The organism is Cupriavidus sp. H19C3 (assembly GCF_049393815.1).
Lineage (GTDB): Bacteria > Pseudomonadota > Gammaproteobacteria > Burkholderiales > Burkholderiaceae > Cupriavidus.
On sequence record NZ_CP184985.1, the window covers coordinates 2,507,880 to 2,735,233 of the forward strand.

Here is a 227,354-nt window from a genome sequence, read left to right on the forward strand (position 1 = left end):
CGTGAACACCTGCGCCTGCGCGTTGCCCAGCACGTGCCCATCGCCGATGACGGCCAGCGTGTCGGCATCGGCATGGAAATAGGTGGTCAGCGACACGGTGCCGGCCGGCACAAAGCCGGCGCGGCGCAGGTAGATACGCGGGTAGAACGCATCGCACCACGCCGCGATGGCGGCGTAATCGGGGGCGCGGCGCGGTTCGTCGCGGATCCAGAAGCGGGTCACGCTATCGGGATGCTCGGCGCCGGGCGCGGCGGTCGGCTTGGCGCCACGCACGGCGCGCATGTCGTACGCACTCAGCCAGCGCACCGGCGCAAACCCACCCATGGACGGCAGGGTCTCCGGCGCGGGCGCGTCCGGCATGACCGCTTCCGGCGCGTTCCAGGTATCGCGCCGCACCGCAAAGACGGCACTGCCGGTGGTCGTGGTGGCGCCGTTCTGGCGCAGCGTCAGTTGCCAGTGCTGGGTGGAGCGATTGGTGCGCGCGGGCCGCGCCTCGATCTCGAACGGACCCTCGGCAATCGGACCGGCAAAGTTGACGGTCAGCGCGATCGGGTCGCCAAGCCGCTCGGGATGCTGCAACACGGCCTGCAGCAGGCACGCCGCGGTGACCCCGCCGAACGGGCCGATCATGTTCCAGTACTCGGGCGTGGTGCGGCCGGCAAACCGATGCTCGCCCAGAGGCTCGAGCTGCAGCGCATCGTCCAGCGGATGGGGCGCCCGCGCGTCGCGGGCTGCAGTGGCGTGGATATCAGGGGCTTGGGACATAAAAAAGCACGCTCGTTCGATATCGTACGACGATAGGCGCATCGTCCCGATTCGTCAATCGGGACCGGTCCCCTGGCCGCGGGCGCCTGTCGGCGACGCCGCTGGCGTCGTTACTCCGACCGCACGCGCATCGCGCACTTGCCGCGCGCACTCACATCGCGCAAACCCGATAGACCGCCAGGCTGCCGCGCCAGTTGACGCCCCAGTTGACCGTCACGCCCTCGTGCATGACCACGCGATCGAGCACGCGCAGGCCGACCTTGGGCGCGAGCGCCTCGAAATCGCTGATGGTCAGCACGCGCACGTTGGGCGTGTTGTACCACTGGTATGGCAGCGATTCCGACACCGGCATGCGGCCACGGAAGACCGAGATGCGATGCGGCCAGTAGCCGAAATTTGGAAACGACACGATGCATTCGCGGCCCACCCGCAGCGTATCGCGCAGGACCTGCGCGGTGTTGTGGATGGTCTGCAGCGTCTGCGACAGGATGACCGTATCGAAGCTATGGTCCTCGAACAGCGCAAGCCCGCCTTCGAGGTTCTGCTGGATGACATGCACGCCCTTCTGCGCACAGGCCAGCACGCCCTCGTCGCGAATCTCGATGCCATAGGCCTGCACGCCAAGCTCGTCCTGCAGCACGCGCAGCAGGCTGCCGTCGCCGCAGCCGGCGTCGAGCACGGTGGAATTCGGCTCGACCCAGCGCGCGATGGCGCGGAAGTCGGGGCGCAGCGCGAGCACGTCGGGATGGGATGCGGCATTCATGCGCCAATCTCCTCGGCAACGCGGTCGTAGTACGCACGCATCAGATTGTGATAGCGGGGATCGTCGAGCAGGAATGCATCGTGGCCATGCGGCGCGTCGATTTCCGCGTACGACACCGGCCGCTTGTTGTCGAGCAGCGCCTTGACCAGCTCGCGGCTGCGGCTCGGCGCAAAGCGCCAGTCGGTGGTGAAGCTCGCCACCAGGAAGCTGGCCTGCGTGCCCGCCATCGCGCGCGTGAGGTCGCCGCCGAACGCGAGCGCCGGATCGAAGTAGTCGAGCGCGCGCGTGATCAGCAGGTACGTGTTGGCGTCGAAATACTCCGCAAACTTGTCGCCCTGGTAGCGCAGGTAGCTTTCCACCTGGAACTCGACGTCGAACGAGAAGCGGATGTCCTCGCTCTTGAGCGAACGACCGAATTTCTCCGCCATGTCCTCGTCGGACAGGTAGGTGATATGGCCGATCATGCGCGCCACGCGCAGCCCGCGCTTGGGCTTGACCTGGTGCGCGTAGTAGTTGCCGCCGTGGAAATCGGGATCCGACAGGATCGCGCTGCGCGCCACCTCGTTGAAGGCGATGTTCTGCGCCGACAGCTTGGGCGTGGACGCCACCACGATGCAATGGCGCAGCCGCTGCGGATACATCAGGCTCCACGCCAGCGCCTGCATGCCGCCGAGGCTGCCGCCCATCACCGCGGCAAACTGCGCGATGCCGAAGGCGTCGGCCACGCGCGCCTGCGCATTGACCCAGTCTTCCACCGTCACCACCGGAAAGAGCGCGCCATAGGGCGTGCCGGTGGCCGGATTGGGACTCATCGGTCCGGTCGAGCCAAAGCAGGAGCCGAGGTTGTTGACGCCGATCACGAAGAACCGGTCGGTATCGAGCGGCTTGCCGGGACCTACCATGTTGTCCCACCAGCCCACGTCACGTGGGTTGTCCGCATACACGCCGGCCACGTGGTGCGAAGCGTTGAGGGCGTGGCACACGAGCACGGCATTGGTACGATCCGCGTTGAGCGTGCCGTAGGTCTCGACCATGAGGTCGTAGCCGGCAATCTGGCTGCCGTTGCGCAGCGACAGCGGCTCGGCGAAATGCATGCGCTGCGGCGTGACGATGCCGACCGAATCGGTCGGGACCTCGAGCACGGCAGGCGGGGGAGCAACATCGGTCATGGAACGGGCCCGTCTGTGAACAGGCATGAAAAAACCCGACTGGCGATGCGTCATTGCAACGCGGCCAAATCGGGCTGATGCGGAGTTCCGCGCGCCGATGCCTGCCATGGACTTCCATGTTCGCGAGGCACCGACCAACCTCTTTAGCCGCATTTATATTGGCAGCGTCGAACCCGACCCGAGGACATTCCGTGGGGACATTCCACAGGGAAATTCCCGGTCAGGACTTCACTGCCGCGCGCCCGCAAGCCAGTCTTCAAATCGGCGCGACGCGGCCATTATAGTGCAACTCGCGAATGTGCTGTGGGGGGCGGTGCCCCCAACGCGGTGACGTGCGTGGGACTCAGCCCAGCAGCACGCGCAGCTGACCGTCGATGTATTCGCCCGGCAGCTTGCGGAAGCCGCTCTTCGCGTAGCGATGCCAGTGGCCCTGCACCGACGCCATCACCAGCGCGGCACGCACCGGGATATCGGCGTCGGCCGGGAACGCGGCCTGCGTCACCGCCACCTTGAGGCACTGCCGCAGCGAGGCCTCGATGCGGTCGACCACCTGGTTGATGCGCTCCTGCAGCCGCTCGTGCTCGCCCACGAGCGCTTCGCCGGTCAGCACGCGCGTCATGCCCGGATTCTTCTCGGCAAACGACAACAGCATGCGCACGATCGCCTGCGCCTGGCGCAAGCCGTGTTCTTCCTGCATCGTGATCTGGTTGATCAGGCCAAACACGCTCTGCTCGATAAACGCGATCAGGCCCTCGAACATCTGCGCCTTGCTGGCGAAGTGCCGATACAGCGCCGCCTCGGACACCGACAGTCGCGCGGCCAGTGCCGCAGTGGTGATCTTTTCCCCGCGCGGATGTTCGAGCATGCCGGCGAGCGTCTGCAGGATCTGGATACGGCGCTCGCCCGGGCGCGGCCGCTTGCGTGGAGACGTCCCGTCCGTCCCCGCTTCCGGTTCGGCGAGGCCAGCCCCCCCGTCGGAGCCTGCCGCGGGAGCCCCCGCGTGTTGTGCGATGGTTTGATTCATGACCCGATTCCCATGGATTGTTTTATGAGTTGATCCAACGATTGTACTTTTATGTTCACATATCCGGGTCGATTCACCACCCGGGCGCGTACCCGGGGCGCCGAATCGGGCTGAGACTGTGGCGCGCGGACATCGGTCGCGGCCGTGCTCCGCGCCGGGTCGGTCCCAGGGTCGGTCCCAGGGTCGGTCCCAGGGTCGGTCCCAGGGTCGGTCCCAGGGTCGGTCCCGGGGGTAGTCCCCGGGGTAGTCCCGGGGGTAGTCCCGGCAGCGGTCACCGCCTCCCCCCGCACGGGGGGCACCTGGTTCTCGGCGGCGACCAGCACGACCGAGCGCTCCTGCGCCGCGTGGCCCGCGTGGCGGCGGTCTTCCGCCGCCAGCGTCGAGCGCGTGGCCGCATCGGCCCCGGCGCCGCTTGCCGGGTGCGGGCGCGACGGCGCCAGCGTGCGCAGATGGCCAGTCAGCCAGGCGGTCCGGATGCCGGTGCCCGCGTAGTACTTGAGATGCGACACGGTGTCCTCCACCAGCACCGCCCGGTGCGCCGGCACCTTCGCCCGCGCCAGCAGCCGGCGCAGCATGCGCCGGTCCGGCTTGGGCCGCAGATGGCCGTGCACCCACATGTCCTCGATGGCGATCACGCGCTCGAACAGCCGGTCGATGCCGGCAATCGCCATGACCGCGCGCGCGTAGGCGCGCGGCGCGTTGGTGACGAGGATCTTGCGGCCCGGCAGCCGTCGCAGGTGCGCCGCGAGCCCGCGCTGCACGCGCACCATGTCGGCCAGTTGCGGAAAGTCGTGCGCGGCGCGCAGGAAGTCGTCGGGATCCACGCCATGATGCCGGATCATACCCAGCAACGTCGCCCCATACCGTTGCCAATAATCAACACGCACCCGGCTGGCGGTGTCGAGATCGGTATCGAGCACCTCCGCCACATAGGCGGTCATCTGCCGGTTGATGGCCGGAAAGATCGCGTGGGAAGCATCGTGCAGCGTGTTGTCGAGATCGAACAGCCACACCGTGGCGCCGCCGAGATTGCCGGCGGGACGTCGCACGATGCGCCGGGCCAGGCGCGGACCGCTGGCCGGCGTGCGCAGCTGGCTGCGCCGCGCGGTGGGCAAAATGGGATGTCGTTGCTGCACGCCGGCGGAAGGAAGAAGGACTGCGAGGAGAGAACGGGAGCGGCGATGGGCAGGCGGCCGGGCGAGGTATGCGCGGCCGCACCGCTCCCGTGGGCGGGCTCAGTGCGAGCGGATCAGCGTGCCGAACGCCTGTTCGGTCAGGATTTCCAGCAGCAACGAATGCTCGATGCGCCCGTCGATGATGTGGACGGAATTGACGCCGCTCTTGGCCGCGTCCAACGCCGACGAGATCTTCGGCAGCATGCCGCCCGAGATGGTGCCATCGGCGAACAGTTCCTCGATCTCGCGCGCGGACAGGTCGGTCAGCAGGTTGCCCTTCTTGTCCATCACACCCGGGATATTGGTCATCATGACCAGCTTTTCGGCCTTGAGGATCTCGGCCATCTTGCCGGCCACCACATCGGCGTTGATGTTGTAGGCCTGGCCGTCGTCGGAGAAGCCGATCGGCGAGATCACCGGGATGAACGCGTCGTCCTGCAGCGCGCGCACCACGGCCGGGTTGATCGCCTCGATGTCGCCCACAAAGCCGATATCGAGGAAGGCGCCGGGATTCTCGCGGTCCGGCATCTGCAGGCGGCGTGCGCGGATCAGGCCGCCGTCCTTGCCGGTCAGGCCCACGGCCTGGCCGCCGTACTGGTTGATCAGCATCACGATGTCCTGCTGGACCTCGCCGCCGAGCACCCACTCGACCACTTCCATGGTTTCCTCGTCGGTCACGCGCATGCCCTGCACGAAGGTGCCAACCTTGCCGATCTTGCGCAGCGCGTCGTCGATCTGCGGGCCGCCGCCGTGTACCACGACCGGGTTCATGCCCACCAGCTTCAACAGGATCACGTCGCGTGCAAAGCCGTGCTTGAGCTTCTCCTCGGTCATCGCATTGCCGCCGTACTTGACGACGATGGTCTTGCCGTGGAATTTGCGGATATAGGGCAATGCCTCGGCCAGGATTTCCGCTTTCAGCGCGGGGGCGATGGCGGCAATCGAGGTAGTGGCGGGCCCGGGATGATCGTCGGTCATGGCTGGAGGACTTCCGTGTGATTCAACAGGTATCAACAGGTATGATGGCAAAACCGCCGCGGCCCGGACAGGGCAGCGGCGGCCGTGGCAGGCGCCGATTTTAAAGCAAGATCAGTTTTGCAGACCAGCACGACCATGCAGAGGTGATGCCATGACCGATCCCGCGCAACAAGCAGATGATCAAGCGGATGAACCGGCCGATGGAGCGCGGGCTCGTCGCGCCGAACGCTGCAGCCGCTGCGGCGCCGCCTTCGTGTGCGGCTACGTGGCCGGCCTGACCGAATGCTGGTGCGCGCAGCAGCCGTTTCTGCCCGCCAGCGAGATCGAGCCGGACCAGCATTGCCTGTGTCCCGACTGCCTGCGCGAGCGGCGCACAGGCCACGCCTGAGATCCCCGTGCGGGCCAAGTCCGCACCCATCGCTGGAAAATTTCCCCGACGAATGTCAAAATCAAAAAGTTCTTAATCGACATTCATCCGATGAATAGCCTGCGTGGAATCGACCTGAATCTGCTGGTGGTGCTGGAGGCCCTGCTGGCGGAGCGCCATATCTCGCGCGCGGCGCTGCGGCTGCAACTGAGCCAGCCGGCGGTCAGCCATTCGCTCGGACGGCTGCGCCAGTTGCTCGACGATCCGCTGCTGGTGCGTGGCCAGGGCGGCCTGGTGCTGACGCCGCGCGCCCACGAACTGGCCGGGCCGCTGGCGGAAGCGCTGGCGCAGGTGCGCATCCTGCTCGGACCGAGCGGATTCCAGCCCTCCACCGCGCGCCGTACCTTCCGCCTGGCGATGTCCGACTACGGCGCGCTGACGCTCCTGCCCCAGTTGCTGCGCGCATTGCGCAAGGCGGCGCCCAATATCGACCTGGCGGTGTCGCAGGGCAGCCGCGAGTCGATGACCGCGCAGGTGGCGGACGGCGAGGTCGACCTCGCCATCGGCGTGTTCCCGTACCGGCCCGAGGGCGTGCGCGAGACCGAGCTGTTCGACGATGGCTATGCGTGCGTGGTCGATGCCGCCACCGTGCGCGACAGCGGGCGGCTCGACCAGGTGGCGTACCTGGCGCGCTCGCATGTGCTGGTGGCGAGCCCGAGCGAGCGGTCCGATGCGATCGATGCGGCGGTGGCGAAGCTGGGCGGCCGCCGCAAGATAGCCTGCACGGTGCCGCACTGGAGCGTGGGGACGGCGCTGATCGGCGGCACCAACCTGGTTCTCACCACGGCGCGCCGTACGCTGGCCGCGATCGAGGGCGATGCCCGCTTTGCGATCTTTGCGCCGCCGTTCGGCGTGCCCGATTTCACCTGCGCGATGCTGTGGCACGACCGCGCCGAGGCCGACCCCGGCCATACCTGGCTGCGCGAGCGCGTGGTGCAGGCCGCGCGCGCGGCGGAGCCCGCCACGGAAGCGCCGATCAGCCTGCGCGGCTGACGCGCGTGCCGCCTGGAGCTGCGGGGCGCCCCCGCGCGCGCGGATCAGTGCTTGTGGTCGGCCGGTGCCGGCGCGGCCCCGGCCGGCGCGGTCAGGCTGCGCACTTCGGCGGTGACCCGCTGCTCGGTGACCTTGCCGCCCTGCTCGATCTTGAGCACCAGCGGCACCTTGTCGCCGGGCTTGAGCTGCGACTTGAGGTCGAGCAGCATCACGTGATAGCCGCCTGGCTTGAGGTCGACGTTCTGCATGGCCGGCAGATCCACCGACTGCACCGGCCGCATGCGCATCACGTTGTTTTCCATCTTCATCTCGTGGATCTCGGCCGTGCCGACCGGCGACGACACGCCCAGCAGTTTGCCGGGGCTATGCGCATGCAGCGTCATGAACGCACCGGAGGCGGTCTGCGTGGGCACGGTGCCACGCACCCATGCGTTGCTGACGTCGACTTGCGCAAGCGCAGCACCGCTGGCCAGGGCGGCAACCAGGGCCAGGGCGGAAATCGAGGCGGTCCGACGGGCCGCGCGGCGGTAAGCTTGCATCTTCAGGGTCTCTCCAGGGAAAGCACACATTAGACCATGGGGCGTCGCGCCAGAATGCGGCACGGTGTCGCACGCGAGGGCCAATGAGACCGCCGTGGCGACGACATTGCTACACTCGCGGCATTCCGTCCCCGCTGCCCGCAGCGATCCTGCCACTGTCCGTGCTGCCCGCTCTCTTCGGTCCTCTCTTCGATGCCCACCCGGCCTCATCCATCGCCGCGCCCGGCGCGGTGCCGGAGCGTCACGGCCTGGTCAGCCTGCGGCGGCTGTCGCGGCTGCGCTGGGCACTGCTGGCCGGCCAGGCGCTGCTGCTGGTGTCGTGCGAGGTGGTGGCCGGCATCATCCTGCCGTACCAGCCGTTGCTGCTGCTGTTCGCGCTGCAGGCGCTGTTCAACCTGATCACCGCCTACCGCCTGCGCAAACTCTCCGCGCGCAACGCCATGCCGGCCGATGGCGAACTGATGGCGCAGATGATGGTCGACCTCACGGCGCTTTCGGCAATCCTGTTCTACACCGGTGGCGCCACCAACCCGTTCGTCTCGTTCTACCTGCCAGGCCTGGCGATCGCCGCGGCGATCCTGCCGTGGCGGATGGTGGCCGCGCTCGCGCTCTATGCGCTGGCCTGCTATTCGCTGCTGCTGCTCGAGTACGTGCCGTTGCACCTGCATAACCCCGATAACGCCGTCAACTACCACCTGGCGGGCATGTGGCTCAATTTCGTCGCCAGCGCCGTGATGATCGCGTTCTTCGTGGCGCGGCTATCGGGCGTGCTGCGCCAGCGCGATGCCGAGCTGAACCAGGCACGCGAGCAGTTGCTGCGCGAGGCGCGCGTGGAGGCGCTCAACAACCAGGCGGCGGCCGTTGCGCACGAAATCGGCACCCCGCTGGCCACGCTCGCGGTCATCGTGGGCGAGCTGCGCGCCGATGCCGCCGACGGTGGCGAGGGCGCCGGCGGACGCGGTACCACCGCGATTGCCGACTACCTGCCCGACCTGCGCACGATGGAGCAGCAGCTCGAACTGTGTCGCTCGATCCTGGCTCGCCTGCGCGAGGATCACGCCACGCTGGCACCGGAACGCATCGATACCTGGCTGGCCGCGTTTGCCGAGCGCTGGCAGTTGCGCCACCCGCAGGCCAGCCTGCGGGCGGTGGCCAGCCCGGAGGCGGGTGCGCAGGCGGTCGAGGCGGCGCGCGTGGGCCAGATCCTGACCATCCTGCTCGACAACGCCGCACGCAGCCAGCAGGTGCCCGGCAACGCGATGCCGCCGCCCGCGCCGTTGCGCCTGGAAGTGACCCTCGCGCAAGACCAGGGCGTGCCCCTGCTGTCGTGCCGCGTGATGGATCGCGGCAGCGGCATTCCGCCCGCCTTGCGCGCGCGGCTCGGCGAGGCGCCGGTCGCAAGCCGCCACGGCGGGCAAGGCATCGGCCTGTATCTTGCACAGAGCGCCGCACGCCAGCTCGGCGGCGCGCTGGCCTGGCACGACCATCCCGGCGGTGGCACCGTGGCCGAGCTGCGCCTGCCGCTGGCCAACGTAGGCACGCCCGCGCCCGAACCTCTCTCCCGACCCGCCTGACACGCCGAACCGCCATGACCGACGCTCCGATCATTACCCCCGCCGCGCCTCCCGCCGGCACGCCGTTTCTTGTGATCGACGACGATGAAGTCTTTGCCGGCACGCTGTCGCGCGCGCTTACGCGGCGCGGTTATGCGGTACAGGTTGCGCATAACAGTGCCGACGCGCTGGCGCTGGCGACCCGTACGGCGTTTGCTTACGTCACGCTCGACCTGCACCTCGGCCCGCCGCCCGACGCCGGCGGCACGGCGGCCGCCGAGTCCGGACTGCACCTGGTGGCGCCATTGCGCACGGCGCTGCCCGATGCGCGCATCCTGGTGCTGACCGGCTATGCGAGCATCGCCACCGCGGTGGCGGCGGTCAAGCAAGGGGCGGACGAGTATCTGGCCAAGCCGGCCAATGTGGATTCGATTCTGACCGCGCTGATGGCGGGCGTGTCGGAAGACGCCGCCGAGGCGGCGCTGGAAGAGCCGGTGCCGCTCTCGGTGGCACGGCTCGAATGGGAGCATATCCAGCGCGTGCTCACCGAGCACGGTGGCAATATCTCGGCCACCGCGCGCGCGCTCAACATGCACCGGCGCACGCTGCAGCGCAAGCTCGGCAAGCGGCCGGTCTCGCGCTGAGGGCAGGGAGGGCCGCGCTTACAGGCGCAGCTGCACGTAGTCCCAGCCCAGGTCGTCGTGCGCGGCGCCGGTGCCTTCGGCCGCCATGCGCATCGCATCGCTCGCATGCCGGTCGGCCAGCGTCACGAGCTTGCCCGATTCCAGCGCCATGCTGGCCATGCTCGCGTCGTCGCCCGACCCCGCCCGTTGCGGGTCGGGCGCGCCGGACTGCCCCACCGCGGCCTGCGGCATGGTGGCGGCGGCAGCGGGCTTGAGCGCGGGCCGCACGCACAGAAACACCGTGGCCGCGGTCAAAGCGCCGAGCAGCGCGGCAGTCGCCAGGGCGACCCGATGGGTCCTCACCTGATTCCGTTTGAAGAAGAGATTGCGCGACATGGAAAGCTCCCCGGAGTCATCTCGACGGGATGCCGGATCGCTCCCGTCGACGCTCGAAACAAAGTCGCGCAAGCGTCTCATCTGGCGGGGGACACGCGCCAGCGGACTTACCAAATTTAACGAAGCTTACGGATGCGCGGCAGTCTCGTGGCTTTGGGACGCACACGAGGCGATCCGGCAATGCCGGCCGCTGTAGGAATCACGGAGGGGCGGAAGGGTGGAAGAGCGAAAGGGTGGAAGAGCGAAGGGGTGGAAGGGCGAAGGGGTGGAAGGGCGGAAGGCGGACGTGAGGGCGAGCGACCGCGTGGGAGGGAGATCAGCACATCAACCGCCGCCATACCAGCCCGCTCCCGCCGGGGCGGGAGCGGGCTGCGCACCGATGCGTCACAGCACGTAGCGCGACAGATCCTCGTTGCCGGCCAGATCGCCGAGGCGTTCGTCGACATAGGCCGCGTCGATCGTCACGGTTTCGCCTGCCGACCGGGTCGCGTGGAACGACAGGTCCTCCAGCAGGCGCTCCATCACCGTGTACAGGCGGCGCGCGCCGATGTTCTCGACCTTCTCGTTGACCGAAAACGCGATCTCCGCGAGGCGGCGAATGCCGTCGGGCGCGAACTTGAGCTCGACTTCCTCGGTCGCGAGCAGCGCCTGGTACTGCTTGGTCAGGCTCGCATCGGTCTGCGTGAGGATGGCCTCGAAGTCCTGCACCGACAGCGATTCCAGTTCCACGCGGATCGGGAAGCGCCCCTGCAGCTCGGGAATCAGGTCGCTCGGCTTGGACAGGTGGAACGCCCCCGACGCGATGAACAGGATATGGTCGGTCCGGATCATGCCGTACTTGGTATTCACCGTGGTGCCCTCCACCAGCGGCAGCAGGTCGCGCTGCACCCCCTGGCGCGACACCTCGCCGCCACCGAGCTCGCTGCGGCTGGCAATCTTGTCGATCTCGTCGAGAAACACGATGCCGTTCTGCTCGACGTTGGCAATGGCCTTGTGCTTGAGCTCCTCTTCGTTGACGAGCTTCGCGGCCTCTTCGTCGATCAGCAGCTTGAACGCTTCCTTGACCTTCATCTTGCGCCGCAGCTTCTTGCCCTGGCCGAGGCCGGCGAACATCGAGCGGATCTGCTCGGTCATGTCCTCCATGCCCGGCGGCCCCATGATGTCCATGCTGGGCGCGCCGGCGGCCACTTCGAGCTCGATGTCCTTGTCGTCGAGCTGGCCCTCGCGCAGCTTCTTGCGGAAGACCTGGCGCGTGTTCGAATCCTTGTCCTCGCTCTGGGCAAAGCCGATATCGCGCGGCGGCGGCAGCAGCACGTCGAGCAGCCGGTCCTCGGCGGCATCCTCGGCTTTGGTGCGTACCTTCTTCATTTCCGATTCGCGCGTCTGCTTGACCGCCATCTCGGCGAGGTCGCGCACGATGGTGTCCACGTCGCGGCCGACGTAGCCCACTTCGGTGAACTTGGTCGCCTCGATCTTGATGAAGGGCGCATCCGCCAGCTTGGCCAGGCGGCGCGCGATCTCGGTCTTGCCGACGCCGGTCGGACCGATCATGAGAATGTTCTTCGGCGTGATTTCCTGGCGCAGCGGCTCCTGTACCTGCTGGCGGCGCCAGCGGTTGCGCAGCGCCACGGCCACGGCCTTCTTGGCCTTGTTCTGGCCGATGATGTGCTTGTCGAGTTCGGAAACGATTTCCGAGGGGGTCATGGTATGAGACATGAGAATCCGTTCTGTGCGACCTCGATGGAGACGCGCTTATTCGAGCGTCTCGATGACGAAATTGGTGTTCGTGTAGATGCAGAGCTCGCCAGCGATGCCCAGCGATTTCTCGACCACGTCCCGGGGCGAGAGTTCGGTGTTCTCGATCAGCGCCTTGGCGGCGGACTGCGCATAGGCGCCGCCCGAGCCGATGGCCGCGATGCCGCCTTCCGGGTCGAGCACGTCGCCGTTGCCGGTAATCACCAGCGTGGTGTCCCGGTCGGCCGTGATCAGCATGGCCTCGAGCCGGCGCAGCGCGCGGTCCGAGCGCCAGTCCTTGGCGAGATCCACGGCGGCACGGGTGAGATTGCCCTGGTATTTCTCGAGCTTGGCCTCGAAGCGGTCGAGCAGCGAGAACGCATCGGCGGTGCTGCCGGCAAAGCCGACCAGGACCTTGCCGTTGTAGATGCGGCGCACCTTGCGCGCCGTACCTTTCATGACGATATTGCCGAGAGTGACCTGACCATCACCGCCCAGCGCGACCTGGTTGCCGCGACGGACGCTGACGATGGTAGTGCCGTGATACTGTTCCATGGTGCCTCTTTGGTGTCTGTCGGCTTGGTAGGTGGCGCCACCGGCGCGGCTTTCAAGGGGCGCGGAATTCCCAATATAGACCGGGGCACGCAAACAAAAAGGCCACGCCCTGCGGCGTGGCCTTTCTGCGTCGATCGTCCTGCCGCGGCCAGCGGCACTGCCGGCTGGCCGTGGCGGTGGGCAAGCCTCAGTCGGCGTACACCCCCGCCTTCTTGATGACCGGCGTCCACTTGTTGATTTCCGAGGCGAGGAACGTGCGCAGCGAATCGGGCGTGGCGCGCTGGGCCGGCACGGCTTCGGCACCCAGTTCCGCCATCTTGGCGCGGAAATTGGGGTCCGACACAGCCTTCTGCAGCGCCGCCGACAGCTTGTCGATGACCGGCTTCGGCGTGCCCTTCGGGGCGTACATCGCGTGCCAGATCTTCACTTCCACGCCCGGCATGCCCTGCTCGGCCGCCGTCGGGATGTCCTTGAACGCTTCCACGCGGCGCGACTGCATGGCCGCGTACGGTTTGAGCGAGCCCGCCTTCAGCTGGCCTGCGATATTGGTGGTCTGGTCGCACATCAGGTTGACCTGGCCGCCCAGCACGTCGGTCAGCGCCGGCGCGGTGCCCTTGTACGGCACCGTGGTGAGTTCGGTCTGGATCGCGGTCTGGAACAGCAGGCCACACAGGTGCGAGGCCGAACCGATGCCGGCGTTGGCCAGCGACATCTTGCTGGCGTTGGCCTTGATGTATGGCACCAGTTCCTTGAACGTGGCGGGCGGCAGGTTCTTGTTGCCGACCATCACCATCGGCACGTCGGCGATCTCGCCTACCATCTCGAAGTCCTTGAGCGGATCGAAGCCGAGGTTGCGATACAGCGCCGGCGCGGTGGACATGCCGATGTGGTGAATCAGGATGGTGTAGCCATCGCCCTTGGACTGGGCCACCTTCTTGGCGCCGATGGTACCGCCGGCGCCGCCCAGGTTCTCGATCACGATGGTCGCACCGAGGTGCTTCGACATGATCTGCGTGAGCTCACGCGCAACCTTGTCGGTGGGACCGCCCGCCGCGAACGGCACGACAGCCTGCACGGGCTTGCTGCCCGGATATTCGTCCGCGATGGCTCCCGTCGATGCCACCACGCCTGCAACAGCCAGTGCGGCCGCGAAATGCACTGCAACTCGTTTCATCATGCTCTCCTGTTTCCCTGCCCATGTGTACCGGGGTGCCGCCGCTTGCCGCGGACGCCCGCGTGTCTGCGGATCTTTCCGTTCGTGCCATCCATATCGGCTTGGCACGCTGACCATCGGCAAAATGTATGGGTGGAAGGCGGTCACCCGCCCCGCCTACAGGCGGAGTCGGAGGTGGATGTTAGCCGCCGCGAACAACGCGCAGGTAGGGGGGTTAACCCGCGAGAAACGCACATGAAAATCACCCTTCGGCCCGCCGCGGTTTGCGCAACTGAATTGCAACGGCAGGGGGCGTATGGTTAAATGCCCCGCATGACCCGTCCCCCCTCGCATCCCTCGGTCGCCCCGGCCGCCGGGGCTTCCGCGGCTACATCGAAGCCTGCCGCGTCGCCGTCTGCCGCATCGACGCCTGCCGCATCGACGTCCGATGCGACGGCGGTGCTGTCCGCGCAGGAAGCCGCCCAGGCCCGTCTGCGGCTGCTTGGCGCGCGCGTGACGCAACCGCGCGTGGCCATCCTCGCCTGCCTGATCGGCAGCGACGAGGCGATGACGCACCAGGCCGTGATCGACGGCCTGTCCGGCGAAGCCGACGGCGTGGACCGCGTCACGGTCTACCGCGTGCTCGACTGGCTCGTCGACCAGGGCATCGCGCAGAAGCGTGCCGGCAACGATCGCGTGTTCCGCTTCAGCCTGCGCGAGCACGAGGCCGCGCGCGCGGAAGTCCATCGCCAGCACAGCCACTTTCATTGCCTGCGCTGCGACCGCACCTTCTGCCTGGAGGCCGCCGGCACGCCGCCGCGCGTGGCCACGCCGAAGGTGCCGAGCGGTTTTGCGGTGGAACACGTGGAGCTCACCGTCAACGGCATATGCGCGGAATGCGGGGCGCCCGCCGGCAGCGCGGCGCGACGGCCCAAGGCCGGCGGCGGCCATCAGGCGCACTGACGGCAGGTCCACGGCATACCCACAATACATGGCACCAGGAACAGACAGCGCTGGCAGCCCCCTCTTTCCCCGGAGAACGATATGTCCAAACTGACCCCGGTCACGATCCTGACCGGCTTCCTCGGCAGCGGCAAGACCACGCTGCTCAAGCGCATTCTCAACGAGCAGCACGGCATGAAGATCGCCGTCATCGAGAACGAATTCGGCGAGGAGAACATCGACAACGAGATCCTCGTGCAGGACGGCCGCGAGCAGATCGTGCAGATGAGCAACGGCTGCATCTGCTGCACCATCCGCGGTGACCTGGTGCAGGCGCTCTCCGACCTGCTGACGCGCCGCGACGCGGGCGAGTTCGACTTCGACCGCGTGGTGATCGAGACCACCGGCGTGGCCAACCCCGGCCCGGTGGCGCAGACGTTCTTCATGGACGAGGAAATCGCCTCGCGTTATCTGCTGGATGCGGTGATCACGCTGGTCGATGCCAAGCATGCCAACCTGCAGCTCGACAAGCAGGAGGAAGCGCAGCGCCAGGTCGGCTTTGCCGATGCCATCTTCATCACCAAGGCCGACCTGGTCGAGGAAAACGCAGTGGCAGAGTTGCGCCACCGCCTGCTCCACATGAACCCGCGCGCGCCGATCCGCACCGCGCATTTCGGCGAGGCCCCGATCGATACGATCTTCGACCTGCGCGGCTTCAATCTCAACGAGAAGCTCGAGATCGATCCGGACTTCCTGCGCGCCGAGGATCACGACCACGATCACGATCACGATCACGACCACGGGCACGACCACGCGCATGGCGAGCACTGCGACCACGATCACGTGCACGACGAGCACTGCGGCCACGGCCACGCGCACGACCACCATCATCACCACCACCACACCGACCGCATCGCCTCGTTCGTCTTCCGCAGCGACAAGCCGTTCCATTACGGCAAGCTCGAGGAATTCCTGTCCGGCATCCTGTCGGTCTACGGCGAGAAGCTGCTGCGCTACAAGGGCGTGCTCTTTATGGACGGGGTGGACCGCAAGGTCGTGTTCCAGGGCGTGCACCAGCTGATGGGCAGCGACATCGGCGCCAAGTGGGGCGACGAGACGCCGGGCACCAAAATGGTCTTTATCGGCGTGGACCTGCCGCGCGACGCCATCCTCAAGGGCCTGGAGTCCTGTCTCGCCTGAGTGCGCGAGCCGCCCCCCGGTTACCGCGGGGGCGGCCCTCCCCTGATTTCGCCTGCCGCCCTCTTACCCCCCGCCTGCCCCTTCCTGCCCCGCCCCTGGCCGGGGCCACCGGGAAAAATTCCTGTGTGCGTGTCCGGCTTTCTCCCATATCTCCTTAAAATTTGTTCAAGTACAATAGGCCGGATTTGATACGGGCGACGCACCTTTTTCCCGTGCCGGTGCTGGGTTGTGACTGGCCATTGCCAGGCGCACCGGATTCGCGGCAGGTCGCCGAAGGTCGTTACCGGTGTGGTTATCGCCGTGGATATCGCCGTGGTTAGCTGGTCTGGTGGTTGACCGGTGGTAAATGCGGGTAACCACGGCAGTCACGCCGCAGTAAAGTTGCAGTGGTAGCAGGGCAGTGCGGCGGGTCGTCGTCGACACGAGGCGGGCCGCCGGCAGGCGCGGTCGCAGTGCTTCGTGCGGAGACCGCCCTCCGCTTGGGGTACGCTCCGGGGGTACGACCCCGACACGCGCCGTTCGCCGTTACTTGATCGACGCGAGAGAGAGGTGTCCCCATGACAGCCGCAACAAAAACCAAGGAAAGCCGCAGCAAGACGGGCAGTGCCGCGGCGGAGAAGCTGAAGGCGCAGACGGAGAAGGACGCGCCAGCTCCACGCGGCAGTACGGCGCAGGCCGAGGCGGGGGAGGCCAAGGGAGGCACGCGAAGCAGCAAGACTGCAGCCAGCCAGAGTGAAACGGCCACGCCGCGCAAGCGGACGGCCACCGCACCCGAGCGGACGGAGACGCCGCCGGTCGGATCAACAAGAGAATCAGCAGCAACCATGAGCAGCAACAAACTTCTGACTGAAGCTGAAATCCTGAAGATGAGCGACAAGGATTACATGAACGAGGCGCAGCTGGCCTTTTTCAAGAATCGCCTTGAGCAGCTTCGCGACGAAATTCTCAAGAACGCCGACCAGACCACCGAACATCTGCGCGAAACGGTCATTGTGCCGGACCCGGCGGATCGGGCGACGATCGAGGAAGAGCATGCGCTGGAACTGCGCACGCGCGATCGCGAACGCAAGCTGCTGAAGAAGGTCGAGCAGTCGCTGCAGCGCATCGAATCCGGCGACTACGGCTGGTGCGAGGAGACCGGCGAGCCGATCGGCGTGCCGCGCCTGCTGGCCCGCCCGACGGCAACGCTGTCGCTTGAGGCGCAGCAGCGCCGCGAACTGCGCCAGAAGCTGTTCGGGGACTGAGCCCCGCCCGCTTCAGCGCAAACGGCCCGGTTATCCCGGGCCGCTTTTGTTTATACCGGCGTTTATGCCGCGGCCGCTGGTTTGCGCGCGACACCGGTTACACGCCGGGGCGGTTGCATCATCGGCCCGCGCGGCAGCCGCGGCGCGTCTTGCGTCTTCCCGCATGCGCATTGTGTCGCCACCCTGCCACGTCCTACCATGGTGAAGCGCAACCCGTGACTGTCGCCGCAGCCCCCTTTCTGCTACAGTCGCAACTTTGTTGCAATCACCGTCCGCCCCCATGGCCGAACGCCTGCCCGTTACCGTGCTCTCCGGCTTTGCCGGTGCCGGCAAGACCACGCTGCTGAATCATGTGCTTGCCCACGCGGGTGGCCGGCGCGTGGCGGCGCTCGTCGACGGTCCGGACCTGCTGGACAGGCTCGCCGAACTGGCCCGCGGCGGCCAGCACGATGCCGCCATCGTGGAGACCGTGGCCACCGCCGAACCGATTGCGCTGGCCGAACTGTTCGCCTTCGAGGACGCGCACGCCGCGCTGCCGCTGCGGCTCGACACGCTGGTGACAGTGGTCGACGCGGCACGCCTGCCGCAGGACTGGCACGATGCCGATTTCCTGTCGGATCGCGCGCTGGCCGAGTCCGACGACGATGACCGCACCGTGGTCGATGTGCTCGTCGACCAGATCGAAGGCTGCGACGTAATCGTGCTCAATCATGCCGACCAGGTGGATGGCGAAACGCTGGTGCGCGTGCGCGCCATGCTGCAGGCGCTCAATCCCCGGGCCGATATCGTCGACGCCTACTTCGGCGCGGTCTCGGCCGAACGGATACTTGCCACCGGTCGCTTCGACGCCGACGCGACCTTTGCCGCCGCCGGCTGGCAGGCCGCCCTGCGCGGGGACCCGCTGCCGGCCGCCGCTACCGCCGCCGGCCTGGGCGCGCTGACGTACCGCCGGCGCCGGCCATTCCATCCCCAACGCTTTGCCGACCTGATCCACACCGAATGGCTGCGCGAGTATGGCGACGTGCTGCGCTCGAAGGGCGTGTTCTGGCTGGCGACGCGCATGGAGATCGCCGGCGACTGGGCCCAGGCGGGCGGCGTGTGCCGTCACGGTGGCGCGGGCGCGTGGTGGGCGGCGCTCGATCGCGCCGAATGGCCGCAGGACGACGCCGCGCGCGCGGCGATCGAGGCCGAGATGGAAGGCCCGTACGGCGACCGCCGCCAGGAGCTGGTGCTGCTCGGGCGCGCGCTCGATGTCGCCGCGCTGACGGCGCGGCTGGACGCGTGCCTGCTCACCGATGCCGAAATGGCGGCGGGTCCGGCCGCGTGGGCGGCCTGCGCCGATCCGTTCCCGGCCTGGGACGATGCCTTCGACGATGGTCACGATCATGACCATCATCACCACCACCACGACGACCACCACCACCATGACGGCGAGGGGCCGTGCGCGTGCGGGCATGACCACTAAGCGTAACGCGCTCGCGCGCCGGCGTGCCCGCGGCCTGAGCCCGTGGGGCGCGCTGTGGCTGATGGTGTGCCTGCTGCTGGCGCAGCATGCCGGCCTGACCCACCGCGTGGTGCATGGCGGGCTGCTCAATGTGCCGCTGGTGGCCACCGCCCCCGGCACCGATATCGCCACCGATGGCGACGCCAGTGGCGGCATCAGCGCCGTTGGCGCCAGCGGCGCACAGGATCACCATGGCGATCCGTTCGCCCTCAAGCTCGGTGCGCATTCCTGCGTGCTGTTCGATGGCGCCACGCTGGCCCATACCCACTTCGGCACGCCGGCCCTGCCGCTGCTGCGCTTTGGCAAACCCGTCAAGCCCGCCAGCCTGGCCTGGCGCTGGCCCGACCTTCCCTCCCGCCACCCCTTCCATTCGCGCGCCCCACCGGCGCCGCTCGCGTTCGCCTGACAACCCACGAGCCGCGGTCATGACCGCGCGCCCGTCCGTTCCGCGTGCCGGCACCCGCTGCCTGCGCGCTTGCCTTTCCCGAATCGCGAGCCATGTCTCACTTCAAATTCCTTCTGCCGGCGCGTCGCACGCCGGCCGCGGCCGTTGCCGCCCTGCTCGTCTCCACGCATGCCTTTGCCCAGGATGCGGCACCCGCCCCGACTCGCCCGGCGGCCCCGGCGGCCCAGCCCGCGGCGTCGGCCGGCGCGACGGGTACAGCCACAGGGGCGGCCTCCACCGCGCCCACCACCAACGCGCTCACCACCAACGCGGCCCCCGCCAACGCAGCGCCAACCGCCGCCGCGCAGCCGCCGGTGCTGAAAGCCGTGGTGGTCACCGCCAATCCGCTCGGCAGCGACCTCAACGATCTGGTCGCGCCGGTCTCCACGCTCGGGGGCGATGCGCTCACGGTGCGTGCCGACAGCACGCTCGGCGAAACGCTGAACAACCTGCCCGGCGTGTCGTCGAGCTACTTCGGCCCCAACGCCAGCCGGCCGATCATCCGTGGCCTCGATGCCGATCGCATCAAGGTGCTGCAGAACGGCGGCTCCACGCTCGATGCTTCCACGCTGTCGTATGACCACGCGGTGCCGATCGACCCGCTGGTGGCGGAGAGCATCGAGGTGGTACGCGGTCCGGCCGCGCTGATGTACGGCGGCAACGCGCTCGGCGGGGTGGTCAACGTGATCGACAACCGCATTCCCAAGGACCCGATCACCGGTGTGTCAGGCGCGGTCGACACCAGCGCCACCATCGGTGGCGACAAGGGCCGCAACGCGAGCGGCCTGATCGAGGCCGGCAACGGCAAGTTCGCGGTCCATGCCGACGCATTCGTGCGTCAGACCAGCGACCTCAAGATTCCGGGCTTTGCCCGCAGCGGCAACCTGCGTGCCACGCAGCCGTTGCCCGAGGGCGAGAACGAGAGCTTTGGCCATATCCCGAATACCAACGCGCACCAGGAAGGCGGCGCGATGGGCGGTTCTTATACCTGGGCCGATGGCTACGTCGGCGCCGACTACTCGACCTATCGCAACGACTATGGCACGCCCGCGGAAGCCGATTCGCGCATCAAGCTGCGCCAGGACCGCTTTGCGCTGGCCGGCGAGGCACGCAACCTGACCAGCGTGACCGGTGGCCTGTTCGAGTCGGTAAAAGGCAATTTCAGCTACACCGACTACGAGCACCGCGAAATCGAGGACGGCGAGACCGGCACCACCTTCAAGAACCACGGCTGGGACGCGCGTATCGAGGCCAGACACGCCAGGATCGGCAACATGTCGGGCGTGATCGGCACGCAGTTCGGCCATACCGACTTCTCCGCGCTCGGCGAGGAAGCGTTCGTGCCGAGCACGACCACCGAGAACGCGGCCGTCTTCGTGTTCGAGGAACTGCCGCTGACCGCCTCGGGCGATCTCAAGCTCAACCTGGGCGGCCGCCTCGACCACAGCAACGTGAAGGCGAGCGCGGACGGCAACGACCGCTTCAGCAATGCCGAGCGCAGCTTCAACGCGGGCAGCGCCTCGGCCGGCCTGCTCTACAAGCTCACGCCGGCATGGTCGTTCACCTCCAACCTGTCGTACACCGAGCGCGCACCAACGTTCTATGAGCTCTACGCCAACGGGCCGCACCTGGCCACGGGCACCTTCGAAGTCGGCGACCCCAACGCGAACAAGGAGCGCGCCACCTCGATCGACCTCGGCATGCGCTTCAACCAGGGGCCGCACAGCGCGAGCGTGACGGGCTACTACAGCCGCTTCCAGAACTACCTGGCGCTGATCAACTCGGGCCAGTTCCGCGACGAGGAAGGCAACGTGGTGCCGGCCGGCAATGGCGCGCTGCCCGAGTTCCAGTACCTGGGCGTGCCCGCCACGCTGTGGGGCTTCGAGGCCGAGGGCAAGACCCGCCTGTTGCAGAAGCTGCTGACCACCAGCGATACGCTCGACTTCGAGGCACGCGCCGACTACGTGCACGGCGAGAACCGCGATACCGGCGAAGCGCTGCCGCGGCTGTCGCCGCTGCGCCTGGGCGGCTCGCTGGTGTACGGTGCGGGCCCGTGGGGCGCGCGCGTCAATGTCGACTGGTATGCGCGCCAGAGCCGCGTGCCGACCGACGATACGCCGAGCGATGCCTACACCATGCTGGGCGTGGCGTTGACGTACAAGTTCAAGGTGTCGCGCACGCAGACGCTGGTGTATTTGCGCGGGGACAACCTGACCAACACGGAAGCGCGCAGCGCGACCTCGATCCTGCGCGATATCGCGCCGCTGCCCGGGCGCAGCGTGCGGATCGGGTTCCGCACCGCCTTCTGAGGCGGTCGCGCCGCGTAGCGACGAGGCGTAAGCGACGAGGCGTACCCGGCGACGCGTAAGCGGGTGCGTGCGTAGCCATGCGTGGGCCGGAACGCCAGCGTAGCGATAACAACGTTGCGGCCATGGTGCGGGCGATGGTGCTGGCGATGGCGCGCTTCCGCCTGCGGGAGCGCGCCACGCGCCCGGCGTGCCCGACGCGCGCGGTCTAGTTGACCCGGGTCGCCGCGAACGACTCCGGCACCAGCGAGTAGACCGCCGCCGCCACCGGTCGCCCTTGCAGGATCAGCCGGTTGCGCGCAATGCATTCGAATTGCGCGCCGATCTTCTCCGCCACCGCGCGGCTCGGCAGGTTGCGCTCGGCGGCCACCACCTCGAGCCGCGTCAGGCCAAGGCCATGGAAGCCATGGCACGCCATCATCGTGGCCGCACCCGCGGCAAAGCCGTGCCGCTGGCGCGACTGGCGGATCCAGTAGCCAAGATTGCCGAGATTGTCCTCGCGCCGGATCTGGTTGATCGCCACGCCGCCATAGAGCACGGCGCCGTCGGGCGAAAACACGCCGATATCGAACGCCACGCCGTCTTCCATGTTGGCCGCGCAGCGCGCCAGCCACTCGTGCGCGTCATACAGGTCGTAGTCGGCGTGGGCCCACGGCATCCAGACGCCGACCGTGGCCATCGACTCGCGCACCGCGGTGACCAGTTGCGACGCGTCGCCGGCCCGATACGGCCGCAGCATGAATGTCTTGCCTCGCAGCGGCGGCATCGGCATGGCTCAGTCCCGGTTCAGCACGTGCTCGCCATCGAGCGCGAGCGCGCCCACGCGGGCGAGGCCCCGCAGCGTGTCGTCATAGAGCTGATCGAGCGTCGACGCCGGCAGATAGCGGGCGCGGATGCGCGACATCAGCGGTGTCTGCGCCAGCCAGGCGCGCAGCGCCGCCTGCGTCATGCACTGCTGCTCCAGCAGCTTGAACTTGACCAGCACCTTGACCGCATGCGTCGCATTGCGCAGCGGATCCGCGCGCAGATAGTCGAGCCGCCCGCGGGCGCGCGCGATGGCGGCCGCGATATCGGTGAATACCGCGCCATGGCCCGGAATCACGATGCGCGCGTCGAGCGCCGCAATGCGGTCGAGCACGGCGGCCTGTTCGGCAAAGCCGCTTTCGCCGTCGAGCTCGGGAAAGATCACGCCGAAACCGTTCTCCCATAGCGCATCGCCGGAGATCAGCACGCCCGCTTCCGGCGCGAACAGCATGACCGCATGCGGATCGTGTCCGGGCGCCGCCACCACCTCCCAGTCGAGATTCCCCAGGCGCAGGCGGTCGCCATCGTGCAGCACGCCGTCGAAGGCAAAGCGCGCGCATTGCTGGCCGGTGGCGCGAAAGCTCAGCATCTCCTCGTCCCACGCCGCCACCGCGCCAGCCTCGGCCGCCGGAATCAGCGTGCGCGGCTGCCAGCGCATCTGCAGCGCGGCGTTGCCGCCGCAATGGTCGGAATGCAGATGGGTATTGACGACGGCGTCCAGCGGCCGCCCCGCGAGCGCCGCGTCCACCAGCGCCACGGTCTGCGGCGCGTGCGTGACGTAGCCGGTATCGATCAGCGTGGCGGCCTCGTCGTCGACCACCAGCACGTTGTTGGCGGACAGCCAGCCGCGCTCGAACACGCGTAACGACGGCGGCAACGGCGCGCTCACGGCGTGCCTCCATCGCACAGCGCCGGACCGCGCGCCGGCAGTTGCGCCCAGATGCGGCGCCGCTCGGCATCGTCGGCCTGCGACCAGGCCGCGATCTCCCCGATGGTACGCAGGCAACCTTCGCAGTAGCCGGTGGCGGCGTCCATGCGGCACACATTGATGCATGGCGAAGGCACCGGCACCGCGGTCTGCGCCGCGCGCGCGGCGCGGGCAAGTTCGGCGGGCGTACGCGTGCCGGGCAGCGCCATGTCAGCCCGCCATGCGCGCGGCCTTGGCCGCGACCTTGTCGTTGAAGCGCGCCGCGTCGATCAGATGGCGTTCGTGCACACCCTCGGAGATCTTGTCCTCGCCATCCCACGCGGTCAGCGCGAAACGCAGCTTGCGGCCTTCCACGGCAATCAGTTCACCCTTGACGGTAATCGCCATGCCGGCCGGCGTGGCGGCCAGGTGCGTAAAATTGACGAGCGTGCCGAGCGACTGCTGGCGCGGCCAGTCGAGATAGTCGCGCAGCATCTGCAGGCAGGCGCATTCCATGATGCCCACCATGTAGCCGGTGGCCAGCACGTCGGGCATCTCGGCGCAGCCCGGCACGTCGTCATAGAGGTTGGGCACGGTGGCCTTGGCCGGCACCACGTATTGCCACGAAAAGGTGAGGCCGGGGCGCAGCGCGTCCACGCCCCGGGGCGCAAGACCCGCGCTCATGCCGCCGCTCCCGCCTGCGCCACATCGGCGACTTCGGCGCCAGTCATCGCCTGCAACTGCTGCGGGGTCAGGTTGAACACGGCATGCGGATGGCCCGCCGCGGCCCACACGCTGTCGTAGCGGAACAGGTCCTGGTCGAGCAGCATCACCGGTGCAACCGCATGGCCGATCGGGCAGACGCCGCCGATCGCGTAGCCGGTCTTCTCGCGCACGAAGCGCGCATCGGCCTTGCCGAGCGCGCCCACGCGCGCCGCCACCTTGGTCTCGTCGACACGGTTGCTGCCGCTGGCGATCACCAGCACCGGCGCGTCGTCCGCCACGCGCCGGAAGATGATCGACTTGGCGATCTCGGCCACGCTGCAACCGAGCCCCGCCGCGGCCTCGGCCGAGGTCTTGCCGGTCGCCGGCAGCATCACCACCGGGCGGTCGTGGCCGATACCGGCGAGCAGGTCGGCTACACGTTGGGCGGACTCGGGCAGCGTGATGGTCGTCGCGAGCGAATCGTTCTGGCTCATGTCTGGCTTCTCCTTCTGTTCTGTCTTGACGCGCGGCGCTCAGGCGCACCCCGCCGAGGCCCACTTGGTCAGCAGCGCCTTGCCCACGCGCGAATTGTTGGGGCGACCGATCGCCTGCGAAATATAGTCGCCGGCGCGCACCACCGCATCGAGCTCGATACCGGTGTGCAGGCCAAGCCCGTGCAGCATGTACAGCACGTCCTCGGTGGCGACGTTGCCGGTCGCGCCTTTGGCATACGGGCAGCCGCCAAGCCCCGCGACCGAAGCATGGAAGATGCCCACGCCGACCTCGAGGCTGGCCAGGATATTGGACAGCGCCTGGCCATAGGTGTCGTGGAAATGGCCGGACAGGCGGTCGAGCGGAAACTCGGCGGCGGCCGCGCGCAACACGTCCTGGACCTTGCCCGGAGTGCCCACACCGATCGTGTCGGCGATATCGATCTCGTCGCAGCCAAGCTCGCGCAGGCGCCGCACCACGTCGACCACCGCGCTCACCGGCACCTCGCCCTGGTAAGGGCAGCCCAGCGAGCATGAGATGCTGCCGCGCACGCGCACGCCCGCCTCCTTGGCGGCGGCGGCCACGGGCGCGAAGCGCGCAATCGATTCCGCGATCGAGCAGTTGATGTTCTTCTGCGAGAACGCCTCGCTGGCGGCGCCGAAGATCACCACTTCATCGGCGCCGGATGCCACCGCGCCCTCGAAGCCACGCAGGTTCGGCGTCAGCACCGAATAGAGCGTGCCGGGCCGGCGCTGGATGCGCGCCATCACCTCGGCGCCGTCCGCCATTTGCGGCACCCACTTGGGCGAGACGAACGAGGCCGCCTCGATATTGACGAAACCCGCGTCCGACAACTGGTTGATCAGCGCCACCTTGACGTCGGTGGGCACCATCGCCTTTTCGTTCTGCAGGCCGTCGCGCGGGCCCACCTCGACGATCTTCACGTATTGCGGCAGGTTCATCTCTGTCTCCTCATGGCGGCTGGCGCGGCGTACCGCAGCGCGGCACCGCCGTCCCTTCCCGGTTGTGTCAGTATCCGCGCGCGATATCGACGATGCCCGCGATCGGCTGGCCCGCGCCCAGCGCGCGGATCTTGCCGGCGATCTGCGCAATGCTGTCCTCGCGCAGCGTCAGCGCCGAGATATGGGGCGTGATGGCAATACGCGGCTCGCCCCAGAACGGATGATCGGCGGGCAGCGGCTCGGCGCGGAATACGTCGAGCGTGGCCGCGCCGATCTGTCCTTCCCGCACCGCGGCAAGCAGGTCGTCCTCCACCACATGCTGGCCGCGCGCCACGTTGATCACGTGCGCGCCGCGCCGCAGGCGATAGAGCAGGTCGGTATCGATGATGTTCTCGGTCTCGGGCGTGAGCGGCAGCACATTGACCAGCACGCGCAGGTCGTCGAGGAAGGCCTCGCGGCCGGCTTCGCCATGGAAACCCTGCACGCCCTCGACCGCTCTCGCCGTGCGGCTCCAGCCGCGCACCGGAAAGCCGAAACTGGCGAGCGTGCGCGCGATATGCGCGCCCAGCGTGCCGATGCCCATCACGCCGATGGTGAAATCGGCACGGCGGTTCGGCTTGATGAATTTCCACGTGCCGGCCGCGGCCTGCGCGGCATAGGCATCGAGCTTGCGGAAGTCGCGCAGCACCGCGGCGCCGACATACTCGGCCATCTGCGCGGCCATGCCGGCATCGTCGAGGCGAACGATGGGCACATCGGCCGGCAATGCGTCGGGATCGCCATCACGCAGGCGCAGGATGCCATCGACGCCGGCGCCGAGATTGAACACGGCGCGCAGGTCGGTGCGGCCGCGCAGCATCTCGACCGGCGGGCGCCAGACCACGGCATAGTCGGCCTGCTCGCCCTGGGAGCTTTCCCACTTGAGGCATTCCGCCTCGGGCAGCGCTTCGGCAAAACCTTCGATCCAGGGCTCGTAGCGGCCGTCCGGCACGTACAACTGCAACTTCATCTCGACTCCGTGGGGGTGTTGGTATGGATATTGTGACCGTGTCAGGGCCCGACGGCATCGGGCCAGCAGGGCAATTCTGGCACGGATGGGGCGCGCGGTGCGGCGCCACTGGCGCACCGCACCCCATCCCGCTTGCCCTCCGCTTGCCCTCCCGCGCGCGGTCAGGCCGCCTCGGGCACCGCAAACGCCAGCAGTTGCGCGCCTTCCGCCACCTGCTCGCCCACGCCGTACAGGACTTCCGCGACCACGCCGTCGGCCGGCGCGCTGATGGTGTGCTCCATCTTCATGGCCTCCATCACCAGCAGCGGCGTGCCGCGCGTGACATGGCTGCCGGGCTCGACCATCACGGCGATCACCTTGCCCGGCATCGGCGCGGTCAGCTTGCCACCTTCGCCTTCGCTCTCGCCCGCATGCGCGAGCGGGTCGAGCCATTCCAGCACGTCATGGCGGCCCGCATGGAACACATGAAAGATATCGCCGTCCACATGCACCTGGCCGTGCTCGCGCCGTGTGCCGAGGTCGACATGGAAATCGTCGGCCTGGCAGGTGTAGGCGAACGGCGCCGCCTGGTCGGCAAAGATCAGCGTGCCGCGCCGGCGCATATCGGTGCGCAGCACCACGTCGAGCGTGGCACCGCCGCCCGTGGCAAAGCGCAGCGTGCGCTCGTCGCGGCCGTTGAGGCGCCACGGCCCGGCATGGGTCCACGGCGAATGCGGATCGCTGGCGTCGATGCGCCGCATGCGGGCCTCGCGGTCGAGCAGCGCGCCCACCGCAAGGGCGATCGCCTCCATCCCCACGGCCGCGCCGCCCGAACGCTGCGGCGGAAACAGAACGTCCTGGTTGCGCTCGATCAGCCCGGTATCGAGATCGGCGGTGCGGAACGCTTCCGACTTCACCAGCCGCTGCAGGAACGCCACGTTGGTCGACAGCCCCACCACGTGGTAGCCGGCCAGCGCCTGCGCCATGCGCGCGAGCGCTTCGTCGCGGTCGCGGCCCCACACGATCAGCTTGGCGATCATCGGGTCGTAGAACGGACTGATGGCATCGCCCTCGCGCACGCCGGCGTCGATACGCACGCCGGCCGGACCATGCGGATTGCCGTCGCTGCCGCCCCCGCGCATGAACTGCACGGCCGGCGGTGTGCGCAGGTAGCGCAGCGTGCCCGTCGACGGCAGGAAGCCATTGTCCGGGTTCTCGGCGTAGATGCGCGCTTCCAGCGCGTGGCCGTCGATGCGCAACGCGTCCTGCAGCAACGGCAGCGGCTCGCCGGCGGCCACGCGCAATTGCCACTCGACCAGGTCCTGCCCCGTGATCATCTCGGTGACCGGGTGCTCGACCTGCAGGCGCGTGTTCATCTCCATGAAGTAGAACGAGCCGTCCTGGTTGGCAATGAACTCGACCGTGCCGGCACCGACGTAGCCCACCGCGCGCGCGGCGGCAACGGCGGCCTCGCCCATCGCGCGGCGACGGTCCTCGGTCATGCCCGGCGCCGGCGCTTCCTCCAGTACCTTCTGATGACGGCGCTGCACCGAGCAGTCGCGCTCGAACAGGTAGACGCAGTTGCCGTGCGTGTCGGCAAACACCTGGATCTCGATATGGCGCGGCCGCGTCAGGTATTTCTCGACCAGCACCTTGTCGTCGCCGAAGCTCGCCGAAGCCTCGCGCTTGACCGAGGCCAGCGCGGCTTCAAAGGCATCGCCGGATTCGACCACGCGCATGCCCTTGCCGCCGCCGCCCGCGCTCGCCTTGAGCAGTACCGGATAGCCGATGCGGTCGGCCTCGCGCCGCAGCAGCGCGGCATCCTGGTCGTCGCCGTGATAGCCGGGCACGAGCGGCACCGCGGCCTGCTCCATCAGTTGCTTGGCCGCGCTCTTGCTGCCCATGGCGCGAATCGCCGCCGCCGGCGGACCGATGAACACCAGTCCCGCCGCGGCGCAGGCTTCGGCGAAGCCCTCGTTCTCGGAGAGAAAACCGTAGCCCGGGTGGATGGCCTGGGCGCCGGTGTCCTTCGCCATCTCGATGAGATGGTCGGCGCGCAGATAACTGTCGCGCGCGGCCGGGCCACCGATATGCACGGCCTCGTCGCAGAACGCGACGTGCCGCGCATCGGCGTCGGCGTCCGAATAGACCGCTACCGTGCGAATGCCGAGCCGGCGGCAGGTGGCCGCTACCCGGCATGCGATCTCGCCACGGTTGGCGATCAGGATTTTCTGGAACATGGCGCTTCTCCTCCTTCTTATGGTCGGGGGCGGCAGCCTGCTCCGCACCGGTGGGTGTTACCCCGCGTAGCCTTCCGCGCGAATGTCGAGGCGCGCGAGCAGCGCGCGGTCGCGTTCGGCCTGCGGGTTGCCGGTGGTCAGCAGCTTCTCGCCGTAGAAAATCGAATTGGCGCCGGCCATGAAGCACAGCGCCTGCAACGCATCGTCCATGGCCTCGCGGCCGGCGGACAGGCGCACCATCGCGCGCGGCATGGTGATGCGCGCCACCGCGATCGTGCGGACGAACTCGAACGGATCCAGCGCGGCGGTGCCCGCCAGCGGCGTGCCTTCCACCTGCACCAGGTTGTTGATGGGCACCGACTCGGGATGCGGGTCGAGGTTGGCCAGCTGCGCAATCAGGCCAGCGCGTGCCTCGCGCGACTCGCCCATGCCGACGATGCCGCCGCAGCAGACATTGATGCCGGCCTCACGCACGTGGCCGATCGTATCGAGACGATCCTGGTACGTGCGCGTGGTGATGATCTTGCCGTAGAACTCGGGCGAGGTGTCGAGGTTGTGGTTGTAATAGTCGAGCCCCGCGTCCTTCAGCTGCTGCGCCTGCTCGGCCTTGAGCATGCCGAGCGTGACGCAGGTCTCGAGACCCATCGCCTTGACCTCGCGCACCATTTCCATCACCGGCTCGAGGTGCCGGTCCTTGGGGCTGCGCCAGGCCGCACCCATGCAGAAACGCGTGGCGCCGTTGGCCTTGGCGTTGCGCGCCGCCTCCAGGACTTCGTCGAGCGCCATCAGCTTCTCGGCCTGCACGCCGGCATCGTGATGCGCGCTCTGCGGGCAGTAGCCGCAATCCTCCTCGCAGCCGCCGGTCTTGATCGACAGCAGCGTGGACAGCTGGACCGTGTTGGCGTCAAAGTGCTCGCGGTGCACCTGTTGCGCGCGGAACAGCAGGTCGTTGAACGGCAGCGCAAAGAGCGCGGCCACTTCGTCGACGCGCCATGCGTCGCCCGGCTTGGGCGCGGCGGCGGCGATATTGCGGGCCGACTGGCGCAGGGCGTCGGCGGAAACGGTGGCCACGGTGGCGGCGTTGAGGTTGGCTTGGGTCATGATCGGGATCGTCTTGTATGGGATTCAGTGAACGCGGCTCGCGGCCGGGTCCTGGGTACGGGCGATGTGCGACAGCAGCGGCGCGAGGTCCAGATGGACCGCGGCGGCGGCCGGCGCTACCTGCCATGGCAACTGGCCGAGGCAGGGCGCGCCGAGGGCGTCGTGCAGCGTGGCGATATTCTCGTGCGGCAGCAGCATATCGGGGTCGACATGGTTGGCGATCCAGCCGGCCAGCCTGAGGCCGCGCGCGCGGATGGCCTCGGCGGTCAGCATCGCATGGCTCAGGCAGCCGAGGCGCATGCCGACCACCATCACCACGGGCAGGTTGAGCATGACGGCAAGGTCGGCGGTCGTCCAGCGCGCCGCGCCCACGTCAAGCGGCACCACGAAGCCGCCCACACCTTCCACCACCACCGCTTCGGCGCGGCGGCGCAGCGCCTCGAAGGCGTCGCGGATCGGCGTGCGTGTAATGCGCACCCCTTCCATCGCGGCGGCCAGATGCGGCGACACCGGCGTGCGCAGCAGGAACGGGCACATCTCCTCGGGCGGCGCGATGATCGAGCCCGCCGCGCGCAGCTGCTCCACGTCGTCGTTCTGCCAGCGCTCGTCGAGCCATTCGCCACCGCTGGCCACGGGCTTCATGCCGGCCGTGCTGTAGCCCGCCACATGCAGCGCATGCAGCAGCGTGGCACTCGCATGCGTCTTGCCGACGCCGGTATCGGTGCCCGTGACAAAGCAGGCCACGCGAGCCGGACGCGCGACCGGTGGGGTGGGCGCCGTCATGCTGCCTCCTGATGCGCCATGGCGCGCGCGATGGCATCGAGCAGGCGCCGCACGTCGGCCGCGCCATGCGAGGCCGACAGCGTGATGCGCAGGCGCGCGGTGCCGGCCGCCACGGTGGGCGGGCGGATCGCGCCGACGCGAATGCCGTCGGCTTCGAGCGCCGCGGACAACGCCAGCGCGGCGGCGTTGTCGCCCACGATCAGCGGCTGGATCGGCGTATCGCTGTCGCCGAGCGACCATCCCGCGCGGGCGGCCAGCCGGCCGAGACCGTCGCGCAATTGCGCGATCAGCTGTGCCAGCCGCGCGCGCCGTGCGTGGCCTTCGTCGCCTTCGATCAGCGTCAGGCTGGTCAGCAGCGCATGCGCCACCGCCGGCGGCGCGGCCGTGGTGTAGATATACGGACGCGCGGTATTGATCAGATGTTCGACGATCAGTTCGTGCGCGGCCACGAAGGCGCCGGCCACGCCCGCCGCCTTGCCCAGCGTGCCCAGGTAGATCAGGCGTTCCGAGACCAGGCCAAGATGTTCGAGTACGCCGCGGCCGTGTTCGCCCAGCACGCCAAAGCCATGCGCATCGTCGAGGATCAGCCATGCATCATGGGCCTCGGCCAGCGCGAGCAGTTCTGCCAGCGGCGCGATATCGCCATCCATGCTGAACACGCTGTCGGTGACGATCAGCTTGACTTCGCTCTGGCAGGCGGCCAGTTGCGTCGCCAGCGCAGCCACGTCGCCATGCGGGTAGCGCACCACGTCGGCCCGCGCGAGGCGTGCGCCGTCAATCAGCGAGGCATGGTTGAGCGACTCGCAGAACAGCGTGGCACCGGCCGCGCCCAGCGCGGTCAGTACCGCGAGGTTGGCCATGTAGCCGGTGCAGAAGTACAGCGCGCGCGCGTGCGGGATCGACGGCGCCAGCCACTGCGCCAGGCGCTCTTCGAGCTGCGCATGGGCCAGCGAATGTCCGCTGACCAGATGCGAGGCGCCGCTGCCGGCACCGTAGCGATGCGCGCCCTCGGCGAGCGCGGCGGCAATGGCCGGATGATCGGCCAGGCCGAGATAGTCGTTGCTGCAGAAGGTCAGCAGCGAGGTGGGCGCCGTGTGCAGGCCGCCCACCGACTGGTGCGGCGCGCATGCGCTATGGGCGATGCGGCGGCGGCGCGTAAGCGCCAGCGCCTCGCGTTCGGCAGCGGCCCGGCGCAGGTGATCAAGCAACATGGTGGACCTCCTGCGCGGCGGCGGTGGCAATGGCCGACCCGGCGGCATGGGTCGACGACGGTGCGCGCGGCGCGGTCACCTCGTCGAGCGTGGCGAGCAGTTGCTCGCCGAGCCAGCGCGCCTGCGCGGCATCGAACACATACGGCGGCATCACGTACAGCGTAAGGCCGATCGGCCGGACCAGCACGCCGCGCGCGCGCGCCGCCAGATGGAAGCGCGCGGAAAACTCGGCGCCGGCCGCCTCGGCATCGATATCGGCGGCCCAGATCATGCCGCGCTGCCGCACGTGGCGCACGCGCACATCGGCCGCCAGCGGTGCCATGGCTTCGGCCAGCCATTGCGCGCGCTCCCGATTGGCGGCGAGCACGTCGTCGCGCGCGAACAGGTCGAGCGTGGCCAGCGCCGCGCGGCAGGCCAGCGGATTGCCCGTGTACGAGTGCGAATGCAGAAAGCTGCGGGCGAGCTCGTCGGCGACGAAGGCGCGCTGGATCGCGGGACGCGACAGCACCAGCGAGAGCGGCAGGTAGCCGCCCGTGATGCCCTTGGACAGGCACAGGAAATCGGGCCACGCATGCGCGGGCAACGGCTCGCCGTCCGCCTGCGCGGCACCGCGCGACTGCTCCCACGCAAAGAACGTACCGGTGCGGCCACAGCCGACCGCGATCTCGTCGGCAATCAGGTGCACGCGGTAGCGGTCGCACAGCGCGCGCACGCCGGCCAGGTACGACGGGTCGTACATCGCCATGCCGGCCGCGCATTGCACGAGCGGCTCCACGATCAGCGCGGCGATCTGGCCGGCGCGTTCGCGCAGCAGCGCCTCCAGTTCGGCGAGCGCGCGCGCGGCCACGTCGGCAGCCGATTCGCCGCGGCGGGCCTGCCGCGCATCGGGCGACATCACCACATGCGCGCGGCGCGTCAGTGCGTCGTACGCATCGCGGAAGACTTCCAGATCGGTCACCGCCAGCGCGCCGACCGTCTCGCCGTGATAGCCGTCGCGCAGGCACACGAATTCGCGCTTGGCCGAGAGTCCGGTATTGCGCCAGTAGTGGAAGCTCATCTTGAGCGCGATCTCCACCGCCGAGGCGCCGTCGGACGCATAGAACGCATGGCCGAGCGCGCCGCCGGTCAGCGCCGACAGCCGCTCCGCCAGCGCCACCGCCGGCTCGTGCGTATAGCCGGCCAGCATCACGTGCTCGAGCGTCTGCAGCTGCGCGACCAGCGCCGCGTTGATGTCCGGGTTGGCATGGCCGAACAGGTTGACCCACCATGAACTGATGGCGTCAAAATAGCGCTGGCCGTCGGTATCGACGAGCCACGCGCCCTCGCCGCGCGCGATGGCCAGCGGCGGCACATTGCCGTCGGGCCGCAGGCGGGTGCAGGGATGCCACACCGCGCGCGCGCTGCGCGCCGCGAGCGTGTCGTCGCCAGCCGGGGGAGACAGGTGTTCCAAGGGGGACCTCCTACATGGATCGCCCACGCCACGCGCGGCCACGGCGTGCCAGGCAAGGCCGGCAGGCGCGGAACGGCGCGCGGACAGGGACGGATCGGGGAGCCTCATGGTAGGAAGGTCCGGAAGACTTGGCAAACCGGCGGCAGTGAGCGAGTTAGCGACAAAAGCCGGGTTGTTGAGCGAGGTTGGCAACGCACGCCTTGGCACCTGCGCGATTGGCCGGCTTCTGCGCCACTTCGCCCGTCAACACGTCAGGCCGGGCGCCACGACGGCGCGCGTTTTTCCAGGAACGAACGCACGCCCTCGCGGCCTTCGTCGGAGGCACGGATCTGCGCGATGCGGTCGGCGGTCAGCGCCAGCAGGTCGTCGTCGATGGCACGCCCCGCCACATCCTGCACCAGCCGCTTGCTCTCGCGCACCGCGTTGGGACTGTTGGCCACCAGCGCCGCCGTGACGTCGGCGACCTTGGCATCGAGCGCCTCGGGCGGCACCACCGCATGCACAAAGCCGAGCCGCAGCGCCTCGGCCGCATCGAAACGCTCGGCCGTGATGAAGTAGCGGCGCGAGGCCTGCTCGCCCATGGCGCGGATCACGTACGGGCTGATGGTCGCCGGCATCAGGCCAAGGCGCGCCTCCGACAGGCAGAAGTGCACGGGCTCGGCCGCCAACGCGATATCGCACGCCGCGACCAGGCCCACGCCGCCGGCATAGGTGTCGCCGTGAATGCGCGCCACCACGGGCTTGGGGCAGGACCAGACGGTGTGCAGCATCTGCGCGAGCGTCAGGGCATCGGCACGGTTCTCGTCGTCGGAGTAGCCGGCCATCGTCTTCATCCAGTTGAGGTCGGCGCCCGCGCAGAATGCGGGGCCGTTGCCGGCCAGCACGATCGCGCGCACTTCCGGCGTATCGCCAAGCGCGCGAAAGGCGCCGGTCACCTCGGCGATCACGGTTTCATTGAAGGCATTGCGCACATCGGGCCGGTTCAGCGTGACCGTGGCGACATGCTGTGCGACAGTGACGGCAAGCGTGGTGAAGTTCATGAGCGCTCCAGAGGGCCGGGCCGCGCCGACGGGTGCGACGCGCCCGAGGCGCCGGACGGGTCCAGGCGCTCCTGCAGGTCGGTACGGTCGAACGGCAAACCCAGTTTGCGAAAGAAGGCGTCGAGCGCGGGCAGCCAGACGCGAATGCCATTGCGGCTGCTGAACAGCCGGTGCGAGTCGGTCTCGAATTCGCCGACGTCGACAAAGGTGGCGTCCGCCGCGCTGCCGGTCGCGGTGGACTTGTAGCTATTGAACATGTGCTCCGGCAGCGGCCACGGCCAGTAGCTGTCGTTGTCGCCATAGATCCACAGCGACGGATAGCGCGCCGTGCGGCCATAGTCGGCGTACGCATCGATCAGGTTGTATTCCCAGTTGTCGCAGCTTTCATTGCGCAGGCCACCGGCGAAATTGACCACGCCACGCACACCGGGATAGCCGATCGCGTTGAAGGCCATGGTCGACAGCCCGCCATGCGACTGGCCCATGACCACGATGCGTTCGCTGTCGACATAAGACTGGCGTGTGAGGTAATCGAGCGCGGCGGTCACGTCCTCGGCCTGCATGAGGCCATTGGCCTGCACATCGCAGCTGCCGCCCACGTAGGCGCCGCCCGAGCGCGAGAATCCCTGCCGCATCGGCAGCGCCACCACATAGCCGCGCCGCAGGAATTCCGCGCTCTGCGCGGCAAAGCGCGCACGCCCCTGGAACGCGGGCCGGCCGGCCGCCTTGCCATGGTTGATCACCACCAGCGGAAACGGCCCGTCGCCGGGCGGCCGGAAGATCGTGGTCTCCAGGGCCACCGTCGCGTGCGCGCCCACCTTCGGCACCATCACGACCTGCTCGCTCACGCCCGACGGCAGCACGGATTGCGCCAGCGACGGTGCCGCGGGCAACAGTCCGACCGCCACCATGCACCAGCGAAGCCCGATACGAAACACGGAAACCATCTGCGATCCTGCGTGGCGATTACATCCGGAACACGCCGAACTTCATGTCGTCGATCGGGGCATTGAGGCTGGCCGAGAGGCCCAGGCCAAGCACCGTGCGCGTCTGCGCCGGGTCGATGACACCGTCGTCCCACAGGCGCGCGCTGGCGTAGTACGGATGGCCCTGGTGCTCGTACTGGTCGCGGATCGGCTGCTTGAAGGCTTCCTCCTCCTCCGCGCTCCACTGCCCGCCGCGCGCCTCGATGCCGTCGCGGCGCACCGTGGCCAGCACGCTCGCGGCCTGCTCGCCGCCCATCACGGAAATCCGCGCATTGGGCCACATCCACAGAAAGCGCGGCGAATAGGCGCGCCCGCACATGCCGTAGTTGCCGGCACCGAACGAGCCGCCGATGATGACCGTGAACTTGGGCACCTGCGCGGTGGCCACCGCCGTCACCATCTTGGCGCCGTTGCGCGCGATGCCTTCGTTCTCGTACTTGCGGCCCACCATGAAGCCCGTGATGTTCTGCAGGAACACGAGCGGAATCTTGCGCTGGCAGCACAGCTCGATAAAGTGCGCACCCTTGAGCGCCGACTCGGAGAACAGGATGCCATTGTTGGCCACGATGCCGACCGGATAGCCCCAGATCCGCGCAAAGCCGCACACCAGCGTGGTGCCGTAGCGTGCCTTGAATTCGTCGAACTCGGAGTCGTCGACGATGCGCGCGATCACCTCGCGCACGTCGTACGGCTTGCGCGTATCGGTCGGGATCACCCCGTAGAGCTCCTCCACCGGATAGCGCGGCGGCAGCGGCTCGTGCAGGCGGATCTGATCAGGCTTGCGCCGGTTGAGGTGCTGCACGATATTGCGCGCGAGCGACAGCGCGTGCGCGTCGTTGTGCGCGTAGTAGTCGGCCACGCCCGACAGGCGCGTATGGACGTCCGCGCCGCCGAGGTCCTCGGCGCTGACCTCCTCGCCGGTGGCGGCCTTCACCAGGGGCGGGCCGCCCAGGAAGATGGTGCCCTGGTTGCGCACGATGATCGACTCATCGCTCATGGCGGGCACATAGGCGCCGCCGGCCGTGCACGAGCCCATCACCACCGCGATCTGCGGAATGCCCTGCTTCGACAGGTTGGCCTGGTTGTAGAAAATGCGGCCGAAGTGATCGCGGTCCGGAAACACGTCGTCCTGGTTGGGCAGGTTGGCGCCGCCGGAATCGACCAGGTAGATGCACGGCAGATGGTTCTGCTCGGCGATTTCCTGCGCGCGCACATGTTTCTTGACCGTCATCGGGTAGTAGGTGCCACCCTTGACCGTGGCATCGTTGCACACGATCACGCATTCCTGGCCCGCCACGCGCCCGATGCCGGTGATGATGCCGGCGCCCGGCGCCGCATCGTCGTACATGTCGCAGGCCGCCAGCTGCGACAGCTCCAGGAACGGCGTGCCCGGATCGAGCAGTTGCCGTACGCGCTCGCGTGGCAGCAGCTTGCCGCGCGCGAGGTGCCTGGCGCGCGCTTCCTCGCCGCCACCTTCGGCGAGCTTGCCGATCTTCGCCTTGAGATCGGCCACGAGCGCCTCCATGGCCTCGGCATTGGCCTTGAACGCTTCCGAACGTGCGTTGAGTTTGGTTTCCAGCGTGGGCATCGTTGTCTCTTCCTGTTATCGCGCGATCCTGCCGTGTGTTTCCTGCCTGTTACGTGATGGGCCCGGTGCCTGCCGGTGCGCCCTCGCCCAGCATGTCGCCATCGACATAGAGCCAGCGCGCGGCCTCCCCGTCGGCGCGCGGCGCCAGGACGAAACGGCTCAGCTCGTGCAGGCGCCACGCGCGGCCGCCGATCTTGTAGCGCGCCACGAATTCCACCGTGGCATGGGTATCGTCCTGCTGCGCGTGGGAGCGGATGGTCAGGCCCAGCCAGCGCGTGCCGGTGTCCGGCGCGATCTCGTCCGGACAGGTGTCCGCATGCCAGGTCTGGCGCAGCCAGTCCGGCAGGTCGAGCACGTAGGCGCTGTAGCGCGAGCGCATCAGCGCCTCGGCGGTGGGCGGCAGCGCCTCGCCCCGGTGATAGCGTCCGCAGCACGCCGCATAGTCGGCGTGGCCGCACGGACACGGCGTGGCCTTGCTGGCCGCCGGCCGTCGCGCGCTCATGCGACCAGCGCCGGCAACTGGCGCATATCGGTGAAGATGGTGGCGGCGCCGGCCGCGCGCAAGGCATGCGGATCGTTGCGCGCGGCGTAGCCGAACACCGTCATGCCCGCCGCCACGCCCGCGGTCACGCCGGTGGGGCTGTCCTCGATCACCGCGCAGCGGGCCGGGTCCACACCCATGGTGCGCGCGGCAAGCAGATACACGTCGGGGGCCGGCTTGCTGCGCTCCACTTCGGTCGACGAGAAGATATGCTCGCGCGCATCCTGCCGGAACAGTTCCACCAGGCCGGTACGCGTCAGCTGCAGCTTGACCTTGATGCGATCCGCCCCGGAGGCCACGCACACCGGCATGCCGGTGGCGGCGATGTCCGCGATCGCAGCGCGGACATGCGCGACCGCCTCCAGCTCCGACTCCAGCATCGCGTTACGCCGTGCCAGCCACGTCGACAGCCAGTTGTCGGGCAACGGTGCGCCCCGGCGCCGCTCGATCTCGGGCAGTTCGTCGCGCACCGCGCGGCCCAGGAACCAGCGCACCGATTCCTCCAGCGAGATGCGGATGCCGAGCTCGTTGAGCATCTGGTTGAGCAGCCGATGGACCAGCGGCTCGCTGTCGACGAGCACGCCGTCGCAATCGAAGATCACGCAATCGAATCGTCGGGCTGGCTGGACCAGCGGGCTGGCCGGTTGGGCTACTGTCATGCGGGTTTCTTTTCCTTGATGATGTCGGGGACGGCACGCAACTCGGTCTGGCGCTGGCCGCGCAGGTGCTCCTCGATCTGGTCGAAGCGGTCGAAGCCCCAGAACGGTTCCCCATCGATGATGACGAACGGCGAGCCGAACACCCCCTTGGCCATCGCCACGTCGACCTCGGCCTTGAGCTGATCCTTGATCTGGAAGCTGGTGGCGCCTTCGTTGAGCGCCTGGCCGTCGATGCCGAGCGTGCCGGCGATGCGCGCGATCTCGGCCGGCTCGGCGATATTCACGTCCTCGGCGAACAGCGCGCGATAGACCGCCTTGGCAAAGGCGGTGGCGAGGTCGGCGCCGTGGTGGTTCTGCAGCCACAGCATGGCGCGTGCCGCGTGCGTGGTCGGCAGCGGAAAGTGCGTCGGGCGCCGGTAGTCGATACCGTGGTAACGCGCGGTACGCTCGAAATCGCGCCAGCAGTACTCGCCCTTGAGCGGAATGCTCGGCAGCGGCGACGAACCGGTGGTCTTGAACACCACGCCGAGCAGCAGCGGATGCCAGGCGACGTAGCGCCCGTACTTCTGGGCGATGTCGTCGATGCAGGTGCTGGCAAAGTAGCCGTACGGCGACGAAAAGTCGAAGTAGAAATCGATCGGTGCGGTCATGACACGGACTCCGGTAGGTGAGGCTGCGAGGTTGGCGACGAGGTTGGCGACGAGGTTGGCGACGAAGTTGGCGGCGAGGTTGGGTGCGATGGTCGAACTGCAGGAACTGCGCTCACTATAACGCGCGGGATGTCGGCGCCTGGCGTGCCGCCGCGCCGCTCAGGCCAGCGCCCGCGCGATCAGGATCTTCTGGATATCGCTGGTGCCCTCGTAGATCTGGCACACCCGCACGTCCCGGTAGATCCGTTCGACCGGAAAGTCGCTCACATAGCCATAGCCGCCAAAGACCTGGATCGCATCGGAGCATACCTGCTCGGCCATCTCGCTGGCGAACAATTTGGCCATCGCGGCCTCCTTCAGGCACGGCCGGCCCGCATCCTTGAGCGCGGCGGCGTGCCACACCATCTGACGCGCCACGTCGATGCGCGTGGCCATGTCCGCCAGGCGGAACTGTACGGCCTGATGCTGGAACAGCGGCTGGCCGAAGCTCTCGCGCTCCTTCGCATAGGCCAGCGCCGCGTCGAACGCCGCGCGCGCCATGCCGATGCTCTGCGAGGCGATGCCGATGCGGCCGCCCTCGAGCCCGGACAATGCCATCTTGTATCCCGCGCCTTCCTCGCCCAGCAGGTTCTGCGCGGGCACCCGGCACTCCTCGAACACGATCTGCGCGGTGTCGGACGAATGCTGGCCGAGCTTGTCCTCGATGCGGGCGACGATATAGCCCGGCGTGGACGTCGGCACCAGGAACGCGCTGATACCGCGCTTGCCCGCGTCCTTGTCGGTCACCGCCATCACGATCGCCACGTCGGCATGCTTGCCGCTGGTGATGAACTGCTTGACGCCGTTGAGGACGTAATGGTCGCCATCGCGCCTGGCGGTGGTGCGCAACGCGGCCGCGTCGGAGCCGACATGCGGCTCGGTCAGGCAGAACGCGCCGAGCATCTCGCCGCGCGCCAGCGGTACCAGCCACTGCTGTTTCTGCGGCTCGCTGGCGAACGCCATCAGCATGCTGCAGACCGGGCAGTTGTTGACGCTGATGACGGTGGAAGTACCGCCGTCGCCCGCCGCAATCTCTTCGAGAATCAGCGCCAGCGACAGGTAGTCGAGCCCGGCGCCACCGTAGGCCTCGGGCACCGCCACGCCATAGGCGCCGAGCGCCGCGAGCTCCTTGTGAACCGCCCGCGGGAACATCCGCTCGCGGTCCCACTGCGCCGCCTGCGGCGCGATCACTTCCTGGGCGAACTGCCGCACGGCGTCGCGGATCATTTCCTGTTCGGTACTCAGCAGCATGTCGTCTCTCGGTTTGGTTCCCGCCGCGGTCTTGTGAACCTTGGCCGGCCTGCGGACTCGCCCACCGCCGCTACCATGGCAGGGCGGTGCCGTCGTAGTGATGGAAGCCGCCGTTGTGGCGGGGCGTGGCCGACGCCATCATGCGCCGCATCGCCAGCACGCTGTCGTGCTGGCTAACGTTGGCCTGCTCGCCGCCCATGTCGGTCCTGACCCAGCCCGGATGGAATGCCAGGCAGATGGCATGGCGCGCATCGAGCGACACCGCGCGCAGCGCCGCGTTGAGCGCCGCCTTGCTGACCCGGTAGAGCCACGCGCTGTTGCTCTCCATCAGGCTGATGCTGCCCATGCGCGTCGACAGCACGGCCAGCACGCCGCCGCGCCCGCCGTTGCCGGTTTCCACGAACGGCAGCACCAGCGGCAGCGCCATCATCGCGCCCAGCACGTTGACATGCATGACCGCGTCGAAGTCCTCGCGCGCGATCGGCTGGGCTCCCTTGGTGCGGGGACCCATCACGCCGGCGTTGTACACCGCCACGTCGAGCGACTCGCCATCGAGCTTCCAGCCCAGGCCCGCCACCGCGCCGGCGTCGGTCAGGTCCACGCGGTGCGCTTCCGCGCCGAGATCGCGCAGCATGGCCACGTCCTCGTCCCGGCGCGCGGTGGCAATCACGCGCCAGCCGTCGGCGCGGTACTGACGCACGAACTCGAGACCGATACCGCGCGAAGCGCCGAGCACGAGGGCGGTGGGCATGGCGAGATCTCCGGACGGATGCTCAGACCAGTTCGATACCGACGGCCGTGGCCTCGCCACCGCCGATGCACAGCGACGCCACGCCACGCTTGCCGCCGGTCTTGCGCAGCGCGCCGATCAGCGTGGTCATGATGCGCGCGCCCGAGGCGCCGATCGGATGGCCGAGCGCGCACGCGCCGCCGTGGATATTGACCTTCTCGCGCGGAATGCGGTGCTCTTCCATCGCCGCCATCGGCACCACGGCAAACGCCTCGTTGATCTCGAACAGGTCCACCGAGTCGGTGGTCCAGTCGAGCTTGCGATAGAGCTTGGCGATGGCTTCCACCGGCGCGGTGGTAAACCAGCCCGGCGCCTGCGCATGCGAGGTATGGCCCAGCATGCGCGCCAGCGGCTGCAGACCGAGCGCCTGCGCGGTGGACGCGCGCATCATCACCAGCGCCGAGGCGCCGTCGTTGATCGACGACGACGAGGCCGCCGTGATGGTGCCGTCCTTGGCAAAGGCCGGCTTGAGCGAGGGAATCTTGTCGAGCTTGATGCGGCGCGGACCTTCGTCGGTGTCGATCACGGTGTCGCCGGTCTTGCCCTTGACCGTGACCGGCGCGATTTCCCACTGGAACGCGCCGCTCTCGGTGGCCTGCTGCGCGCGGCGCACCGACTCCATCGCAAACTGGTCCTGCTGCTCGCGCGTGAACTTGTACTTGGCGGCGCACTCCTCGCCGAAGGTGCCCATCGCACGGCCTTTCTCGTAGGCATCCTCGAGGCCGTCGAGCATCATGTGGTCGTAGATCATGCCGTGGCCGATGCGGTAGCCGCCGCGGCCCTTCGGAATCAGATACGGCGCGTTGGTCATGCTCTCCATGCCACCGGCCACGGCCACCTCGAACGAGCCCGCCAGCAGGCCGTCGAACACCGTCATCGCGGCGCGCATGCCGGAGCCGCACATCTTGTTGACGGTGGTGCATGCCACATCCAGCGGCAGGCCCGCGCCGAGCGCGGCCTGGCGTGCCGGCGCCTGGCCCAGGCCAGCCGGCAGCACGCAGCCGAACACCACTTCCTGCACCTGTTCCGGTTTGAGCCCGGCCCGCTCGACGGCGGCGCGAATGGCCACTGCCCCCAGTTGCGGCGCGGTCAGGCTCGAGAATTCGCCCTGGAAGGCGGCCATCGGCGTACGGGCCGCCGAGACGATGACGATGGGATCTGCTTGCATGAGTGGTCTCCTCTGTTCCTCGGGTGCGCGGCGCGCCGGAACGCCCTGGTTCCGGTGCGCCGGCGGGTTACGCGGTGGCAGGCGCCGGTGGCCTCAGCGGATCGAGGCGTGCGGCGGGTCGCCGTACTGGCGGTAAGCCGCGGCCAGTTGCGCGTGAAGCTCGTCGTTGTTGCTCGCCGCCATGCCAAGGTCGCGCAGCAGCCCGTCGGACACGCCGTAGACCCAGCCATGCACGGTAATGGCCTGGCCGCGCGCCCAGGCGTCCTGCAGCACGGTGGTCTGGCACAGGTTGTTGACCTGCTCGATCACGTTAAGCTCGCACAGGCGGGTATGCGCGTCTTCCTCGCGCAGCAGCGTGCCGAGGTAGGCGTCGTGCTTGTCGGCCACGTCGCGCACGTGGCGCAGCCAGTTGTCCGCCAGACCGATGCGTTCGCGCTTGAGCGCCACCTTCACGCCGCCGCAGCCGTAGTGGCCCACCACCGTGATATGGCGCACCTTGAGCACCTCCACGGCAAACTGGATCACCGACAGCGCGTTGAGGTCGCTGTGCGCGATCACGTTGGCGATATTGCGGTGGACGAACACCTCGCCCGGCGCCAGGCCGAGAATCTGGTTGGCCGGCACGCGCGAGTCGGAGCAGCCGATCCACAGGTACTCGGGCGCCTGCTGGTTGGCCAGGCGGGCAAAGAAGGTCGGATCTTCCGCGTTGACGCGGTCCACCCACTCGCGGTTGTTGCGGAACAGTTGGGCGATGGCGTCACTCATGCCGCTCTCCTTGGCAGCGCGGGCTGCATGTCTGGCCGATGGGTGCCGAAGCGGTGGATAAAACGTTCCTGGATCGGATAGGCAAAGAAGTCATGAACATGTCCGGCCAACAGCCGGTCCTTATGGCCCTGCCACATGGCAGCGTCGAAAAAATCGGGATGATGCCGCAGAAATGCCTCGCGCACACGCGGATCGCCCAGCAGAAACGCGCGGAAGGTCTCCGGAAACACGTCGTGCGGGCCTACGCTATACCACGGCTCGCCCGACATTTCCTCTTCCTCGTTGCGCGGCGGCGGCACCCGGCGGAAATTGCAGTCGGTCAGGTACTCGATCTCGTCGTAGTCGTAGAACACCACGCGGCCGTGGCGCGTCACGCCGAAATTCTTGTACAGCATGTCGCCCGGAAAGATGTTGGCCGCCATCAGTTCCTTGACCGCGTTGCCGTATTCGAGGATGCCGTGGTCGACCTGGGCGTCGGTGCCTTCCTGCAGCCACAGGTTCAGCGGCGTCATGCGGCGCTCGATATAGACGTGGCGCACCACGATCTCCTCCTCGCCGCCGCGCGCGCGCTGGTATTCGATCATCGACGGTGCGTACCGTTCCAGCTCGCGCACCAGCGCGTCGTCGAAGCGCGAACGGGGAAAGGCCACATCCGAGTATTCGAGCGTATCGGCCATGCGTCCCACGCGGTCGTGCTGCTTGACCAGCTGGTACTTCGACATGACCAGGTCGCGCGTGGTCTCTTTGGGCGCCGGAAACACATCCTTGATCACCTTGAAGACATACGGGTACGACGGCAGCGTGAACACCAGCATCACGAGGCCCTTGATGCCGGGCGCCACGATGAACTGGTCGGACGAATGCTGCAGATGGTGCAGGAAGTCGCGATAGAACAGGTTCTTGCCCTGCTTCTGCAAACCCAGCGAGGTATAGATTTCACCGCGCGGCTTGCGCGGCATCAGGTCGCGCAGGAAGGTCACGTACGCGGACGGAATTTCCATGTCCACCATGAAGTACGCATGCGTGAACGAGAACAGGATCAGCAACTGCTCCTTGCGCAGCAGCACGGTGTCGAGCGTCAGCTGGCCAGAGGGTCCATGCACGATCGGGATGGCGAACGGATGCGAGCGGTCGCCGTTGACCATGCGGCCGATGATAAAAGCCGATTTGTTGCGGAAGAACAGCGACGACAGCGTGTGAATCTGGAAATTCGGGGCGATGCGAAAATCGCCGTGATGGGCCTCGATCGCGTGCAGCACGTAGCCGATGTCGCGGCGCAGGTCCTCGAACGGCCGCTCGAGCTGGAAGTTGTGCACGATGCGTTCGAAGCAGGCGGCCATGCCTTCGCGGCTGCCCGGATAGTAGGCGCGGTAGGTCGGCCGCGTCGGCGATTCCTCGTTCTCGATGTATTCGGTCGAGATCGCCGGTCGCAGGAAAATGAAATCGTTGTTGAAATACGAGCGGTGCAGGATGCGCGTGCACACCGAGTTGAAGAACGTCTCGGCCAGCTCGGGCTGATGATGGCGCGTCAGCAGGCCGATGTAATGGAGCTTGATCTGCTGCCAGATCGCGTCGTCGATCCGCTCGGCATCGTATTCGGCCACCAGGCAGTCGCTCGCCTCGCGCACACGCGTGTTGTAGAACGCGATGCGATCGCGCTGCAGTTGCTGCAGCCCCGGCCAGTCGCCGGCCTCGAACCGGCGCTTGGCCTCATGGCTGACTTCGCGGAACAGCCGGTAATGCTTGTCGAACCCGTCCAGCATGGTGCGCGCCACGTCGTAGGCAATCTGCGAGGAGAGCAGTTTGGGAAAGTGCGACATGGCGGGGCCGGGCTGCGGGTGACAGTGAGTGAAATTGTAATGGCGATCGGACCTGCCGACGGTTCGCTCCCCCGCGCACAAGGCGCGCCAGGAGCGCCGCCGGCAGCACTTTGGATTACATCGTCTCCGCGAACAGCTCGCGCCCGATCAGCATGCGGCGGATTTCCGACGTGCCGGCGCCAATCTCGTACAGCTTGGCGTCGCGCCACAGCCGGCCCGCCGGATATTCGTTGATATAGCCGTTGCCACCGAGGATCTGCACCGCCTCGCCGGCCATCCACGTTGCTTTCTCGGCGGTGTACAGAATCACCGCGGCGCAGTCCTTGCGCACCTGGCGCACGTGCTCGCTGCCGAGCGCGTCAAGGTTCTTGCCCACCGTATAGAGATAGCTGCGCGCGGCCTGCAGCGTGGTGTACATGTCGGCCACCTTGCCCTGGATCAGCTGAAATTCGCCGATGCTCTGGCCAAACTGCTTGCGATCGTGGATATACGGCGTGACCACGTCCATGCACGCCTGCATGATGCCGACCGGGCCGCCCGACAGCACCGCGCGTTCGTAGTCGAGCCCGCTCATCAGCACCTTGGCGCCGCCGTTCTCGGCCCCCAGCATGTTCTCCACCGGCACCTCGACATCCTGGAACACCAGCTCCCCGGTATGCGAGCCACGCATGCCGAGCTTGTCGAGTTTCTGCGCCACCGAAAAGCCCTTCATGCCCTTCTCGACGATAAATGCGGTCATGCCGCGCGCGCCGAGCTCCGGCTCGGTCTTGGCGTAGACCACCAGCACATCGCAGTCGGGGCCGTTGGTGATCCACATCTTGGTGCCGTTGAGCACGTAGCGGTCGCCCCTGAAATCCGCGCGCAGCTTCATCGAGACCACGTCGGAGCCGGCGTTGGGCTCGCTCATGGCGAGCGCGCCGATCCATTCGCCGGAGACCAGCTTCGGCAGATATTTCGCCTTCTGCGCAGCCGTGCCATTGCGATGGATCTGGTTCACGCAGAGGTTGGAATGCGCGCCGTACGACAGGCCGACCGACGCCGAGGCGCGGCTGATCTCTTCCATCGCGATCATGTGGGCCAGGTAGCCCATGTTGGCGCCGCCGTATTCCTCGGCCACGGTAATGCCGAGCACGCCGAGGTCGCCCATCTTCTTCCAGGCATCCATCGGGAACTGGTCGGTGCGGTCGATCTCTGCCGCGCGCGGCGCCAGTTCGGCCTGGGCCCAGTGGCGCACCGAGGCGCGCAGCATCTCGATGTCTTCGCCGAGGTCGAATCTCAGGCCTGGCAGTTCGGTCATGTCGGTCTCCTGCTGTTATCGGGAATCGGACGTGCGTCAGACGTGATCCAGGGTACGGACCACGCAAAGGGTCATCAGCATGGTGGCCACCTGCTTGCGGCGGCCCTGCTGCTCGGCATAGACATCGCCCTGCGCGACCACGAGGGTGCGGCCGGGCTTGAGCACACGGGCGATGGCGATCAGCCGCTCGCCCTGTGCCGGGGACAACAGGTTGATCTTGTACTCGGCGGTCAGGCCCGCCTCGCCCTCGCCCACCACCGACAGCGCCGCGTAGCCGCAAGCGGTATCGGCCAGCGCGCCCACCGCGCCGCCGTGGAAGAAGCCGTGCTGCTGCGTAATGGCGTCGGACCACGGCATCGACAACTCGACTTCGCCGCGTGCCACGCGCTCGATGCGCGCGCCCAGCGTCTTCATCATTCCCTGGCGCGCAAAGCTCGTGGCGATGGCGTCGGCGCGGCCGGGCGCAAGCGGCTCGGCTGCGGTTGCGGTTGCGGTTGCGGTTGCGGTTGCGACATTCGACGCGTCGGCGGACATGGGCGGTGGCTCCTGGACAGGGCGTTCGATGGGTATTTTATTGACGTTTACGTAAACGTCAACCGTGACCTCCCCGGGGCATGGGAATGTGCCCGGCTCGGCGCCTCAGGCGCGTTGCCGACGGGCCGGAGCATCGGCCAGATTTTCCAGCAGGGTGCGGCACTGGCGTTCGTGGGCATCGATTTCCGCCAGTTGGGCCTTCAGGTCTTCCATCTGGCGTTCGAGCGTCCCGCGGTGCTGGGCCAGCGCGTGGAGAAAGCGTTCGAGCTGCGGCGCGGTGTCGCGTGGCGACTCGTAGAGATCTAGGATCTCGCGAATCTCATTGAGAGTGAGCCCTAACCTTTTGCCGCGCAGCGTGAGCTTGAGGCGGGTCCGCTCGCGCCCGTTGTAGACCCGCTTGCGGCCGCCCGGCCCCGCGCGTTCGGGCGAGAGCAGGCCCTGGTCCTCGTAGAAGCGGATGGCACGCGGCGTCACGTCGAACTCGCGCGCGAGGTCGGTGATGGTAAAGGTGGCGGGAGCGGACGGTGACGACATGGGCAGGGCAGAAAAGTGAACGATCGTTCGTTGTATGGTCAACTTATCGACTAAGATGGACGACAGGCGTCGCGCATTGACGTTAACGTTAGCGTCAACTTCGCCGCCTGACAATGCCGCAGAGACCGCCCCATGAACGCACTCGAACACCAGCTCCAATATCCCTTCGGTGACACCCTTCCCGAACCCGGCACGCGCCAGGAAGTGGCGCCTGGCGTCTACTGGCTGCGCATGCCGTTGCCGTTCGCGCTCGACCATATCAACCTCTGGCTGGTACGCGACCGGCTCGACGGCCAGGACGGCTGGACCGTGATCGACTGCGGCATCACCAACGACACCATCAAGGCGCATTGGGAAGCGATCTTCGCCGACCATCTCGACGGCCTGCCGGTGCTGCGCGTGCTGGTCACGCATTGCCATCCGGACCACGTCGGGCTTGCGCACTGGCTCTGCAAGCACTGGAACGTGCGGCTGTGGATGAGCCTGGGCGACTATATGACCGCGCGGGTGATGAACAGCGGCGCCGGGGCCGGCTCCAATGCCGGCGGCGACTTTGCCGCGAGCCACTTCGCACGCCATGGCCTGACCGATCCCGACTGCCTGGAGAAGCTGCGCGCGCGCAAGGCCTACTACCCTTCGCTGGTACCCGACCTGCCCACCCAGTACCGCCGCCTGATGGACGGCGATACCGTGCGCATGGGTGCCGAGCCGGCCAGTGCGGAATGGCGCGTGATCACCGGCTATGGCCATGCGCCCGAGCATGTGGCGCTCTACAACCCGGCCACCAATGTGCTGATCTCCGGCGACATGGTGCTGCCGCGCATCTCGACCAACGTCAGCGTGTTCGATATGGAGCCCGAGGCCAATCCGCTCCAGCTCTACCTCGACTCGCTCGGCAAGTACGAGCCGCTGCCGCAGGACGTGCTGATCCTGCCGTCGCACGGCCGGCCGTTCCGCAACCTCCATACGCGCCTGACGCAGCTGCGCGAGCACCACGTCGCGCGCCTGGCGGAAACCCTTGCGGCCTGCGCGGAGCGGCCCTGCCATGCGCACGATATCGTCGGCGTGATCTTCCGCCGCCAGTTCGATATCCACCAGTTGACCTTCGCCATGGGCGAGGCCCTGGCGCACCTGCATGCGCTGTGGCATCGCGGCCAGCTGGTGCGCGAACTGAGCGACGACGGCATCATCCGCTTCCGCGCGGCCTGAGGGGCGACCTGAGGAGCGACCTGAGGGGCGACCTGAGGGGCGACCTGAGGGGCGACCTGAGGCGCGACCTGAGGCGCGACGGCACGGCCCGCTAGAACCCTTCCCGGGCCAGCGTGGCGAGGTAGCGCACGCCGGCCACCGCGCGGCTGCCGTACCACGACAGCATCTCGCCATCGACCAGTCGCACCGGCAAGCCGGCCTGCCGCTCGAGCGCATCGACGTGGCTTTCGGTAAAGCGATAGGGCTCGGTCGACAGCAGCACCGCGTCGAGCTCGCGCACCAGCGCATCGCTCCAGCGAAAGCTCGGATACCGTTGGCCGGGCGCGTTCGGGCGGCTGCAATCGCCGTCCACGCAGGCGGCCGGCATGCCGCCGGCATCGGGCCAGGTGTGCCAGTTCACCAGCGCCAGCATGCGGCTGATATAGGTGTCGCGCGACACCGTCATCCATGGGTCCTGCCAGATCGCATAAAGCACGCGCCGCGCCGGCCAGTTGGCCCGCGCGAGCGCATCGAGCCCCTCGTGCAGCGCGGCCGCCAGCGCATCCGCCTGCGGCAGCCGGCCAAACACGCCGCCCAGCAGCCGGTAAAGCGCAACGTTGTCCTCGGGCGCGCACGGATGGGTCACGATCACGTTGGGGACGAAGGTGCGGATCTCGTCGACCGTCTCGCGCCGGTTCTCGTCGATATTGACCACCACATGCGTCGGTGCAAGCGCCCGCAACCGGTCGAGGTTCACGTCCTTGGTACCGCCCACTTTCGCGACCTCGCGCACCGCCGGTGCCGGATGAATGCAGAAGCCGGTGCGGGCCACCATCTGCGCGCCAAGGCCAAGGTCGAACAGCAGTTCGGTAAGCGACGGCACCAGCGATGCGATCCGCGCGTCGTCGCCCGCCGGGCGATGGTCCTGGCCGAGCGCATCGGCAAAGGCGGTCATGGCGGTCATGCCGGACCGCCCGGCTCGCCGGCGCCGGCCTGTCGCGGCTTGCGGGGCGCCTTGGCAAACAGCCGGTCATAGAGCCAGCGCGGCATGACATGCAGCACCGCACCGACCACGCCCATCTGCCACGGCAGCACGCGATAACGCCGGCCCGCCGCGATCACGCGCACGGCCTGCCGCGCAAAGCGGTCCGCATCCATCAGGAACGGCATGCGATACGGGTTATGCGCGGTCATCGGCGTGCGGATATAGCCGGGCGCGATCGTCACCACGCGAATGCCGTGGCGCCTCTGCTCCAGCCGCAACGCCTCCAGCGACCGCACCACCGCGGCCTTGGACGCGCTGTACGCACCGCCGCCGGCCAGCCCGCGCACGCCGGCCACGCTGGCCAGCCCCACCAGCGTGCCGCGCACCCCGCCGGCGCCGGGGGCGCGCTCGCGCATGGCATGGAGAAACGGCTGAAAGGTCGCCAGCGTGCCGTACCAGTTGGTGTCCATCACTGCGCGCGCCACGGCAAGGTCCTCGCGCTCGCTGGCAAGCGTGCCGATGGAAATGCCGGCACTGGCGACGACCACGTCCGGGCAGCCGAAATGGCCAATAAAGTCGGCCGCGGCCTGCGCCAGGGCGTCGGCATCGCATACGTCGGCCACATAGACCCGTACCGCATTGGGATTGGGCAGCGCACTGGCCAGCGCGCGCAAGGCCGCCTCGTTGCGGCCCACCACACCCAGCACGGCGCCCTGTGCGGCATAGGCGCGCGCCAGCGCATGGCCGATGCCACTCGACGCACCGGTGATAAAGACTTTCTGGGGTCGCATGGTTTCACTGTAAGCGCTGGCCGCGCATCAAGACAAGACGGCCCGGCACGCCACTAGGCGCACCGGGCCGTCCGTACCAAAGCAGGAACATCCAAGCCAGGCCGGGCAGGCCGGCCCCGCATCAGAGCTTCTTGTCGCGCACACCCGTGACAAGGAAGTCCATCGCCTGGATCGCGCCCGACTTGGTACCGGCAATCGACGGCGAGGTCACGTACTTGCCCTGCACCACCACGGTCGGTACGCCATCGATCTTGTAGGCGTCGGCGATCTTGTTGGCGCGCTGGGCGTTGGTCGTCACCGAGAACGAGTTGTACGTATCGAGCCACTGCTTGCGGTCGATGCCGTTCTTGGCCATGAAATCGGCGATCTCGTCGGTGTTCAGCATGCGCTTGCGCTCCTTGTGGATCGCGTCGAACACCTTGCCGTGCAGCGCTTCCAGCTTGCCCAGCGCTTCCAGCGTGTAGAAGATCTTGGTGTGGGCCAGCAGGTCGTCGCGGAAGGCCACCGGCACGCGCTTGAAGACCACGTCCTTGCCCTGCTTGTGCACCCATGCCTCGAGCTCGGGCTCGAAGTCGTAGCAATGCGGGCAGCCATACCAGAAGAACTCGGTGACCTCGATCTTGCCGGCGGGCACCGGCTGCGGGGCCTTCATCACCTGGTAGTCCTTGCCCTCGGTCGGCGCGGCGACGGCGGCGGGCGCGGTCATCAGCAGTCCGCTGACGGCGGCAAGCGTGGCGAACAGGGCGGCAAATTTCTTCATGATGGTCAGGAGCCTTGGGTTGAGAGACCGCTCGAAACGACGGGTCGGGCCAGTTGGCCCGGTTGCATTGGGCGTATGACCCGCCCCGCAGCTTCCGGGTTCAACCGGCAGCCATTTTTCATTGTTTGGTGAAACGGATGACCGACGCCTCGAAGCCGGCCGATTGCAGCCGGTCGCGCGCGCGGTTCATGTCCTCGATACGATGGAACGGCCCCAGACGAACGCGATACATCTTGGTGCCGTTGACATCGCGGTCGGTCACTTTGGCCTCGAAGCCCTGCATGGCGAGGTTGGCCTTCTGGCGGTCGGCGTCGTCCTGCGAGCGGAACGCGCCGACCTGCAGCAGGTAGCCCACCTTGTTCGCGTCGGCCTGGGCGATCTCGGCGATCGGGTCGGACACCGGCTTCTCGGCCGGGCGCACGGCCTGCTGGGACGGTGCCGGCGCGGTCGGGCGCGAGGCCGCGCCATTGGTGCCCGGCAGCTCCGCCGGGCGCGTCACCGCCACCGGCGGCTGCGCCGGCACGGACGACGGTGCCGCGGGCGCGGCCGACGGCGCGGCAGGCTCGGCCTGCCCCACCGGCTTGGCCGGGGTCTTGCTCCACAGCGGCTTGTTGGGGTCGGCCGGCTCGCCCGCCTGCCCCTGCTGGGCCTGCTGCGCCGGGTTCGGCAGCGCGCTGGCCACGTTGCCGGGCTCGGTCGGGCGCGGCGGCGTGCTGCCGCCCTTCTGCTGGAACGGCGCCGGCGACTTGGTGATGTACAGGGCGACCACGACCGCGATGGCCAGGCCTACGATCAGGCCGAGCACGAGGCCCAGGAACGTACCGCCATGTTGCCTGTCGCGGCGGCTGGTGCGCTGGGCATGCTTGCGTTGCTGTTGCATGAAGTCCTCTTCGGTGATGCTCGCGATTATAGGGCCAGTCCTATGACGCGTAGCACGGGCGTCGGTTCACGCCCGCTGCCCGTGCGCCGCCTTGCGTCGGCCTTGCGTCGGCCTGGCGTCGGCTTCCGCCCGGGCTTCGCTCAGTTTTCCGTCTCGCGCGCCATGCGCTGCGGCGCCGACACGCCGATCACGGCCAGGCCGTTGCGCAGCACCTGGCGCGTCGCGGCCAGCAGCGCCAGGCGCGCGCGCTTGACCGTCTCGTCATCCACCAGCACCCGGTCGGCGTTGTAGAAGGCATGGAAGTCGCCGGCCAGGTCGCGCAGGTAGAAGGCCACGGCATGCGGCGCCAGCTCGCCGGCCGCCGCGCTCAGCATGTCGGGGAACTCGGCCAGCCGGCGGCCCAGTGCCAGCGCCTGCGGGCTGACCTCGGCCGCGGTCACCGCGGCGAGGTCGGCGCCGGCCAGCTCGGGCAGCCGGTCGGCCCAGTTCGCGCCGCCCCAGGCCTCGAAGATCGAGCAGATGCGGGCATGGGCGTACTGCACGTAGTACACCGGGTTCTCGTCGTTCTGCTTCAGGGCCAGGTCCACGTCGAACACGAATTCGGTATCGGCCTTGCGCGACAGCAGGAAGAAGCGGACCGCGTCGCGGCCGCGCGTGAACTGCGCGGGCCAGTCCGGCACGCCCGCCTCCAGGCAACCGCGGATGGTCTTGTCGCCGCCATTGCTCCATTCGATCAGGTCGCGCACGGTCACGTACGAGCCGGCACGCTTCGAGATCTTGACCTCCGCGCCGTCCTTCATCACGGTGACCATCTTGTGCAGCACGTAGTCGGGGTAACCCTGCGGAATGCCCATGTCCAGCCCCTGCAGGCCGGCGCGCACGCGCGCAATGGTGCCGTGGTGGTCGCTACCCTGGACGTTGATGACCTTGGTAAAGCCGCGCTCCCACTTGGTGGTGTGATACGCGACGTCCGGCACGAAGTACGTGTACGTGCCGTCGGTCTTCTTCATGACGCGATCCTTGTCGTCGCCGTCGTCGGTGGTGCGCAGCCAGAGCGCGCCCTCGCTCTCGTAGGTCTTGCCGCGCGCCACCAGCGATTGCACGGCGGCCTCGACGCGGCCGTCGCTGTACAGCGACGACTCGAGGTAGTACCGGTCGAAGCGGACCCCAAACGCCTGCAGGTCGATATCCTGCTCGTTGCGCAGGTATGTGACCGCAAACTTGCGGATCGATTCGAGGTCTTCGATATTGCCCGACGCCGTGACCGGCTCGCCGTCCGAAGCGCTCACGGTCTTGCCGGCGAGGAAGTCGGCGGCGATATCGGCGATGTAGTCGCCGTTGTAGGCGGCCTCGGGCCAGCCCGCATCGCCGGGACGCAGGCCGCGCGCGCGCGCCTGCACCGAGATCGCCAGCGTGTGGATCTGCACGCCGGCATCGTTGTAGTAGAACTCGCGGTGCACCGACCAGCCCTGCCAGCTGAGCAGGTTGGCCAGCGCATCCCCGAGCGCGGCCTGGCGGCCGTGGCCGACGTGCAGCGGGCCGGTCGGGTTGGCCGAGACGAACTCGACCAGCACCTGACCGTGCGTGCCTTCGGGCCGCGCGCCGAAGCGATCGCCCTCGCTGAGCACGGCGCGCAGGACTTCGGCGCGCGCTGCGGCATTGAGCCGCAGGTTGATAAAGCCGGGACCGGCGATCTCCAGCGCGGCCACCAGCGCCTGCGCGCGCGGATCGGCTTCCACGGCCGCGACGATGCGCTGGGCCAGCTCGCGCGGATTGCTCTTGAGCGCGCGCGCGACCTGCATTGCCACGTTGCAGGCCAGGTCGCCATGGGCGGCCACCTTGGGCCGTTCGAACGTGACGGCGGGCAGCGCGGCGTCGGCCGGAGCGAGCGAGCGCACCGCGTCAGTGAACGCAGCGGCGAGATTTGTGGTCTGAACAGGCAGCATGATGTCGGGCCCTGGCGTCTGGCGGCGATCGGGAAGTGAACCGGGCGCCGCAAGACAGCGGAAGTCGGTGTCGGATTTCGGAAACCCGGAATTTTATCAGGTGCTATGCTGACATCATGCGGCCGCCCATGCGCCTCGCACATGGGTTCCGTGACTCGAGAAAGGAAACATCATGCTGATCACCTTCAAATCCCACGCGGCGCAAGACCTGATCATGATGAAGGATCTTGCCATCACGCTGCTTGGCATCATCGGCAAGCACCTGGGTGAGCGCGGGGTGATCACCAGCGAGGAACTGCCGCACGCCATCCGCAAGCTGGAGGCGGCGGTATCTGACGCAAAGAAGACTCACCCCGCCAACTCGGCCGTCTCCGACCACGACGACGAGCACGAAGAAGAGCCGCTGCATCTTGGCCAGCGCGCCTATCCGTTCCTCGACATGCTGCGCGCCTCCGAGAAGGAAGGCGCCGATGTGCTGTGGGGAGTCTAGGCACCAGGGCTCCGGCCGGTTGCACCGGCCTCTCTCCTCTCTCTCCCCCTCTCTCCCCCCCCTCTCCCCCTTCGCCCGCCGCGGCACTCCGCGGCGCTCCGTGGCGCGATCGCACCGGCGCGCCCTGCTCCGGCCTCGTTGCGTGCGCCCTTCCGGGCCCCTCCTCCGCCCCCCTCCGTCCCCCCACCGTCCCTCTCCACCGCGCCCACCCGCACGACCGGTCGTACCCGCGGCGTACCCACGAAAAAATGCCCGGACACCATGCGGTGACCGGGCGACCGGATCAGGGATATATCCGGAAAGGGGGGTGCTGCAGGGGTAAAACGTCACGGGGGCAGGCGCCGCTCGGCGGCGCGCCCCCGGAAAAAACCTCAGTCGTGGCGGCGGCCTGCGAGCAGGAGGCCGATAAACGCGCCGGCAAGGGCGGCAATTCCCACCGCCTTCAACGGCGACTCGACCACGCGCTGGCGGCCGCTATCCACGGCGGCGTCCATATGGTCGCGCGCCCAGTGCATGCCGTCGTGGGTCTGGGCACGCACGCGCTCGGCCATGCGGTGCGCACGTTCGCGCAGGCGCTGCCCAGCCAGCATGCTTTCGGCCGATCCTTCGTGGGCCAGCACGTCGATGGTCTGTTGCAGTTGAGCGATCAGCGAGCGGACCTCGTCCGACACCGGGCCGGCCGCGTCATGCGCCGCGTCGCGCGTATCGCGCGCGGCATGTCGGATCTGCCGGACGGTGTGTTCCGCACTGTCGGCAAGATGATTGATTTCCTTCCGGATCTTGGGGTTTTGCGTGAGCATGGTGACTCCTCTTGGTCCTGTTGGGCGGATCGGATGCGCGGCCGGCCAGGCGGCCGCGCCCGGTGACCACCCGCAGGGGGTCACCGTCGCGCTACCGTGTCCGGCCTAGCGTCGGCGGACCAGGCCCATCACGAAGGTGACGAGCGCCACGACCAGGAAGATGAAGAACAGGATCTTGGCGATTTCCACGGCGCCAGCCGCGATACCACCGAAGCCAAAGATCGCGGCGATCAGGGCAACAATGAAAAAGACGAGTGCGTAGTGCAGCATGGCCGGTCTCCCGAGGTTGGCGAACCCGCCGATCTGCCGGCGGATTCGGCTTGCGCCACGGTGCGCAAGCTCATAGCCTCATCGTAGGGGTCGGGTCCGGGGCCAGAAACCGAAACAGCGCCGATTCAGATGTCAGCCAAGTCCTACAGCGCACACCGCTGCGCACCGGGTGTGCCGGGGCGGCCGAAGCCATACCATGCGCATACGTCCGTGGCGCAGTGCGCAACGATTGACCCTTCATGGAGGATGTGATTCCATGGCCGCTCGCGTCGTCCCGGACACGCGGGTACTCACCGACGTCACCAACATGGTCAAGCACTCTCTATTACTCAGGAATACGCTGCTGCTCGCGGGCGGCATCGTGCTCACGCTGGCCGTGCTGATCGCCTCCGAGACGGGCAACCTGCGCCTGCGCGCGGGCTATACCGAAGCGATCCGCTCGCAGCAGCTGCAGAGCGATCTCGGCGCGCTGATGGGCGAACTGGTCAATGCCGAGGCCGGCCAGCGCGGCTTTCTGCTGACCGGCAAGGACAGCTACCTGGAGCCGTACTACAAGGCACTGCCCCGCATCAACGCTCTGATGGCCGCGATCCGCCAGCACTACGCCAACGACGCCGAGGGGCTGCGGTTGTTTGCGGAGACCTCGCAGTTCGTCACGCGCAAGCTCAACGAGATGGCGCTCACGCTCGTCTACGGCAAGCGCGACGTCGACGTCGCGCTCGACCTGATCCGCACCGACTTCGGCAAGCAGACCATGGAGAATGCGCGGCGCGGGCTGGAGCATCTGCAGGTGCGCGAGGCCGGGACCGTCACCCATAACCTTGAGAGCGCCGAGCACGACCTGCAGCTGTCGCGCTACGGCATCGGCCTGCTCACCGCGATCAACATCCTGCTGCTGGTGGCAGTGGGCCTCGGGCACCAGCGCCGCATGTCGATGGCCGAGGCGGCGCGCCTCCAGCTCGAGGAAGAAAGCGCACGGCTCGACCGCAAGGTGCGCGCGCGCACGCGCCAGCTGTCCGCCCTGGCCGCGCACTTGCAGCGCGTGACCGAGGACGAGAAAACCCGCCTTGCGCGCGAACTGCACGACGAACTCGGCGCCATTCTCACCGCGATCAAGCTCGACCTGCACTGGGTACGCATGCGCGTGCAGGAAACCCATCCCGAAGCGCGCGACAAGATCACGCGCGTGATGCACCACGTCGACCAGAGCATCCAGATCAAGCGCCGCCTGATCGAGGATCTGCGGCCCACCGTGCTACTCAACCTGGGCCTGCGCGAAGCCATCGTGCAGCTCGTGGAGGACGTCGGCACGCGCAACGAATGGGAGACCGAGGTGAATCTGCCCGAGACGGTGCCATCGCTGCGCGACAGTGCCGCCATCGCGTTGTATCGCATCGTGCAGGAATCGCTGACCAATGCCAGCAAGTACGCGCAGGCACGGCACGTCTCGGTGACGCTGGCGTGCACGCGTGAACAGCTCACGCTGATGGTGCGCGACGACGGCGTGGGCCTGCCGCCCGATTTCGACGCCGGCAGCATTGCCGGCCATCACGGCCTGCTCGGCATGGAGCAGCGCGTGACGGCGCTCGGCGGCAGCATGCATATCGATTCGGCGCCCGACCAGGGCGTCACGGTACGGATCGAGGTCCCGCTGACGACGGCGGTGCTGGCGCCGCCCGAGGAAGAACTGGAAACATAACGGCGAGCGTAGCGGCGCGCGCCGTGGCAACCCCGGCGGCCGGATCGGAGAGCGATCAGCCGCCGGTGGCGTAGTCCTCGATGACGCGGAACACCTGTTCCAGCTCGAGCGACTTGTCGAAGAAATAGTCGGCGCCGGCCTCGGTGCACTGGCGCCGGTACATCGATACCTGGGCGTGGTTGGTATAGACGATGCGGATGCCGGACAGGTCCGCCTTCTGCATTTCGCGCAGCACGTTGATGCCATTGCCCTGGCGCAACTGCAGGTCGACGATCACCACATGGTAGTTGCCTTCGGCGGCCATGCGCACCGCCATGCTTTCCGTGTCGGCCCAGTCGACGGTCTCCACGAACGGAAACGCGTTGAGGTATTCCAGCAGCATGCCCCGCAATACCGCCGAGTCCTCGATCAGGAGGACGCGCAGCAATCGGTGCGAGGTGGCCGTGGCTTGCTCCGGCATGGTGGCGAGGGGTTCGGAATCGGTGCGATGCAATCAGGGGCGGGACGAGACGTGAGCGCTATTCGACCAGGCCATTCTTGATGGCATAGTAGGTCAGGTCGGCGTTCGTCTTCATTCCCATTTTCTCCAGGATGCGCGAACGGTAGGTACTGACCGTCTTGACGCTCAGGAACAGTTCGTCGGCGATGACCGAGACCGACTGGCCGCGCGACAGCTTGCAGAAGATCTGGAACTCGCGCTCGGACAGGGTCTGGTGCACCGGTTGCTCGGTCGGCTTGTCGAGTCCGCCGATCAGCAGGTCCGCCACGGTCGCACTCACGTAGCGGCGGCCCTGGGCCACGGTGCGAATCGCCTTGACGAGGTCGTCGGGCGCGCTTTCCTTGGTCAGGTAGCCAGATGCGCCGGCACGGATAAGGTTGATCGCGTACTGGTCCTCCGGATAGGTGGACAGAATCAGTACCGGCAAATTGGGCAGGCGCTGGCGGATGAGCTTGAGCACATCGATGCCGTTGCGGTCCGGCATGGAAATATCGAGCACGAGGACATCGAACTCGCTGTCGCGCAACTGCGCCATCACTTCGTCGCCGCTCGCGGCTTCGCCCGTCACCTTGATGTCGGGTTCCTCTGAAATGAACTGGCGCAGACCGGCGCGAACGATCTCATGATCGTCGGCGATCAAGACGCGTATCATCGGTGTCTCCACGGTGAGGGAACAGCCCGTGGCGCAGGGCGCACCGGGCCGGTTTCCTGCATTGTAGTGCGGGCGGGGCGCCAAGGATGTCGGTGTCAGGCTGACACAAGGCAGAACGGGCGCCCTCAGGCGCCCGTTCGGGACGGCGGTCATTGCCGCCGCTGGTTGCGTTATCGGGTTGTGGCAGCGGTCGTCACTGCAGCCTGGTCCCCGTCTCCGCGCTGCCGCCAGTCACCGCCTTGGCGCCCAGGCTGGCATCGCCCTTCTTCGACTTGCCGCTCTTGGCGTGCTTCGCGTGCTTGCCGTCCTTGATACCCGCCCTGGTCGCGGCGTCCGCCTTGGTATCGGCGCCCATGCCACCCTGCGCGCCGCTCCCCGTTTCGGCGGTACCGCGGGCGCCGGCCCCCGCATCGACACCGGTCTGCGTGCCCGGCGCGCTCAACGCCGCGCCGGCATGCGCACCGGCGCCCATGCCGGTGCCACCAGCAGAACCCGTGGTGCCCGTCCCTTGCGCCATCACCAGCGAGGACGCAGCGGCAATCGACAGGGCGGACAGGGAGATCAGCAGTTTGTTCATGGAAGAGACTCCTATTCGAATGGCCCGCGGCGAAACATTCGCTGCGGCATCCACGCGGTGTCACGTGAACTGAGGACCAGTCTATGGAGTCCGCCTGCCGTGGTCTGTGAGCACTTGTAATGCCCTGTAAGCAGGCGTGAGGCACGATCGGGTGCGGCCCCACCCACGCGTGCGTGGCGGGTGCGGGCCGCTGACATGCCGTTACAGGTTGGGCGCCAGCGCGCGCTCCATGGTGGCGCGATCCTCGCCCCGACGCGCGGCCATATCCTCGAGCTGGTCGGTGCCGATCTTGCCGACGCTGAAGTACGTCGCGTCAGGATGCGCCAGGTAGAAGCCACTGACCGATGCGGCGGGCGTCATCGCCAGGGCCTCGGTGATGCCCATGCCGATATCGGCCGCATCGAGGAACTGGAACATCGCGCCCTTGACCGTGTGCTCCGGGCACGCCGGATAGCCGGGCGCCGGGCGGATGCCGCGGTAGGCTTCGGCCACCAGTTGCTCGTTGCTCAGCGCTTCCGCTGCGTCGTAGCCCCACAGATCGGTACGCACACGCTGGTGCAGGCATTCGGCAAAAGCCTCGGCCAGGCGGTCGGCCAGCGCCTTGAGCATGATCGCGCTGTAGTCGTCATGGTCGGCCTCGAACTGCTTTTCCTTCTTCTCCACGCCCAGACCGGCCGTGACCGCGAACAGGCCGATGTAGTCGGCAATGCCGCTGTCCTTCGGCGCGATAAAGTCCGCCAGCGAGCGGTTGGGGCGGCGCACGCCGTCGACCACCGGGCGCTCGCTCTGCTGGCGCAGGTTATGCCAGGTCAGCGCAACCTTGCTGCGCGTCTCGTCGGTGTAGATCTCGATATCGTCGTCGTTGACCGTATTGGCCGGCAGCAGCGCGATCACGCCGTTGGCGGTCAGCCAGCGGCCCTGGATCAGCCGGGCCAGCATGCTCTTGCCGTCCGAGTAGACGCGTCGCGCCGACTCGCCGACGATCTCGTCGTTGAGGATGTCGGGGAATTTGCCGGCCAGGTCCCAGGTCTGGAAGAACGGACCCCAGTCGATAAAATTGGCCAGCTCGGCCAGGTCGTAGTTGCGGAATACGCGCCGGCCGATGAACTTGGGCCTGGGCGGTACGTAGCCGCTCCAGTCGATCTTCGTCTTGTTGGCACGCGCCTGGGCCAGCGTGACCATCGGCGTGGCCTTGCGGCCCGCATGCTGCGTACGGATGCGGTCGTAGTCGTGGCGCAGCTCGTCGAGGTATCTGGCCGCGCCCTCGTCCGACAGCAGGCTCGAGGCCACGCTCACCGAGCGCGAGGCATCGGGCACGTACACCACCGGCCCTTCGTAGTTCGGCGCGATCTTGACCGCGGTATGCACGCGCGACGTGGTGGCACCACCGATCAGCAGCGGGATCTTCTTCAGGCGGAAGTAGTCGTCGCGCTGCATTTCGGCGGCGACGTAGGCCATTTCCTCGAGCGACGGCGTGATCAGGCCCGACAGGCCGACGATGTCCGCGCCCTCGACCTTGGCGCGCGCCAGGATCTCGTTGCACGGCACCATCACGCCCATGTTGACCACTTCGAAGTTATTGCACTGGAGCACCACCGAGACGATGTTCTTGCCGATGTCGTGCACGTCGCCCTTGACCGTCGCGATCACGATCTTGCCGCGCGCGCGCACGTCGCCGCCGGCCTCGGCCAGCAGGCGCTTCTCTTCCTCGATGAACGGCAGCAGGTGCGCCACCGCCTGCTTCATCACGCGCGCGCTCTTGACCACCTGGGGCAGGAACATCTTGCCGGCACCGAACAGGTCGCCGACGATGTTCATGCCATCCATCAGCGGGCCCTCGATCACCTCGATCGGGCGACCGCCGCGCGCGGCGATCTGCTGGCGCGCCTCCTCGGTATCCTCGACGATGAAGTTGGTAATGCCGTGCACCAGCGCATGCGCGAGCCGGTCCTGCACCGACACCGGCGCCTCCGGCGTGCCGCGCCACGCGAGGTTCTCTTCCTTCTTTGCACCACCGCCCTTGAAGCGGTCGGCAATCTCGAGCAGGCGATCGGTCGCGTCGTCGCGGCGGTTGAGCACCACGTCTTCCACGCGCTCGCGCAGTTCCGGATCGAGCTGGTCGTACACGCCCAGCTGGCCGGCGTTGACGATGCCCATGTCCATGCCCGCGGCAATCGCGTGATACAGGAACACGGTATGGATCGCCTCGCGCACCACGTCGTTGCCGCGGAACGAGAACGACACGTTGGACACCCCGCCGCTCACCTTGGCATACGGCAGGTTCTGCTTGATCCAGCGCGTGGCCTCGATGAAGTCAACCGCGTAGTTGTTGTGCTCCTCGATCCCGGTGGCGACCGCGAAGATGTTGGGATCGAAGATGATGTCCTCGGGCGGAAAGCCCAGGTCGTGCACCAGCAGGTCGTAGCTGCGCTGGCAGATCTCGGTCTTGCGCGCAAAGGTGTCGGCCTGGCCCTTCTCGTCGAACGCCATCACCACCGCGGCGGCGCCATAGCGGCGGATCAGCGTGGCGTGGTGGCGGAACTGTTCCTCGCCTTCCTTGAGCGAAATCGAGTTGACCACCGGCTTGCCCTGCACGCACTGCAGGCCGGCCTCGATCACCTCCCACTTGGACGAGTCGATCATGATCGGCACGCGCGCGATATCGGGCTCGGACGCAATCAGGTTCAGGAACCTGACCATCGCGGCCTTCGAATCGAGCATGGCCTCGTCCATGTTGATGTCGATGATCTGCGCGCCGTTCTCGACCTGCTGGCGGGCCACCGCGAGCGCCTCGTCGAACTGGCCGGCCAGGATCATGCGCGCGAACGCCTTGGAACCGGTGACGTTGGTCCGTTCGCCGACGTTGACGAACAGCGTGTCGTCATCGATCGTGAACGGCTCGAGGCCGGACAGGCGCATCGGGCGCGGGGGCAAATTGGCGGTGGTCATGTTGGAATCTTGTTGAGCGGCAATGGTGTCAAGGATCGGGGAGCGCCAGCAGGCGCTCGACCCACGTGTCGAAGTGACGGCATGCACGTCGAATGCGATCGAGTCCGATATGCTGCGCGGCTGGCGGGCCATGCATGGTTTTCCGACATGGTGATCTGGCCGATGCGCGACATGGTCGTCTCCGGTTGGTGGCCGGCCCGATCAGGCTTCTGCACGCTCAGCGTAGTTCGCCCACCCACGCGGGCGCTTGTCGGCCACGCGCCTGGCGATCGCGGCGATATGTTCGGGCGTGGTGCCGCAGCAGCCGCCCACGAGGTTCACCAGCCCGGAGGCCGCGAATTCCTCAACCAGCGACGACGTGACCTCCGGCGTCTCGTCGAAGCCCGTATCGCTCATCGGATTGGGCAGGCCCGCGTTGGGATAGCACGAGATGGGCACGTCGCACACCTTGGCCAGTTCCGCCACATACGGACGCATTAACGTCGCGCCGAGCGCGCAGTTGAGGCCGAACGTGACCGGGCGCGCGTGGCGCAGGCTGTTCCAGAACGCTTCCACGGTCTGGCCCGAGAGAATCCGGCCCGAGGCATCGGTGACCGTGCCCGAGATCATCACCGGCACGCGTTCGCCGGTGTCCTCGAACAGCTGGTCGATGGCGAACAGCGCGGCCTTGGCATTGAGCGTGTCGAAGATGGTCTCGACCAGGAACACGTCGGCGCCGCCTTCGAGCAGCGCCTTGCCTTGCTCGTAGTACGACGCGCGCAGTTCCTCGAAGCTGACGTTGCGCGCACCGGGATCGTTGACATCCGGCGAAATGCTCGCGGTCTTGGGCGTGGGACCGAACGCGCCGGCGACAAAGCGCGGCTTGGCGGGCGTGCTGTACTTGTCGCAGGCCGCGCGCGCGAGGCGGGCCGCCTCGACGTTCATCTCGTACGCGAGGTGCGCCATCTTGTAGTCTTCCTGCGCCACGCGCGTCGCACCGAACGTGTTGGTCTCGATGATGTCGGCGCCGGCGGCGAGGTACTGCTCGTGGATCTCGCTGATGACCTGCGGACGCGTGAGCAGCAGCAGCTCGTTGTTGCCCTTGACGTCCACGGGATGATCGGCGAAGCGCGTGCCGCGGTAATCCGCTTCCGACAGCTGATAGCGCTGGATCATGGTGCCCATCGCGCCGTCGAGGATCAGGATGCGCTCGCGCAGCAGCGCCGGCAGGTTCGCGGCACGGGTGTAAGGGCGGACGTCGGGGCGGACGTCGGGGCGGACGTCGGGGCGGACGTCGGGGCGGACGTCGGGGCGGACGTCGGGGCGAACGTCGGAACGCACGTCTTGGGAATCGGCACTCATGATGATGGGAATCCGGGGCGGAGGCGGAATGGCAAGGGTAAGCTGGCGATTTTACCAGTAGCGTCAATGGTTTGCGGTTGCCGCTGGCGGGCGGTCGGCACTACACTGGGCTCCCGTTTCCGGATCTACGCCCCCGTCATCGCGCCATGCAACATCTGAATCCCGCCGACGCGCAGCAACTGCTCGAACAGGACCCCGATGCGCTTTTCATCGACTGCCGCAGCGAAATGGAATACCTGTTCGTCGGCCACCCCAAGGGCGCGCACAACGTGCCGTGGAACGACGGGCCGGACTGGGAGGTCAACCCGCACTTCGTGCAGGGCGTCAAGAAGCTGGCCGGCCACGTGTCGGCGCGGCCCGTGCTGCTGATCTGCCGCAGCGGCAACCGCTCCAGTGCCGCGGCGCGCGCGCTGGAAGGCGCAGGCTTCACCTCGGTCTTCTACGTGCTGCACGGCTTCGAGGGTGACCTGGACACGCAGCGCCATCGCAATACGGTCAATGGCTGGCGCCACGACGGGCTGCCGTGGGAACAGTATTGAGAGGCCGGCCACAAAAAACGCCCGCAACGATGCGGGCGTCCTCTTGTGCCGGCACGTGACCGCCGTTCAGTGCATGCGCGGTTTAATGCATGACCAGCGGGTTGTTCATGACGGTGTCGAACTTGCCGAGAAAATCATCCACCTCTTCGACGGACGGCTCCGACTCGATCAGACGCTTGACGTCCGCGCGGAAGGTCTCGGCCATGTGGCCACCGAGAAAAATCTCGCGTTTCTGATTCTTGTCGACAATCTCAAAGCCGCCCGAGGCAAGGGGCGCATGCTCGACATCTGCTCCAAACTCGACAATGCAGTAATTGTCGCTGTTGTAGATCATTTGCATCGCACTACCTCCTGGCATCATGGTTGGCAACGGTTCCATCGATTGTTGCGAATGACGAAGCAAAAACGACCGAGCGTTGCGATTTCACCTCCAAGCTGAGGGTAGTTGCCCGTGATTCAAGTGTAGGCGCTGGGCCCGTCCACACGCTTTGTGAACTTCCCTCTTTCTTTTGGGCATCGGCGTCGCCGGCAAGTTTCTTGAGCGCTTTGCACCAGTGTGTTGCAACAAACGCGCCCACGTTACGGAATATCACACTGCCCGCCACATGCCGCATGGCCGAGAAATGCGCCAAGCTCCTCATGAAAGCGCTGCGGTTGCTCGATAAACGAGAGATGCGCGGCATCGGGCAGCACCACCAGACGCGCCCCGGGGATCGCCTGGGCGATCGATTCAGACATGGCTACCGGCGATCCTTGGTCGTCCGCGCCGACCACCACCAGTGTCGGAACGTGGATGCGCGGCAATGCGTTGACGAGGTCGAACTCGACGATGGCCTGCGCCACCCCCACGAAACCTTGCTCCGGCGTGCCAAGCAGCATGCCGCGAATGCGCTCGACCTCGTCGGGGTGGGCCGCCCGGAACGGTGCGGTCAGCCAGCGCTCGAGCGTGGCATCGGCCACGCCGGCCATGCCATGCGCCTCCACCTGGCCGATGCGGTTGGCCCACATCGGGTGCGCCGACAGCGGCGTATGGCTGATGGTGTCGACCAGCGTCAGCGACAGCAGCCGCTCGCCGTGCCGGACCGCGAAGGCCTGGCCCACCATGCCGCCCACCGATACGCCGCACAGGTGCGCCTGGGCGATGCCGAGCGCATCCATCACGCCGGCCACGTCGTCGGCCAGCCTTGTCATGGTGTAGGCGCCGACCGGCGCGCCGCTGCCGCCATGGCCGCGCAAGTCGAAGCGCACCACGCGGTAACGTGCGGCAAGATGTCGCGCCGTGTCGTCCCACAACGTGAGGTTGGCGCCGAGCGCGTGGACAAGGATGACCCAGGGGCCGTCGTTGCCATCGATGCGGACCTGCAGTTCGATATCGCCCACGTGCACGCGCCGGGTCGCCTCCGGGGCGGAGCCATGCGGGGCAGGCTGCGAGGGCGAGGCTGACGAGCTCATGTCGTTCTCCTGTGCCGATGTATCCATGGTTGGCGATGGGCGCGCCCTTGACCAATCCCCGCGCGCCGATTTTGTTGTCGGACGTTGACTGACATCAGCGCCCGTCCGTACCACGATAGATCAGATCGATCTGGGTGCCATCGGGCTCGGTCTGGCGCAGCCGCGCGGGCATCCAGCCCAGGGCCGGGGCCAGCCAGATCTCGACGCGGCGCTTGTCGCCGGGATGGCGCGGCAAGCGTACGAAATGCTTGGTGCGGGTCATGGACTGGCCATTGCCGAGGTCGACGTCCTCCTCGCCGACGTATTGCACCTGGATCGGCTCCAGATCGCTGGTGTCGGCCACATGGAACGCCTCGGTCACGCCCGGGGTGGCATAGCGCCGCGGATCGCCGCGCACCCAGCCCACGAGCTGCAGGAAGATGCTGAAACGGTCCTGGGTGTCGGCCGTGATCGGTACCTGGTTGCCGCGCGACTCGAACGCGACCACGCCGGCGGCGCGATCGATGCGCGTGGCCTGCACCTTGCCGCGCTTGTTTTCTTCATAGCGCTCCGGAGCCAGCCCGCGCTCGCCCATGGCGCCGGTGCTCTGGAAGGCAAAGCGGAACCACAGCACGCGCGTTTCCACCGCCAGCCGGTAATGCGCACCATCCTGCTCCCAGCGGATCAGGCCATCGGGGTTCTGCACGCCGTTGACGAAGCTCGCGTAGCGCAGCGTGGCGGACGGCGGCGCCGTGTAGCGAGGCGCCGGGGGCTCGGCTGGCGCGGGCGCTACGGGCGCGCTGGCCGCCGCGGCGGAGGCGGTGCCGGCGCCGCCGCTGCCGGTGTTGGTCGCGATCTCGCCGGTGGGCGCGGTAGCCAGCGCCGGCGCGGGTGCCTGCTGTGGGGGCGTCTCCGGCGCCGGCTCGGCGGCAGGCCGGGGGGCCGGTACCGGGGTGGGCTGCGCCGGCGGCACGGGACGCGGCCTGGGCGGCGGCGGCTTGGGTGGCGCGGGCGGCGGAATCAGGATGGCCTGCAGCGATGGCACATCGGGCAGGTCCGGCACCGGTGGCATCGGCATGCGCACCAGGCCCAGCAACACCAGGCCGTGCGCGACGAGCACGAACGCGATCACCGCAGCCCAGCGCCAGCGCCGCTGCCGCCGGGTGGGTGGTGGGCGTCGTGGTGGACCTGGGGGGCCTGGTGGGCCCGGTGGGCTTGAGTCGCCGGGTTCAGGGTTGGCCGTGCGATCCGGCCGGCTGGCTGCCGCCAAGATAACCGAGTTCCGATGAGATCTGTCGGGCGATGTCGCGCACATGGCGGTCCACCGTACCGCCCCATTCTGCATCGAATACGCTTTCGGCGCCGAGCACGATCAGCGCCATCGCCAGATGGCCATTGGCATCGAACACCGGTGTCGACAGCGCGTTGATGCCGGGCAGGACGCCGCCCAGCGTGCGGGCCGCCCCCCGTGCGCGCACGTCGGCGCAGATCGCGTCGTACTCCGCCAGCGTGGGGCCGGTGGAGCGCTGCGCGAGCTCCCGTTCGATCAGCGGCAGCGTCTTCTGCCGCGGCAGGTAGGCGCCGAACAGCCGGCCGGTGGCGGAATTGAGCATCGGCATCACATCGCCGAGCCGCAGGCTCACCGTGACCGGATGGCTCGATTCCTCCCAATGGACGATGGTCGGCCCCTGGTTGCCCCAGACCGCGATGCCGGCGGTCTGGTCGATCTCGTCGCGCAACCGCGAGAGGATCGGCCGCGCTTTCCTGACCGGGTCGAGGCGGTTCAGTCCGGCCAGCCCCAGTTGCAACGCAAACGGGCCGAGGTCATAGCGGCCGCTGACGGCGTCCTGCGCCACCGCGCCAAGGCGCTGGAAGCTGACCAGGTATCGGTGCGCCTTGGCGGGCGGCATGTCGGCCGCGGCGGCCAGGTCGCGCAGCATCATCGCGCGCGGCGAGGCGGCCAGTGCCTGCAGCAGGCGGAAGCCGACCTCGATGGACTGGATGCCCGCGCGCGACCGGGATTCGTCGTCTTCCAGTTCTGTCATGAGCCTGCCGGCATGGGAGTAAGAGTTGCCGATTTTAACCTCCGGTAGACTACCGGCCATTCGCATCCGCCGACGATATCCCGCATGAAACTCGCAACCCTCAAGGACGGCTCGCGCGACGGCCAGCTCGTGGTCGTCTCCCGCGATCTCAAGACCGCGCATTTCGCCACCAGCATCGCTACCCGGCTGCAGACCGCGCTCGACGACTGGCCGTTCTATTCGCCGCAACTGCAGGATCTCTACGAAGCCCTCAATGCGGGCCGCGCGCGCCACCCGTTTCCGTTCGCGCCCAAGGACTGCATGGCACCGCTGCCGCGCGCCTACCAGTGGGCCGACGGCTCGGCCTACGTGAACCACGTCGAGCTCGTGCGCAAGGCGCGCGGCGCGGAGATGCCGGCCGAGTTCTGGACCGATCCGCTCATGTATCAGGGCGGCTCGGACGACTTCCTCGGCCCGCAGGACGATATCGTCTGCCGCAACGAGGCATGGGGCATCGACTTCGAGGCCGAGGTGGCGGTGATCACCGGCGACGTGCGCATGGGCGCGACGCCCGAGCAGGCCGGCGACAGCATCCGCCTGATCATGCTGGCCAACGACGTGTCGCTGCGCAACCTGATTCCTGCCGAGCTCGGCAAGGGCTTTGGTTTCTTCCAGAGCAAGCCGGCCACGGCGTTCTCGCCGGTGGCGGTCACGCCCGACGAACTCGGCGAGGCCTGGCGCGAACGCAAGGTGCATCGGCCGATGATCGTGCACTGGAACAGCCGCAAGGTCGGCGCGCCCGAGTGCGGCACCGACATGGTGTTCGACTTTGGCCAGCTGATCGCCCATATCTGCAAGACGCGCAATGTGCGCGCGGGCAGCATCGTCGGGTCCGGCACCATTTCCAACGTCGATCGCAGCAAGGGCTACTGCTGCATCGCCGAGCAGCGCATGATCGAAACGATCGAGGGCGGCAAACCCGTGACCGAATTCATGAAATACGGCGACGCGGTGCGCATCGAGATGTTCGACGCGCAAGGCCAGTCGATCTTCGGCGCGATCGACCAGGCGGTAGCCGCGTCCTGACCGGCAAGTTCGGGCCGGTTCGCATCCGGGGGCGTCGCTGCCTATAATTGCCCGACCGCCCGGTCGGGGATTATCCGTCCGGTCCCTCACTCCCGACCCGCGACGCCCCATGACCGACAGCCCTGACAGCCACGGCAGCACCGACAGCACCCTCCCTCCGCGCTTCGAGCGTTATCGTGCCCTCACACTGCGCCGCCATGGCCCGATCCTCGAGATCGTCATGGGCGCCGCGCAGTCCGCCAACCGCAAGCTGGCCACGGCGGACGCCGGCATGCACCGCGAGCTGGCCGAGATCTGGCGCGATGTGTCGGCCGATCCCGACATCCGCGTGGCGCTGATCCGCGGCGAAGGCAAGGGCTTCTCGGCCGGCGGCGATCTTGGCCTGGTGGAGGAGATGGCCAACGATTTCGGTACCCGCACGCGCGTCTGGCACGAAGCGCGCGATCTGGTCTACAACCTGATCAACTGCGACAAGCCGGTGGTCTCGGCCATGCACGGGCCGGCCGTCGGTGCCGGACTGGTGGCGGGCCTGCTGGCGGATATCTCGATTGCGGCGCGCGACGCGCGCATCGTCGACGGCCATACCCGGCTTGGCGTGGCCGCGGGCGACCATGCGGCCATCGTCTGGCCGCTGCTGTGCGGAATGGCCAAGGCCAAGTACTATCTGATGCTGTGCGAGTCGGTCAGCGGCGAGGAAGCCGAGCGGATCGGCCTGGTGTCGCTGACGGTGGACGAGCAGGCGCTGGTGGCCAAGGCCTTCGAGGTGGCCAACCGGCTGGCGGCGGGATCCCAGACGGCGATCCGCTGGACCAAGTACGCGCTCAACAACTGGCTGCGCATGGCCGGCCCCGCGTTCGATACCTCGCTGGCGCTCGAATTCATGGGCTTTGCCGGCCCGGACGTGCACGAGGGCATGGCCAGCCTGCGGCAGAAGCGGCCGCCCGAATTCAAGTAACGCCTTTGACGAGGGAGTGCGCAACCATGTTTGGACAGATCCCCGATTTCACCAATGGCTTCGAGTTCCTGCGCAATCTCTGGGGCAGCGGCAGCGGCATGCCGGGCGGCCTGATGCCGGGCCTGCAGGCCATGACGCCGCCGATGGACCTCGACGAGGTGGACAAGCGCATCCACGACCTCAAGGCCGTCGAGAGCTGGCTCCAGCTCAATACCAACCTGCTGCGCACCACCATCCAGGGCCTCGAGGTCCAGCGCGCCACGCTGGTGGCGCTGCAGACCTTTGGCAACGCGCTCTCGCCGGATGCCATGCAGAGCGCGATGGAAAACGTCGCGCGCGCCGCCAACGCGCCCAGTGCCGCGCCGCATCACCACACCTTTGCCATGCCGGGACACGAACCCGAGGACGTGGGGGCGATGGATGCGGAGGAAGAGGACGAGGACTACGACTACGCGGCTGACGACCGCGCGGCCGACGACGACAACACCGAGGCCTTGCCCGACGACGAAGCGCCGGCAGACGCCGCGGCGGCTGCCGGCGAGGAAGGCACAGGCTCGGGCGCGAGCGCTGGTTCGGGTACGGAGGCCGGCGGCGACGCGCTGCCGCCCAACGCCGCGCTCTGGTGGAACCTGCTGCAGCAGCAGTTCAACCAGATCGCGAGCAGCGCGGCGGCGGCCAGCATCGCACCGTTCGGCAACCTGGGCGGCTTTGGTACCGGGGCCGCCACGGACAAAGCCAGCGCGCAGCCCGCGTCCAGCCCGGATGCGCGCGGCACGGCGCAGCCCGCCAAGGGGCGTGGCAAGGCGAGTGGCAAGGGTGGGACGCGCACGGGCAAGGGCGGCATGGGCAAGGCGGCCGCTGGCAAGGCGGCCGCGAAGAAAACCGCGGCCAGGTCCGGCACCGGCACGACCTCGTCTAAAACGGCGACGCCAACATCCGCGCGCACCAAACCGGCGACCTCCCGGCAGGCCACCCGTGGCGCGCCAGCGAAGGCGCCGCGGCCCGGGCGCGATACGTCCGGCGGCGACGATACCGCGTGACCACGCAGCCAACCACGCCCCCGACCTCGGTGCCAGCGGGCACCCAGTCGAGGGTTGTCGCCTCGGCGCGCGCCGCGCGGCGCCAGCATACCGCGCTGATCATGATGGGCGGCGGCGCGCGCGCGGCCTACCAGGCCGGAGTGCTGGCCGGTATCGCGCGCATCGCGGCCCGGCATGGCCTGGCGCGCGGCCCGCTGCCGTTCGGCATCGTCGCCGGCACCTCCGCGGGCGCGGTCAATGGCGCCGGCCTGTCGATCGGTGCCGCCGACTTCCAGGCCGCCACCGACAGCCTGGCGGCGCTCTGGCATGGCATCCACACCGACGACGTGTACCGCACGGACGTGCTGCGCGTGGGCGTGTCCGGCGCCAGATGGTTGTCATCGCTCGCCTTCGGCTGGGCCACGCGCCACGCACCGCGCGCGCTATTCGACAACGCCCCGCTGGGCGGCATGCTGGGCGAGCTGTTCGACGCCGAGCGTATCCAGGCCAGCCTCGATACCGGCGTGCTGCACGCGTTTGCCGTGACCGCGCTGTCGTACACGACCGGGCGCCACGTCACGTTCTACCAGTCGCACCGGCGCATCCAGGCCTGGCATCGCAGCCAGCGCCTGGCGGTGGAGGCGCGCATCGGCGTCGACCATCTGCTGGCCTCCTCGTCCATCCCGTTCCTGTTTCCGTCGGTGCCGCTCGAGCTCGACGGCCACCACGAATGGTTCGGCGACGGCACCATGCGGCAGATGTCGCCGCTGTCGCCGGCGATCCACCTCGGTGCCTCGCGCATCCTCGCCATTGGCGCGGCGTCGCGCCAGCGCCCGGGCTGGTACGACACCGTGCCGGCGGGCGGCTATCCGTCGCTGGCGCAGGTCGGTGGACAGGCGCTGGCGAGCATCTTCCTCGATGGCCTGCAGGCCGATATCGAGCGGCTTTCCCATATCAACCGGCTGCTCGCGCGCATGCCCGAGATGGCCGGCGACGCCGAAGGCTGGCGTCCGGTCGAAGTCATGACCATCGCCCCGAGCGAACCGATCGAGGCGATTGCCGCCGCGCATATCGGCCGGCTGCCGCGCACGGTACGTGCGCTGCTGGCCCCGCTTGGCGGCACCGAGGCTCGCGGTGCGGCCTTTGCCAGCTACCTGCTGTTCGAACCGGCGTTTACACAGGCGCTGCTGGCGCTGGGCGAGCGCGACGCGGAAGCGCAGGCCGACGAGATCGCGGCCTTTCTCTACGGCGTAGTGCCGGGCACCGCACCCGTCCCCGCGCCCGACCAACCGGCCACGCTGGACGTTTGAGCGCGGCGGCTGGCCCGGAATATGGCACACTGCGCGGCGCATAGCAGTTGCGCCACTTTACGCAATGACTTTTCCAAAACCTGTCAAGACAGGGGCACAAAAGCGTCGAACGCGGTTGCAATTCATCGCATCCCAGCTAAAAAGGGATGAGAGAAAAGATTCGAGAATGATTCCCATCTGGTAGAATCCGCCCGTAATTTCAAAGGCTTACCATGCTCTACCCCGAACTGTTCAAATCGCTGGAATCGGTCCGCTGGCATATGGACAAGGACATCCCCTGGGATGACTTCGACGCCAGCCTGCTGACGGACGACCAGGCCCAGACCATTCGCATGAATGCGATCACGGAGTGGTCCGCCCTGCCGGCCACCGAGATGTTCCTGCGCGACAACCGGCACGATTCGGACTTTTCGGCATTCATGAGCATCTGGTTCTTCGAGGAACAGAAGCATTCGCTCGTGCTCATGGAGTACCTGCGCCGCTTCCGTCCGGACCTCGTGCCGACCGAGGAAGAGCTGCACGCGGTGCGCTTCGAGTTCGACCCGGCGCCGCCGCTGGAAACCCTGATGCTGCATTTCTGCGGCGAGATCCGCCTGAATCACTGGTACCGCCGCGCGGCCGAGTGGCACTCGGAGCCGGTGATCAAGCATATCTACCGTACGCTGTCGCAGGACGAGGCGCGCCATGGCGGCGCCTACCTCCGGTACATGAAGAAGTACCTGGCCCAGTTTGGCGACACCGCGCGCGCCGCCTTCGCCAAGATCGGCGTGCTAATGGCCTCGGCGCGCCGCACCGAAAAGCCGCTGCACCCGACCAACCTGCACGTGAACAAGGCGTTGTTTCCGCGCGACACCGTGCAATCGCGCCTGCCCGACCCGGACTGGCTGGAGCATTGGCTCGACGAGCAGATCCGCTTTGACGAAGGTTGGGAAAAGAAGGTGATCGAGCGCATCCTGCACAACATGTCGCTGCTGTTCGAACGTACGTTCGAGTCGGTGCAGGATCTCAACCGCTATCGCAAGGAACTCAACGCCAGCCTGCAGGGCGCTGCCCAGGCCTGACGTCCCACCGGGGCGCGCCCAGCGCCCCGTGCCCTCCTCTCCCGTCCACGGCGGCAGAGGCAGCAGGTCCTCGGTTATGCTGGCGCCTGCCCGGTTTCCTGTCTCTCCCCATGACCGCTCCCGCTTTCGAATCCAAGCTCGTACCCGCCGACGACGTGGCCGCGCTGCAAGCCGCCGTGGCCGCTTTGCCGCGCCCGCTGGTCTTTACCAACGGCGTGTTCGACATCCTGCATCGCGGCCATGCCACGTACCTCGCGCAGGCACGCGCCATGGGCGCCAGCCTGGTGGTGGGCGTGAACAGCGATGCCTCGGTGAAGATGCTCGGCAAGGGCGATGACCGGCCGCTCAATCACGAGGGCGATCGCATGGCGCTGCTCGCGGCGTTGGCTTCGGTGGACCTGGTGGCGATGTTCCGGGAGAAGACCCCGGTCGAACTGATCCGGCTGGTGCATCCGGACATCTATGTGAAGGGCGGCGACTACGATATCGACACGCTCGAGGAAACCCGGCTGGTGCGCAGCTGGGGCGGCGAGGCGTACGCGATTGCCTTTCTGCACGATCGCTCGACCACCAAGCTCCTGACCAAGGTGCGCGCGCAGGGCTGACCGGCCGGCTTCAGCTGGCCAGCGTGCAGGCCTGCAAGTCCTCCGCGCCCAGGCGCTGGCGCACGGCTTCCATGCGGATGCGCATGGCATCGTCGACATGGCGCACGCGCAACCACTGGCGCGAGACCGCGCGCGGCGCGTCGCTGATCAGCGCGGTGCGCACGCCCTGCCCGCGCAGGGTCTCCAGGAAGTGCTCGGCGCCTTCCCGCGTGCGGAACAGGCCGAGCGACACGGTATGGCTCTCGGGCGAGCCGCTGGCGAGCACGGTCACGTCGGTCACATGGCGGCGGCGCAGTTCGGCCAGCTTGCGCTCGGCCTGCTCACGCGTGGGCTGCGCGGGCAGATGGACCCACCAACGCAGTGTCTCTTCGCGGGCGAACCCTTCCACCGGCACCTGTGCCAGCGCCGCCGTGGCACGCTCCGCGCCCAGTGTGCTGAGCCCGCCGAGCTCCAGACAGGCTTCCGCGGCATGCGCGGCAGCGAGCGTCACGCTCGCCGGCACCGCCGCGCGCGGCGCGGCCGGACGACTCCCGGCATTGCTTTGCGGCAGCAGCTCCATGCGCTCGCGGCGCACCTGCTGCTCCACGCGCTGCGGCTCGCGCGGGCTCTCCATCCAGCCGGCCAGCGGCTCGGGGCCGAAGGCGCCGAACACCGCCGCCAGCAGCAAGACGTTGACGGCCAGCAGGATCAGCAGCAGTACGGTCAGGCCCTTGTTAGGCATCGATAGGTTCTGAAGCGGGCGCGATCGCCGGGTTGAAGTTGAGGATATCGGTCAGCTTGCGGCCGCGGCCGGCATGGCAATTCGGCCGGGCTCCACGCACGGCCTCGCCGAGATCCTGTCACGTTGATGGCGATGCTGCCACCGAGGCCGACACCGATGCCAGCTTCAGGCGTCAGCTTCAGGCGTCAGCTTCAGGCGCCAGCGCGCGGGGGTTCAGCGCGGGAACGCCATCGCATGCAGACCAAGCAGCACGAGATTATCGTGCATCTCGACCGGCATCGCGAGTGCGCCCGCGAGCGCGTGGCGCGCCCCGCCCGACAGCAGGCAGCGGAGTGGCGCCCCGCTTCCGTGCGCGGCCGCAAGCGCGCGCCAGGTACGCTCGATGGCGCCGGTCTGGGCCGCCAGGCAGCCCGCGAGAATGGCATCCTCGGTGTTGTCGGCGCCCAACGCGCGCTGGGTCGTCGCGGCGATGGCCGGCGCAAGGTCCGGCACGTCGAGCGCCGGCAATTGCGCCGTATTGCGCGCCAGCGCGCGCAGCATCAGAGCGAGGCCGGGCAGGATCAGCCCGCCGGAGAACCGGGCGCCGCCGGCCTGGGCATGTCCGCCCTGGGTATGTCGGGCATGGGCATCGCCGCCGAGGCCGTTGCCGCCGGGGTCGTCTTGACCGGTGCCTGCCGCGCCCGCGCCGAGCGTGACGATATCGAGCGTGGTCGCGGTGCCCGCGGTCACGATCAGCAGATTCTCGCGCGGCAGCCAGCGATGCGCGCCGATGGCGCCGACCCAGCGGTCCACACCCAGTTGGGTCGGCTCGCGATAGCCGTTGACGAGGTCGCCATGGGACGCGCCCGTGCGTACCCATTGCAGCGTGACCGCCGCGCCGAACGCGCGCCGGAGCTGGGCTTCCACCCGCGCGGCGACCGCCGCGCCGGCCACATTGGCAATCCACACCCGCGGGACGTCCGCGCCCGCCAGCCCGCGCCAGCGCTCGGCCAGGCCGGCGAGCGCGCGGTCGGCGGCATCGGCGGCAGCGGCGGCAGCGGCAGGATCGGCGGCGTTGGCGGCGTTGGCGGCGTTGGCGGCGTCAGCATCGGCACCGGCGCGAGCGTCGGCGGCCACCGCGGCGGCGCCCCCATGGACCACCGCGCCGCTGTCCTGCCACGGCAACGGCAGCGTCCCCGCCTGCGGGCACCACGCCCACTTGAGCCGCGTATTGCCAATATCGATCAGCAGCGCGCTCATGCCGCGGCTCCGCGCAGCGACAGTTCACCGCTGGCAATCGTCTGCAGGCCCGCGTCGGTCTCCAGCAGCAGGTGGCCATCGCCATCGACACCACGCGCCAGGCCCTCGGCCAGCAGCGCGCCATCCTGCAGCAGGCGCACGGGCTCGTCGCGATAGGCATCGCGCGCGGACCAGCGCGCCGCCATTGGCGCAAACCCCTCGGCCACGAAGATTTCCCGCATGGCGGCCAGCCGGTTCAGGATGGCCGCCAGGATGCGCGTCGGATCGCGCCGCATGTCGAACCCGCCGGCAAACAGCTCGCCGGCGCCGGCGAGCGTGCGGCCCAGTGCGGCCTCCATCGCGGCATCGCGCACCAGATTGAGGCCGATACCGACCACCGCCCAGACCCGCCCCGGCCCCGCCGGCACCGCCTCGATCAGGATGCCGGCCAGCTTGCGCCCGTCGAGCTGCAGGTCGTTGGGCCATTTGAGGCGAACGCGCGCGCCCGGCGCGGCAGCGGGGGCAGCGGGGGCAGCGGGCGCTGCCGGCACCGCGTCTCGCGCCCCGGCCGTGGCGGGGCGCGTATCGGTGGCGCCGGCCCCCCGACATGAACGCCCACCGCGCAATCGTCGAGCGCTTCGGCCACGGCGAGGCCGACCGCAAGGCTCAGCCCCGCCAGCCGCGGGGCGGGGACCGGCAGCGGCAGCGCCGCCGAAAACGTCAGCCCGGCCTGCCCCTGCCAGGGCCGCCCCAGGCGGCCACGGCCGGCAGTCTGGCGGTAGGTCAGGCGCACCATGGCCGCCTCCGTCCATGCGGCCGTCCGGCACGCCTGGACGAGATCGGCGTTGGTCGAGCCGGTCTCATCCACGAGCTCGACCGCCCAGCCACGCGCAGGGCCGGCGAGCGCCGCATGCAGGGCGGCAGCATCGATGCGCCAGGATGGCAGGGAGGCGGGAAGGTCGGACATAACCGTGCAAAGCGGAAAATAGATATCGCGCGGACGGGAATCCATGGGCGCGCGCGACGTCAGAGGCTAGGGAGCCACGCAGGCGTGGACAGGCATGCATTGTAGCCGCGCGCCTCGCCAGCCCACGGTCTGGCGCCAATGGCAATCACCCTTTCCCCCGTGACCGTGTCAGAGGATGTCTCATCGCCATGGCCGGATCGGTAGCATAGAATCGGGACTCACCCATCACACCGGCAGCATTTCTTTTGGACAGCCCGACGACGCCCGCTATCGACATCACGCGCCAGGATGGATCGTGCCGTATCCAGTTGCAGGGAGACTGGACCGCGCTCGCGCTGGCCGCCTGCCGCGAAGCGCGCGGCCTGCGCGCGCAGCTCAGGAAACTGGCGGATGCACCGGAGCAAGCCGACTGGTCCCTCGCCGGCGTGGGACGGCTCGATCATATCGGCGCGCAGTTGATCTGGCAGGCGTGGCAAGGCAAGCTCCCCGAACGGCTGACCGCCGACGACGGCCAGCGGCGCGTGTTCGAACGCGTCGCGAGCCTGCGCACCGAAGGCTGGCGCAAGCGGATGGTCGAACGCTTCAACCCGATCACGATCTTCGGCGCCGGGGTGCTATCGCTGCTGATGCAGCTGGCCAACGGCGTCACCATGCTCGGCCAGCTCACGTTCGACCTGCTGCGCTTTTTGCGCATGCCGCAGCGCGGTCCCTGGCGCGAGATCTCGGCCAATATCTACAGCATCGGCTACAAGGCGCTCGCGATCACGGCGCTGGTCGGCTTTCTGATCGGCATCGTGCTGTCGTACCTGTCCTCGAACCAGTTACGCACATACGGGGCCAGCACCTTTATCGTCAACATCCTCGGCATGGCGGTGATCCGCGAGCTCGGCCCGGTGCTGGCGGCCATCCTGATCGCCGGCCGCTCGGGCTCCGCCATCACCGCGCAGATCGGCGTGATGCGCGTCACCGAGGAACTCGACGCGATGCGCGTGATGGGCATCTCGCACGGCTTCCGGCTGATCATGCCGCGCGTCCTCGCGCTGGCGATATCGATGCCGCTGCTGGTGGCATGGACCGACCTGATGGCGCTGCTCGGCGGCATGGTCGCCGCCAAGCTGCAACTCGGCATCAGCTTCTCGTACTTCCTGCGCCAGCTGCCCGATGCGGTGCCGGTGGCCAATCTCTGGCTCGGCCTCGGCAAAGGCGCGGTGTTCGGCATGCTGATCGCGTTGACCGCGTGTCATTTCGGCCTGCGCATCAAACCCAATACGCAAAGCCTGGGCGAAGGCACCACGGCCTCGGTGGTCACCTCGATTACCGTGGTGATCATCGCCGACGCGATCATCGCCATCCTGTTCAAGGACATCGGACTGTGAACGCCCCCACGCCAGGCCGGCAGCCCGAGGCCATCATCGAAGTCCGCAATCTGGTCAAGCGCTTCGGCGACGCCGTGGTGCACGACGGGCTCGACCTCGATGTCTACCGCGGCGAGGTGCTGTCGATCGTCGGCGGCTCCGGCACCGGCAAGACCGTGCTGTTGCGCCAGATCGTCGGCCTCGAACGCCCGACCTCGGGCACCATCAAGGTCTTCGGCGAGTTTCCCGCCAAGCTGCGACCGGCGCAGCTGCAGGCGCTGCGCAACCGCTGGGGCCTGCAATTCCAGCGTGGCGCACTGTTCTCGGCGCTGTCCGTGATCGACAATGTCGCCCTGCCGCTGCGCGAGCTGCGCGCGCTGCCGGACAACCTGATCTGCCAGGCCGCGCTGCTCAAGCTGCAACTCGTGGGCCTGTCGGCCAAGGATGCCGACAAGATGCCCGCCGATCTTTCGGGCGGCATGATCAAGCGCGTGGCGCTGGCCCGTGCCCTGGCCCTGGAACCCGAACTCGTGTTCCTCGACGAACCCACCGCCGGGCTCGACCCGATGGCCTCGGACGACTACGTCGCGCTGATCCGCGAGCTGCACCATGAACTGGGCCTCACCGTGGTGATGATCACGCACGACCTCGACACGCTGGTGGCGCTGTCCGACCGCGTGGCCGTGCTGGCCGATCACAAGGTACTGGCCGCCGCGCCCATCCGCGAGGTGATCGAGGTCGATCATCCGTTCATTCGCGAATATTTCCTGGGCGAACGCGCCCAGCGCGCCATGCAGGCGCTGCCACCCGCACACGATGCGGGCGCCGGCGCCGCGCGCACGTCATCTGGAGAAGCCTGATGGAAAACAAGTCGAACGCCTTTCTCGCGGGCGTATTCACCATCGGCCTGGCCGTGCTGGTACTGGTGTCCGTATTCTGGTTCAGCAGCGACCACGCCGTGCGCGTACCGTACGACCTGATCACGCGCTCCACCGTCAACGGCCTGCAGCCGAGCGCCGACGTGAAATACCGCGGCCTCGACGTCGGCAAGGTGGTGTCGATCCGCTTCGACCCGCAGGTACCGGGCCAGATCATCGTGCGCATCAGCGTCAACCAGGACACGCCGATCTCGCGCACCACGTACGCCACGCTCGGCTTCCAGGGCGTGACCGGCATTGCCTACGTGCAGCTTGACGATACCGCGCGCGAGGAAGGCAATGGCGCCAGCTCGCCGCCGCTCCATACCTCGCAGCGCGAAGTGGCGCGCATCGTGATGCGGCCGGGCTTCTTCGAGGAACTCGAAAAGCGCGGCGACTCGCTGCTGACGCAGACCGAGACGCTGATGACCTCGCTCAACGAGATGTTCCAGACCACCAACCGCGACGAACTGATGGCCGCGATCCGCTCGGTGCACGAAACCGCGGAGAACTATTCCAGGCTGTCGCGTACGCTGCAGCCGGCCGCCGACAAGCTGCCGCAGGCGGTCGAGAACCTCAACGCCACGCTGGCCTCGGCGCGCCGCCTGACCGATGAGCTCGCCAGCCCCAACGGCACCGTGATGCGCACCGTCAACAGCGTCGGCACCAACCTGCAAGGCGCCGCCGACTCGGTCCAGGCCGCCGCCGGCACCATCAACCAGGAAACGCTGCCGCAGATTACCGGCCTCGCGCGCGATGCCCGCCAGACCGTACGCAGCATCGACCGCGCCGCCGGGCAGTTCGGCGATCGCCCCAACAGCGTGCTGTTCGGTGGCCCGGAACCGGTGCCCGGCCCCGGCGAGTCCGGCTTCCGCGCCCCCTGATCCTCCATGTTGTCCACGCCCCGTCCATCGAACCGAGAGCCCGCCGTGAAGACCATCGCCATTCCGCTCCGCTCCGCCGCCCTGACGACCGTGCTTGCCGCCCTGCTCGCACTCGGCGGGTGCAGCGTGCTGTCTTCCGGCACGCCGATGACCACCTATGACCTCGGCCCGCTCGCCGCGTCGCCCGCACAGCCACCGGCACCGCTGCCCAAGCTGCGCGTGGCCCAGACCGACGGGCCCGAGTGGATGGAAGGCAGCGCGCTCTACTATCGCCTGCAGTATGCGCAGGCGCAGCGGCTGCAGGCCTACGCCACGCAGCGGTGGGTGGAGCCCGCGCCGCGCCTGTTCGACGAACGCCTGCGCGAGGCCGTGGCCTCGCGCGGGTCGCTCAACTGGTACGGCGACACCTCGGTGCCGGCGATCAAGGTCGACCTGCTCGCCTTCGAGCAGGTGTTCGACAGTGCGACCTCGAGCCGCGGCCTGGTGCGCGCGCGCGTGACGGTCTTCCATCGGGGCCTGATCGGCCAGAAGACCTTCGTCGCCGAACAGCCCGCGCCCAGCGCCGACGGCGCCGGCGGCGTACGTGCGCTCGCGGCCAGCACCGATGCCGTCATCGCGGCCATCCTCGACTGGGCGGCCACGCTCCCACTCGACCGCAACAACCATGGCGCGACCGGCGCGGCCGCCTCGGCCCCGCCCGTCAATCCGGCCACCACGCCACCGCGGCCAGCGGCGCCGCGCCCCTGACGCGGTGGTCGGCACCCCGGCATTCCAGGAATCGTCATGGCGCGCATCGCCCCAACGCCGCCCCCAAGCCCGCCGCTGCAGCCGCGCCAGCCCGAGCTCGATGGCTGGCTGCCGCGCCATTCGCCGCTCGCGCGCGTCGGCCTGATCTGCTTCACGCTGCTGGTGGTGTACGCCAGCCTCTATCCATTCTCGGGCTGGGTCGATAACGGCATCTCGCCGTTTGCCTTCCTGAACGCACCCAAGCCACGCTACGTCACCGAGTTCGACCTGATCACCAACGTGCTCGGCTATTGCCCGTTTGGCGCGCTGGTGGTGCTGGCGCTCCATCCGCGCATCTCGGGCGCGCGCGCCACGCTGATCGCGCTGGTGGCGGGCGCGTTGCTGTCGGCGGTCATGGAAGCCTTGCAGACCTGGCTGCCCAATCGCATCCCGTCGAATATCGACCTGATCACCAATGCGCTCGGGGCGCTGCTCGGGGCGGCGATCATCGCGCCGTTCAGTGCCGCGCTGCTCGACCGTGGCGTGCTGACGCGCTGGCGCATGGCGTGGTTCGAGCCGCATGCCAGCTTCGCCATCATCCTGCTGATGCTGTGGCCGTTTGCGCAGGTGTTTCCGCAGGAGCATCTGTTCGGCATGGGGGGCGTGGTGCGCGAATGGCTGACCGATCCGGATTCGTGGCCGATGGCGTGGCTGCAGGTGCTGTTCCCGTCCATCCTGACCTGGCAGGACATCATCGGCCTGCGGCCCGACGACATGCAGAGCCAGCTCATGCTGGAAACGCTGGTCACCGCCAGCAGCTGGCTCGGCACCGGGCTGTTCGCCTCGCTCGCGATGCGGCGCTCCGCGCCGATGCTGCGCATCCTGGCGGGCCTGCTGGCGGCCGCGCTGCTGATCAAGGCGGCGGTGGCGGAACTGCAGTTTCCGGAGGACAACTCGTTCAACTGGCTATCGGAAGGCGGCCGCCTGGCCTTGCTGACGAGTTCGCTGCTGCTGGTGCTCTTTCTGCGCCTGCCACGCTGGCTGCGCGCGGTGCTGGCGATGCTGGCGCTGGGCACCCTGGTGGTGCTGACCAATGTGCTGCCGTCCAATCCCTATGCGTGGATCTCCGAACAGGGCTGGCGCATGGGCCGCTTCATTCATTTCAACAGCCTGGCGCAGTGGCTGGGCTGGTTCTGGCCGTTCCTCGCGTTCTGCTATGTGATCTGGCGGCTGGAACAGGTCACGCTGCGCCGCAAGCTGCAGCGCCGCGCGCAGCGGCGCGCCACCGCGCGTGCGGTGGCGGCGGCGACGGAGCGCCACGACCACAAGCCGGAGGGCACGCCCTGAGCAGGCGCCCGGGTGGGCCGAGCGGACACACCTGAGCCCCGCGCCCGGTGGACGCCCGGTGGACGTCCGGGAGACGCTCAGTGGAGCTGGCCGCCCTGCTCGCGCACGTCGGTGTCGGTGCCCAGCGCGGTTTTCACCGCCACGCGCAGGCCGCGGATCAGCGTGTCGAGCGCCAGGCTCGGTGCGCCCGGGTGGCGCGCGGCCTGCTCGGGCAGGTACGGGATGTGGATAAAGCCACCGCGCGTACCGGTCAGGCCCCGCCGCTTCAGCGCGTGCATCAGGCCATAGAACACGTGGTTGCAGACAAAGGTGCCGGCGGTCTGCGACACCAGCGCCGGCACGCCCGCCGCGCGCAGATCGCGCACCATCGCCTTGATCGGCAGCGTGGCGAAGTACGCGGCCGGTCCGTCGGTGGCGATAGTGGCGTCGATCGGCTGCGCGCCCGCGTTGTCGGCGATGCGCGCATCGTCGACATTGATGGCGACGCGCTCGATCGACAGCTCGGTGCGGCCGCCAGCCTGGCCGACCGCAATCACGAGCGCGGGCTTGAGGTCGTCGAGCAACGCCTCCATGCTGGCGATGGCGGCACCGAACACGCACGGCAACTGGCGCGCGACGACGATCGCGTCGTCGCCAGCGCGCTCGCCGTCGAGCGCGCGCACCGCCTCCCAGGACGGATTGACCGGTTCCTTGTCGAATGGCTCAAAGCCGGTAAGCAGCACGGTGCGCATGACGGTTCCTCTGGCTTGGTGTGGTGTGCTCGGTTTGGCGTAACAGGTTTGCCGTTACATCAGGAAGTACAGCAGGGCGATATTGGCGACCAGGATGCCGAGCGCGGTCGGTACCTGCGCGCGGATCACGGCATTCTTGTCCTTCAGTTCGAGCAGCGCGGCCGGCACGATATTGAAGTTGGCCGCCATCGGCGTCATCAGCGTACCGCAGTAGCCCGAGAACATGCCGATGGCCGCCATCACGGCCGGGTTGCCATGGAACATGCCGACCAGGATCGGCACGCCGACGCCACCCGTCATCACCGGAAAGGCGGCAAAGCCGTTCCCCATGATCACCGTGAACAGCGCCATGCCGACGCAGTACACCACCACGGCCACCAGCTTGTAGTCCATGTTGATGTACGCGGTGGTCAGGTGCGCCACCGCCTTGCCCACGCCAGCGTCGGCAAACACCAGGCCGAGCATCGCCAGCATCTGCGGCAGCACCAGCGCCCAGCCCAGCGACTCGATCAGGCGGCGCGACTCGCGCATGCCCTGCGCCGGCGTATCGCGCGTGAGCCAGCACACCACGGCCAGCGAGAGGATACAGCCGATGCCGAGCGAGACGAAGGTCACGTTCTTGGGATCGAGGAACGGCACGCCCGCAAGCTTGACGTCCTTGAACAGCACCGTGCCGAGCACGGTCACCAGCGGAATCAGCAGCGCCGGCACGAACAGCTTGTTGCCAAGGCGACGCGCGCTGGCGCGGCGTTCCGCTTCCGGCAGGCTCGCATGCTTGCCATGGCCTACGCCGCCAAAGCCGGCGATCAGCGCCATGACGACCGCGCCGATGCCGACGATGGCCGGCGGCAGCTTGTCGCCGATCAGGAAGATGATGGCGTAGAGCAGCCAGAACAGGCCGGTGGACAGGCGGCGCGGATGGTGCTTGTCGGTGAACGTCATCAGCGCCGTGATGGCGAGCACGAACCCGGCGAGCCAGTAGAGATATTCGATGGATACGATCATGTCTGGCTCCTTACTCGCTCTCGCCTGCCGTGGCCGGCATGCCGGTCGGAACCGCCACCTTGCCGCCCAGCTCGCGCGCCAGCCAGCCATCCAGGCGCTTGAGGCGCACGGAGTGGATCAGGAAGGCGCAGATCGCGGTGGGAATGCCCCATACCGCGATATGCAGCGGCTCGACGTCGATGTTCGACGACAGCAGGAAGGTGTGCATCAACGCGATGGCGCCAAACGCGACGAAGATGTCTTCGCCAAAGAACAGCCCCACGTTGTCGGTGGCGGCGCAGAATGCCAGCACGCGCTGGCGCACCGGTTCCGGCAGTTGACCGAAGCGGTTCTCGGCCGCGCCTTCGGCCATCGGGGCCAGCAGCGGACGCACCATCTGCGGATGGCCGCCGAGGCTGGTCAGTCCCAGCGCCACGGTGATCTCACGCACGGCCAGGTAGACGATCAGCAGGCGTCCCACCGTGGCCGAGGCGATGCGCGAGATCCACGCCTGGGCGTGCTCGCGCAGGCCGTGACGCTCGAGCAGCCCGATCACCGCGAGCGGCAGCAGGATGATGAGCGGCAGGTTGCGCGCCTTGACGAAAGCGGTACCGATCGCCGCGAAGATCTGCATCAGCGGCATCGACGCGGCCAGGCCGGTGACGATGGCGGCAATTGCCACCACCATCATCGGATTGAAGCGCAGCACGAAGCCGAGGATGATGACACCGACCCCGAGCAGGGGCCAAAGATTGACAGCCGATTCCATGAGGAACACCAGGTAGAGTGTGATGGATCGATGCCGGCACGTGCGGGGAGTCCCCGTCAGTCGCCGGCCCGGATGGCAATGCCCTCCGCGCCGAGCCGTTCCCGGATGCGGCGCGCAAAGGCAAGCGCGTGAGCGCCATCGCCGTGCAGGCACACGGTTTCGGCGCGAATGGGGACATAGGTGCCGTCGATGGCGCGCACGCGCTGCTCGCGCACCATGGTCAGCGTCTGGTCGAGGGCGACCTGCTCGTCGTCGTGCAGCGCACCCGGCGTGCCGCGCTTGACCAGCGTGCCATCGGGGTTGTAGCCGCGGTCGGCGAACACTTCTTCCTTCACGCGCAGGCCGGCCTCGCGCGCCATGGTGATCATCTGGCTGCTGGCGAGGCCGAAGAACACGAGGTCGGCATCGTAGTCGCGTACCGCGCGCACGATGGCCTCGCACAGCTTTGCGTCGCGCACGGCCATGTTGTAGAGCGCGCCATGCGGCTTCACATGGGCCAGCTTGCCGCCCTGTGCCCGGACGATGCCATCGAGCGCGCCGATCTGGTACAGCACGTCGGCGTAAACGGCCTCGGGGTCGCGCTGCATCTCGGTACGGCCAAAGTTGTCGCGATCAGGAAAGCTCGGGTGCGCGCCGATGGCGACGCGGTTGGCCAGCGCCCACTTGACGGTCTGCAGCATGGTGGCGGCATCGCCGGCGTGCCAGCCGCAGGCGATATTGGCCGAACTGATCAGCGCGAGCAGCGCTTCGTCGTTGCCGCAGCCTTCGCCGAGGTCGGCGTTGAGGTCGATTTGCATCAGCATCTCCTTGTGTTGGGGGCATGTGCCGCGCGTCGCGCATCGTCGTCGATGCCGCGATCGCCGCGTCATGCGGCCGGCTTTGGGACTAGGCCACGGCGCGCGTCTGCGTACGTCGTCGGGTAGCGATCACCATGCCATCGCTCTGCCATCGCAGGGCCTGGTCGATCTGCCGCAGATAGCGGTCCAGCTCGGCCTGCGCGGCGGCGGCTTGCGCCAGCGTGACCCGCACGAAGCGAACCGAGGCGCCGAGCGGTACCTGCGCCAGCCGCCACAGGTCGGCGCCGATCACCACGCCGATCTTCGGATAGCCGCCGGTGGTCTGCGCATCGCTCATCAGCGCGATCGGCTGGCCGCCCGGCGGTACCTGCATCACGCCCGGCACCACGCCGTGCGACAGCAGATCGGCACTGCGCTCGGGCCGGCGTGCGAGTGCCGGGCCCTGCAGGCGCAATCCCATGCGGTTGCTCTGCGGCGTGATGGTCCAGTCGGCCTGCCACAGCGCACTCTGCGCGGCAGGCTCGAAATCCTCGTATTCGGGGCCGGGCAGCATGCGGATGGCCCACGCGTCGTCGACGCGATTGACCGGCAGCGCCCACGCGGGGGCCGCCACGCCCAGCCAGTCGTTGTCGGCATCGAGCCCCGTGCGCGCCACCGGCAGACGGTCGCCCTCGCGCAGCACACGCCCCTCGAAACCGCCATAGCCCGACTTGAGATCGGTACTGCGCGAATGCATCACGAGCGGAACGTCGATGCCGCCCGCTACGCAGAGGTAGGTGCGCGTGCCCCCGCGCGCGGCCGGTAGCGTCAGCACCTCGCCCTTGCGGACATTGAAGGCGTGCCACGACCACACCGGCAGGCCGTCGAGGTTGGCATTGCATTCGGCGCCGGTAAGCGCCACGCGCATATCGGCCTCGAAGCGCAACGCGGCGCGGCCGAGCGTGAACTCGATGCCGGCGGCATTGGCGTCGTTGCCGAGCAGACGATTGCCGACTTCGAGCGCAAGGCCATCGGCCGCGCCCGAGCGGCCCACGCCAAAACGGCGAAAGCCGGTACGGCCAAGATCCTGGACCGAGGCCTGCGCGCCGGGACGAATGATTTCAATCACGCGATGAATTCCTCGATGACGAAGCGCACCGTATCGCCGGGCGCAAACAACGACGGCGGGTCGCGATCGGCGACAAACAGTTGCGCATCGGTATGGCCGATCAGCTGCCAGCCGCCAGGCAGCACGGCCGGGTAGATGCCGGTCTGCTCGCCGCCGATGCCGACCGCGCCGGCGGGCACCGCAAGGCGCGGCTCGCGGCGGCGCGGGGTGGCCAGTGCAGGTTCCATGCCGCCCATATAGGCAAAGCCAGGCTGGAAGCCCAGGAAATACACCACGTACTCGCCCGCGGCGTGGCGCCGCACCACTTCCTCGGGCGTCAGGCCCGTATGCGCGGCCACATCGGCCAGGTCGGGGCCATGTTCGCCGCCGTAGCGGACAGGGATTTCCACCAGCTTGCCGGTCGCATTGCGGGTTTCGCCCGAAGCCCAGGCCAGCTTGAGGTTGCGCTCGAGCGCGTCCACATCGGCGTCGCCGTCGAACACGAGCGTGAGGTTGTTCATGCCCGGCACCACGTCGACCACGCCGCGCCAGCCGGCGGCGCGCTCGGCCATGGCCCAGATGCGCCGCTGGACCTCGAGCGAGGCCGGCGGTGCAACGCTATAGAGCAGTGCCTGCTCGGCCAGGCGATGGACGGTGCATTGAGGCATGGGGGCTTGCCGAATCGAAAGCGATGGAATTGCGGTGGCAGGCCTGCGCCGACATTTGCCCGGAGGCGGCGTTGGACACGATTTTCATGTCCATCATGTGACGTAGGATGATTTCATCGATGTTTTATCGATAAATTGATGATATCGGAACAAAACCATGCACGGCACTTCGGGTTGTCCCTAGGTATTTATGCACCGTTATAAGCAAGTTGCGGCCAGAACGGTGCCTGAATGGTCGATGCATCACATACGAAATCGCATCGATAAGACATTCAAGCGCGCGCTGGCGAGCAGCCAAAACAAAAACGGCCGGGAATCCCGGCCGTTTGCGGCGATGCTGGTTGCGCGTCAGGCGCGCGGGGAGGGGGCCCCGATGGGCGCTTGCGGGTCGAGGCCGGCTCAGGCAAACCCGGCCTGATGCGCCTGCTGGTCGGCGTGGTACGAACTGCGCACCATGGCACCGACGGCCGCATGCGTAAAGCCCATCTTGTAGGCCTCGTCCTCGAACATCTTGAAGGTGTCCGGATGGACGTAGCGCAGCACCGGCAGGTGGTGGTTCGACGGGGCGAGATACTGACCGATGGTCAGCATGTCGATGTCGTGGGCGCGCATGTCGCGCATGACTTCGAGGATTTCCTCGTCGGTCTCGCCCAGGCCGACCATCAGGCCCGACTTGGTGGCGACGTTCGGGTTGCGGCGCTTGAACTCCTGCAGCAACTTGAGCGAGTGCGCGTAGTCCGCGCCCGGGCGGGCCTGCTTGTACAGGCGGGGCACCGTTTCCAGGTTGTGGTTCATCACGTCGGGAGGGCCGGCCTGGAGGATATCGAGCGCCTTGTCGAGGCGGCCCCGGAAATCGGGCACCAGCACCTCGATACGCGTCTGCGGCGACAGTTCGCGCGTCTGCGTGATGCAGTCGACGAAATGCTGGGCACCGCCGTCGCGCAGGTCGTCACGGTCGACGCTGGTGATCACCACGTAGTTGAGCTTGAGCTGGGCGATGGTGCGCGCGAGGTTGCCGGGCTCGTTGACATCGAGCGGATCGGGACGACCGTGGCCGACGTCGCAGAACGGGCAGCGGCGCGTGCACTTGTCGCCCATGATCATGAACGTGGCCGTGCCCTTGCCGAAGCATTCGCCGATATTGGGGCAGCTCGCCTCCTCGCACACGGTGACGAGGTTGTTGGCGCGCAGGATGTCCTTGATCTCGTAGAAGCGCGAATTACCGGTGGCCGCCTTCACGCGGATCCATTCCGGCTTCTTGAGCTTCTCGGCGGGAACGATCTTGATGGGAATGCGGGCGGTCTTGTCGGCCGACTTCTGCTTGCGGGTCGGATCGTAATCCGCCTGGTCGGGAGTCTGCGGGGCTTCGCTGGAGGTGGCGATCAGGGCGTCGCTCATGGTGTTCTTTCGGTATGAATGCTCTGGGCCGGCGCTCTTCACGCCGCCACGGCGGCGGGCCCGTTGGCCACGGCGCACGTCTCGCGCGCCGCCAGCACCTCGCACAAGGCTGCCGCCAGGCGCCGTGCGATCTCGGGTTGATGTGCCGCGGTCACGGGCAGCGGGGCGCCGGCGGCATCGTCCGCCACCACGGTGGCGCCCGCCGTGGCCATGTCGACCGTTTCCAGTCCGGCATAGCCGCAGGGGTTGATGCGCAGAAACGGCGACAGGTCCATCTGCACGTTGAGGCTGACACCGTGATAGCTGCAGCCATTGCGGATCTTGAGGCCAAGCGCGGCAATCTTGGCGCCCCGGTGCGTTCCATCCGACAGATAGATACCCGGCGCGCCGGCCTTGCGTTCGGCCCGCAGATTATACGCTGCGAGCGTATCGAGCACGGCCTGCTCGATATCGTGCACGAGCTCGCGCACCATGAGCCGGCGGCGCCGCAGGTCGAGCAGCAGGTAGGCCACCACCTGGCCGGGGCCGTGATAGGTGATCTGGCCGCCACGATCGATCCGGACCACCGGAATGGCGGCGTCGGGGGCGAGCAGGTGCGCGGGATCGCCGGCCTGGCCGAGCGTGTAGACCGGCGGATGCTCGACCAGCCAGATCTGGTCGGGCGTCTCGGGCGTGCGGGCCGCGGTGAACGCCCGCATCGCGTCGAAGCAGGGTGCGTATGGCTCGCGGCCCCGTTCGATGACTTGTATCGGATGCATGCCCGTGAGTGTATCCAAAAGGGCCGGGCACTGCTGCGGTGGGGGCTTGGGCAGGGGCAGGGACTGCGGCAGGGGTGCAGCGGGCCGAGGGGACGGCAGGCCCGCGCACACCGGGCCTGCCGGACTGCGGTAACGATGCGCGAACCGCCCGACCTCGGACGTGCAATCCCGCGCAGGTGCAAACTCAGGACGCGGTAATCCGGTCCTTGCCCGGCGTCCACTCCGTCCCGCGCGCCGCCCGTCGTCCCGCCCGCCATAGCACGTGCAGCAGGTCGCCCAGTGTCGTGGCCGGGCGCCGCGCCTCGGCGATCAGCGCAAGCTGGACCGGACGGGTCGCGCGCGGATCGACGCTGAGGACGATTTCGTCGCCCCGGCGCAGCAGCAGGCTGCTGCCACAACGGAGCCAGTAGTCCTCCGAATCGTTCTCGCGGGTTACCCACACGTCCGTGCCGTTGGCGTCCTGCACTTGCAGGCGCTGGGCAGCATGAAGCGAAAGGGCAGTCACTTCGCCGGGATTCAGGGTGAACACTGTCGTTGTGAGCAGGGTTTTCATGATGGCATCTCCTGGATTCGGTCCGTCACGGCTGCCATGGATCACCATGACTGGCCCGGTCAACTCACCGGGCCACTTGGGGCGCTGATTGCGACGTCCGATGCATTGCATTCTAGGGATTGCCCTGACACTATCAAAACGATATATTTTGCTGTCGCTTGTTAATCAAGCTCACATAGAACACCAGAAACCGAGCCGGAGGCGCGTCATGTGGAAAGCTGCCTGGAACCCCGACGATGCGCGCAGCTGGCGCCGCGAATTTCCGCGCCTGCCCGCGCTCGCTGCGCTGCGTGCCTTCGAGGCCGCGGCCCGGCACGAGAGCTTCTCGCGTGCGGCGAGCGAGCTCTACGTTACCCACGGCGCGGTCAGCCACCAGATTCGCGCGCTCGAGGAAGAACTTGGCCAGCCGCTGTTCGAGCGGCGCGGCAAGCGCGTGGTGCTGACCACCAACGGCCGCGTCTACGCCGAACGCGTACGCGACGCGCTGCTCCAGATCGCCGATGCCACGCGCGTGCTGCAGGCCGGCAACCGCGACAAGCGTCTGACCATCAGCACCATGCCGTCTTTCGCCGCGCGCTGGCTCACGCCGCGCATCGGCAGCTTTATCGAGCGGCATCCCGAACTCGATGTCGAATTGCTGTCCTCCAACACGCTGGTCGACTTCTCCAGCGAGGAAGTCGACGTGGCGTTGCGCATGGGCACGGGCGACTATCCGGGCCTCTATGTCGAGCGCCTGCTCGACGATGTGTTCTTTCCGGTCTGCAGTCCGGAGTTCAACGGCGGACGCCTGCCCGAATTGCCGCAGCACATGGCCGGCATGCCGCTGCTGCGCGGCGAGGGCGATCCGTGGAAACCGTGGTTCGAGGCCGCCGGGCTCGACTGGCCGGAGCCGCGCAAGGGCCTGCTGCTGCAGGACTCGTCGCTGTTGCTGCAAGCCGCGGCCGAAGGCCAGGGGATTGCGCTGATCCGTTCGTCGCTGGCCTATAACGATCTGCTGTCGGGACGCGTGGTGCGGCTGTTCGATGTGAGCATCGCGTGCCCGTGGCTGCTGTATTTCGTGTGCGAACCCGCCAACCTCGAACTGCCCAAGATCCAGGCCTTCCGGCAGTGGCTGTTGCCCGAGATGGAGCGCTTTCGCGCGATCCTCTCGCAGTGGACCAACTGACGGCGGCCGTCCTCAGTCTTCCGCGGCCGCGTCGTCAGTCCCGTCCGCCTGCGCGCCGGCGTCGCCACCGGTCCGCGCACGGCCGGCGCGCGGGTGGGCCTTGTCGTAGACCTTGGCCAGGTGCTGGAAATCGAGCGACGTGTAGATCTGTGTGGTCGCGATGCTGGCGTGCCCAAGCATCTCCTGCACCGCGCGCAGGTCGCCCGACGATTGCAGCACGTGGGTGGCAAACGAATGCCGCAGCATATGCGGGTGGACATCGGTCGGCAGCCCGGCCGCGATGGCCTGCTTCTTGATGCGCTGCTGGACCGTGGCCCCGAGCAGGCGGCGTCCGCGCGCGCCGAGGAACAGCGCATGCGCGTCCTCGGGCGCCACACCCGGCCGCACCAGCTGGTCGCGCACCGCCAGCCATGCCCGCAATGCCTCGCGCGCCTTGCTGCCCACGGGCACCGTACGCCGGCGCGAACCCTTGCCGATCACGGTCACCTCGGCACCCGCCAGGTCGAGCCACCCCGCCGAACGATAGGCGCCGTCCTCGGTGTAGCGCAGATCCAGTTGCACGAGCTCGGACAATCGCAGCCCGCTCGAATAAAACAGCTCGAACACCGCCTGGTCGCGCAGCGCCGCGGCATCGTCGCCCTGCCGGTGCGCGACCAGCGCCACCGCATGCTCGACCGACAACGCCTTGGGCAGCCGCTGGCCCCGGCGCGGCGCACGCACGCCGTCGACCGGATTGGCCACCACGCCGAGCCCATGCTGCGCGGCCCACAGGTAGAACCCGCGCCATGCGGAAAGCGTGCGCGCGATGGTCGCGCCCGACAGCCCGCCGCCATGCATGCGGGCGGCAAAGGCGCGAATATGGTGAGTCTGGAGTGCGAGCAGGTCCACCCCGGGCGCGTGGCGCGCCGCGTGAGCCTGCAGCACGGAAAGATCGTGACCGTAGTTGGTCAGCGTATGCGCCGCGAGCTTGCGGCCGGTCTCGAGCCACTCGAGATAGCGCACGACCCGCGCATCGGGCGCCGGGCGCGGCAGCGCCTCGGCGGTCTGGCGTTCCGGTCGGCGCGGGGTCATGACGGGGATGACAGATGCGGTGGCGCCGGACGGTCGCGCAGCCCCTCAGTCGCGCAGGCGATTGAGCGCGGCGCCGGCCACTTCGCCAATCTGCGCGAGGTAGGCCGTGCCCATGCCTTCGTGGAAGCGGCGTGCATCGGGCGAGCCCAGCACGAGCAGGCCGAAGGCCGGGCCCGCGGTGTCTTCGCCCGCGCGCGCCGGCGCGCGCAGCGTCACCATCGCGAGCGAGGCAATATCGGCGCGCTCCAGCAGGCCGGCGGCCTCGAAACCGCTGTTGGGGCCGCAGTACGGCGCGCGCAGCCCTTCGGCAAACAGCTTCAGATCCTCGCTGGCGCCGCGCGCCACTTCCATATGCGCGAATGCCTGGCCCACGTTCCACAGGCGCAGGGCCACCGCCGGCACGTCGAACACCTGCTGCAGGCCGTCCTGCACGGCGTAGGGCAGCGCGTGCGAGTCCACCTCGGCCAGCAGGCGCAGTTGCCACGCGTGCATGCGCTGCTGCGTGCGGTCGTTGTCGTGGCCATGGCGCACGAGGTCCGCCAGTTTCAGTTCGAGTCCCTTGTTCTTCTCGCGCAGGATTTCCATCTGGCGCTCCTGCAGCGACACCGCGCGGTGGCTGTGCGGGCTCGTGAGCTGGACCGTGGCCAGCAGCTCGGCGTGATCCTCGAAGAACTGGGGATGGCTCTGCAACCAGGCGGCGACGTCGTGGGAATTCATGGCTTCTCTACCAGGCAAGGGGGTGTTGTGGTCGGCAGTTTAGCAAACGGTGGTGAGCGATGCGCCGCCCGCGGCGCTCGCCCACCGTAAAGTCCGTCAGGTCTGGATCAGACGCTTCTGGCGCGAGATGCTCATCAGGATGCCGATCCCCATGCCCAGCGTGACCAGCGCGGTACCGCCATAGCTCAGGAGCGGCAACGGCACGCCCACCACGGGCAGGATGCCGCTCACCATGCCCATGTTGACGAACGCGTAGGTAAAGAAGATCAGCGTGATGGCGCCCGCCAGCAGCCGCGAGAACAGCGTCGGCGCATTGGCGGCGATATACAGCCCGCGGAAGATCAGCAGCAGGTACAGCACCAGCAGCACCGCGTTGCCGATCAGGCCGAACTCCTCCGAGAACACCGCGAAGATGAAGTCGGTGTGCTTTTCCGGGATGAATTCGAGGTGGGTCTGGGTACCCTTGAGCCAGCCCTTGCCGGTCACCCCGCCCGAGCCGATCGCGATGATCGACTGGATGGTGTGGAAGCCCTTGCCGAGCGGATCGGTGGTCGGGTCCAGCAGCGTGCAGACGCGGTGCTGCTGGTAGTCGTGCAGGATCGGCCAGTTCACGCCCGGCGCGCAGATCTGGCTCTCGTAGCTCACCAGCAGCGTGATGGCCACCACCACCAGGGCCATCAGCGGCAGAATCAGGCGCCACGACAGACCGGCGAAGTAGATCACATAGAGGCCGGCCGCCAGCACCAGCAGGCCGGTGCCGAGGTCGGGCTGCTTGGCGATCAGCCCCACCGGCAGCGCGAGCAGCAGCAGCGCCACCACGAAGTCGAACCAGCGGATCACGCCCTCGCGTTTCTGGAAGTACCACGCCAGCATCAGCGGCATGGCGATCTTCATGACCTCGGAGGGCTGGATCACCACCCCGATATTGAGCCAGCGGCGCGCCCCCTTGCGGATCAGGCCGAACATGGCCACACCGATCAGCAGCGCCACGCCCACCGTATAGAGCGGCACGGCGATGCGCATCAACAGCTGGGTCGGCATGTAGGCGACCACCATCATCACCACATAGGAGAGCAGGATGTTGCGCAGCTGGTCTTCCACGCGGCCGGGCATGTCGATGGCGGCCGAATAGAGCGCCACGATACCGGTGGCGAACAGCAGGAACACGATCAGCGCGAGCGGCTTGTCGAAGCCCGTGAAGGCGGCACGGATCACGGACAGGACGCGGCGTTTTTCCATGTGCGCGTCTCCTCAGTCGGTTGCGGTGTGGTCGGCCCGGGGCGCCGCCGGGCGGGGGCGCGGCTTGACCGGCGCGGCGGGCGCGCTCTGCTGCGCGGCCGGCGTCACGGGCTTCCTGGCCGGCGTGGCCGGGGTGGCGGGGACAGCGGGAGTGGCGAGGCCCGAGGCCGGCGCCAGCCGGCTGTGGCCGAGCGCCTGCAGCATGCGTTCATCGAGCGTCTCGACGGCCGAAGCCGGCGCGATCGCATCGGGGTCCAGGCGCGGCGCCAGCACCTCGGAGCCGGCGCGCGTGCCTGGCACGGTGGCGTTGCTGGCGCCTCCCGCCGCCGCCACCGTACTCGCGCCAGCGACCGCGAGTTGCGCGGTCGGTACCGAGGCCGGCGCAGGCGTTGGCGTGGCCGCCGCGGCGGAGGCCGGCGCGGTCTGCATGACGGTCGCGCTGGCCACGGTGGTGGTCTGGCCCGTGGTAAACACGCTGGGGGTGTCGACCGGCGGCCTGCCGCCGGCCCGCTCGCGCTCCGCAGGCGGCGGCGCGCTGGCCTGCAATTCCTCGGGCCATTTGCCGAGCAGGTAGTAATCCATCACCTTGCGCGCGATCGGGGCCGCCACGGCGGCGCCAAAGCCCGCGTTCTCGACGATCAGCGCCAGGGCGATCTTGGGATTGTCGGCCGGCGCAAAGGCCGTATAGAGCGAGTGATCGCGCTTGCGCTCCTCGAGCGCGTGGTGGTTGTACTTCTCGTTCTTGCCGAGCGTATAGGTCTGCGCGGTACCGGTCTTGCCGGCCGACTCGTAGGCGGCGCCGGCAAACACGCGCGCGGCCGTACCCGAATGCGTCACCGCGACCATCGCCTTCTTGATCACGTCGATATCGGCCTGCCTGAGCGGAATGCGGTAGCTTTCCTTCGGCACCGTCAGCGTGCGCCGGCGCGAGACCGCGTCCTCGACCGCTTTCACCAGGTGAGGCTTCATCACCGAACCGTTGTTGACGATGATGGACACCGCGTTGGCCAGTTGCAGGATCGTAAAGCTGTTGTAGCCCTGGCCGATGCCGAGCGAGATGGTTTCGCCGTCGTACCACTTCTGCTGCTCGGGCTTGCGGTAGGCCTTGCGCTTCCAGTCGGTGGACGGCAGGATGCCGCGGCTTTCGCCCTCGATGTCGATGCCCGTGATCTGGCCAAAGCCGAGCGGCTTCATGAAGTCGTGGATCGCGTTGACGCCCATGTCGCGCGCCAGCGCATAGTAGTACGTGTCGCACGACTGCACGATCGACGCCTGCATGTCCACCCAGCCGTGGCCGCCCGGCTTGTCGTCGCGGAACGTATGGTTGCCGAAGGTGAAGAAGCCGGGGTCGTGCATGCCCCACGCGGCGGTACGCTTGCCGGTGGTCAGCGCCGCCAGCGCCATGAAGGGCTTGTAGGTCGAGCCCGGCGGATAGGTGCCGCGCAGCGGACGGTTCAGCAACGGCTTGTCGGGCGAGTTGTTGAGCTCGTTCCAGGTGTTGACATCGATCCCTTCCACGAACAGGTTGGGGTCGAAGGTCGGTTTGGAGACGAACGCGAGAATGTCGCCGGTGGCCGGCTCGATCGCCACCAGCGCGCCGCGGCGGTCGCCAAACAGCTGCTCGGCCAGTTGCTGCAGCCGGATATCGAGCGAGAGGATCAGGTTGTTGCCGGGCGTGGCGGGCGAGGTCGACAGCGTGCGGATCGGCCGTCCGCCCGCGCTGACTTCCACTTCCTCGAAGCCGGTCAGGCCGTGCAGTTCGGTCTCGTAGCTTTGCTCCAGGCCGATCTTGCCGATGTAGTTGGTGCCCTTGTAGTTGTCCGCATCCTTGCGCGGATCGTACTTGGCGCCTTCCGCATCGTTGGCGGTGTCCATCTCGTCGAGGCGCTCCTGGTCGCGCTGCGAGATGCGGCCGATATAGCCGATCACGTGGCTGGCCGATTCGCCCAGCGGATACTGGCGGAACAGCCGCGCGCGTACGTCCACGCCCGGAAAGCGGAAGCGCTGGGCGGAGAAGCGGGCCACCTCCTCGTCCGACAGCTGGCTGCGGATCGGCAGCGACTCGAAACTGCGGGACTCCTCCAGCAGCCGCTTGAAGCGGCGCCGGTCGCGCGGCTGGATATCCACCAGCCCGGCCAGCGCGTCGATGGTGTTGTCGAGCGTGTCGGTCAGCTTGGACGGCGTGATTTCGAGCGTATAGGCCGAATAGTTGCGCGCCAGGATGATGCCGTTGCGGTCCATGATCAGGCCGCGGTTGGGCTCGATCGGCGCGACCGAAATGCGGTTGTCCTCGGCCTTGGCCGAATACTGCTCGTGCTTGTACCACTGCAGCCACAGGAAGCGGGTGAACAGCAGCCCGAAGCAGAGGACTGTAAACAGCGCCGCCGCCGCCACGCGGATGCGGAAGCGGCCGATTTCCAGTTCGACGTTGCGGATTTCGGTCATGGCGCGGTACTGCGGGGCATAAGGACGGACGGGCCGTCAGATCGGACGGGTCTCGTCCACGTCGTTGGAGCGGCGCTGCGGCGCCAGCAGGATGCTGGTGGCGAGCGGCCATAACAGGGCTTCGATGCCGGGCGCGAGCAGGAGTTGCCAGCCGGGCAGCGGCGCACCCATCGCCAGGCGGATTACTACCGGCACCGCGTGCGTGACAAACAACAGCGGCAGCACATGCAGCGCCTGCGTATAGACCGAGAACCACAGCACACGGCGATGGATCGTGATGGCGAAGTACGCCAGCATCGTATAGGCCATGGCGTGCTCGCCGAGCAGGCGCGCGTCGTGCACGTCCATCAGCAGGCCGAGCGCGAATGCCACGCCCATGCCGACCTTGCGCGGCTGATGGATATTCCAGAACACCAGCACCAGCGCCACCATGTCCGGCACCCATAGCGTGGTGCCCCACGGCATCAGGTTGAACAGGAACGCCAGCACGAAACTCAGCGCGATAAACGCGGGATTGACCGGACGCAGCAGATACTGGGGATGGGTCATTCTGTCGTCTCCCGGGTCCCGGTGGCGGGCTTGACGGGCTTGTCGGCCTTGGTGGCCGCCTTGGTGTCCGCCTTGGTGTCGGCCTTGCTGTCCGCCTTGTTTTCGGCGTCCTTGCCATCCGCGGCCTTGTTCTCCGCGGCGGCGCGGGCGGCGGCCGAGCGCGCACCGCGTTCGGCCTTGTCCTTGGGCGCCGCTTCGTCGGCCGGGCGCGGCGGCAGATTGGCCTCGTAGCGCACCACCAGCAGCTGCCGGTGGGCGCGCACGCCGGCCACGGGTTCGCAGTACACGCGCGAGAACGCGGTGTCGGCCTTGCGCTCGATCTGCACGATCTTCGCCACCGGCAGGCCGGGCGGATAGGTGCCGTCGAGGCCCGAGGTCACCAGCAGGTCGCCCTGCTGCAGGTCCGCCGAGGCGGCCATGAAGCGCAGGTCGAGCAGGCCCGCGCGCGAGCCGCCAAAGGCCACGCTGCGCAGGCCGTTGCGTACCACCTGGACCGGGATCGCCTGATCCTTGTCGGTCAGCAGCGTCACTTCGGACTGGAAGGGCGAGACGCGTGTGACCTGGCCGATCACGCCACGCTCGTCGATGACGGGGTAGCCCGCGCGCAGGCCCTGCTGGCTGCCGCGGTCGATCACGATGCGCTGACTATAAGGATCGCGGGCGTCATAGAGAATCTCTGCCGCGGAGACCGGGGTGGCAGATCGCTGGGTCAGGTTCAGCAGCTTGCGCAGCTGGTTGTTCTCGGCTTCGAGCTGGGCCTGGCGCACCGCGGCCTCGGCCTGCAACACGGCATTGCGGCGCAGCTCGCGGTTCTCGTTGGCCAGCGTCACCGCGGACTGCGCGTAATCGAAGACGCCGCGCACCATGTCGCGCGGCACCAGCACCACGCGCTCCACCGGCATGAGCACGGTGGCGGCAACCTGGCGCGCCACGCTGAGGGCGTTGAAGCGGGCATCGACGATCAGCAGCGCCAGCGCGATCGTCACAAAGATGATCAGGCGCGCGAGAGCCGAAGTGCCTTGCTTGAAGAGCGGCGGTGGGGAGTAATCCATTTACCCGGGCGCTGGGGGCATTGCTGCGCCGGCCCCGACAACGTCCGCGCAACGGACGCCGCGGGGGCCGGCGGCGGAAGGTAGGGTCTCGGCCAGTCGACCCGAGCATGCACCCGGCGAGAGGGACGCCGCCGCCGTCGCATTCATTGCGAATCCGCCGGCAGGCTGCCCAACGCCGAGTTGGCCACGTTCAGGTTCCCGGGACTGCGTTATTCGTAGGAGAAGATGCTGCCCAGCTTGTCCATGCGCTCGAGCGCCATGCCCGAGCCGCGCACCACGCAGGTCAGCGGGTCCTCGGCCACCAGCACCGGCAGGCCGGTTTCCTCGGCCAGCAGGCGATCCAGATCGCGCAGCAGCGCGCCGCCGCCGGTCAGCATCATGCCGCGCTCGGCGATATCGGCGCCCAGTTCGGGCGGGGTCTGTTCCAGCGCGATCTTGACCGCGGACACGATCTGGTTGAGCGGATCGGTCAGCGCCTCGAGGATTTCGTTGGACGACACCGTGAACGCGCGCGGAATGCCTTCCGACAGGTTGCGGCCCTTGACTTCCATCTCGCGGACTTCGGAGCCCGGGAAGGCCGAGCCGATTTCCTTCTTGATGGCTTCGGCGGTCTGCTCACCGATCAGCATGCCGTAGTTGCGGCGGATGTAGTTGACGATGGCTTCGTCGAACTTGTCGCCGCCCACGCGCACCGAACCCTTGTAGACCATGCCGCCCAGCGAGATGATGCCCACCTCGGTGGTGCCGCCGCCGATGTCCACGACCATCGAGCCCGACGGCTCCGACACCGGCAGGCCGGCGCCGATCGCGGCCGACATCGGCTCCTCGATCAGGTACACCTGGCTCGCGCCGGCGCCCAGCGCCGATTCGCGGATGGCACGCCGCTCCACCTGGGTCGAGCCGCACGGCACGCAGATGATGATGCGCGGGCTCGGACGCAGCAGCTTGGAGTCGTGCACCATCTTGATGAACTGCTTGAGCATCTGCTCGGTGACGGTGAAGTCGGCGATCACGCCGTCCTTCATCGGGCGGATGGCCTCGATATTGCCCGGCACCTTGCCCAGCATCTGCTTGGCTTCCTTGCCAACGGCCGTGATCGTCTTCTTGGCGTTGGGGCCGCCTTCCTGGCGAATGGCCACCACCGACGGCTCGTCGAGCACAATGCCCTTGTCGCGCATGTAGATCAGCGTGTTGGCGGTGCCCAGGTCGATGGCCAGGTCGTTGGAGAAATAGCTGCGGAGAAATCCGAACATCAGGAGTCCTGTCTTCTGTTGGTTCGCGGTATGCGAAACGGCCGGGGCGCTCCCTACGCTGTCGTACGGAGCCCGGCCGCGAGATACGGTTGTCACGGGTGAGGGTTCTCGGCTCCCGTGCGGCGACACGACTGCTGGCCTGGGACTACGAGCCGACTCGGGCTGATTCGGGCTGGCTCGGGCTGGCTCGAACTGCCTCAAGCCTACCGGCGCCGGCGGCGAAGCCATGCACCGGAGCCAGGCCTCGCGCCGGACCTACGGGAACCTTTGATTAGACCCTGCGCGAAAGTTCGCCGGTGACACACCTCACAGGTCGAAAAAAACCTGACGGTGGCAGAAGCCTAATCGGAGGTACCTGATTGTGACAGCGGAAAATGCGATCAAAACTGGCCGTTAATTCATCGCTGGGCGGGGGCTCCGCGATGTCAACCTATTGCTCCATCCTTGCGTGTCGATGCTTGCTGTCGTTGCCTGGACCGCGCCCGGACCGCGCCCGGACCGCGACTTCGCCAGGCATGCTGGGCTTGTTGCATAACCGCGACGCCGGTTGCCCCCTCCGGCCTGCATGCGGGTGGCAGTGGCGACGGCACCACCGGACGAGCCCGTCGGCAAGGCCATCGGCAAGGCCATCGGCAAGGCCATCAACAACGCCGTCGACAGACGCCGGGCGGGTACTCGACTGCCGGAGAAGCGCGTCCTGCCCGACATCCTTGCCGGATCAGCCTCTGCCGCGCCGGAAGATGTGCAGAAGACGTTGCCAGGCCCGGCTGCGACGCGTAATGATACCTTATAATTCCCGCTGTTTCGGGGCGTTTGGCCCCGGAAAAACTTGTAACTTCGACGATCCCTGGGGCGCTTCCCGGGCGCACCTGTCCGGCATGCCAAAGGCGCTATCGCGCGCCGCCTGCCCGGCTCCGTCGCCAGGCCTCCCGCTTCGTGCCACGCCGGCCGCCACCGCGCTGCCTGCCGCCCCGCGAAAAACCGTCTGTCATTCCACGCCATGGCCCTCGACCTATCCGACGTCAAGCGCATTGCCCATCTGGCCCGCATCGAAACCAGCGATGAGGAAGCCAGCCACATGCTTGGCCAACTGAACAACTTTTTCTCCCTCGTCGAACAGATGCAGGCCGTGGATACCGCCGGTATCGAGCCGCTGGCCCACCCGCTGTCGGCCGTGCGCGATATCGCGCAGCGCCTGCGCGAGGACGCGGTCACCGAAGCCGACCGCCGCGCCGACTACCAGCAGCCCGCGCCGGCCACCGAGAACGGCCTCTACCTGGTGCCCAAGGTCATCGAGTGAGCGCCCGGGGCCGCAGTCCGTGCGCCCCGCTCCGCCGCGACCCTTGTCCGCCCATCACAGACGCCTACCGACATGTCTTTTTCCGCTGAAACCGTGACTTCCCTGCGCCAGCTTGCCGATGCCCTGGCGGCGCGCACCGTCTCCGCCGAGGAACTCGCGCGCGAATACCTGGCCCGCATCGAGGCCGCCCGCGCGCTCAACGCGTTCGTCGACGTCAATCCCGAACTGACGCTGGCACAGGCGCGCCAGGCCGACGAGCGCCGCGCGCGCGGCCAGGCCGCTCCGCTCACCGGCGTGCCGATCGCCCACAAGGACGTGTTCGTCACGCGCGGCTGGCAATCGACCGCCGGCTCGAAGATGCTGTCCGGCTACCGCAGCCCGTTCGATGCAACCGTGGTGGAGCGCCTCGCAGCCGCCGGCATGGTCACGCTGGGCAAGACCAACATGGACGAATTCGCGATGGGTTCGTCCAACGAGAACTCGTACTTCGGCCCCGTGCGCAACCCCTGGGACCCCGCGCGCGTGCCGGGCGGCTCGTCGGGCGGCTCGGCCGCCGCGGTGGCAGCGGGCCTGGCGCCGGCGGCCACCGGCACCGATACCGGCGGCTCGATCCGTCAGCCGGCGTCGTTCTCGGGCATTACCGGCATCAAGCCGACCTACGGTCGCGTGTCGCGCTACGGCATGATCGCGTTTGCCTCGTCGCTCGACCAGGGTGGCCCGATGGCACGCAGCGCCGAGGACTGCGCGCTGCTGCTGAACGCCATGGCGGGCTTCGACGAACGTGACTCGACCAGCCTCACGCCCGCGCAGGGCGGCGTGGACGAGGACTTCACGCGCCATCTGGGCCAGCCGCGTGCCGGCGCCAGCGCCGACCAGCCGCTTGCCGGCCTGCGCATCGGCCTGCCGCGCGAATACTTTGGCGCGGGCCTTGCCGCCGACGTGGAGCAGGCCGTGCGCGCCGCGCTGGCCGAGTACGAAAGGCTCGGCGCCACGCTGGTCGAGGTATCGCTGCCCAAGACCGAGCTGTCGATTCCCGTGTACTACGTGATCGCGCCGGCGGAGGCGTCGTCCAACCTGTCGCGCTTCGACGGCGTGCGCTACGGCCATCGCGCGGCCGAGTACCGCGACCTGCTCGACATGTACAAGAAGAGCCGGGCCGAAGGCTTTGGCGCCGAGGTCAAGCGCCGCATCCTGGTGGGCACCTACGTGCTGTCCCACGGCTACTACGACGCCTACTACCTGCAGGCGCAGAAGATCCGCCGCATCATCGCCGACGACTTCCAGCGCGCCTTTGCGCAGTGCGACGTGATCATGGGCCCGGTGGCGCCGACGGTCGCGTGGAAGCTGGGCGAGAAGAGCGCCGATCCGGTCCAGATGTATCTGGCCGACATCTTCACGCTGTCGACCAGCCTGGCCGGCCTGCCCGGCATGAGCGTGCCGTGCGGCTTTGGCGAGGGCAACATGCCGGTGGGCCTGCAGCTGATCGGCAATTACTTCGACGAAGCGCGCCTGCTGCAGACCGCGCACGCGTTCCAGCAAGCGACGGACTGGCACCTGCGCCGTCCGGCCAAGGGCTGACGCCGCGCATGAGACCCGACCGGCTGCTGCTCCGCGCCCTCGCCGCCATGGCCCTCGCCGTGGTGGTGGCGGGCTGCATCCAGCTTCCGTTTGGCCGGCCCACGCCGATTGCGAGCCGGGACATCGACCTGGCCGGCGATTGCCGCCGCACCGAGGAGGACGGCTTCCGCGAGGATGCGCAGTTACGGGTGGCCGACAACACCGTGCAGCAGCTGTCGTGGCGGCTCTGGGTCGGCAAGCGCGGCTCGTGCAGCTTCAACCTGGCCGACTTCCGCCAGGTCCGCAAGTCGCCTCATATCGAGCTGCGCGCCAACGACGGCAGCGGCTGCAAGCTGATGGTGTGGCAGGATCCGCGCCGCGTCACCCTGGCGCATGCGAGCTGCCAGCAGCGCTGCAGCCCGGGCATCTACGAGGAAGCGTGGCCGGTGATGTTCGATCCGGACACGGGCAACTGTGCCACCACGCGCTAGGATCGACGCCATGATGCCGCTGGCCGCCGCCCTGTTCCGCCGCGCCCGCAACCTTGGTGGCGCCCCGCGCAGCCCGCGCCTCGCCGCGAGCCTGGCGCTGCTGGCGGCCGCCGTGTTTTCGCATCCGGCGGCGGCGTTACCCGTGCTCACGCCCGATACACCGGCCTCGGCCACGCTGGCGCCGCCTTCGGCCGTGCATGCCGCGCTGGCGCAGCCGGTGCCGGTCCAGCGTGTGACCATTCCCGGCGAGGCCGGCATGCCGATGCTGACCGCCTACTGGTTCCTGCCGCGCGAAACGATGCCGCGCACGCAGGGCATGCCCGTGGTGGTGGCGCTGCATGGCTGCAATGGCCTCGACGAGGCGCGCAAGACCGGCGTGCTGCAACCGCGCTACCGCGAATATGCGCAATGGCTCAGCGAGCGCGGCTATGCGGTGCTGATGCCGGACAGCTACGGCCCGCGTGGCAAGCAGGACACCTGCGGCGACGCCCCTGGCGGGCGGGACGGGCGGGACGCGCGCGATGGCGGCAGGGGCATCGACGACAAGACCCGGCGCGCCGACGCGCTGGCGGCGTTACGCTGGCTGACGGGCCAGCCGGGCCTCGATATCCGCCGCGTGGTGCTGCTGGGCTGGTCCAACGGCGCGCAGGCGGTGCTGGCCACGATCGACGCCAGCCGCCCATGGCCGGCGGCCACGCCCAATGTCGAGCGCGCGGTGGCGTTCTATCCGGGCTGCCGGCGTGCCGTGCAGCAGCACAACTTCCGTCTGCGCGCGCCATTGCTGCTCATGATCGGCGGTGCCGACGACTGGACGCCGGCCACGCGCTGCGCGATGCTGCAAAGCGCCGTGCAGGCGCGCCAGCCGAATGCGCGCTTCCGGCTTGAAATTTATCCTGGTGCCTACCATGGTTTCGATGGCACCAGCGAACTACACGTTCGCCGCGAGATTGCGTCCACGCGCCGCGGCGGACATGTCACGGTGGGTGGCGACGCGGTCGCGCGCGTGGCCGCACTGGCCCAGCTCGACTCGTGGCTGGCCAGCGCCACGCCGTGATACGCGACACGAAACAAGAGACTCGAACAGGAATACCGCCATGCAGTCCACGCAATGGGAAGTGGTGATCGGCCTGGAGACGCATACCCAGCTCTCCACCGCCTCCAAGATTTTTTCGGGCACCTCCACCGCCTTCGGTGGCGAGCCCAACACGCAGGCGTCGCCGGTCGACCTCGCGCTGCCGGGCGTGCTGCCGGTGCTCAACAAGGGCGCCGTCGAGCGTGCCATCCAGTTTGGCCTGGCGATCGGCGCCCGGATCGCGCCGCGCAGCATCTTTGCGCGCAAGAATTACTTCTACCCCGACCTGCCCAAGGGCTACCAGATCAGCCAGTACGAGATTCCCGTCGTGCAGGGCGGCGAGATCACGATCCAGGTCGAGGGCAAACAGGGCGTCTACGAGAAGACGGTGCACCTGACGCGCGCGCACCTGGAGGAAGACGCGGGCAAATCGCTGCATGAGGACTTTGCCGGCATGACCGGCATCGACCTCAACCGCGCCGGCACGCCGCTGCTCGAGATCGTGACCGAACCCGACATGCGCAGCGCCGCCGAAGCGGTGGCCTATGCCAAGGCCCTGCACTCGCTCGTGGTCTGGCTCGGCATCTGCGACGGCAACATGCAGGAAGGCAGCTTCCGCTGCGACGCCAACGTGTCGGTCCGCCCGGTCGGCCAGGAGAAGTTCGGCACGCGCCGCGAAATCAAGAACCTGAACTCGTTCCGCTTTCTGCAGCAGGCCATCGAATACGAGGTGCAGTGGCAGATCAACGAGATCGAGGACGGTCGCGAGATCGTCCAGGCCACCGTGCTGTTCGATCCCGATACCGGCGAGACGCGCGCGATGCGGACCAAGGAAGACGCGCACGACTACCGCTACTTCCCCGACCCCGACCTGATGCCGCTCGACATCGACAGCGCGTGGGTCGAGCGCGTGCGCGGCGAACTGCCCGAACTGCCGGCCACCATGCAGGCGCGCTTCGTTTCCGAGTACGGCCTGTCCGCCTACGACGCCAGCATGCTGACGTCAAGCAAGGCGCTCGCGTCGTACTACGAGGCGGTGGTGAAAGCAGTCGGCACGGCCAGCGCCAAGCCGGCCGCCAACTGGCTGATGGGCGACGTGGCGTCGCAGCTGAACCGCGAGGGCATCGCCATCGACGCGGCACCGGTCAGTCCGGCGCAACTGGCCAGGCTGCTGGCGCGCATCGCCGACGGCACGGTGTCCAACAACACCGCCAAGAAGGATGTGTTCCCGGCCATGTGGGCCGGCGAGGCCGGCGGCGATGCCGATGCGATCATCGCCGCCAAGGGCCTGAAGCAGATGTCCGATACCGGCGAGCTGGAGAAGATCATCGACGACGTACTGGCCGCCAACGCCAAATCGGTCGAGGAATTCCGCGCCGGCAAGGAGAAGGCGTTCAATGCGCTGGTCGGCCAGGCGATGAAGGCCACCAAGGGCAAGGCCAACCCCGCGCAGGTCAACGAGCTGCTCAAGAAGAAGCTCGGCTGAGCGGCGCGCCAGGTCATGCCGCACCCTTTCCCGCACGCGGGGAAGGGTGCGGGGAAGGGTGCGAGGAAGGGTGCGAGGAAGGGTGCGAGGACGGGGGCGCGGCACCAGCGCCCGATCGCGCCGCAGGCTCGGCCCCCGGCTAGGGCGGCGGTGCCTGCTCCACCGGCACCACGCTCACTTCCACATCGACCGTATGGGCACCCCCACCCACCAGCACGCCGTGCAATAGCGGCACATCGCTGTAGTCGCGCGCGATTGCCAGCGTCACATGATCCGTATCCGCCAGCACATCGTTGGTGGGGTCGAGATCGATCCAGCCCAACCGCGGACACCATACTCCGGCCCATGCATGCGAGGCATCGGCGCCGAGCAGGCGCGCCTGCCCGGGCGGCGGCTCCGTCAGCAGATAGCCGCTGACGTAGCGCGCCGCCAGCCCGAGCGCGCGCAGGCAGCCGATCATCACCTGCGCAAAGTCCTGGCATACGCCGCTGCGCAGCGCAAAGGCCTCGCGCGCCGGGGTATGGACCTCGGTGGCCTCACCGTGATACGCGAAGTCCGCGTGAATGCGATGCATCAGGTCGATGGCCCCGGCCGCCACCGTCACGCCCGGCGCGAAGCTCCGCTGCGCGTACTCGCGCAGCGGAGCATGCAGGCCCACGTTGGGCGAGGCGTAGACGAACTCGCTCTCGCGATGGAACGGCTGCCCCGCGCGAAAGCGCAGCGCTTGCGCGGCAGCTTCCCATGGCATGCTGCGCGTGGCATCGAAGTCCCGCCAGCGCGGCCGCAGCGTGACCGTGCTCGACGCGGCCAGGCGCATGACCTCGTGCGGCACGTCGAGCATGAAGTGCAGCACGTGATTGCCAAACGCGTCGATGCGCCAGTGCTGGTGCGCGGGAGCCGGGTCGATCTCGATGCTGTGCGCGCCCACCGTCTGCCACGGATGCGAAGCCGGTGTTGCCACCGCGCGCTGCTGCGCGAGCTCCACCGGATGCGCATAGCGATACGTGGTGACATGATGCACCGCGCGGGTGGCGGCGGCGATGGTCGGCGCGTCGCTCATGGCAGGTACGGTAGATGCGGCAGCGTGGGCAGACCGGGCTTGCGGGGCAGGTCACGCAGGTCCTGCGACACGGTCGGCGCACCCGCGCCGGCGGGGTTGGCCGCGTGGATGAAATAGCGGGCGCCGATCTCCTCCGACAACCGTGCCATGCGTTCGCCGAGCTGATCGCACAAGGCCGCGAGCTTACCGTAGCGGCCGGTGCCCTCCCCTGCGTCCTGCCCGGTGGAATTGCCGTCCCCCGCATCGACCTCGCACAGCAACGCGCGCGACGGCAGCGCACTCGCCGGCGGCAGCAGCTCCGCCAGCGGCACGCGCGCCTGGCCGCTGTTACCGGTCGGCACCTGCGCGAGCTTTGCGCGCAGGCGATCCAGCACGCCGTAGAGACCGCGCGGATTGGTCGGGTCCATCACCAGCAGTTCCACCAGCGTGGGCACGTCGGTGCGGCCCGGATAGCGCGAGCGATACGTCAGCGTGCTGTCGAACAGGTGCAGCAACTGGTCGAAGCCGCTGCGCGTGGCCAGCGCGCCGCATTCCACCGCCGTTTCCAGAAACGCCGCGAGGGTGCCGACCCGCTCGACATGACGGCCGATAAAGACCAGCCGCCAGGCCTCGTCGCGCGTCATGCGGTCGCCCTGGGCGCCGCTGATCGCGCCGAGCTGCATGCTCAGGTGTTCGAGCGCCGCCAGCACGCGCGCGCGATCGTAGGGGCCATCGGCGCCGGCGGCTGCCGCCACCGCCGTCATGGCATCGTGGAAGTCGTTGCGCGCCGCGAGGATCGTGCGCCAGTGATCGTTGGACAGGCGATTGCGGATCTCGCTGGCAGCGCGCGCATGATCGGCGAGCGTACGCACCACGCCGGCCGTACCGGCAGGGTCCGCCAACGTCGCCACCAATTGCCGCTCGAACAATTGGCGCTCGAACGCGCGCGGCGACGCCTGCGGCGCGGGGGTGCTCTCCGGTACGAGACCAAACCATCTGGCGAGGCTGCCGAACATCGCAAGCGTGCGCGCATCGGTATCGCTGCTGCTTTCGATCGAACCGAGGATCTGCCGGCACAGGCGCACGGTATTCTCCGCGCGCTCGGCATAACGGCCGGCCCAGTACAGGTTCTCCGCGGCGCGGCTCGACACCGTCAGCGCGCGCATCGAAGTCTCCGCGGGCGCGGCCAGCCCCGTGGCCGCGGCCAGCGGCACGGTGCCGATCGGGTGGCTCGACAGCACCCAGGTATCGGCGCTGGTACCGCCGAGCTGCATCGACACGGCTTCCAGACCGGGCGGCGCCAGACGCGTAAAGCCGCCCGGCATGACCTGCCAGCCGCCATTGCCGTCGGAAACCGCATACACGCGCAACATCGCCGCGCGCGAGCCGATGTGTCCAGCGCCGCCCGCGCTGCCGTGGCGCGGCTCCCAGCACGGCGTATGCGACAGCGGCAAGGGCGCCTGGATGGTGTAGCGGTCGGGCGTCGCGGCGAACCGGTCGCGCCAGTCGTCGAGGCGTTGCAGCCCCTGCTCCAGCCCCATCGGCGGATCGTCGGGCGTGCGTGGATAGGTGGGGAGGACAAAGGCCTCGGCCTGTGCGGCGAGCGCTTCCGCCTGTGCCGCGGCCTCCCCGCACCACCAGCTGAACACGCCGGGCAGGATCAGCGTCTCGCCCAGCAGCGCCTGCGCCACGCCAGGCAGAAATCCATGGATCGCGGGCGACTCCAGGAAACCGGAGCCAGGCACGTTCGATACCATCACATTGCCGGCGCGCATCGCCTCGAGCAGGCCCGGCACGCCGATGGTGGAATCGCCGCGCAACTCCAGCGGGTCGCAGAACACGTCATCGAGCCGGCGCAGGATCACGTCCACCCGTTCGAGCCCGGCAAAGGTCTTCAGGTAGACCACATCGTTGCGCACGGTCAGGTCCGTGCCTTCCACCAGGGTGATGCCAAGATAGCGGGCCAGGAACGTGTGCTCGAAGTAGGTCTCGTTGAGCGGCCCCGGCGACAGCAGCACGATCTGCCGTGACGCCCCTGCCGCCCCTGCCGCCCCGGACCCTCTGCCCGCGCCGGTCGCCCCCTGCGTCTGCGCCGATCCTGCGAGCGGCACATGGGCGAGCGTCGAGATCAACTGCGCAAAGGCCGGCGGCAGACGCCGCACGCGCAGGTCGCGAAATGCGTCGGCAAACTGGCCCGAAACGATCAGCCGGTTCTCCAGCGCATAGCCCATGCCGGACGGGGTTTCGGTGCGATGCGCGATCACGGTCCAGCCCTGTGCCGTATGTACCAGGTCCACCGCCACGATTTGCAGGAAGCTGCCGCCGGGCGGCGCATAGCCCTTGAGCGGACGCATATAGCCGGGATGGCCGTAGATCAGTCCGGGCGGCAGCAGGCCGCGCTCGAGCAGCGTCTGCGGACCGTAGATATCCGCCATGATCGCGTTGGCGAGCGTGGCGCGCTGGATCACGCCGGCCTCGATGGTGGCCCAGTCGTCTTCGGCGACGAGGAACGGCAGCAGTTCGAGCGCCCATGCGCGCGCCTCGCCCTGATCCGCGTAGACGTTGTAGGTCACGCCGTTGTCGCGCACCTGCCGCGCTACCGCGGCTGCGCGCTGGTTCAGCGCGTCGGCGAGGGATTCACCGGGCGCCAGGGTGGCGGCAAAAAACCGCGCCCAGGGGGACCGCACGCCGGCCGCGGCGGCCTCCGCGGCCTCGCTCCCCGCGCCGGCGGAGGGCGCCGCGCCGGCGGAGGGCGCCGCGCCGGCAGGGGCGTGGCGCAACTCGTCGAGATGGCCGGCCGGCACCGGCAAGGCAAGCGCGGCGACCGCGTCGGCCTTACATCGAACTGGCATTGGCGGCCTTGGCACGCACGGTCTCTTCCAGCAGCGAGCGCAGCTTGGCCAGGGACACCGGATCGCCATGCGACGCCGAGCGCGCGTACCAGATCTTGGCCTGTTCGATGTCCTTGTCGACGACGCCGGGTTCGCCCCGCTCGTAATAGCTGCCCACGATGTACTGCGCGCCGCCGTCGCCGGCATCCGCCGCGCGGCTGTACCAGAAGAACGCCTTGCCATAGTCCTTCTGCACGCCGCGGCCGGTGAAGTAATTGGTGGCCAGCGCCATCTGCGCCTGCGTGTGTCCACCTTGCGCGGCGCGCTCGTACCAGCGGTTGGCTTCTTCCAGCGACTTCGGCACCAGTTCGCCGCGCTCGTAGAGATCGCCGTAGGTGTACTGCGCATGCGTCATCTGATTATCGGCCGCCTTGCGCAGCCACACGATCGCCTCCTGCGGCCTGGCCGGCGTGCCCTCGCCACGCATCAGCATCATGGCGTAGTTGAACTGGGCGAGCCGATTGCCCTGGCGGGCAGCCGCGGCAAACCCCTGCAGCGCGGCATCGAAGCGGCCGGCCTCATAGTCGGCCACCGCGGCGCGGGTCTGGGATTGGGCGGGCGCGGGCGGTTCGGGTGCGGCATGGCCGGGAAGCGCGGCCGACAGCGCCAGCGCGGCCAGCGCCACGCGGAGGATTCGGGCAACAACCCCGAGACGGGTGAGAGACATGGGTGACTCCGATCCTGGCGGTGTGGGTTCGTATGGCGATCGACGGGTGCCTGTTGCCAGTGTAGCGGGGATGATATGGGCTTCGCGAAGTTATATCCATGACGAATTTTTTATCATCTTATTTCGACAAGACAATTCTTCCCGCGCATTACCCTGCTGCCAAACAGAATGCGATTCGCCTCATCGACGCCAGGCTCGCTGATGCACGCGTCGCTGCTCGCCGGCAGGTTCACCCCGCAAACCGGTACCCCACGCCCACCTCCGTCAACAGGTGGGCCGGCTGGGCCGGGTCAACCTCGAGCTTGTGCCGCAGGTGGCCCATATACACACGCAGATAGTGGCTGCTCTCCGAGTGCGAGGGGCCCCACACTTCGCGCAGCAATTCGCGATGCGTCATGACCTTGCCGCGGTGCGCGATCAGTACCGCCAGCAGGCGGTACTCGATGGGGGTCAGGTGTATCGCCGCCTCGCCACGCGTCACCAGCCGATTGGCAAGATCCACCTTGACTTCGCCAAACGCGATCTGCGGCGTGCCGAGCGGATTCGCCTTGGCGTGCCGTCGCAGCAACACGCGTACGCGCGCAACGAGTTCGCCCACGCCGAACGGCTTGGTCAGGTAATCGTCGGCGCCGGCATCGAGTGCGGCGATCTTGTCGGCCTCGTCGGCGCGCGCGGACAGCACCAGCACAGGCACTTCGGTCCACGTGCGCATTTCGCGGATCAGGGTCATGCCGTCGCCATCGGGCAGGCCGAGGTCGAGAATCACGACATCGGGCTGGCGCGTGCCGGCATCGATCAGGCCACGCTTGAGCGTGTCCGCTTCATGCACCGTGCAGCCTTCCGCCTGCAGCGATTCGCGCACGAAGCGGCGGATATGGGGTTCGTCCTCGACCAGCAGAACCGTCGGCGAATAATCGAATGGCATGTCAGAAGGATTCCTTGTCGACTACCGGCACCACCGTTGGCGGGCTGTGCGCGTCGTCGTCCGCCAGTTCCGGTTCGATCGCCGGCGGATTGCCGCGCGGCAACGCGAGCGTGAAGCGTGCACCGGCTGGTATGCCCGAGACGGGCGCCGGATCGGCCCAGATGCGGCCGCCGTGGGCCTGCAGGATGGCATCGCACACCGCGAGGCCGAGCCCCACGCCGGCGGTGGCCGACTCCCGCTCGCCACGCGTGAATTTCTCGAAGATCTGGCGTTCCTTGCCGGGCGGCACGCCGGGTCCGTCGTCCTCGACGATCAAATGGACTTCGTCGCCGGCCACGTCGCCGCGCACGCGGATCTCGGTGCCGGGCGCCGTATATTTGGCCGCGTTTTCCAGCAGGTTGCACAGCACGCGCTCCATCAGCACGCCATCGCACTCGACCAGCGGCAGCAACGACAGATCGCCGACGCGAACGCGATGCCGCGCCAGCGCATCGCGCATGGACGCCAGCGCCGCGCCGACCAGTTCCTCCAGGGATTGCCAGCCGCGCTGCAATGGCACGTCGTGGCGCTGCAACCGCGCCATATCGAGCAGATTGACCACCATCGTGCGCATGCGCTGCGCCTGTTGCCGCATCGCATCGACGGTCACGGCGACCTCGGCGGCAAGCGGCGGCTCGGTGCGCTGCAAGGTTTCGGCCATGCCGATCAGGCCGGTCAGCGGCGTGCGCAGGTCATGCGAGACCGCCGCCAGCAGCGAACTGCGCAGGCGCTCCGATTCGATCGAGACGAGCGCCTTCTGCGCGACCTCGACGTAGTGCAGCCGCTCGATGGCAATCGCGATCAGCGTGGTGAACACGTCCACCTGCCGGCGCAGTTCCGGTTCGGCAAGCGCACGCCACGCACGCGGCTCCACCGCCAGCACCCCGCGCGTCTGCATCGGCGCCTTCAGCGGCAGGTATAGCACCGTGCTGCCTGGCAGCGTGTGGGTGCCGGTACCGGCCGGCTGGCCGTGATCGAACACCCATTGGGCGAGCACCTTGTCGATGGCCTCGCCCTTCTTGAGATCGTCGCCCTCGCGCATGGCGCCGCCCGGATGCAATGGCGCGAGGCGGCCATGGGCGTTCACCAGGAAGAAGGTCGCATCGGCATCGAACGCGGCACGCAGAAAGCGGCTGCCGATCTCCACGATCTGCTCCTGCGCCAGCGCCGCGGACAGCTCGCGCGCCAGTTCGTAAAGCGTGCGCGCATCGGTCTCGCGCCGCACCGCCACCTGTGCCTGTTCGCGCAAGCCTGCCGTGAGCTGGCCGATCACCAGGCCGACCGTCAGCAATACCAGGAAGGTCAGCAGGTACTGCACATCGCTGACGGCAAACGACATGCGCGGCGGAACAAAGAAAAAATCGAACGACGCCACCGCCAGCACCGAGGCCAGCGCGGCAGGTCCGCGGCCATGACGGAGCGCCACGCCGACCACGGCGGCAAGGAACAGCATGGCGATATTGACCTGATCGAACCACGGCCGCGCGAGCGTGGACAGCGCCGTGGCACCGGTCACCCACAGCAGCGCCCAACCGTAGTCGCGCTGGCGCGCGCGTCGCTGCGCCGCCAGTCCTTCGTCATCGTCGGGCAACGCGGGCGGGCCGTCACCGCCCACGCCGGCAGCCTGCATGCGCGGCCGCAGGTCGGCGCGCGTGGTATCGGCGGCCACGCGAATCACGTCGATCTCCGGACACCCCGCCGCCAGCGCATCGGCAAAGCTCTGCCGGCCCAGCAGTCGATGCCCGACACCGAGCGCCGGCGCCAGCAGATCGCCGAGCAACGCACGGCCCCGTTCGAGCCAGCTGCCTTCGCGCGGCGCCCGGTTGCGCAAGCGTCCCACCATGACCTTGGTCAGGTTATGGCGGCGCACATAGCCCGCCACCGCCTGCACCATATCGTGACCGCCCAGCGTTTCCGTGCGCGCACCGAGCTCCTCGGCAAGCTGCATCGCGGCCTGGATACGCATGCGGTCGTCGTCGGCGAGCGGCGTCAGGCGCGGCGTGGCGATGGTCACCACATGCCAGTCGCAATCGAGCTGGCTGGCCAGCCGGCGCGCGCTGCGCACCACCTGTTCGGCGTCGTCGCCGGCGCCGATGCATGCGAGCACCGCCTCGCGCGTGCGCCATACCGGTGCGATCGCCTTGGCGTCGCGATAGGCGCGTACATCGTCGTCGACCCGATCGGCGGTGCGACGCAGCGCGAGTTCGCGCAGCGCAATCAGGTTGCCCTTGCGAAAGAAATGGCGCGCCGCATGCCGGGCCTGGTCAGGCAGGTAGACCTTGCCCTCGCGCAGGCGGCGCAACAGTTCGTCGGCGGGCAAATCCACCAGCACCACGTCGTCGGCGCCATCGAACACCGCGTCGGGGACGGTCTCCCACACGCGTACGCCGGTAATGCCGCCGACTGCCTGGTTCAGGCTATCGAGGTGCTGCACGTTGACCGTGGTCCAGACGTCGATGCCGGCCGCCTGCAATTCCTGGATATCCTGCCAGCGCTTGGGATGACGGCTGCCGGCCGCATTCGAATGCGCGAGTTCGTCCACCAGCACCAGCGCGGGCCGCCGCGCGAGCGCGCCGTCGAGGTCGAACTCCTGCAGCACGCGGTCGCGGTAGGGGACGTCCTTGAGCGGCAGGCGCTCGAGACCTTCGAGCAGGGCCTCCGTTTCCGCGCGGCCGTGGGTTTCGACCACGCCGATCACCACGTCGACGCCTTGCGTGCGCAGCGCACGCGCCGCCGTGAGCATCGCGAATGTCTTGCCGACCCCGGCCGAGGCACCAAAATAGACCCGCAGCTTGCCACGCGCGGCGCGTGCGCCCTCCGCCTGCATGCGTTGCAGCAGGTCGTCCGGATCCGGGCGGGTAACGGGAGCGGTCATGGCGATGTGGGGACGGGTCGCTGCGATTCTGCCACGACGGCATCACCGATGGCGTCCCTGCCCCGGTCATCCCGGCGCCGGCGATCCCGGATCACTTGACCGCGTCTAGCGCCAGGTTCAGCTGCAGCACGTTCACGCCCGGCTCGCCAAGCACCGCGAGCCCCGGCTCGTCGGTATGGGCGGCGATCAGCGCCTCGACCTTCTCCAGCGGCAGGCCGCGCAGGCGGGCCACGCGCGCGGCCTGGTACCGCGCCGCCGCCGGGCTGATATGCGGATCGAGTCCGCTGGCCGAGGCCGTGACCAGGTCCACCGGCACCGGCGTCCGGTTGTCGGGATCGGCCGCGCGCAACGCATCGATACGCGCGCGCGCGGCATCGGTCAGCGCGGGATTGGTCGGCCCGAGATTGGAGCCCACCGACGCCGCCGCGTTGTACGGCATCGGCGCCGTGGCCGACAGGCGACCCCAGAAGTACTTCGGATCCGAGAACGGCTGCCCGATCAACGCCGAACCCACCGCCTTGCCGTCCTTGACGATCAGCGATCCGGCGGCCTGATGCGGGAACAGCGTGCGCGCGATGCCGGTGACCAGGCCCGGATACAGCAGCCCCGTCACCACCGACAGCACGACGAAAACCGTCAGTGCCGGGCGCATCAGTCCCGGCTGCAGCGGCGTATTGGCGGGCTGGCCGTTGCCGGCCGGGCGTTGTGTTTGCATTTGCGTTTGCATGGCTTGCGTATTCATCAGTGGCCCGGTCCCGGCCCGAAGCGGCGGCGGGACCAGCCTGGTAATGACGTCGCGTTGTGCGGCGTCGGGTGGCGCGAGGTCCGGGTGGCGTTCAGGTCCAGCCGAACATCACCAGCAGCAGGTCGATCAGCTTGATGCCGACAAACGGCACCACGATCCCGCCCAGCCCGTAGATCAGCAGATTGCGGCGCAACAGCACCGAGGCCCCCAGCGGGCGATACACCACACCGCGCAGCGCCAGCGGAATCAGCGCGACGATGATCAGCGCGTTGAAGATCACCGCGGACATGATGGCGGATGCCGGTGTAGCCAGACCCATCACATTGAGCAGGTTGAGCTGCGGATACGTGCTCGCGAACGCCGCCGGGATGATCGCGAAATACTTCGCCACATCGTTGGCCACCGAGAACGTGGTGAGCGAGCCGCGCGTCATCAGCATCTGCTTGCCGATCTCGACAATCTCGATCAGCTTGGTCGGATTGCTGTCGAGGTCGACCATGTTGCCGGCCTCGCGCGCCGCCTGCGTGCCGCTGTTCATCGCCACCGCCACGTCGGCCTGCGCGAGCGCCGGCGCATCGTTGGTCCCGTCGCCGGTCATCGCCACCAGGCGGCCTTCGCGCTGGAAGTCGCGGATCATCGCGAGCTTGGCTTCCGGCGTGGCCTCGGCAAGAAAGTCGTCGACACCCGCTTCGGCGGCAATCGAGGCCGCGGTCAGGCGGTTGTCGCCGGTGATCATCACCGTGCGGATGCCCATCTTGCGCAGCTCGCCAAAGCGCTCCTTGATGCCGGTCTTGACGATGTCCTTGAGCTCGATCACGCCGAGCACGCGTACGCTGTCCTCGGTGCCGATGCTGAGCGACTCCGCCACCACCAGCGGCGTGCTGCCGGCGCGCGCCACATCGTCCACCGCCTGCAGCACCGACTCCGGAAACTTGCCGGCGCGCTCGGTCACATAGCGGCGCACCGCGTCGGCGGCGCCCTTGCGCACGCTGCGCAACTGGTTGCCGGTGGTCACGTCCACGCCGCTCATGCGCGTCTGCGCGGTGAAGGGTACGAACACGGGCGCACCGAGGCTGCGATTGCCGAGCTCGGGCGCGCTCACGCCCGGCAACTGGCGCGCCAGCGTCACGATGCTGCGCCCCTCCGGCGTCTCGTCGGCGAGCGACGACAGCCACGCGGCTTCGGCCAGCTGGCGCTCGCTCACCCCGGGCGCGCAGATAAAGCGCGCCGCCTGGCGATTGCCGTGCGTGATGGTGCCGGTCTTGTCGAGCAGCAGCACATCCACGTCACCGGCGGCCTCCACCGCGCGGCCCGAGGTGGCGATCACGTTGGCTTCCATCATGCGGCTCATGCCCGCCACCCCGATCGCCGACAGCAGGCCGCCGATCGTGGTCGGAATCAGACACACCAGCAGCGCCACCAGCACCGTCACCGACACCGGCACGCCAAGCCTGGTCACCAGCACCGCATACAGCGAGAACGGCTGCAGCGTGGCGGTGGCGAGCAGCAGCACCAGGGTCAGGCCTACCAGCAGGATGGTCAGCGCAAGCTCGTTCGGCGTCTTCTGGCGCTTGGCGCCTTCGACCATGCTGATCATGCGGTCGATAAAGCTTTCGCCGGGATTGGTCGTGATGCGTACCACGATCCAGTCGGACAGCACCCGCGTGCCACCCGTCACCGACGAGAAGTCGCCGCCCGACTCGCGGATCACCGGCGCCGATTCGCCCGTGATGGCGGACTCGTCGACCGAGGCCACGCCTTCGATCACCTCGCCGTCGCCGGGGATCATGTCGCCGGCCTCGACCAGCACGATATCGCCCTTGCGCAGGTCCGTCGCCGCGCGCGGCTCGGTGGCGGTGGGCGCACGATAGTCCTGGCGGCCCGCCCGCACCAGGCGCGCCGTCACGGTGGTCTTGAGTCCGCGCAGCGCGGCCGCCTGCTGCTTGCTGCGGCCCTCCGCGAGGGCTTCGGCGAAGTTGGCGAACAGCACCGTGAACCATAGCCACACCGTCACGGCCAGGATAAAGCCCGCCGACTCGCCGCCCGTGGCAGGCACCAACAGCGCGCGCAGGAACAGGATCGTGGTCAGGATGCTGCCCGCGTACACCACGAACATGACGGGGTTGCGCAGCTGGTCGCGCGGCGCCAGCTTGCGCAACGCGTCGACGATCGCCGGCTTGACCAGCTCGGGCGCGAACATGCCGCCACGCGGCGGACGCACGGTACCGCCCGAGCCGCCTCCGGCGCCACCGGCGCGACCCGGCATCGTCGTGGCCGACACATCCTGTACCGGTTGTTTGGCGGTGGCGCCACCCTGGGCGCGCGTCACCGTGGAATCTTGTTGCATGCGATTCTCCGCAAGTTACTTGGCAGCGGCCGTGGCCGCCGCAGGCTGCAGTTGCTCGGCGACCGGACCCAGCGCCAGCGCGGGCACATAGGTCAGGGCGCCAACCAGCAGCACCGAACCCACCAGCAGCACGACGAACAGCGGACCGTGCGTGGGCATCGTTCCGGCCGTGGCCGGCGTACGCTTCTTGGCCGCCAGCGAACCGGCCATGGCCAGCACCGGCACGATGATCCAGAAGCGGCCGAACCACATCGCTGCGGCCAGCAGCACGTTGTAGAACGGCGTATTGGCGGACAGCCCCGCAAACGCACTGCCGTTGTTATTGGCGGCCGAAGACAGCGCGTAGAGGATTTCCGAGAAGCCGTGGGTGCCGGGGTTGAACACGCCGGCGCGGCCCGGATCGACCAGCACCGCGATGGCCGTACCCACCAGCACCAGCAGCGGTGTGACGAGGATCGCCACGGCGGTCATCTTCATCTCGTAGGCCTCGATCTTCTTGCCGAGGTACTCGGGCGTGCGGCCGATCATCAGCCCGGCGATAAACACCGCCAGCACCGCATAGACCAGCATGCCGTAGAGGCCCGAGCCCACGCCGCCGAACACCACTTCGCCGAGCTGCATCAGCAGCATCGGCACCAGGCCGCCGATCGCCGTGAACGAGTCGTGCATGGCGTTGACCGCACCGCACGATGCCGCGGTGGTGATGGTGGCAAACAGCGAGCTCGCCGAGATGCCGAAGCGGACTTCCTTGCCTTCCATGTTGCCGCCGGCCTGCAGCGCGGACGCGGCATGATCGATCGGCAGGCCGGCCAGTGCCTGCGTAAGATGCGATTCCGCCGCCATCGCCGCCAGCGCCATGACGACGAAGATCGCCGTCATCGCTGCCAGCACCGCCACGCCCTGACGGCGGTCGCGCACCATCTCGCCAAACGAGAAGCACAGCGCGGCCGGGATCAGGAAGATCGCCAGCATCTCGAGCAGGTTGGAGACCGGCGTGGGGTTCTCGTAAGGATGCGCCGAATTGGCGTTGAAGAAGCCGCAGCCGTTGGTGCCGATCATCTTGATGGCTTCCTGCGAGGCCACCGGGCCCATCGCCAGCGTCTGGGTGCGCGTGGTGGCATCCTCGGTCACGGGCTTGCCATCCTTGTCGAGCACGGGCTGGCCGGCCGCGTCCACCTTCGGTTGCGTATAGGCGACCTCGGAGACCAGGCTCACATCCTTGTACGCGTCGAAGTTCTGGATCACGCCCTGCCCCACCAGCACCACCGCCATGACAATCGAGAGCGGCAGCAGGATATACAGCGTGCAGCGCGTCAGATCGACCCAGAAGTTGCCGATGGTGCGCGCGGTATGGCGCGCAAAGCCGCGTATCAGTGCAAACACCACCACGATGCCGGTCGCCGCCGACATGAAGTTCTGCACGGTCAGCGCCAGCATCTGCGTGAGGTAGCTCATCGTCGATTCGCCGCCATAGCCTTGCCAGTTGGTATTGGTGGCAAAGCTGACGGCAGTGTTGAACGACGAATCGGGCGAGACCGCGCCAAACCCCTGCGGATTGAGCGGCAGTACGCCCTGCAGGCGTTGCAGCGCGTAGACCGCGACCACGCCAAGCAGGTTGAAGACGATCACGGCAACGGCTTATTGCTTCCAGCCCATCTCGGCGTCGGCACGCACGCCGCCCGCGCGATACAGCAGGCGTTCGAAGGGACGGCCCCAGGCCGTCAGCCAGTAGGTCCCCTCCTCGATGGCGCGCCGCATGTAGCGCCCGAGAAAGGGCCCCACCACGAACAGGATGGCGAGATACAGGACCAGCAGGCCCACGAATTGCGTTGACATCAGAATTTCTCCGGCCGGAACAGGGCAACGAGGAGGTAGAGGAAGATCACGACGGCGAGCGCGCCGCTCAGCATGTCAGCCCATTCCATCATTGCCCCCGCTGGTCGGGCACGGCGCGCGTGGCGCCGGGGCCGTTCCGGTGAGCATCGGACTCACCGCCGCCCGGCGGCAGGGTGGTCCCAAGCGCGGCGCACAGCGCCAGCAGCGCGCCGGTGAGCGCGCCAAACCCCAACAACACAACGAAATAGATCCCGTCCATGGCAACAGCCTTGTGAGTGATTCACGGAAGGGAGGTTAGGGATTGGCGGGTAAAAAGGGGGTAGAGAGGCGGGAGGGGGGTGTAAACAGGAAATAAAAAAGGAAACGGAAACGACGAAACAAGAACGCCCGCGCCGGGCGGGCGTGCCGTCAGACCCAGCCGGCCTTATGCAACTTGCGCCACAGCCACGTGCACGCGAGCCCGGTCACGCCGATCACGGTGGGATACGCATAATGGAATTTCAGTTCGGGCATGAAATCGAAGTTCATCCCGTACAGGCTGAATATCACGGTCGGGATCGCCAGGATGGCGCCCCAGCCGGCCAGCCGCTTGACCACCTCGTTCTGGCCCACCGTGACCAGCGCGAGGTTGACCTGCACCGCCGTGGTCAGCATTTCGCGCACCACATCGAGCGTGCGCACCAGGCGGCTGGCATGGTCCTCGATATCGCGGAAATAGGCGCGCAGCTCCTTCGGCACGAGGTTCTCGTGCAGGCGGATCAGCTGGCTGCAGATATCCTCGACCGGATAGACCGCGTTGCGCAGCCTGAGGACCTGGCTCTTGATGCGATATAGCCGTTCGAGCGCGGCGCGGTCGAATTCGTCGCGGAAGATATTCTGCTCGAGCGCCTCGAAGGTGTCCTCGAGCCGGTTGACGATCGGCAGGTAATGGTCGACCACGAAATCCATCAGGGCGTAGAGCACATAGCCCGGCCCGTGCGCAAGCCCCGCCGGGTCCTGCTCGCAGCGCTCGCGCACCGGCGTGTAGGTACTGCTGGCACCGTGGCGCACCGATACCACGTAGCGCGGCCCGGCAAAGATATGCGTCTCGCCCACCACCACCTGCTCGTCGATCAGTTGCGCCGTGTTGAGCACGACAAACACCGAGTCGCCGTAGCTTTCGATCTTGGGCCGCTGGTGCGCGTCGAGCGCATCCTCGACGGCCAGGTCATGCAGCCCGAATTCGCGCTGTACCTTGCGCAGCAGCGCGAGGTCGGGTTCATGGAGCCCGAGCCAGACAAAGGTGCCGGGTTCGGCAAGCGTTTCCGAAATGTCGTCGATGTCGACCGTGCCCAGCTTCTTGCCATCGCGATAGGCCACGCTGTTGACGACTGCGCCCATGAGGTCTCCGTCCTTTTCCTTGATGCCCTGCGCGGAATGGCCTGCGCCGATGGCTGGTTGCGCATCGTAGCAAAGTGCGCCCGGGGACGACATCGGCATCCCGCTGACACGCGGCACAGCGCGTGCCCGGGCACCGCAAAGGCGACCATCGGGCACTCCCGCCCCTCGCATGCGCCAGATGCGGGCGATTTGTTACAGTTCGCTGGAAATCCGACGTTAGAATGTCGCATTTCCACGGTCAACCGACTATGTCCCAGAAGAAATCGCCACGCTTCGAGCTGCGCAGTGGCAATGTCGACGCCCTCCTTCTCGCCCTCAAGACCGCGGACACCGGCGCGCTGCGGGATGACCTCCTCTCCCGTTTCGAAACGACGCCCGATTTCTTCTCCAACGACGTGATCGCCCTCGACCTGCGCCGCCTGGAAGGCGACGAACGCGTCGCGATCGATCGCGTGATCGATACCCTGGGCTCGCTGCGCGCGCGCGCCATCGGCGTGGTGGCCCGCGCCGACCAGCGCGAGTGGGCGGAAAGCTATGGATTGCCGTTGCTGGATAGCCAGAGCCGGCGCGGTGGCCGCGAGGAAGCGGCCCGTCCGGACGACGATACGCCAGCGGCTGTGGTGCCCACGGCGGAGAATGCCGCCGTGGCAGCGCGCGCCATTCCGACCATGCTGATCGACAAGCCGCTGCGCTCGGGCCAGCAGGTCTACGCGCAGGGCGACGTCGTCATTCTCGACCTCGTCAGCTACGGCGCGGAGGTCATCGCGGAGGGCAACATCCATGTCTACGCCCCACTGCGCGGCCGTGCGCTGGCGGGCGTCAAGGGCAACCACGACGCGCGCATCTTCTGCACCTGCCTGGAGCCCGAGCTGATCTCCATTGCCGGCATCTACCGGACCGCGGAGCAGACGCTCCCGGCCAATGTGCTCGGCAAATCCGCCCAGGTTCGCCTGGCCGACGAAAAACTGATCCTGGAGCCGCTGCGGATGAAATGACCGCTGCCTTCACCGGGACACCAGACATACCTACCTAGCACCCTTACTGGACCAAAGAGCCATGGCAAAAATCATCGTAGTGACCTCCGGCAAGGGAGGCGTTGGCAAGACCACCACCAGTGCCAGCTTTGCCGCCGGCCTGGCCCTGCGTGGCAACAAGACTGCCGTGATCGACTTCGACGTCGGCCTGCGCAATCTTGACCTCATCATGGGCTGCGAGCGCCGCGTGGTGTACGACCTGATCAACGTGGTACAGGGCGAAGCCAATCTCCACCAGGCGCTGATCAAGGACAAGAAGTGCGAGAACCTGTTCATCCTGCCCGCCTCGCAGACGCGCGACAAGGACGCGCTCACGCGTGACGGCGTGGAGAAGGTCATCAACGGCCTGGTGGAAATGGGCTTCGACTACATCGTGTGCGACTCGCCGGCCGGCATCGAGTCGGGCGCGCTGATGGCGATGTACTTCGCCGACGAGGCGCTGGTGGTGACCAACCCCGAGGTGTCCTCGGTGCGCGACTCCGACCGCATCCTCGGCATCCTGGCCTCCAAGACCAAGCGCGCCAGCGAAGGTGGCGAGCCGATCAAGGAGCACCTGCTGATCACGCGCTACAACCCCAAGCGCGTGCATGGCGGAGAAATGTTGTCGCTGACGGATATCCAGGAGATTCTGCGCATCAAACTGATCGGCGTGATTCCGGAATCCGAGGCCGTGCTGCACGCCTCGAACCAGGGTACGCCGGCTATCCACCTGGAAGGCTCCGACGTGGCCGACGCCTATGGCGACGTGGTCGACCGCTTCCTCGGCAAGGACAAGCCCATGCGTTTTACCGACTACCAGAAGCCGGGCCTGCTCTCGCGCATCTTCGGCAAATAAAGGAGGACCCATTCCATGTCGATCCTGTCCTTCCTGCTGGGGGAGAAGAAAAAGTCCGCGTCGGTCGCCAAGGAGCGGCTGCAGATCATCCTCGCGCATGAGCGCAATGGCCATTCGGCCCCGGCCGACTACCTGCCCGCGCTGCAGCGCGAGCTGGTGGCGGTGATCTCCAAGTACGTGAAGATCAGCGATCAGGATCTGCGTGTGAACCTCGAGCGTCAGGACAATCTCGAGGTGCTCGAGGTCAAGATCGAGATCCCGCAGGGCTGATCCGGCGGACGGCGGCCGCGCTGCCGCCTGCCTGCCGACCGCCTAAGTGTTATCCCTCCCCTCGCCCGAGGGGAGTGCTGCATCGCAGCATGCGTACGCCGCGCGTGCTGCGTCCCCGCCTGCCCGACCTGCCCCACCTTCACCCCTCTCCCTGTTTGCACCGCGATGGCGCATGACGCATTGCACCATCCAGTCACGCTCGTGACGAGGTGTAGCGGCAAACCAACGGAATTGCACCAAATGTCGCCCTAAAGCACGCCTGGGCATCAGTTTTATGTCGAAAACTTCTTCGTTTTGTTAAATTTTCGCGGCGTTTACAGAAAACGTAGACCAATTCGTGCCGTGATCCGGCCACGAACACCACAAGACAGAAAAGGAGCACCATGAAGAAATCGCTACTAGCCCTTGCAGCCGGCCTGTGCGCTACCGGAGCCTACGCACAAACCTCGGTGACGCTGTACGGCATCGTCGACCAGAGCATCCGTTACCAGACCAACGCCGATGCCGCCAACCATAGCGTGACGCAAGTCACGAATGGCGCCATCACCAACAGCCGTTGGGGCCTCAAGGGCGCGGAATCGCTCGGTAACAACCTGAAGGCGATCTTCCAGCTCGAAAACGGCTTCGATCCGGACACCGGCCGCGCCAACCAGAATGGTTCGCTGTTCGGCCGTCAAGCCTACGTCGGCCTGTCGGGCGACTTCGGCGCCGTCAAGCTGGGCCGCCAGTACACCGAAGGCTTCAACTTCTTCGGCGACTACGATCCGCTGACCATCGGCAACTACGACAACAACGCCTGGCCGTTCTTCCTGACCCAGTTCCGTAACAACAACGTCATCAGCTACTCGGGCGCATTCAGCGGCCTGAGCGTTGGCGCCAGCTACGGCTTCGGCGAAGTGCCGGGCAGCGCGACCAAGAACCAGTACTGGGGCGCCCGCGCCGCGTACGAGTTCGGACCGTTCGGCATTGGCGGCGTGTACCAGAACGTGCGCGACGGCAACAGCAACAAGCAGCAGATGTGGGGCGTTGCCGGCAAGTACACCCTGGGACCGGCAAAGATGTTCCTGGGCTACATCGGCGGCCGCGACAACACGGGCCTGCTGGATGCCAACTTCTTCTCGCCGAACCCGGCCACCCTGCCGCCGGCCGCTTCGCGCAACTACGTGGACAACCCGCGTAAGGACGCCATCGGCTACTTTGGCGTGACCTACCAGGTCACCCCGGCCCTGGCCGTTACCGGCGTGTTCTACGGCGACCACATCAAGAACGCCTATGGCGTGAACGACAACAGCGGCAACCGCTACACCGGCGTGCTGCTGGCCGAGTACTCGTTGTCCAAGCGTACCCAGGTCTACGGTACCGTGGACTACAACAAGGTCACCGGTGGTGCCGAAGCCAACCTGCCTGGCAAGAACAACCAGACCGGCGTGGCCGCAGGTATCCGCCACATCTTCTGATCGTTGCCGGATCAGTCGACGGAAAGGCGCCTGCGGGCGCCTTTTTGTTTGGCCGGCTGCCGCGGTCCGGACGGCTGGCGCGGCGCCGGTGGCGGTGGGGCGCCCTCGAACAGCTCGAGCCGGTAGCCATGCGTATAGACCGGTGACAGTCGCGCGCCGTGCTCGTCGGTCAGCATCAGCTTGGTCCGCACGCGCGACATATGCGTATCGATGGTGCGCGACAGCGGTGCAATATCGCGTCCCCAGACCGCCGCCACGATATGGTCGCGCGACACCACGCGGCCCTCGTGGCGAAACAGCAGCATCGCCAGATCGAATTCCTTGGGCGTCAGCGCAATGTCGCGGCCATGGCGCAGCACGGTCCGCGTGGCGCCATCGAAGACAAAACAGCCGCGCTCGACGGTGGCGCCCACCGCCAGGCTCTCGGGATAGGCGCGCCGCACGAGCGCATGAATGCGCGCCAGCAGCTCCGCGGGGCGAATCGGCTTGATCAGGTAGTCGTCCGCCCCACCCTCCAGCGCCTCGACCACGTCCCGCTCGTCGGCACGGACGGTCAGGAAGGCCACCGGCTGGCGCGGATCGAGGTGCGCGCGCACCCATTGCAGTACCTCGCGCCCCGATACCCCGCTTACATTCCATTCGAGCAGCAGCAGGTCGTAGCTCTCGCCGCGCAACGCGCGCAGCAGATGCCCGCCTTGCGTGAAGGTCGTGCACGCATGCCCGGCGCCGGCCACGGTGCGGCGGATCAGCGCCGCGTCGGCCGCATTGTCTTCAAGCGATGCAATCGTGATTCCCATCGTCGTCTCTGTGCGCGCGCGTCGGCGCCCCGACACCTATTAGAGACGGCGTTGCGGCCGCTGCACATGAGACGATGCTCATTCTGTTTCCGCAACAAATGTTTACTTCGCGCGGCGCGGGCGCGCCCCTACCATGGTTGCGTTGCCTGCCACCATCAAGAGACTGTTGCCGTGGACATTGCCGTGCTCGACGACGACCCCGCGCGCTCCCTGTTCCTGGAACAGGCGCTACGCCGCAGCGATCATCGCTGCATGCGGTTTCGCCACGGCACCGCGCTGATCGACGCCTTGCACTACCAGACCTTCGACGCGCTGCTGCTCGATCGCGATCATGCTTACGACGATGTGCGCGAGATCGTGCGCTGCGTACGGCGCGCGTTTGGCATGGGCGTGCCGATGATGGTGCTGTCCGACGACTATTCGGAAGCCGATGTGGTCGGCTGCCTCGACGACGGCGCCGATGCCTGCCTGCAGAAGCCCGTGCGCCACGGTGAGCTGGTGGCGCGCATCGAGGCGCTCGCGCGCCGCGCCGCCGCGCCCTATCGCCGCGCGGGAGACACCGGCCGCCTGCCCGAGCACGGCGACCAGCCAGACCTCGTCTATGGTTGCTTTCGCTTCGAGCTGTACGAGCAGCGCGCGTGGGTGCACGGCAAATGCGTGCGGCTCTCGCCCAAGGAATTCGCGCTGGCGGTGCTGCTGTTCCGCAACCTCGGCGCGCTGGTGACGCGGCGCCTGATGAACGACCAGGTCTGGCAGGGCACGCTCGACGACCATGCGCGCACCATGGACAGCCACCTGTCGCGCGTGCGCGGCAAGCTCGAACTGTGGCCGTACAACGGCGTGGACCTGCGCACGGTCTACAGGATCGGCAGCCGGCTCGACGCGGTATAGCAGGCGCTGGCAGGCGCGCGCGCGTGGGCGCGCCGCGTTGCTTCGTACTTGCCTTACTCGACCTTACTCGGCCTTGCTCGGCCTTACTCGGCCTTACTCGGCCTTGATGCCGGCTTCCTTGACGATACGCGCGTTGTCCTCGTACTCGGAATGAATCGACGCCGCAAACTGCGCCGCGGTGCCACCGGTGGGCACTTCCCCATCGCGCAGCAGGCGGTCGCGCACTTCGGGCGACGTCAGCGCCTTGTTCAGTTCCGTATTGAGGCGATTGACGATGGCAGCCGGCGTCTTGCCCGGCGCGAACACCCCAAACGTCGAGGTCAGGTTGGCCTTGGGATAACCCAGTTCTGCCAACGTCGGCACGTTGGGCAGATTGTCGATCCGCCTGGGCGCCCCCACCGCGATTGGCCGCAGCTTGCCGGCCTGCATCTGCGCGGTCAGTTGCGGGCTCGCATTGGTGCTCATGACTTCGAACTGGCCGCCGAGCGCGTCGGTCATCTGCTGGCCGCCGCCCTTGTACGGGATCAGCGTCACGTCGGCCTTCGACTTGGCCTTGACCTGTTCCAGCAGCACGTGACCCACCGTGCCGAGACCCGAGGTGGCCCAGCGCACCGACCCGGGCCTGGTCTTCGACTGCGCGATCAGATCCTGGAACGACTGGCCGGCAAAGCTTTGCGTGGCCACCACCAGCACCGGGGAATACATCACGCTCATGACGGGCGCGATATCGCGCTGCGGATCGTAGTTGACGCGACCCACGTGCGGATTCAGCGTCAGCGGGCTGGTCGAGGCGAAGCCCAGCGTGTAGCCATCGGGCGCGGCCTTGGCCACGGCATCGATGCCGATGCTGCCGCCGGCGCCGGCGCGGTTCTCCACCACGACCGAGGTGCCCATCTGCGCCGACAGGCGGTCGGCCAGCGCGCGCGCGACGGTGTCGCTGATGCCGCCGGTCGGATAGGCGACGATCAGGCGGATTGGCTTGCTCGGGTAGGCATCGGCGGCCAGTGCGGGCGCGGCGGTGAGAGTGGCGGCGCCGGCAAGGGCAAGCGCGGCCAGCATGGGCATGGAAGAGAAAGAGGCCATGGTGGGGCAGAAGGAAGGAGTGGCAGACATGTGTCGACGCTCAGGCCGAACCGGACGCGCCGGGATCGGGCGGATCCGAAGCACCCGAAGCACCCGACACCCCCGAAGCCCCCGCAGGACCGCGGGGGCTGGCAGGTGCGAGCGGTTGCTCGGGAACCCATGAGACGAACAGTTCGTTGGCGCGATCGTAGAGCCGCCATGTCGTACCGCATTCCCGGCAGGTGAACGTCATCATGCTGAACGGCACGCCGGCCGCGCTCTGGCTGACCAGCGGCGCGGTACTGCGCAGGGCCAGGCAGGCGTGCGGCTCGCGGCGGCGCGGATCGGCCGCGAGTGCCAGGCAATGGGCACACGCAGGGCGCGGGGCGCCGGCGGACGAGGGGGAAGACGGGGGCAAGGCGGACTTCATGACCGTCATGATGCCGCAAAAAGCGCGCCAGCAACGAAAGTTGTCTGCGGCGGCCACGCGACAGCTTGCTGCCTTCCGGTGGATTTCCGGCGAATATCGCGCGCTGGCTCTTTACCGCCGGCACGGCGCACGCCAAGATTTGCTTCCCCCGCATCACACCACAAAGAAGAGAAGGAGCATTCCGCATGCAACGTCCCGTACGATCCCGCCTGGCCCTGCTGCCCGCGGCGGTGGGTGCCACGCTCGCCGCCGCGCTGCTGGCGCAGGCCGCCCAGGCCGCGCCGGTGGAACCCGCTTACCAGCTTGCGCAGCAGGAAAAGCCGGCCCTGATCGCCACGTTGAAGGACCTGGTCTCCATCGAATCGGGCAGCAAGGACCTCGAAGGTCTCGATCGCATCGCCAACCTTATCCGCGACCGCCTGGCCGCGCTGGGTGGTGACGCCAGGCTGGTCGAGCCGACCGAGGTCTACCGCATGGCCGATACGCCCGAGAAGGTCGGCAAGATGGTGATGGCACAGTTCAAGGGCACCGGCACGCGCAAGATCATGCTGATCGCTCATATGGACACCGTCTACCTGCGCGGTATGCTGGCCCAGCAGCCGTTCCGCGTCGATGGCGACCGTGCCTATGGTCTTGGCATCGCCGACGACAAGAACGGTGTGGCGGTGATCCTGCATACCATCGCCATCCTGCAGAAGATGAAGTTCAAGGACTACGGCACGCTGACGGTGCTGATCAACGGCGATGAGGAAATCAGCTCGCCCGGTGCCCGCGCCACGCTGACCAGACTCGGTGCGGAGCAGGATGCGGTGTTCTCGTGCGAAGCCACGCGTATCAACGGCGACCGCCTGTCGCTGGCCACCAGCGGCATCGGCGCCATCGCGCTCAAGGTCGAAGGCAAGTCGTCGCACGCCGGCAGCTCCCCCGAGCTGGGCCGCAACGCGCTCTATGAGTTGTCGCACCAGGTGCTGCAGATGCGCGACCTGTCCAATCCCGATACCGGTCTCAAGGTCAACTGGACACTGGCCAGCGCCGGCACCAACAGAAACGTCATTCCGGCCACCGCCACCGCACAGGCCGACGTGCGCGTGCTGCGCACCGCCGACTATGACGGCCTGGAAAAAACGCTGCAGGAGCGCATCAGGCAGAAGCTGATTCCGGATACCAGGGTCGAGGTCAAGTTCGAACGCCGTCGTCCACCGCTGGAAGTTACGCCGGCCGCGCGCGCGCTGGCGGCGCATGCGCAAGGCATCTATGCGGAAATCGGCGAGAAGCTGATGGTCTACGACACCGCCGAGGGTGGCGGTACCGATGCCGCCTTTGCGGCGGCGGCCACCAAGGCACCGGTGATCGAGCGCTTTGGCCTGCGCGGCTTTGGCGCGCACTCGAACGATGCCGAGTATGTGGACCTGAACTCGGTGACGCCGCGCCTGTACCTGCTGACACGCATGATCATGGACGTGTCGCAGGACAAGACGGCCAAGTAAGAACCGGGCCCGTCAGGAAGGCCGCGGTACCGTCCGTGAGACAGTACCGCGGCAAGCGCGCCGTCAGGCGATGCCGCGCTTGCGCAGATCCGGCAGCAATACCGCCAGCAGACCCAGCAACGGCAGGTAGGCACAGAACTGGTACACGGTCGCGATGCCATGCGCATCGGCCATGCGGCCCAGCACCGCGGCACCGATGCCACCCATGCCGAAGGCAAACCCGAAGAACAGGCCGGACACCATGCCGACCTTGCCCGGAATCAGTTCCTGCGCAAACACCAGGATTGCCGAGAACGCCGAGGCCAGGATAAAGCCGATCACCACCGACAGCACGCCGGTCCAGAACAGATTGGCATGCGGCAGCATCAGCGTGAACGGCGCCACGCCAAGGATCGATGCCCAGATCACGCGCTTGCGGCCGATGCGGTCGCCGATCGGACCGCCGAGGATCGTGCCGGCCGCCACGGCAAACAGGAACAGGAACAGGTAGACCTGCGAGGTCTGCCGCGTCAGCCCGAACTTATCCATCAGGTAGAACGTGTAATACGTGTTCAGGCTGGCCATGTAGAAGTACTTCGAGAAGATCAGCAGCAGCAGCACGGCAATCGCACGCACCACCGTCGCGGTCGGCAGCGGTCTGGCCGCGGCGCCCGTGCTCTTCTTCCTGGCCGCGCGCTCGGCCAGATGGCGGCCATACCAGCCGCCGATCTGCCACAGCACCGCGATGGCCAGCAGCGCCGCCAGCGAAAACCACGCCACACTGCCCTGCCGGTGCACGATCCACGCCGCCAGCAACGGGCCCATGGCGCTACCGCCATTGCCGCCCACCTGGAAGATCGATTGGGCAAGGCCATGCTGGCCGCCCGACGCCATGCGCGCCACGCGCGACGACTCCGGGTGGAAGATGGACGAACCGGTGCCGACCAGCGCGGCCGCCACCAGCAGCACGCCGTAGGTCGGCGCCACCGACAGCAGCAGCAGGCCCGCCAGCGTAAAGCCCATGCCGATGGCCAGCGAATGCGGCTTCGGGTGCTTGTCGGTATAGAGCCCCACCACCGGCTGCAGCAGCGACGCGGTGATCTGGTAGGTCAGCGTCAGCAGGCCGATCTGCGTAAAGCTCAGGTTGAAGCCGCCCTTGAGCATCGGATAGATGGCCAGGATCAGCGACTGGATCATGTCGTTGAGAAAGTGCGCGAAGCTGATCGCGTACAACACGCGGAAACGCGTGCCCTCGTCTCGCTGCGCCGCGCCGGCGCCAGGCGCGGTATTGACGGTTGTGCTCATGATGCGGGGGCGCATTGGCCCAGTGAGAGTTAAAGATCGGGAATCTGGAGGAACTTCTTGCCTAGTTTGCGTGGCATCGTAAATGGCAAAATGCCGCCTGTCCTGCGAGAATAAGGCCGAGACCTTGGAGAAAAGGACATGCCCCGGTCCCAACCCGCCCTGCCCGATCCCACTGCGCGCGCCGACTCCTACGCCCGGCATCCGGCGTACCTGCAGTTCGACCGCAGCCCGATGCCCGTCACCGCGATGGCGGCGGACTACCTGCCCGGCCACGTCACCAAGGCGCACCAGCATCCGCATGCGCAGCTCGTGCATGCGGTCCATGGCGTGATGGTGGTCTCCACCGCGCAAGGCCAATGGATCGTGCCGCCGACGCGCGGCATGTGGATGCCCGCCGATACCGTGCACTGGATTCGCATGGTCGGACGCGTGCAGATGCGCACCGCCTATATCCGGCCCGATGCCTCGGATCGCCTGCCCACCCAATGCACCGTGCTGGGGATATCGCCATTGCTGCGCGAGCTGATTCTGGCCGCGATCGATATTCCGCTGCCCTACGGTCCGGATTCGCGCGATGGCAGGCTGATGCGGCTGCTGCTCGATGAAGTCCTGCTGGTGCCAACGCTGCCGCTGCATCTGCCCCATCCGGCCGATGCGGACCTGCGCGAAATCTGCGAGGAGATCGTGACCACGCCGGATTCGACATCGACGTTGGCGGACTGGGGAGCACGGCTGGGGCTCGACCCGAAGACCATCCAGCGCCGCTTTGCGCGCGAGACCGGCATGACATTCGGGCAGTGGCGCCAGCAGGCGCGCTTGCTGGCAGCGCTGGAGAAACTGGCGGCGGGGGCGAAGATACTCGATGTGGCGCTGGACCTCGGCTACGACAGCCCGAGCGCCTTTGCGACGATGTTCAAACGGCAGTTCGGCGTGCCGCCGAGCGCGTTTTTCCGCTGAGGGTCAGCGGTTCGCAGAGGCCCGTGCAGGTGCAGGCGTCCGCTCAGCCGTCCGTTCAGACACCAGCATTGGGCGACAGGTACCGCTCCACCAGCCGCGTCCAGTAGGCCGCGCCGACGGTCAGGTTCTCGTCGTTGAAGTCGTAGCCGGCGTTATGCAGCAGCGGCTGGTTGGCGCCATTGCCCATGCGAACGAAGCAACCGGGGCGCTGCTGCAGGAAGTACGCAAAGTCCTCGCTGCCGGCGATACGATGGAAATTCCCCACCGCGCGCTCCGGTCCCACGAGTTCCTCCGCCACCTGGCGCGCGAATTCGGTCTCGCGTTCGCTGTTGACCAGCACCGGATAGCCGCGCACGTAGTCGATATCGACCGTCGCGCCGTAGCCCTCCGCATGCGCGGTGGCCAGCTGGCGGATGCGCGCCTCGACCGACGCCCTCACCTCCGGGCTGAACGAGCGCACGCTGATCTCCATGCGCGCGCTGTCGGGAATCACGTTCGGCGCGTGACCGGCGTGCAGCGTGCCGATGGTCACCACCGCGGTTTCGTTGGGGTCGACATTGCGTGCCACGACCGATTGCAGCGCCATGACCAGGCTGCCGGCCACCAGGATCGGATCGATCGACTGATGCGGACGTGCCGCATGGCCGCCCTTGCCGCGAATGGTGAGAGTCACGGTATCGCACGCGGCCATGAACGGCCCCGCGCGGAACATGAAGGTACCGGCGGCCACGCCGGGATGGTTATGCAGGCCGAAGATCGCATCGCACGGGAAGCGTTCGAACAGGCCATCGGCGAGCATGCGTTCGGCCCCGCCGCCCGCGCCGATTTCCTCGGCCGGCTGGAAGATCAGGTTGACCGTACCGTCGAAGTTGCGCGTGCGGGCAAGTTGCTTGGCGGCGCCGAGCAGGATGGTGGTGTGGCCATCGTGACCGCACGCGTGCATCTTGCCTTCATGCACGCTCGCATACGGCAAACCGGAGCGCTCGTGGATCGGCAGCGCGTCCATGTCGGCGCGTACGCCGACGCTGCGCGCACTCGTGCCATTGCGCAAGGTGCCGACCACGCCGGTCCCGCCGACGCCGCGCGTGACCTGGTAGCCCCACGATTCCAGGCGAGAGGCGACGAGTTCCGCGGTGTGGATCTCGTTAAATGCAAGTTCGGGGTGCTGATGGATGTGGCGCCGGATGTCCTGCAGTTCGGCGTGACTGTCGAGCGTGTCGTCCAGGGTGCAGAACGTATCTGCGGACGACGCTGACGATCGGGGCGTGACGGTCTTGAATATCGACTCAATTTCGGGGGCGTGTTCAGACATGGCAGTGCTCTTTGTCTTGGTAACAACGTTGGATTCAGTTTGTCACGCGTCGTCCGCAGATAAAACCCCGAAAGCGGATTTCGTGCGTTTGCGCCCCAAATCGAGCGAAAACTGTTGCCCTGAGGGAACGCTTTGATACGAATCGCGACGCTTTGTATGAAGACGTTTCAGCGGGGAACCTCGTTGACACGCCTCAACGAGGTTCCTTCGGACGATGATCTCGCCCTATCTTTCCTTCTTGTCCATCGGGCTCACCGATCGCAACTCAGCGATCCCCATAAGGCACCACGAGCTGCTGCTGCACGCCCAGCCCCTCGATGCCGAGCCGCATGCTGTCGCCCGCCTTCAGGTAGCGTGGCGGCTTGAACCCCATACCCACGCCAGGCGGCGTGCCGGTGGCGATCAGGTCGCCGGGCATCAGCGTCATGAAGCGGCTCACGTAGCTGACGATGGTGGCCACGTCGAACACCATCGTCGCCGTGGTGCCCTTCTGCAGGCGCTCGCCATTCACATCGAGCCAGAGGCCGAGCTTCTGCGGATCGGCCACTTCATCGCGCGTGACGAGCCATGGGCCCACCGGACAGAACGTATCGCAGCCCTTGCCCTTGTCCCAGGTACCCCCCCGCTCCAGTTGGAATTCGCGTTCGGAGACGTCGTTCACCACACAGTATCCGGCCACGTGGTCGAGCGCCGCTTCGCGCGAGACGTTGCGCGCGGTGGTCCCGATGACCACGCCGAGCTCCACCTCCCAATCGCACTTCTCGGCGCCGAACGGCAGCATGACATCATCGTCGGGACCATTGAGCGAGGTGGTCGCCTTGAGAAAGACGATCGGCTCCGCCGGCAGCGGCATACCGGCCTCCGCGGCGTGATCGGCGTAGTTAAGGCCGATCGCGATGATCTTGCCGATGCCATGCCAGGGCACGCCATGACGCTGGCTGGGCACCACCGGCAGGCTGGCGGGGTCGATCTGTGCAAGCCGCGCCAGGCCCGCAGGCGAGATCTCATGCGGACCGATATCCCCGATCACGCCCGCGAGGTCACGCACACGGCCGTCGCCGTCGACCAGGCCCGGGCGCTCGGCACCCGGCTTTCCCACACGTACGAGCTTCATTGCTTGTCTTCTCCGATGGTTGCGATGCCGGCCATGCCAGCATGAGTGGCGTGGCCTGCGTTAGTTGCGTTGCTTGCGCGCGTGACGGCGCGCACGAGCGGGTATGTCCCTCAGCGCGCGCCCAGCAGCTGCTCGATCTTGCCGACGAACTGCTTGTCGTCCGGCTTGGTGGTACTGCCATAGCTGCCCACCACCTTGCCGTTCCGGTCGATCAGGTACTTATAGAAGTTCCACTTCGGCGAAGTGCCGGTTTCCCTGGCCAGCAGCGCGTACATCGGATTGGCGTCGCTGCCGCGCACATGGGTCTTGCCGAGCATCGGGAATTTGACGCCGTACGTGTTGTAGCAGAAGTCCGAGATCTCCTTTTCCGAGCCCGGCTCCTGCGAGAAGTCATTCGACGGGAATCCCAGCACCACCAGGCCGCGCTCGCGATATTTGGCGTACAGCGCTTCAAGTCCCTCGTATTGCGGGGTAAATCCACAGTAACTGGCGGTATTCACCACCAGCACCACCTTGCCCGCATATTGGCAAAGGTTCTGCGGCGCCTCGTCCTGCAGGCGCGGAAACTTGAAATTGAGGGAGGCCGGGCAGGCACCCGCGGCGGGGGCGGCAGCGCCGGGCAAGGCCGGCGCCGCAGCCGGCTTGTCTGTGGCTGAGGCAGCGGCTGAGGCCGTGACTGCGGCGGTGCCGAAGAAAAGCCCGGACAGCAGCAGGGCGGCGAGGGAAAGCGGGCGGTTCATGACGGGGGCACTCCGGAAGATGGATCGCGCGCCAAGTGTAAGCCGCCCGCGTCCGCCAGAAAAGCCGGGCGCGCCAGCAACGGCTTACGCGATGGATCGTGCGTGGCGGTGTCCGTGGAGTCGGATTGGCGTGCCGCTGGATCGCCCGCTGGCGTCAGTCCATCAACGCCGACTTGGCGTGCTCGGTCACGCTGCTGCGCAGTTCCAGATCCGGCATGCGCCGCACGATGATCAGCGCGATCGTCGCCGCTACCGCGCCCGCCGCAAAGATCAGATGGAAACCGGACTCCACCCCGCCTGCCAGCGCCTGCCGCACCACCGGCGACAGATGCGCCATGGCCTCGCTACCGTGACGCAACGCGCCGAGATCGAGCGTCTCCTTGACACCGGTCTGCGCAAGCGCATGACGGAACTCCAGCGCCAGCAGCGTTCCCGCCAGGGCACCGCCCAGCGCGCTGCCGAGCGAGCGGATCACGAGCAGGGCGCCGGTACCCGAGCCCATATCGCGCCGCTCGAGCGCGTTCTGTACCCCGATCAGCGTACCCACCATGGTCATACCCAAGCCGATGCCCGCGAGCGTCATCGCCAGCAGCACCAGAACGGTGGGCACGGCCGGCGTGGCGGCAGCGAGGGCCACCAGGCCGATGGTCGCGGCAACATAGCCACCGCTCAGGATGCCGCGCATGCGGCCCATGCGCGGGGCCAGCCAGGCCACGATCAGGTTGCCGGCCACGGTGGACAGCAGGAACGGCACCACCAGCAGGCCAGACATCGACGCATCCGCGCCGCGCACGAGCTGGAACAGCAGGGGCAGGGCAAAGATGCACAGGAAGATATTGAGCGCGGACATCGCCGATGCACCCACGCCCATCACGTAGGCGCGGTTCTGGAACAGCCGCGGCGCCAGCATGGGATCGGGCGCGCGACGCTCCTGCCAGGTCAGCAGCGCGAGGGCCACCCCCGTGAGCAGCAGCAGGCCACCCATTTCCGGGGAGATCCAGTCGAAGGCGTCGCCGGCCCAGCTCATCGCGAGCAGGAATGCCACGATGGCCACGGCCAGCAGCAGGGCGCCGAGCCAGTCCACCTGCGGCTTGCCCCCGCGCGGACGCAGGTGGGCGAGGCCGCGATAGCACATCGTCATGGCCAGCGCGCCGAGGGGCACATTGATCCAGAACAGCCAGCGCCAGGACATATGGTCCGAGACCCAGCCGCCCACCAGCGGTCCCGCAATCGATGCCATGGCCCACACCATCGCCAGATATCCCTGGTACTTGCCCCGTTGCCGCGGTGCCACCACGTCCGCGATGGCCGCCTGCGCCAGCGACATCAGACCCCCGCCCCCGAGCCCCTGCAGCGCGCGGAAGACGATCAGCTGCGTCAGCGATTGCGCCAGCGCGCAGGCCACCGACGTCACCACGAACAGCGAGATCGCCACCATCAGCAGCCGGCGCCGCCCGAAGCTATCGGACAGCTTGCCGTACAGCGGCGTGGTCACCGTCGACACGATCAGGTAGGCCGTGACGATCCACGACAGATGGCCGAATCCGTTCAGATCGTTGGCAATCGCCGGCACCGCCGGAATGACCACGGTCTGATCCAGCGCGGCCAGCAGAATACAGAGCACGATGCCACCGATCACGCGCATGATCGCGCGGTGGTCGTGGAGGGCGGGGGGAAGAGAGGACGAGGCAACGGCCTCGGCGACAGGCTGAGCGGTGGACGGCGAAGACATGAAGGCGCGGCAGGGAGGAGAGAATGACCGCACTTCATGGAGTCCGGCCTAATTCAGCAAGCGCATAATTATATGCGGTTGTCGTACCTCCTGCCGTCGCTGCAGGGCAACACCGAGCGGCATCGTTGCCTGGCGCGCACGCGTGAAGTTTCCTCTGCAGCCGGGATGGCCACAAAGGACAAAGCTATCGTTACCGACAATCAATAGCAATTGCTGCGATGTCGGGGGCGTCGGGGCGGAACGGACGGCCGCCCTGACGCGTGCCCGCTCAACGCACGTTGCCGGAGATGTAGTGCTCGAGCTGCTCGATGATGAATTTCTGCTCGGAGATGATGTCCTTCACGAGGTCGCCGATCGACAGCATGCCGATCAGGTCGTCGCCTTCCATCACGGGCAGGTGGCGCAGGCGGTGGCGCGTCATGAGCGCCATGCAGTCGTCGGTGCTCTGCTCGGCGCGCACATAGATCACCGCGGTGGTCATGATTTCCCGGACCAGCGTTTCGCGCGAGGTTCGCTGCATCAGGATCACCTTGCGCGCGTAGTCGCGCTCGCTGAGGATCCCCAGGATCTTGCCGTGCTCCATGACCAGCAACGCCCCGATGCCTTTCTCCGCCATCAACTGCAGCGCAGCATAGACCGTCGCTGCCGGCGGAATGCTGAAGATGGCCTGACTCGGCTTGGATTCCAGAACCTGCCGTGCGGTTTTCATACCGACTCCTTGTTCCGTCTGGGAAACGTCCACGGCACATGCTTCCCTGTGGCATGTGCACCGGCCGGCGCGCCGCGCAATGCGTGGCCTGCGCGGCCGGCCACGTTCATTCAGATTAGCAAAGGATCGGCGTGGCTCACAGGGTGACGTTCGCGAATCTTTGTAAGAAAGGTTATGGCGCCCACGGTGCCAACGCGGCACTTGCATCAGGCCGGAATGGCGCAGGGGGCGGAGGCCACGCGCCCTGTCACTCCGTGAGCATGCGGACCTTGACCTTGCGTCCCTTGACCTTGACCTCGTTGAGCTTGCGCACCGCTTCCCGGCCGATGGCGCGATCGACCGCGATATAGGTCGACATCTCCGTCACGTTGATCTTGCCGATCTGCTCCTTGGCGAATCCCGCATCGCCCGTCAGCGCACCGAGGATGTCGCCCGGACGGAACTTCTCCTTGCGGCCGCCCAGCATCTGCAGGGTAACCATCGGCGGCAGCAGGCGCTCCTTGCCGGTGGGCTCCAGCTCGGCGACCGCATGCCATTCGAACTCGCCGCCGTGATGCTGCTCCAGATTTCCGACGCGGCCCATCTCGTCCATGCTGACCAGCGTAAAGGCCCAGCCCTCCGCATCGGCCCGGCCGGTGCGGCCCACGCGGTGTACATGCACTTCCGGATCGGGCGTGACATCGACGTTGATCACGGCTTCCAGCTGGGCGATATCGAGTCCGCGCGCGGCCACGTCCGTGGCCACCAGTACCGAGCAGCTGCGGTTGGCGAACTGCACCAGCACCTGGTCACGGTCGCGCTGCTCGAGTTCGCCATGAAGCGCGAGCGCCTGGTAACCCTGCGCGCGCAGCAGGTCCACCAGATCGCGGCAACGCGCCTTGGTATTGCAGAACGCAAGCGTGCTGGCCGGGCGGTAATGATCGAGCAACCGGCTTACGGTCTGCAGACGCTGACCTTCGTCGATTTCATAGAAGCGCTGGCGAATCTTGTCCGGCGCGTGCTGCTCGGCGAGTTTGATTTCGCGCGGCTTGCGCATGAACTGCTGGGCGAGCCTGGCGATGCCGGGCGGGTAGGTCGCGGAGAACAGCAGCGTCTGCCGCTCCTTGGGGCAATGCCGCGCGACAAACGCGATGTCGTCGACAAACCCCATATCGAGCATACGGTCGGCCTCGTCGAGCACCAGGGTATTGATCGCGCGCATATCGAGGCTGCTGCGTTCGATATGGTCCATGATCCGCCCGGGCGTGCCGACCACGATATGGGCGCCATGGATCAGGCTATCGACCTGTGGGCGCATCGGCGAGCCGCCGCACAGCGTCAGCACCTTGATGTTCTCCTCGGCCCGCGCAAGGCGGCGGATCTCCTGCGTGACCTGATCGGCCAGCTCGCGCGTGGGACACAGGACCAACCCCTGCACGTCGAACTGCCTGGCGTCGAGCCGATGGAGCAGGGCGAGCGCGAAGGCGGCGGTCTTGCCGCTACCGGTACGGGCTTGCGCGATCAGGTCTTCGCCCGCCAATGCCACCGGCAGGCTCGCCGCCTGGATGGGCGTCATGGCGTCGTAACCGAGCTGCGCCAGGGTCGCCAGGGTGGCGGCGGATAAGGGGAGGGAGGAGAAGGGAGCGTCAGGGGCGGAAGTCATGCCGGATTATAGCGACCGGGGCTCGCAATTTATTGCCTTGACCGCGTGTTGATCGTGCACACCGGTGGCTCGGGCCGCCCGGGCGCCGTGTCGCTGGGGCCAGTCACTGCGCCACTCGGGCCGGGTCACGCCGCCGGCTTCCACCCCAGCCGCTGCAACAACCCCTGGGCCGCCGCCGGGGCACGTTCCTTGGCGCCGTTGATGAAGAACACAAACACTTCCTTTGGCTTGAGCTTGCCCGTCCCATCTTCCACACGGGGCAAGTCGTCGGTCACCTTGCCATCGCCCCAGGCTTGCACGCGAGCGGCCCATTCATCGAGGGCCTTGGGCCCGTACCCGGTGGCAAGCTTCTCATTGGCATTCATCAGACGCGCATACACAAAGTCCGCGGTCAGGTCTGCCATCGACGGAAACTTCGGCGAATCGGTAAAGACCGTCGCCGCCTTGAACTTGCGCGCGAGCTTTACATACTCCGGACACATGAAGCTCTCGTGCCGAACCTCCATCACGTGCCGCAGCTTCACGCCTTCGACAGCATCCGGCAGCAACGACAGAAAGCCCTCGAAGTCCTCCGCATCGAACTGCTTGGTCGGCGCGAACTGCCACACCACCGGCCCGAGCTTCTTGCCCAGCTCGGCAATCCCGCTGTTGAGAAACTTGTCGATGGAATCGCCCGCTTCCGCGAGCACGCGCCGATTGGTCGCAAACCGGTTCGCCTTGACCGAAAACACAAACCCGTCCGGCGTCTCGTCGCGCCACTTCACGAATGACGTGCGCTTCTGCGTGCCGTGATACGTACTGTTGATCTCGATCGCCGTCAGCTGCCGACTCGCATATTGCAACTCCCGCGCCTGCGCGAGTCCCTCGGGATAAAAATTGTCCCGCCACGGCGCGTAGGTCCAACCGCCGATACCGACACGAATGTTGCTCGCAAACGTTCCCTGCTTGGTACGCGTTGCCATCGAGAAGCTCCAGGAGGAGGGCGATGGGGGAAGTCTAGCGGATCCGTGAGGGACGGCGCGATGGACGGCGTGAGGGACGGCACGATGGTGACCGGCTACCCGAGTGCCGTGCCCCTATTTGCCAACCGGATACTTTTTCGCATTCATTTCCATCTTGGCGCGCACCGCGGCATCCAGGTCCACGCCCAGCGTCGTCACCAGCTGGGTGAGATAGATGGTGATGTCGGCCAGTTCCTGCTCGACATGGGCGCGCTCATCCGTCGACATCACGCCACGGGATTCTTCTTCCGTCTGCCACTGGAAAATCTCGACCAGCTCGGCGACTTCCACACTGAGCGCCATGGCGAGGTTCTTTGGACTGTGATACTTGCGCCAGTCACGCGCGTCGCCGAAATCAGCGGCGGCTTGCTGGAGATTCCTGATGTCGATGAGGGACATGATGGTGGTGCTGGGGGAAGGCAAAAGGTGTATTGAACCACGCCGTCGCCGCTTCTCGTGCCTTGCCTCATGCAAGGCTCCCCGAGCTTGATGCGATCGCCCTCGAACCGGGCGCACATGTCGGTGTTCATGCATAGTGGATAGCGAGGCAGCGCAAGCGGCGCTGCTTCCGTGCCATGCAGCGCGTGCGGCGACTCCGCACTGCCCCAAGGGCACCGTGCCCTGGGGCCAACCTGCATCGGAAATTTATGCCCGCAGGAACGCCAGCAGATCCTGGTTGAGCTGTTCCTTGTGCGTATCCGTCAGCCCATGCGGCGCGCCTTGATACACCTTCAGGATCGCATGCGGCACCAGCTTCTTCGACGCCTTGCCACCCACATCAATCGGCACCATTTGATCGTCGTCGCCGTGCACGATCAGCGTCGGCTTGTCGAACTTCTTCAGATCGGCGGTGAAGTCCGTTTCCCCGAATGCGCGCACCGAATCGAACGTGTTCTTCATGCCACCCATCATGCCTTGCATGCACCACGATTCAATCAGTCCTTGCGAGACCTTTGCACCCGGGCGATTGAAGCCATAGAAAGGACCGCTGGCAATATCGCGAAACAGTTGCGAGCGGTCTGCGATCATGCCGGCGCGAATCTTGTCGAAGACTTCGATCGGCACGCCGCCCGGATTGGTCGGCGTCTTGACCATCTGCGGCGGCACGGCGGAGATCAGACCCAGTTTGGCGATACGCGCGGTGCCATGACGGCCCACATAGCGTGCCACTTCGCCACCGCCGGTGGAGAAGCCAATCGCCGTCACGTTCCTGAGGTCGAGCGTGTTGATGACCGTGGCCAGGTCATCGGCGTAGTGGTCCATGTCGTTGCCATCCCACGGCTGACTCGACCGGCCATGCCCGCGGCGGTCATGCGCCACCACGCGGAAGCCGTTCGACGCAAGGAAGAACGCCTGGCTCTCCCAGCTATCCGAACACAGCGGCCAGCCGTGGCTCATCGTCACGACCGGGCCGTTCTTCGGACCCCAGTCCTTGTAGTAAAGCTCGACGCCGTCCCTGGTGGTGATGGTGCTCGCAGACTTGTTGCCAGCGCCGGACACATCGGTGGACGATGCGCGGCCGGTACCGGCCATGGCCGCGGTGGGCAGAGCGGCCGCCACCATGGCTACGGCGCTACCCTTGAGGAGGTTGCGACGATGAGTGTCGTTGGGGGTCGGGAGAGATTCTGGCTTCAATTTGCATGCTCCGGGTGAACTGCATCGGTGTCGCCGTTCGGATTGGACGGCGTTGCCTGATGAATCGTACGAGTGCAGTTATGGCCGGTGGAAGACATGCAAAGAGCGACAGGCTGTTGTTCGGCGGGCACCAATTGTGGCTAGCGCCGTTCTTCTCCGTCTCGCGGCGTTGATGCCCCCCGTGCCGATGGACAAGAACCATGCCGGAGAGAAACTGCTGGCCGGCCTGGCTCAGGGACACCTGCTCGACGTACCGGGCGCGCACCTGGCGCCTGCATCCCCATCTGTACCAGCGCCCTATAAGCCTGCACCGATACACAGGAGATACATCGACCCGCTATAACAGCCATATCCGCACACACTCCACCGCACTGCGATGCCCAACTACCAGACCGCCCGCACCGTAGAGGACTTCCAACACAACCTCGCCCAGGTGCGCGCCCGCATCGCCGCTGCATGCGCGCGCGTGGGCCGGGATCCCGCCAGCGTGCGCCTGCTCCCCGTTAGCAAGACCGTAGAAGAAGCCCGCATCCGCCTGGCCTACCAGGCAGGCTGCCGGGACTTTGGCGAGAACAAGGTGCAGGAAGCCCATGGCAAATGGGAGGCCATGCGCGACCTTGCCGATGCGCGTTGGGCCGTGATCGGCCACCTGCAGACCAACAAGGCGAAGGTGGTGGCCAGGTTCGCCAGCGAGTTCCAGGCGCTCGACAGCCTGCGCGTCGCTGAGACGCTGGATCGGCACCTTCAGGCTGAAGGGCGGTCGCTCGATGTGTTTGTGCAGGTGAACACCTCGAACGAAGAGAGCAAATTCGGCCTCGCACCCGCGGATGTACCCGCGTTTATCCGGCAGATGCCGGCCTTCTCCGCGCTGCGCGTGCGGGGATTGATGACACTGGCGTTGTTCTCCGACGATGCCAACCTGGTGCGGCCTTGCTTTGTCTCGCTGCGGGAGCTGCGCGATCGGTTGCGCCAGGACGCACCGGATGGTGTCGCGCTCGATGAGTTGTCGATGGGGATGTCCGGGGACTACGAGATGGCCGTGGAAGAGGGCGCCACGGTTGTGCGGGTGGGACAGGCGATATTTGGAGCGCGACGGACGGCGGATAGTGAGTATTGGCCGGGATTTGCCTTCAGCGCCCGGTAAAGCACAAATAAAGATTACCGATCGGCAATAGCACACATCCTATGACGCTCGGCAGCTTCGAATATTACCGATCGGTTGTCGGCATGCGCGGGACATTCGTGCTCGGACTCGCGAAGGAACTCTGATCCTCCTGATCAATAAACTGACCCTGCGGAGCATTCGTCAGAACAACAGGCGTCCCTAGAATCGACCGTGATGACTGAGGTCTGACATTTCATTCACGCGATCAAAGGAATTGCCCGCCATGACTCAAAGCGCTCCAACATTCAAGGTAGTGCGCGTTGCTGCTGTTCAATATGCGCCGGATCTGTCCAGCGCCACCGGCACGCTCGGCCGTGTGCTCGATGCCATCCGCGAGGCGGCCGCGCAAGGCGCCCAACTGGTGGTGTTCCCGGAAACCTTTATTCCGTATTACCCGTACTTCTCCGTCGTGCTCTCCCCCGCCGGCATGGGTGCCGAACAGAACCGGCTGTACGAGAATGCCGTGCAAGTACCGGGACCCATTACGGATGCCCTCGGCGAAGCAGCGCGGCGCCACCGGATCGTCGTGGCAGTGGGCGTCACCGAGCGCGACCACGGCTCCGTCTACAACACGCAGCTGGTGTTTGATATCGACGGCGCGCTGATACTGAAGCACCGCAAGATTTCCCCCGCACCGCACGAGCGCCTCGTATGGGACGAAGGCGACGGCACCAGCATCAGGGCCGTGGACAGCACCATTGGCCGCCTGGGTGCGCTAACCTGCTGGGAGCACTACAACCCGCTGGCGCGCTTCTCCCTCATGGCGCAACATGAAGAGATTCACATCTCCACGTATATCGGATCGGTCTTTGGCCCTGTGTTCAGCGAACAGACCGAGATCCAACTGCGCAATCACGCGCTGGAAAGCGGCTGCTTCGTGGTGAATGCCACGGCGTGGCTGACCGACGCCCAACGGGCGAGCATCGCACCCTCCCCTGATATGGAGCGCGTACTGACCGGTGGTTGCATGACGGCGATCATCGGTCCGGATGGACGACATATCGTGCCCCCGTTGACGGAAGGCGAAGGTATCCTGATCGCCGATCTCGACTTTACCGCGCTGACCAACGCCAAACGCATTCGGGATACGGTCGGACACTATTCGCGTCCGGATCTGTTCAGCCTTGCGGTGCACAGCAAGGTAACGCCTCACGTTCGCACCACCTCGGCCGGCGCCGCTCGCACGGAAGCCGAAACGGGCAAGGATCGCTCGCCGGAAACGTCCGGCCTCGCCGGCCAGGACGCCTGACCGATCGTCACGCGTTAGCGGAACAAGGACACCATTTGCCCACGCACGATACGCTCAGCCAGCTCCTGTTGCTGCACCCGGTCAGGACCGAGCTGGATACCCGATGTCGCTTTCGTGCGCCGTGGCAAATGGCTTACCCTGCCGAGCGGCCGCACGTCGCGCCCTATCACCTGGTCGTCGAAGGTTCGGCGCTGGTCGATGTCGCTGGGCACGACACCATCACCCTGCAGGCCGGTGACATGTTGGTATTTCCGCACGGCCGCGCGCATAGGTTGTATACGCGTGGCGCAGACAGCGCGATGCAGACGCACGCCATGTACCAGGAGTCGCTGGTCGCGCAACTCGCGAACGACGCCGGCGGGCAGCTCACCGATATCCTCTGTGGTCAGTTCCATTTCGACGCGGCGGGATCGCAAGCACTGGCGGATGCGATGCCCGAGGTAGTACTGGTGCGCACAGCCGGCAAGCATGAGTTCCAGGGACTTCAGGCGCTGGTTACGCTACTGCGAGACGAAACCAGCGAGGCGCGGCCGGGGAGCAGCGCCGTGGTGTCTCATCTGGCGTCCGCACTCTTCCTGCTGTTGCTTCGTGCATGGCTCGCGCAGGCACAGCCCGCGCCGGGCCTTTTCGCGCTGGGGGCGGATGCCAGGCTGCACCATGCCCTGCATGCGATGCTCGGCGAACCCGGTCATGCGTGGACATTGGAAGCGCTTGCCGCCAGATGCAGTATGTCGCGCGCCACCTTTGTGAGAACGTTCCGAACCGTCGCCGGCGCAACGCCGGGCGAAGTCCTCGGCCATATCCGCATGACGCAGGCAAGCCAGTGGCTCCTGGGCACCCAGAAGAGCATCGCCGAGATCGGGGAAGCGGTCGGATATCAATCCGATGCGGCGTTCAACCGCGGGTTCAAGCGTGTCTTTGGGGTGGGGCCGGGGCACTATCGGCGGCGCAGTCTCGAGAAGGGGTGAGACTGGCGGTCGGCAAGGCAGGTTTCTGGGGTTCCGTTTCGGAATCGTCTCATTCTTTATTACAAGGATCGGGGCCACACTGGACTTGTCGCTGGGGCCAACAGCGGCCAGGCTTCCAACCTGCAACAGATAGCGAAATCAGTAAGTCATGGCGGACCGGGCAGGGAAGCTTTCGGGCTTGCCGGTTTCTTTCGCTGTCTGAACCGGTTTGGAACCCTGTCGTCTGGTCCGCCACCCCTTCCTGGGTGCGGCACCCCTAACCACTACAGGAGTCTTCCCATGCCTCGCCACACAAACACGACGTTCGATCCTGATTTCGCGAAGCAACTGGTCGTTGCGACCCGCCTGGTCAACATGTACGAGGAGACGTTCAAAGATCTGCTGTGCATCGCCAAAGGCTGCCGAAAGCTGTTCCACGAGATGGGCGACAGCGACGATGAACGCTATGAGAAGGGAAGGTTGCTGGAGATTGTTGCGGGGCTTGATCGGGCTATGGATGTGTTGAAGGAGTAGCCAACCATGCCTTCTTTCGAGCCGCCCCCCTTATCGATAAGGAAGAAGGGGGAAGTGGGCGGCTCGCGCTCTCACCAGACACACCGCTTCTCGACGGTTGCGTCGCATCCGCGCTAGAATTGTGCGCCTCGTAGGGGCCCAAGGCGCACCCGAGTTTGTCCGCAGAGTTGCCTTCAAGGATTCCCAATTGACGCTCGTACGCTCCATCGATCCCGACGACACGCCCGCGCTCCGCAAGGAGCGAGGAGCGTTCTTCACTCCCGACGAGATTACGCGATTCATGGCTAATTGGGCCATCCGTACGCATCTCGATCGTGTTCTAGAACCCTCAGCAGGCGACGCGGCTTTTCTCGTTGCCGCCGTACGTCGACTCCGGGACCTGTCCCCCGATGGCAACGCGCGCCCTACGGTGGATGGGGTCGAAATTCATGCCTACAGTGCAAGGGTTGCTCGCGAACGCGTGCTCACGGCCGGAGGAGAAACCAAGATCCGGCACAGTGATTTTTTTGCTGTCGCGCCTGAACCAGTTTACGACACGGTTATTGGAAATCCGCCCTACATTCGCTACCAAGACTTTGCGGGCGAGGCCCGCGCGAGATCGCGCGAGGCGGCGCTTCGCGGGGGCGTGTCGCTGACAGGTCTCGCCTCGAGTTGGGCTGCGTTCACGGTCCATTCGGCAATGTTTCTAAAGACCGGCGGACGTTTGGGCCTTGTGCTACCCGCCGAGTTGCTGTCCGTGAACTACGCCGCCCCGGTGCGGCGGTTCCTTTTCGACCAGTTCCGCGACGTACAGCTCGTTCTTTTCGACAAGCAGGTATTTCCAGACGCGGAGGCTGATGTTGTGCTGCTGCTGGCTGACGGCTATCTCGAAGGCCCAGCCCGTCACGCAACAATTCGACAGTCGAAGAACGCCGCCGAGCTAGCGTTTTTGGGGGAAGGACAAATCTGGACGCCGGCAGATCCTGCGGCCAAGTGGACCAGTAGCCTTATCGACCCAGAAGCGCTTGAGCCGTTGAATGCATTGCGGCAAGACGGTGCTTTCACTAATTTGGAGACATGGGGCGATACCACGTTGGGTATCGTCACGGGCAACAACAAGTACTTCACGCTCTCACCTGCTCGTGTGAAAGAGCTGGGCCTAAGCCGCAACGAGTTGTTGCGCCTCTCCCCACCGGGAAGTTCACACTTGCGTGGACTGGCGCTCTCCAGCGCCATGCTTACGAAATTGGGACGCGAGGGCCTCGCTACATACTTGTTCTATCCCTCAAGCCCGCCATCACCAGCTGCTGCTGCCTACATCGCTGACGGCCACCGAACCGGCGTCGACACGGCATACAAGTGCCGCGTCCGCAAAACCTGGTACCAGGTGCCCTTAGTCCCGGCAGCGGATTTGCTGCTGACCTGCATGAATGCGGACACACCGCGACTCACGGCGAACGAAGCTAGGGCCCATCACCTTAATTCAGTTCACGGTGTCTACCTCAAAGAGCCACATCAAGAGCTTGGCCGTGATCTCTTGCCGCTCGCAAGCCTGAACTCTGTCACGCTACTGCACGCGGAGATGGTAGGTCGAGCGTACGGTGGTGGAATCCTGAAGATCGAGCCCAAGGAAGCTGATGTATGGGCGATGCCAGCACCAGCATTGATCTCGGCTCGTGCGGACGCACTGCGCGGAGTCAAGCAACGAGTCGCCAAGCTTCTAGCAGACGGCAGACTGCTTGATGCAGTAGAAGTCGTCGATGAAGTCGTGCTGCTTGGCTACGGCGACTTGTCCGCTAAACAGATGAAAAAGATCCGCCAAGCGCGGGCGGATTTCGCCCAGCGCCGTACCACGAGAGCAATAAGTGGCAGCTAAACCATCCGCCAAAGCAAAAGCCTGGGTCATTTTTGATCGAATTGTCGCCCTTGCAGCCAAAGACGGCGCTCATAGCAATCCTTGGGTGTCCACGTCAAACGGGCTGCGCTATGAGCCTGACTACGCAACGCTCGTGAAGCTGCTGGGTGTTCCGCTCTACTTAAGGGCAGGGACCCAATCCGGAGTTCCAGCGCTCGCTCTCGACGTGTGGCTAAGTTATGAGCTGCGGCGTGCAGGTTTCGCCTCGGATAAGACTTGGCCACGCGCAGTCCATCCGCGCATCCTTCCCGCGCCCGTGGCGTCCTTACTGGAATCTCTTCCGCGTGAAGTTCAAAAGATTGTCGCAGACCGGCTAACGAAACAGGCCTCGATCCGCGGAGTTACTTCCTCGAGCGCATCCATTCTCGGAAAGAATTACCTTAAGCAAGTTGACGTCATCATGACAGACTGGGATACCGGCCCGGAACTGCTGATATCAACAAAGCGAATGGATTCCTCGTACGGCAAGAATGCGCCGAATCGGATTGAGGAGTCATATGGTGACGCGAAGAACCTGAGACTGAGACACCCATTGGCCGCGCTTGGCTTCGTTTTTGGTCTCCGCTCGGACATCCTTGTGAAGGAAAACGCCACCGCTGAGTGGCTGTTCGACTTGCTTGCAAAACTCGGCCGTGAGGACGACGCGTACCACGCTACATGCTTAGTGTTGATGGAATACGCAGACGACGTAGCGATTCCAGACACCGGCGAAGAGAAGCACGCAGAAGGGGTTCCTGAGCCCGGCCTCGACTTGGACAAAGAAGAGGATGCTCCCGCTCCATCGCCTGTGGCGGAAGTTGACCGAGATATAGAACGACTTCCCACCGTCAAGATCTGCATTGATAAGACGCCGGATGATCTGAATCCCGGCCGATTTCTTGCGGCAATGGTGACTCGCGTACTTAGCGCAACGCCGGTCAACATGCACAAGGAGGCACGCAGACGGCGAGCTTCACCTAGTGCCGGATCAACCAGCAGCAGTAACTAGATACCTCGTACCCCTCTGCACCTTGGGAACGTTTCACATCCCCAGAACGCATTTCCCGCGTTCTTTCCCTGCCTTGCAATCCGCTGGACCATACCGGCTCCACAGCGTGGACACTGAAGTGCAATGAGCTGCGCAGGTGCCGGCGCAGCCCGTTCTCGAGCGACAGGTTCGCTGGCGGCTGCCACGCGCTTAAGGTTCGCTGCCAGCGTCGCACCATCAACGAGACTAATGTTCTTTCCTTCGGCGAACGCTTTTGCATCGGTTGTATAGATGCCAGACGTCACTACAAATCCTCCCGCGGCGCCGCGATCTACCATCACGCCGTACAGCTCCCTGACCACATTGACGGAGACTTTGTAGGCGCGCCACTGCTTACATTGGACGAGGAAAAGCTCCTGCCCCCTTCTCAGTTCAAGGTCAACGCCGCCATCCGCGCCGCCCCCCCCAGTCTCCACGACAGTGAATCCGTTCATTCTATACAGCTGCCCAACAAACATCTCGAACTCGCGCCAGGTCATTCGACGGATTGCATCACCGGTGTGGTCTGCGGCAGCCTTGCTAACGAGCCCCTCTCTCTTGCGTTTGCCAATATAAGAAGCAATCGCGCCGCCCAGCAGGGCTAGAGGCACCACATACTGCCCAAACCCGGCAAAGGTCCTGAGTAGCTGGCCGGCTAAGAAGTTGCCCATTTTTCCCGGCGTTGCAGCTATTGGGGCCTCGGCTGTTGCGCGCAGAGTAAAACTGGGCCACTTCGCGCAAGGTAAATCTGAACCACTTTTCCGTACAGTCTGCCTTTTCCGCGCGAAGGCCGACGATGCTTTTGAAGGAACAGTGGATGCAGATCCATGTGCTCAAGGCCCAAGGGCTGTCGCTGCGCGAGATCGCGCGACGGCTGGGCGTCTCTCGCAATACCGTAACTCGCTACTTGGCTGCGGACGATGTCCCCCGTTACAAGCAGCGTGAGGCTCGCCCGACCAAGCTCGACCCGTTTCACGATTACATCCGCGAGCGCATGCAAGCTGCCTTTCCGGATTGGATCGCGGCGCCCGCGCTATTGCGCGAGCTAAGAGCGCGAGGCTATCAGGGACAGCTGCGCAGTCTCCAAGCCTTCATGCACGCGCATAAGCCTTTGCAAGCGGCTGATCCGATCGTGCGGTTCGAGACCGCGCCGGGTCATCAGATGCAATGCGACTTCGTCGTCTTTCGCCGTGGCGCTGACCCGCTTTACGCTTTTACCGCGACTCTGGGGTTCAGTCGCTGGCGCTGGGCCAGATTCACCACGAACGAGCGGGCGGAAACGCTGATGACCTGCCATCACGCACTGTTCGAGACGTTGGGCGGGGTTCCGCGGGAGATCCTGTACGACAACGCCAAGACTATCGTCGCGTCGCGCGATGCTTACGCAGAGGGCCATCACCGCTGGCATCCCGGCCTCCTGGACCTTGCCAAGCGTTATGGATTCATTCCCCGCCTCTGTCGTCCGTATCGTGCCCAAACCAAAGGCAAAGTCGAACGCTTCCATCGGTACCTGCGTGGCAACTTCTACGTGCCGTTGACCAGTTGGTTGAAGCAGTCGGGCCTGGTGCTGGACGTCGATACAGCTAACGCCGAAGTCGGCAAGTGGCTGCGCGACGTGGCGAACCAGCGTGTGCATCCGGTAACCGGATACGCGCCAGCGGAGTTGTTCACTCAGCGAGAGCGCGCGTTCTTGCGTGAGCTGCCAGCATTCTCCCAGCCCTCCCAGCTCACGAAGGTCACACAAGCTGCTCCGTCGCTGGACGCCACGCTGCAACACCCCCTGTCGGTCTATCAGCAACTTTTGACTGAGGTACGAGCGTGAACCTGCAACAGGAGCGAATTGATGCCCATTGCCAGACGCTCAAGCTCGAGGGCTTGATGCAGGCATACCGCGCAATGGCCAGTGACGCGGTGAACAAGGACTGGAGCTTCATGGACTATCTGGAGCACGTGCTGGAACATGAGCGTGATACCCGCCAAGTCCGCTCACGCCAGACGCTGGTTCGCATGGCCGGGTTCCCAGCGGTCAAGACGCTGGACGAGTACGACTACGGCTTTGCTGTGGGAGCGCCTCGGAAGTTGATCGACGAACTGGCGACGCTGCGGTTCATCGAACGCAGTCAGAACGCCGTGTTGCTTGGTCCCTCCGGCGTCGGCAAGACTCATCTGGCGATTGCCATCGGATACGCCGCCACACAAGCCGGGATCAAGACCAAGTTCATCACCGCCGCCGACCTCATGCTGCAACTCGAGGCCGCCAGGCGTCAGGAGCGATACGACGCCGTCCTGCGACACAACATCCTCGGCCCACGCCTGCTAATCGTTGACGAGATCGGCTACTTACCCCTGTCCGGCGACCAAGCCAGCCACTTCTTCCAGATCGTCGCCAAGCGATATGAACGCGGCTCCATGATCCTCACCAGCAATCTTCCCTTCACCCAATGGGATCAGACCTTCGGCGGCAATACCACGCTGACTGCGGCAATGTTGGACCGGATACTGCATCACGCGCACATCGTCCAAATCAAAGGAGATAGTTATCGGCTGAAACAGCAACGCAAGGCCGGCCACGTGCCCGCCACGAAGAACTAATCAACTGGTTCACATTTACTTTGCGCGCGGGCGCGCGAAGTGGCTCAGATTTGGGCTGCGCTTGACACGGCTACGGAATAGCGATGGAGCAATGCATACGCGATAACGGCTAGACCGACTCCCGCCCACCAAGGGAGTAATGCAGCAATGCCGAATAGATCTTCAAGGACGCCAGTGTTTTTTCGTTTTGCCATGGGCTTGTTGTGCAGATCGGAAAATCGATACCATGAACATTTACTGCTAAGTTTGCCTGATAAGAGTTAGAACCGATCCCCTCTATTGTGGGGCTGCATGCAAGGCCGTGGTCCGTTAGCGGCCGACTGAATTCGGCACTCAATCGGAGAGTAAATCCATCCACAACGGCAACGGCCCCAAATTTAAACGCCGGATTGAACGGAGGATAGGTTGGCCGGAGCCCGACCGCATTTGCGGCACCTCCCCTCGCGCCTCAAAAAAATCAGACGATTCTGAAAGGCTCCCGGCGGTCGCTGTATGATTAGGCACCAACAATACAAGCGCCCCTAGCCGCCAGGCTTTCAGAGCCATGGGAATACAAAAGATTAATGACCGGAGATTTATCCATCAGGCCATCAAAGAGTTCGATAGGCTGGGCCAAGAAGTCTTTCTAGCCACGTACGGCTTCCGTAAGTCTCGGGATTTCAGGATCCGGTACCCTGCGAACACCGGACGACTATACGACTCCAAGGCTATAGTCGGCGTCGCGTATGGTTATGCGTTTCCGGATGAAGGCCCGCTCTCCGCAAAGAAATTCTCCGGGGGCAAGGCTTCGGTCGAGAAACTGCTCACCGATCTAGGATTCGAAGTCGTCAGTGTCGATTGGACCCATGCAGAGGTCGAAGCAACCGTCCGCAGTTACTTTGAGATGCTGGAGCTAGAGCGGCGCGGTGAGCGCTACAACAAGAGCGCTTACAACGAACGACTGCGCAAGCTCTTGAACAATCGCTCCAAGGGTGCGGTAGAACAAAAGCATCAGAATATCTCCGCGGTTCTGCTGGAACTCGGCGTAGCTCCCATTCGCGGATACAAGCCTAGAGGGAACTTCCAGGGACTGTTATTGGAGGTCGTCAAGGAGCACCTCGGGCGCGACGTCGCGAATGCATCGTTACCGCTCGTGGAGCAAAGCACTACCCACGCCCAAGCCGCGCCCGGCGCCAGCCCGACGCTCGCTGCGCTGGCCGATCCGCCGGCTCTGCAGAAGGCCCCACCACCGCTAATGAGGCGCACGCGTGTAACCCGACAAGTGAATTACGCCATCGTCGAAGAGCGGAACCGCCTGCTTGGAAGCAACGGCGAAGAATGGGCGCTCCAGTTTGAACGCATACGGCTCCACGCGGCAGGACGCGGCGATCTTGCGCAGCGTATTGAGTGGGTATCCAAAACGAAGGGCGATGGGGCGGGATATGACATCCTGTCGTTCGATGTATCCGGAATGCCCCGATACATCGAGGTGAAGACAACGAACCGGGGTCCAGATGCCCCATTTCTCATCAGTCGAAATGAGAAGGCATTTTCTGAAGAGAACCCGTTGCAGTTCTATATCTATCGCATCTTCCACTTCAATACGCGGCCTAGGGTCTTCATCTTGCCTGGAAGCCTATCCAATCTGACACTAGAGCCGGTCGCTTACAGCGTAAGCTTGAGTCCCGCTACTGTCGCCTAGATAACTTTGCGCAACAATGACCCGGGTAGCTGCCTGAGGCGCAGACTGAGACACAGCAATGATCCTGGCAATCGCGGTGTCCGTCACTGCGATTTGAGACGAGGCGGCCGTGCACACGCCTCCAAACCAATACTCATGTATGGACACCCCAGACCGCCACCTCCGCACCTTCCTCCAAATCGCCGACCTCAAGTCCCTCTCCAAAGCCGCTGACGCTCTGGACCAAACCCAATCCGGCATCAGCAAGCAGCTTTCCGCTCTGGAGGCCACGCTCGGCAAACCCCTCTTCACCCGCACCGGCCGCGGTGTCGAGCTGACCGAAGCGGGCCGCAAGCTCCATCAAGCCATCCAGGGCCCCTACCGCGCCATCGACCAGGCGGTAGACGCCATCCGCCAGGCCCACGGCACCACGCAAGGCACTGTGCGTCTGGCCATCGTCCACACCGTCAGCTACTACTTCATGGCAGAAGTCGTGGCGAAGTTTGTTGCCACCCACCCGAGCGTCAACCTGTCCTTGATGGGCCGGAGCTCGCCGGAGGTCGTATCGCTGGTGGAATCGGGCAAGGCCGATCTGGGCTTTGTGTACGACACCGCGGTGGACACGGCCACGCTCACCACGCACCCGTTGTTCGAAGACGACATGTGTCTCGTCACGGGGCAACACTCCCCTTGGACTGCCGTCGACGATGGCTTGGACTTGCAGCACCAGGATCTGCGCCTGGTAGGGTTTCCCCCCAGCTACGCGCTGCGCCGCATGATCCAGAGCGCCGGCCTGCAGCCCGAGTATGTTGCGGAAGCGGAGACCGTGGACGCCATTCTGAAGCTCGTCTCCACCGGTGTCGGTGACTGTATCCTGCCGTCGCGCCTGCCGGAGAAGCTGCTCAACGACTACGATCTCCGCAAGCTCAGGATCCGCAGCCCGTTGATGCGCCGCCGGATCGTCGCCATCGGCCACCGGGACCGTCCGTCCCTGCCGTTGACCGACGCGCTGCTGCAATGCGCCCTGCAGATCGCACAGTCCTTACCCGTGACGGAATGAGATATCTGCTATGAGCGCTGCTTCATAGCACCCGTAGGGCCGCGTTTCCATACTGTCCTCCACCTCCCGCTTACCGCGATGTAAGTCCGGAGGCCACCACGGAGAGACGAAGAGATGAACGCCCCCCTTAGAGACAAATCGTATTTCGACACGCGCGCCACCACTGAAATGGCGAAGCATCTGCGCCGCAAGCCGCGCAGCATGCGGGAGACCATGGCCTATGCGTGCCGCATCCTGGCGATGACCGAGCAGGAAGCCGGCCTCGCCGGCCAGATCAGCGTCCGGTCCGAACGCCCCGGTGCGTACTGGACGTTACGCTTCGGCCTCGGCTTCGACGAAGCCACGCCAGAAGACTTTATCGAGGTCGATCGCGATCTCAACACGCTCACCGGTGACGGCATGCCCAACCCGGCCACGCGCTTCCACCTGTGGGTGTACGACGCCCGCCCGGACGTCAACTCGATCATCCACACGCACTCGCCCTGGGCATCCGCGCTCGCCGCCGCGCGTCAGCCGCTGGTCATCGCGCAGATGGACATGACGCCGCTGCACAACGACTGTGCGTTCCTCGGCGAATGGCCTGGCGTGCCAATTGCCGATCAGGAGGGCGTGATCATCTCCGAGGCGCTCGGCAACAAGCGTTCGATCATCCTCGCGCACCACGGCTACCTGACCGCGGGAACGACGTGCGAAGAAGCAACCTACCTGTCGGTGTACCTGGAGCGCGCCGCCCGCATGCAGATCCGCGCGCAGGCCTTTGGCCCGCTCACCCCGGTGAACGACGCACTCGCCAAGGAGGCGCACGACTATCTGCTCAAGCCTTCGATCGTGAATGCGACGTTCGATTACTGGTGCCGGCAGACCCACGGAATCCCCTCGCTCAATTCGCTGCTCAGTTCGCCGCTCGGTCCCCTCTCGGCAGCGTGACGCGCTGCTTGTTTCCCTCATGATTCAAGGAGCGTCACCATGCATCCGATTTCGACCACGCGTTCGCGCCGGGAATACATCACGGCCGGGCTAGCCAGCATGATGGGTACCACCATCGAGTGGTACGACTTTTTTCTGTACGGCACCGCTGCCGCGCTGATCTTCAACAAGATCTTCTTTCCCTCGTTTGACCCTCTGACCGGCACGCTGGCGGCATTCGCCACGTACTCGGTCGGCTTCTTCGCGCGGCCGCTGGGCGGCGTGGTGTTCGGGCACTTCGGCGACAAGGTCGGCCGCAAGTCGATGTTGTTGATCACGCTGTTCATGATGGGTATCCCGACCATCCTGATCGGCCTGATTCCTTCGTACGAGAGCATTGGCTACTGGGGTGCGGTACTACTGGTGCTGTTGCGCTTTCTGCAAGGGATTGCAGTGGGCGGAGAGTGGGGCGGGGCCGTGCTGATGGCGGTGGAGCATGCGCCGGAAGGCAAGAAGGGCTTCTTCGGCAGCCTGCCGCAAGCCGGTGTGGCGCCGGGGCTTGTATTGTCTTCGCTGGCGATGGGTATGGTTGCCACGCTGCCGGAGAAGGACATGCTGAGCTGGGGCTGGCGCGTGCCGTTCCTGGCTAGCGTGGTGCTGCTGATGGTGGGCTGGTTCATTCGCGCCAAGGTGGCAGAGTCGCCTGACTTCAAGCAGATGGAGAAGAAGGGCGAGAAGGTGGAGATGCCCGCGCTGATCGTGCTCAAGCGCTATCCCAAGCAGGTGCTGACCGTTGTTGGCGGGCGGCTGGCCGAAGTGACGTGGTTCTATACGGTGGTCGCCTTTGCGCTGGCGTATGCCACTGGCACGCTGGGTATTCCCAAGACCGTGATGCTGAATGCAACGATGTGGGGCGCATTGGTGGCGTTGTTCACCATGCCGCTGTTCGGCGTGCTGGGCGACCGCGTCGGCTTCAAATGGGTCTTTATGGCGGGCACGGTCGGCGTGCTGGTCTTCGCGCCGCAGTTCTTCATGCTGCTGCAAACGCTCGATCCCACCAACATCACGATTGCGCTGTCGATCGCTATCGGTCTGGTGTACGCGTGCCTGTATGGGCCGGAAGGCAGCTTGTTCTCGGCGCAGTTTCCGGCGGAAGTGCGATATAGCGGCATCTCGATCGCGGTGCAGGTGTCAGGCGCCATCGGCGGGGGCCTTGCACCGATCGTTGCCACATCGCTGCTGGCATATGGCAATGGCGATCCGACCTACATCGTCTGGTATCTCGGTGCACTGAGCGTCATCGCGTTTGTCAGCGCGGCCTGTATGCGCGGTAGCAACGAATTCGCCGTGCCCATGACCGCGGTGCAAGGGAGCAAACGTGTATGACGCGGCCACATCTCGACTACTACTTCTGGCTTAACTCGGACTGGGCCTACCTCGGCGCCGACCGGCTCGATGCGCTGGCGCGCCGGCACAACGTGGAGATCCGGCATAAGCCGGTGGACCTGCCGGATGTGTATCGGCGCACCGGTGGCGTGCTGTTGAGTCAGCGCTCGCAAGAGCGGCAGAATTACCGGATCACCGAGCTCAAGCGTTGGTGCCACAAGCTCGGCATCGATGTGAATCCGTTGCCGAAGTACATGTGCCCGAACGCGGACCTGGCGTCCTGCGTCGTGATCGCGGCGGATTTGCAAGGCATGCCTGTGCTGGATCTGTACAAGGCCATCCTGCGCGCGGAATGGTGCGAGGAGCGGGATGTCTCCTCCGAGGCTACGCTGCGCGACATCCTGACCGCGTTGGGACTTAACGCAGCGCAATGGCTGGTCGCGGCACGCAGCTCCGAGGTGCAAGCGGTGTATCGCCGCAACACCGACGAGGCCATCGCGGCAGGTGTATTCGGATCACCGAGCTACGTATTCGAAGGTGAACTGTTCTGGGGCCAGGACCGGCTGGAGATGTTGGAGGAGGCCATCGCGTCGAAGACTGGCGCTTGACAGCATTTGCTGTGCGTGGGTCTGTGGGGCTCCCGCCTTGGCGGGCCTGTCAGATTTTTAGTGTGCCGAGGCCATGAGACGATAACGGAAATAACGTCCTATGACCGATGCAACCGTGACCAAGAAGAGCAAGAACCCGAAGGCGCCGAAGCTGTTCCCCGATGAGCTGATCGATCAACTGCTTGCCCAGGTGCAGAGCAAGGATGCCGAGTCGATCCTGGGCGAATCGGGCTTGGCCGGCCAGCTCAAGAAGCAACTGGCCGAGCGCATGCTCGCGGCCGAGTTGAGCCACCATCTGGAAACCGAGGCCGAGCAAGGCAAGGCGGGCAACCACCGCAACGGCACAAGCCGCAAGACGGTCCTCACGCCCAACGGCGAACTGACGCTGGATATTCCACGCGATCGGCAGGCGACGTTCGAGCCGCAGTTGGTCGGCAAGTATCAACGCCGGCTGCCGGGCTTCGACGACCACGTCATCAGCATGTATGCGCGCGGCATGAGCGTGCGCGAGATTCAGGGCCATCTGCTGGAACTGTACGGGCTGCAGGTGTCGCCCGATCTGATTTCCACGGTCACCGACGAGGTGCTGGCCGACGTCGAGCAATGGCAGCAACGCCCGCTCGAGGCCATGTATCCGATCGTGTACTTTGACGCGCTGCGGCTGAAGATCCGCGACGAAGGCACGGTCAAGAACAAGGCGGTCTATCTGGCGTTGGGCATCCGCGCCGACGGCCGCAAGGAAGTGCTGGGTTTGTGGATCGAGCAAACGGAAGGCGCCAAGTTCTGGCTGAAGGTCTTCAACGAGTTGAAGAACCGCGGCTTGCACGACATCCTGATCGCGGTGGTCGATGGTTTGCGCGGCTTCCCCGAAGCGATCGAGGCGGTCTATCCGGCCGCCCAAATCCAGACCTGCATCGTGCATCTGATCCGCAATTCGCTGAATCTGGCGAGCTGGAAGGACCGCAAGTCGCTGGCTGCCGCGATCAAGCCGATCTATCAGGCCGCCACGGCCGAGGCGGCGGCAGCGGCGCTCGACGCCTTTGCGCAGAGCGAGTGGGGGCGCAAATTCCCTACCGTCGCGGCCATGTGGCAGCGCCAATGGGAACAGGTGATCCCCTTCTTCGCCTATCCGCCCGAGGTGCGTCGAATCGTATATACGACGAACGCCATCGAGAGCATGCACATGCAGTTGCGCAAGATCGTCAAGAACCGCGGCCACTTCCCGAGCGACGAAGCCGCCAGCAAACTGCTGTTTCTGGCCTTGCGCAACATCGAAAAGGATTGGAAGATGCCGCCTATCACCTGGCGGCAAGCAGTCAATCAGTTCGCCATTCTGTTCGGCGAGCGATTCACCGCCGCCATCAGCTGAGATCTTTTAACCGACCTCAGCACACGAAATTCCTGACACGTCCGCCTTGGCGGGAACCCCGTTTTTTGTTGCGGCGCCGATTCAGCGGGTCAGCGCTTGAACAATCGATCCATCAGCTTCGTGCTATTTTCTTCAGTCTGTCGCTTCTCCTCGGCGAGCTCAGACGGCGTCATGGCCGCAGAAGAGCAAATCCCCCGGTACGCCGGATATCGGGCGCCACACACGCTGGCCAGTTGCTTCGCACGCGTCCAATCCCCTGCCAGACCATAGAAGCGAATCGCGTCGGGCCACGCGGCAGGTGCGTCGACAAAATAGCCAAATCCCTCGTTCATTACTTGCGTCGCCTGCTTGCCTTGGCCCGCACCAAGCAAACCGTTCGCGCGCATGACGTAGGTCGCCCACGCGCGATCCGGTTCAGATCGCAAGTTTCGATCGAGCATCATATTCGCGCGCAGCGCGATGGAAGTGTTGCCTGCCGCGCTGGCCTCCGTCACGCTCAGCGTGAGCAAAGGCAATGCCTGATGCGCGGTAGGGCCCGATGCAGCTTGCTGGGCGAACTTCCGAGCCCGTGCCAGATCACCGTGACGCAAGGCAAGCTGGGCCTCCACGACGAGTTGGTAGTTCTTCAGAATCGCCGCAGTACGTGGCTGCAGACGTACCCGATTCCACGCCTCTACCTGCGGACGCGGGCGCGGCTTTCCTGCCAATAGGGGTGCTACCTGCTCGGTCAACGAGTCAAGCCGCGTGGTGGACGAGGGATGCGCATCACCGGCACGGCCCAACAGGTAGTTGACCCCATCACTGAGGTTCTGCACAAGGCCTGCGCGACCGGCCTCCAGCGACGCCTCGATGTCGCGCATGGCTCCGCTGATCACATCGTCGCCTTTCACCTTGCTCTTTTCTCGCGCCTGATCGGCGGCTGCCTGCATTACCTGCTCCAGCGCGCGTTGGCGCTCCGCATCTCGACGCTCGTCATTTTGCTGTTCCCACGTGGCTTGGCGCTCGAGAAAGGCCTTGAAGCCCTGCGTGAAGGAGTAGCCAAGGCGCATGGAAACCGTTGCGCCGAACCGGTCGGCGTTCTCTTCCTGCTGACGTCCCCAGGCAGGTACCAGCAGTCGTTTGCCCAGGACATAGGACACCAGCGCTGTTTCCGCCGCCCCCCACGCGGCGGAGTTCGCATTGGATTTGGTCACTGTCCGTGCCAGAAGGATGCCGACAATCGTCAACATGGCAAGCTGATCGGCGGTAAGACTCGCGCTTTCCAACTGGTGATAGTCCAGATAGACGTGTCCGAATTCGTGCGCCAGCAATGCCGCGATCTCGTCCTCCGATTCCGCGGAGTTGAGCCAACCGACGGACACATACACATTGCCCGCCGCGGTGCAGTAAGCTTCCAAGTCGTTCGATGCCAGCACATACACACGACCCGGCCAAGCCATTACGCCGGCCGCGCTCTTTACCCTGGAGAGCAGTCCATTGAGGTAACCCTGCATATCCGGCATGTCGACCAGCCCGCTACCTCGTGCTCGTTGATTCCTCACATCGGCAGATGCATCAGGCCAGCTTCGCGCGGGTGGAATGGGTGGCAGTTCCCCTGTCTGCAAGGTAAAGGCATTGCCTCCCGGTAGCGAGGCACATCCGCTCACGAACACACCCACCAGTGTCGATGCCAGGGCGGCGCTTCGCAGGCACTTGAGGCGCAGGCGCGTACCCGGCGCGGCTATCGACACGCTTCTTCACCGGCGCCTGCTGTGGATCCGGTCGGCCGATGGTTGGCGGTGCCAGGCAGTACTGTCGTGTCGCAGGTCGCCTTGCTGCCACGCGCCACGCGCACGGTCATGCTGTCGACCCAGTACTCGCGACCAGCCACACGCACGCGGTAGAAGTCGTCCTTCATCGCCAGGATCTGCCACGGAAGATCTGTCGGCGTGACACGCTGTGCCGGCGTACTGTCTCCGGGCTGGAGATATAGCGGGAGTGGAACCTGCACGGCACCATTGATCTGGCCAGCGACAGCCGGTGCTGCAATCCCTTCGTGCATAGTCAGAAGCGACAAGATTGTTGCCGCAGTACGTGCGAAGTGTTGCATATCGTTATTCCAATGCATTGCGGGAACTCACCGAGGAAGAGGGCTCCGCGGTTCGGCCCAAGTACCGGTCGGTGAGCTTGTCGGTCCAACCAAGCCATTCTGCAGCCAGAGCCATGATGGCGAGGTTCACGAGCGGCAACATGCCGATGTCGAGGAGGCGCTGAGCCGCAACGACGAAGAGCATGATGAGGGGCGCCGAATAGCCGATGCGCCACGCGCTACCAAGCACGAGCACAGTCACGCCCAACACGCCACCGACTTTTGCGGCCCGATCACGCGCCCGCAACGCCCGCTTGATAAATGGTCTGGCCCACGCTGGGCATCGAATTCGCAGAGGTGCCCATCCGAGTGCTTCGCTGAGATCTCGGCGGGCCAGCACGACGTGCACCAAGGCAACTACAATGAATCCGAGCGGTACCAAGGTGTTCCACGCCAGCTGCCACTCCAACGCGCGCTTGTATTTGCTGCCGTACGTGAGCAGATTGTCCAAGGCCATGGCGTGCATAAACACACCGGGAATATGACCGTGTACAGGCGACGGAAGCATGTCATTGGTGCCGGCCATCCAGGTGCCGAGCAACACGATGCGGCCATCGAGACGTTCGCGCAGACGTAGCTCCTCTTCTACGGTAGATGGCTTGAGTTCACGCATGGTAATGGCGTGGTTATAAGGACATATTGGCTTTAACGCCTCTGCGCCCTCCGATAGCGCAGCACGCAAGCGTGCAGGGAGCAGTTCGGCCATACCGACATATGGTCTGCACCAAGTCGCATAGTGGCGTACATCGGGCGACCGCACGCCCCACACCAAGGCCATCGGATTCGGCTCGTAGGTGAGACGTAGTCCAGCGACGTCCTCAGCCATCGCCAGCGCGGCGCTGCGCGTTCGCTCTGTGCCGCCGGCGCCGTCGGAGCCCGGCACCTCGCGCCAGAGCGGATAGTTCCATACCAAACGATCGACGCCGTCAGGGTCGTAATCAACGCTCACCGCTTTGAAGCAAGGCAGCTCGCCAGGAGGCGATTCGAGACCCGGGCGTAGTGTCAGCTTGCCGTCCTTACCCGGTAGCGCCGCCAGGAAAACCGGAATGCCGCGATCGCGCAACTGGCAAAGCGCTTGTATGAATCGTGGCAGCGTGTCGTCTTGGCGCGGTGCTGTGAAGGTGATGTCCACAAACACGGCTCTGGGCTTGTAGGCGTTGCCGATCACCGAAAGCCAGCGTGCGTGGGTACGGTAGGGGAGCGGCCAGCCTTGACCCGTATCCGCGACCGAGTCGTCGTCTATCAGCAGCACTGTCGTATCGTCGCGGTGCGTGGCGGGATAAAAGTCCCCGGCCAAGGCGCTCTGCAACCGGGCATTGGCGTGGGTGATGGCGTCGCCGGCGTCTACTGGCAACAATAACGGAACGCCCACCAGCATCGTGAACGAAACCAGTAGCGCAAATATCAAAGAAACGCTGAATCGCGTCCGGGCCGCGCGCCGCTTCTGGCCATCAGTCCGTGCCTGAGGGACCGCCATTGGTCATGATGTTCTTCTTGTCCGAGACCATGTATGTCGGCGGCTATGCGCATAAATTGCCCCCTCGTAAGAAGGGAGGCTCCAGGTTTTCTGATGCGCTATACGATGTGCTGCCAGTACCGGAAGCAAACGACCTCCAGCGCCCGTCACGCCGAATCGCTACCGGGTGGCGCCGATACCTCCAGCAGGTCACTCCTCAGCGCTCGACGTACCAGCTCCCCGGGCGCGGCGTCGACGGTGACGAGCAGGTCGGTGTCGGTATATGGCTTGAGCCCGCCGTCGAGCGCCGACCCAGACTGATGGATTGCCAGACACGTACCGCTCAATGAAGCGCGAACGTATCGTACCTGTTCGGAAATTTCGATCGGAAAGGATCGGCTCACGACGGTCCTCACATAGTCGCCGCCTGCGCACCTCGATGCCTTGCCGCGTCCGTATCGCGCGCCGGCGGCGCACCGAACATTCGCCCGTATTCACGCGTGAATTGCGGCACGCTCTCGTAACCGACCGCGAATGCGGCGCTGCTGGCTGTGATACCTTCCGCCAACATCAAGCGTCTCGCCTCGATCAATCGCAACTGCTTCTGAAACTGCAGCGGCGAGAGCGAGGTGACATTGCGGAAGTGTTGATGGAACGATGAAGGGCTCATTCCCGCGACGGCGGCGAGGCGCTCGACAGGTAGCGGCTGCGCGAACTCGCTGCGTAATACCGCCACCGCGCGCGCCACTCGCCGTGCCTGACTATCAGGCCAGCCGAGCCGACGCGTTGCAGGGCCATGCCGTCCACATAGCAGCCAGTAGTGAAACTCCCGCACCAGTTGCGGATGGAGCACCGGCACCGCGGTCGGCCGATCGAGCAAGCGCATGATGCGCAGCGCGGCATCCGCCACCTCGGCGTCCGTCGGCTCCACCTGCACGGGCGCATAGCGGTCGACCGGCACCGCGTCCATCTGTTCCACCAGCTCCGCGATGATGGACGCCTCCAGCTCCAGCACGAGCGACAGATACGGCGCCTTCGCGCTGGCCTCGGCGATCTGACTCACCGTTGGTACATCGGCCGTAATCAGCAGCGAATCGCCGGCGGCAAACGCGAATTCCTGCGTGCCGAGCGTGACGTGCTTACCGCCTTGCATCACCAGGCACACGAGCGGCTTCGAGATCGCGTAGACCAATCCGCTCGGCTCGGTGGCACGCACGATCATCAGGCCAGGAATGGGCGTCTGCGCCACGCCGTCGGTATCGGCATGGGCGTCGGCGTAGCGGCGGACGGCGTCGAGCAGCGGGTTCATGGCGCAAGTCTACTCCGGCCCTATGTGCTTCCACTATTTGCTTGGAGGATCAGGCAAGGATCGCGCAGTTTCCTGCAAGGGCCAAATGCGTCCCGACTCCGATACTTCAGCCGTCACAAACGCAGACACGAGGAGTCGCAAACCATGACCAAGACCACCCAAACCATCGCTCTTGTCACCGGCGGCAGCCGCGGCCTCGGCCGTAACACCGCCCTGAGCATCGCTCGTCAGGGCGGGGACGTCGTCATCACCTACCAAAGCCGTCGCGAAGATGCGATGACTGTCGTCGCGGAGATCGAGGCAATGGGCCGCAAGGCCGTCGCCCTGCAACTCGACGCGGGCCGCATCGCCTCCTTCCCGTCATTTGCCGAAAGCCTGAAGGCCGCGTTGTACCAGACCTGGCAGCGCGACACCTTCGACCACCTGGTGAACAACGCAGGCCACGGCGACTATGCACTGATCGGGGAAACCACCGAAGCGCAATTCGACCGCCTTGTCGACGTGCATTTCAAGGGCGTCTATTTCCTGACGCAAACCCTGCTACCGCTGATCGCGAACGGCGGCCGCATCATCAACCTCTCCAGCGGCCTGACGCGCGTGTCGTTCCCCGGGTACGGCGTATACGCGGCGGTAAAGGGGGCGGTGGAAGTGCTGACGGTCTATATGGCCAAGGAACTCGGCAAGCGCGGCATCACGGTGAACACCGTCGCCCCGGGGGCTATCGAGACAGACTTCGGCGGTGGCGCGGTCCGCGACAATCCCGAGATCAACAAGATCTTTGCCGATATGACGGCTCTTGGCCGGGCGGGGGTGCCGGATGATATCGGTCCGATGATTGCCAGTTTGCTGTCGGAGAGCAATCGGTGGGTCAATGCGCAGAGGATCGAGGTGTCGGGGGGGCAGGGGATTTGAGGGGGGAGCGTGAAGCGGAACTTCCGATACACCGCCTCGTGCCGGGCCTGGTAAGGCAAACGTCGGAATGTGAAAGCCCGGGATTGTCCCGGGCTTTTTTCTGTACCAGCTTCCGCCCTTTCGGATCGCCGTGGCATCAGGCGTGATGCGACATGTCGTCAACCTCGGAAATTGCGGTCATCTCTTGTACGTCGCGACCACCTCTTGCTGCCAAATCTCGGTCACCCCACCATCCGTGAGTTCAACGAGGAGTGGGGCGGAACTGCCCATAGAAAAAGGCCCATAAGTCTCTCAACTTATGGGTCCAAGATTCTCAGGTTATGGGTCTATCTACAACAGCCCTCAAACATCAATATTCCGCGCCACCAACGCATTGCTCTCGATGAAGTTACGCCGCGGTTCCACCTCATCGCCCATCAGCGTTGTAAAGATCTGGTCCGCGGCGATCGCGTCTTCGATCTGTACCTTCAGCAGGCGGCGTTGCGTCACGTCCAGCGTCGTCTCAAACAGCTGCTCGGGGTTCATTTCGCCGAGGCCCTTGTAGCGCTGACGCGAGACGCCGCGTTCGGCTTCGGACAGCAGCCATTGCATCGCCTGGTGGAAATCGGACACGGTCTGGTCGCGCAGCTTGTCGCCTTCGCCGCGCTTGACCTTGGTGCCCTCCGGAATCAGGCCCTGGAAGGTCTTGGCCGCGTTGGCCAGCGCCGCGTAGTCGGCGCCGTGCACGAAGTCGGCGTCCAGGTGCGACAGGCGCACGTTGCCGTGGTGGCGGCGGGCGATCATCAGGCGGTGCTTGTCAGTCTTCTCGTCGAACTGGGCGTACACGTCGGCGGTGCCGTCGTCATTCACCGCGGCGCCGAGCAGCGTCTTGGCGTGCATCTCGGCCAGCTTGGCCTTGAGGGCCACGGCCGAGGCCTCGGCGGCGGCGGCGCCGTCGAGGTCCAGCGTCACGCCGTCGGCAATCGCGCGCAGCGCATCCGTGTCGACGATGCGCGAGAGGCGGCTGATCACACCCTCGGTCAGCTGGTACTGGCGTGCCAGTTCCGTCAGCGCGTCGCCGGCAATCTCGCTGCCGTCCGGACGGATCAGGGACGCCTTCTCCATCGCCAGCTTCAGCAGGTAGGCGTTTAGTTCGTTGTCGTCCTTGATATAGCGCTCTTCCTTGCCGTGCTTGATCTTGTACAGCGGCGGCTGGGCGATATACACATAGCCGCGCTCGATGATGTCTGGCATCTGGCGATAGAAGAACGTCAGCAGCAGCGTGCGGATGTGCGAGCCGTCCACGTCCGCATCGGTCATGATGATGATGCGGTGATAGCGCAGCTTCTCGAGGTTGTAGTCGTCCTTGCCGATGCCCGTGCCCAGCGCCGTGATCAGCGTCAGTACTTCCTGGCTCGACAGCATCTTGTCGAAGCGCGCGCGCTCCACGTTCAGGATCTTGCCCTTGAGCGGCAGAATCGCCTGGAACTTGCGGTCGCGGCCCTGCTTAGCCGAGCCGCCTGCGGAGTCACCCTCCACCAGGAACAGTTCGGAAAGGGCAGGGTCACGTTCCTGGCAGTCGGCCAGCTTGCCCGGCAGGCCCATACCGTCGAACGCACCCTTGCGGCGCGTCATTTCGCGCGCCTTGCGGGCGGCCTCACGCGCACGCGCGGCGTCGACGATCTTGCCGCAGATGATCTTGGCGTCGTTCGGCGTTTCCAGCAGGAAGTCCGTCATCGCCTTGCCGACCAGTTCCTCCACCGGCAGACGCACTTCGGACGACACCAGCTTGTCCTTGGTCTGCGAGCTGAACTTGGGCTCGGGCACCTTCACGGAGAGCACGCACGACAAACCCTCGCGCATGTCGTCGCCCGAGGTTTCCACCTTGGCCTTCTTGGCGATCTCGTTCTCTTCGATGTACTTGTTGATCACGCGCGTCATGGCCGCGCGCAGACCCGTCAGGTGGGTACCGCCATCGCGCTGCGGAATGTTGTTCGTGAAGCAGAGCACCTGCTCGTTGTAGCCATCGTTCCACTGCATCGCCACTTCCACGGCAATGCCGTCCTTCTCCGCATTCGCGTAGAAGATGTTCGGATGCAGCACGGTCTTGGCGCGGTTGATGTACTCGACGAAGCCCTTCACACCGCCCGAGAACGCGAAGTCCTCTTCCTTGCCCGAACGCTGGTCCACCAGCTTGATGTGCACGCCATTGTTCAGGAACGACAGTTCGCGAATGCGCTTGGACAGCACCTCGTAGTGGAACTCGACGTTGGTGAAGATTTCCTCGTCGGCGAGGAAGTGCACTTCGGTGCCGCGCTTGTCGGTCGCGCCGACGATCTTCATCGGCGACACTTCCACCGGCTTGCCGTCGGGGCCTTCCACGGTCTCGACGATACGGTTCTGCACTTCGCCACGCGCGAATTCGATCAGGTTGACCTGGCCATCGCGGCGCACCGTCAGGCGCAGCCACTTCGACAGCGCGTTCACGCACGACACACCCACGCCGTGCAGGCCACCGGACACCTTGTAGCTGTTCTGGTTGAACTTGCCACCGGCGTGCAGCTCGGTCATGGCGATTTCCGCGGCGCTGCGCTTGGGTTCGTGCTTGTCGTCGAACTTCACGGCGGGCGGAATACCGCGGCCGTTATCGACGATCGAAATCGAATTGTCGCTGTGAATGGTCACCGAAATCTCGGTGCAATAGCCAGCCAGTGCCTCGTCGATGGAGTTATCCAGCACCTCGAATACGAGGTGGTGCAGACCGGTGCCGTCGGACGTATCGCCGATATACATGCCCGGTCGCTTGCGTACCGCCTCCAGGCCTTCCAGAATCTGGATCGAAGAGGCTCCGTAGGTGTTTTCCTGTTGCGGTTTCTGCTGTTCGGTCATGTTTTCCTACTCACGGCAAATGCGGAAATCGAAACGCACCACCTGTCGGTGCGCCCCGTCGGGTCCGCAATAGCGGGTTACTAAAAACGGCAAAAGGGGCGGATCGATGGGATCCTGCCCCTGCTGCGGTGGGTCTCCCGGGATGGTTTGTGGCCAGGTCCGGGGAGCCGTAGCGTGCCGTTCGATGCTCCGGTGTGCGTATCTTGTCGTCCTGTTTCCGGAGTATCAGATGCGCATCGGCATGACGACATATTTGAAGTTGTCGTCGTCCGGCACGGTAATCAGCGCACTCGAATTGGAGTCGCCGAGGCTGACCTGAACCTGCTCGCTCTTGAGGTTGCCCAGCACGTCGAGCAGATAGGTCACGTTAAAACCGATATCGAGCGCGTCGCCCGAGTAATCGAGTTCCAGCTCTTCCTGCGCCTCTTCCTGATCGGCATTGGTCGAGCTGATTTTCAGCACGTGCGTATCGAGAATGCAGCGCACGCCCTTGAATTTGTCGGTGGTCAGAATCGCGGTACGTTGCAGCGCCTGTTGCAGTTGCACGCGGTCGATGGCGAAGGCGTTCTTGTAACCCTTGGGAATCACGCGCTGGAAATCCGGGAACTTGCCCTCCACCAGCTTCGAGATCAGCTCGATATTGGCAAAGCTGAACTTGACCTGGTTGGCGGCCAGTTGCACCTGCACGGGATCGTCGGTGTCCTCGAGCAGACGCTGCAGTTCCAGGATGGTCTTGCGCGGGATGATGACTTCCTGGCGCGAGCCGGCGCCGGTAGCTTCGTTCTCGAGCTCCACGCCGCAATACGCCAGACGGTGACCATCGGTGGCCACGGCCATGACCTTCTTGCCATCCACCACCAGCAGCATGCCGTTCAGGTAATAACGGATGTCCTGCTGCGCCATCGCAAAATGAACCATCGCCAGCAGATGCTTGAACGTCTTCTGCGGCAGGCTCACGCTGGCGTTGAATTCGGCGGCTTCGGCAACGGTCGGGAATTCCTCGGCGGCCAGCGTCTGCAGCGCAAACCGGCTCTTGCCGGACTGCACCGTCATGCGCTTGTCGTTGAGCGAGAGCGCAACGTCGCCGTCGGGCATGGCACGCAGGATATCGAGCAGCTTGCGCGCGGCCACGGTGGTGGCCACGTCGTCGTTACCCACGCCGCATTCGGCATGCGTGGTGATCTGGATCTCGATATCGGTGGAAAGAAAGGAAACGTTCGAGCCGGACTTGCGAATCAGCAGGTTGGCCAGGATCGGGAGGGTGTGGCGGCGCTCCACGATGCCGCTCACGATTTGCAGCGGACGCAGCAGATTGTCTCGCGAGGTTTTGACCAATTGCATTGAATTTATCCTTCGTCGTTTGTCGTCAGCTCGACCGCAGATGCCTAACTCCTACCGAATCCGTTACCTGAGCGATACGAAGCGATACCGTGACTCCGATATCGATTCAAATTCACTTACGAATCAAGGAGTTAATGCAGCATTGTACCAAGGATAAGCCGCTGCGGTGAAGCGGGGCGGTTCCGGCGCGGTGCGGGTTTGTGCACAAAATGCCACGGACCGCGAATTACGCTTGCCAAACCGTCCCGACTCACCGCAAAGCCTTATCTGAGGCCAATTTCCCGCGGTTCAACGGTTGATCCAGACGCCCGTTTGCCGCCAGGCGCATAGCCAGTAGTATGCCAGCCCGGCAAGGCCGTATTTCAAAATCCTCGATTGCCCGCGGCCAGCGCGAATGAGCGAGGCGTATTGACCTCGCGCCTCAACGCCGTCAGCCCTTGAGCGTCTGCTCCAGCACGTGCAGCTCGTGATTGAGCTGCGCATCCTTGCCGCGCTCGTCGGCGATCTTGCGCACGGCGTGCAATACGGTGGTGTGATCGCGCCCGCCAAACAGCTCGCCGATTTCCGGCAGGCTCTTCTGCGTGAGCTCCTTGGCCAGGTACATCGCGATCTGCCGCGGCCGTGCAATATTTGCCGGTCGCTTCTTCGAATACATGTCCGCGACCTTGATGTTGTAGAAGTCGGCGCAGGTCTTCTGGATGTTCTCCACCGAGATCTGCCGGTTCTGCACCGTCAGCAGGTCTTTCAGCGCCTCGCGCGTGACCTCGATGGTGATGTCCTTGCCGTGAAAATTGGAGAACGCCAGGATCTTGCGCAGGGCGCCCTCAAGTTCGCGCACGTTCGACCGTAAATGCTTGGCAACGAAAAAAGCGACTTCCTCCGGCACGCTCACGTTTTCGGCCGCGGCCTTCTTCATCAGGATCGCCACGCGCATTTCCAGCTCGGGCGGTTCGATGGCAACCGTCAGGCCCGAGTCGAAGCGCGAGATCAGGCGATCATCGATGCCGGTGATTTCCTTCGGGTACGTATCGCTGGTGATGATCACCTGCGCGCGATTGGCGATCAGCGCCTCGAACGCGTAGAAGAACTCTTCCTGCGTGCGGTTCTTGCCCGAGAAGAACTGAATATCGTCGATCAGCAGCAGGTCCAGCGAGTGGTAGTAGCGCTTGAACTCGTCAAACGCCTTGCGCTGGTACGCCTTGACCACATCCGACACATACTGCTCGGCGTGGATATAGCGAATGCGCGCGCGCGGGTTCTCCATCAGCATGAAGTTGCCGATGGCGTGGATCAAGTGAGTCTTGCCAAGGCCCACGCCGCCATACAGATACAGCGGGTTGTAGGACTTGCCGGGGTTGTTGGCCACCTGGATGGCGGCGGCGCGCGCGAGCTGGTTGGCCTTGCCGGTGACGAAATTGTCGAACGTCAGGATCGGGTTCAGACGCGAGCGCTCGTGCACCGTGTCGTTCTGCTGGGCCTGCTGCGGCTGCGGCTGCTGTGACGGCACGCGGTACGAGCGCGCGCTGGCCTCGGCCGGATCCATCTGGGCGACGTCGATCTCGCCCATGTCCGGCATATGGTGGCCTTGCAGCGGATGTCCGGAGGCGGCACCACGCCCGGCCGGCATGGGAGCCTGGCCGGGGTAGGGCGCCTGCGCGGCGGCACCACCATAGCCAGCACCGCCGCCCTGACCGGGATAGTCGTAGCCGCCCTGCCCGGGATGCTGGCCAGGATGAGCGCCATGCTGCCCGTATTGCTGCGCGCCAAATCCGGGCGCATGCGACGGGTGTCCCGCCTGCTGCGCGGCTTGCGGGTGACCCTGCTGACCCATGGGCGCATGCTGCGGATAGCCACCCGCATGCGTACCCGGGGCTGCGGCCGCGTCCCCGGCGGAATGCGAGCCAGGGTGGGCACCCGGTTGCGCTGCAGGATTGGAGTACGCGGAGGAACGTCCCGACGCAGCGGGATCGAGAACAAAGTGAACGCTAACCTGCGCTTCCCAATACTCGCAGGCGAGGGCCGTGATGCGGCCCGAAAATTGGCTCTTGACCCAGTCCAGCTTGAAGCGGTTGGGCGCAGCGATTCTGAGCGCATGCGCCTCCTCGTCGAAGGCGACGGGCGCCAACGGCTTGATCCAGGTCTTGAACTGTTGCGGCGTCAGTTCGCGCTCGAGTTGCGCGGCTGCCGCCTGCCAGAAATCTTGCATGTGTTCTTAGTAGTGACCGTACCCATCTCATCGGATACAGCACGGGTGCCGTTGCGAACCCTTCCTCAAGCCGGGCTTCCGCGGGCGCCGATCGACGACGATCGAAACGCAATGGCGACGCCACTCCCCGGCCTGCGTCAGGCAGGCCTGGATTCGTGGTTTACCGATGGGCAGAAGTCCGGGTTGTGCGTGCGCCACGCAGCCCGTGTAGTAGTTGGAGCGGGATTGTACCCCCCGCTCCGAGTTATCCACAAAGGATAAGTCTGTGGACAACTTGTGCAAATTCAGTGGATTGCTGTGCACAACCTGGGCATATCGGATCCGCCGCGACCGCGAAAAACGATCGATTGGCGAACTGAAACAAGTACTTAATCCCTCGCGGCACCCAGTTCGGGTGACCGGGAATACCCACCCAGTTACCCACCGATAGTTGTGGACAATGGAAGGCACGCAGCGATAAGTACGACTTGGCGCCGGGACGGGAAACCACCGCTTGTCGCCTTGACACTTCACACGAAAATCGATTAAATGGCGGGTTCTGCGACGCGGCAGGGGTTTACGCATGTCGGCATGACACATGCGCCTCGCTGATTCTCCGATCGCGGCCGACGGCAAGGACAGAACCAGAATCGTCGGCCAGGCAGTGATCGTCGGCCGGGCAGTGTGGACAGTCGATTGTCCACAAGCATTGTCCACAAGCAGTTGTCGGCTCGTGATCATCGGCAGGCCCGTGCAGCCAGTATCCCTATCAGCTTCGTGGCCTGTCGGCTTTGCGGCTCGCTGGTACGAGAAGACTTCGCAGAAGACTTCGGACGTACGAGAGGAGTGCGCGGACCCAGTGCGCGAACCTGGTGCGAAGTTAACGCGGCGGCCAAGGCCCCGGCAATGCCGGCGCCCGGATAGCCGGATCAACCTGAGAGTGCAACATGAAACGTACCTACCAACCTTCCGTTACCCGCCGCAAGCGTACCCATGGCTTCCGCGTGCGCATGAAGACCCGTGGCGGCCGTGCCGTCATCAACGCTCGCCGCGCCAAGGGCCGCAAGCGCCTGGCGATCTGAGCGCCGGGCGACCGGCCTGAACGGTGAGCCGGCGGGTGGCGCCTTCCCTGGAAGCCGGCCCGATGCCAGTGTTCCCGTTCCCGCCTACCGCCTCGCACTCAGGATGGCCGGGACCGCAGCCGCCGAGCGCAGCTTTTCGCTAGCTTTGCACAGCGTGTCGACCCATGCCTTTCCCAAAGCCGCGAGGCTCACAAAGACGGATGAGTTTTCATCCGTTTTTGCTTTGCGGCCGCGCCGCCGCAGCACGCATTTCGTGCTGTATGTGCGCGCCAACGACCGGCAGGAAGCCCGGCTCGGTGTGGTGGTGGGCAAGAAGTTCGCACCGCGTGCCGCCGAGCGCAATCTGGTAAAGCGCATGGCGCGGGAACTGTTCCGGGGTCGGCAAGCCCAACTCGCGGGCCGCGATGTCCTGCTGCGGCTGCAGGCCAAATTTCCGCGTGCGGAATTTGCCAGCCGGGCGGCGATCCGCCGGGCATGCAGCGCGGAACTCGCAAGCCTGCTGGAGGTGGCCGCAAGGCCATTGCCGCCACCGTCCCCGCCATCGGGGTCGGTCCGGCAGCCCTCCGCACCGCCCGCCCCGAGCCAGGCCGCACCGGATACCCCATCCGCACCGGCAGCACCCGCGGCGCCCCCCGCCTGACCGCCCAAGCCATGAAGCGAATCCTGCTAGTCCTGCTGCGCATCTACAAGATCGCTCTGAGTCCGTACCTGGGCTCGCGGTGTCGCTTCATGCCAAGCTGTTCCGAGTACGCCCGCGACGCCGTCGTGATGTATGGTGCGGGCCGGGGCAGCTGGATGGCAGTGTGCCGGCTCTGCCGCTGTCATCCTTTCGCACAGGGCGGGTATGATCCCGTGCCCGAGCCCCAAAACATGGGGAGCGCTACCCAGGCGCCCCGTGCCAGCGCCGCGCCAGGCCATACGCCTGTCACGATCCGGCTCCCCAGACCCTGATTCCCCAGACCATAGCGAGACATGGATATCAAACGCACCATCCTGTGGGTCATCTTCTCGATGTCCCTCGTGCTGCTCTACGACAACTGGCAGCGCGCCAACGGCCACGCGTCGATGTTCTTCCCGAGCGCGACCACGCAGCAGGCAGCGCCGGCTGGCGGCGCCAGCGGCGCGGCGGCCCAGAACGACGTGCCGAAGGCTGCCGGCAATGCCGCCTCGGCCCCGGGTGCCGCCGCTCCCGCGCCGGCCGCGGCCGCGCAGCCGACCGGCGAGAAGATCGTGGTGACCACCGACGAGGTGCGTGCCACCATCGATACGGCCGGTGGCATCCTGTCTCGCCTGGAACTGCTCCACGAGAAGGAAAAGGACGGCCAGCCGGTTGTGCTGTTCGAGCGGGACGCCACGCGCACGTACCTGGCGCGCTCGGGCCTGATCGGCGGCGACCTCCCCAACCACACCACGATCTTCACCGCCACGCCGGGCCCGCGCGCGCTCGACGGCTCGGACAAGCTCGACGTGGTGCTGACGGCGGAGAAGAACGGCATCAAGTTCGTCAAGACGTACACCTTCCACAAGGGCAGCTACGTGGTGGACACGCGTTTCGACGTGACCAACGCGAGCGGTGCGCCGGTCTCGCCGACGCTGTACATGGAACTGACGCGTGACGGCAGCAAGGTGGAACAGTCGCAGTTCTACAGCACCTTCACGGGTCCGGCCGTCTACACGGACGCCGACAAGTACCACAAGATCTCGTTCGACGACATCGCCAAGGGCAAGGCCTCCGTGCCGGGCGCCAGCTCCAGCGGCTGGGTCGCGATGGTGCAGCACTACTTTGCCTCGGCCTGGATTCCGCAGACGGGCAAGGAGCACACGTTCTACGTCGAGAAGATCGACAACAACCTGTACCGCGTTGGCATCCAGCAGCCGCTGGGCCAGATCGCGCCGGGTGCGACGGTGACCACCGACGCGCGCCTGTTCGCCGGTCCGCAGGAAGAGCGCATGCTCGAAAAGATCACCCCGGGCCTGGAACTGGTGAAGGACTATGGCTGGCTGACCATCCTGGCCAAGCCGCTGTTCTGGCTGCTGGAGAAGCTGCACGGCATCTTCGGCAACTGGGGCTGGTCGATCATCATGCTGACCGTGCTGATCAAGCTGGTGTTCTTCCCGCTGTCGGCGGCGAGCTACAAGTCCATGGGCAAGATGAAGGACCTGCAGCCGCGCATGACGGCCATCCGCGAGCGCCACAAGGGCGATCCGCAGAAGATGAACCAGGAGATGATGGCGCTGTACAAGACCGAGAAGGTCAATCCGCTCGGCGGCTGCCTGCCCATCGTGATCCAGATCCCGGTGTTCATCGCGCTGTACTGGGTGCTGCTGTCGTCGGTGGAAATGCGCGGTGCGCCGTGGCTGGGCTGGATTCATGACCTGTCGGTGCCGGATCCGTTCTACATCCTGCCGATCGTGATGGCCGTGTCGATGTTCGTGCAGACCAGGCTGAACCCGACCCCGCCGGATCCGGTGCAGGCCAAGGTCATGATGATCATGCCGCTGGTGTTCTCGTTCATGTTCTTCTTCTTCCCGGCCGGCCTCGTGCTGTACTGGGTGGTGAACAACATCCTGTCGATCGCCCAGCAATGGCAGATCAACCGCATGCTCGGCAAGGGCAAGGCGGCAGCGGTGGCAAAGGGCTGATCCCCTGCGCAACGCGAGTTTTGGGAAAAGGCCCGGCTGATGCCGGGCTTTTTCATTGCGGCCGTCAGGGTCGTTGTGCCGCCTCATGCATGGCGGCGTATCCTTTCGGCTCCAGCCCGACCATCGCCCGAGGAGCCGCCATGACCTGGTCCGCCCAGCAGTACACCCAATTCGAAGACGAACGTACGCGGCCGGTCCGCGATCTGGTTGGCGCCATTCCCACGCGGCAGGCGCGGCGCGTGGTCGATATCGGCTGCGGGCCCGCCAATTCCACCGAGGTGCTCGCCGCGCGCTATCCCGACGCGGAAGTGACGGGGCTCGATAGCGATCCGGACATGATTGCCGCCGCGCGCAAGCGGCTGCCGCAGATGCGTTTCGACCTTGCCGATATCACGGCCTGGCAGGACAGCGGCCCCTATGACGTGATTCTGGCCAATGCGGTCCTGCAATGGGTGCCTGACCACGCCACGCTGCTGCCCTCATTGATCGGCAAGCTCGCGCCCGGCGGCACGCTGGCCGTGCAGATGCCCGACAACCTCAACGAGGCACCGCACCTGCTGATGCGCGAGACCGCCATGGACGGTCCGTGGGCGCCCAGGCTGACGGCCGCCGCCGAGGCGCGCACGCCGCTGGCGTCGGAGCGCTGGTATTACGAACTGCTCAAGCCGCACTGCACGCGCGTGGATATCTGGCGCACGATCTACCAGCATCCGCTCGCCGGGGGCGCCGGCGCGGTGGTCGAATGGTTCAAGGGCAGCGGCCTGCGGCCTTTCATTGCGCCGCTCGACGAGGCCGAGCGTGGCGCGTACCTGCGCCAGTATCAGGCCGCCATCGCCAAGGCCATGCCGGCCTTGGCCGATGGCACGGTGCTGTTGCCGTTTCCGCGCGTCTTCCTGGTCGCCACGCGCTGAACGGCGGCCATGACGCGACGCAGCAGGCGCCGGGTATTCGCCGGCGACGTGCCGTATCGCCTACACTGGAAAGATGCTGCTCGGACATCCACGGACTTTCCAGAGATGAACGCAGGCAACCTTTCTCCCCAGCTACGTCGCAAGATGCGGCCGGTCGCGGCCTTTGTCGCACTCGGCGACGAAGGCCTGCGTGCGGTTTTCGCGCGCATGGACAGCTTGCTGCATCACGACGATCCCGATCCCGAGGCCGTGCACGAACTACGCGTGGCGGTGCGTCATCTGCGCGCGGTGGCGTGGTCGTTCGGGCCCGCGCTCGAGCCAGCGGTCAAGGCGCGCTGGAAGCAGGCGCTGCACGATGTGGCGGACGCCGCGAGCGAGACGCGCGACTGGGATGTCTTTATCGCCGAGACCTTGACGCCCGCCCTGGCGCGCGAGCCGGGGCATGCGACGCTGCTGGCGTTGCTGGAGACCGCCCAGGCCCGGCGCGAGGCTGCCCGGGCGCAGATGATGACAAGATTGTCATCGTATCGGCAGGCGCCATTGCCTACGCTACATCGAGACCTGTTGCACCTTGCGGGCCCCGCCGGGCATGCGCATGGACGCCGGCAGGGCCGGCTTGGCACGTTTGCGGCGTCGCGCATCCGCAAGGCGCGCAAGCATGTGCGGGAGCTCGCGCGCATCGCCAGGGATGGCAAGACCGAGCATGTGCACCGGCTGCGCATCGGCAACAAGCGATTGCGTTATGCGATTGAAGCATTGGCCGAGGTGCTGCCGCGCCGCTACCGCAAGCGACTGCTCAACAAGCTGGTCAAGCGCCAGACCTCGCTCGGCGAGATCGTCGATAGTGCGGTGGCGCGACGCCTGATGGCGGAGTGCCTGAACGCGCCATAGTCCGCGCGTGCCGCACGCCATCGTTCCGGATCGATCTGCGACAATACGGCCCATGACTGCTCCCCAGCTTCCCATTGCCGCCATCGCCACCGCGCCAGGTCGCGGCGGCATCGGTGTGGTGCGTGTATCCGGCCCCGACGTCAGTACGATCGCACGTGCGGTCTGTGGCCAGACGCTGAAACCGCGCCACGCCACCTATCTGCCGTTTCTCGACGCCCGCGGTGGTGTGATCGACCACGGGCTCGCGCTGTATTTTCCGGCGCCGAATTCCTATACGGGCGAGGAAGTGCTGGAACTGCAGGGCCATGGTGGCCCGGTAGTCATGCAGATGCTGCTGGCGCGCTGCCTGGAAGCGGGCCGCGAGATCGGCGTGCGCCTGGCCGAGCCGGGCGAGTTCACGCGCCGTGCGTTTCTTAACGACAAGCTCGATCTCGCGCAGGCCGAGGCGGTGGCCGACCTGATCGAGGCCAGCACGGAAGCCGCGGCGCGCTCGGCCGCGCGCTCGATGGAAGGGGAGTTCTCCAAGGCGATTCATGCGCTGGTCGAGAAGGTCATTCACTTGCGCATGCTGGTGGAGGCGACACTCGATTTTCCCGAGGAGGAGATCGACTTTCTCGAAGCGTCGGATGCGCGGGGGCAGCTGGCGCGGATTCGCGAGGCGCTGGCCGGTATTCTCAAGCAGGCCAGGCAAGGTTCATTGCTGCGCGAAGGCCTGTCGGTAGTACTGGCGGGGCAGCCCAACGTGGGCAAGTCTTCGCTGCTGAATGCATTGGCCGGTGCCGAACTGGCCATCGTCACGCCCATCGCCGGCACCACGCGCGACCGCGTGCGCGAGACCATCCAGATCGAAGGCATTCCGCTCCATATCATCGACACCGCCGGCTTGCGCGACGATGCCGCCGACGAGGTGGAGCGCATCGGCATCGAACGAACCTGGGAGGCGATCCGCCGCGCCGATATCGTGCTGCATCTGGTCGACGCCACCGACTACCTCGAGCACGGGCTGTCCGAGACCGACGACGCCATCGACGACCGCCTCAGCGGTCATCTGCCGCCGGGCTCGCCGATCGTGCGCGTGGTCAACAAGATCGACGTGGCACCCGCCGCCAGCGACACCATGTTTGGCGGCAACCGTCCGCACGTGGTGGCGGCCAATGGGCCCAATCCCACCGAAATCTGGATCTCCGCGCGCACCGGCGCCGGCATCGAACTGATGCGCAGCGAGCTGCTGCGCATCGTCGGCTGGCAGTCGGGCAACGAGGGCACTTTTCTCGCCCGCGAACGCCACCTTACCGCGCTCCGCTGCGCCCAATCCCACCTCAACTGCGCCGTCGAACGCGCCGAACAACAGGCCCAGGCGCTCGACCTGTTCGCGGAGGAATTGCGACTGGCGCAGGACCACCTGAACAGCATCACAGGCGAGTTCACCAGCGACGACCTGCTCGGCACGATCTTTACGCGGTTCTGCATCGGGAAATAGGGCGTTCCTGAGCGCCGAGCATGTTGCCGAGGTCGCCGAGGTCGCGGCGCGCCGAATGGTTTTGTCAGCGAGAGCAAGGGAGAGACGTCGTAGATCTCCGTATTTCCGTTGCAGATTGTTTGCGAAGTTCGGTACGAGCGGGCGTCACGGCGCGGCCGGCTTACTTCCCGCGTTGCTGGGCTTCATATACCTGCAGGTGACAATAGGCGGCCTGGGCAATGGGTGCGTCCTGGCCGAACGCGGTGGCGCGGCGGACGAGGTCGCCGACGATGTCGTCGGCTTCCAGACGCGGCGCACGGTTGGCGATATCGCGTGCCATCGATGCCATCCAGTCGAGGTTCTCGTCGAGCAGGCGGGTTTCCAGTTGCGCGATCACGGCGGCGGGAATCGGATGGCCTTCGGCAGCGGCCACAGCGAAGGCTTCGGCCATGGCGCGCCGCATCAACGTCTTGCCGTCCTGTGTGCGCGCGATCTCGCCGACGGTGCCGCGCATCAGGCAAGTCATCAGCGCGCCGGTGGCGATCATCACCCATTTGTTCCACAGCGCCTGCTCGATATCGTCGGACAGGCTGCGCGTACCCGGAGTCTGGCGGATGAGCGCGTGGAACGCTTCGGCGGTGGCCTGTTGAGCCGCCTCGCGCGCGCCGACGATGACGGTGTCGAGCGTGCCGTAGTGCGCGATCGCGCCATCGCCATCGAGCATCGTCGCGATCTGCGAGACGCCACCCATGACGTGAGCGCGGCCGAAGCGCGCGTCGAGCCGGGCGTACACCGACATGCCGTTGAGAAACGGCAGGATGCAGGTGTCGGCCCCGAGCGCGGGCGCGATGGCGTCCATGGCGGCATCGAGGTCATAGCCCTTGCACGCGAGCAGCACGAGGTCGTAGTCGGGTTGCACGCCGGCGCGGTCGATGCACAGCACCGGACGGCGGAACGCGCCGAGTTCGCTGTTTACCACCAGCCCGTCTTTTTCCAGCGCGGCGGCGCGCCCCGGTCGAACCAGGAACGTCACTTCGGCACCCGCCTCGATCAACCGGGCGCCGTAATAGCCGCCGATCGCCCCCGCCCCCAGCACCAGAATTCGCATGATGTGTCGCCTCGTCGTTTCATGAAGTCCAGAAATGCAGGTCGATAATACATGATGATCAACTTTTATTCAGCGGCGTGCGTTGACATCGTCGCCGACAGGGCCGACCATCGCTCCATTGCGATTGCAGCAGCAGGAGACACGACATGCCGCGGGTATCCAAGGCGGAAGCAGAGAAAAACCGTGCCATCATCGAACAGGTGTCCGCCCGCCTGTTTCGCGAGCAGGGCTTTCACGGCATCAGCGTCGCAGACCTGATGTCGGCTGCGGGACTGACGCACGGCGGCTTCTACGGCCACTTTGAATCGAAGGACGCGCTCGCGGCGATTGCGTGCGAGCGTGCCTTTGAGGAATCGGTCGAGCGCTGGCGCAAGCGCGTGGATGCCGCGCCCGATCGCGCCGCGGCACTGGAATCGTTGCTCGATGGCTATCTGTCCACGCGCAGCCGCAACGCGGTGGGGGCGGGCTGTCCGATCGCCGCGCTGGCCACGGATGTGTCGCGCGAGCCCGACGACAAGCCGGTGCACGAAGCCTTTGTCGCCGGCCTGACCGCGCAGCTCGCGGTTCTGGAAAGCGTGCAGCCGGGCGACGACCCGGCGGCCAGGCGCGTCGAGGCCCTGGCACAGATGTCGCTGCTGGTGGGCGCGATGGTCCTGGCGCGGGCCACGCGGGGCAGTGCGCTGTCGACCGAAGTCCTGGCAGCGGCCCGGGCGCATCTGCATCTCGCCTGAGGCGAGAACGGTTTACACTGGCGGGCATCCCCCGTCCCAATCTCTCCAGATTTCCTCCCGATGTTGAGTCGCGTTCGCCAAACCCTTGTCGCCATTGTTGCCGTGGTGGTGCTTGGCATGTTGTGGTTTGTCGGTAACGACAAGGGCCCGGCCGTGGCGCCGGACAGCGATGCCACCAGCGCCACCGGTGCCGGCAGTACCAACGACAGCGCCGGTGCCGAGGCGCCCGCCAGCCTGCCCCGCGGCATTCCGCGCAACGGTACCCTCGATCCGATCAGCATCGATCCCAAGCGTCCCGCGGACCGCCTGCCGGTGTACCAGGCCGACGCCATCCTCAACGACTATCGCGACAACTCGGGCGCGGCCGACGACCGCTACCTCGGCCAGTATTTCATCGTGGAAGGGGTGGCCAGCGGCATCCGGCGCGACGGCAAGGACGTGTTCCTTGAAATCCGTACCAACGATCCCGGCCACGTGGTCCGCGCCGACCTGCTCACGCAGCAGATCTGCGGCCCCGGTACCCGTGCCTGCGAGGTGGAGGCCCGTGCGACCATGGTGCGGCGAGGCCAGAAAGTGGCGGTGGAGTGCAATGGCGCCGGCCTGATCGATGGCGATACGCCGCGGCTGTCGGACTGCCTGCTGCGCGGCGGAGCCAACTGAGTCCCTGCGGCGCGTACCAACGCGCGTGGCACCAGCCCGGGCCACGTCCGCGCGCGGGAAGCGAGGGTATTTCGCCCTCTTTTCCCGCGATTGAATGGCCACGAGCCAGCCTAGAGTAGGTGGGTATGCTGCCGGCGGTGCGCCCGGCCGCGCCGACGCGTTCCAGGACCCACCCCGATGAAACGAGCCATCCTTGCTTCCGCGCTTTGCCTCGCGCTCAGCGCGTGTTCCACTTACCTGGCGGTAACGCCGGTCGACCGCCCCGACCAGTCCGACCCGATCGCGGCGTTCCAGACCCCGGCCGGCGTGCCGCAGTACCGCATCGACGGTACGCGCGTGATCGGCGCCGACGGCACCCTGCTGTGTGTGATCGCCAATACCGCCAACGGCAACTCTTACCTCAACGCGTTCCGTGCTTCGCTGCGCGCGCGCAATTTCGAGGTGAAGATGCTGCCGCCGGATGCCTCGGTCGCGACGTGCCCGATCACCGTGACGTATTTCGTGCAGCAGCAGACCTACTGGCTGCCGTATGTGAGTGCCGCCGATATCACGGTGTATCGTGAGGGCGAGCGCGTCGGCAAGGCCGTGTACAACGCCAACCGCAGCGCTGGCGGGCTCAATTTCAGCCACCTCGTGCCGGCCGACAGGACCATCGAGATGCTGGTGGAGCAGCTGTTTCCGGGGCTGAAGCCGCAACCGGCAACGGCGGAAACGGTGCCGCCGCAGCCCGCGGCGGAACCGCAGGCACAGCCGGCGGCCTGAGCGGCTGGCGCGGGCGGGGCAGATCCCGCCCGGGGCCGGCGCCCCGCACGCCGCCCGGCGCGTGGGCGCATTCCCACCTGCGGGGGCGGCCGGCGCGCGCGGCGCGCACCGGTACGCGTCGGCTTACGCCAGCCGGAACACCTCCACCGCCTGGCGCAGTTCCTGCGCCTGATGATGCAGGCTTTCCGCCGCGGCGGCGGCTTCCTCGACCAGCGCGGCGTTCTGCTGCGTGCTGATATCCATCTCCGACACCGCGCCGCTGATCTGCGACAGTCCCTGCGACTGCTCGCGCGATGCCACGCTGATATCGCCCATCAACGCCGCGATGCCTTCCACGCGTTGCACGATATCGCCGATTGCGGTGCCAGCCTGCTGCACCGCCTCGTTGCCGGACTTGAGGTCGGTCACGGTCCGCTCGATCAGCTGCTTGATCTCGCCGGCCGCCGTCGCGCTGCGCTGGGCCAGGCTGCGTACCTCGCCCGCCACCACCGCGAAGCCGCGCCCATGCTCGCCCGCGCGGGCGGCCTCCACCGCGGCGTTAAGCGCGAGGATATTGGTCTGGAACGCGATGCCGTCGATCATGCCGATGATGTCGACCACCTGCTGCGCATTCTTGTGGATATCCGCCATGGTGGTCACCACGCGGCCCACGGTCTCGCCACCGGCGCGCGCCGCGTCGGCGGCGCTGGTCACGGCGCGGTTGGCGTCCTGCGCATTCTCGGCGTTCTGGTGCACCGTGGTGGTCAGCTGCTCGAGGCTCGCCACGGTACGCTCCAGGCTACCCGCCTGCGCGGCGGTACGTGCCGACAGGTCGGCGTTGCCGCTGGCAATCTGGCTCGTGCTGCCGGCGATCGCGCCGATACTGCCGCGCACCTTGTCGACAATGCCGCTCAGGCCCTGCCCGACGCCATCGATCGCACGCATCAACGCGCCGATCTCGTCGCCGCGCGCGCTGTCCAGACGCGTGGTGAGATCGCCCGCGGACAGGCGCGACGCGGCTTCGGCCGCCTCGCCGAGCGGCTGGCTCACCATCCGGCGCAGCAGCCACCAGAACGCCGCGGAAACCAGCAACGCCACCGCCAGGCCGCCGGCCAGGAAGCGATTGCGGCTGGCCACCAGTTCATCGCGCAGCGTGGCCATCGGCACCGACCCGGCAATCAGCCACTGCCAGTCGGGATAGGTGACAAAGGCGGTCAGGCGCTCGGTGCCGCCATTGCCACCACCGCCGCCGCCCTTGCCGAGCGCCACCGTATGCGTGGTCGCGCCATCCTTGGCGGCAATCATGTCGCGCACCCATGACTTGCCGTCGGCGTCCTTGGCGTCGAGCATGCTGGTGCCTTCCGCGCCAAGGCGGTCGACCATCACCTTGCCCTGGTCCGGACCGGGCTTGGCATCGATCACCATGAAATGGCCGGTGCCGTTGATGGTCTTGCGGCGAATGCGGTTCTTCAGCATCGCCAGTTCGGATTCGACATTCACGCCCACATAGAGCGCGCCGGCCACCTTGCCGGTGGCATCGCGCACGGCCTCGTACTTGCTCATGTACGGCTTGCCGAACAGCCACGTCAATGCGCGATAGGAGCGGCCCGCCATCACCGCCTCGTAGGCCGGGCTGGCACGGTCGAGCAGCGTGCCCACCGCACGCTCGCCATCCTGCTTCTTGAGCGACGTGGTCACCCGCACAAAATCGTCGCCGGTGCGCGCGAACACGGTGGAAACGGTGCCACCGGTGGTGGCCAGAAAGCGGTCCGGAATCTCGAAGCTGTTGTTCAGCACGAGGTCGCCGCTGCGGAAGGTCGGGGTCGGCTTGCCGGCCACGTCGATGGTCTGGCTCGGGTCCACCGCATACGGGCCGGGCAGCACCGCGGCAAAGCTCAGCAGAAAGCGATCGGCCTCCTGCAGCATGGTGTCGTCGAGCTGACCGACCAGCTCGCGCAGCGTCTGGCTTTCGGCCGTGATGGCGTCATGCGCCTGCCGCTCGAGCTGGCGCATGCTGGCATACGAGATGGCCAGCGAAAACGCGCCAAAGGCGATCACCTGCACCACGAGCACCACAAGGGCGACACGTGTACCGATGCTCCAGTTTCCGGTGCGCTCCCGTGCGCGACCGGCCAGTTTGGGACGATAGATGGATAGCTGTGACAAGGGGGCGCTCCGTGGAGATGCCACACGCCATTCCGGCGCATGGGCGACGCCTGCTCTTCGGGCTGGTCGTCACCGTCGCATTTACGGACATATGCCGCGATGTCTTTAGCTTCACGCTGCGAATAGTGGCGAATATGTTGCGAATTCACACGAATGCGTGACTGGTCCGGTCCAATCCGGCGCCGCGCGGCAGGGTGGGGGCACTGGGTTAGAATTCGCGGCATGCCAGCCACCCCGCGCGGCAAGGCCCGCGCGCCTGCCGCCCCGACCCCTCCGACCGCGGCCGCACCGCCTGCCATACCGGCAAGGGGGGCGGCTGAGGCAACACGGGCGACGCGGGCGCCGCGCGCGTCCACCGCCGCGCCGGCCTTTCCCGAGTACACCATCGAGGAGCTCGCGCGCGCCGCCGGCACGACCGTGCGCAATATCCGCTCGTATCAGGATCGCGGACTGATCGATCCGCCCGAGCGCCGCGGACGAGTGGGCATTTACACGCAAACCCACCTGGGACGGCTGCGGCTGATCAACCACCTGCTCGCGCGCGGCTATACGCTCGCCAATATCCTGGAGCTGCTGAAGGCCATCGTCGAAGGGCATGACCTGCGCTCGATCCTGGGCCTGGAAACCGCGATCAGCAGCCCCTGGACCAGCGAGGCGCCGCGCCATTACTCATATCTTGCGCTGGCACGCCTGTTTGGCCGCGCGGTCTCGCGCCCGGCGCTGGCCCGTGCGATTGCGCTGGGGCTGCTGGAGCCCGATGGCTTCGGCTATCTCGCACGCAGTCCACGCGCGCTGATGGCCGGCGCGGAGATCGCCAGGGCAGGCTTTCCGCTGGAGGATGTGCTGGCGATCATCGAGCATGGGCGCAGTCACTTCCAGGCGGTGTCCGACCGCATCATCGCCATGGTCGTGCGCGAGCTCGACAAGTTTGGCGAAGGCAACCTGCCCCCGCCGCAGGACGTGCCGCGGCTCGTCGAGATCCTCTGGCGTATCCGTCCGCTCGCGATGGTGGCGCTGGAAACGGAAATGATGCGTGCGCTGGAGATTTCGGCCAACAAGTATCTCGGCGATCGCGTGGCCGCGATCCTTGAGCATCTGCATGACGCGCCACCGCCCGCGCAGCACGAATAGGCACCAGGCCGGACACGTCGTCAGGTCGAGCTTCAGCCCGCTGTCGAATGGCACCCTCTCGCGCCCCCACACGCGCCCCCACACGCGCCCCCACACGCGCCCCCACACGCGCCCCCCACACGCGCCCCCCACACGCGACCCTCACGCGCCCCTCACGCGCCCCGGATCGACGGCGCACGCGGGCTTGCCCCCGCGCGCACCGCGGTGGCCTCGATCTCCGCCAGCAGCGGCCCGATGCGCGCAAGCTGCGCGCGATTGTCGGCATCCCATGGATGAAAGCCTGGGCGGAAGTAATCGAGCCACTCCGGCACCATGCGCCGCAGGACGCCGGGCGAACCCCACAGGTACTGCAGCGCGCTCCCGAAGCCGAGCAGCTTGTGCGGACAGGTGCGGTCCGCCATCACCAGCCGCACATGAAATGCAAACACGAGCATCCAGAACGTGACCGTGGTGGTCAGCATGGTGCCGGCGCGCACCAGGTAGCGATAGGGCCCCGGTTTCATCACCGCGTTCCACACGTCGTACGCCACCGCCTTGTGCTCGGTCTCTTCCAGCGCATGCCACGTCCACACCTGCCGGTAGCCTGCTTCGGCATCGCCCAGGTGGCGCGCGTCGGCCAACAGGCCGCCCGCCATCATCGCCGTGTAGTGTTCCAGCGCGATGGTATGCGCGAGCTGCCATGACCTGGGCAGGATGCGACGGAGCAGATCGAGTAGCCGCGCCACCATGCGCTCCAGGCGCGCCGCCGGCAGGCCGGCCTGGTCGAGCAGGCGGTTGTAGAGGATATGTTCGCGCGTGTGCATCGCTTCCTGCCCGATAAAGCCGGCCACGGCCTGCCTGAGCGCGGGATCGGTCAACTGGTCGCGGTAATTGCGCACGCTATCCATGAAGAAGCGCTCGCCGGCCGGAAAGAAGATCGACAGCGCGTTGATGTAGTGCGTGACATGGTGCCCTCGCTCATGCCAGTCGCAGATGCGCTCAGGCGGCAGATGGGGATGCACGTCGCGGCGGACAGGCATCATGATGCGTTCTCCTGATGGATGACGGTCGCGGCTTCGGCGAGCAGTCGTTTGCGCTTGCGCCGCGTGTCGCGCACGACGAGGGCCTGATAGGCCGCCGGCAGCAGGCGCGCCATGACGTCCGCCACGCGCGCATCGGGACCGATCAGTACCCGCCGCCGGTTGGCGCGCACACCAGCCAGAATTGCCTGCGCCGCCTGCCCGGCGGAAGTAATGAAGAACTTCTCGAACTCGGCCCGGCCCTGCTCGGCATCGCGTACCAGCAGGCCATTGACGCTGGGCGAGACGCGGCTGGCCCGCGCGATGTTGGTACGGATGCCGCCGGGGTGCACCACGGTCGCCGAGACCCCGCAGTCCATCAGGTCGAGCTCCTGCCGCAGCGCGTCGGTAAAGCCGCGCACCGCATACTTGCTGGCGTTGTAGGCGCCCATGCCCGGCTGCGCGAACAGCCCGAACACGCTCGACGTATTGACGACATGGCCGTCGCCACTCGCCTTGAGGTGCGGCAGGAATGCCTTGGTGCCATGCACCACGCCCCAGAAATTGATGCCGACGATCCAGTCGAGATCGTCGTAGCTCATGCCTTCGACCGTGCTCGACAGCGCGACGCCCGCGTTGTTGAAGATCAGGTTGACGCGGCCATGCTCGGCCGCTACCTGCGCCGCCCATGCGTGCACGTCAGCGCGCTGCGACACATCGACCGCCGCGCTGGTCACCGTGAGCCCGGGCGCAATGCGCGTGACTGCGGACACGGTCTGCGCCAGCCCCAGGACATTGCAGTCGGACAGCGCCAGGTGACAGCGTTCGCGCGCGAGTGCCAGCGCCAGTGCGCGGCCCATGCCGGAAGCGGCGCCGGTAATCGCGGCGACCTTCTCGTGAAACACCTTCATCGGGATCTCCCGTGGTTTCAGGGCGGCGGGTGCGCCGTACCGCCCGACAAATGCCTCGTGCCCCCGACGGATGCCGCCATGGGTCCGGCCGCCATGCGCGCCGGCCAGGTCTCGTAGTCGCGCATGCGGAACGATGCCGTGGCACGGCGGAACTGCCACGTGAAGCCGGGCCACAGCGTGGTGTTCCTGCCGCTGCGCGGATCGAGGTACCAGCTTGCGCAGCCGCCGGCGGACCACACCGCGCGATCGAGCTTTTGCTGAATGCGTGCGTTGAACGCGTGCTGCACCGGCGCGCGCACTGCCACCGCATGCACACGCTGCGCACGCATGGCGCGCAGCGCATCGAGGATGTAGGCCACCTGCGACTCGATCATGAGCACCATCGAGCTATGGCCCAGCCCGGTGTTGGGACCGACCACGAAGAACAGGTTGGGAAAGCCCGCCACGGTGGTGCCCAGGTAGGCCTGCGCCCCGTCGCGCCAGGCGTCGAGCAGGTCCTGGCCGGCGCGGCCGACGATCACGCCGCGCGGCAGCGGATCGGTGGCGTGAAAGCCGGTGCCCAGGACGATGCAATCGACCGGGCGCCGCGTACCGTCGCGCAGCACCACCGCATCGGCTTCCACATGGTCGATGCCGGTGGTCACCACGTCGACATTGGGACGCGCCAGCGCGGGGTAGTAGTCGTTGGATATCAGCACGCGCTTGCAGCCGATGGTGTAGTCGGGCGTCAACGTCCGGCGCAGCGCCGGGTCCGCAACCTGCCGTGCGAGATGACGACGCGCGAGGCGCTCCACTGCCTTCATCAGGCGCGGATGCATGACAAAGCCGAGTACGCGGGCTTCCAGCATCCAGTAGATGCCGGCCCGCAGCAGCGTTTGCGTGAACGGCAGATGGCGGAACAGCCAGCGCTCGCGCGGCCCCATCGCGCGGTCGGGCTTGGGCAGGATCCACGGCGCCGTGCGCTGGTACAGGTCGAGATGCGCGACCTGCGGGGCGATCTGCGGCACAAACTGGATCGCACTGGCGCCAGTGCCGATCACGGCCACGCGCTTGCCCGCAAACGGATAGTCATGCCGCCATTGCTGCGAGTGGAAGCATGTGCCCGCGAACGATGCGAGCCCTGGGATATCGGGCAGGGCGGGCCGGCTCAGTCCACCCATCGCCGAGACCAGCACGCGTGCGCGCACGGTGCGGTCGTTGGCCATCTCGAGTCGCCACATGCCTGCGTCCTCGTCCCACGTGGCCCGCCGCAGGGCATGGCCAAAGCGCAGATGCGGGCGCAGGCCGAAGCGGTCCGTGCAGTGTTCGAGGTAGGCGCGGATCTCCGCTTGCGGCGAGAACATGCGCGACCAGTCCGGATTGGGCGCAAACGAGAACGAGTAGAGATGGGACTGCACGTCGCAAGTGCAACCGGGATAGTGGTTGTCGCGCCAGGTACCGCCCACCGCATCGGCTTGCTCGAAGATCAGGAAGTCCGCGCTGCCGGCCTGCTTGAGCCGGATGCCCATGGCGAGCCCGGCAAAGCCGCTGCCGACGATGGCGATATCGCAATGGTCGGCACGGTCGGCACGGTCGGCAGGGCCGGTGGCATCGGCCTGGTCGGCAGGGCAGCCGGTGGGCGCGCAGGTATCGGCGGACCCGGTGCTCAGGCCGCCCGGCAGTTCCGCGGGAGCGTTCATCGAAGTCGCATCGATCTTGACATTGGACGATGTCATCGTAGGCACCCCCATCGGGTGGGTCAACGCGCCCGATGGAAGGATCTCTCTATTTCCAGCGACTCGCCAGCCAAGTACTCCGCACATGAAACGGCGGCGATGCCCGCCTGCGCTTCCCTGGGGCGGGTTTCGATCGTGCGTTTGAAACCGGCGACCGATGTCACGGTCGGCAACGCCGCCCTGTGCCGGTTCGGCAGAATCGCAACATCGGGGCAGGGCGCGGCCCGCGCCGGCCTTGGCCGTGCGGGTGCGAATCGTGTGTCGCGATTGCACCCTACCAACATGGGGCGCGATCGGCAGTTGTCAGTCTCCGCACAGACACTGCAAAATGTGTCACAGCCGCTTCAAACCATCACACTGTGATAGGCGAGGCGGCGTCCTGTCGGGGGGCAGGACGGAAGAGCGGCCTGGTGCCAGGGATTGGCGCCGATGCCCGCAGAGCCAGGCGACATCTGGCTTTGTGGAAATCGACGACCAACCGGATCCGGGCCGGCAGGCGACCATTGACCGGGCGGGACCCTGCATTGCGTGAGCGCTGTCGCATTAGAGCAACTCTTCGAATTTCAGGCTTGTGAAACGCTCGGAGCCGTCACTAGGCTTCGCACAACCGTTTCAAGCATCCGTATGCCGACAGAGCACGGAGCCAGGCGGTCGTGGATTTTTTTGCAGGGGTCCACAGCAGTTTTTTGCGAGAGACCACCATGAAGACCGGCAGAAGCACGGCAGGAGATACGAAGGCACGCATCCTCGATGCGACCGAGAAGCTGTTTATCGAGGTCGGGTACGAGGCGACGTCCTTGCGTCAAGTCACCTCACGCGCCATCGTCAATCTGGCAGCAGTCAACTACCACTTCCGCAGCAAGGAAATCATGATGCAGTCGGTGCTCGGGCGCCGTCTGGATCCGCTCAACACGCGGCGCCTGGCATTGCTCGATGCCGTCGAGGCACGCTGGCCGGGCCACGAGATCCGCTGCGAACACGTCATGGGTGCGCTGTTCGTGCCCGCGCTCCAGATGGCGCGCGAGCCCGAGATCGGCGGCCCATCGTTTCTGCGCCTGCTCGGCCGCGTGTATTCGGACACGTCGCCGTTCATTCAGTCCTATCTGGTCGGCCACTACGCACCGGTGTTCGGGCGCTTCTTCGAAGCGTTTGCGCGTGCGCTGCCGGAGGTGCCCCGGCAGGAACTCGGCTGGCGTCTGCACTTTGCGCTCAAGGCGCTGGCGGGCGTGCTGGCCGGCGACGAGCTCGGCAACCTGATGCCGGCCTTTACGCAAGGCCAGCAGATGAGCGATGCGCACGTGCTCGCGCAACTGACGTCGATGGTGGTGGCGGCCCTGCAGGCACCCGCCCCATCGACGGATCAGCTCGGCGCGCTGCAGGACGTCTTCGATATCGGCGAAAGCCAGTATGCGGACGAGCGCGCCAGGCAGGAGCATATCGCCGCGCTGGCCGCCACCGTCGAGGACGAGGCCCGCACCGCCGCCGCCGCCACGGCTGCCGCGGTGAACCGGGCCCGACGTGGTGCCGCGCGTACCGTGCGCAACGAAGGCACCACGCGCTCGGCCACCGCAAGCCTGACGGTGCGTCGCGAACACTGCGCAACATTCCCGAGCAATCCGCTCGACGACTGGATGCGTACGCGCCCGCGCACATAGCGCTCGCCACGCGGCGCTGACAGGCGGCGCCGGCCGCGTCGCCTGTCTGGCCGCTGTCCCCGCCGCCGCGCTGTCCTGACCGCGCCGTCGTCGCTCGCACGATGCGCGGCTCCATTGGTATCGCCAACTTATCGCCAACCCTATCGCCACGTCCCTGCGAGGCGTGCGCGCGCGCGTCTTGCGCGCAGGAGGAGACTGCCATGAAAGCCGCCCAGATACCGTTGCTCCTGGTTGCCGCCATCGGCGGCATGCTCGGGTTGCTGGCAGCGCCGCCTGGCGTCGCGCCGGAGGCGCGCGCGCAGGCCGCATCGGGGGCAACGGCTGCGCCCACGGCCGCGCGTGCGGCAACGCCCTACGACGCGCTGCCGGCCGCGCAACAGGCGGCGCTGTTCTCGAAGCAGACCGCCAGTGGCGAACTGGCGGCGTTGTCGGACGCCGAGCTGCTCGCCACCTTCGACGCCTTCAAGCCCGATGCCTTTCTGCTGTGGGCGCGCACCGAGATCAACCGCTATCCCGAATACGAATACTGGATGACGCGCCAGGAGCGGCTCGACGGCCAGTGGCAGGACGTACCGGCGCGCATGATGATCCGCTACCGTCATCTGCCGCGACAGGTGTACGCGCGCTGGCTGCCGAATGGGGTGCAGGCGGGGCAGGAGATCCTCTATGACGAGACCCGGCGCAAGGACCAGATGTATGGCCATCTGGGCGGCGTGCTCGGCTTTACGTCGATGTGGATCGCGCTCGACGGTGCGCTGGCGCGCGCGCAGTCGAACCATTCCGTGCGCGATCTCGGCTTCCAGTACGTGGTGTCGATGCTGGAGCGCGATGCGCGCACGCTGCGTGCCGCCGGCCTCGGCGAAAAATTCAATCGCGCCGAGATCGTGCGCGAGCAGGGCATGCGCATGGTGGCGCTGACATGGGACCTGCCCGAGGGTGCGCCGAAGTATTACGCGAAGAAGGTGCAACTGATGCTCGATCTCAAGCATCCGTGGCCGCGGGTGGAAACCGCATGGGATGCCGATGGCTTCATGGTCGAGAGAATCGTGTTCGAGAAGGCCGTGAAGAAGTCGTTCGACGCCTCGACTTTCGACCCGGGCAACGACGAATACAAGTTCTGAGGGCACAGCGAGCGTTTGAATTCGCGCAATCGACCGCGCGCGCGCGGTTTGAACAGCCGCGCCCGGGGGCGCATCGGCAGGGCCGTCAACGGGTCGGGCATGTTTGGAACGACCGCTCTATTGACGCTCAAACGGGCCAACGGCGAGAGTCGGACCACCGAGAAAGGCACGGAGCTACCGGGCCGCCGGCATAAGAAATGGAGACAAGCCATGCCCAAGTCGACACCACGACGCGCCTTCCTTTTTGCCAATGGGGTAACGCTCAACCTCGTCGCCATGCTGTCTGCCGCCGCCTTGTCGGCCGGCCTGACCGGCTGCGGTGGCGGTGCGGACGGCGAACCCGGCAGCTCACCCTCCGCGGCTTCGCAGCAATGCGCACAGAGCGGCAACTGCCCGCCATCGGGCCCCACCACGAACGATCCGGTCGCGGCGCTGTGTCCGGCATCGCTCGACTACGGCACGGTCTACACGGGCGGCTCCGGTGCCGGCGAATTCGTGAAGATGCAGTTCGATACCAGCGCCGGCACCTATCGCATCCAGTTGATCGAGTCGCCGATTCCCAAGGCGCCGGGATCCATCCAGCCGACGCGTGCAGGCGTGACGCTGGAAGGCACGTTCACCCACCCTGACCGGCCCTTGCCGACGCCGGCGCAGAACAACTGCGCCTTCCAGTTGAAGACCGTCACCGCCTCGGATGGCGCCTCGCAGGCGATCATCGATCCCGCCAATCCGCCCATCGTGTTTGTCGGCAATGGCGTCGCGGGTGGCGGCATTCCGGGTGCGACGATATCGTTCGACGGCATCCTGGGCCTTGGAGCGATTCCGGCCAAGACCTATCCGGTGTACCCCGTGCTCGCATTTGCGCAGACGGAGACCGACTTCGGCAAGGTGGCTGGCAGCTACAACCTGGTCGGCTATCACATCGTGCCATCGGGCGGCTCGCTCGTGCCCGACCAGAATTTTGCGCCGGCACCCAGGACCGCGACTGAAACGCTGAACGCGGATGGCACCTGCACCGGCACCGGCGGTGCCGCATGCGTGTCGACCGGTCAGCCCTGGAAGCTGCGCGCGCTGAACGATGGCGCGTTCGAAAGCAATAACGACAACCGTACCCATCGCTATCCCTACTTCTACAAGCAGTCAGGCATGAATCCGAGCGATCAGAGCAGCCCGGCCAAGGGCGTGCTCGTGGTCGGCAAGCTCGAAGGCAAGCTGGTGCCGCTGCTGATTCGCGTGGGCTACGCCATCGCCGACCTCGCCACCTTCAACATCGTGATCGATGACGAATCGGGCCTGGCGCTGCTGGCACCCAACGTCCGCACCACCAATGTGGCGCTAAACGGCAGCTATATCGGTTCCGGCAGCGATCTCAAGTATGTGTCGTCCATCATCCACGACAACATCGTCGCGCTGGTGGATCCGCAGGATGCCTCGTTGCGCCCGCTCGGCGGCTTCCAGATGGACCTCACGCAGAACACGCCCGGCTTTGTCACCACGGTCGACAACAGCGGCCAGACCGGCCAGCTGATCACCACCGGACCCGCCTTCGCGCATCTGTACGGCGCCCCCGCCAATCCCACGTTCCGCGTGAGCGTGGTGGCAAGCCGCTGAGCCGTTGCCAGCGCGTAGCTGTTCCCGTAGCTGTCGCTGTAGCTGTGCTTATCAAGAAGAAACTGCCCACGAAGAGGCGCCACGGGGTCACCCCGGGCGCAGCAGAAGGAGACGACACCATGCACCCCCAACGCCCTCGCTACGCTGGTAGCGACATCCCATCGCTCGCCCCCGTTTGCATCAAGCCCGGCTGGCGCTGGCTGCCGCGCGCGCTGCTCGCCACAGGCACCGCCGTCGCGATGACGGCTTGCGGTGGCGGAGGTGGCGATGGCGGCGGCGCGGCGGCGCCGTCGGCCAACGTGGTCCGGCTGTGCCCGGCCGCCGTCGACTACTCGACGCCGTACCTCGGCGGCACCGGCTCGGGTGAACTCGTGCAGGTGCGGATCGATACCAAACGAATGACGTGGGCAGTGACCTTCCTCGACTCGTCGGTACCGCGCACCACCGGTACCGTGCAACCGACGCGCGCCGATGCAACCGGCGGCGCCAACGTGATGTCCGGCACGCTCAGCCAGGAGACGCTGCTACCGACCGACAAGCTCAACCAGTGCGCGTTCCGCCTCGACGGCGCCAGTCTCGATCCGGCCCGGCCCGCGCGCCTGTTTCTGGGCGAAGGCGTGATGGGCGGCACCATTCCCGGGGCACGCATCCAGTTCAATGGCGTGGCCGGTGCCGGCGCGGTGCCGGATACCACGTTCCCGTATTTCCAGTTCATCGGCTTCTCGCAGATCGAGAGCGACCTGACCAGGATTGCCGGCAGCTATAACGGCTCGGGCTTCCACGAGGTACCGTCGAAGAACTTCCAGATGGTCGGCCAGGACTATCGCATGTCGCTCGCGGCGGATGGATCGTTCACCGTGTGCGACAACGTGGCGGGCGCGCAGTGCCGGCAGAAGGGCAGCAAGTTCGTGCCGCAGCCGAGCGGGGCGCTGCTGTCGAACAACTATGAAGGCGAGTTGCCGCCCACGCTGGGCGGCACCATGGGACGGGCCTACCTGATCGTCGGCAAGCTGCGCGGCGCGCTGGTGCCGGTCATGATCCGCGTGGGCTATGCCAACGACTCGTTCACGAACTTCAGGCCGATCGGCGCCGACGATGAAATCGGCATCGGCATGATGGCGCCAGCGGTGTCGGCCACGCAGGGCACGCTCAATGGCGAGTACATCGGCGTGGACAGCAAATTCGAATACCGCACCACCGCGCTCGTGGCCGCGCAGGCCGCCATGCTCGACCCGTTCCGCGCCTCCGATGCGTCGCTGGCGATCGCGTTGAATCTCGACTATGCGCAGACGGTGCCGGGCGTGATCACCACCACCCGCAAGGACGCCACGGCCACCAGCCCGACCGGCAAGTTCATGTTCACCGGCGGCGTGTTCGGCTTCCTCGAGTCGCGCAATGGCGCGCCGTATTTCACCATCGGCGCATTCGTCGAATAAGGCCCGGGAGGCAATGATGACGCTCATGCAACGCATGCTGGCCCGCCTGCCCGGCACCTGCGCCCTGATGGCGATGGCCGCCACGCTGACCGCGCTGCCCGCGCACGCGCAGAAGGCTGGCGACAACGTGGTGTCCGCCGGCTGGTTCTATATCCAGACGCACGGCACCAGCCCGCCGCTGACCACCAATGTGGTGGACGTACCGATCAACTATCCGCTCGGCCTGCCCAGCACCTTCACCGCGCCGGGCAGCGGCCTGTCGTCGTCGAACGCCAGCACGCTGGGCCTGACCTTCAGCCACTTTGTCACCGACCATATCGCGATTACGGGCGTGGGCGGCATCCCGCCCGAGTTCGAGCTCTATGGTCACGGCGAACTGATCCCGCCCGGTCCGGCCGGCGCGCTTGGCCACCAGAGCCTGAGCGATCCCGCGCTGAATCCGATCATCACGCGCGCCCGCCAGTGGAGCCCGGCCGCGATCGTGCAGTATCACTTCATGGAACCCGGCGCGCACTTCCGCCCGTTCCTCGGCGTCGGCGTCTCGTACAACTTCTTCACCGACATCCGCATCAACCCGGCGTTCGCCACCTCCGTGAACAACAACCTGGGCGCGGTACTTGCCGCCGGCGCAGGCATTCCGGGCCCGACCAGCGTACATGCGGATGCATCGTCATCGTGGGCCCCGGTCTTCAATGTCGGCGGCACCTACAACTTCGACGAGCATTGGGGCATCACCGCAGCGGTGACCTATATCCCGCTGAAGACCACCTCGACGCTGACGGTCAAGGCATCGGACGGCACCACCCTGTCGACCTCGAAAACCAGGCTCGACCCCAACCCAATCATTTTCTTTCTGGCGGCGACATACAAGTTCTGAGCGGGCGGCGCGCTGCCGCCCTGGCCAATGCCCTCTCCACACCCGGAGAGGGCATTGCCTTGGACCAGGACGGGCGAGAGCAGGCCCGGGCAGACGCCTACTGCGCGACGGGCGCTGCCGTGGGGCCGGCTTCGGTCAGCCCGCCGCCGAGGGCACGATAGAGGTCGATCGCGTTGACCAGGCGTAGCTGGCGGGCCTGTACCAGGGCCTGTTCCGCGTTGAACAGCTGGCGTTGCGCGTCGAGTTCGTCGAGGTAGCTCGCCACGCCAGTGCGGAAGCGCAGGCGCGACAGCTCGAAGCGGGCGGCTTCCGCGTTGCGTTGCTGTTCCTGGCCGGCGACCTGTTCCTCGAGCGTGCCGCGCGCGACCAGCGCGTCGGCAACTTCGCCGAAGGCCACCTGGATGGTCTTCTCGTAATTCGCGATTTGAATATTCTTGCGAACTTTTGCGAGGTCGAGATTCGCGATGTTTCTACCCGTATCGAAGATCGGCAGCACCAGCTGCGGCGCAAACGACCACGTCTTGGTGCCGGCATCGAACAGGCCCGAGAAGGTCGGGCTGATGGTGCCGGCGTTGGCCGTCAGCGTGATGCGCGGAAAGAACGCCGCGCGTGCCGCGCCGATATTGGCGTTGGCGGACAACAGCTGCTGCTCGGCCTGACGGATGTCGGGCCGTTGCTCCAGCAGGTCAGAGGGCAGGCCCTCGGGGATATCGCTGATGATGCGTTCGTCCGACAGCTTCATCGGCGCCGGCAGGTTCGGAATCTCGCCAAGCGGCTTGCCGACCAGCACTTCGAGCGAGTTCTGCGCCTGCGCGCGCTGGCGAGCCAGTTGTGCCGCGGCCACGCGTGCCTGCGCCACCAGCGACTCGTTGTCGCGCAGGTCGAGCGCCGAGGTGGCGCCGGCGTCGAAGCGGCGCCTGGCGAGGTCGTAAGTGCTCTGGCGCGTGGTCAGCGTTTCCTTGGCGATGTCGTACTGCTCGGCAAACGCGCGCTCGGCCAGATACGCCTTGGCGACTTCCGACACCAGCGAGATATGCGCCGCGCGGCGCGCTTCCTCGGTGGAGAAGTACTGTGCCAGGGCGGCATTCGACAGGCTGCGCACGCGGCCGAAGAAGTCGAGCTCGTACGAGGAAATGCCGAGGCCTACCTGGTACACATTGCCGGTGAAGGTCTGCCCCGCGCCGGCGCCCGGCGCGATACTCAGGCTTGAGAAGGTACCGCGCTGGTAGCTCGCGTTGGCATTGACGGTCGGCAGCAGGTCGGCACGCTGGATCTGGTACTGCGCGCGCGCTTCCTCGATACGCAGCGCGGCGGTGCGCAGGTCGCGGTTGTTCTCCAGCGCGGTGGCGATCAGCATCTGCAGGCGCGGATCGGTGAAGAACTCACGCCAGCCGATCTCGGCGGCACGCCGCGTCTCGCCGCTCTTCACCTCGGCCGTCGCGTAGCCCTCGGGCGCGGCGGGGTAGGTGCCGGCGACGGGCGCCGCCGGGCGGTCATAGTGCGGGGCCAGCGTGCAGCCCGAGAGAACGCCGGCCACCAGCAGCAGTGTGGTCAGAGTCTTGGTCATTGTCAGTTTTCCTCTTTCGGGTCCAACCGCATCTGTTCGCGCTGGTGCTGGCGTTCGCTGCCCTTGAAGCGGCTGCGCACGACCACGAAGAACACCGGCACCAGGAAGATCGCCAGCAACGTCGCCGCGATCATACCGCCCATCACGCCGGTACCGATCGCGCGCTGGCTGCCCGAGCCCGCGCCGGTGGCGATGGCCAGCGGCAGCACGCCGAGGATGAACGCCATCGACGTCATCAGGATCGGACGGAAGCGCAGGTGCACGGCTTCGAGCGTGGCGTCGATCAGGCTGCGTCCCTGCGCCTGCAGGTCCTTGGCGAACTCGACGATCAGAATCGCGTTCTTTGCCGAAAGACCGATGGTCGCGATCAGGCCAACCTTGAAGTACACGTCATTGGGCAGGCCGCGCAGCGTCACGCCGAGCAGGGCGCCCAGCACGCCGAGCGGCACCACCAGCAGCACCGCCACCGGAATCGACCAGCTCTCGTAGAGCGCAGCCAGACACAGGAACACGATAATCAGCGACAGCGTGTACAGCATCGGCTCCTGCGCCCCGGCCAGGCGCTCTTCGTACGACTGGCCCGACCATTCGAAACCGAAGCCCGGCGGCAGTTTGGCGAAGTTCTCCTCCATCACGCGCATCGCCTCGCCGGTACTCTGGCCGGGCGCGGCCTGGCCCGCGAGCTTGACCGCCGGCATGCCGTTGTAGCGCTCCAGACGCGGCGAGCCCATGATCCACCGCGACGTGGAGAACGCCGCGAACGCCACCATGTCGCCGTTGGCATTGCGCACGCGCAGCTTGGTCAGGTCGTCGGGCAGACGGCGGTCCGCGCCCTCGGCCTGCACGATCACGCGGCGCACCCGGCCTTCGTAGATGAAGTCGTTCACATACGACGAACCGAAGGCAATCGACAGGGTGGCGTTGATATCGGCCACCGAGACGCCCAGCGCGCGCGCCTTCTCGCGGTCGATATCGATGCGCAGTTGGGGCGCGTCTTCCTGGCCTTCCGGACGCACGCCTTGCAGCACCTTGGACTGCGCCGCCATGCCGAGCATCTGGTTACGCGCTTCCATCAGCTTGTCGTGACCCTGGCCGGTACGGTCCTGCAGGCGGAAGTCGAAGCCCGACGAGTTGCCGAGCTCGGCGATCGCCGGCGGGTTGAGCGGGAAGATGATCGCGTCCTTGATGAACGAGAGCGCGCCGAAGGCCCGGCCGGTCAGCGCCTGCGCGGTTTCGTCGGCACCGGTGCGATCCTTCCAGTCCTTGAGACGCACAAATGCGATACCGCCGTTCTGGCCGCGGCCAAAGAACGAGAAGCCCGCCACCGTGATCATCTGGTCGACGACCTTCGACTCCTTCTGCAGGTAGTAGTCCTCGATCTGCTTGAGCACGCCGATGGTACGGTCCTGCGTCGCGCCCTGCGGCAGCTGCACCACAGTGATCATGTAGCCCTGGTCCTCGTCGGGCAGGAACGACGACGGCAGCCGCTTGAACAGCAGCACCACGCCCACCACGATCAGCAGGTAGATGATCAGATAGCGGCCCGTGCGTCGCAGCACGCGCGCCACCACACCCTGGTAGCCGGTGGATGCGCGCGCGAAGGTGCGGTTGAACCAGCCGAAGAAACCCTTCTTCTCGTGATGATGGCCCGCCTGCACCGGCTTCAGCAGCGAGGCGCACAGCGCCGGCGTGAGCGTCAGCGCGAGCAGCGTCGAGAACGCCATCGAGGCGATCAGCGACAGCGAGAACTGGCGATAGATATTGCCGACCGAACCCGAGAAGAATGCCATCGGAATGAACACCGCGGTCAGCACCAGCGAGATGCCGACGATCGCACCGGTGATCTGGCCCATCGCCTTGCGCGTGGCCTCGCGTGGCGAGAGACCTTCCTCGCTCATGATGCGCTCGACGTTCTCCACCACCACGATCGCATCGTCGACCAGAATACCGATCGCCAGCACCATGCCGAACATGGTCAGCACGTTGATCGAGAAGCCGAACGCGAGCATGGCGCCGAACGTGCCCATCAGCGCGATCGGCACCACCAGCGTGGGGATGATGGTGGCGCGGAAGTTCTGCAGGAACAGGTACATCACCAGGAACACCAGCAGCACCGCCTCCAGCAGCGTCTTGATGACCTCCTCGATGGAGATCTTGACGAACGCCGAGGTGTCGTACGGCACGCTGTATTCGTAGTCCGCGGGGAAGTAGCGCGACAGTTCCTCCATCTTGGCGCGCACCGCATTGGCGGTGGCGAGCGCGTTGGCGCTCGGCGCGAGCTTGATGGCGATGGCCGAGGCCGGCTTGCCGTTGGTGCGCGCCAGCGTCGAGTAATCGGCGCCGCCGAGTTCCACGCGGCCGACGTCCTTGATGCGCACCGACGAGCCATCGGGATTCACGCGCAGCAGGATATTGGCGAACTGCTCGGGCGTGGTCAGCCGGCTTTCGGTGTTGACGGTGGCATTGAGCTCGGTGCCCCTGGGCGACGGCGTGCCGCCGAGTTCGCCCACCGCGACCTGGATGTTCTGCTCGGACACGGCCGCCGTCACATCGAGCGGCGTCAGGTTGAAGCCCGTGAGCTTGGCCGGATCAAGCCAGATCCGCATCGCATACTCGGTGCCGAACAGGTCGGCCGCACCCACGCCGGGCACGCGGCGGATCGAGTCCACCACCTGCGCCGAGACGAAGTTGCCAAGTGCGATGGCATCGGTGTTGCCCGACTTCGACTGGACCGTGATGAACATCATGTAGTTGTTCCCGGCCTTGTCGACGCGCACGCCCTGCTGGCGCACCTCCGCCGGCAGGCGCGCTTCCACGCGCTTGAGGCGGTTCTGCACTTCCACCGAGTTCAGGTCGGCATTGGAGCCGGGCGCGAACGCGATGTTGATGGTCGAGAGGCCGGTGGCCTCACTGGTCGACTCGTAATAGAGCAGGTTGGGCGCGCCATTGAGCTCCTGCTCGATCACCGTGGTGACCGAGTCTTCGAGCGTCTTGGCGGACGCGCCGGGGTAGGTCGCGGTCACCGTGATGATGGGCGGCGCGATGTTGGGGTACTGCGCGATCGGCAACTGCATGATCGACAGCAGGCCGCCCAGTCCGATGATCAGCGCGAGCACCCACGCGAACACCGGCCGGTCGATAAAAAACTTTGCCATGAGACTGGCTCCCTTGTATGCAGCTGGAGGTATGCGGCTGGATGGGTGGGTGTCAGCCCTGCTTGGGCGCCGAGGCGTCCGCGGTCTTGGGCGCGGCGGGGGCTCCCTGGGGCTGCGGCTGGAACGGCACGGCCTTGGCCGGCGCGCCCACGCGGACCTTCTGCAGGCCCTCGACGATGACCTGCTCGCCGCCCTTCAGACCTTCCGTCACGACCCAGCTGTCGCCCACCGCCTGCGGCGCGGTCACGGGCACGGCGGCCACCTTGCCGTCCTTGCCCACCACCATCACGCTGGCGCCCTGCGCGGTGCGGATCAGCGCGCGTTGCGGCACGGTCAGCCCGTTCTCGTCCACGCCTTGCTCGATCTTGACGCGCACGAAGGTGCCGGACAGCAGCTCGCGCCTGGGATTGGGGAATTCCGCGCGCAGCGTGATGGCGCCGGTGGTCGGGTCGACCGTCATGTCGGAGAACAGCAGCTTGCCGGTCTGCGCGTACTCGCGGTCGCCGCCTTCGACGAACAGATGCACGCGCGCGCCGCCGTTGACCCCCTTGATCTCGCCGGATTCGATCTGGCGGCGCAGGCGCGCCACTTCCGAAGCGGGCTGGGTGAACGTGACCCAGATCGGATCGACCTGCTCGACCAGCGTCAGCTTGGTGGCTTCGCCCTTGCCGACCAGCGCGCCCTCGGTGACCAGCGCGCGGCCGACGCGGCCCGCGATCGGCGCGGTGACCGTGGTGTAACCGAGGTTGATCTGCGCCGTGGTGACGGCGGCCTTGGCGGCCGCGATATCGGCATTGGCCTGGCCAGCCGCGGCCACGGCCTCGTCGTACTCCTGCTTGCTGACCGCGTTGACGGCCACCAGTGGCTTGTAGCGCTCGGCCTTCTGGCGCGCCGATACCGCGTTGGCTTCGGCTCGCTCCAGCTGCGCCTTGGCGGACGCCAGCTGGGCCTGGTACGGGGCGGGATCGATACGGAACAGCACCTGGCCGGCCTTGACCTCGCCACCCTCGGTGTAGTGGCGCGACAGCACGATGCCTTCCACGCGCGCGCGCACCTCGGCGGTGCGCACGCCTTCGAGACGGCCCGGCAGCTCATTGACCACGGCGACGGGCCTGGGCGTCACGGTGACGACGCCGACTTCGGGCGGCGGCATGGCGCCGGCCCCTGCGGGGGCCTTGTCGCCGCACGCGGCCAGCATGACCGCCGCGCTCGCGATGGCAACGTAGTGGGCACACAGACGCGTATTGAGACGCGTATTCAGACGCATAAGTCGGAACTTCCTCATCGAATCACCCCATTCCTGGTTTTTGGTGTGTTGCCCCCCATGTGTTTCCGGTGGGCAAGGACTGCTGGCGTTTGCCGCGTCGTGCAGGCGTGCCAGGAAAAAACAACCCTTGCACCTGCGAACGACGGCTTGAAGCGGATGGCTGACCGGTCATGCCGGTGTGTGGGACACCTGGATATGGCCGGAACGTTGCGGAAGTGGCCGCTGGCATGGGTGGCCGGTCAGCGAACAAGCGCGTAGTATATATACATTCAAGCATGTATGTTAAGTGGCAATGACAGCTTTGTCGTGCGGCCGCCACTTGACACTGCATGGGGGGCACCAACTCCGTGCCATTCGATGAGCACGAATATTGCGGCCGGGGTACGATGCGGGCCGTCATTCGCGGCGGGGCCGCGAGCAGGAAAGGACATGGTCAGACGCACCAAGGAAGAAGCGCTGGAGACGCGCAACCGGATACTCGACGCGGCAGAGACCGTGTTTCACACGCGTGGCGTGGCGCGGCCCTCGCTGGCGGACATTGCCGAGGCGGCGGGCGTCACCCGTGGCGCGATTTATTGGCACTTCAAGAACAAGAGCGACGTGTTTGCCGCGATGGTCGATCGCGTCAACCTGCCGGTGGAGGCGCTCTGCGATCCCGCGCGGATTGCGCGGCACGAGGATCCGCTGGGCGGCATTCGCGACATCTGCGCGTTCGTGTTCCGCCAGACCGTGGTCAATCCGCAATGGCGGCGGATCTTCGAGATCCTGTTCCATAAGTGCGAAATGGTGCAGGACAACGGCGCCATCTTCGAGCGCCAGCGGCAATCGCACCAGGAAGGGCTCGCCAAGATCCGCGAGCACTTGCGCCTGGCGACCGAGCGCGGCCAGCTACCGGCCGATATCGACCTCGACTTTGCCGTCAACGCGTTCCATGCCGCGATTGGCGGCGTGCTCGCGCACTGGCTGTTCTGTCCGCAGGACTTCGACCTCAATGCCCATGCCGAGCGCATGGCCGACGTCTTTATCGATACGCTGCGCCATTCGCCTGCGCTGCGCCATGCCTACGTGGCGCGGCCGCTGGCCGAAGCGGAAATCGATGCCGAGATGGCCACCTTCGAGGCGCAGCAGCGCCAGCACGGGCTGGTCGAATGATCCGATGCGGCCGGGTGCGCGCGTTCGCTGCGCACCTGACCGGGCCGCACCTACCCGCACCTACCCGCGCAATGCCTCGCGCCAACGCGCCAGGAACGCGCGCTTGCGCATGCCGTCCTGCGCGGCCAGCAGGCCCGGGCCGACGCTGATCGGCTTGAGCGCATAACCCAGACGCTCGGCGAGCGCGACCGCGGTATGACGGCTGTCGGTATCGGTGCGGATCGTATAGAGCTGCGAGGTCGACTGCCCGAGCAGCGCCTGCCCTTCGCGCGACAGCAGAAAGTCCAGCCATAGCCGCGCCGCGTTGGGCCGTGGCGACTGCCGCGCGATAAACGCCACGCGCGACATCACCAGCGTGTAGTCGCGCGGCGCGATCACGCCGATTTCCGCGCCGCGCTCCATCAGCGACAGCGCATACGAACCCAGCAGGTTGTAGCCGAGCACGAAGTCGCCGCGCGCGATGCGCTCGATCATGTCCACTGTCGACACCGACAGTTGCACCTGCGTGCGGCCCAGCGACTGCGCGAGGTACCAGAATTCGCTGCCCATGCGCGCATCCTGCTGCGCAAACAGGTAGCCGACCCCGGATCGCTCGATATCGTAGGTCACCACGCGCCCGCGCCACAGCGGCGCGTTTTCCTGCAGCAGCTGCGCCAGGCCGCTGCGGCTGCCCGGCATGCGCGCCTCGGTGAAGTGGCGCCGGTTGTAGACGATCACGGCAGGCTCGAAGGTGGTGCCCCAGGCTTCGTCGCGCCACGCCGCCCAGTTCGGCAGCCCGGCCCGCTCGGGCGAGGCATAGCGCTGCGCATGGCCGTCGTTGACGAGTTTGATCTGGAGGTCCATCGCCGTGCTCCACAGCACGTCTGCAACGTCCGCGTCGCGCGGCGGACGCTGGTCGCCCCACGCGGCGCTTTCGCGCAGGAAGCGCTCATGCAGCTCGATCGTGTTGAGGTCGTAGTAGCGGACGCGGATGCCGGGAAAGCGCGCCTCGAAGCCGTCGATCAGCGGGCGTACGATCTCGCTGTCGGTGGACGCGTAGACCGACACCGCACCCTCGTGCAGCGCGCGCGCGATCACGCCTTCATACTCGGGGGGGTAGCCCGCCGGGATGCGTGGCAGCGTACCCTGCGCGAGCGCCGGCCAGGCGCCGGCCGCCATGCTCGCGGCGCCCGCCTTGAGCAGCGTGCGGCGCAGGCGCGAACCGGGCGCGGGCGGCAGGGGCGGGGAGCTCGGGGAAGCGCGCATCGGACGCAAGCGTGGGAAGGGAGGAGAAGGCGGATCGCGAGGCCGGCCGCCGGACCAACATCCACGGCGGGGCGGCGTTATTATAGGCGCCCTTGGGATGCACGCCGCATCCGTATTCCGATCGGGCGGAGGAGGTCCGGATGCGCATTCTGCTGGTGGAAGACGAGGTCGAACTGGCCCGCTGGGTAGCCCGCGCGCTGGAGCAGGGCGGCTTCGTCATCGAGCATGTGGCCGACGGCCTGCAGGCGGAAGCGCGGCTGCAGGCCGAGGAATACGACGCCGTGGTGCTCGACCTGCGCCTGCCCGGCAAGGATGGCCTGTCCGTGTTGAAGGCCATGCGCGGCCGCGACGACCGCACGCCGGTGCTGATCCTGACCGCGCAGGACACGCTCGACGAGCGCGTGCGCGGCCTCAACCTCGGTGCCGACGACTACCTGCCCAAGCCCTTTGCCATCGCCGAGCTCGAGGCGCGCATTCTCGCGCTGATCCGCCGCAGCCGCGGGCGGGCCCACCCGCGCCTGCAATGCGGTGCGCTGGTGTTCGACGGCGAGACCCGCAGCTTCACGCTTGCGGGCGCGCCTCTGGCGCTGACGCCGCGCGAATCGACGCTGCTCGGAGCGCTGCTCGCCAGAAGCGGGCAGCCGCTGACCAAGGCGCAGTTGCTCGACAAGGTGTTCTCGCTCGACGCGGACGTCAGCCCCGACGCCATCGAGGTGCTGGTCTACCGGCTGCGCAAGAAACTTGCCGGGCACGGTGTGACCATCGTGACGCTGCGCGGCTTTGGCTACCTGCTGGAGCCCGAGGCCGAGGCCTGACATGTGGCGCCGCCATCTGCGCGCGCCCGCGCGCCTGCCCCTGCGGCTATGGCTGCGCGGCAGCCTGCGCCGGCAGCTGTTGCTGCTGCTGATCCCGGCGCTGATCGCGATCACCGCGATCGACTCGTGGTTCACCTACGGCACGCTGCGCGATGCCGCCAACACCGCCTACGACCGCTCGCTGTACGGCTCGGTCCGCACCATCGACAACGCCATCGGCATGGCCGGCGAGAGCGTGCAGCTCACGCTGCCCGATGCCGCCATGGAAATGTTCGAGACCGCCGCGCAGACCCACGTGTTCTATCGCGTCTCGATCGAGCGGGCCGGCTCGGTGGAGACCATCACCGGCTACGACGACCTGCCGCTGCCGGGCGGCGCGCTGGTGAATAACGAGACCCGCTTCTACGATGCCACTTACCACGGCGACCCGGTGCGCATCGCCGCCATGGCGCGGCCCGTGTACCGCCCCGATGCGCACCTGCGCGTCATCATCCAGGTGGCGGAGACCGCGGAGCCGCGCACGGCATTGATCGAACGGGTGTGGCGCAGCGCGCTGGCGCGCGATGTGGTGCTGATCGTGCTGTCGGCGCTGATTCTGGTCGGCGGCATTACCTACGTGCTGCGGCCGCTGGCCCGGGTCCGCGACGACGTGCGTGCGCGCTCGCCCGAAGACCTGACGCCGCTCGCGTTCGATCATGTCCCGCTGGAAGTGCGGCCCCTGGTCGATGCGGTCAATACCCACGTGGCACGCTCCGAAGCCATGGCGCAGGCGCAGGCGCAGTTCATTGCCGACGCCGCGCACCAGTTGCGCACACCGCTGGCGATTCTCAAGACCCAGGCCGAGTTCGCCCAGCGTCAGCTCCGCTCGCATGGCGATCCCGCCGCCGCACGCGAGGCCGTAGGGGCCATCGAGACCCAGCTCGGGCAGGCGGCGCGCCTGACCAATCAGTTGCTTGCGCTGGCGCGGGTACGGCGCGAAGGGGCGACACCAGCCGATGTGGCCGACGTCATCGATGCCGTGGCGGTGGCAGAGCAGGTCGCGCTCGACTATCTGCCGCTCGCCCGGGGTAAGCAGCAGGACTTTGGCTGGGAACGCCCCGCCAGCCTGTCGCTGCCGGTACGGGCCGATGCGGCACTGCTGCGCGAGGCCCTGGCCAACCTCGTGCACAACGCCATCCAGTATTCCCCGCGCGGCAGCCGCATCACGCTGTCGGCATCGCGTGCCGGCGACGCGGCGCTGCTGGTGGTGGAAGACGATGGCCCCGGCATTCCGCCGGACGAGCGCGAGAAGGTGTTTGCGCGCTTCTATCGCCGCGTAGGCACCGCCGAGCCGGGCTCAGGCCTCGGCCTGGCGATCTCGCGCGAAATGGCCACGCGGTCTGGCGGGCAGGTGGTGCTCGAGGATGCCACGCAAGGCAAGGGCGTGCGCGCCGTGCTGATGTTGAAGCTGGCGACCGACGACTGATCGGACGCAGGACGCGCCGGCGTGGCCGATCAGCGCATCACCGCCTCGGTACACGGATCCTTGCGCGCGATCACGGGCACCAGCACCACCGCATCGAAGCCCCTGGCCACGCGACCGTCGTCCTCGAGATAGCCGACGCTGACGATCTTGCGGGCATCGCCCCCCAACCAGCGCGGCACGCCAAGATCGCGCCGCACATGGCCATTGCCGGCGATCAGGACGGCGCCACGGTCGGCGTAGGGCTTCAGCGTGGCGGCCATCATCGCATCGCGCGCGGCCTGCGCCTTGAGCATGCCGGGCAGCATCATCTTGGGAAAATGACCGCAATGGCCCGCATCGAGCTCGGCGGTCTGCGACGCCACGAGGTCCGCCGGCATCGCCACGTCGAGCCCGAGCGCCCGGGTCTGGCCAGGGCTGAACACGCTGCCGAAACCGCCCCGCACAATGCGGCTGGCATCGCCGCGCGACAGGTTGGCGGCGAGCAGCGGCAGGTCATAGCGCAATGCCAGCGCCACCACCGGCCGATACAACGACCATTGCCAGCCACTGCGCTCGCCCGCCGCCTGCGCAATCAGATAGTCCGGATCGTGCGGACGCTCCTGCCGCGCGCGCTCGATATCGGGCTGCCGTTCGCGGTCGAACTGCTCCATCGCGATAGCGGGACGCCAGCCTGCCTCGACCGCGCGGGTCAGCGCCGCCAGCCGCTGCTGCTGGCCTTCGGCGTTGTCGTGCACTTCGCCGAGCAGCACATACGAGCGGCCGGCAAAGGTCTGGCTCACCGCCTCCGGCGAAGGCGGCGCGCTCGCGCAGCCGCCGAGCGCCAGCGCACACAACAGCAGGGATGACAGGAATAGCCGTGACGTCATGGGTGCGCAGCCTCCGCTCCGGTCTCGGGAACATACACGATCGATCCATCCTTCATGCGGTAGGCCACGCCGGCCTTGACGCCTTCGCCGCTACCTTGCTGTGCGCTGCCCTGGTAGCGCACGATCTTCTGCCCCTGGCGCGTGACGATTTCCATATCGGGCTGGCCGGGGCGCGTGATGACGGTGACATCGTCGTGCGTGAACGGATTCATCGGATTGCGGGCAATCGCCACCAGCAGCGCGGCGATGATCACCAGGAACACGTCGATCAGGTTGACCACCGACAGGATCGGATCGTCGGCCTCGCTTTCGTCCAGGAACTTCATGCGCCGGCGCTCCGTTGCGGCCGTGCGCGGCCCAGCCAGACCAGTTCCTCGGCCAGCCAGCGCCGCCGCACATTGACCACCCAGAACGTGATGCTGGCGGAGATCAGCGCAAGAATCACCGCGGAGAACGCAATGGTCAGGTTCTCGCCGACATTGGCCAGATCGCCGCCGGACAGGCTCCTGAGCGCGGGGCCCATCGGAATCATGGTGGCTACCAGACCGAGCATCGGCGCCACGCGCGTGGCAATGCGCGGACGCTCCAGCAATCGATGCGCGGCGACGTCGAGCGCATCGGCATCGGCTTCCTCGTGCCGCCGGGCCCACGCCACCAGCGCATAACCGCGACCGCTGCCAATCGGATGCCGCGCCCGCAGCCACGCCTGCATGGCAAAGTCGCCAAGCGCCCAGAAGGCATAGACGAACAGGAATCCGATCAACGCCAGGGTCGGGTACAGGAACAGCTGGCCGACCTCGTACATGAGGGTTTCGAGCAGGGTGGGCGTCATGAGACTTCCGATGGCAAGCGACGGGCAAGCCGCAACGATAGCACTGGACCGCGGTCCCCTGAAACCAGGCGTCCACGCGGGACACCTTGCGCAACGCTGGCCTGCGCCTGCTCACTGCTGCGCCAGCGCCGTCTCCTCGCTGTCGGCCAGCGGATTGCCCTCGGCGTCGATCTGCAGCGGGCCGCTGCCCGAGAAGCGGTCGAGGGCCAGGTAGATGACCGGGGTGATGAACAGCGTGATCACCTGCGAGAACAGCAGGCCGCCGACCACCGCGAGGCCGAGCGGCTGGCGCAGTTCGGCACCGGCGCCGAGGCCGAGGGCCAGGGGCAGGGCGCCCATCACGGCGGCAAAGGTGGTCATCATGATCGGGCGGAAGCGCAGCAGGCAAGCCTGGCGAATCGCCGTGGCCGGTGCCATGCCCTGCTCGCGCTGCGCCGCGAGTGCGAAGTCGATCATCATGATGGCGTTCTTCTTGACGATGCCGATCAGCATCAGCACCCCGATGGTCGCGATCAGCGACAGCTCCACCTTGAACAGCGCCAGCGTCAGCAGGGCGCCGATGGCGGCCGACGGCAGGCCGGCGAGAATCGTCAGCGGATGGATGTAGCTCTCGTACAGCACGCCCAGCAGCGTGTAGATGACGGCGATGGCCGCCACCAGCAGCACGATCTGCGTCGCCTGCGACGACTGGAATACCGCGGCATCGCCGCCCCAGCTCGTAAAGATCGACGTGGGCATCTGGATCTCGCGCCGGAAGCGGTCGATCCTTGCCGACGCATCGCCAAGCGCGGCGCCGGGCGCGAGGTTGAACGACACCGTCACCGACGGCAGCTGGCCCTGGTGGTTGACCGCGATCGGACCGACCCGGCGCTCGGTGGTCGCGAACGCCGAGATCGGCACCATCTGGCCGGTCTTGCTACGGACGTAGAGCTTGGAGAACGCGGTTTCGTCGGCGCGGTCGATATCGGCCGCCTGCAGGATGACGTAATAGTTGTCGATCGGCGTATAGATGGTCGACACCTGCCGCTCGCCGAACGCCGTGTACAGCGCCGTGCGCACGTCCTGGATCTGCACGCCGAGCGCGTTGGCCTTGTCGCGGTCGATGGTCAGTTGCGCCTCCAGGCCCGATTGCTGCGAGTCGCTGGTCACGTCGCGGAAGATCGGGTCGGCGCGCATGCGCGCCATCAGCTGGTCCGACGATGCCTGCAGGTCACCGGCCTTCACGCTCTGCAAGGTGTACTGGTAGCGCGATTTGCTCTGGCGTCCGCCCAGCCGCAGATTCTGCACCGGCGAGAAGTACACGGCGAGGCCCGGCACCACGGACACGTCCTTGCGCAGGGACTCCACCACCTGCGGCATGCGCGGCCGCTGGCCGAGCGGCTTGAGTTCCACGAACATGCGGCCTGTGTTGATGGCCGGCGAGTAGCCGCCGCCGATCGACGCCACCACCGATTTCACCGCCGGATTGGCGCGGATCCGCTCGGCGGCATCGCGCAGGCGCTCGGACATGGCGTCGAACGAGATATCCTGCGGGCCTTCGGCATTGACCTGGATCTGGCCGATATCCTCTTCCGGAAAGAAGCCCTTGGGGATGACCACGAACAGCACCGCGGTCAGCACGAAGGTGAGCCCGGCAATCACCAGCACCACGCCGCGGTGCGCCAGACACCAGTCGAGTCCGCCCGCGTACTTGCGCAGCGTCCAGTTGAACAGGTCGTCGAACCATTGCGTGCTGCGCAGGCCGATGGTCCGCTTCTGTGGCGGATGGTGGGGCGCATGATGGGGCGCCGCGCCCGGCGCGCGATCGCCATACGCGTGCTGCGATTCGTCGATCGGCACGTTCTCCGCCGACAGGAAGCGCGCGCACAGCATCGGAATCAGGGTCAGCGAGACCAGCGCCGAGACCAGGATCGCGAGCGACACCACCGCGGCAAACTCATGGAACAGCAGCCCGATCACGCCCGGCATGAAGAAGATCGGGATAAACACCGCCACCAGCGACACCGAGATCGACAGGATGGTGAAACCCATTTCCCGCGAGCCGATCAGCGCCGCCTTGAGCGGCGGCACGCCTTCCTCGATATGGCGCACGATGTTCTCGAGCATCACGATGGCATCGTCCACCACGAGACCCACCGCCAGCGTGATGGCAAGCAGCGACACGTTGTCGAGGCTGTAGCCCATCGCCTTCATCAGCGCCACCGTGCCGATCAGCGAGATCGGCACCGATACGGTCGGGATCAGCGTGGCCGCGGCGCGGCGCAGGAACAGGAAGATCACCATCACCACCAGCGCCACCGTCAGCGCCAGCGTGAACTGCACGTCGTGGATCGACTCGCGGATCGACACCGAGCGGTCGTTGACCACCGCCACATTGACCGAGCCCGGCATCTGCTGCACGAGGCGCGGCAGCGTGGCGCGGATGGCGTCGACCACCGCCACGGTATTGGCATCGGGCTGGCGCAGCACGGTCAGCACGATCGAGCGTTCGTTGTTGAGCCAGCTGCCGGTCTTGATGGTTTCGACGCTGTCCTCGACCTCGGCCACATCGGACAGCCGCACCACCGCACCGCTCGGCTGGCTCGCCACGATGATGTTGCGGAACGCATCGGCGTTGGCGAGCTGGCGGTTGGCCTGGATGGTCAGGGTCTGGCGCGCGCCGTCGAGCGTGCCGACCGGCGTGTTGGCATTGGCGCGGTTGAGCGCGGTCGCCAGTTCGTCGAGCGTGAGGCCACGTGCCGCGAGGGCGTCGGGGTGGGCCCGTACCCGCACGGAGAAGCGCTTCTGGCCCAGCACCTGCACTTGTGCCACGCCCGGTAGCGTGGCGAGCGTCGGCGAGATCAGGTTGTCGCCAAAGGCATTGAGTTCGGCCAGGCTCATGGCCGGCGAATTGATCGCCAGCAGGATGACCGGCGCGTCCGCCGGGTTCACCTTGCGGTACGACGGCGGCGTCGTCATCTCGATCGGCAGCGTGCGCTGCGCGCGGAACAGTGCGGCCTGCACGTCCACCGCCGCGGCATCGATATCGCGGTCGCTGTTGAATTCGATCGTGACGCTGGTATTGCCGAGCGTGTTGGACGAACTGATGACCGTGACACCCGGAATGGTGGCGAACTGCTTCTCGAGCTGGATCGCCACCGACGCCGCCATGGTCTCGGGACTGGCGCCTGGCAGCGTCGCCGTGACCTGGATCACCGGAGAATTGAAGCTGGGCAGCGCGGCAATCGGGATGGTCGGATACAGCACGATGCCGGTGACCACCACGGCCAGGCACAGCAGCACCGTCATGACGGGCCGGCGGATACAGAGCTCGGACAGCGTCATGACGTCAGTGTCCGCCGCTGGTCGCGCCGGTGGTCGCGCCGGTGGCGCTGGCAGCGGACGCCGCCGATCCGAGCGCCTTGCCCTCGCGCACGTGGCTGCCCGGGCGCAGGTTCTGCGTGCCCTCCGTCACCACGCGTGTTCCCGCCGTGATGCCGCCGGGGGCAATACCGGCTGCGGTGCCGTTGCCGGCCCCCGTCGTGCCGGCGGCGGCACCAGCGGGCGGCATGCCCTCGATGATCGCGGCGGCCGCGGTGGTGGCGATCACCTTCACCGGCACGCGCGCAACCGTATGATCCGGCTGCACGGCATAGACGAAGCGGCCCTCGGGACCGGTGACCACGGCCTGCGGCGGTACCGTCAGCGCACCCTTGAGGGTCTGCACGATCGCGTTCACGTTGGCATACGTACCGGGCCAGAGCCGCTGCGCGTCATTGTCGAACTGCGCCTTGATGCGGATGCTGCCGTATTGCGGATCGACGGTGTTGTCGACAAAGGTGATCTTGCCCGTCACGGGCGTCCTGCTGCCGTCGTTGGGCAGCGCGGTCACCTTGACCGGGCCGCTGCGCAGGGCGTCGCGCAAGGCCGCCAGCTGGCGTTCGGGCAAGGTGAAGGTGACGGCGATCGGCGAAATCTGCGCCACCGTGACCATTGGGGTGACGGTGCTCGGCGTGACCAGCGAGCCGGGAAAGACGTTGATGACACCGGTGCGGCCGCCGATGGTGGCCCGGATGGCGCCATAGCTGATGGCCACGCGGCTCGCCTCGATGGCGGCCTGGTCGGCGCGAATGGTGGCCTCGAAGCCATCGACCTTGGCCTGGGCGGTATCGACCGCGCTCTTGGAAATGAAGTTGCGCTGCAGCAGTTCCTGGCTGCGCGAGAGGGTCCGGCGCGCATCGGCGAGGTCGGCCTGATCGCGCAGCAACTGGGCGCGGGCACGCGCCATGTTGGCCTCGTCCATGCGCGTATCGAGCGTGAACAGCAGGTCGCCGGGCTTGACGGTCTGGCCTTCCTTGATATGCACGGCCTGCACCGTGCTCGAGATCTGCGGGCGCACTTCGACGGTCTGCAGCGCGGTCACGTTGCCGTTGGCGGTGACTTCGAGCGGCACGTCGCCTTGCTGGACCAGCGCGGTGGCCACCACTACCGCGGACGGGCCCTTGGGCGCGGGCTTCGGCGTGAACCAGGCCTTCCAGCCGAACCAGCCGGCGCCGGCCACCACCAGTACCACGACTACCGCAACCCACGGAGAAGTACGGCCACGCCCGGTGCCGGCGGCCGCGCTCCAGTTGCCATCGACAAACCCCTTGGGCTGGTCGATCCCGTCTGTTTTCATGTGAGGACCCTTCTGTACTGCAAACGTCAACGCCGCTCCCTGGCGCCGGCCTCTACGTGGGCCAGTTCCTGTGCAACAGCCTGGTATCGAACCTGTATAAGTACAGCGCTGCGCCGTTTCAGGCTAGCGCCTTGTATTACAGAGCGTTACAGCACCGGGGGGCGTGAATGTCGTGCCGGGGGAGGAAGGGGCACCGCACCGCTTGTATCAGAGTGCAAACATTATCAGAAAAGCACGCGCCGGCCATCCCTGCGACGGTGGTTGATGCTTTCGACCGACACTTCGCGCGGCCCCGGGATGACGGCGATGACGTCGCCGGCCTGGATTTCGCCGCGTTGCAGGACCCGCAGGTAGACGCCGGAGTAACCGCTGTGGGCCATGTCGCGGACGGCGTGCCCGTAGCCCATGACGGCGTTGAACTTGTAGCAGGGGCGGCGCGGCGAGGCGATCTCGAACAGGACATTGCCGATGCGCAGCTGGTCTCCCACCCATAGCGCGGTCTCCAGCAGCCCCTGCACGGTCAGGTTCTCGCCCATCGCCCCAAAGCCGAGCGGACGCGCGGATTCGGGCAGGCCGGCGGCGCGGCGGCGCGCGTTCCACCAGGCATAGTGTTCGACGGGGTAGGCGTACACCGCCTTGTCGATGCCGCCATGCACGCTGCGGTCGGCCTGCTCGTCGCCGGCCAGGCCGAGCGCGTGCACCTGCACCGCAATCGGGTGCAACAGCGTGCTGAAGGGATGCTTGCGGATGGCCGACGGCACGATGGCCTCGGCCCCGGCGCCCGCCACCACGAGCGGCATGGCCGTGCCCACGCTGATGGCGAGAACCCGTGCGGAATCGGTCATCGTGGCGCTCCTGTCTGCGGCCCTTGAAGGATGCCCCAGTGTACCGACCGACTGCCGTGTTTGAATGTGGGCGAACCCACGTGCGGACGCCATGCGGACCGGTCGGCCGCGCAGAGGGCAGAGGGCAGAGGGCAGAGCGCGGAGCCGGGTCCGGCTCCGGGGCCGCCGGCGCCCCTCAGCGCGACAGCGCCGGCGTCAGGGCCTTCGGGTTGGCGATGCTGTCGTGCTTGCCGGCCAGCACGTCGAGGATGTTCTGGAACGCCGTACGGAAGTAGAGCTCGTAGCTGTCGCGCTCCACATAGCCCAGGTGCGGCGTGCAGATGCAGTTTTCCATGCGCAGCAGCGCATGGCCCTGCAGGATCGGCTCCGACTCGAACACGTCGACCGCCGCCATGCCGGGACGGCCGCGATTGAGCGCCGCGACCAGCGCGCTTTCCTCGATCAGCTCGGCGCGACTCGTATTGACGAACAGTGCGGTCGGCTTCATGCGCTGCAGGTCCGCCAGCTTGACGATGCCACGCGTCTCGTCGTTGAGACGCAGATGGATGGTCAGCACGTCGCTCTCGGCAAACAGCTGGTCGGCGCACTCGGCCACATTGAGATTGTCGGCGCGGGCCGCGGCTTGCGAGGCCTCGCGGCCCCACACCAGCACGTTCATGCCGAACGCGCGGCCATAGCCGGCCAGCAGCTTGCCGATCTTGCCGTAGCCCCAGATGCCGAGGGTCTGGCCGCGCAGCACCTGGCCCAGGCCGAAGTTCGGCGGCATGGTCGTCGACTTCAGTCCCGACTGCTGCCACGCGCCATGCTTGAGGCTGGCCACGTACTGCGGAATGCGGCGCTGGGCCGCCATGATCAGCGCCCATGTCAGCTCGGCCGGCGCCACCGGCGAACCCACACCCTCGAGCACCACCACGCCGCGGTCGGTACACGCCTCGAGGTCGATATGGCTGCCGGCGCGCCCGGTCTGGCTGATGATCTTGAGGCGCGGCAGCTTTTCCAGCAACTGGCGCGTCACGCGGGTGCGTTCGCGGATCAGGACCAGTGCCTCCACATCGGACAGGCGCGCGGCCAGCTGGCCCACACCCTTGACGGTGTTGTTGAAGACCTTCACATCGTGGCCTTCGAGCAGTGCGAAGCAAGGCAGCTTGCGCACGGCGTCCTGGTAATCGTCGAGAACGGCAATCTTCATCGGTGACTCTGACTTCGGCAAAGCTTGGTGCGCGCGGCAACAGAGCCGCGGCGCGCCCGCCAGTATGGTTGCTTGCAATGGCGCGGCGCCGCCTGCCGACACCGCGTCGCGGCCACGCGCCACGACAATCCCCACCACCGGAAAATTGCCATGAAGTGCCCGCCGACGCGCGCCCGACAATGCTGCGCAGCAAAAAACAGCCGGGTGCCGCAGTGGTATCCTTGCCCGCTCCTGCTGACTCGCAACCGGTTGGTTGAGCGACGCTCCCACCGCATTTCGCGGCATGTGACCATCATTGGACCCTGTTGCGAGCCGCCGGACAAAGCCCGACCGGCCCCTGCCGCCCGCCATTTGGCGGGCGAAGCGCAACTTTATCGCAGCCGCAGGGACCGCCGCGACTTTTTGCGCGGAATTGGTCGTCCTGGAGTTGTAACGGGATGTGACGGTCGCGGTGCGTGTGCGTCATGCCGAACACTGGCTCACGAGGCTGGTCACGCGGCGCCCGAGCGCCCGCACTGTCTTGCTGGTTTCCCCGTTTCCGCCCTCGATGCGCGCGGTCGGCGCTTTGCCTGATTTTCTTTACCGCTATGGAGTACAAGAATGAACCACCCCACCATGCAAGGCACACCGGCACTCAACGTACCGGCCTGGGTCAAGCACCAGAAGCTCGTTGCCTGGGTTGCCGAGATCGCCGCGCTGACCAAGCCTGACCAGATCTACTGGTGCGATGGCTCGCAGGAAGAGTACGACCGCCTCTGCGACCAGATGGTGGCTGCCGGCACGATGCAGCGCCTGAATCCCGCCAAGCGCAAGAACTCGTTCCTGGCGCTGTCCGATCCGTCGGACGTGGCGCGCGTGGAAGACCGTACCTTCATCTGCACCGAAAACAAGGAAGACGCCGGCCCCACCAACAACTGGACCGCGCCGGCCGAGATGCGCCAGACCCTGGCGGGCCTCTTCGACGGCTGCATGCGCGGCCGCACGCTCTACGTGGTGCCGTTCTCGATGGGCCCGCTGGGCTCGCCCATTGCCCATATCGGCGTGGAACTGTCGGACTCGCCGTACGTGGCCGTGAACATGCGCATCATGACCCGCATGGGCCGCGCCGTGTACGACGTGCTCGGCGACAACGGCGAGTTCGTGCCGTGCGTGCACACCGTCGGCAAGCCGCTGGGCGCTGGCGAGAAGGACGTGCCGTGGCCGTGCAACCCGACCAAGTACATCGTGCACTTCCCCGAGTCGCGCGAAATCTGGTCGTTCGGCTCCGGCTACGGCGGCAACGCGCTGCTGGGCAAGAAATGCTTTGCGCTGCGGATCGCCTCGACCATGGGCCGCGACGAAGGCTGGCTGGCCGAGCACATGCTGATCCTCGGCGTGACCTCGCCGGAAGGCAGGAAGTACCACGTCGCGGCGGCGTTCCCGTCGGCCTGCGGCAAGACCAACTTCGCCATGCTGATTCCGCCCAAGGGCTTCGAAGGCTGGAAGGTCACCACCATCGGCGACGACATCGCCTGGATCAAGCCCGGCAAGGATGGCCGTCTCTACGCGATCAACCCGGAAGCCGGCTACTTTGGCGTGGCCCCCGGCACGAGCGAGAAGACCAACTACAACGCGATGGCCACGCTCAAGGAAAACGTCATCTTCACCAACGTGGCGCTGACCGATGACGGCGACGTGTGGTGGGAAGGCATGACCAAGGAAGCGCCGGCGCACTTGATCGACTGGCAGGGCAAGGACTGGACGCCCGAGATCGCCAGGCAGACCGGGGCCAAGGCCGCGCATCCCAACGCCCGCTTCACCGCGCCGGCGTCGCAATGCCCGTCGATCGACGAGAACTGGGACAACCCGGCAGGCGTGCCGATCGATGCATTCATCTTCGGCGGCCGCCGCTCCACCACGGTGCCGCTGGTGACCGAGGCCCGCAACTGGACCGAAGGCGTCTACATGGCCGCCACCATGGGCTCCGAGACCACCGCCGCCGCGGCAGGCCAGCAGGGCGTGGTGCGCCGCGATCCGTTCGCGATGCTGCCGTTCTGCGGCTACAACATGGGCGATTACTTCGGCCACTGGCTCGCGCTCGGCAAGAAGCTGGAAGCCAGCGGCGCCAGGCTGCCGAAGTTCTACTGCGTGAACTGGTTCCGCAAGGACGACGCCGGCAACTTCGTGTGGCCTGGCTTCGGCGAGAACATGCGCGTGCTGTCGTGGATGATCGACCGCGTGGAAGGCAAGGGGCAGGGCACCGAGCACGTGTTCGGCACCTCGCCGCGCTATGGCGACCTGAACTGGAACGGCCTGGACTTCTCCGCCAAGCAGTTCGAGCAGGTGACCTCGATCGACGCCGACGCGTGGAAGCGCGAACTGGCACTGCATGAGGAGCTGTTCACGCAACTCAATCACCGCATGCCGAAGGATCTGGCCGAAGCCAAGGCCGCGCTGGAAAAGCGCCTGGCCTGAGCTGCCGCGCCAGCGAGGGCCCCGCGCGGGCCCTGACGCGCCGAGCGCTCTCAGCGCGCCCGGCGCCATGACACAGCCCCTGCCGTCCGCGGCCGGGGCTGTGTCATGTTCAGCGGTACAACACCTGCGGCAGCCACAAGCCGATACCCGGAAAGATATACAGCAGCGCCAGCGCGATCAGCTGGATCGCCATGAATGGCAGCATGCCCGCGAAGATCTGGTTGAGCGTGACGTGCGGCGGTGCCACGCCCTTGAGGTAGAACGCCGCCATCGCCACCGGCGGCGAGAGGAAGGCGGTCTGCAGGTTGAGCGCGACCAGCAATCCGAAGAACAGCGGATCGATGCCGAAGTTGTCGAGCAGCGGAATGAAGATCGGCATGAAGATGATGATGATCTCGGTCCATTCCAGCGGCCAGCCCAGCAGGAAGATGATGACCTGCGCCAGGATCATGAATTGCACCGGGCTCAGATCCAGCGACAGCACCCACTGCTCGACCAGCGCCTGCCCGCCGAGCAGCGCGAACGCGGCCGAGAAGATCGACGACCCCACGAACAGCCAGCACACCATCGCGCTGGTCTTGACCGTGAGAAACACCGACTCGCGCACCACGTTGTAGTTGAGCTGGCCATAAGCGGCCGCCAGCAGCGCGCCGCCCAGCGAGCCGACCGCGGCGGCCTCCGTCGGCGTGGCCAGGCCGAACACGATCGAGCCGAGCACCGCGAGGATCATCACCGCGAGCGGGAAGAACGAACTGAGCAGCAGCTTGAAGATCTCCAGCCGCGCGAAATTGAAGAACCAGTAGAAGATGGCAAGACCGGCCGCCACTACCGCCAGCGTGATCCAGAACCAGGTCGGGGCCGGCGTGGCCGGGGCGGCATCCGCGGCGTCGGGTACCTGCATGGCGGGCGCCACGTCCTGTGGCGCGGCGGGCCTGGGCGTCAGCGCCGGGGCGGGCGTACCCGCTTCGGCGGGCGGTGCCTGCAGGTCGTCGTAGGTGGCGGCTTCGCCGGCACCGCCCAGCACGCCCATCTCGACCAGCCCGGCCGTGCTCTCCACCGGCTTGGGCGCGGTCACGGCGGCGTACATCAGGCTCATCGCCACTGCCACCACGAAGGCGGGCATCAGCACCACGCTGAGCTGGCGCATCAGGTAGCGCGTCGGGACCTGCGCGTTGCGACGGCCCTTGAGCGCCATCAGCAGCGCGGGCAGCGCGCGCTGGCTGAAGTTGTCGCGCAGCGTGGTGGCAAAGCCCGACAGCGGGATCTGCCGCTCCGCCTGCGACAGCGGCGGCGCCAGCGACGGCTTGAGCTTGGCGATGAGGATCGCGTACAGGATGTAGAGGCCGGCCAGCATCAGGCCCGGAAAGAACGCGCCCGCATAGAGCTGCACCACCGACACGCCCGCGGTCGCGCCGTAGACGATCAACAGCACCGACGGCGGAATCAGGATGCCGAGGCAGCCGCCCGCCGTCACTGCGCCGGCCGACAGTTGTGTGCCGTACCCCGCGCGCAGCATCGCGGGCAACGCGAGCAGGCCCATCAGCGTGACCACCGCGCCGACGATACCGGTCGCGGTGGCAAACACCGCGCAGGTAATCAGTGTCGCCACGGCGAGCGAACCCGGTAGCCACGCGAGGGCCAGATGCAGGCTGCGGAACAGCTTCTCGATCAGGTTGGCGCGCTCGACCAGATAGCCCATGAAGACGAACAGCGGGATCGAGATCAGCACGTCGTTGGTCATGACCGCGTACGCGCGCTGCACCATCAGGTCGAGCGTCTGCTCGACCGCGATCTCCGGGTTGGCATGACGATAGGCCAGCCAGGCAAACAGCACACCCATGCCCATCAGCGTGAACGCGGTGGGAAAGCCAAGCATGATCGCGACCACGATCAGCGCCAGCATCAGCAGCCCGAGATGGCCGTTGGTCCACATCGACGGCGCCGGCATGAACCAGAACACGCCGCCGACGATCAGCACGATCAGCGAGATGCCGAACCACAGTTCCTTTCTCATCGCGCGGTGGTCTCCACGTTGGACGCCGTCTTGCCGGTGGCCGTCGCGCCCGGCACCGCGGGCATGTCCGCAGCATCGGGGGCCCGGGTCAGGATGTCTTCCTTGCCGACCATCTGCTTGAGCTTGTCGACATCCACTTCCTCCACATCCTCGGCCCGCCGCGGCCACTGCCCCTGCCCGAGGCAGAGCACGCAGCGCGCGACTTCCGCCACGCCCTGCAGCAGCAGCAACGCGCCGGCCACCGGAATCACGGCCTTGAACGGATAGATTGGCGGACCGTCGGCGGCGATCGACGAGTGCTCGTTCTGCGCCAGCGAGACCTCGAAGAAGTCGATGCCGGCCCAGGCCAGCGCAATCACGCCGGGGAAGAAGAACACCAGATACAGCACAAGGTCGATGCCGGCCTGCGCGCGCGGCGACAGAAAGCCATACAGGATGTCACCGCGCACATGGCCTCGCTTGGCCAGCGTGTACGCGCCGCCCAGCATGAACAGCGTGCCATACAGCATGTTGCTGACATCGAACACCCAGGCATGCGGTGCGCCCAGCACGTAGCGCGAGAACACCTCGTAGCTGATCAGCAGCGTCAAGCCGATGATCAGCCACGAGGCCGCCTGTCCGACGAAGGTGCTGACCGCGTCGATTCCCAGCAGCAGCTTTTGCACGATGGCCGCCCCCGCAACGTCAGGACCGCTTGCCCGAGAAGTAATACGCCGAGGCCATCCGGTAGTCGACGTTGGTGTCGTTCTGCCAGCGCGTGGAACGCTGGGCGAACGCCTTCATCGAGTCGTTGACCTTCTTGAACATCGGGTTCTCTTTTTCCTTGCGCGCGACGATCTCGTCCCAGACCTTCAGCTGCGCCTGCAGTACCGAGTTCGGCGTGGCGTAGAACTTCACGCCTTGCTCTTGCAGGGCCTGGTAGTCCTTGGCATAGCGGTCGATCGCCTTCATCGACATCTCGGCCGAGCCTGCCTCCACGGCGTTGGCGATCACCGCGCGCAGCTTGGGCGAGAGCGCGTCGTAGCGCTTCTTGTTGAACAGGATTTCGAACTGTTCCGAGCACTGGTGGAAGCTGCGCAGCATGCAGACCTTGGACACATCGGGAAAACCGAGCGCGCGGTCGGAGCTGGCATTGTTGAATTCCGCCGCATCGAGCAGGCCGCGATCCATCGCCGGTACGATCTCGGCACCGGGCAACGCATTCACGGCGGCACCAAGGCCGGTGAAGATGTCGATCGAGAGGCCGACGGTGCGGAACTTGAGGCCCTTGAAGTCGTCCGGCTTGGTGATCGGCTTCTTGAACCAGCCCAGCGGCTGCGTCGGCATGGGGCCATAGAGGAACGACACCACGTCGAGGTTGAGGCTGCGATAGATCTCTTCGCGCAACTGGCCGCCGCCGCCGTACTTGTCCCACGCCAGCACCATGTTCGGGTCCATGCCCCAGGCCGGCCCCGAGCCCCATAGCGCGAGCGCGGAGTTCTTGCCGTACCAGTAGGCGATCACGCCGTGACCGCCATCGAGGGTACCCTTGCTGACCGCGTCGATCAGGTCGAAGGCCTTGACCACCGCCCCTGCGGGCAACAGCTCGATCTTGAGATCGCCGCCGGACATGTCGTTGACCTTCTTGACGAAGTCGCCGGCAAACTCATGAAAGATGTCCTTGGTCGGCCATGTGCTTTGCCAGCGCATGGTCACCGGCCCTTGTGCCTTCACGATGGACGGAAAGCCCATCGCGGCCGAACCCGCGGCGGCCGCCGCGGCGCCGCCCAGAAACCCTCGTCGCGAGACCTGGGTCCCGCTTTTGCCGTCCGCGCCCTGCGTTGCCGCATTGCCCTGTTTCCCGCTGTCGCCCCTGCGCCTTGCTGCCATGACGGTCTCCCCTTGTCTGTTGGACCACGACGAAAATGCCCGGCCGCCGCCGCGCCGCGCATGGACGAGCCAGCGCCGCGGAGTGGCGTATCAACAATGGAACGGAAAAATGGATCAGCGCGGAGCCATGTGCGCGTCGTTTCCTCGGCGACGCGTGGAGACAATCCAGACAATCTCCGGGCTCTCAGTTGTATAGATCTTAGGAAGCGGAGATCACGTCAACAATGTAGGGATTACGCTTATGAGCGTGCTGTAGACCTCGTTGGCGCTCAGGTTGGTGCTCTGTGTGGCGCTCAGGTTGGCGCTCGGTGTGGCCTTCGGTGTGGCCTTCGGTGTGGCCTTCACGTTGGCGACCATGCGCGGCCGGCACGCCTCAAGCCGGCCCGGCTTCGCCCTCGACGCCCAGTTGCTGCACCGCGTACTTGACGAGGCCCGCGCGGCCTTCGATGCCGAGCTTGCGCTTGAGGTTGAGCCGGTGCGTTTCCACAGTGCGCACGGAAACGCCGAGCTGCGCGGCGATTTCCTTGTTGGCCAGACCGCGGCCGATGCCATGCAGGATGTCGCGTTCGCGCGGCGTCAGCGCATCGAGCGGACTCTCGGATTGGGCCGCCATCGCCCGCGCGATACGCGTGCTGTAGAACACGCGGCCCGCCAGCACCGCCTGGATCGCGGCCAGCAGTTCGTCGGCCGGCGCGTCCTTGAGCACGTATCCGCGCGCGCCCGCGCGCACGGCCTGGCGCACGTATTCCAGATTGTCGTGCATCGACACGATCAGCACGGCGAGTTCCGGATACGCGTCGTGCAGCGCACCGGCGAGCGCAATGCCGCCCATGCCGCGCATGCCGATATCGGTGATGACGAGGTCGGGCCGCTGCGCCGCGTCGGCGCGCGCAAGCCACGCCAGCGCGGCCTCGCCATCGTCGGCTTCGCCCACCACCGCGAGCCCCGGCTGCAGGCTCAGGTGCATGCGCATGCCATCGCGTACGAGCGCGTGATCGTCGATCAGCAGTACGCGGGCGGGCGCCGCGGTATCGGGCGGGATGTCGGGCGGGATATCGGGCAGGAAACTCATGACGGGGCGATATCGGAAGAATCGGGGGAGCGTGTCGTGGCGCCGGACGGTGCGGCCCGGCCGGCGGCGGGCGCGGTCGTGCCGGCAACCGACTGGTGGTCGGCCGCGGCAGCGGGCGGCGGAGCCGAGGTCCGCGCCAGCGGCAGCGACGCGACCAGTCGCGTGCCGCCCGCGCCCGAGAAAATATCGAACTGGCCGCCGAGCGCCGCCATGCGCTCGCGCAGGTTGCGCAGGCCGATGCCGCGGTCCGGGTCCACCTGCATGCGCGCGACGTCGAAGCCGACTCCATCGTCGCGCACCGTCAACCGCGTGGCCTGCTCGGCAAAGTCGAGCGTCACGCCGACCTTGCGCGCGCGCGCATGCCGCCCGACATTGGTCAGCGCTTCCTGCGCGATGCGGAATAACGCGGTGGCCTGTTCATCGGGCAGCTCGCGCGGATGGCCGGCCTGCGCCACCTCGACCTGCAGCGTGCTGCCGTCCTGCATCTCGCGCGCGAGGTGCTGCAGCGCCGCGTACAGCCCGAGGTCGTCGAGCAGCGCGGGACGCAGGTTGCGCGCCACGCGCCGCACTTCGTTGAACACGGTATCGAGGCGGTTCAGCGCCATGCCCAGCACCGGCATCACCGAGGCGGCCTCCGTCGGCGCCAGGCGCAGCCGGTTGGTGGCGGTCTCGAGCACGAGTTTGACCGACACCAGCAGCTGGCTGACGCCGTCGTGCAGTTCGCGCGACAGTCGCGCACGCTCCTCTTCCTGCGACTGCACCACGCGCTGCGCAAGCTGGCGCAGCTTGGCATCGGCCTCGCGATGCTCGCTGATATTGAGCGCGAGCCCGCTCGCCGCCACCAGCAGGATGCTGATGGCGGCGATGGCGCCGATCCATCCCATGGTCTCGCGGATATCGATCGCGGCACGGGCATCGAGCCGGCGCAGCGTCTCTTCCACATCGTCGAGATAAATGCCGGTGCCGACCATCCAGTTCCACTCGGGGATCGACACCACGTAGCCAAGCTTGGGCGCCACCTGCTGCGACGACGGCTTTTTCCACAGATACCGCACCGAGCCGCCGCCATCGCGTGCGGCCTGGATCAGTTTCTGGATGGTCAGTGCGCCCTGCGGATCGCGCATCAGCCACAGGTCCTGCCCGACCAGCTCCGGCTGGCGCGGGTGCATGAGGTTGCGGCCCTGCATGTCGTACAGGAAGAAGTAGCCGTCGGGACCGTAGTCGAGCCGCGCCAGCGCCTCCATGGCGGCCGCGCGCGTGGCGGCGTCGTTGTGACCCGAGCGCACCATCGGTGCAATGGCGCTCTGCGCCAGTTCCACGTAGTGGCGCAGCTCCATCTCCTTGCTCTGGAGATACGCAGCCTCGACCAGCGTGCGTTCATGCCGCGCGAGTTCGGTGGCCTGGTAACGCACGGCCAGCGCGATGCCGAACATGGCCACGGCGAGCGGCGCAACGGCGAGCAACAGGATCTTCTGACGGAGCTTCATTTGAACCGGGGGTAAACACCGATGCCCGCAAGGCCGCGTCCTGCCGTGGTTCTGCGTAGTTCTACGCAGGACGGTTGCGTAGTTATGCGCTTGTGAGGGTTCGGGTGGGTGTCAATACTACACGCCGGAATGCCAACCCGCGCGCGCAACCTGCATCGTTGCCGGCGTCCGCGCGCGGTGAGCAGCCCATGCAGTCATCGCACCGCGCGGCGCAAGCCCGCGATGCCTCGCCTGCCTGCGACCAGATCCGGATCACATCAAGAAACAGACCGGACGTGCAGCCGACTTCCAGGAGACCGCAGTGCCCCACCGCGCAGTGACCCGAAGGACAGTCCGCCGCCGTCATCACGGCACGCCCCCGATGCCCGCCTCTGCCGCCGCAGGCCTTTTTCATCCGGTCTGAGGAGACCTTGCACTTATGAATCGCATCGGACAACACCTGATGTGGCTGGCCGTCGCCATCCTTGGCGCGTTTGCCTTTGCCACGGTCGCGCTGTCGCGCGGGGAAGCCGTCAGCGCCTTGTGGATCGTGGTTGCCGCGCTCTGCATCTACCTGATCGCCTACCGCTACTACAGCCGCTTTATCGCCGACAAGGTGATGCAGCTCGACTACCAACGCATGACGCCAGCCTGGCGCCATAACGACGGCCTCGACTACGTGCCGACCAACAAGGCCGTGCTGTTCGGCCACCACTTCGCGGCAATCGCCGGGGCGGGCCCGCTGGTCGGTCCGGTGCTGGCCGCGCAGATGGGCTACATGCCCGGCATGCTGTGGATCCTGGCGGGCGTGGTGTTTGCCGGCGCGGTACAGGACTTCATGGTGCTGTTCATCTCCACGCGCCGCGACGGCCGTTCGCTGGGCGACCTCGTCAAGTCCGAGATGGGCACCGTACCGGGCATGATTGCGCTGTTCGGCTGCTTCATGATCATGATCATCATCCTCGCGGTGCTGGCGCTGATCGTGGTGAAGGCGCTGGCCGGCTCGCCGTGGGGCACCTTCACGGTGGCGGTGACGATTCCCATCGCGCTGTTCATGGGCATCTACACGCGTTATCTGCGCCCGGGCCGCATCGGCGAAGTGTCGGTGATCGGCTTTGTGCTGCTGATGCTTGCCATCGTCGGCGGCCAGTACGTGCACGAGAGCGCCACGCTCGCGCCGCTGTTCACATACGACGGCAAGGCACTCACGTGGATGCTGATCATCTACGGCTTTATCGCTGCCGTGCTGCCCGTGTGGCTGCTGCTGGCCCCGCGCGACTACCTGTCGACGTTCCTCAAGATCGGCACCATCATCGCGCTGGCCGTCGGCATCGTGATCGTCGCGCCGGAACTCAAGATGCCGGCCTTCACGCAGTTCGCCGCGGGCGGCGGTCCGGTGTGGTCGGGCAACCTGTTCCCGTTCCTCTTCATCACCATCGCGTGCGGCGCCGTGTCCGGCTTCCATGCGCTGATCTCGTCGGGCACCACGCCCAAGCTGCTCGAGAACGAAACGCATGCGCGCTTCATCGGCTACGGCGCGATGCTGGCCGAGTCATTCGTCGCCATCATGGCGCTGGTGGCCGCCTCGGTGATCGAGCCTGGCGTGTACTTCGCCATGAACAGCCCGGCCGCCGTGATCGGCACCACGCCGGAAGCTGTGGCGCACGCAGTCTCGACGTGGGGCTTCGTGATCACGCCCGACGTGCTGGTGCAGACCGCCAGGGATGTCGGCGAGAACACCATCATTTCGCGCGCCGGCGGCGCGCCGACCCTGGCCGTGGGCATCGCCCATATCCTGCACCAGGTGGTCGGAGGCCAGGCCATGATGGCGTTCTGGTACCACTTTGCCATCCTGTTCGAGGCGCTGTTCATCCTGACCGCGGTGGACGCGGGTACGCGTGCCGGCCGCTTCATGCTGCAGGACCTGCTGGGCAGCTTCGTGCCGTCGCTGCGCCGCACCGATTCGCTGCCGGCCAACCTGATCGCCACTGCGCTGTGCGTGGCGGCCTGGGGCTACTTCCTGTATCAGGGCGTGGTCGATCCGCTCGGCGGCATCAACACGCTGTGGCCGCTGTTCGGTATCTCCAACCAGATGCTCGCCGCGGTGGCGCTGGTACTCGGCACCTGCGTGCTGGTCAAGATGAAGCGCGGCCAGTACGCATGGGTCACGCTGCTGCCGACGATCTGGCTGCTGGTGTGCACGCTGACCGCGGGCTGGCAGAAACTGTTCCACGCCGATCCGAAGGTCAGCTTCCTGACCCACGCGGCAAAGTTCAGCGACGCCATCGCGCAGGGCAAGGTGCTGGCGCCGGCCAAGTCGATGGAGCAGATGCATCGCATCGTGTTCAACGACTATCTGGACGCCGGCCTGTGCGCGCTGTTCATGATCGTGGTGCTGTCGATCGTGTTCTACGGCTTCAAGACCGCGGTGCAGGCCCGCCAGTCGGCGCGCCCGACCGACCGCGAAACGCCGTTCGAGCCGCTGCCGGCGGCCGCTTCGGTGCAGTCCTGAGTTCCGGCCATTCCGCGCACAAGGAGGCATCGTGCTCGATCAACTTGGAACCATGGGGCGCTACCTGGGCCAGTCGCTGCGGCTGATGGTGGGCCTGCCCGACTACCAGACCTACGTGGCCCATATGGAAAGCACCCATCCGGACCGCGCGCCCATGACGTACGAGGAGTTCTTCCGCGAACGCCAGGCCGCCCGCTACGGCGGTGGACAAGGCAAGTGTTGCTGAGCCTGCCTGACCTGCGGTGACCAGACGGCGGCCCCTCGGGGCCGCCGTTGTTTTTTTGTCCCGACATCCAGCCGCGACGCGGCGCCCGGTACACGTTTCTGGGGCAGGGTTACAGCCCTTACAACGCGTTACAGCAACGGCCTGGCCCGTTCTCTACACTCCGTACCAGACAATCTCTAAGGAAAATACGATGTCTAGCAATGTTCGCAACCTGGGCCTGGCTCTGATTCTTTCGGCTTCCGCGCTGCCCGCGTTCGCAGGCGGCGACCTGAACAATGCACTGGGCGGTGGTCTCGGCGGCGTGGCCGGGGCAGCGGTCGGTGGCGCGCTGGGTGGCAGCACCGGCGCCATCGTTGGCGGCGCCGTAGGCGGTGGCGCCGGCGGTGCGCTCACTTCGAACCGCCGCGAGCGCACGGGCGCCATTATCGGTGGCGCCCTGGGTGGCGGCGCCGGCACGGCTGCCGGCAACGCCGTGGGCGGCCGCACTGGCGGCCTGGTAGGTGCCGGCCTGGGCGGTGCCGCGGGTGCGGCGCTGGGCGGCAACGTGTCGCGCAGCAATTCCTACGACGACGATCGCCGCTACTACAAGCGCGGCAAGAAGCATCGTCACCACCATCACGATTGATGGCGCAGACGTAAAAACGGGCCCGACGGCCCGTTTTTTTTGCGCAACAAAAAGACCGTACCTTTTGGGTACGGTCCGGGCGGCTGGGTGCGGAAGGTTCCGAGGGTCAGTGCCGGCCGCCCTCGCTGTAGACGTCGAACTGGCCAGTCCTGGTGCCGTCGGTAAAGACGTCGAACTTGCCGTCCCTGGCGCCGTCGGTGAACACGTCAAAGCGTGCCTGCCGGGCGCCGTCGGCGAAGACGTCGAACTGGCCGGCCTTGGCAAAGGCCGGCGCAGTGGCGAAGGCGAGGGCAACGAGCGGGAGGAGGGCAAAACGCTTCACGGCAAATCCTTTCTCAAGAAACGTAGCGCCGCCAGCAAGGCACATTGCTGCGTAGCGGCACCCGAGGGCTCGATACTAGGCGTTTCCCGGATATGCATAAATGAGCCGATCCACAATGATTGATTGTGCTTTCAACAATAAAGCACGCAGATCGGGTAAAAGTTCACGGTTGAATCAGGAGACTGTGTCATGGATCGGCTTCAATCGATGCGCGTTTTCGCCAAGGTCGTAGAGCTTGGCAGCTTCGCGCGTGCGGCGCAGCAACTGGAAATGTCCAACGCTGTCGTGACGCGTTATGTGGCGGATCTGGAAACCCATCTGGGCACCCGGCTGCTCAACCGCACCACCCGCAGCCTGTCCCTGACGGATGCCGGCGAGACCTATCTGCAGCGTTGCGCCCAGATCCTGGAGGACGTCGAAGAGGCCGAAGCCGTGGTTACCGCGCGCAGCCAGTCGCTCTCGGGCACATTGCGGCTGGTCACCCCGGTGATGTTCGGCCTGCACTTGCTGCCCAACATGCTGGCGCGCTTCCAGCAGCGCTATCCGGACGTGGTGTTCGACGTGCTGCTGTCCGACCGCAACGTCGATATCGTCGAGGAAGGGCGCGATGTGGCGGTCATGCTGTCGGACCTCGGCCTCGGCTCGCACCTGGTGGCCAGGCCGCTGATCTCGGCCGAGATCATCCTGTGCGCATCGCCCAACTACCTGCGCGACCACCCGCCGTTGCGGCATGCGCACGACCTGTCGCACCACCGGTGCATCGCCATGCGGCTGCCGAACGCCGAGCACGAATGGACCTTGTCCGGCCCGGAAGGGGAGGTCACGGTCCCGATCCGGCCCGGGCTGCTATGCAGCAATGCCGAGCTGGCCCACCAGGCGGCGTTGGCCGACATGGGCATCGCGATGCTGTCCTCGTACCTGGCGCGGCCCAATATCGAGGCCGGCCGCCTGACGCATATCCTGCCGCAGTACCAGTTGCCACGCCGCGACGTGAGCGTGGTGTATCCCAGCCGCAAATTCCTGCCCACCAAGGTACGCGCGTTTATCGACTTCCTGCTCGAAGAGGGCAAGGAGCGTGCGGTGGAGGCGGCGGCCCATCAGCGCCGCGGCGGGCGAGCGGCGCTGAAACGAAAACCGGGGCAATGCCCCGGTTCTTGCTGGCGACTTGCCGCGCGCCGATGCGCGCCTTACTGGTCGACCTCGGCGGTCGCCTTGGTCTTGCGGGCGGCGGTCTTGGCAGCGACCTTCTTTGCCGGCGTCTTGCTGGCGGTCTTGGCCGCAGCTTTGGTCGGCGCCTTGGCGGGGGCCTTGGCAGCGGCGCTCTTGCTCGCCGCCGTCCTCGCGGTGGCCCGGGTCGCCTTGGCCGGTGCCGCCTCGGCGCCGTCGTTGTCCGCACCGGCCTTGGCGGCCGACTTCGCCGCCGCGCCCTTGGCACCCGCCTTCGGCTCGCGGACCTCGAACTCGAAGCCGATCTTGCCATCCGGCTGCTTCACCAGAAACGCCTTGAAATTGCGGCCCGTGCGCGAAGACTTGAAGCCGGTCAGCAGGTCGGTGCGGCCGTCGGTCAGCAGCTTGCCGATCTGCTCGCGCGAGATCTCCTGCTGCAGGATGATCTTGCCGCTCGTGAAGTCGCACGACTTGGCGCTGCCCACGGCGTTCTCGCACACGTACTTCATGCCGTGCTCGTAGACCGAGCCGCCGCATTTCGGGCACGTCCCCACCGGCGTCTGCTCGCTGAAGTCGATCGGCTCGCCATCGTTGTCGTCGTCGCTCTGGCCGAAGTCGAACTCCATCTTCCAGTGACCTTCGTCATCCTTGGCCAGCTTCAGAATGGCGGCAAACGGCCGGCCCATCTTGCTGCGGAACCCCTGCAGGGGGCCGATTTCCTTCTTCAGCAGCAGTTCCTCGACCTCCTCGATCTCGAACTGGCGCCCGCCCGGGATCTTGCTGATCGAGAAGTCGCACGCGGTGCAGGCAAAGCGCCGGTAGTTCTCCTTGACCTGGCCGCCGCACTGCGGGCACGGCGTATCGAGCGTGGCGTAGTCGCCCGGAATCGTGTCGCTGTCGTATTCCTTGGCGCGCTTGACGATCTGCTGCGTCATCTGCGCGATTTCGCGCATAAACTCGTCGCGCTTGAGGCGGCCGCGTTCGATCTGCGCGAGCTTGTGCTCCCACTCGCCGGTCAGCTCGGCCTGCGTCAGTTCCTCCACGCCCAGGCCTCGCAGCAGCGTCATCAGCTGGAATGCCTTGGCCGTGGGAATCAGCTCGCGGCCTTCGCGCACCAGGTATTTCTCGGTCAGCAGGCCTTCGATGATGGCCGCGCGCGTCGCCGGCGTCCCCAGGCCCTTGCCGGCCATGGCCTCGCGCAGCGCGTCGTCGTCCACCAGCTTGCCGGCACCTTCCATCGCCGACAGCAGCGTCGCTTCGTTGTAGCGTGCGGGCGGACGCGTGGACAGCGCAACCGACTCGACCTTGTCGGTCTTGACCTTCTCGTCCTTGCCCACCGGCACCAGCGTGGCGTCCTTGCCGTCTTCCTTGCCGTCCTTGCCCTGCGCCTCGCGACCGTAGATCTCGAGCCAGCCCGCGTTCACGAGCACCTTGCCCTCGGTCTTGAAATGATGGCCGGCGACCTCGGTGACACGGGTGGTCACCTGGAACTCGGCGGCCGGGAAGAACACGGCCAGGAAGCGGCGCACCACCAGGTCGTACAGCTTCTGCTCGGGCTCGGACAGGTTCTTGGGCGCCTGCAGCGTCGGGATGATGGCGAAGTGATCGCTGATCTTGCTGTTGTCGAAGATCCGCTTGTTCGGCTTGACCCAGCCGTTCTTCATGATCTTCTTGGCATGTGGCAGGTAGTTCGGCGAACTGTCGGCCAGCATGTCCATGGTCTGCTTGACGGTGTCGAGGTAGTCCTCGGGCAGCGCGCGCGCATCGGTACGCGGGTAGGTCAGCACCTTGTGCTTCTCGTACAGCGCCTGCGCCAGGCCGAGCGTGTTCTTGGCCGAGAAGCCGAAGCGCGAGTTGGCCTCGCGCTGCAGCGTGGTCAGATCGAACAACGCCGGCGACTGCTGCGTGGACGGCTTGGACTCTTCCGTCACCGTACCCGGCTTGTCGCGGCAGGCGGCCACGATGCTCTTGGCCTCGGCCTCGCTCCACAGGCGCGATTCGCGTGCTTCCGGATCGAATTCGTTCTTCTTGAATTTGGGGTCGAACCAGCGGCCTTCGTACAGGCCCGCGGCGGCGATAAACTCGGCGCGCACTTCCCAGTAGTCACGCGCGACGAAGTGCTTGATCTTCTCCTCACGCTCGACCACGATCGACAGCGTCGGCGTCTGCACCCGGCCCACGGTGGTCAGGAAGAAGCCGCCGCCCTTGCTGTTGAAGGCGGTCATGGCGCGCGTGCCGTTGATGCCGACCAGCCAGTCGGCCTCGGAGCGGCAGCGGGCCGCATCCGCCAGCGGCATCATCTCGAGGTCGTCGCGCAGGCTCGCGAATCCGTCGCGAATGGCCTGCGGCGTCATCGATTGCAGCCACAGGCGCTGCACCGGCTGCCTGGCCTTGGCCTGTTGCGCGATCAGGCGGAAGATCAGTTCCCCTTCGCGCCCCGCATCGCAGGCGTTGATGAGGGCGGTGACATCCTTGCGCTTGATCAGGCGGTTGAGCACCTTCAGGCGCGACTCGGTCTTGGCGATGGGACGCAGGTCGAAGTGGGGCGGAATCACCGGCAAATTGGTGAAACTCCATTTGCCCCGCTTGACCTCGTATTCGTCGGGCGCGGCAATCTCGACCAGGTGGCCCACGGCGGAGGACAGCACGTAGTCGTCGCTCTCGAAGTACTCGTCGTGCTTGGTAAAGCCCCCGAGGGCGCGCGCGATATCGGCGGCGACCGACGGCTTTTCCGCGATGATGAGGGCTTTTGACATTGAACGGGTCCTTGCGGGCATGGCCTCATTAAGAGAAGCCGGCGCCTCTTGAATTGCACTGCAAATGATGTAAACAGTGTGCCTGGGCTTTGAGGCGCCAATAATAAGCGCGACTCAGACGGCGGTGCAAGCGAGGCCCGGCCGGGCTCGAACGCCCGTCACGCCTGGCTGTCACCAGCGCCAAGCAACCACTCCAGTACTTCCGGCACATCGCTGGCCGGGGTCGGCATGGCCCCCCCACGCGCCAGCATGCGCCCGAGAATCTCGATGTGCGGGAGCAGCGTGCCGTAGAACTGTGGCGGCCCTCCGGCAATCGGCTGCACCAGCAGCGTCG

General features: G+C 66.6%; 206 protein-coding genes and 4 pseudogenes (2 of these 210 cut by a window edge). 79 read left to right on the top strand and 131 right to left on the bottom strand.

Annotation, left to right across the window (positions count from 1 at the left end):
* The 6 genes from DFLDMN_RS11620 to argB all read right to left on the bottom strand — a co-directional run.
* On the bottom strand, positions 1-765 hold the 5' portion of the coding sequence (locus DFLDMN_RS11620) for an acyl-CoA thioesterase (protein WP_423195115.1). It extends 90 nt beyond the left edge of the window; 765 of the gene's 855 nt are visible here — the first part of the coding sequence; it begins with the start codon at positions 763-765; its stop codon lies beyond the left edge, outside the window.
* 151 nt (positions 766-916) lie between these two features.
* Positions 917-1,528 carry a methionine biosynthesis protein MetW gene (gene metW / locus DFLDMN_RS11625; protein WP_423195116.1) on the bottom strand — a complete coding sequence of 204 codons (612 nt, stop codon included), beginning with the start codon at positions 1,526-1,528 and terminating at the stop codon, positions 917-919.
* The gene (gene metX, locus DFLDMN_RS11630; RefSeq protein ID WP_423195117.1) at positions 1,525-2,697 is read right to left on the bottom strand and encodes a homoserine O-succinyltransferase MetX; all 1,173 of its coding nucleotides are present in this window, start codon (positions 2,695-2,697) and stop codon (positions 1,525-1,527) included. The genes metW and metX overlap by 4 nt, the downstream gene beginning before the upstream one ends.
* Positions 2,698-3,040: 343 nt before the next feature.
* Positions 3,041-3,721 carry a nucleoid occlusion factor SlmA gene (gene slmA, locus DFLDMN_RS11635; protein ID WP_423195118.1) on the bottom strand — a complete coding sequence of 227 codons (681 nt, stop codon included), beginning with the start codon at positions 3,719-3,721 and terminating at the stop codon, positions 3,041-3,043.
* On the bottom strand, positions 3,718-4,812 hold the full coding sequence (locus tag DFLDMN_RS11640) for a pyrimidine 5'-nucleotidase (RefSeq protein WP_423198387.1): 1,095 nt from the start codon (positions 4,810-4,812) through the stop codon (positions 3,718-3,720). The genes slmA and DFLDMN_RS11640 overlap by 4 nt, the downstream gene beginning before the upstream one ends.
* A gap of 144 nt (positions 4,813-4,956) precedes the next feature.
* Positions 4,957-5,874: an acetylglutamate kinase gene (argB, locus tag DFLDMN_RS11645; RefSeq protein ID WP_423195119.1), complete on the bottom strand. Its 918-nt coding sequence runs from the start codon at positions 5,872-5,874 to the stop codon at positions 4,957-4,959.
* Positions 5,875-6,025: 151 nt separating this feature from the next.
* Between argB and DFLDMN_RS11650 the strand changes: the two genes are divergently transcribed.
* Positions 6,026-6,262 carry a cysteine-rich CWC family protein gene (locus DFLDMN_RS11650; protein WP_423195120.1) on the top strand — a complete coding sequence of 79 codons (237 nt, stop codon included), beginning with the start codon at positions 6,026-6,028 and terminating at the stop codon, positions 6,260-6,262.
* Positions 6,263-6,352: 90 nt separating this feature from the next.
* Positions 6,353-7,294 carry a LysR family transcriptional regulator gene (locus DFLDMN_RS11655; RefSeq protein WP_423195121.1) on the top strand — a complete coding sequence of 314 codons (942 nt, stop codon included), beginning with the start codon at positions 6,353-6,355 and terminating at the stop codon, positions 7,292-7,294.
* Positions 7,295-7,338: 44 nt separating this feature from the next.
* On the opposite strand, the gene DFLDMN_RS11660 is transcribed toward DFLDMN_RS11655, so the two are convergent.
* The gene (locus DFLDMN_RS11660; RefSeq protein ID WP_423195122.1) at positions 7,339-7,833 is read right to left on the bottom strand and encodes a copper chaperone PCu(A)C; all 495 of its coding nucleotides are present in this window, start codon (positions 7,831-7,833) and stop codon (positions 7,339-7,341) included.
* A 212-nt stretch (positions 7,834-8,045) separates the two neighbouring features.
* Here DFLDMN_RS11660 and DFLDMN_RS11665 point away from each other — a divergent pair, with 212 nt between their 5' ends.
* Both DFLDMN_RS11665 and DFLDMN_RS11670 read left to right on the top strand, forming a co-directional pair.
* On the top strand, positions 8,046-9,407 hold the full coding sequence (locus DFLDMN_RS11665; protein ID WP_423198388.1) for a sensor histidine kinase: 1,362 nt from the start codon (positions 8,046-8,048) through the stop codon (positions 9,405-9,407).
* A gap of 14 nt (positions 9,408-9,421) precedes the next feature.
* A complete protein-coding gene (locus DFLDMN_RS11670) occupies positions 9,422-10,030 on the top strand; it encodes a response regulator transcription factor (protein ID WP_423195123.1) in 609 nt (202 codons plus the stop codon).
* A gap of 18 nt (positions 10,031-10,048) precedes the next feature.
* Here the strand turns inward: DFLDMN_RS11670 and DFLDMN_RS11675 are convergent, their stop codons facing one another.
* The 4 genes from DFLDMN_RS11675 to DFLDMN_RS11690 form a co-directional block, all read right to left on the bottom strand.
* Positions 10,049-10,405, bottom strand: coding sequence for a hypothetical protein (locus tag DFLDMN_RS11675; protein WP_423195124.1), 357 nt, complete (start codon positions 10,403-10,405; stop codon positions 10,049-10,051).
* A gap of 384 nt (positions 10,406-10,789) precedes the next feature.
* Positions 10,790-12,121, bottom strand: a complete 1,332-nt coding sequence (gene hslU / locus DFLDMN_RS11680) for an ATP-dependent protease ATPase subunit HslU (RefSeq protein WP_423195125.1) — start codon at positions 12,119-12,121, stop codon at positions 10,790-10,792.
* 36 nt (positions 12,122-12,157) lie between these two features.
* On the bottom strand, positions 12,158-12,694 hold the full coding sequence (gene hslV, locus DFLDMN_RS11685) for an ATP-dependent protease subunit HslV (RefSeq protein ID WP_423195126.1): 537 nt from the start codon (positions 12,692-12,694) through the stop codon (positions 12,158-12,160).
* A gap of 187 nt (positions 12,695-12,881) precedes the next feature.
* On the bottom strand, positions 12,882-13,868 hold the full coding sequence (locus DFLDMN_RS11690) for a tripartite tricarboxylate transporter substrate-binding protein (protein WP_423198389.1): 987 nt from the start codon (positions 13,866-13,868) through the stop codon (positions 12,882-12,884).
* A 312-nt stretch (positions 13,869-14,180) separates the two neighbouring features.
* Here DFLDMN_RS11690 and DFLDMN_RS11695 point away from each other — a divergent pair, with 312 nt between their 5' ends.
* From DFLDMN_RS11695 to DFLDMN_RS11725, 7 genes are all read left to right on the top strand, one after another.
* A complete protein-coding gene (locus tag DFLDMN_RS11695; RefSeq protein WP_423195127.1) occupies positions 14,181-14,810 on the top strand; it encodes a Fur family transcriptional regulator in 630 nt (209 codons plus the stop codon).
* Between the two features lie 81 nt (positions 14,811-14,891).
* On the top strand, positions 14,892-15,989 hold the full coding sequence (locus DFLDMN_RS11700; RefSeq protein WP_423195128.1) for a CobW family GTP-binding protein: 1,098 nt from the start codon (positions 14,892-14,894) through the stop codon (positions 15,987-15,989).
* Positions 15,990-16,813: 824 nt separating this feature from the next.
* Complete coding sequence (dksA, locus tag DFLDMN_RS11705) at positions 16,814-17,233, top strand: RNA polymerase-binding protein DksA (RefSeq protein WP_008642844.1); 420 nt, start codon at positions 16,814-16,816, stop codon at positions 17,231-17,233.
* Between the two features lie 280 nt (positions 17,234-17,513).
* Positions 17,514-18,698 (top strand): GTP-binding protein, encoded by a 1,185-nt coding sequence (locus tag DFLDMN_RS11710; protein WP_423195129.1) that lies wholly within the window; start codon positions 17,514-17,516, stop codon positions 18,696-18,698.
* A complete protein-coding gene (locus DFLDMN_RS11715; protein WP_423195130.1) occupies positions 18,688-19,143 on the top strand; it encodes a hypothetical protein in 456 nt (151 codons plus the stop codon). Before DFLDMN_RS11710 ends, DFLDMN_RS11715 begins: the two co-directional genes overlap by 11 nt.
* Positions 19,144-19,235: 92 nt before the next feature.
* A complete protein-coding gene (locus DFLDMN_RS11720) occupies positions 19,236-21,491 on the top strand; it encodes a TonB-dependent receptor (RefSeq protein ID WP_423195131.1) in 2,256 nt (751 codons plus the stop codon).
* 77 nt (positions 21,492-21,568) lie between these two features.
* Positions 21,569-21,700, top strand: coding sequence for a hypothetical protein (locus tag DFLDMN_RS11725; RefSeq protein WP_423195132.1), 132 nt, complete (start codon positions 21,569-21,571; stop codon positions 21,698-21,700).
* On the opposite strand, the gene DFLDMN_RS11730 is transcribed toward DFLDMN_RS11725, so the two are convergent.
* From DFLDMN_RS11730 to DFLDMN_RS11855, 26 genes are all read right to left on the bottom strand, one after another.
* On the bottom strand, positions 21,697-22,254 hold the full coding sequence (locus tag DFLDMN_RS11730; RefSeq protein WP_423195133.1) for a GNAT family N-acetyltransferase: 558 nt from the start codon (positions 22,252-22,254) through the stop codon (positions 21,697-21,699). The genes DFLDMN_RS11725 and DFLDMN_RS11730 overlap by 4 nt on opposite strands.
* Before the next feature lie 9 nt (positions 22,255-22,263).
* Positions 22,264-23,181 (bottom strand): MBL fold metallo-hydrolase, encoded by a 918-nt coding sequence (locus DFLDMN_RS11735; protein WP_423195134.1) that lies wholly within the window; start codon positions 23,179-23,181, stop codon positions 22,264-22,266.
* Positions 23,178-23,429: a DUF1289 domain-containing protein gene (locus DFLDMN_RS11740; protein ID WP_423195135.1), complete on the bottom strand. Its 252-nt coding sequence runs from the start codon at positions 23,427-23,429 to the stop codon at positions 23,178-23,180. The genes DFLDMN_RS11735 and DFLDMN_RS11740 overlap by 4 nt, the downstream gene beginning before the upstream one ends.
* A gap of 1 nt (position 23,430) precedes the next feature.
* The gene (locus tag DFLDMN_RS11745; protein ID WP_423195136.1) at positions 23,431-23,883 is read right to left on the bottom strand and encodes a thioesterase family protein; all 453 of its coding nucleotides are present in this window, start codon (positions 23,881-23,883) and stop codon (positions 23,431-23,433) included.
* Entirely contained in the window at positions 23,880-24,398 is a 519-nt protein-coding gene (locus DFLDMN_RS11750) for a YbaK/EbsC family protein (protein ID WP_423195137.1), read from the bottom strand. The genes DFLDMN_RS11745 and DFLDMN_RS11750 overlap by 4 nt, the downstream gene beginning before the upstream one ends.
* Before the next feature lie 39 nt (positions 24,399-24,437).
* Positions 24,438-25,358: a hydroxymethylglutaryl-CoA lyase gene (locus DFLDMN_RS11755; RefSeq protein ID WP_423195138.1), complete on the bottom strand. Its 921-nt coding sequence runs from the start codon at positions 25,356-25,358 to the stop codon at positions 24,438-24,440.
* A 67-nt stretch (positions 25,359-25,425) separates the two neighbouring features.
* Positions 25,426-26,367 (bottom strand): 2-hydroxyacid dehydrogenase, encoded by a 942-nt coding sequence (locus DFLDMN_RS11760; RefSeq protein ID WP_423195139.1) that lies wholly within the window; start codon positions 26,365-26,367, stop codon positions 25,426-25,428.
* A gap of 161 nt (positions 26,368-26,528) precedes the next feature.
* On the bottom strand, positions 26,529-28,586 hold the full coding sequence (locus DFLDMN_RS11765; RefSeq protein ID WP_423195140.1) for an acetyl-CoA carboxylase biotin carboxylase subunit: 2,058 nt from the start codon (positions 28,584-28,586) through the stop codon (positions 26,529-26,531).
* 57 nt (positions 28,587-28,643) lie between these two features.
* Positions 28,644-29,687: a biotin synthase BioB gene (gene bioB / locus DFLDMN_RS11770; protein WP_423195141.1), complete on the bottom strand. Its 1,044-nt coding sequence runs from the start codon at positions 29,685-29,687 to the stop codon at positions 28,644-28,646.
* 24 nt (positions 29,688-29,711) lie between these two features.
* Entirely contained in the window at positions 29,712-30,470 is a 759-nt protein-coding gene (bioD, locus tag DFLDMN_RS11775; RefSeq protein ID WP_423195142.1) for a dethiobiotin synthase, read from the bottom strand.
* Positions 30,467-31,681, bottom strand: coding sequence for an 8-amino-7-oxononanoate synthase (bioF, locus tag DFLDMN_RS11780; protein ID WP_423195143.1), 1,215 nt, complete (start codon positions 31,679-31,681; stop codon positions 30,467-30,469). Before bioF ends, bioD begins: the two co-directional genes overlap by 4 nt.
* Entirely contained in the window at positions 31,671-33,131 is a 1,461-nt protein-coding gene (bioA, locus tag DFLDMN_RS11785) for an adenosylmethionine--8-amino-7-oxononanoate transaminase (protein ID WP_423195144.1), read from the bottom strand. Before bioA ends, bioF begins: the two co-directional genes overlap by 11 nt.
* A gap of 251 nt (positions 33,132-33,382) precedes the next feature.
* Entirely contained in the window at positions 33,383-34,171 is a 789-nt protein-coding gene (locus tag DFLDMN_RS11790; protein ID WP_423195145.1) for an enoyl-CoA hydratase/isomerase family protein, read from the bottom strand.
* The gene (locus DFLDMN_RS11795) at positions 34,168-35,118 is read right to left on the bottom strand and encodes a dienelactone hydrolase family protein (protein WP_423195146.1); all 951 of its coding nucleotides are present in this window, start codon (positions 35,116-35,118) and stop codon (positions 34,168-34,170) included. The genes DFLDMN_RS11790 and DFLDMN_RS11795 overlap by 4 nt, the downstream gene beginning before the upstream one ends.
* Positions 35,119-35,137: 19 nt before the next feature.
* Positions 35,138-36,745: a carboxyl transferase domain-containing protein gene (locus tag DFLDMN_RS11800; RefSeq protein WP_423195147.1), complete on the bottom strand. Its 1,608-nt coding sequence runs from the start codon at positions 36,743-36,745 to the stop codon at positions 35,138-35,140.
* A 49-nt stretch (positions 36,746-36,794) separates the two neighbouring features.
* Positions 36,795-37,247 carry a YchJ family metal-binding protein gene (locus DFLDMN_RS11805; protein ID WP_423195148.1) on the bottom strand — a complete coding sequence of 151 codons (453 nt, stop codon included), beginning with the start codon at positions 37,245-37,247 and terminating at the stop codon, positions 36,795-36,797.
* Positions 37,244-37,945: an HAD family hydrolase gene (locus DFLDMN_RS11810; protein WP_423195149.1), complete on the bottom strand. Its 702-nt coding sequence runs from the start codon at positions 37,943-37,945 to the stop codon at positions 37,244-37,246. The genes DFLDMN_RS11805 and DFLDMN_RS11810 overlap by 4 nt, the downstream gene beginning before the upstream one ends.
* Positions 37,942-38,595 (bottom strand): 2-hydroxychromene-2-carboxylate isomerase, encoded by a 654-nt coding sequence (locus tag DFLDMN_RS11815; RefSeq protein WP_423195150.1) that lies wholly within the window; start codon positions 38,593-38,595, stop codon positions 37,942-37,944. The genes DFLDMN_RS11810 and DFLDMN_RS11815 overlap by 4 nt, the downstream gene beginning before the upstream one ends.
* Before the next feature lie 159 nt (positions 38,596-38,754).
* The gene (locus DFLDMN_RS11820) at positions 38,755-39,885 is read right to left on the bottom strand and encodes an acyl-CoA dehydrogenase family protein (RefSeq protein WP_423195151.1); all 1,131 of its coding nucleotides are present in this window, start codon (positions 39,883-39,885) and stop codon (positions 38,755-38,757) included.
* A gap of 70 nt (positions 39,886-39,955) precedes the next feature.
* Complete coding sequence (locus DFLDMN_RS11825; protein ID WP_423195152.1) at positions 39,956-40,636, bottom strand: SDR family oxidoreductase; 681 nt, start codon at positions 40,634-40,636, stop codon at positions 39,956-39,958.
* 22 nt (positions 40,637-40,658) lie between these two features.
* Positions 40,659-41,843 (bottom strand): acetyl-CoA C-acetyltransferase, encoded by a 1,185-nt coding sequence (locus tag DFLDMN_RS11830; protein WP_423195153.1) that lies wholly within the window; start codon positions 41,841-41,843, stop codon positions 40,659-40,661.
* 93 nt (positions 41,844-41,936) lie between these two features.
* Positions 41,937-42,608: a carbonate dehydratase gene (gene can / locus DFLDMN_RS11835; RefSeq protein WP_423195154.1), complete on the bottom strand. Its 672-nt coding sequence runs from the start codon at positions 42,606-42,608 to the stop codon at positions 41,937-41,939.
* On the bottom strand, positions 42,605-44,428 hold the full coding sequence (aceK, locus tag DFLDMN_RS11840) for a bifunctional isocitrate dehydrogenase kinase/phosphatase (protein ID WP_423195155.1): 1,824 nt from the start codon (positions 44,426-44,428) through the stop codon (positions 42,605-42,607). Before aceK ends, can begins: the two co-directional genes overlap by 4 nt.
* Positions 44,429-44,543: 115 nt before the next feature.
* On the bottom strand, positions 44,544-45,725 hold the full coding sequence (locus tag DFLDMN_RS11845; RefSeq protein WP_423195156.1) for an isovaleryl-CoA dehydrogenase: 1,182 nt from the start codon (positions 45,723-45,725) through the stop codon (positions 44,544-44,546).
* 36 nt (positions 45,726-45,761) lie between these two features.
* On the bottom strand, positions 45,762-46,259 hold the full coding sequence (locus tag DFLDMN_RS11850; RefSeq protein ID WP_423195157.1) for a PaaI family thioesterase: 498 nt from the start codon (positions 46,257-46,259) through the stop codon (positions 45,762-45,764).
* 105 nt (positions 46,260-46,364) lie between these two features.
* A complete protein-coding gene (locus DFLDMN_RS11855) occupies positions 46,365-46,793 on the bottom strand; it encodes a MerR family transcriptional regulator (protein ID WP_423195158.1) in 429 nt (142 codons plus the stop codon).
* Between the two features lie 132 nt (positions 46,794-46,925).
* Here DFLDMN_RS11855 and DFLDMN_RS11860 point away from each other — a divergent pair, with 132 nt between their 5' ends.
* Positions 46,926-48,002: an MBL fold metallo-hydrolase gene (locus tag DFLDMN_RS11860; protein ID WP_423195159.1), complete on the top strand. Its 1,077-nt coding sequence runs from the start codon at positions 46,926-46,928 to the stop codon at positions 48,000-48,002.
* A gap of 91 nt (positions 48,003-48,093) precedes the next feature.
* On the opposite strand, the gene DFLDMN_RS11865 is transcribed toward DFLDMN_RS11860, so the two are convergent.
* The 5 genes from DFLDMN_RS11865 to argS form a co-directional block, all read right to left on the bottom strand.
* Positions 48,094-48,945, bottom strand: coding sequence for a helical backbone metal receptor (locus DFLDMN_RS11865; protein ID WP_423195160.1), 852 nt, complete (start codon positions 48,943-48,945; stop codon positions 48,094-48,096).
* Positions 48,942-49,757, bottom strand: coding sequence for an SDR family oxidoreductase (locus DFLDMN_RS11870; protein WP_423195161.1), 816 nt, complete (start codon positions 49,755-49,757; stop codon positions 48,942-48,944). Before DFLDMN_RS11870 ends, DFLDMN_RS11865 begins: the two co-directional genes overlap by 4 nt.
* Positions 49,758-49,878: 121 nt before the next feature.
* On the bottom strand, positions 49,879-50,517 hold the full coding sequence (locus DFLDMN_RS11875) for a thiol:disulfide interchange protein DsbA/DsbL (RefSeq protein ID WP_423195162.1): 639 nt from the start codon (positions 50,515-50,517) through the stop codon (positions 49,879-49,881).
* Positions 50,518-50,635: 118 nt separating this feature from the next.
* Positions 50,636-51,397, bottom strand: coding sequence for an SPOR domain-containing protein (locus tag DFLDMN_RS11880; protein ID WP_423195163.1), 762 nt, complete (start codon positions 51,395-51,397; stop codon positions 50,636-50,638).
* A 140-nt stretch (positions 51,398-51,537) separates the two neighbouring features.
* On the bottom strand, positions 51,538-53,343 hold the full coding sequence (gene argS / locus DFLDMN_RS11885) for an arginine--tRNA ligase (protein ID WP_423195164.1): 1,806 nt from the start codon (positions 53,341-53,343) through the stop codon (positions 51,538-51,540).
* 172 nt (positions 53,344-53,515) lie between these two features.
* Between argS and DFLDMN_RS11890 the strand changes: the two genes are divergently transcribed.
* Positions 53,516-53,833 (top strand): DUF1840 domain-containing protein, encoded by a 318-nt coding sequence (locus DFLDMN_RS11890; RefSeq protein WP_423195165.1) that lies wholly within the window; start codon positions 53,516-53,518, stop codon positions 53,831-53,833.
* A 371-nt stretch (positions 53,834-54,204) separates the two neighbouring features.
* On the opposite strand, the gene DFLDMN_RS11895 is transcribed toward DFLDMN_RS11890, so the two are convergent.
* Both DFLDMN_RS11895 and DFLDMN_RS11900 read right to left on the bottom strand, forming a co-directional pair.
* Positions 54,205-54,633, bottom strand: coding sequence for a DUF883 family protein (locus tag DFLDMN_RS11895; RefSeq protein WP_423195166.1), 429 nt, complete (start codon positions 54,631-54,633; stop codon positions 54,205-54,207).
* Positions 54,634-54,738: 105 nt separating this feature from the next.
* Positions 54,739-54,903: a DUF1328 domain-containing protein gene (locus tag DFLDMN_RS11900; RefSeq protein WP_109582372.1), complete on the bottom strand. Its 165-nt coding sequence runs from the start codon at positions 54,901-54,903 to the stop codon at positions 54,739-54,741.
* Between the two features lie 307 nt (positions 54,904-55,210).
* Here DFLDMN_RS11900 and DFLDMN_RS11905 point away from each other — a divergent pair, with 307 nt between their 5' ends.
* Positions 55,211-56,602 (top strand): CHASE3 domain-containing protein, encoded by a 1,392-nt coding sequence (locus DFLDMN_RS11905; RefSeq protein WP_423198390.1) that lies wholly within the window; start codon positions 55,211-55,213, stop codon positions 56,600-56,602.
* A gap of 55 nt (positions 56,603-56,657) precedes the next feature.
* Here the strand turns inward: DFLDMN_RS11905 and DFLDMN_RS11910 are convergent, their stop codons facing one another.
* The 6 genes from DFLDMN_RS11910 to DFLDMN_RS11935 all read right to left on the bottom strand — a co-directional run bounded on the left by DFLDMN_RS11910 (position 56,658) and on the right by DFLDMN_RS11935 (position 62,620).
* A complete protein-coding gene (locus tag DFLDMN_RS11910; protein WP_423195167.1) occupies positions 56,658-57,062 on the bottom strand; it encodes a response regulator in 405 nt (134 codons plus the stop codon).
* Between the two features lie 58 nt (positions 57,063-57,120).
* Complete coding sequence (locus tag DFLDMN_RS11915) at positions 57,121-57,753, bottom strand: response regulator (RefSeq protein WP_109582374.1); 633 nt, start codon at positions 57,751-57,753, stop codon at positions 57,121-57,123.
* A gap of 193 nt (positions 57,754-57,946) precedes the next feature.
* Positions 57,947-58,330: a hypothetical protein gene (locus DFLDMN_RS11920; protein ID WP_423195168.1), complete on the bottom strand. Its 384-nt coding sequence runs from the start codon at positions 58,328-58,330 to the stop codon at positions 57,947-57,949.
* A gap of 201 nt (positions 58,331-58,531) precedes the next feature.
* Positions 58,532-61,279: a methionine synthase gene (metH, locus tag DFLDMN_RS11925; protein ID WP_423195169.1), complete on the bottom strand. Its 2,748-nt coding sequence runs from the start codon at positions 61,277-61,279 to the stop codon at positions 58,532-58,534.
* A gap of 28 nt (positions 61,280-61,307) precedes the next feature.
* The gene (locus DFLDMN_RS11930) at positions 61,308-61,415 is read right to left on the bottom strand and encodes a hypothetical protein (protein WP_423195170.1); all 108 of its coding nucleotides are present in this window, start codon (positions 61,413-61,415) and stop codon (positions 61,308-61,310) included.
* Between the two features lie 65 nt (positions 61,416-61,480).
* The gene (locus tag DFLDMN_RS11935; protein WP_423195171.1) at positions 61,481-62,620 is read right to left on the bottom strand and encodes a homocysteine S-methyltransferase family protein; all 1,140 of its coding nucleotides are present in this window, start codon (positions 62,618-62,620) and stop codon (positions 61,481-61,483) included.
* Between the two features lie 146 nt (positions 62,621-62,766).
* On the opposite strand from DFLDMN_RS11935, the gene DFLDMN_RS11940 reads away from it, so the two are divergent.
* Positions 62,767-63,159: a rhodanese-like domain-containing protein gene (locus tag DFLDMN_RS11940; RefSeq protein WP_423195172.1), complete on the top strand. Its 393-nt coding sequence runs from the start codon at positions 62,767-62,769 to the stop codon at positions 63,157-63,159.
* An 82-nt stretch (positions 63,160-63,241) separates the two neighbouring features.
* On the opposite strand, the gene DFLDMN_RS11945 is transcribed toward DFLDMN_RS11940, so the two are convergent.
* The 4 genes from DFLDMN_RS11945 to DFLDMN_RS11960 all read right to left on the bottom strand — a co-directional run bounded on the left by DFLDMN_RS11945 (position 63,242) and on the right by DFLDMN_RS11960 (position 66,635).
* Positions 63,242-63,499 (bottom strand): BTH_I0359 family protein, encoded by a 258-nt coding sequence (locus DFLDMN_RS11945; RefSeq protein WP_423195173.1) that lies wholly within the window; start codon positions 63,497-63,499, stop codon positions 63,242-63,244.
* Positions 63,500-63,738: 239 nt separating this feature from the next.
* Positions 63,739-64,611 (bottom strand): 3-oxoadipate enol-lactonase, encoded by an 873-nt coding sequence (gene pcaD / locus DFLDMN_RS11950; RefSeq protein ID WP_423195174.1) that lies wholly within the window; start codon positions 64,609-64,611, stop codon positions 63,739-63,741.
* Positions 64,612-64,705: 94 nt separating this feature from the next.
* Positions 64,706-65,710, bottom strand: a complete 1,005-nt coding sequence (locus DFLDMN_RS11955; RefSeq protein WP_423195175.1) for a DUF3108 domain-containing protein — start codon at positions 65,708-65,710, stop codon at positions 64,706-64,708.
* 109 nt (positions 65,711-65,819) lie between these two features.
* Positions 65,820-66,635, bottom strand: coding sequence for an IclR family transcriptional regulator (locus DFLDMN_RS11960; RefSeq protein WP_423195176.1), 816 nt, complete (start codon positions 66,633-66,635; stop codon positions 65,820-65,822).
* Positions 66,636-66,719: 84 nt separating this feature from the next.
* Here DFLDMN_RS11960 and DFLDMN_RS11965 point away from each other — a divergent pair, with 84 nt between their 5' ends.
* From DFLDMN_RS11965 to rfaE2, 6 genes are all read left to right on the top strand, one after another.
* Positions 66,720-67,700 carry a fumarylacetoacetate hydrolase family protein gene (locus tag DFLDMN_RS11965; RefSeq protein WP_423195177.1) on the top strand — a complete coding sequence of 327 codons (981 nt, stop codon included), beginning with the start codon at positions 66,720-66,722 and terminating at the stop codon, positions 67,698-67,700.
* 109 nt (positions 67,701-67,809) lie between these two features.
* Positions 67,810-68,655, top strand: coding sequence for an enoyl-CoA hydratase/isomerase family protein (locus tag DFLDMN_RS11970; RefSeq protein WP_423195178.1), 846 nt, complete (start codon positions 67,810-67,812; stop codon positions 68,653-68,655).
* Between the two features lie 26 nt (positions 68,656-68,681).
* Complete coding sequence (locus DFLDMN_RS11975; protein WP_423195179.1) at positions 68,682-69,695, top strand: PhaM family polyhydroxyalkanoate granule multifunctional regulatory protein; 1,014 nt, start codon at positions 68,682-68,684, stop codon at positions 69,693-69,695.
* Between the two features lie 101 nt (positions 69,696-69,796).
* Positions 69,797-70,984: a patatin-like phospholipase family protein gene (locus DFLDMN_RS11980; RefSeq protein ID WP_423198391.1), complete on the top strand. Its 1,188-nt coding sequence runs from the start codon at positions 69,797-69,799 to the stop codon at positions 70,982-70,984.
* A 212-nt stretch (positions 70,985-71,196) separates the two neighbouring features.
* The gene (locus tag DFLDMN_RS11985; RefSeq protein ID WP_423195180.1) at positions 71,197-72,045 is read left to right on the top strand and encodes a ferritin-like domain-containing protein; all 849 of its coding nucleotides are present in this window, start codon (positions 71,197-71,199) and stop codon (positions 72,043-72,045) included.
* A gap of 110 nt (positions 72,046-72,155) precedes the next feature.
* On the top strand, positions 72,156-72,650 hold the full coding sequence (gene rfaE2, locus DFLDMN_RS11990) for a D-glycero-beta-D-manno-heptose 1-phosphate adenylyltransferase (protein ID WP_423195181.1): 495 nt from the start codon (positions 72,156-72,158) through the stop codon (positions 72,648-72,650).
* 10 nt (positions 72,651-72,660) lie between these two features.
* Here the strand turns inward: rfaE2 and DFLDMN_RS11995 are convergent, their stop codons facing one another.
* The 4 genes and pseudogenes from DFLDMN_RS11995 to DFLDMN_RS12010 form a co-directional block, all read right to left on the bottom strand.
* Complete coding sequence (locus DFLDMN_RS11995) at positions 72,661-73,371, bottom strand: SPOR domain-containing protein (protein ID WP_423195182.1); 711 nt, start codon at positions 73,369-73,371, stop codon at positions 72,661-72,663.
* Positions 73,372-73,584: 213 nt separating this feature from the next.
* Positions 73,585-74,610, bottom strand: a complete 1,026-nt coding sequence (locus DFLDMN_RS12000; protein ID WP_423195183.1) for a type III pantothenate kinase — start codon at positions 74,608-74,610, stop codon at positions 73,585-73,587.
* Positions 74,607-75,095: pseudogene (locus DFLDMN_RS12005) on the bottom strand (biotin--[acetyl-CoA-carboxylase] ligase); the annotation flags it as partial. The gene DFLDMN_RS12000 and the pseudogene DFLDMN_RS12005, both read right to left, overlap by 4 nt.
* Positions 75,026-75,601, bottom strand: coding sequence for a hypothetical protein (locus DFLDMN_RS12010; RefSeq protein WP_423195184.1), 576 nt, complete (start codon positions 75,599-75,601; stop codon positions 75,026-75,028). The gene DFLDMN_RS12010 and the pseudogene DFLDMN_RS12005, both read right to left, overlap by 70 nt.
* 200 nt (positions 75,602-75,801) lie before the next feature.
* On the opposite strand from DFLDMN_RS12010, the gene DFLDMN_RS12015 reads away from it, so the two are divergent.
* The 5 genes from DFLDMN_RS12015 to DFLDMN_RS12035 are packed head-to-tail and all read left to right on the top strand — an operon-like array spanning position 75,802 to position 80,785.
* Positions 75,802-76,932 (top strand): MlaE family ABC transporter permease, encoded by a 1,131-nt coding sequence (locus DFLDMN_RS12015; RefSeq protein WP_423195185.1) that lies wholly within the window; start codon positions 75,802-75,804, stop codon positions 76,930-76,932.
* Positions 76,929-77,771 (top strand): ABC transporter ATP-binding protein, encoded by an 843-nt coding sequence (locus DFLDMN_RS12020; protein ID WP_423195186.1) that lies wholly within the window; start codon positions 76,929-76,931, stop codon positions 77,769-77,771. Before DFLDMN_RS12015 ends, DFLDMN_RS12020 begins: the two co-directional genes overlap by 4 nt.
* Positions 77,771-78,712, top strand: coding sequence for an MlaD family protein (locus tag DFLDMN_RS12025; RefSeq protein ID WP_423195187.1), 942 nt, complete (start codon positions 77,771-77,773; stop codon positions 78,710-78,712). The genes DFLDMN_RS12020 and DFLDMN_RS12025 overlap by 1 nt, the downstream gene beginning before the upstream one ends.
* A gap of 45 nt (positions 78,713-78,757) precedes the next feature.
* Positions 78,758-79,459, top strand: coding sequence for an ABC-type transport auxiliary lipoprotein family protein (locus tag DFLDMN_RS12030; RefSeq protein WP_423195188.1), 702 nt, complete (start codon positions 78,758-78,760; stop codon positions 79,457-79,459).
* 36 nt (positions 79,460-79,495) lie between these two features.
* Positions 79,496-80,785 (top strand): VanZ family protein, encoded by a 1,290-nt coding sequence (locus tag DFLDMN_RS12035; protein ID WP_423195189.1) that lies wholly within the window; start codon positions 79,496-79,498, stop codon positions 80,783-80,785.
* Positions 80,786-80,862: 77 nt separating this feature from the next.
* On the opposite strand, the gene pcp is transcribed toward DFLDMN_RS12035, so the two are convergent.
* The 9 genes from pcp to DFLDMN_RS12080 form a co-directional block, all read right to left on the bottom strand.
* Positions 80,863-81,516 (bottom strand): pyroglutamyl-peptidase I, encoded by a 654-nt coding sequence (pcp, locus tag DFLDMN_RS12040; RefSeq protein ID WP_423195190.1) that lies wholly within the window; start codon positions 81,514-81,516, stop codon positions 80,863-80,865.
* A gap of 54 nt (positions 81,517-81,570) precedes the next feature.
* A complete protein-coding gene (locus DFLDMN_RS12045; protein ID WP_423195191.1) occupies positions 81,571-82,521 on the bottom strand; it encodes a DUF979 domain-containing protein in 951 nt (316 codons plus the stop codon).
* Positions 82,522-82,531: 10 nt separating this feature from the next.
* Positions 82,532-83,269 (bottom strand): DUF969 domain-containing protein, encoded by a 738-nt coding sequence (locus tag DFLDMN_RS12050; protein WP_423195192.1) that lies wholly within the window; start codon positions 83,267-83,269, stop codon positions 82,532-82,534.
* A gap of 56 nt (positions 83,270-83,325) precedes the next feature.
* Positions 83,326-84,066, bottom strand: a complete 741-nt coding sequence (pxpA, locus tag DFLDMN_RS12055; RefSeq protein ID WP_423195193.1) for a 5-oxoprolinase subunit PxpA — start codon at positions 84,064-84,066, stop codon at positions 83,326-83,328.
* Between the two features lie 88 nt (positions 84,067-84,154).
* Positions 84,155-85,174, bottom strand: a complete 1,020-nt coding sequence (locus tag DFLDMN_RS12060) for a biotin-dependent carboxyltransferase family protein (protein WP_423195194.1) — start codon at positions 85,172-85,174, stop codon at positions 84,155-84,157.
* Positions 85,171-85,821, bottom strand: coding sequence for a 5-oxoprolinase subunit PxpB (pxpB, locus tag DFLDMN_RS12065; protein WP_423195195.1), 651 nt, complete (start codon positions 85,819-85,821; stop codon positions 85,171-85,173). Before pxpB ends, DFLDMN_RS12060 begins: the two co-directional genes overlap by 4 nt.
* A gap of 399 nt (positions 85,822-86,220) precedes the next feature.
* Positions 86,221-87,219, bottom strand: coding sequence for a lipoyl synthase (gene lipA, locus DFLDMN_RS12070; protein WP_423195196.1), 999 nt, complete (start codon positions 87,217-87,219; stop codon positions 86,221-86,223).
* Between the two features lie 38 nt (positions 87,220-87,257).
* Positions 87,258-87,977 carry a lipoyl(octanoyl) transferase LipB gene (gene lipB, locus DFLDMN_RS12075; RefSeq protein ID WP_423195197.1) on the bottom strand — a complete coding sequence of 240 codons (720 nt, stop codon included), beginning with the start codon at positions 87,975-87,977 and terminating at the stop codon, positions 87,258-87,260.
* Between the two features lie 184 nt (positions 87,978-88,161).
* A complete protein-coding gene (locus DFLDMN_RS12080; protein ID WP_423195198.1) occupies positions 88,162-88,530 on the bottom strand; it encodes a DUF2917 domain-containing protein in 369 nt (122 codons plus the stop codon).
* 208 nt (positions 88,531-88,738) lie between these two features.
* Between DFLDMN_RS12080 and DFLDMN_RS12085 the strand changes: the two genes are divergently transcribed.
* On the top strand, positions 88,739-89,695 hold the full coding sequence (locus tag DFLDMN_RS12085) for a transcriptional regulator GcvA (protein WP_423195199.1): 957 nt from the start codon (positions 88,739-88,741) through the stop codon (positions 89,693-89,695).
* Between the two features lie 12 nt (positions 89,696-89,707).
* Here DFLDMN_RS12085 and DFLDMN_RS12090 read toward each other — a convergent pair whose 3' ends face one another.
* The 7 genes from DFLDMN_RS12090 to DFLDMN_RS12120 form a co-directional block, all read right to left on the bottom strand.
* The gene (locus tag DFLDMN_RS12090) at positions 89,708-90,766 is read right to left on the bottom strand and encodes a tyrosine recombinase XerC (protein WP_423195200.1); all 1,059 of its coding nucleotides are present in this window, start codon (positions 90,764-90,766) and stop codon (positions 89,708-89,710) included.
* Positions 90,767-90,811: 45 nt separating this feature from the next.
* Positions 90,812-91,483 (bottom strand): DUF484 family protein, encoded by a 672-nt coding sequence (locus tag DFLDMN_RS12095; RefSeq protein WP_423195201.1) that lies wholly within the window; start codon positions 91,481-91,483, stop codon positions 90,812-90,814.
* Positions 91,484-91,579: 96 nt separating this feature from the next.
* Positions 91,580-92,722, bottom strand: coding sequence for a rod shape-determining protein RodA (rodA, locus tag DFLDMN_RS12100; RefSeq protein WP_423195202.1), 1,143 nt, complete (start codon positions 92,720-92,722; stop codon positions 91,580-91,582).
* A gap of 12 nt (positions 92,723-92,734) precedes the next feature.
* The gene (mrdA, locus tag DFLDMN_RS12105) at positions 92,735-95,167 is read right to left on the bottom strand and encodes a penicillin-binding protein 2 (RefSeq protein WP_423195203.1); all 2,433 of its coding nucleotides are present in this window, start codon (positions 95,165-95,167) and stop codon (positions 92,735-92,737) included.
* Positions 95,168-95,203: 36 nt separating this feature from the next.
* Entirely contained in the window at positions 95,204-95,716 is a 513-nt protein-coding gene (gene mreD, locus DFLDMN_RS12110) for a rod shape-determining protein MreD (RefSeq protein WP_423195204.1), read from the bottom strand.
* Positions 95,713-96,768, bottom strand: coding sequence for a rod shape-determining protein MreC (gene mreC / locus DFLDMN_RS12115; protein ID WP_423195205.1), 1,056 nt, complete (start codon positions 96,766-96,768; stop codon positions 95,713-95,715). The genes mreD and mreC overlap by 4 nt, the downstream gene beginning before the upstream one ends.
* 209 nt (positions 96,769-96,977) lie before the next feature.
* Positions 96,978-98,021, bottom strand: coding sequence for a rod shape-determining protein (locus tag DFLDMN_RS12120; protein WP_008648066.1), 1,044 nt, complete (start codon positions 98,019-98,021; stop codon positions 96,978-96,980).
* A gap of 577 nt (positions 98,022-98,598) precedes the next feature.
* Between DFLDMN_RS12120 and DFLDMN_RS12125 the strand changes: the two genes are divergently transcribed.
* The 6 genes from DFLDMN_RS12125 (at position 98,599) to gatB (ending at position 103,927) form a co-directional block, all read left to right on the top strand.
* Positions 98,599-98,814: a hypothetical protein gene (locus DFLDMN_RS12125; protein ID WP_423195206.1), complete on the top strand. Its 216-nt coding sequence runs from the start codon at positions 98,599-98,601 to the stop codon at positions 98,812-98,814.
* Between the two features lie 207 nt (positions 98,815-99,021).
* Positions 99,022-99,321 (top strand): Asp-tRNA(Asn)/Glu-tRNA(Gln) amidotransferase subunit GatC, encoded by a 300-nt coding sequence (gene gatC, locus DFLDMN_RS12130; protein WP_423195207.1) that lies wholly within the window; start codon positions 99,022-99,024, stop codon positions 99,319-99,321.
* Between the two features lie 72 nt (positions 99,322-99,393).
* Positions 99,394-100,899, top strand: coding sequence for an Asp-tRNA(Asn)/Glu-tRNA(Gln) amidotransferase subunit GatA (gene gatA / locus DFLDMN_RS12135; RefSeq protein WP_423195208.1), 1,506 nt, complete (start codon positions 99,394-99,396; stop codon positions 100,897-100,899).
* 8 nt (positions 100,900-100,907) lie between these two features.
* Positions 100,908-101,369, top strand: a complete 462-nt coding sequence (locus DFLDMN_RS12140; RefSeq protein ID WP_423195209.1) for a hypothetical protein — start codon at positions 100,908-100,910, stop codon at positions 101,367-101,369.
* A 10-nt stretch (positions 101,370-101,379) separates the two neighbouring features.
* A complete protein-coding gene (locus DFLDMN_RS12145; RefSeq protein WP_423195210.1) occupies positions 101,380-102,423 on the top strand; it encodes a dienelactone hydrolase family protein in 1,044 nt (347 codons plus the stop codon).
* Positions 102,424-102,463: 40 nt separating this feature from the next.
* A complete protein-coding gene (gene gatB, locus DFLDMN_RS12150) occupies positions 102,464-103,927 on the top strand; it encodes an Asp-tRNA(Asn)/Glu-tRNA(Gln) amidotransferase subunit GatB (RefSeq protein ID WP_423195211.1) in 1,464 nt (487 codons plus the stop codon).
* A gap of 139 nt (positions 103,928-104,066) precedes the next feature.
* On the opposite strand, the gene DFLDMN_RS12155 is transcribed toward gatB, so the two are convergent.
* The 11 genes and pseudogenes from DFLDMN_RS12155 to DFLDMN_RS12205 all read right to left on the bottom strand — a co-directional run bounded on the left by DFLDMN_RS12155 (position 104,067) and on the right by DFLDMN_RS12205 (position 118,671).
* On the bottom strand, positions 104,067-104,987 hold the full coding sequence (locus tag DFLDMN_RS12155; protein ID WP_423195212.1) for a transglutaminase family protein: 921 nt from the start codon (positions 104,985-104,987) through the stop codon (positions 104,067-104,069).
* On the bottom strand, positions 104,984-107,818 hold the full coding sequence (locus DFLDMN_RS12160) for a circularly permuted type 2 ATP-grasp protein (protein WP_423195213.1): 2,835 nt from the start codon (positions 107,816-107,818) through the stop codon (positions 104,984-104,986). Before DFLDMN_RS12160 ends, DFLDMN_RS12155 begins: the two co-directional genes overlap by 4 nt.
* A complete protein-coding gene (locus DFLDMN_RS12165; RefSeq protein WP_423195214.1) occupies positions 107,802-108,524 on the bottom strand; it encodes a tetratricopeptide repeat protein in 723 nt (240 codons plus the stop codon). Before DFLDMN_RS12165 ends, DFLDMN_RS12160 begins: the two co-directional genes overlap by 17 nt.
* 229 nt (positions 108,525-108,753) lie before the next feature.
* Positions 108,754-109,449: a two-component system response regulator KdpE gene (gene kdpE, locus DFLDMN_RS12170; RefSeq protein WP_423195215.1), complete on the bottom strand. Its 696-nt coding sequence runs from the start codon at positions 109,447-109,449 to the stop codon at positions 108,754-108,756.
* A 1-nt stretch (position 109,450) separates the two neighbouring features.
* Positions 109,451-112,363, bottom strand: a complete 2,913-nt coding sequence (locus tag DFLDMN_RS12175) for a DUF4118 domain-containing protein (RefSeq protein WP_423195216.1) — start codon at positions 112,361-112,363, stop codon at positions 109,451-109,453.
* A gap of 91 nt (positions 112,364-112,454) precedes the next feature.
* On the bottom strand, positions 112,455-113,090 hold the full coding sequence (gene kdpC, locus DFLDMN_RS12180; protein WP_423195217.1) for a potassium-transporting ATPase subunit KdpC: 636 nt from the start codon (positions 113,088-113,090) through the stop codon (positions 112,455-112,457).
* Positions 113,091-113,199: 109 nt separating this feature from the next.
* Positions 113,200-115,455, bottom strand: coding sequence for a potassium-transporting ATPase subunit KdpB (gene kdpB / locus DFLDMN_RS12185; RefSeq protein ID WP_423195218.1), 2,256 nt, complete (start codon positions 115,453-115,455; stop codon positions 113,200-113,202).
* 15 nt (positions 115,456-115,470) lie between these two features.
* Positions 115,471-117,291: pseudogene (gene kdpA, locus DFLDMN_RS12190) on the bottom strand (potassium-transporting ATPase subunit KdpA).
* Positions 117,291-117,383, bottom strand: coding sequence for a K(+)-transporting ATPase subunit F (gene kdpF / locus DFLDMN_RS12195; protein WP_423195219.1), 93 nt, complete (start codon positions 117,381-117,383; stop codon positions 117,291-117,293). Before kdpF ends, kdpA begins: the two are co-directional and overlap by 1 nt.
* Entirely contained in the window at positions 117,380-117,550 is a 171-nt protein-coding gene (locus DFLDMN_RS12200; protein WP_423195220.1) for a hypothetical protein, read from the bottom strand. The genes kdpF and DFLDMN_RS12200 overlap by 4 nt, the downstream gene beginning before the upstream one ends.
* A 149-nt stretch (positions 117,551-117,699) precedes the next feature.
* Positions 117,700-118,671 carry a magnesium and cobalt transport protein CorA gene (locus DFLDMN_RS12205; RefSeq protein WP_423195221.1) on the bottom strand — a complete coding sequence of 324 codons (972 nt, stop codon included), beginning with the start codon at positions 118,669-118,671 and terminating at the stop codon, positions 117,700-117,702.
* 248 nt (positions 118,672-118,919) lie between these two features.
* Between DFLDMN_RS12205 and minC the strand changes: the two genes are divergently transcribed.
* From minC to DFLDMN_RS12225, 4 genes are all read left to right on the top strand, one after another.
* The gene (gene minC, locus DFLDMN_RS12210) at positions 118,920-119,666 is read left to right on the top strand and encodes a septum site-determining protein MinC (protein ID WP_423195222.1); all 747 of its coding nucleotides are present in this window, start codon (positions 118,920-118,922) and stop codon (positions 119,664-119,666) included.
* Positions 119,667-119,727: 61 nt separating this feature from the next.
* Positions 119,728-120,540 (top strand): septum site-determining protein MinD, encoded by an 813-nt coding sequence (gene minD, locus DFLDMN_RS12215; protein WP_423195223.1) that lies wholly within the window; start codon positions 119,728-119,730, stop codon positions 120,538-120,540.
* A 15-nt stretch (positions 120,541-120,555) separates the two neighbouring features.
* Positions 120,556-120,810, top strand: a complete 255-nt coding sequence (gene minE, locus DFLDMN_RS12220; RefSeq protein ID WP_423195224.1) for a cell division topological specificity factor MinE — start codon at positions 120,556-120,558, stop codon at positions 120,808-120,810.
* Positions 120,811-121,193: 383 nt separating this feature from the next.
* Positions 121,194-122,267 (top strand): porin, encoded by a 1,074-nt coding sequence (locus DFLDMN_RS12225; RefSeq protein WP_423195225.1) that lies wholly within the window; start codon positions 121,194-121,196, stop codon positions 122,265-122,267.
* Positions 122,268-122,278: 11 nt separating this feature from the next.
* On the opposite strand, the gene DFLDMN_RS12230 is transcribed toward DFLDMN_RS12225, so the two are convergent.
* Complete coding sequence (locus DFLDMN_RS12230; protein WP_423195226.1) at positions 122,279-123,064, bottom strand: response regulator transcription factor; 786 nt, start codon at positions 123,062-123,064, stop codon at positions 122,279-122,281.
* A gap of 171 nt (positions 123,065-123,235) precedes the next feature.
* Between DFLDMN_RS12230 and DFLDMN_RS12235 the strand changes: the two genes are divergently transcribed.
* Complete coding sequence (locus DFLDMN_RS12235; RefSeq protein WP_423195227.1) at positions 123,236-123,955, top strand: response regulator transcription factor; 720 nt, start codon at positions 123,236-123,238, stop codon at positions 123,953-123,955.
* 93 nt (positions 123,956-124,048) lie between these two features.
* Here the strand turns inward: DFLDMN_RS12235 and DFLDMN_RS12240 are convergent, their stop codons facing one another.
* Entirely contained in the window at positions 124,049-125,020 is a 972-nt protein-coding gene (locus DFLDMN_RS12240) for a Bug family tripartite tricarboxylate transporter substrate binding protein (RefSeq protein WP_423198392.1), read from the bottom strand.
* Positions 125,021-125,078: 58 nt separating this feature from the next.
* A complete protein-coding gene (locus tag DFLDMN_RS12245) occupies positions 125,079-125,456 on the bottom strand; it encodes a hypothetical protein (RefSeq protein WP_423195228.1) in 378 nt (125 codons plus the stop codon).
* Positions 125,457-125,632: 176 nt separating this feature from the next.
* On the opposite strand from DFLDMN_RS12245, the gene DFLDMN_RS12250 reads away from it, so the two are divergent.
* Positions 125,633-126,934 carry a M20/M25/M40 family metallo-hydrolase gene (locus tag DFLDMN_RS12250; RefSeq protein WP_423195229.1) on the top strand — a complete coding sequence of 434 codons (1,302 nt, stop codon included), beginning with the start codon at positions 125,633-125,635 and terminating at the stop codon, positions 126,932-126,934.
* A 63-nt stretch (positions 126,935-126,997) separates the two neighbouring features.
* Here DFLDMN_RS12250 and DFLDMN_RS12255 read toward each other — a convergent pair whose 3' ends face one another.
* Positions 126,998-128,218 carry an MFS transporter gene (locus DFLDMN_RS12255; RefSeq protein ID WP_423195230.1) on the bottom strand — a complete coding sequence of 407 codons (1,221 nt, stop codon included), beginning with the start codon at positions 128,216-128,218 and terminating at the stop codon, positions 126,998-127,000.
* 138 nt (positions 128,219-128,356) lie between these two features.
* Between DFLDMN_RS12255 and DFLDMN_RS12260 the strand changes: the two genes are divergently transcribed.
* Positions 128,357-129,175 (top strand): AraC family transcriptional regulator, encoded by an 819-nt coding sequence (locus DFLDMN_RS12260; protein ID WP_423195231.1) that lies wholly within the window; start codon positions 128,357-128,359, stop codon positions 129,173-129,175.
* A gap of 55 nt (positions 129,176-129,230) precedes the next feature.
* Here DFLDMN_RS12260 and DFLDMN_RS12265 read toward each other — a convergent pair whose 3' ends face one another.
* The 9 genes from DFLDMN_RS12265 to DFLDMN_RS12305 form a co-directional block, all read right to left on the bottom strand.
* Positions 129,231-130,487, bottom strand: a complete 1,257-nt coding sequence (locus DFLDMN_RS12265; protein ID WP_423195232.1) for a M20 aminoacylase family protein — start codon at positions 130,485-130,487, stop codon at positions 129,231-129,233.
* A gap of 265 nt (positions 130,488-130,752) precedes the next feature.
* Positions 130,753-131,601 carry a fumarylacetoacetate hydrolase family protein gene (locus DFLDMN_RS12270; protein WP_423195233.1) on the bottom strand — a complete coding sequence of 283 codons (849 nt, stop codon included), beginning with the start codon at positions 131,599-131,601 and terminating at the stop codon, positions 130,753-130,755.
* A 110-nt stretch (positions 131,602-131,711) separates the two neighbouring features.
* Positions 131,712-132,341 carry a glutathione peroxidase gene (locus DFLDMN_RS12275; protein WP_423195234.1) on the bottom strand — a complete coding sequence of 210 codons (630 nt, stop codon included), beginning with the start codon at positions 132,339-132,341 and terminating at the stop codon, positions 131,712-131,714.
* 154 nt (positions 132,342-132,495) lie between these two features.
* The gene (locus DFLDMN_RS12280) at positions 132,496-134,073 is read right to left on the bottom strand and encodes an MDR family MFS transporter (protein WP_423195235.1); all 1,578 of its coding nucleotides are present in this window, start codon (positions 134,071-134,073) and stop codon (positions 132,496-132,498) included.
* Positions 134,074-134,341: 268 nt separating this feature from the next.
* Positions 134,342-134,782, bottom strand: a complete 441-nt coding sequence (locus tag DFLDMN_RS12285; RefSeq protein WP_423195236.1) for a CBS domain-containing protein — start codon at positions 134,780-134,782, stop codon at positions 134,342-134,344.
* Between the two features lie 247 nt (positions 134,783-135,029).
* Positions 135,030-136,424: an ATP-dependent RNA helicase DbpA gene (gene dbpA, locus DFLDMN_RS12290; protein WP_423195237.1), complete on the bottom strand. Its 1,395-nt coding sequence runs from the start codon at positions 136,422-136,424 to the stop codon at positions 135,030-135,032.
* A gap of 125 nt (positions 136,425-136,549) precedes the next feature.
* Positions 136,550-137,386, bottom strand: a complete 837-nt coding sequence (locus DFLDMN_RS12295; protein ID WP_423195238.1) for a DUF72 domain-containing protein — start codon at positions 137,384-137,386, stop codon at positions 136,550-136,552.
* 114 nt (positions 137,387-137,500) lie between these two features.
* Positions 137,501-137,824, bottom strand: coding sequence for a nucleotide pyrophosphohydrolase (locus DFLDMN_RS12300; RefSeq protein WP_423195239.1), 324 nt, complete (start codon positions 137,822-137,824; stop codon positions 137,501-137,503).
* 246 nt (positions 137,825-138,070) lie between these two features.
* Complete coding sequence (locus DFLDMN_RS12305; protein WP_423198393.1) at positions 138,071-138,988, bottom strand: alpha/beta fold hydrolase; 918 nt, start codon at positions 138,986-138,988, stop codon at positions 138,071-138,073.
* Between the two features lie 448 nt (positions 138,989-139,436).
* On the opposite strand from DFLDMN_RS12305, the gene DFLDMN_RS12310 reads away from it, so the two are divergent.
* The 6 genes from DFLDMN_RS12310 (at position 139,437) to DFLDMN_RS12335 (ending at position 145,837) form a co-directional block, all read left to right on the top strand.
* A complete protein-coding gene (locus tag DFLDMN_RS12310) occupies positions 139,437-140,204 on the top strand; it encodes a YggS family pyridoxal phosphate-dependent enzyme (protein WP_423195240.1) in 768 nt (255 codons plus the stop codon).
* Between the two features lie 244 nt (positions 140,205-140,448).
* A complete protein-coding gene (locus tag DFLDMN_RS12315; RefSeq protein WP_423195241.1) occupies positions 140,449-141,474 on the top strand; it encodes a nitrilase-related carbon-nitrogen hydrolase in 1,026 nt (341 codons plus the stop codon).
* A 35-nt stretch (positions 141,475-141,509) separates the two neighbouring features.
* On the top strand, positions 141,510-142,442 hold the full coding sequence (locus DFLDMN_RS12320) for an AraC family transcriptional regulator (protein ID WP_423195242.1): 933 nt from the start codon (positions 141,510-141,512) through the stop codon (positions 142,440-142,442).
* Between the two features lie 279 nt (positions 142,443-142,721).
* Positions 142,722-142,955 carry a hypothetical protein gene (locus DFLDMN_RS12325; protein ID WP_423195243.1) on the top strand — a complete coding sequence of 78 codons (234 nt, stop codon included), beginning with the start codon at positions 142,722-142,724 and terminating at the stop codon, positions 142,953-142,955.
* A gap of 187 nt (positions 142,956-143,142) precedes the next feature.
* The gene (locus DFLDMN_RS12330) at positions 143,143-144,810 is read left to right on the top strand and encodes an HsdM family class I SAM-dependent methyltransferase (RefSeq protein ID WP_423195244.1); all 1,668 of its coding nucleotides are present in this window, start codon (positions 143,143-143,145) and stop codon (positions 144,808-144,810) included.
* The gene (locus DFLDMN_RS12335; RefSeq protein ID WP_423195245.1) at positions 144,800-145,837 is read left to right on the top strand and encodes a hypothetical protein; all 1,038 of its coding nucleotides are present in this window, start codon (positions 144,800-144,802) and stop codon (positions 145,835-145,837) included. Before DFLDMN_RS12330 ends, DFLDMN_RS12335 begins: the two co-directional genes overlap by 11 nt.
* Here the strand turns inward: DFLDMN_RS12335 and DFLDMN_RS12340 are convergent.
* On the bottom strand, positions 145,834-146,526 hold the full coding sequence (locus DFLDMN_RS12340; RefSeq protein ID WP_423195246.1) for a restriction endonuclease: 693 nt from the start codon (positions 146,524-146,526) through the stop codon (positions 145,834-145,836). The genes DFLDMN_RS12335 and DFLDMN_RS12340 overlap by 4 nt on opposite strands.
* A gap of 125 nt (positions 146,527-146,651) precedes the next feature.
* Here DFLDMN_RS12340 and istA point away from each other — a divergent pair, with 125 nt between their 5' ends.
* The 8 genes from istA (at position 146,652) to DFLDMN_RS12380 (ending at position 155,436) form a co-directional block, all read left to right on the top strand.
* Positions 146,652-147,677 carry an IS21-like element ISOcsp1 family transposase gene (gene istA / locus DFLDMN_RS12345; protein WP_423195247.1) on the top strand — a complete coding sequence of 342 codons (1,026 nt, stop codon included), beginning with the start codon at positions 146,652-146,654 and terminating at the stop codon, positions 147,675-147,677.
* The gene (istB, locus tag DFLDMN_RS12350; RefSeq protein ID WP_144817098.1) at positions 147,674-148,447 is read left to right on the top strand and encodes an IS21-like element ISOcsp1 family helper ATPase IstB; all 774 of its coding nucleotides are present in this window, start codon (positions 147,674-147,676) and stop codon (positions 148,445-148,447) included. Before istA ends, istB begins: the two co-directional genes overlap by 4 nt.
* A 544-nt stretch (positions 148,448-148,991) precedes the next feature.
* Positions 148,992-150,128 (top strand): DUF3883 domain-containing protein, encoded by a 1,137-nt coding sequence (locus tag DFLDMN_RS12355; protein ID WP_423195248.1) that lies wholly within the window; start codon positions 148,992-148,994, stop codon positions 150,126-150,128.
* 139 nt (positions 150,129-150,267) lie between these two features.
* The gene (locus DFLDMN_RS12360) at positions 150,268-151,167 is read left to right on the top strand and encodes a LysR family transcriptional regulator (protein ID WP_423195249.1); all 900 of its coding nucleotides are present in this window, start codon (positions 150,268-150,270) and stop codon (positions 151,165-151,167) included.
* Between the two features lie 114 nt (positions 151,168-151,281).
* Positions 151,282-152,094: an aldolase gene (locus DFLDMN_RS12365; protein WP_423195250.1), complete on the top strand. Its 813-nt coding sequence runs from the start codon at positions 151,282-151,284 to the stop codon at positions 152,092-152,094.
* A 39-nt stretch (positions 152,095-152,133) separates the two neighbouring features.
* Entirely contained in the window at positions 152,134-153,459 is a 1,326-nt protein-coding gene (locus tag DFLDMN_RS12370; RefSeq protein ID WP_423195251.1) for an MFS transporter, read from the top strand.
* The gene (locus DFLDMN_RS12375) at positions 153,456-154,067 is read left to right on the top strand and encodes a 2-hydroxychromene-2-carboxylate isomerase (RefSeq protein WP_423195252.1); all 612 of its coding nucleotides are present in this window, start codon (positions 153,456-153,458) and stop codon (positions 154,065-154,067) included. Before DFLDMN_RS12370 ends, DFLDMN_RS12375 begins: the two co-directional genes overlap by 4 nt.
* 100 nt (positions 154,068-154,167) lie before the next feature.
* On the top strand, positions 154,168-155,436 hold the full coding sequence (locus DFLDMN_RS12380) for an IS256 family transposase (RefSeq protein WP_025647994.1): 1,269 nt from the start codon (positions 154,168-154,170) through the stop codon (positions 155,434-155,436).
* An 89-nt stretch (positions 155,437-155,525) separates the two neighbouring features.
* On the opposite strand, the gene DFLDMN_RS12385 is transcribed toward DFLDMN_RS12380, so the two are convergent.
* From DFLDMN_RS12385 to DFLDMN_RS12405, 5 genes and pseudogenes are all read right to left on the bottom strand, one after another.
* Positions 155,526-156,938 (bottom strand): M48 family metallopeptidase, encoded by a 1,413-nt coding sequence (locus tag DFLDMN_RS12385; protein ID WP_423195253.1) that lies wholly within the window; start codon positions 156,936-156,938, stop codon positions 155,526-155,528.
* Between the two features lie 218 nt (positions 156,939-157,156).
* Complete coding sequence (locus DFLDMN_RS12390; protein ID WP_423195254.1) at positions 157,157-157,525, bottom strand: hypothetical protein; 369 nt, start codon at positions 157,523-157,525, stop codon at positions 157,157-157,159.
* A gap of 4 nt (positions 157,526-157,529) precedes the next feature.
* Entirely contained in the window at positions 157,530-159,041 is a 1,512-nt protein-coding gene (locus tag DFLDMN_RS12395; protein ID WP_423195255.1) for a CHASE2 domain-containing protein, read from the bottom strand.
* A gap of 161 nt (positions 159,042-159,202) precedes the next feature.
* A pseudogene (locus DFLDMN_RS12400) lies at positions 159,203-159,361 on the bottom strand (aminoglycoside resistance protein); the annotation flags it as partial.
* Positions 159,362-159,432: 71 nt separating this feature from the next.
* Positions 159,433-160,329, bottom strand: a complete 897-nt coding sequence (locus tag DFLDMN_RS12405) for an AraC family transcriptional regulator (RefSeq protein ID WP_423195256.1) — start codon at positions 160,327-160,329, stop codon at positions 159,433-159,435.
* A 144-nt stretch (positions 160,330-160,473) separates the two neighbouring features.
* Between DFLDMN_RS12405 and DFLDMN_RS12410 the strand changes: the two genes are divergently transcribed.
* Positions 160,474-161,241: an SDR family NAD(P)-dependent oxidoreductase gene (locus DFLDMN_RS12410; protein WP_423195257.1), complete on the top strand. Its 768-nt coding sequence runs from the start codon at positions 160,474-160,476 to the stop codon at positions 161,239-161,241.
* A gap of 342 nt (positions 161,242-161,583) precedes the next feature.
* On the opposite strand, the gene gyrB is transcribed toward DFLDMN_RS12410, so the two are convergent.
* From gyrB to dnaA, 3 genes are all read right to left on the bottom strand, one after another.
* Positions 161,584-164,109 carry a DNA topoisomerase (ATP-hydrolyzing) subunit B gene (gyrB, locus tag DFLDMN_RS12415; protein ID WP_423195258.1) on the bottom strand — a complete coding sequence of 842 codons (2,526 nt, stop codon included), beginning with the start codon at positions 164,107-164,109 and terminating at the stop codon, positions 161,584-161,586.
* Between the two features lie 225 nt (positions 164,110-164,334).
* Entirely contained in the window at positions 164,335-165,450 is a 1,116-nt protein-coding gene (dnaN, locus tag DFLDMN_RS12420) for a DNA polymerase III subunit beta (protein ID WP_423195259.1), read from the bottom strand.
* A gap of 430 nt (positions 165,451-165,880) precedes the next feature.
* On the bottom strand, positions 165,881-167,656 hold the full coding sequence (gene dnaA, locus DFLDMN_RS12425; RefSeq protein ID WP_423195260.1) for a chromosomal replication initiator protein DnaA: 1,776 nt from the start codon (positions 167,654-167,656) through the stop codon (positions 165,881-165,883).
* A gap of 926 nt (positions 167,657-168,582) precedes the next feature.
* Between dnaA and rpmH the strand changes: the two genes are divergently transcribed.
* From rpmH to mnmE, 7 genes are all read left to right on the top strand, one after another.
* The gene (gene rpmH / locus DFLDMN_RS12430) at positions 168,583-168,717 is read left to right on the top strand and encodes a 50S ribosomal protein L34 (RefSeq protein WP_008650850.1); all 135 of its coding nucleotides are present in this window, start codon (positions 168,583-168,585) and stop codon (positions 168,715-168,717) included.
* A 154-nt stretch (positions 168,718-168,871) separates the two neighbouring features.
* Positions 168,872-169,357, top strand: coding sequence for a ribonuclease P protein component (gene rnpA / locus DFLDMN_RS12435; protein WP_423198394.1), 486 nt, complete (start codon positions 168,872-168,874; stop codon positions 169,355-169,357).
* Positions 169,358-169,368: 11 nt separating this feature from the next.
* Positions 169,369-169,668, top strand: a complete 300-nt coding sequence (yidD, locus tag DFLDMN_RS12440) for a membrane protein insertion efficiency factor YidD (protein ID WP_423195261.1) — start codon at positions 169,369-169,371, stop codon at positions 169,666-169,668.
* Positions 169,669-169,689: 21 nt separating this feature from the next.
* Complete coding sequence (yidC, locus tag DFLDMN_RS12445) at positions 169,690-171,360, top strand: membrane protein insertase YidC (protein WP_423195262.1); 1,671 nt, start codon at positions 169,690-169,692, stop codon at positions 171,358-171,360.
* A 140-nt stretch (positions 171,361-171,500) separates the two neighbouring features.
* Positions 171,501-172,271 (top strand): trans-aconitate 2-methyltransferase, encoded by a 771-nt coding sequence (tam, locus tag DFLDMN_RS12450; protein ID WP_423195263.1) that lies wholly within the window; start codon positions 171,501-171,503, stop codon positions 172,269-172,271.
* 105 nt (positions 172,272-172,376) lie between these two features.
* On the top strand, positions 172,377-173,162 hold the full coding sequence (locus DFLDMN_RS12455; protein ID WP_423195264.1) for a CHAD domain-containing protein: 786 nt from the start codon (positions 172,377-172,379) through the stop codon (positions 173,160-173,162).
* A 52-nt stretch (positions 173,163-173,214) separates the two neighbouring features.
* Positions 173,215-174,642, top strand: a complete 1,428-nt coding sequence (gene mnmE / locus DFLDMN_RS12460; RefSeq protein WP_423195265.1) for a tRNA uridine-5-carboxymethylaminomethyl(34) synthesis GTPase MnmE — start codon at positions 173,215-173,217, stop codon at positions 174,640-174,642.
* 160 nt (positions 174,643-174,802) lie between these two features.
* Here the strand turns inward: mnmE and DFLDMN_RS12465 are convergent, their stop codons facing one another.
* The gene (locus DFLDMN_RS12465; protein ID WP_423195266.1) at positions 174,803-175,729 is read right to left on the bottom strand and encodes a ketopantoate reductase family protein; all 927 of its coding nucleotides are present in this window, start codon (positions 175,727-175,729) and stop codon (positions 174,803-174,805) included.
* A gap of 146 nt (positions 175,730-175,875) precedes the next feature.
* On the opposite strand from DFLDMN_RS12465, the gene DFLDMN_RS12470 reads away from it, so the two are divergent.
* From DFLDMN_RS12470 to DFLDMN_RS12480, 3 genes are all read left to right on the top strand, one after another.
* Positions 175,876-176,460 (top strand): TetR/AcrR family transcriptional regulator, encoded by a 585-nt coding sequence (locus DFLDMN_RS12470; RefSeq protein ID WP_423195267.1) that lies wholly within the window; start codon positions 175,876-175,878, stop codon positions 176,458-176,460.
* 60 nt (positions 176,461-176,520) lie between these two features.
* A complete protein-coding gene (locus DFLDMN_RS12475) occupies positions 176,521-177,120 on the top strand; it encodes an OB-fold protein (protein ID WP_423195268.1) in 600 nt (199 codons plus the stop codon).
* Between the two features lie 177 nt (positions 177,121-177,297).
* The gene (locus DFLDMN_RS12480; RefSeq protein ID WP_423195269.1) at positions 177,298-177,882 is read left to right on the top strand and encodes an Sbal_3080 family lipoprotein; all 585 of its coding nucleotides are present in this window, start codon (positions 177,298-177,300) and stop codon (positions 177,880-177,882) included.
* Between the two features lie 123 nt (positions 177,883-178,005).
* Here DFLDMN_RS12480 and DFLDMN_RS12485 read toward each other — a convergent pair whose 3' ends face one another.
* Positions 178,006-180,027: a methyl-accepting chemotaxis protein gene (locus DFLDMN_RS12485; RefSeq protein ID WP_423195270.1), complete on the bottom strand. Its 2,022-nt coding sequence runs from the start codon at positions 180,025-180,027 to the stop codon at positions 178,006-178,008.
* 222 nt (positions 180,028-180,249) lie between these two features.
* Between DFLDMN_RS12485 and DFLDMN_RS12490 the strand changes: the two genes are divergently transcribed.
* Complete coding sequence (locus DFLDMN_RS12490) at positions 180,250-181,158, top strand: MerR family transcriptional regulator (RefSeq protein ID WP_423195271.1); 909 nt, start codon at positions 180,250-180,252, stop codon at positions 181,156-181,158.
* A 152-nt stretch (positions 181,159-181,310) separates the two neighbouring features.
* Here the strand turns inward: DFLDMN_RS12490 and DFLDMN_RS12495 are convergent, their stop codons facing one another.
* From DFLDMN_RS12495 to DFLDMN_RS12505, 3 genes are read right to left on the bottom strand one after another with little or no spacing between them, the layout of a single operon-like run.
* Positions 181,311-182,180: a metal-dependent hydrolase gene (locus DFLDMN_RS12495; protein WP_423195272.1), complete on the bottom strand. Its 870-nt coding sequence runs from the start codon at positions 182,178-182,180 to the stop codon at positions 181,311-181,313.
* Positions 182,177-183,067, bottom strand: a complete 891-nt coding sequence (locus DFLDMN_RS12500; protein ID WP_423195273.1) for an SDR family NAD(P)-dependent oxidoreductase — start codon at positions 183,065-183,067, stop codon at positions 182,177-182,179. The genes DFLDMN_RS12495 and DFLDMN_RS12500 overlap by 4 nt, the downstream gene beginning before the upstream one ends.
* Positions 183,068-183,084: 17 nt before the next feature.
* The gene (locus DFLDMN_RS12505; RefSeq protein WP_423195274.1) at positions 183,085-184,782 is read right to left on the bottom strand and encodes a flavin-containing monooxygenase; all 1,698 of its coding nucleotides are present in this window, start codon (positions 184,780-184,782) and stop codon (positions 183,085-183,087) included.
* Positions 184,783-185,483: 701 nt separating this feature from the next.
* Between DFLDMN_RS12505 and DFLDMN_RS12510 the strand changes: the two genes are divergently transcribed.
* The 5 genes from DFLDMN_RS12510 (at position 185,484) to DFLDMN_RS12530 (ending at position 191,482) form a co-directional block, all read left to right on the top strand.
* A complete protein-coding gene (locus tag DFLDMN_RS12510; RefSeq protein WP_423195275.1) occupies positions 185,484-186,437 on the top strand; it encodes a TetR/AcrR family transcriptional regulator in 954 nt (317 codons plus the stop codon).
* Positions 186,438-186,637: 200 nt separating this feature from the next.
* Positions 186,638-187,558, top strand: a complete 921-nt coding sequence (locus DFLDMN_RS12515; protein WP_423195276.1) for a DUF1571 domain-containing protein — start codon at positions 186,638-186,640, stop codon at positions 187,556-187,558.
* Positions 187,559-187,834: 276 nt separating this feature from the next.
* The gene (locus tag DFLDMN_RS12520; protein WP_423198395.1) at positions 187,835-189,169 is read left to right on the top strand and encodes a DUF2957 domain-containing protein; all 1,335 of its coding nucleotides are present in this window, start codon (positions 187,835-187,837) and stop codon (positions 189,167-189,169) included.
* 239 nt (positions 189,170-189,408) lie between these two features.
* On the top strand, positions 189,409-190,605 hold the full coding sequence (locus DFLDMN_RS12525) for a DUF2957 domain-containing protein (protein ID WP_423198396.1): 1,197 nt from the start codon (positions 189,409-189,411) through the stop codon (positions 190,603-190,605).
* Positions 190,606-190,621: 16 nt separating this feature from the next.
* Entirely contained in the window at positions 190,622-191,482 is an 861-nt protein-coding gene (locus DFLDMN_RS12530; RefSeq protein ID WP_423198397.1) for an OmpW/AlkL family protein, read from the top strand.
* A 97-nt stretch (positions 191,483-191,579) separates the two neighbouring features.
* Here DFLDMN_RS12530 and DFLDMN_RS12535 read toward each other — a convergent pair whose 3' ends face one another.
* From DFLDMN_RS12535 to DFLDMN_RS12545, 3 genes are read right to left on the bottom strand one after another with little or no spacing between them, the layout of a single operon-like run.
* A complete protein-coding gene (locus tag DFLDMN_RS12535; protein ID WP_423195277.1) occupies positions 191,580-193,049 on the bottom strand; it encodes an efflux transporter outer membrane subunit in 1,470 nt (489 codons plus the stop codon).
* 2 nt (positions 193,050-193,051) lie between these two features.
* Positions 193,052-196,204 carry an efflux RND transporter permease subunit gene (locus DFLDMN_RS12540; protein ID WP_423195278.1) on the bottom strand — a complete coding sequence of 1,051 codons (3,153 nt, stop codon included), beginning with the start codon at positions 196,202-196,204 and terminating at the stop codon, positions 193,052-193,054.
* A gap of 52 nt (positions 196,205-196,256) precedes the next feature.
* Entirely contained in the window at positions 196,257-197,471 is a 1,215-nt protein-coding gene (locus tag DFLDMN_RS12545; protein ID WP_423195279.1) for an efflux RND transporter periplasmic adaptor subunit, read from the bottom strand.
* Between the two features lie 429 nt (positions 197,472-197,900).
* Between DFLDMN_RS12545 and DFLDMN_RS12550 the strand changes: the two genes are divergently transcribed.
* Positions 197,901-198,623 (top strand): TetR family transcriptional regulator, encoded by a 723-nt coding sequence (locus DFLDMN_RS12550; protein WP_423195280.1) that lies wholly within the window; start codon positions 197,901-197,903, stop codon positions 198,621-198,623.
* A 60-nt stretch (positions 198,624-198,683) separates the two neighbouring features.
* On the opposite strand, the gene DFLDMN_RS12555 is transcribed toward DFLDMN_RS12550, so the two are convergent.
* Positions 198,684-199,781 carry a substrate-binding domain-containing protein gene (locus tag DFLDMN_RS12555; protein ID WP_423198398.1) on the bottom strand — a complete coding sequence of 366 codons (1,098 nt, stop codon included), beginning with the start codon at positions 199,779-199,781 and terminating at the stop codon, positions 198,684-198,686.
* A gap of 227 nt (positions 199,782-200,008) precedes the next feature.
* Here DFLDMN_RS12555 and DFLDMN_RS12560 point away from each other — a divergent pair, with 227 nt between their 5' ends.
* Both DFLDMN_RS12560 and DFLDMN_RS12565 read left to right on the top strand, forming a co-directional pair.
* On the top strand, positions 200,009-200,683 hold the full coding sequence (locus tag DFLDMN_RS12560; protein WP_423195281.1) for a response regulator: 675 nt from the start codon (positions 200,009-200,011) through the stop codon (positions 200,681-200,683).
* Position 200,684: 1 nt separating this feature from the next.
* Positions 200,685-202,148 (top strand): sensor histidine kinase, encoded by a 1,464-nt coding sequence (locus tag DFLDMN_RS12565; RefSeq protein WP_423195282.1) that lies wholly within the window; start codon positions 200,685-200,687, stop codon positions 202,146-202,148.
* Positions 202,149-202,177: 29 nt separating this feature from the next.
* Here the strand turns inward: DFLDMN_RS12565 and DFLDMN_RS12570 are convergent, their stop codons facing one another.
* The 7 genes from DFLDMN_RS12570 to DFLDMN_RS12600 form a co-directional block, all read right to left on the bottom strand.
* Positions 202,178-203,014: a ChaN family lipoprotein gene (locus DFLDMN_RS12570; protein WP_423195283.1), complete on the bottom strand. Its 837-nt coding sequence runs from the start codon at positions 203,012-203,014 to the stop codon at positions 202,178-202,180.
* On the bottom strand, positions 203,011-203,340 hold the full coding sequence (locus DFLDMN_RS12575) for a DUF2149 domain-containing protein (RefSeq protein ID WP_423195284.1): 330 nt from the start codon (positions 203,338-203,340) through the stop codon (positions 203,011-203,013). Before DFLDMN_RS12575 ends, DFLDMN_RS12570 begins: the two co-directional genes overlap by 4 nt.
* On the bottom strand, positions 203,337-203,846 hold the full coding sequence (locus DFLDMN_RS12580; RefSeq protein ID WP_423195285.1) for a MotA/TolQ/ExbB proton channel family protein: 510 nt from the start codon (positions 203,844-203,846) through the stop codon (positions 203,337-203,339). The genes DFLDMN_RS12575 and DFLDMN_RS12580 overlap by 4 nt, the downstream gene beginning before the upstream one ends.
* 111 nt (positions 203,847-203,957) lie before the next feature.
* The gene (locus DFLDMN_RS12585; protein WP_423195286.1) at positions 203,958-207,170 is read right to left on the bottom strand and encodes an efflux RND transporter permease subunit; all 3,213 of its coding nucleotides are present in this window, start codon (positions 207,168-207,170) and stop codon (positions 203,958-203,960) included.
* A gap of 4 nt (positions 207,171-207,174) precedes the next feature.
* On the bottom strand, positions 207,175-208,503 hold the full coding sequence (locus tag DFLDMN_RS12590; RefSeq protein ID WP_423195287.1) for an efflux RND transporter periplasmic adaptor subunit: 1,329 nt from the start codon (positions 208,501-208,503) through the stop codon (positions 207,175-207,177).
* A gap of 224 nt (positions 208,504-208,727) precedes the next feature.
* Positions 208,728-209,348, bottom strand: a complete 621-nt coding sequence (locus DFLDMN_RS12595) for an MOSC domain-containing protein (protein ID WP_423195288.1) — start codon at positions 209,346-209,348, stop codon at positions 208,728-208,730.
* Positions 209,349-209,523: 175 nt separating this feature from the next.
* A complete protein-coding gene (locus tag DFLDMN_RS12600) occupies positions 209,524-210,537 on the bottom strand; it encodes a D-2-hydroxyacid dehydrogenase family protein (RefSeq protein ID WP_423195289.1) in 1,014 nt (337 codons plus the stop codon).
* Between the two features lie 600 nt (positions 210,538-211,137).
* On the opposite strand from DFLDMN_RS12600, the gene DFLDMN_RS12605 reads away from it, so the two are divergent.
* Positions 211,138-212,991, top strand: a complete 1,854-nt coding sequence (locus DFLDMN_RS12605) for a phosphoenolpyruvate carboxykinase (GTP) (protein WP_423195290.1) — start codon at positions 211,138-211,140, stop codon at positions 212,989-212,991.
* 109 nt (positions 212,992-213,100) lie between these two features.
* Here the strand turns inward: DFLDMN_RS12605 and DFLDMN_RS12610 are convergent, their stop codons facing one another.
* From DFLDMN_RS12610 to DFLDMN_RS12630, 5 genes are all read right to left on the bottom strand, one after another.
* Entirely contained in the window at positions 213,101-215,005 is a 1,905-nt protein-coding gene (locus DFLDMN_RS12610; protein ID WP_423195291.1) for a TRAP transporter large permease, read from the bottom strand.
* The gene (locus DFLDMN_RS12615) at positions 215,002-215,670 is read right to left on the bottom strand and encodes a TRAP transporter small permease subunit (RefSeq protein WP_423195292.1); all 669 of its coding nucleotides are present in this window, start codon (positions 215,668-215,670) and stop codon (positions 215,002-215,004) included. The genes DFLDMN_RS12610 and DFLDMN_RS12615 overlap by 4 nt, the downstream gene beginning before the upstream one ends.
* 19 nt (positions 215,671-215,689) lie before the next feature.
* Complete coding sequence (locus tag DFLDMN_RS12620) at positions 215,690-216,874, bottom strand: TRAP transporter substrate-binding protein (protein ID WP_423195293.1); 1,185 nt, start codon at positions 216,872-216,874, stop codon at positions 215,690-215,692.
* Positions 216,875-217,247: 373 nt separating this feature from the next.
* Positions 217,248-217,946 (bottom strand): response regulator, encoded by a 699-nt coding sequence (locus tag DFLDMN_RS12625; protein WP_423195294.1) that lies wholly within the window; start codon positions 217,944-217,946, stop codon positions 217,248-217,250.
* Positions 217,943-219,433: a cache domain-containing protein gene (locus DFLDMN_RS12630; protein ID WP_423195295.1), complete on the bottom strand. Its 1,491-nt coding sequence runs from the start codon at positions 219,431-219,433 to the stop codon at positions 217,943-217,945. The genes DFLDMN_RS12625 and DFLDMN_RS12630 overlap by 4 nt, the downstream gene beginning before the upstream one ends.
* Positions 219,434-219,851: 418 nt before the next feature.
* On the opposite strand from DFLDMN_RS12630, the gene DFLDMN_RS12635 reads away from it, so the two are divergent.
* The 3 genes from DFLDMN_RS12635 (at position 219,852) to DFLDMN_RS12645 (ending at position 222,775) form a co-directional block, all read left to right on the top strand.
* A complete protein-coding gene (locus tag DFLDMN_RS12635) occupies positions 219,852-221,924 on the top strand; it encodes a carbon starvation CstA family protein (protein WP_423195296.1) in 2,073 nt (690 codons plus the stop codon).
* A gap of 52 nt (positions 221,925-221,976) precedes the next feature.
* Positions 221,977-222,150, top strand: coding sequence for a YbdD/YjiX family protein (locus tag DFLDMN_RS12640; protein WP_423198399.1), 174 nt, complete (start codon positions 221,977-221,979; stop codon positions 222,148-222,150).
* A gap of 190 nt (positions 222,151-222,340) precedes the next feature.
* Positions 222,341-222,775: a hypothetical protein gene (locus tag DFLDMN_RS12645; protein WP_423195297.1), complete on the top strand. Its 435-nt coding sequence runs from the start codon at positions 222,341-222,343 to the stop codon at positions 222,773-222,775.
* Positions 222,776-222,881: 106 nt separating this feature from the next.
* On the opposite strand, the gene DFLDMN_RS12650 is transcribed toward DFLDMN_RS12645, so the two are convergent.
* Positions 222,882-223,097, bottom strand: coding sequence for a hypothetical protein (locus DFLDMN_RS12650; protein ID WP_423195298.1), 216 nt, complete (start codon positions 223,095-223,097; stop codon positions 222,882-222,884).
* Positions 223,098-223,286: 189 nt separating this feature from the next.
* On the opposite strand from DFLDMN_RS12650, the pseudogene DFLDMN_RS12655 reads away from it, so the two are divergent.
* Positions 223,287-224,183, top strand: a pseudogene (locus tag DFLDMN_RS12655) (LysR family transcriptional regulator); the annotation flags it as partial.
* 101 nt (positions 224,184-224,284) lie between these two features.
* Here DFLDMN_RS12655 and DFLDMN_RS12660 read toward each other — a convergent pair.
* Together DFLDMN_RS12660 and DFLDMN_RS12665 are read right to left on the bottom strand one after the other, a co-directional pair.
* Complete coding sequence (locus DFLDMN_RS12660; RefSeq protein ID WP_423195299.1) at positions 224,285-227,020, bottom strand: DNA topoisomerase III; 2,736 nt, start codon at positions 227,018-227,020, stop codon at positions 224,285-224,287.
* A 158-nt stretch (positions 227,021-227,178) separates the two neighbouring features.
* Positions 227,179-227,354, bottom strand: the final stretch of a protein-coding gene (locus DFLDMN_RS12665; RefSeq protein WP_423195300.1) for a thioredoxin family protein. 232 nt of this gene lie beyond the right edge of the window; the window shows 176 of its 408 coding nt (coding positions 233-408); the start codon falls outside the window, past its right edge; its stop codon occupies positions 227,179-227,181.

Coding starts and splice junctions, on each gene's coding strand:
- DFLDMN_RS11920 (WP_423195168.1), bottom strand. CDS start 58,330: ATGAACAAACTGCTGATCTCCCTGTCCGCCCTGTCGATTGCCGCTGCG.
- DFLDMN_RS12250 (WP_423195229.1), top strand. CDS start 125,633: ATGCAACGTCCCGTACGATCCCGCCTGGCCCTGCTGCCCGCGGCGGTG.
- mreC (WP_423195205.1), bottom strand. CDS start 96,768: ATGGATTACTCCCCACCGCCGCTCTTCAAGCAAGGCACTTCGGCTCTC.
- DFLDMN_RS12305 (WP_423198393.1), bottom strand. CDS start 138,988: ATGGTGGCGGCCGCTCTGCCCACCGCGGCCATGGCCGGTACCGGCCGC.
- DFLDMN_RS11730 (WP_423195133.1), bottom strand. CDS start 22,254: ATGCCGCCGCTGCGAGGCAAGACATTCATGCTGCGGCCGTATCGGGCC.
- DFLDMN_RS12635 (WP_423195296.1), top strand. CDS start 219,852: ATGAATCGCATCGGACAACACCTGATGTGGCTGGCCGTCGCCATCCTT.
- pcaD (WP_423195174.1), bottom strand. CDS start 64,611: ATGAGCTCGTCAGCCTCGCCCTCGCAGCCTGCCCCGCATGGCTCCGCC.
- DFLDMN_RS11725 (WP_423195132.1), top strand. CDS start 21,569: ATGCGTGGGCCGGAACGCCAGCGTAGCGATAACAACGTTGCGGCCATG.
- gatA (WP_423195208.1), top strand. CDS start 99,394: ATGTCTTTTTCCGCTGAAACCGTGACTTCCCTGCGCCAGCTTGCCGAT.
- DFLDMN_RS12265 (WP_423195232.1), bottom strand. CDS start 130,487: ATGTCTGAACACGCCCCCGAAATTGAGTCGATATTCAAGACCGTCACG.
- DFLDMN_RS11875 (WP_423195162.1), bottom strand. CDS start 50,517: ATGAAGAAATTTGCCGCCCTGTTCGCCACGCTTGCCGCCGTCAGCGGA.
- DFLDMN_RS11695 (WP_423195127.1), top strand. CDS start 14,181: ATGACCCGTCCCCCCTCGCATCCCTCGGTCGCCCCGGCCGCCGGGGCT.
- DFLDMN_RS12550 (WP_423195280.1), top strand. CDS start 197,901: ATGGTCAGACGCACCAAGGAAGAAGCGCTGGAGACGCGCAACCGGATA.
- DFLDMN_RS12365 (WP_423195250.1), top strand. CDS start 151,282: ATGAACGCCCCCCTTAGAGACAAATCGTATTTCGACACGCGCGCCACC.
- DFLDMN_RS12200 (WP_423195220.1), bottom strand. CDS start 117,550: ATGGACGGGATCTATTTCGTTGTGTTGTTGGGGTTTGGCGCGCTCACC.
- DFLDMN_RS12280 (WP_423195235.1), bottom strand. CDS start 134,073: ATGTCTTCGCCGTCCACCGCTCAGCCTGTCGCCGAGGCCGTTGCCTCG.
- DFLDMN_RS12575 (WP_423195284.1), bottom strand. CDS start 203,340: ATGAAGTTCCTGGACGAAAGCGAGGCCGACGATCCGATCCTGTCGGTG.
- DFLDMN_RS11755 (WP_423195138.1), bottom strand. CDS start 25,358: ATGAACCTGCCGCAATACGTGAAGATCGTCGAGGTGGGCCCGCGCGAC.
- DFLDMN_RS11995 (WP_423195182.1), bottom strand. CDS start 73,371: ATGCCTAACAAGGGCCTGACCGTACTGCTGCTGATCCTGCTGGCCGTC.
- DFLDMN_RS12490 (WP_423195271.1), top strand. CDS start 180,250: ATGCCAGCCACCCCGCGCGGCAAGGCCCGCGCGCCTGCCGCCCCGACC.
- metW (WP_423195116.1), bottom strand. CDS start 1,528: ATGAATGCCGCATCCCATCCCGACGTGCTCGCGCTGCGCCCCGACTTC.
- DFLDMN_RS12640 (WP_423198399.1), top strand. CDS start 221,977: ATGGGGCGCTACCTGGGCCAGTCGCTGCGGCTGATGGTGGGCCTGCCC.
- DFLDMN_RS12080 (WP_423195198.1), bottom strand. CDS start 88,530: ATGAAAACCCTGCTCACAACGACAGTGTTCACCCTGAATCCCGGCGAA.
- DFLDMN_RS12155 (WP_423195212.1), bottom strand. CDS start 104,987: ATGAGCGACGCGCCGACCATCGCCGCCGCCACCCGCGCGGTGCATCAT.
- argB (WP_423195119.1), bottom strand. CDS start 5,874: ATGACCGACGATCATCCCGGGCCCGCCACTACCTCGATTGCCGCCATC.
- aceK (WP_423195155.1), bottom strand. CDS start 44,428: ATGTCGCACTTTCCCAAACTGCTCTCCTCGCAGATTGCCTACGACGTG.
- DFLDMN_RS12520 (WP_423198395.1), top strand. CDS start 187,835: ATGCTGTCTGCCGCCGCCTTGTCGGCCGGCCTGACCGGCTGCGGTGGC.
- hslU (WP_423195125.1), bottom strand. CDS start 12,121: ATGTCTCATACCATGACCCCCTCGGAAATCGTTTCCGAACTCGACAAG.
- DFLDMN_RS11890 (WP_423195165.1), top strand. CDS start 53,516: ATGCTGATCACCTTCAAATCCCACGCGGCGCAAGACCTGATCATGATG.
- DFLDMN_RS12050 (WP_423195192.1), bottom strand. CDS start 83,269: ATGGAATCGGCTGTCAATCTTTGGCCCCTGCTCGGGGTCGGTGTCATC.
- DFLDMN_RS11720 (WP_423195131.1), top strand. CDS start 19,236: ATGTCTCACTTCAAATTCCTTCTGCCGGCGCGTCGCACGCCGGCCGCG.
- bioD (WP_423195142.1), bottom strand. CDS start 30,470: ATGACGGCGCCCACCCCACCGGTCGCGCGTCCGGCTCGCGTGGCCTGC.
- DFLDMN_RS12585 (WP_423195286.1), bottom strand. CDS start 207,170: ATGACGCTGTCCGAGCTCTGTATCCGCCGGCCCGTCATGACGGTGCTG.
- DFLDMN_RS12230 (WP_423195226.1), bottom strand. CDS start 123,064: ATGGGAATCACGATTGCATCGCTTGAAGACAATGCGGCCGACGCGGCG.
- DFLDMN_RS12510 (WP_423195275.1), top strand. CDS start 185,484: ATGAAGACCGGCAGAAGCACGGCAGGAGATACGAAGGCACGCATCCTC.
- DFLDMN_RS11765 (WP_423195140.1), bottom strand. CDS start 28,586: ATGTTCCAGAAAATCCTGATCGCCAACCGTGGCGAGATCGCATGCCGG.
- DFLDMN_RS12225 (WP_423195225.1), top strand. CDS start 121,194: ATGAAGAAATCGCTACTAGCCCTTGCAGCCGGCCTGTGCGCTACCGGA.
- DFLDMN_RS11945 (WP_423195173.1), bottom strand. CDS start 63,499: ATGCAAATGATCTACAACAGCGACAATTACTGCATTGTCGAGTTTGGA.
- DFLDMN_RS11860 (WP_423195159.1), top strand. CDS start 46,926: ATGAACGCACTCGAACACCAGCTCCAATATCCCTTCGGTGACACCCTT.
- mrdA (WP_423195203.1), bottom strand. CDS start 95,167: ATGACCGAAATCCGCAACGTCGAACTGGAAATCGGCCGCTTCCGCATC.
- pxpB (WP_423195195.1), bottom strand. CDS start 85,821: ATGCCTCAATGCACCGTCCATCGCCTGGCCGAGCAGGCACTGCTCTAT.
- DFLDMN_RS12240 (WP_423198392.1), bottom strand. CDS start 125,020: ATGCCCATGCTGGCCGCGCTTGCCCTTGCCGGCGCCGCCACTCTCACC.
- DFLDMN_RS11975 (WP_423195179.1), top strand. CDS start 68,682: ATGTTTGGACAGATCCCCGATTTCACCAATGGCTTCGAGTTCCTGCGC.
- DFLDMN_RS11900 (WP_109582372.1), bottom strand. CDS start 54,903: ATGCTGCACTACGCACTCGTCTTTTTCATTGTTGCCCTGATCGCCGCG.
- DFLDMN_RS12605 (WP_423195290.1), top strand. CDS start 211,138: ATGAACCACCCCACCATGCAAGGCACACCGGCACTCAACGTACCGGCC.
- DFLDMN_RS12285 (WP_423195236.1), bottom strand. CDS start 134,782: ATGAAAACCGCACGGCAGGTTCTGGAATCCAAGCCGAGTCAGGCCATC.
- kdpE (WP_423195215.1), bottom strand. CDS start 109,449: ATGCCATTCGATTATTCGCCGACGGTTCTGCTGGTCGAGGACGAACCC.
- DFLDMN_RS12590 (WP_423195287.1), bottom strand. CDS start 208,503: ATGAAAACAGACGGGATCGACCAGCCCAAGGGGTTTGTCGATGGCAAC.
- DFLDMN_RS11965 (WP_423195177.1), top strand. CDS start 66,720: ATGAAACTCGCAACCCTCAAGGACGGCTCGCGCGACGGCCAGCTCGTG.
- DFLDMN_RS12165 (WP_423195214.1), bottom strand. CDS start 108,524: ATGTCTCTCACCCGTCTCGGGGTTGTTGCCCGAATCCTCCGCGTGGCG.
- DFLDMN_RS11715 (WP_423195130.1), top strand. CDS start 18,688: ATGACCACTAAGCGTAACGCGCTCGCGCGCCGGCGTGCCCGCGGCCTG.
- DFLDMN_RS12375 (WP_423195252.1), top strand. CDS start 153,456: ATGACGCGGCCACATCTCGACTACTACTTCTGGCTTAACTCGGACTGG.
- DFLDMN_RS11910 (WP_423195167.1), bottom strand. CDS start 57,062: ATGCCGGAGCAAGCCACGGCCACCTCGCACCGATTGCTGCGCGTCCTC.
- DFLDMN_RS12470 (WP_423195267.1), top strand. CDS start 175,876: ATGCCGCGGGTATCCAAGGCGGAAGCAGAGAAAAACCGTGCCATCATC.
- DFLDMN_RS12145 (WP_423195210.1), top strand. CDS start 101,380: ATGATGCCGCTGGCCGCCGCCCTGTTCCGCCGCGCCCGCAACCTTGGT.
- DFLDMN_RS12385 (WP_423195253.1), bottom strand. CDS start 156,938: ATGCCGGATATGCAGGGTTACCTCAATGGACTGCTCTCCAGGGTAAAG.
- DFLDMN_RS11905 (WP_423198390.1), top strand. CDS start 55,211: ATGGTCAAGCACTCTCTATTACTCAGGAATACGCTGCTGCTCGCGGGC.
- DFLDMN_RS12245 (WP_423195228.1), bottom strand. CDS start 125,456: ATGACGGTCATGAAGTCCGCCTTGCCCCCGTCTTCCCCCTCGTCCGCC.
- DFLDMN_RS12255 (WP_423195230.1), bottom strand. CDS start 128,218: ATGAGCACAACCGTCAATACCGCGCCTGGCGCCGGCGCGGCGCAGCGA.
- hslV (WP_423195126.1), bottom strand. CDS start 12,694: ATGGAACAGTATCACGGCACTACCATCGTCAGCGTCCGTCGCGGCAAC.
- DFLDMN_RS12310 (WP_423195240.1), top strand. CDS start 139,437: ATGCCCAACTACCAGACCGCCCGCACCGTAGAGGACTTCCAACACAAC.
- DFLDMN_RS11655 (WP_423195121.1), top strand. CDS start 6,353: ATGAATAGCCTGCGTGGAATCGACCTGAATCTGCTGGTGGTGCTGGAG.
- DFLDMN_RS12580 (WP_423195285.1), bottom strand. CDS start 203,846: ATGACGCCCACCCTGCTCGAAACCCTCATGTACGAGGTCGGCCAGCTG.
- dksA (WP_008642844.1), top strand. CDS start 16,814: ATGAGCAGCAACAAACTTCTGACTGAAGCTGAAATCCTGAAGATGAGC.
- DFLDMN_RS11850 (WP_423195157.1), bottom strand. CDS start 46,259: ATGTCCGCCGACGCGTCGAATGTCGCAACCGCAACCGCAACCGCAACC.
- minD (WP_423195223.1), top strand. CDS start 119,728: ATGGCAAAAATCATCGTAGTGACCTCCGGCAAGGGAGGCGTTGGCAAG.
- DFLDMN_RS12175 (WP_423195216.1), bottom strand. CDS start 112,363: ATGACCGCTCCCGTTACCCGCCCGGATCCGGACGACCTGCTGCAACGC.
- DFLDMN_RS11960 (WP_423195176.1), bottom strand. CDS start 66,635: ATGACAGAACTGGAAGACGACGAATCCCGGTCGCGCGCGGGCATCCAG.
- gyrB (WP_423195258.1), bottom strand. CDS start 164,109: ATGACCGAACAGCAGAAACCGCAACAGGAAAACACCTACGGAGCCTCT.
- DFLDMN_RS11745 (WP_423195136.1), bottom strand. CDS start 23,883: ATGAGCGCGGGTCTTGCGCCCCGGGGCGTGGACGCGCTGCGCCCCGGC.
- DFLDMN_RS11800 (WP_423195147.1), bottom strand. CDS start 36,745: ATGCCCACGCTGGAAACCAAACTCAACGCACGTTCGGAAGCGTTCAAG.
- DFLDMN_RS11750 (WP_423195137.1), bottom strand. CDS start 24,398: ATGAGCCAGAACGATTCGCTCGCGACGACCATCACGCTGCCCGAGTCC.
- DFLDMN_RS12480 (WP_423195269.1), top strand. CDS start 177,298: ATGAAACGAGCCATCCTTGCTTCCGCGCTTTGCCTCGCGCTCAGCGCG.
- minE (WP_423195224.1), top strand. CDS start 120,556: ATGTCGATCCTGTCCTTCCTGCTGGGGGAGAAGAAAAAGTCCGCGTCG.
- DFLDMN_RS12260 (WP_423195231.1), top strand. CDS start 128,357: ATGCCCCGGTCCCAACCCGCCCTGCCCGATCCCACTGCGCGCGCCGAC.
- DFLDMN_RS11915 (WP_109582374.1), bottom strand. CDS start 57,753: ATGATACGCGTCTTGATCGCCGACGATCATGAGATCGTTCGCGCCGGT.
- DFLDMN_RS11815 (WP_423195150.1), bottom strand. CDS start 38,595: ATGACCGCACCGATCGATTTCTACTTCGACTTTTCGTCGCCGTACGGC.
- mnmE (WP_423195265.1), top strand. CDS start 173,215: ATGACTGCTCCCCAGCTTCCCATTGCCGCCATCGCCACCGCGCCAGGT.
- DFLDMN_RS11880 (WP_423195163.1), bottom strand. CDS start 51,397: ATGCAACAGCAACGCAAGCATGCCCAGCGCACCAGCCGCCGCGACAGG.
- DFLDMN_RS12370 (WP_423195251.1), top strand. CDS start 152,134: ATGCATCCGATTTCGACCACGCGTTCGCGCCGGGAATACATCACGGCC.
- DFLDMN_RS12205 (WP_423195221.1), bottom strand. CDS start 118,671: ATGGGCGCAGTCGTCAACAGCGTGGCCTATCGCGATGGCAAGAAGCTG.
- lipB (WP_423195197.1), bottom strand. CDS start 87,977: ATGCATCCGATACAAGTCATCGAACGGGGCCGCGAGCCATACGCACCC.
- DFLDMN_RS11865 (WP_423195160.1), bottom strand. CDS start 48,945: ATGACCGCCATGACCGCCTTTGCCGATGCGCTCGGCCAGGACCATCGC.
- DFLDMN_RS12515 (WP_423195276.1), top strand. CDS start 186,638: ATGAAAGCCGCCCAGATACCGTTGCTCCTGGTTGCCGCCATCGGCGGC.
- DFLDMN_RS11650 (WP_423195120.1), top strand. CDS start 6,026: ATGACCGATCCCGCGCAACAAGCAGATGATCAAGCGGATGAACCGGCC.
- DFLDMN_RS12530 (WP_423198397.1), top strand. CDS start 190,622: ATGACGCTCATGCAACGCATGCTGGCCCGCCTGCCCGGCACCTGCGCC.
- DFLDMN_RS11710 (WP_423195129.1), top strand. CDS start 17,514: ATGGCCGAACGCCTGCCCGTTACCGTGCTCTCCGGCTTTGCCGGTGCC.
- dnaN (WP_423195259.1), bottom strand. CDS start 165,450: ATGCAATTGGTCAAAACCTCGCGAGACAATCTGCTGCGTCCGCTGCAA.
- DFLDMN_RS12630 (WP_423195295.1), bottom strand. CDS start 219,433: ATGAAGCTCCGTCAGAAGATCCTGTTGCTCGCCGTTGCGCCGCTCGCC.
- DFLDMN_RS12505 (WP_423195274.1), bottom strand. CDS start 184,782: ATGACATCGTCCAATGTCAAGATCGATGCGACTTCGATGAACGCTCCC.
- rodA (WP_423195202.1), bottom strand. CDS start 92,722: ATGGAAAAACGCCGCGTCCTGTCCGTGATCCGTGCCGCCTTCACGGGC.
- istA (WP_423195247.1), top strand. CDS start 146,652: ATGCTTTTGAAGGAACAGTGGATGCAGATCCATGTGCTCAAGGCCCAA.
- DFLDMN_RS11830 (WP_423195153.1), bottom strand. CDS start 41,843: ATGCAAGCAGATCCCATCGTCATCGTCTCGGCGGCCCGTACGCCGATG.
- DFLDMN_RS12645 (WP_423195297.1), top strand. CDS start 222,341: ATGTCTAGCAATGTTCGCAACCTGGGCCTGGCTCTGATTCTTTCGGCT.
- DFLDMN_RS12570 (WP_423195283.1), bottom strand. CDS start 203,014: ATGACGTCACGGCTATTCCTGTCATCCCTGCTGTTGTGTGCGCTGGCG.
- DFLDMN_RS12465 (WP_423195266.1), bottom strand. CDS start 175,729: ATGCGAATTCTGGTGCTGGGGGCGGGGGCGATCGGCGGCTATTACGGC.
- gatC (WP_423195207.1), top strand. CDS start 99,022: ATGGCCCTCGACCTATCCGACGTCAAGCGCATTGCCCATCTGGCCCGC.
- DFLDMN_RS12620 (WP_423195293.1), bottom strand. CDS start 216,874: ATGGCAGCAAGGCGCAGGGGCGACAGCGGGAAACAGGGCAATGCGGCA.
- DFLDMN_RS12525 (WP_423198396.1), top strand. CDS start 189,409: ATGACGGCTTGCGGTGGCGGAGGTGGCGATGGCGGCGGCGCGGCGGCG.
- DFLDMN_RS11985 (WP_423195180.1), top strand. CDS start 71,197: ATGCTCTACCCCGAACTGTTCAAATCGCTGGAATCGGTCCGCTGGCAT.
- DFLDMN_RS11820 (WP_423195151.1), bottom strand. CDS start 39,885: ATGCTGCTGAGTACCGAACAGGAAATGATCCGCGACGCCGTGCGGCAG.
- rpmH (WP_008650850.1), top strand. CDS start 168,583: ATGAAACGTACCTACCAACCTTCCGTTACCCGCCGCAAGCGTACCCAT.
- DFLDMN_RS12380 (WP_025647994.1), top strand. CDS start 154,168: ATGACCGATGCAACCGTGACCAAGAAGAGCAAGAACCCGAAGGCGCCG.
- DFLDMN_RS12595 (WP_423195288.1), bottom strand. CDS start 209,348: ATGACCGATTCCGCACGGGTTCTCGCCATCAGCGTGGGCACGGCCATG.
- DFLDMN_RS12140 (WP_423195209.1), top strand. CDS start 100,908: ATGAGACCCGACCGGCTGCTGCTCCGCGCCCTCGCCGCCATGGCCCTC.
- mreD (WP_423195204.1), bottom strand. CDS start 95,716: ATGACCCATCCCCAGTATCTGCTGCGTCCGGTCAATCCCGCGTTTATC.
- DFLDMN_RS11930 (WP_423195170.1), bottom strand. CDS start 61,415: ATGCATGGCCCGCCAGCCGCGCAGCATATCGGACTCGATCGCATTCGA.
- DFLDMN_RS12555 (WP_423198398.1), bottom strand. CDS start 199,781: ATGGCGGCCGGCGCCTGGCCGGCGCTCGCGCAGGGTACGCTGCCACGC.
- DFLDMN_RS12600 (WP_423195289.1), bottom strand. CDS start 210,537: ATGAAGATTGCCGTTCTCGACGATTACCAGGACGCCGTGCGCAAGCTG.
- argS (WP_423195164.1), bottom strand. CDS start 53,343: ATGCTGCCTGTTCAGACCACAAATCTCGCCGCTGCGTTCACTGACGCG.
- DFLDMN_RS11855 (WP_423195158.1), bottom strand. CDS start 46,793: ATGTCGTCACCGTCCGCTCCCGCCACCTTTACCATCACCGACCTCGCG.
- DFLDMN_RS11805 (WP_423195148.1), bottom strand. CDS start 37,247: ATGAGCGCGCGACGGCCGGCGGCCAGCAAGGCCACGCCGTGTCCGTGC.
- DFLDMN_RS12085 (WP_423195199.1), top strand. CDS start 88,739: ATGTGGAAAGCTGCCTGGAACCCCGACGATGCGCGCAGCTGGCGCCGC.
- DFLDMN_RS12410 (WP_423195257.1), top strand. CDS start 160,474: ATGACCAAGACCACCCAAACCATCGCTCTTGTCACCGGCGGCAGCCGC.
- DFLDMN_RS12545 (WP_423195279.1), bottom strand. CDS start 197,471: ATGCGTCTGAATACGCGTCTCAATACGCGTCTGTGTGCCCACTACGTT.
- metH (WP_423195169.1), bottom strand. CDS start 61,279: ATGACCACCGCCAATTTGCCCCCGCGCCCGATGCGCCTGTCCGGCCTC.
- gatB (WP_423195211.1), top strand. CDS start 102,464: ATGCAGTCCACGCAATGGGAAGTGGTGATCGGCCTGGAGACGCATACC.
- dnaA (WP_423195260.1), bottom strand. CDS start 167,656: ATGCAAGATTTCTGGCAGGCGGCAGCCGCGCAACTCGAGCGCGAACTG.
- DFLDMN_RS12565 (WP_423195282.1), top strand. CDS start 200,685: ATGTGGCGCCGCCATCTGCGCGCGCCCGCGCGCCTGCCCCTGCGGCTA.
- kdpC (WP_423195217.1), bottom strand. CDS start 113,090: ATGCAAACGCAAATGCAAACACAACGCCCGGCCGGCAACGGCCAGCCC.
- DFLDMN_RS11870 (WP_423195161.1), bottom strand. CDS start 49,757: ATGCGACCCCAGAAAGTCTTTATCACCGGTGCGTCGAGTGGCATCGGC.
- DFLDMN_RS11740 (WP_423195135.1), bottom strand. CDS start 23,429: ATGGCGCTGCCCGGCACGCGTACGCCCGCCGAACTTGCCCGCGCCGCG.
- DFLDMN_RS12270 (WP_423195233.1), bottom strand. CDS start 131,601: ATGAAGCTCGTACGTGTGGGAAAGCCGGGTGCCGAGCGCCCGGGCCTG.
- DFLDMN_RS12475 (WP_423195268.1), top strand. CDS start 176,521: ATGTTGAGTCGCGTTCGCCAAACCCTTGTCGCCATTGTTGCCGTGGTG.
- DFLDMN_RS11795 (WP_423195146.1), bottom strand. CDS start 35,118: ATGGTTTCCGTGTTTCGTATCGGGCTTCGCTGGTGCATGGTGGCGGTC.
- DFLDMN_RS12495 (WP_423195272.1), bottom strand. CDS start 182,180: ATGATGCCTGTCCGCCGCGACGTGCATCCCCATCTGCCGCCTGAGCGC.
- bioF (WP_423195143.1), bottom strand. CDS start 31,681: ATGTTGCTTGATCACCTGCGCCGGGCCGCTGCCGAACGCGAGGCGCTG.
- DFLDMN_RS12340 (WP_423195246.1), bottom strand. CDS start 146,526: ATGGGCAACTTCTTAGCCGGCCAGCTACTCAGGACCTTTGCCGGGTTT.
- DFLDMN_RS11970 (WP_423195178.1), top strand. CDS start 67,810: ATGACCGACAGCCCTGACAGCCACGGCAGCACCGACAGCACCCTCCCT.
- DFLDMN_RS12455 (WP_423195264.1), top strand. CDS start 172,377: ATGAACGCAGGCAACCTTTCTCCCCAGCTACGTCGCAAGATGCGGCCG.
- DFLDMN_RS12625 (WP_423195294.1), bottom strand. CDS start 217,946: ATGAGTTTCCTGCCCGATATCCCGCCCGACATCCCGCCCGATACCGCG.
- DFLDMN_RS12120 (WP_008648066.1), bottom strand. CDS start 98,021: ATGTTCGGATTTCTCCGCAGCTATTTCTCCAACGACCTGGCCATCGAC.
- kdpF (WP_423195219.1), bottom strand. CDS start 117,383: ATGATGGAATGGGCTGACATGCTGAGCGGCGCGCTCGCCGTCGTGATC.
- DFLDMN_RS12535 (WP_423195277.1), bottom strand. CDS start 193,049: ATGACCAAGACTCTGACCACACTGCTGCTGGTGGCCGGCGTTCTCTCG.
- DFLDMN_RS12010 (WP_423195184.1), bottom strand. CDS start 75,601: ATGGATTCCCGTCCGCGCGATATCTATTTTCCGCTTTGCACGGTTATG.
- DFLDMN_RS11700 (WP_423195128.1), top strand. CDS start 14,892: ATGTCCAAACTGACCCCGGTCACGATCCTGACCGGCTTCCTCGGCAGC.
- DFLDMN_RS11980 (WP_423198391.1), top strand. CDS start 69,797: ATGATGGGCGGCGGCGCGCGCGCGGCCTACCAGGCCGGAGTGCTGGCC.
- DFLDMN_RS11845 (WP_423195156.1), bottom strand. CDS start 45,725: ATGACCGAACTGCCAGGCCTGAGATTCGACCTCGGCGAAGACATCGAG.
- DFLDMN_RS12095 (WP_423195201.1), bottom strand. CDS start 91,483: ATGAATTCCCACGACGTCGCCGCCTGGTTGCAGAGCCATCCCCAGTTC.
- DFLDMN_RS12275 (WP_423195234.1), bottom strand. CDS start 132,341: ATGAACCGCCCGCTTTCCCTCGCCGCCCTGCTGCTGTCCGGGCTTTTC.
- DFLDMN_RS11760 (WP_423195139.1), bottom strand. CDS start 26,367: ATGAAGTTGCAGTTGTACGTGCCGGACGGCCGCTACGAGCCCTGGATC.
- DFLDMN_RS12300 (WP_423195239.1), bottom strand. CDS start 137,824: ATGTCCCTCATCGACATCAGGAATCTCCAGCAAGCCGCCGCTGATTTC.
- DFLDMN_RS12035 (WP_423195189.1), top strand. CDS start 79,496: ATGGCGCGCATCGCCCCAACGCCGCCCCCAAGCCCGCCGCTGCAGCCG.
- minC (WP_423195222.1), top strand. CDS start 118,920: ATGTCCCAGAAGAAATCGCCACGCTTCGAGCTGCGCAGTGGCAATGTC.
- DFLDMN_RS12045 (WP_423195191.1), bottom strand. CDS start 82,521: ATGATCGTATCCATCGAATATCTCTACTGGCTCGCCGGGTTCGTGCTC.
- DFLDMN_RS12000 (WP_423195183.1), bottom strand. CDS start 74,610: ATGAGCGCGCTGCTGATCGATATTGGCAATACGCGGCTCAAGTGGGCG.
- metX (WP_423195117.1), bottom strand. CDS start 2,697: ATGACCGATGTTGCTCCCCCGCCTGCCGTGCTCGAGGTCCCGACCGAT.
- DFLDMN_RS12540 (WP_423195278.1), bottom strand. CDS start 196,204: ATGGCAAAGTTTTTTATCGACCGGCCGGTGTTCGCGTGGGTGCTCGCG.
- DFLDMN_RS12660 (WP_423195299.1), bottom strand. CDS start 227,020: ATGTCAAAAGCCCTCATCATCGCGGAAAAGCCGTCGGTCGCCGCCGAT.
- DFLDMN_RS11895 (WP_423195166.1), bottom strand. CDS start 54,633: ATGCTCACGCAAAACCCCAAGATCCGGAAGGAAATCAATCATCTTGCC.
- tam (WP_423195263.1), top strand. CDS start 171,501: ATGACCTGGTCCGCCCAGCAGTACACCCAATTCGAAGACGAACGTACG.
- lipA (WP_423195196.1), bottom strand. CDS start 87,219: ATGAGCGACGCCCTGATCGCCACCTCCAGCGAAGCCCCGCAGACTCCC.
- yidD (WP_423195261.1), top strand. CDS start 169,369: ATGAAGCGAATCCTGCTAGTCCTGCTGCGCATCTACAAGATCGCTCTG.
- DFLDMN_RS11935 (WP_423195171.1), bottom strand. CDS start 62,620: ATGAGTGCCGATTCCCAAGACGTGCGTTCCGACGTTCGCCCCGACGTC.
- DFLDMN_RS12560 (WP_423195281.1), top strand. CDS start 200,009: ATGCGCATTCTGCTGGTGGAAGACGAGGTCGAACTGGCCCGCTGGGTA.
- DFLDMN_RS12390 (WP_423195254.1), bottom strand. CDS start 157,525: ATGCAACACTTCGCACGTACTGCGGCAACAATCTTGTCGCTTCTGACT.
- DFLDMN_RS12500 (WP_423195273.1), bottom strand. CDS start 183,067: ATGAAGGTGTTTCACGAGAAGGTCGCCGCGATTACCGGCGCCGCTTCC.
- DFLDMN_RS12395 (WP_423195255.1), bottom strand. CDS start 159,041: ATGGCGGTCCCTCAGGCACGGACTGATGGCCAGAAGCGGCGCGCGGCC.
- DFLDMN_RS12610 (WP_423195291.1), bottom strand. CDS start 215,005: ATGAGAAAGGAACTGTGGTTCGGCATCTCGCTGATCGTGCTGATCGTC.
- kdpB (WP_423195218.1), bottom strand. CDS start 115,455: ATGCAACAAGATTCCACGGTGACGCGCGCCCAGGGTGGCGCCACCGCC.
- DFLDMN_RS11660 (WP_423195122.1), bottom strand. CDS start 7,833: ATGCAAGCTTACCGCCGCGCGGCCCGTCGGACCGCCTCGATTTCCGCC.
- can (WP_423195154.1), bottom strand. CDS start 42,608: ATGAGTGACGCCATCGCCCAACTGTTCCGCAACAACCGCGAGTGGGTG.
- slmA (WP_423195118.1), bottom strand. CDS start 3,721: ATGAATCAAACCATCGCACAACACGCGGGGGCTCCCGCGGCAGGCTCC.
- DFLDMN_RS12160 (WP_423195213.1), bottom strand. CDS start 107,818: ATGCCAGTTCGATGTAAGGCCGACGCGGTCGCCGCGCTTGCCTTGCCG.
- DFLDMN_RS11670 (WP_423195123.1), top strand. CDS start 9,422: ATGACCGACGCTCCGATCATTACCCCCGCCGCGCCTCCCGCCGGCACG.
- DFLDMN_RS12360 (WP_423195249.1), top strand. CDS start 150,268: ATGGACACCCCAGACCGCCACCTCCGCACCTTCCTCCAAATCGCCGAC.
- rfaE2 (WP_423195181.1), top strand. CDS start 72,156: ATGACCGCTCCCGCTTTCGAATCCAAGCTCGTACCCGCCGACGACGTG.
- pxpA (WP_423195193.1), bottom strand. CDS start 84,066: ATGCAAATCGACCTCAACGCCGACCTCGGCGAAGGCTGCGGCAACGAC.
- DFLDMN_RS12405 (WP_423195256.1), bottom strand. CDS start 160,329: ATGAACCCGCTGCTCGACGCCGTCCGCCGCTACGCCGACGCCCATGCC.
- DFLDMN_RS11690 (WP_423198389.1), bottom strand. CDS start 13,868: ATGAAACGAGTTGCAGTGCATTTCGCGGCCGCACTGGCTGTTGCAGGC.
- dbpA (WP_423195237.1), bottom strand. CDS start 136,424: ATGACTTCCGCCCCTGACGCTCCCTTCTCCTCCCTCCCCTTATCCGCC.
- DFLDMN_RS12355 (WP_423195248.1), top strand. CDS start 148,992: ATGGGAATACAAAAGATTAATGACCGGAGATTTATCCATCAGGCCATC.
- DFLDMN_RS11810 (WP_423195149.1), bottom strand. CDS start 37,945: ATGACAGTAGCCCAACCGGCCAGCCCGCTGGTCCAGCCAGCCCGACGA.
- DFLDMN_RS12325 (WP_423195243.1), top strand. CDS start 142,722: ATGCCTCGCCACACAAACACGACGTTCGATCCTGATTTCGCGAAGCAA.
- bioB (WP_423195141.1), bottom strand. CDS start 29,687: ATGACCCAAGCCAACCTCAACGCCGCCACCGTGGCCACCGTTTCCGCC.
- DFLDMN_RS12315 (WP_423195241.1), top strand. CDS start 140,449: ATGACTCAAAGCGCTCCAACATTCAAGGTAGTGCGCGTTGCTGCTGTT.
- DFLDMN_RS11940 (WP_423195172.1), top strand. CDS start 62,767: ATGCAACATCTGAATCCCGCCGACGCGCAGCAACTGCTCGAACAGGAC.
- DFLDMN_RS12090 (WP_423195200.1), bottom strand. CDS start 90,766: ATGACCCCGCGCCGACCGGAACGCCAGACCGCCGAGGCGCTGCCGCGC.
- yidC (WP_423195262.1), top strand. CDS start 169,690: ATGGATATCAAACGCACCATCCTGTGGGTCATCTTCTCGATGTCCCTC.
- DFLDMN_RS11675 (WP_423195124.1), bottom strand. CDS start 10,405: ATGTCGCGCAATCTCTTCTTCAAACGGAATCAGGTGAGGACCCATCGG.
- DFLDMN_RS12025 (WP_423195187.1), top strand. CDS start 77,771: ATGGAAAACAAGTCGAACGCCTTTCTCGCGGGCGTATTCACCATCGGC.
- DFLDMN_RS12295 (WP_423195238.1), bottom strand. CDS start 137,386: ATGGCAACGCGTACCAAGCAGGGAACGTTTGCGAGCAACATTCGTGTC.
- DFLDMN_RS11825 (WP_423195152.1), bottom strand. CDS start 40,636: ATGCCCACCGCCCTCGTGCTCGGCGCTTCGCGCGGTATCGGTCTCGAG.
- DFLDMN_RS11790 (WP_423195145.1), bottom strand. CDS start 34,171: ATGAACTTCACCACGCTTGCCGTCACTGTCGCACAGCATGTCGCCACG.
- pcp (WP_423195190.1), bottom strand. CDS start 81,516: ATGCGCACCGTGCTGCTTACCGGCTTTGAGCCATTCGACAAGGAACCG.